Source organism: Streptomyces sp. SKN60 (assembly GCF_026236535.1).
GTDB lineage: Bacteria > Actinomycetota > Actinomycetes > Streptomycetales > Streptomycetaceae > Streptomyces.
In genome coordinates this window covers 57,672-287,513 of record NZ_JAHTMW010000007.1, presented here as the reverse complement: position 1 = coordinate 287,513, position 229,842 = coordinate 57,672, and the positions used below count along the sequence as shown (strand labels likewise).

The 229,842-nt window shown below is 72.2% G+C and carries 210 protein-coding genes, 5 tRNA genes and 2 riboswitches (2 of these 217 running past the window's edge); of the genes, 152 read left to right on the top strand and 63 right to left on the bottom strand.

Features of this window, described 5'->3' with window-relative positions; translation table 11 throughout:
* Positions 1-87: the 3' portion of a hypothetical protein gene (locus KV205_RS14575; protein WP_265864752.1), read on the top strand. Its footprint begins 1,161 nt before the window's first position; 87 of the gene's 1,248 nt are visible here — the last part of the coding sequence; its start codon lies beyond the left edge, outside the window; the stop codon is at positions 85-87.
* Between the two features lie 7 nt (positions 88-94).
* Here the strand turns inward: KV205_RS14575 and glgX are convergent, their stop codons facing one another.
* Positions 95-2,308, bottom strand: coding sequence for a glycogen debranching protein GlgX (glgX, locus tag KV205_RS14570; RefSeq protein WP_374214668.1), 2,214 nt, complete (start codon positions 2,306-2,308; stop codon positions 95-97).
* Between the two features lie 154 nt (positions 2,309-2,462).
* Between glgX and KV205_RS14565 the strand changes: the two genes are divergently transcribed.
* The 6 genes from KV205_RS14565 to KV205_RS14540 all read left to right on the top strand — a co-directional run bounded on the left by KV205_RS14565 (position 2,463) and on the right by KV205_RS14540 (position 9,085).
* Positions 2,463-3,680: an Ig-like domain-containing protein gene (locus KV205_RS14565; RefSeq protein WP_265864751.1), complete on the top strand. Its 1,218-nt coding sequence runs from the start codon at positions 2,463-2,465 to the stop codon at positions 3,678-3,680.
* A 217-nt stretch (positions 3,681-3,897) separates the two neighbouring features.
* Positions 3,898-5,145, top strand: a complete 1,248-nt coding sequence (locus KV205_RS14560; RefSeq protein ID WP_265864750.1) for an Ig-like domain-containing protein — start codon at positions 3,898-3,900, stop codon at positions 5,143-5,145.
* 89 nt (positions 5,146-5,234) lie between these two features.
* A complete protein-coding gene (locus KV205_RS14555; RefSeq protein WP_265864749.1) occupies positions 5,235-6,002 on the top strand; it encodes an enoyl-CoA hydratase/isomerase family protein in 768 nt (255 codons plus the stop codon).
* A gap of 203 nt (positions 6,003-6,205) precedes the next feature.
* Positions 6,206-6,709: an ATP-binding protein gene (locus KV205_RS14550; protein ID WP_265864748.1), complete on the top strand. Its 504-nt coding sequence runs from the start codon at positions 6,206-6,208 to the stop codon at positions 6,707-6,709.
* Positions 6,710-7,121: 412 nt separating this feature from the next.
* Complete coding sequence (locus tag KV205_RS14545; protein WP_265864747.1) at positions 7,122-7,883, top strand: polysaccharide deacetylase family protein; 762 nt, start codon at positions 7,122-7,124, stop codon at positions 7,881-7,883.
* Positions 7,883-9,085, top strand: coding sequence for a YncE family protein (locus KV205_RS14540; protein WP_265864746.1), 1,203 nt, complete (start codon positions 7,883-7,885; stop codon positions 9,083-9,085). The genes KV205_RS14545 and KV205_RS14540 overlap by 1 nt, the downstream gene beginning before the upstream one ends.
* An 18-nt stretch (positions 9,086-9,103) precedes the next feature.
* Here KV205_RS14540 and KV205_RS14535 read toward each other — a convergent pair whose 3' ends face one another.
* Complete coding sequence (locus KV205_RS14535; RefSeq protein ID WP_265864745.1) at positions 9,104-9,751, bottom strand: GNAT family N-acetyltransferase; 648 nt, start codon at positions 9,749-9,751, stop codon at positions 9,104-9,106.
* Positions 9,752-9,824: 73 nt separating this feature from the next.
* On the opposite strand from KV205_RS14535, the gene KV205_RS14530 reads away from it, so the two are divergent.
* Complete coding sequence (locus KV205_RS14530; RefSeq protein WP_265864744.1) at positions 9,825-10,040, top strand: EF-hand domain-containing protein; 216 nt, start codon at positions 9,825-9,827, stop codon at positions 10,038-10,040.
* A gap of 125 nt (positions 10,041-10,165) precedes the next feature.
* Positions 10,166-11,074 (top strand): CopD family protein, encoded by a 909-nt coding sequence (locus KV205_RS14525; protein WP_265864743.1) that lies wholly within the window; start codon positions 10,166-10,168, stop codon positions 11,072-11,074.
* Positions 11,075-11,095: 21 nt separating this feature from the next.
* Here the strand turns inward: KV205_RS14525 and KV205_RS14520 are convergent, their stop codons facing one another.
* The 4 genes from KV205_RS14520 to gcvT all read right to left on the bottom strand — a co-directional run bounded on the left by KV205_RS14520 (position 11,096) and on the right by gcvT (position 15,596).
* Positions 11,096-12,466: an L-serine ammonia-lyase gene (locus tag KV205_RS14520; RefSeq protein ID WP_265864742.1), complete on the bottom strand. Its 1,371-nt coding sequence runs from the start codon at positions 12,464-12,466 to the stop codon at positions 11,096-11,098.
* A gap of 184 nt (positions 12,467-12,650) precedes the next feature.
* Positions 12,651-13,910 carry a serine hydroxymethyltransferase gene (glyA, locus tag KV205_RS14515; protein ID WP_265864741.1) on the bottom strand — a complete coding sequence of 420 codons (1,260 nt, stop codon included), beginning with the start codon at positions 13,908-13,910 and terminating at the stop codon, positions 12,651-12,653.
* A 24-nt stretch (positions 13,911-13,934) separates the two neighbouring features.
* Positions 13,935-14,312, bottom strand: a complete 378-nt coding sequence (gcvH, locus tag KV205_RS14510; RefSeq protein WP_265864740.1) for a glycine cleavage system protein GcvH — start codon at positions 14,310-14,312, stop codon at positions 13,935-13,937.
* Between the two features lie 159 nt (positions 14,313-14,471).
* Positions 14,472-15,596 carry a glycine cleavage system aminomethyltransferase GcvT gene (gcvT, locus tag KV205_RS14505; RefSeq protein ID WP_265864739.1) on the bottom strand — a complete coding sequence of 375 codons (1,125 nt, stop codon included), beginning with the start codon at positions 15,594-15,596 and terminating at the stop codon, positions 14,472-14,474.
* 170 nt (positions 15,597-15,766) lie between these two features.
* Positions 15,767-15,880, bottom strand: a riboswitch (glycine riboswitch).
* A gap of 180 nt (positions 15,881-16,060) precedes the next feature.
* Here gcvT and KV205_RS14500 point away from each other — a divergent pair.
* The 12 genes from KV205_RS14500 to KV205_RS14445 all read left to right on the top strand — a co-directional run bounded on the left by KV205_RS14500 (position 16,061) and on the right by KV205_RS14445 (position 28,807).
* Positions 16,061-16,768 (top strand): AAA family ATPase, encoded by a 708-nt coding sequence (locus tag KV205_RS14500; RefSeq protein ID WP_265864738.1) that lies wholly within the window; start codon positions 16,061-16,063, stop codon positions 16,766-16,768.
* A gap of 87 nt (positions 16,769-16,855) precedes the next feature.
* Positions 16,856-17,593 (top strand): enhanced serine sensitivity protein SseB, encoded by a 738-nt coding sequence (locus tag KV205_RS14495; RefSeq protein ID WP_265864737.1) that lies wholly within the window; start codon positions 16,856-16,858, stop codon positions 17,591-17,593.
* A gap of 99 nt (positions 17,594-17,692) precedes the next feature.
* Positions 17,693-18,484, top strand: coding sequence for an enhanced serine sensitivity protein SseB C-terminal domain-containing protein (locus KV205_RS14490; protein ID WP_265864736.1), 792 nt, complete (start codon positions 17,693-17,695; stop codon positions 18,482-18,484).
* A gap of 226 nt (positions 18,485-18,710) precedes the next feature.
* Positions 18,711-20,381 carry an ABC transporter substrate-binding protein gene (locus KV205_RS14485; RefSeq protein ID WP_265864735.1) on the top strand — a complete coding sequence of 557 codons (1,671 nt, stop codon included), beginning with the start codon at positions 18,711-18,713 and terminating at the stop codon, positions 20,379-20,381.
* 101 nt (positions 20,382-20,482) lie between these two features.
* On the top strand, positions 20,483-21,478 hold the full coding sequence (locus KV205_RS14480) for an ABC transporter permease (protein ID WP_265864734.1): 996 nt from the start codon (positions 20,483-20,485) through the stop codon (positions 21,476-21,478).
* Entirely contained in the window at positions 21,478-22,437 is a 960-nt protein-coding gene (locus KV205_RS14475; protein WP_265864733.1) for an ABC transporter permease, read from the top strand. The genes KV205_RS14480 and KV205_RS14475 overlap by 1 nt, the downstream gene beginning before the upstream one ends.
* A 2-nt stretch (positions 22,438-22,439) precedes the next feature.
* On the top strand, positions 22,440-23,432 hold the full coding sequence (locus tag KV205_RS14470; protein ID WP_265864732.1) for an ABC transporter ATP-binding protein: 993 nt from the start codon (positions 22,440-22,442) through the stop codon (positions 23,430-23,432).
* A complete protein-coding gene (locus KV205_RS14465; RefSeq protein WP_265864731.1) occupies positions 23,429-24,592 on the top strand; it encodes an ABC transporter ATP-binding protein in 1,164 nt (387 codons plus the stop codon). The genes KV205_RS14470 and KV205_RS14465 overlap by 4 nt, the downstream gene beginning before the upstream one ends.
* A 103-nt stretch (positions 24,593-24,695) precedes the next feature.
* Positions 24,696-25,376 carry a trimeric intracellular cation channel family protein gene (locus KV205_RS14460; RefSeq protein ID WP_265864730.1) on the top strand — a complete coding sequence of 227 codons (681 nt, stop codon included), beginning with the start codon at positions 24,696-24,698 and terminating at the stop codon, positions 25,374-25,376.
* 26 nt (positions 25,377-25,402) lie between these two features.
* Positions 25,403-26,251 (top strand): thioesterase family protein, encoded by an 849-nt coding sequence (locus KV205_RS14455; protein ID WP_265864729.1) that lies wholly within the window; start codon positions 25,403-25,405, stop codon positions 26,249-26,251.
* A gap of 135 nt (positions 26,252-26,386) precedes the next feature.
* Positions 26,387-27,403, top strand: a complete 1,017-nt coding sequence (locus KV205_RS14450) for a YafY family protein (RefSeq protein WP_265864728.1) — start codon at positions 26,387-26,389, stop codon at positions 27,401-27,403.
* A gap of 240 nt (positions 27,404-27,643) precedes the next feature.
* Complete coding sequence (locus tag KV205_RS14445; protein WP_265864819.1) at positions 27,644-28,807, top strand: cysteine desulfurase family protein; 1,164 nt, start codon at positions 27,644-27,646, stop codon at positions 28,805-28,807.
* Positions 28,808-28,826: 19 nt separating this feature from the next.
* Here KV205_RS14445 and KV205_RS14440 read toward each other — a convergent pair whose 3' ends face one another.
* Entirely contained in the window at positions 28,827-29,549 is a 723-nt protein-coding gene (locus tag KV205_RS14440; protein WP_265864727.1) for an N-acetylmuramoyl-L-alanine amidase, read from the bottom strand.
* 61 nt (positions 29,550-29,610) lie between these two features.
* On the opposite strand from KV205_RS14440, the gene mnmA reads away from it, so the two are divergent.
* Positions 29,611-30,753, top strand: a complete 1,143-nt coding sequence (mnmA, locus tag KV205_RS14435) for a tRNA 2-thiouridine(34) synthase MnmA (RefSeq protein WP_265864726.1) — start codon at positions 29,611-29,613, stop codon at positions 30,751-30,753.
* A 33-nt stretch (positions 30,754-30,786) separates the two neighbouring features.
* On the opposite strand, the gene KV205_RS14430 is transcribed toward mnmA, so the two are convergent.
* Positions 30,787-31,596, bottom strand: a complete 810-nt coding sequence (locus KV205_RS14430; RefSeq protein WP_265864725.1) for an alpha/beta fold hydrolase — start codon at positions 31,594-31,596, stop codon at positions 30,787-30,789.
* Positions 31,597-31,693: 97 nt separating this feature from the next.
* Between KV205_RS14430 and KV205_RS14425 the strand changes: the two genes are divergently transcribed.
* The 10 genes from KV205_RS14425 to gatB all read left to right on the top strand — a co-directional run bounded on the left by KV205_RS14425 (position 31,694) and on the right by gatB (position 44,406).
* Positions 31,694-32,239: a TIGR00730 family Rossman fold protein gene (locus KV205_RS14425; protein ID WP_265864724.1), complete on the top strand. Its 546-nt coding sequence runs from the start codon at positions 31,694-31,696 to the stop codon at positions 32,237-32,239.
* A 12-nt stretch (positions 32,240-32,251) separates the two neighbouring features.
* On the top strand, positions 32,252-32,941 hold the full coding sequence (locus tag KV205_RS14420) for an SDR family oxidoreductase (RefSeq protein ID WP_265864723.1): 690 nt from the start codon (positions 32,252-32,254) through the stop codon (positions 32,939-32,941).
* A gap of 7 nt (positions 32,942-32,948) precedes the next feature.
* Positions 32,949-35,075, top strand: coding sequence for a tetratricopeptide repeat protein (locus KV205_RS14415; RefSeq protein ID WP_265864722.1), 2,127 nt, complete (start codon positions 32,949-32,951; stop codon positions 35,073-35,075).
* Positions 35,072-36,094, top strand: coding sequence for a methionine synthase (locus KV205_RS14410; protein ID WP_265864721.1), 1,023 nt, complete (start codon positions 35,072-35,074; stop codon positions 36,092-36,094). Before KV205_RS14415 ends, KV205_RS14410 begins: the two co-directional genes overlap by 4 nt.
* A 32-nt stretch (positions 36,095-36,126) precedes the next feature.
* Positions 36,127-38,304 (top strand): NAD-dependent DNA ligase LigA, encoded by a 2,178-nt coding sequence (ligA, locus tag KV205_RS14405; RefSeq protein ID WP_265864720.1) that lies wholly within the window; start codon positions 36,127-36,129, stop codon positions 38,302-38,304.
* Between the two features lie 284 nt (positions 38,305-38,588).
* Positions 38,589-40,703, top strand: a complete 2,115-nt coding sequence (locus KV205_RS14400; RefSeq protein WP_265864719.1) for a bifunctional diguanylate cyclase/phosphodiesterase — start codon at positions 38,589-38,591, stop codon at positions 40,701-40,703.
* A 111-nt stretch (positions 40,704-40,814) separates the two neighbouring features.
* Positions 40,815-41,111, top strand: a complete 297-nt coding sequence (gene gatC, locus KV205_RS14395) for an Asp-tRNA(Asn)/Glu-tRNA(Gln) amidotransferase subunit GatC (RefSeq protein ID WP_007266718.1) — start codon at positions 40,815-40,817, stop codon at positions 41,109-41,111.
* A 7-nt stretch (positions 41,112-41,118) separates the two neighbouring features.
* Positions 41,119-42,621 carry an Asp-tRNA(Asn)/Glu-tRNA(Gln) amidotransferase subunit GatA gene (gatA, locus tag KV205_RS14390; RefSeq protein ID WP_265864718.1) on the top strand — a complete coding sequence of 501 codons (1,503 nt, stop codon included), beginning with the start codon at positions 41,119-41,121 and terminating at the stop codon, positions 42,619-42,621.
* Positions 42,618-42,878 (top strand): hypothetical protein, encoded by a 261-nt coding sequence (locus KV205_RS14385; protein WP_265864717.1) that lies wholly within the window; start codon positions 42,618-42,620, stop codon positions 42,876-42,878. Before gatA ends, KV205_RS14385 begins: the two co-directional genes overlap by 4 nt.
* 16 nt (positions 42,879-42,894) lie before the next feature.
* A complete protein-coding gene (gene gatB / locus KV205_RS14380; protein WP_265864716.1) occupies positions 42,895-44,406 on the top strand; it encodes an Asp-tRNA(Asn)/Glu-tRNA(Gln) amidotransferase subunit GatB in 1,512 nt (503 codons plus the stop codon).
* Between the two features lie 78 nt (positions 44,407-44,484).
* Here the strand turns inward: gatB and KV205_RS14375 are convergent, their stop codons facing one another.
* Together KV205_RS14375 and KV205_RS14370 are read right to left on the bottom strand one after the other, a co-directional pair.
* Positions 44,485-46,740: an LPXTG cell wall anchor domain-containing protein gene (locus tag KV205_RS14375; RefSeq protein WP_265864715.1), complete on the bottom strand. Its 2,256-nt coding sequence runs from the start codon at positions 46,738-46,740 to the stop codon at positions 44,485-44,487.
* Positions 46,741-46,966: 226 nt separating this feature from the next.
* A complete protein-coding gene (locus tag KV205_RS14370; RefSeq protein ID WP_265864714.1) occupies positions 46,967-47,662 on the bottom strand; it encodes a DUF6333 family protein in 696 nt (231 codons plus the stop codon).
* A 220-nt stretch (positions 47,663-47,882) separates the two neighbouring features.
* Here KV205_RS14370 and KV205_RS14365 point away from each other — a divergent pair, with 220 nt between their 5' ends.
* The 4 genes from KV205_RS14365 to KV205_RS14350 all read left to right on the top strand — a co-directional run bounded on the left by KV205_RS14365 (position 47,883) and on the right by KV205_RS14350 (position 54,172).
* On the top strand, positions 47,883-50,174 hold the full coding sequence (locus KV205_RS14365; protein ID WP_265864713.1) for an MMPL family transporter: 2,292 nt from the start codon (positions 47,883-47,885) through the stop codon (positions 50,172-50,174).
* Positions 50,152-50,730 carry a GNAT family N-acetyltransferase gene (locus KV205_RS14360; RefSeq protein ID WP_265864712.1) on the top strand — a complete coding sequence of 193 codons (579 nt, stop codon included), beginning with the start codon at positions 50,152-50,154 and terminating at the stop codon, positions 50,728-50,730. The genes KV205_RS14365 and KV205_RS14360 overlap by 23 nt, the downstream gene beginning before the upstream one ends.
* Positions 50,731-50,881: 151 nt before the next feature.
* The gene (locus KV205_RS14355) at positions 50,882-51,043 is read left to right on the top strand and encodes a hypothetical protein (protein ID WP_265864711.1); all 162 of its coding nucleotides are present in this window, start codon (positions 50,882-50,884) and stop codon (positions 51,041-51,043) included.
* 69 nt (positions 51,044-51,112) lie between these two features.
* The gene (locus KV205_RS14350) at positions 51,113-54,172 is read left to right on the top strand and encodes a helix-turn-helix transcriptional regulator (protein ID WP_265864710.1); all 3,060 of its coding nucleotides are present in this window, start codon (positions 51,113-51,115) and stop codon (positions 54,170-54,172) included.
* Here the strand turns inward: KV205_RS14350 and KV205_RS14345 are convergent, their stop codons facing one another.
* From KV205_RS14345 to KV205_RS14335, 3 genes are all read right to left on the bottom strand, one after another.
* Positions 54,173-54,355 (bottom strand): DUF6191 domain-containing protein, encoded by a 183-nt coding sequence (locus KV205_RS14345; protein ID WP_274710450.1) that lies wholly within the window; start codon positions 54,353-54,355, stop codon positions 54,173-54,175.
* Positions 54,356-54,388: 33 nt separating this feature from the next.
* Entirely contained in the window at positions 54,389-55,519 is a 1,131-nt protein-coding gene (locus tag KV205_RS14340) for a sorbosone dehydrogenase family protein (RefSeq protein WP_265864708.1), read from the bottom strand.
* Between the two features lie 78 nt (positions 55,520-55,597).
* Positions 55,598-56,605, bottom strand: a complete 1,008-nt coding sequence (locus KV205_RS14335) for an aldo/keto reductase (RefSeq protein WP_265864707.1) — start codon at positions 56,603-56,605, stop codon at positions 55,598-55,600.
* Between the two features lie 74 nt (positions 56,606-56,679).
* On the opposite strand from KV205_RS14335, the gene KV205_RS14330 reads away from it, so the two are divergent.
* The 7 genes from KV205_RS14330 to KV205_RS14300 all read left to right on the top strand — a co-directional run bounded on the left by KV205_RS14330 (position 56,680) and on the right by KV205_RS14300 (position 67,341).
* On the top strand, positions 56,680-57,642 hold the full coding sequence (locus KV205_RS14330) for a 2-hydroxyacid dehydrogenase (RefSeq protein ID WP_265864706.1): 963 nt from the start codon (positions 56,680-56,682) through the stop codon (positions 57,640-57,642).
* Between the two features lie 675 nt (positions 57,643-58,317).
* Positions 58,318-61,053, top strand: coding sequence for an EAL domain-containing protein (locus KV205_RS14325; protein WP_265864818.1), 2,736 nt, complete (start codon positions 58,318-58,320; stop codon positions 61,051-61,053).
* A gap of 214 nt (positions 61,054-61,267) precedes the next feature.
* Positions 61,268-63,121 carry an acetolactate synthase large subunit gene (locus KV205_RS14320; RefSeq protein ID WP_265864705.1) on the top strand — a complete coding sequence of 618 codons (1,854 nt, stop codon included), beginning with the start codon at positions 61,268-61,270 and terminating at the stop codon, positions 63,119-63,121.
* A 36-nt stretch (positions 63,122-63,157) separates the two neighbouring features.
* On the top strand, positions 63,158-63,685 hold the full coding sequence (gene ilvN / locus KV205_RS14315) for an acetolactate synthase small subunit (RefSeq protein ID WP_116158691.1): 528 nt from the start codon (positions 63,158-63,160) through the stop codon (positions 63,683-63,685).
* A gap of 161 nt (positions 63,686-63,846) precedes the next feature.
* Positions 63,847-64,848 carry a ketol-acid reductoisomerase gene (gene ilvC, locus KV205_RS14310; protein ID WP_265864704.1) on the top strand — a complete coding sequence of 334 codons (1,002 nt, stop codon included), beginning with the start codon at positions 63,847-63,849 and terminating at the stop codon, positions 64,846-64,848.
* 236 nt (positions 64,849-65,084) lie between these two features.
* Entirely contained in the window at positions 65,085-66,674 is a 1,590-nt protein-coding gene (gene serA / locus KV205_RS14305; RefSeq protein ID WP_265864703.1) for a phosphoglycerate dehydrogenase, read from the top strand.
* Between the two features lie 94 nt (positions 66,675-66,768).
* Positions 66,769-67,341 carry a TetR/AcrR family transcriptional regulator gene (locus KV205_RS14300; protein ID WP_265864702.1) on the top strand — a complete coding sequence of 191 codons (573 nt, stop codon included), beginning with the start codon at positions 66,769-66,771 and terminating at the stop codon, positions 67,339-67,341.
* A gap of 20 nt (positions 67,342-67,361) precedes the next feature.
* On the opposite strand, the gene KV205_RS14295 is transcribed toward KV205_RS14300, so the two are convergent.
* Positions 67,362-67,811 (bottom strand): DoxX family membrane protein, encoded by a 450-nt coding sequence (locus KV205_RS14295; protein ID WP_265864701.1) that lies wholly within the window; start codon positions 67,809-67,811, stop codon positions 67,362-67,364.
* 86 nt (positions 67,812-67,897) lie between these two features.
* Between KV205_RS14295 and KV205_RS14290 the strand changes: the two genes are divergently transcribed.
* Positions 67,898-68,590, top strand: a complete 693-nt coding sequence (locus KV205_RS14290) for a metalloregulator ArsR/SmtB family transcription factor (protein WP_265864700.1) — start codon at positions 67,898-67,900, stop codon at positions 68,588-68,590.
* 21 nt (positions 68,591-68,611) lie between these two features.
* Here KV205_RS14290 and KV205_RS14285 read toward each other — a convergent pair whose 3' ends face one another.
* Positions 68,612-69,832 (bottom strand): CdaR family transcriptional regulator, encoded by a 1,221-nt coding sequence (locus KV205_RS14285; protein ID WP_265864699.1) that lies wholly within the window; start codon positions 69,830-69,832, stop codon positions 68,612-68,614.
* 194 nt (positions 69,833-70,026) lie between these two features.
* On the opposite strand from KV205_RS14285, the gene KV205_RS14280 reads away from it, so the two are divergent.
* The 3 genes from KV205_RS14280 to KV205_RS14270 all read left to right on the top strand — a co-directional run bounded on the left by KV205_RS14280 (position 70,027) and on the right by KV205_RS14270 (position 73,009).
* Positions 70,027-70,953: a proline dehydrogenase family protein gene (locus tag KV205_RS14280; protein ID WP_265864698.1), complete on the top strand. Its 927-nt coding sequence runs from the start codon at positions 70,027-70,029 to the stop codon at positions 70,951-70,953.
* A 49-nt stretch (positions 70,954-71,002) separates the two neighbouring features.
* On the top strand, positions 71,003-72,634 hold the full coding sequence (gene pruA, locus KV205_RS14275) for an L-glutamate gamma-semialdehyde dehydrogenase (protein ID WP_265864697.1): 1,632 nt from the start codon (positions 71,003-71,005) through the stop codon (positions 72,632-72,634).
* 138 nt (positions 72,635-72,772) lie between these two features.
* Positions 72,773-73,009, top strand: coding sequence for a hypothetical protein (locus tag KV205_RS14270; protein ID WP_265864696.1), 237 nt, complete (start codon positions 72,773-72,775; stop codon positions 73,007-73,009).
* On the opposite strand, the gene KV205_RS14265 is transcribed toward KV205_RS14270, so the two are convergent.
* The 3 genes from KV205_RS14265 to KV205_RS14255 all read right to left on the bottom strand — a co-directional run bounded on the left by KV205_RS14265 (position 72,999) and on the right by KV205_RS14255 (position 75,064).
* Entirely contained in the window at positions 72,999-73,886 is an 888-nt protein-coding gene (locus tag KV205_RS14265) for an alpha/beta fold hydrolase (RefSeq protein ID WP_265864695.1), read from the bottom strand. The two genes, KV205_RS14270 and KV205_RS14265, sit on opposite strands and share 11 nt — an antisense overlap.
* A gap of 105 nt (positions 73,887-73,991) precedes the next feature.
* Positions 73,992-74,726, bottom strand: coding sequence for a hypothetical protein (locus tag KV205_RS14260; protein ID WP_265864694.1), 735 nt, complete (start codon positions 74,724-74,726; stop codon positions 73,992-73,994).
* Positions 74,723-75,064, bottom strand: coding sequence for a PadR family transcriptional regulator (locus tag KV205_RS14255; RefSeq protein ID WP_265864693.1), 342 nt, complete (start codon positions 75,062-75,064; stop codon positions 74,723-74,725). Before KV205_RS14255 ends, KV205_RS14260 begins: the two co-directional genes overlap by 4 nt.
* 263 nt (positions 75,065-75,327) lie before the next feature.
* Between KV205_RS14255 and KV205_RS14250 the strand changes: the two genes are divergently transcribed.
* The 3 genes from KV205_RS14250 to KV205_RS14240 all read left to right on the top strand — a co-directional run bounded on the left by KV205_RS14250 (position 75,328) and on the right by KV205_RS14240 (position 77,966).
* Complete coding sequence (locus KV205_RS14250) at positions 75,328-75,459, top strand: hypothetical protein (RefSeq protein WP_265864692.1); 132 nt, start codon at positions 75,328-75,330, stop codon at positions 75,457-75,459.
* A gap of 101 nt (positions 75,460-75,560) precedes the next feature.
* The gene (locus KV205_RS14245) at positions 75,561-76,601 is read left to right on the top strand and encodes a 3-isopropylmalate dehydrogenase (protein WP_265864691.1); all 1,041 of its coding nucleotides are present in this window, start codon (positions 75,561-75,563) and stop codon (positions 76,599-76,601) included.
* 273 nt (positions 76,602-76,874) lie between these two features.
* Positions 76,875-77,966, top strand: a complete 1,092-nt coding sequence (locus KV205_RS14240; RefSeq protein WP_265864690.1) for a branched-chain amino acid aminotransferase — start codon at positions 76,875-76,877, stop codon at positions 77,964-77,966.
* A 17-nt stretch (positions 77,967-77,983) separates the two neighbouring features.
* Here KV205_RS14240 and KV205_RS14235 read toward each other — a convergent pair whose 3' ends face one another.
* On the bottom strand, positions 77,984-79,438 hold the full coding sequence (locus KV205_RS14235) for a cytosine permease (protein WP_265864689.1): 1,455 nt from the start codon (positions 79,436-79,438) through the stop codon (positions 77,984-77,986).
* Positions 79,439-79,608: 170 nt separating this feature from the next.
* Here KV205_RS14235 and ureA point away from each other — a divergent pair, with 170 nt between their 5' ends.
* The 7 genes from ureA (at position 79,609) to KV205_RS14200 (ending at position 88,399) form a co-directional block, all read left to right on the top strand.
* Positions 79,609-80,322 carry an urease subunit gamma gene (ureA, locus tag KV205_RS14230; protein ID WP_265864688.1) on the top strand — a complete coding sequence of 238 codons (714 nt, stop codon included), beginning with the start codon at positions 79,609-79,611 and terminating at the stop codon, positions 80,320-80,322.
* Positions 80,322-82,004 carry an urease subunit alpha gene (locus tag KV205_RS14225; protein WP_265864687.1) on the top strand — a complete coding sequence of 561 codons (1,683 nt, stop codon included), beginning with the start codon at positions 80,322-80,324 and terminating at the stop codon, positions 82,002-82,004. Before ureA ends, KV205_RS14225 begins: the two co-directional genes overlap by 1 nt.
* 9 nt (positions 82,005-82,013) lie before the next feature.
* The gene (locus KV205_RS14220; protein WP_265864686.1) at positions 82,014-83,033 is read left to right on the top strand and encodes an agmatine/peptidylarginine deiminase; all 1,020 of its coding nucleotides are present in this window, start codon (positions 82,014-82,016) and stop codon (positions 83,031-83,033) included.
* Positions 83,034-83,174: 141 nt separating this feature from the next.
* Complete coding sequence (locus KV205_RS14215; RefSeq protein ID WP_265864817.1) at positions 83,175-83,714, top strand: TetR/AcrR family transcriptional regulator; 540 nt, start codon at positions 83,175-83,177, stop codon at positions 83,712-83,714.
* Between the two features lie 81 nt (positions 83,715-83,795).
* Positions 83,796-85,118 carry an MFS transporter gene (locus KV205_RS14210; protein WP_265864685.1) on the top strand — a complete coding sequence of 441 codons (1,323 nt, stop codon included), beginning with the start codon at positions 83,796-83,798 and terminating at the stop codon, positions 85,116-85,118.
* A 282-nt stretch (positions 85,119-85,400) separates the two neighbouring features.
* Positions 85,401-87,017 (top strand): citramalate synthase, encoded by a 1,617-nt coding sequence (gene cimA, locus KV205_RS14205; protein ID WP_265864684.1) that lies wholly within the window; start codon positions 85,401-85,403, stop codon positions 87,015-87,017.
* Between the two features lie 53 nt (positions 87,018-87,070).
* Entirely contained in the window at positions 87,071-88,399 is a 1,329-nt protein-coding gene (locus tag KV205_RS14200; RefSeq protein WP_265864683.1) for a hypothetical protein, read from the top strand.
* Positions 88,400-88,414: 15 nt separating this feature from the next.
* On the opposite strand, the gene dnaN is transcribed toward KV205_RS14200, so the two are convergent.
* Positions 88,415-89,530, bottom strand: coding sequence for a DNA polymerase III subunit beta (dnaN, locus tag KV205_RS14195; RefSeq protein WP_265864682.1), 1,116 nt, complete (start codon positions 89,528-89,530; stop codon positions 88,415-88,417).
* A gap of 159 nt (positions 89,531-89,689) precedes the next feature.
* Here dnaN and KV205_RS14190 point away from each other — a divergent pair, with 159 nt between their 5' ends.
* From KV205_RS14190 to KV205_RS14180, 3 genes are read left to right on the top strand one after another with little or no spacing between them, the layout of a single operon-like run.
* Positions 89,690-90,175 (top strand): DUF4267 domain-containing protein, encoded by a 486-nt coding sequence (locus KV205_RS14190; protein ID WP_265864681.1) that lies wholly within the window; start codon positions 89,690-89,692, stop codon positions 90,173-90,175.
* A gap of 36 nt (positions 90,176-90,211) precedes the next feature.
* Entirely contained in the window at positions 90,212-91,372 is a 1,161-nt protein-coding gene (locus KV205_RS14185; RefSeq protein ID WP_265864680.1) for a serine hydrolase domain-containing protein, read from the top strand.
* Entirely contained in the window at positions 91,369-91,752 is a 384-nt protein-coding gene (locus tag KV205_RS14180) for a hypothetical protein (RefSeq protein WP_265864679.1), read from the top strand. The genes KV205_RS14185 and KV205_RS14180 overlap by 4 nt, the downstream gene beginning before the upstream one ends.
* Positions 91,753-91,845: 93 nt before the next feature.
* On the opposite strand, the gene KV205_RS14175 is transcribed toward KV205_RS14180, so the two are convergent.
* Positions 91,846-92,460, bottom strand: coding sequence for a YceI family protein (locus tag KV205_RS14175; RefSeq protein ID WP_265864678.1), 615 nt, complete (start codon positions 92,458-92,460; stop codon positions 91,846-91,848).
* Positions 92,461-92,679: 219 nt separating this feature from the next.
* Here KV205_RS14175 and KV205_RS14170 point away from each other — a divergent pair, with 219 nt between their 5' ends.
* The 3 genes from KV205_RS14170 (at position 92,680) to KV205_RS14160 (ending at position 97,084) form a co-directional block, all read left to right on the top strand.
* Positions 92,680-95,055 carry a polysaccharide lyase 8 family protein gene (locus KV205_RS14170; protein ID WP_374214667.1) on the top strand — a complete coding sequence of 792 codons (2,376 nt, stop codon included), beginning with the start codon at positions 92,680-92,682 and terminating at the stop codon, positions 95,053-95,055.
* A 178-nt stretch (positions 95,056-95,233) separates the two neighbouring features.
* Positions 95,234-96,817, top strand: a complete 1,584-nt coding sequence (locus tag KV205_RS14165) for an acyl-CoA carboxylase subunit beta (RefSeq protein ID WP_265864677.1) — start codon at positions 95,234-95,236, stop codon at positions 96,815-96,817.
* Between the two features lie 63 nt (positions 96,818-96,880).
* Positions 96,881-97,084 carry an acyl-CoA carboxylase subunit epsilon gene (locus tag KV205_RS14160; protein WP_265864676.1) on the top strand — a complete coding sequence of 68 codons (204 nt, stop codon included), beginning with the start codon at positions 96,881-96,883 and terminating at the stop codon, positions 97,082-97,084.
* Between the two features lie 83 nt (positions 97,085-97,167).
* On the opposite strand, the gene KV205_RS14155 is transcribed toward KV205_RS14160, so the two are convergent.
* The 14 genes from KV205_RS14155 to KV205_RS14090 form a co-directional block, all read right to left on the bottom strand.
* Positions 97,168-98,589, bottom strand: coding sequence for a hypothetical protein (locus tag KV205_RS14155; RefSeq protein WP_265864675.1), 1,422 nt, complete (start codon positions 98,587-98,589; stop codon positions 97,168-97,170).
* Positions 98,576-99,442 carry a PP2C family serine/threonine-protein phosphatase gene (locus tag KV205_RS14150; protein ID WP_265864674.1) on the bottom strand — a complete coding sequence of 289 codons (867 nt, stop codon included), beginning with the start codon at positions 99,440-99,442 and terminating at the stop codon, positions 98,576-98,578. Before KV205_RS14150 ends, KV205_RS14155 begins: the two co-directional genes overlap by 14 nt.
* Positions 99,439-100,227, bottom strand: a complete 789-nt coding sequence (locus KV205_RS14145) for a hypothetical protein (protein WP_265864673.1) — start codon at positions 100,225-100,227, stop codon at positions 99,439-99,441. Before KV205_RS14145 ends, KV205_RS14150 begins: the two co-directional genes overlap by 4 nt.
* Before the next feature lie 78 nt (positions 100,228-100,305).
* Complete coding sequence (locus KV205_RS14140) at positions 100,306-101,154, bottom strand: hypothetical protein (RefSeq protein WP_265864672.1); 849 nt, start codon at positions 101,152-101,154, stop codon at positions 100,306-100,308.
* 4 nt (positions 101,155-101,158) lie between these two features.
* The gene (locus KV205_RS14135; RefSeq protein WP_265864671.1) at positions 101,159-101,635 is read right to left on the bottom strand and encodes a hypothetical protein; all 477 of its coding nucleotides are present in this window, start codon (positions 101,633-101,635) and stop codon (positions 101,159-101,161) included.
* Positions 101,625-102,626: a serine/threonine-protein kinase gene (locus KV205_RS14130; protein ID WP_265864670.1), complete on the bottom strand. Its 1,002-nt coding sequence runs from the start codon at positions 102,624-102,626 to the stop codon at positions 101,625-101,627. Before KV205_RS14130 ends, KV205_RS14135 begins: the two co-directional genes overlap by 11 nt.
* A gap of 155 nt (positions 102,627-102,781) precedes the next feature.
* Complete coding sequence (locus tag KV205_RS14125; protein ID WP_017235983.1) at positions 102,782-103,363, bottom strand: ATP/GTP-binding protein; 582 nt, start codon at positions 103,361-103,363, stop codon at positions 102,782-102,784.
* Positions 103,344-103,889, bottom strand: a complete 546-nt coding sequence (locus tag KV205_RS14120) for a DUF742 domain-containing protein (RefSeq protein ID WP_265864669.1) — start codon at positions 103,887-103,889, stop codon at positions 103,344-103,346. The genes KV205_RS14125 and KV205_RS14120 overlap by 20 nt, the downstream gene beginning before the upstream one ends.
* Before the next feature lie 93 nt (positions 103,890-103,982).
* The gene (locus KV205_RS14115) at positions 103,983-104,396 is read right to left on the bottom strand and encodes a roadblock/LC7 domain-containing protein (RefSeq protein ID WP_128978734.1); all 414 of its coding nucleotides are present in this window, start codon (positions 104,394-104,396) and stop codon (positions 103,983-103,985) included.
* Positions 104,397-104,406: 10 nt separating this feature from the next.
* Positions 104,407-107,658, bottom strand: a complete 3,252-nt coding sequence (locus KV205_RS14110) for a nitrate- and nitrite sensing domain-containing protein (RefSeq protein ID WP_265864668.1) — start codon at positions 107,656-107,658, stop codon at positions 104,407-104,409.
* A 363-nt stretch (positions 107,659-108,021) separates the two neighbouring features.
* Positions 108,022-108,609, bottom strand: coding sequence for an ATP/GTP-binding protein (locus tag KV205_RS14105; RefSeq protein ID WP_265864667.1), 588 nt, complete (start codon positions 108,607-108,609; stop codon positions 108,022-108,024).
* Positions 108,590-108,997, bottom strand: coding sequence for a DUF742 domain-containing protein (locus KV205_RS14100; RefSeq protein ID WP_265864666.1), 408 nt, complete (start codon positions 108,995-108,997; stop codon positions 108,590-108,592). The genes KV205_RS14105 and KV205_RS14100 overlap by 20 nt, the downstream gene beginning before the upstream one ends.
* Before the next feature lie 198 nt (positions 108,998-109,195).
* The gene (locus KV205_RS14095) at positions 109,196-109,609 is read right to left on the bottom strand and encodes a roadblock/LC7 domain-containing protein (RefSeq protein WP_265864815.1); all 414 of its coding nucleotides are present in this window, start codon (positions 109,607-109,609) and stop codon (positions 109,196-109,198) included.
* Positions 109,610-109,618: 9 nt separating this feature from the next.
* On the bottom strand, positions 109,619-113,449 hold the full coding sequence (locus KV205_RS14090; protein ID WP_265864665.1) for a nitrate- and nitrite sensing domain-containing protein: 3,831 nt from the start codon (positions 113,447-113,449) through the stop codon (positions 109,619-109,621).
* 582 nt (positions 113,450-114,031) lie between these two features.
* Between KV205_RS14090 and KV205_RS14085 the strand changes: the two genes are divergently transcribed.
* The 9 genes from KV205_RS14085 to KV205_RS14045 all read left to right on the top strand — a co-directional run bounded on the left by KV205_RS14085 (position 114,032) and on the right by KV205_RS14045 (position 117,995).
* The gene (locus tag KV205_RS14085) at positions 114,032-114,232 is read left to right on the top strand and encodes a hypothetical protein (protein WP_265864664.1); all 201 of its coding nucleotides are present in this window, start codon (positions 114,032-114,034) and stop codon (positions 114,230-114,232) included.
* Between the two features lie 80 nt (positions 114,233-114,312).
* Complete coding sequence (locus KV205_RS14080; protein WP_265864663.1) at positions 114,313-115,107, top strand: fumarylacetoacetate hydrolase family protein; 795 nt, start codon at positions 114,313-114,315, stop codon at positions 115,105-115,107.
* Positions 115,100-116,575 carry a glutamate--tRNA ligase gene (gene gltX / locus KV205_RS14075; RefSeq protein ID WP_265864662.1) on the top strand — a complete coding sequence of 492 codons (1,476 nt, stop codon included), beginning with the start codon at positions 115,100-115,102 and terminating at the stop codon, positions 116,573-116,575. The genes KV205_RS14080 and gltX overlap by 8 nt, the downstream gene beginning before the upstream one ends.
* Positions 116,576-116,637: 62 nt before the next feature.
* On the top strand, positions 116,638-117,360 hold the full coding sequence (locus KV205_RS14070) for an HAD family hydrolase (RefSeq protein WP_265864661.1): 723 nt from the start codon (positions 116,638-116,640) through the stop codon (positions 117,358-117,360).
* A 96-nt stretch (positions 117,361-117,456) separates the two neighbouring features.
* Positions 117,457-117,528 (top strand) — tRNA-Gln (locus KV205_RS14065).
* 42 nt (positions 117,529-117,570) lie between these two features.
* Positions 117,571-117,643 (top strand) — tRNA-Glu (locus KV205_RS14060).
* Between the two features lie 86 nt (positions 117,644-117,729).
* Positions 117,730-117,802 (top strand) — tRNA-Glu (locus tag KV205_RS14055).
* Positions 117,803-117,822: 20 nt separating this feature from the next.
* Positions 117,823-117,894: transfer RNA gene (locus tag KV205_RS14050), tRNA-Gln, on the top strand.
* Between the two features lie 28 nt (positions 117,895-117,922).
* Positions 117,923-117,995: transfer RNA gene (locus KV205_RS14045), tRNA-Glu, on the top strand.
* 159 nt (positions 117,996-118,154) lie between these two features.
* Here KV205_RS14045 and ndgR read toward each other — a convergent pair.
* Complete coding sequence (ndgR, locus tag KV205_RS14040; protein WP_005311436.1) at positions 118,155-118,871, bottom strand: IclR family transcriptional regulator NdgR; 717 nt, start codon at positions 118,869-118,871, stop codon at positions 118,155-118,157.
* Positions 118,872-119,011: 140 nt separating this feature from the next.
* Here ndgR and leuC point away from each other — a divergent pair, with 140 nt between their 5' ends.
* The 3 genes from leuC to KV205_RS14025 all read left to right on the top strand — a co-directional run bounded on the left by leuC (position 119,012) and on the right by KV205_RS14025 (position 121,368).
* Positions 119,012-120,436 carry a 3-isopropylmalate dehydratase large subunit gene (gene leuC, locus KV205_RS14035; RefSeq protein WP_265864660.1) on the top strand — a complete coding sequence of 475 codons (1,425 nt, stop codon included), beginning with the start codon at positions 119,012-119,014 and terminating at the stop codon, positions 120,434-120,436.
* A 6-nt stretch (positions 120,437-120,442) separates the two neighbouring features.
* Positions 120,443-121,036: a 3-isopropylmalate dehydratase small subunit gene (gene leuD, locus KV205_RS14030; RefSeq protein WP_265864659.1), complete on the top strand. Its 594-nt coding sequence runs from the start codon at positions 120,443-120,445 to the stop codon at positions 121,034-121,036.
* Between the two features lie 104 nt (positions 121,037-121,140).
* The gene (locus KV205_RS14025; protein ID WP_265864658.1) at positions 121,141-121,368 is read left to right on the top strand and encodes a hypothetical protein; all 228 of its coding nucleotides are present in this window, start codon (positions 121,141-121,143) and stop codon (positions 121,366-121,368) included.
* Positions 121,369-121,415: 47 nt separating this feature from the next.
* On the opposite strand, the gene KV205_RS14020 is transcribed toward KV205_RS14025, so the two are convergent.
* Positions 121,416-121,589 (bottom strand): hypothetical protein, encoded by a 174-nt coding sequence (locus KV205_RS14020; RefSeq protein WP_265864826.1) that lies wholly within the window; start codon positions 121,587-121,589, stop codon positions 121,416-121,418.
* Between KV205_RS14020 and KV205_RS14015 the strand changes: the two genes are divergently transcribed.
* A complete protein-coding gene (locus tag KV205_RS14015) occupies positions 121,512-122,183 on the top strand; it encodes an HU family DNA-binding protein (RefSeq protein ID WP_265864657.1) in 672 nt (223 codons plus the stop codon). The genes KV205_RS14020 and KV205_RS14015 overlap by 78 nt on opposite strands.
* Before the next feature lie 76 nt (positions 122,184-122,259).
* On the opposite strand, the gene KV205_RS14010 is transcribed toward KV205_RS14015, so the two are convergent.
* Positions 122,260-122,463, bottom strand: coding sequence for a hypothetical protein (locus tag KV205_RS14010; RefSeq protein WP_265864656.1), 204 nt, complete (start codon positions 122,461-122,463; stop codon positions 122,260-122,262).
* A gap of 58 nt (positions 122,464-122,521) precedes the next feature.
* Positions 122,522-123,181, bottom strand: coding sequence for a 2-phospho-L-lactate guanylyltransferase (gene cofC, locus KV205_RS14005; protein WP_265864655.1), 660 nt, complete (start codon positions 123,179-123,181; stop codon positions 122,522-122,524).
* A 121-nt stretch (positions 123,182-123,302) separates the two neighbouring features.
* Here cofC and KV205_RS14000 point away from each other — a divergent pair, with 121 nt between their 5' ends.
* From KV205_RS14000 to KV205_RS13990, 3 genes are all read left to right on the top strand, one after another.
* The gene (locus tag KV205_RS14000; protein WP_265864654.1) at positions 123,303-124,070 is read left to right on the top strand and encodes a 1-acyl-sn-glycerol-3-phosphate acyltransferase; all 768 of its coding nucleotides are present in this window, start codon (positions 123,303-123,305) and stop codon (positions 124,068-124,070) included.
* The gene (locus KV205_RS13995; RefSeq protein WP_265864653.1) at positions 124,067-125,068 is read left to right on the top strand and encodes an NAD(P)H-dependent glycerol-3-phosphate dehydrogenase; all 1,002 of its coding nucleotides are present in this window, start codon (positions 124,067-124,069) and stop codon (positions 125,066-125,068) included. The genes KV205_RS14000 and KV205_RS13995 overlap by 4 nt, the downstream gene beginning before the upstream one ends.
* A gap of 80 nt (positions 125,069-125,148) precedes the next feature.
* Positions 125,149-126,288, top strand: coding sequence for a D-alanine--D-alanine ligase family protein (locus tag KV205_RS13990; RefSeq protein ID WP_265864652.1), 1,140 nt, complete (start codon positions 125,149-125,151; stop codon positions 126,286-126,288).
* Positions 126,289-126,315: 27 nt separating this feature from the next.
* On the opposite strand, the gene KV205_RS13985 is transcribed toward KV205_RS13990, so the two are convergent.
* Both KV205_RS13985 and KV205_RS13980 read right to left on the bottom strand, forming a co-directional pair.
* Positions 126,316-126,795, bottom strand: a complete 480-nt coding sequence (locus tag KV205_RS13985) for a DUF3515 domain-containing protein (RefSeq protein ID WP_265864651.1) — start codon at positions 126,793-126,795, stop codon at positions 126,316-126,318.
* Positions 126,796-126,818: 23 nt separating this feature from the next.
* On the bottom strand, positions 126,819-127,052 hold the full coding sequence (locus KV205_RS13980; protein WP_265864650.1) for an Lrp/AsnC family transcriptional regulator: 234 nt from the start codon (positions 127,050-127,052) through the stop codon (positions 126,819-126,821).
* Between the two features lie 105 nt (positions 127,053-127,157).
* On the opposite strand from KV205_RS13980, the gene KV205_RS13975 reads away from it, so the two are divergent.
* Genes KV205_RS13975 through thiD form a run of 3 tightly spaced genes read left to right on the top strand, consistent with a single transcriptional unit; the run spans position 127,158 to position 129,048 of the window.
* Positions 127,158-127,289, top strand: coding sequence for a hypothetical protein (locus KV205_RS13975; RefSeq protein WP_265864649.1), 132 nt, complete (start codon positions 127,158-127,160; stop codon positions 127,287-127,289).
* On the top strand, positions 127,286-128,248 hold the full coding sequence (locus KV205_RS13970; RefSeq protein WP_265864648.1) for a thiamine-phosphate kinase: 963 nt from the start codon (positions 127,286-127,288) through the stop codon (positions 128,246-128,248). Before KV205_RS13975 ends, KV205_RS13970 begins: the two co-directional genes overlap by 4 nt.
* Positions 128,245-129,048, top strand: coding sequence for a bifunctional hydroxymethylpyrimidine kinase/phosphomethylpyrimidine kinase (gene thiD, locus KV205_RS13965; protein WP_265864647.1), 804 nt, complete (start codon positions 128,245-128,247; stop codon positions 129,046-129,048). Before KV205_RS13970 ends, thiD begins: the two co-directional genes overlap by 4 nt.
* Positions 129,049-129,169: 121 nt before the next feature.
* On the opposite strand, the gene rpmB is transcribed toward thiD, so the two are convergent.
* Positions 129,170-129,355 carry a 50S ribosomal protein L28 gene (gene rpmB, locus KV205_RS13960; protein WP_003957616.1) on the bottom strand — a complete coding sequence of 62 codons (186 nt, stop codon included), beginning with the start codon at positions 129,353-129,355 and terminating at the stop codon, positions 129,170-129,172.
* A gap of 241 nt (positions 129,356-129,596) precedes the next feature.
* Between rpmB and KV205_RS13955 the strand changes: the two genes are divergently transcribed.
* The 9 genes from KV205_RS13955 (at position 129,597) to mutM (ending at position 138,519) form a co-directional block, all read left to right on the top strand.
* Positions 129,597-131,168 (top strand): DAK2 domain-containing protein, encoded by a 1,572-nt coding sequence (locus KV205_RS13955; protein WP_265864646.1) that lies wholly within the window; start codon positions 129,597-129,599, stop codon positions 131,166-131,168.
* A 51-nt stretch (positions 131,169-131,219) separates the two neighbouring features.
* On the top strand, positions 131,220-133,433 hold the full coding sequence (gene recG / locus KV205_RS13950) for an ATP-dependent DNA helicase RecG (protein ID WP_265864645.1): 2,214 nt from the start codon (positions 131,220-131,222) through the stop codon (positions 133,431-133,433).
* 81 nt (positions 133,434-133,514) lie between these two features.
* Positions 133,515-134,096 carry a 16S rRNA (guanine(966)-N(2))-methyltransferase RsmD gene (rsmD, locus tag KV205_RS13945; RefSeq protein ID WP_265864644.1) on the top strand — a complete coding sequence of 194 codons (582 nt, stop codon included), beginning with the start codon at positions 133,515-133,517 and terminating at the stop codon, positions 134,094-134,096.
* Positions 134,097-134,122: 26 nt separating this feature from the next.
* Complete coding sequence (coaD, locus tag KV205_RS13940) at positions 134,123-134,602, top strand: pantetheine-phosphate adenylyltransferase (RefSeq protein ID WP_265864814.1); 480 nt, start codon at positions 134,123-134,125, stop codon at positions 134,600-134,602.
* Positions 134,603-134,744: 142 nt separating this feature from the next.
* Complete coding sequence (locus tag KV205_RS13935; RefSeq protein WP_265864643.1) at positions 134,745-135,776, top strand: ATP synthase F0 subunit B; 1,032 nt, start codon at positions 134,745-134,747, stop codon at positions 135,774-135,776.
* A gap of 196 nt (positions 135,777-135,972) precedes the next feature.
* Positions 135,973-136,539: a DUF177 domain-containing protein gene (locus KV205_RS13930; RefSeq protein ID WP_265864642.1), complete on the top strand. Its 567-nt coding sequence runs from the start codon at positions 135,973-135,975 to the stop codon at positions 136,537-136,539.
* Between the two features lie 2 nt (positions 136,540-136,541).
* Complete coding sequence (rpmF, locus tag KV205_RS13925) at positions 136,542-136,715, top strand: 50S ribosomal protein L32 (RefSeq protein ID WP_030496967.1); 174 nt, start codon at positions 136,542-136,544, stop codon at positions 136,713-136,715.
* Between the two features lie 19 nt (positions 136,716-136,734).
* Positions 136,735-137,520: a ribonuclease III gene (gene rnc / locus KV205_RS13920; RefSeq protein WP_265864641.1), complete on the top strand. Its 786-nt coding sequence runs from the start codon at positions 136,735-136,737 to the stop codon at positions 137,518-137,520.
* A gap of 129 nt (positions 137,521-137,649) precedes the next feature.
* The gene (gene mutM, locus KV205_RS13915; protein ID WP_265864640.1) at positions 137,650-138,519 is read left to right on the top strand and encodes a bifunctional DNA-formamidopyrimidine glycosylase/DNA-(apurinic or apyrimidinic site) lyase; all 870 of its coding nucleotides are present in this window, start codon (positions 137,650-137,652) and stop codon (positions 138,517-138,519) included.
* Positions 138,520-138,544: 25 nt separating this feature from the next.
* Here the strand turns inward: mutM and KV205_RS13910 are convergent, their stop codons facing one another.
* Positions 138,545-138,943 (bottom strand): helix-turn-helix domain-containing protein, encoded by a 399-nt coding sequence (locus KV205_RS13910; RefSeq protein ID WP_265864639.1) that lies wholly within the window; start codon positions 138,941-138,943, stop codon positions 138,545-138,547.
* 133 nt (positions 138,944-139,076) lie between these two features.
* Here KV205_RS13910 and KV205_RS13905 point away from each other — a divergent pair, with 133 nt between their 5' ends.
* Complete coding sequence (locus KV205_RS13905) at positions 139,077-139,661, top strand: flavodoxin family protein (RefSeq protein WP_265864638.1); 585 nt, start codon at positions 139,077-139,079, stop codon at positions 139,659-139,661.
* Between the two features lie 82 nt (positions 139,662-139,743).
* Here the strand turns inward: KV205_RS13905 and KV205_RS13900 are convergent, their stop codons facing one another.
* The gene (locus KV205_RS13900) at positions 139,744-140,568 is read right to left on the bottom strand and encodes a CAP domain-containing protein (RefSeq protein WP_265864637.1); all 825 of its coding nucleotides are present in this window, start codon (positions 140,566-140,568) and stop codon (positions 139,744-139,746) included.
* 208 nt (positions 140,569-140,776) lie between these two features.
* Between KV205_RS13900 and KV205_RS13895 the strand changes: the two genes are divergently transcribed.
* The 4 genes from KV205_RS13895 to KV205_RS13880 all read left to right on the top strand — a co-directional run bounded on the left by KV205_RS13895 (position 140,777) and on the right by KV205_RS13880 (position 147,181).
* Positions 140,777-141,058: an acylphosphatase gene (locus KV205_RS13895; protein ID WP_265864636.1), complete on the top strand. Its 282-nt coding sequence runs from the start codon at positions 140,777-140,779 to the stop codon at positions 141,056-141,058.
* Between the two features lie 417 nt (positions 141,059-141,475).
* Complete coding sequence (locus tag KV205_RS13890) at positions 141,476-141,694, top strand: hypothetical protein (protein ID WP_265864635.1); 219 nt, start codon at positions 141,476-141,478, stop codon at positions 141,692-141,694.
* A gap of 254 nt (positions 141,695-141,948) precedes the next feature.
* A complete protein-coding gene (gene smc, locus KV205_RS13885; RefSeq protein WP_265864634.1) occupies positions 141,949-145,506 on the top strand; it encodes a chromosome segregation protein SMC in 3,558 nt (1,185 codons plus the stop codon).
* A 241-nt stretch (positions 145,507-145,747) separates the two neighbouring features.
* Positions 145,748-147,181, top strand: a complete 1,434-nt coding sequence (locus KV205_RS13880) for a sugar porter family MFS transporter (protein WP_265864633.1) — start codon at positions 145,748-145,750, stop codon at positions 147,179-147,181.
* A 47-nt stretch (positions 147,182-147,228) separates the two neighbouring features.
* Here KV205_RS13880 and KV205_RS13875 read toward each other — a convergent pair whose 3' ends face one another.
* Positions 147,229-148,206, bottom strand: coding sequence for an LLM class flavin-dependent oxidoreductase (locus tag KV205_RS13875; RefSeq protein ID WP_265864632.1), 978 nt, complete (start codon positions 148,204-148,206; stop codon positions 147,229-147,231).
* A 315-nt stretch (positions 148,207-148,521) separates the two neighbouring features.
* Between KV205_RS13875 and ftsY the strand changes: the two genes are divergently transcribed.
* The gene (gene ftsY, locus KV205_RS13870; protein WP_265864631.1) at positions 148,522-149,745 is read left to right on the top strand and encodes a signal recognition particle-docking protein FtsY; all 1,224 of its coding nucleotides are present in this window, start codon (positions 148,522-148,524) and stop codon (positions 149,743-149,745) included.
* Positions 149,746-149,841: 96 nt separating this feature from the next.
* Here the strand turns inward: ftsY and KV205_RS13865 are convergent, their stop codons facing one another.
* Positions 149,842-150,495: a bifunctional DNA primase/polymerase gene (locus KV205_RS13865; protein WP_265864630.1), complete on the bottom strand. Its 654-nt coding sequence runs from the start codon at positions 150,493-150,495 to the stop codon at positions 149,842-149,844.
* 421 nt (positions 150,496-150,916) lie between these two features.
* On the opposite strand from KV205_RS13865, the gene KV205_RS13860 reads away from it, so the two are divergent.
* From KV205_RS13860 to ftsH, 6 genes are all read left to right on the top strand, one after another.
* Positions 150,917-152,392, top strand: a complete 1,476-nt coding sequence (locus KV205_RS13860) for a hypothetical protein (RefSeq protein ID WP_265864629.1) — start codon at positions 150,917-150,919, stop codon at positions 152,390-152,392.
* 304 nt (positions 152,393-152,696) lie between these two features.
* Entirely contained in the window at positions 152,697-154,043 is a 1,347-nt protein-coding gene (locus tag KV205_RS13855) for an ammonium transporter (RefSeq protein ID WP_265864628.1), read from the top strand.
* Positions 154,040-154,378 carry a P-II family nitrogen regulator gene (locus KV205_RS13850; RefSeq protein ID WP_128977495.1) on the top strand — a complete coding sequence of 113 codons (339 nt, stop codon included), beginning with the start codon at positions 154,040-154,042 and terminating at the stop codon, positions 154,376-154,378. The genes KV205_RS13855 and KV205_RS13850 overlap by 4 nt, the downstream gene beginning before the upstream one ends.
* A gap of 54 nt (positions 154,379-154,432) precedes the next feature.
* On the top strand, positions 154,433-156,901 hold the full coding sequence (locus tag KV205_RS13845; protein WP_374214672.1) for a [protein-PII] uridylyltransferase: 2,469 nt from the start codon (positions 154,433-154,435) through the stop codon (positions 156,899-156,901).
* 89 nt (positions 156,902-156,990) lie between these two features.
* Positions 156,991-158,544, top strand: coding sequence for a signal recognition particle protein (ffh, locus tag KV205_RS13840; protein ID WP_265864626.1), 1,554 nt, complete (start codon positions 156,991-156,993; stop codon positions 158,542-158,544).
* Positions 158,545-158,714: 170 nt separating this feature from the next.
* Positions 158,715-160,664 (top strand): ATP-dependent zinc metalloprotease FtsH, encoded by a 1,950-nt coding sequence (gene ftsH / locus KV205_RS13835; RefSeq protein WP_265864625.1) that lies wholly within the window; start codon positions 158,715-158,717, stop codon positions 160,662-160,664.
* Between the two features lie 68 nt (positions 160,665-160,732).
* Here the strand turns inward: ftsH and KV205_RS13830 are convergent, their stop codons facing one another.
* Positions 160,733-161,458 carry a class I SAM-dependent methyltransferase gene (locus KV205_RS13830; RefSeq protein WP_265864624.1) on the bottom strand — a complete coding sequence of 242 codons (726 nt, stop codon included), beginning with the start codon at positions 161,456-161,458 and terminating at the stop codon, positions 160,733-160,735.
* Between the two features lie 346 nt (positions 161,459-161,804).
* Between KV205_RS13830 and KV205_RS13825 the strand changes: the two genes are divergently transcribed.
* The 17 genes from KV205_RS13825 (at position 161,805) to KV205_RS13745 (ending at position 175,197) form a co-directional block, all read left to right on the top strand.
* Positions 161,805-162,410, top strand: coding sequence for a hypothetical protein (locus KV205_RS13825; RefSeq protein WP_265864623.1), 606 nt, complete (start codon positions 161,805-161,807; stop codon positions 162,408-162,410).
* Positions 162,411-162,564: 154 nt separating this feature from the next.
* The gene (gene rpsP, locus KV205_RS13820) at positions 162,565-163,008 is read left to right on the top strand and encodes a 30S ribosomal protein S16 (RefSeq protein WP_265864622.1); all 444 of its coding nucleotides are present in this window, start codon (positions 162,565-162,567) and stop codon (positions 163,006-163,008) included.
* 2 nt (positions 163,009-163,010) lie between these two features.
* On the top strand, positions 163,011-163,250 hold the full coding sequence (locus tag KV205_RS13815; RefSeq protein ID WP_056566048.1) for an RNA-binding protein: 240 nt from the start codon (positions 163,011-163,013) through the stop codon (positions 163,248-163,250).
* A 78-nt stretch (positions 163,251-163,328) separates the two neighbouring features.
* On the top strand, positions 163,329-163,940 hold the full coding sequence (rimM, locus tag KV205_RS13810) for a ribosome maturation factor RimM (RefSeq protein WP_265864621.1): 612 nt from the start codon (positions 163,329-163,331) through the stop codon (positions 163,938-163,940).
* Positions 163,940-164,761, top strand: a complete 822-nt coding sequence (gene trmD, locus KV205_RS13805) for a tRNA (guanosine(37)-N1)-methyltransferase TrmD (RefSeq protein WP_265864620.1) — start codon at positions 163,940-163,942, stop codon at positions 164,759-164,761. The genes rimM and trmD overlap by 1 nt, the downstream gene beginning before the upstream one ends.
* Before the next feature lie 129 nt (positions 164,762-164,890).
* On the top strand, positions 164,891-165,241 hold the full coding sequence (gene rplS, locus KV205_RS13800) for a 50S ribosomal protein L19 (RefSeq protein WP_265864619.1): 351 nt from the start codon (positions 164,891-164,893) through the stop codon (positions 165,239-165,241).
* A 38-nt stretch (positions 165,242-165,279) separates the two neighbouring features.
* Positions 165,280-166,170 carry a signal peptidase I gene (lepB, locus tag KV205_RS13795; RefSeq protein ID WP_265864618.1) on the top strand — a complete coding sequence of 297 codons (891 nt, stop codon included), beginning with the start codon at positions 165,280-165,282 and terminating at the stop codon, positions 166,168-166,170.
* Positions 166,163-167,269 (top strand): signal peptidase I, encoded by a 1,107-nt coding sequence (gene lepB, locus KV205_RS13790; RefSeq protein ID WP_265864617.1) that lies wholly within the window; start codon positions 166,163-166,165, stop codon positions 167,267-167,269. The genes lepB (KV205_RS13795) and lepB (KV205_RS13790) overlap by 8 nt, the downstream gene beginning before the upstream one ends.
* Positions 167,181-168,215, top strand: a complete 1,035-nt coding sequence (gene lepB / locus KV205_RS13785) for a signal peptidase I (protein ID WP_265864813.1) — start codon at positions 167,181-167,183, stop codon at positions 168,213-168,215. The genes lepB (KV205_RS13790) and lepB (KV205_RS13785) overlap by 89 nt, the downstream gene beginning before the upstream one ends.
* A gap of 63 nt (positions 168,216-168,278) precedes the next feature.
* Entirely contained in the window at positions 168,279-169,076 is a 798-nt protein-coding gene (gene lepB, locus KV205_RS13780) for a signal peptidase I (RefSeq protein WP_265864616.1), read from the top strand.
* Positions 169,073-169,675 carry an NUDIX hydrolase gene (locus tag KV205_RS13775; protein WP_265864615.1) on the top strand — a complete coding sequence of 201 codons (603 nt, stop codon included), beginning with the start codon at positions 169,073-169,075 and terminating at the stop codon, positions 169,673-169,675. Before lepB (KV205_RS13780) ends, KV205_RS13775 begins: the two co-directional genes overlap by 4 nt.
* A gap of 55 nt (positions 169,676-169,730) precedes the next feature.
* Positions 169,731-170,039 (top strand): DUF2469 domain-containing protein, encoded by a 309-nt coding sequence (locus KV205_RS13770; RefSeq protein WP_008737534.1) that lies wholly within the window; start codon positions 169,731-169,733, stop codon positions 170,037-170,039.
* A gap of 151 nt (positions 170,040-170,190) precedes the next feature.
* Complete coding sequence (locus KV205_RS13765; protein ID WP_265864607.1) at positions 170,191-170,565, top strand: YraN family protein; 375 nt, start codon at positions 170,191-170,193, stop codon at positions 170,563-170,565.
* The gene (locus KV205_RS13760) at positions 170,565-172,184 is read left to right on the top strand and encodes a YifB family Mg chelatase-like AAA ATPase (RefSeq protein ID WP_265864605.1); all 1,620 of its coding nucleotides are present in this window, start codon (positions 170,565-170,567) and stop codon (positions 172,182-172,184) included. Before KV205_RS13765 ends, KV205_RS13760 begins: the two co-directional genes overlap by 1 nt.
* Positions 172,181-173,482 carry a DNA-processing protein DprA gene (gene dprA / locus KV205_RS13755; RefSeq protein WP_265864604.1) on the top strand — a complete coding sequence of 434 codons (1,302 nt, stop codon included), beginning with the start codon at positions 172,181-172,183 and terminating at the stop codon, positions 173,480-173,482. The genes KV205_RS13760 and dprA overlap by 4 nt, the downstream gene beginning before the upstream one ends.
* 254 nt (positions 173,483-173,736) lie before the next feature.
* Complete coding sequence (whiG, locus tag KV205_RS13750) at positions 173,737-174,579, top strand: RNA polymerase sigma factor WhiG (RefSeq protein ID WP_265864603.1); 843 nt, start codon at positions 173,737-173,739, stop codon at positions 174,577-174,579.
* A 57-nt stretch (positions 174,580-174,636) separates the two neighbouring features.
* A complete protein-coding gene (locus KV205_RS13745) occupies positions 174,637-175,197 on the top strand; it encodes a TetR/AcrR family transcriptional regulator (RefSeq protein ID WP_265864812.1) in 561 nt (186 codons plus the stop codon).
* Between the two features lie 56 nt (positions 175,198-175,253).
* On the opposite strand, the gene KV205_RS13740 is transcribed toward KV205_RS13745, so the two are convergent.
* Complete coding sequence (locus tag KV205_RS13740) at positions 175,254-175,745, bottom strand: M23 family metallopeptidase (protein ID WP_265864601.1); 492 nt, start codon at positions 175,743-175,745, stop codon at positions 175,254-175,256.
* A gap of 253 nt (positions 175,746-175,998) precedes the next feature.
* Here KV205_RS13740 and rpsB point away from each other — a divergent pair, with 253 nt between their 5' ends.
* From rpsB to KV205_RS13695, 9 genes are all read left to right on the top strand, one after another.
* On the top strand, positions 175,999-176,880 hold the full coding sequence (gene rpsB / locus KV205_RS13735) for a 30S ribosomal protein S2 (protein ID WP_265864599.1): 882 nt from the start codon (positions 175,999-176,001) through the stop codon (positions 176,878-176,880).
* 110 nt (positions 176,881-176,990) lie between these two features.
* Positions 176,991-177,827, top strand: a complete 837-nt coding sequence (gene tsf, locus KV205_RS13730) for a translation elongation factor Ts (protein WP_265864597.1) — start codon at positions 176,991-176,993, stop codon at positions 177,825-177,827.
* Positions 177,828-177,985: 158 nt separating this feature from the next.
* The gene (pyrH, locus tag KV205_RS13725) at positions 177,986-178,750 is read left to right on the top strand and encodes a UMP kinase (protein WP_265864596.1); all 765 of its coding nucleotides are present in this window, start codon (positions 177,986-177,988) and stop codon (positions 178,748-178,750) included.
* Positions 178,751-178,881: 131 nt separating this feature from the next.
* A complete protein-coding gene (gene frr, locus KV205_RS13720; protein WP_265864595.1) occupies positions 178,882-179,439 on the top strand; it encodes a ribosome recycling factor in 558 nt (185 codons plus the stop codon).
* Entirely contained in the window at positions 179,439-180,623 is a 1,185-nt protein-coding gene (locus KV205_RS13715; RefSeq protein ID WP_265864593.1) for a phosphatidate cytidylyltransferase, read from the top strand. Before frr ends, KV205_RS13715 begins: the two co-directional genes overlap by 1 nt.
* Positions 180,624-180,802: 179 nt before the next feature.
* Positions 180,803-181,915, top strand: a complete 1,113-nt coding sequence (rlmN, locus tag KV205_RS13710; protein WP_265864591.1) for a 23S rRNA (adenine(2503)-C(2))-methyltransferase RlmN — start codon at positions 180,803-180,805, stop codon at positions 181,913-181,915.
* Positions 181,916-181,944: 29 nt separating this feature from the next.
* Positions 181,945-182,054, top strand: a riboswitch (TPP riboswitch).
* An 83-nt stretch (positions 182,055-182,137) separates the two neighbouring features.
* A complete protein-coding gene (locus KV205_RS13705; protein WP_265864589.1) occupies positions 182,138-183,238 on the top strand; it encodes a thiamine ABC transporter substrate binding subunit in 1,101 nt (366 codons plus the stop codon).
* A 74-nt stretch (positions 183,239-183,312) separates the two neighbouring features.
* Positions 183,313-184,926: an iron ABC transporter permease gene (locus tag KV205_RS13700; RefSeq protein ID WP_265864587.1), complete on the top strand. Its 1,614-nt coding sequence runs from the start codon at positions 183,313-183,315 to the stop codon at positions 184,924-184,926.
* The gene (locus KV205_RS13695) at positions 184,926-185,954 is read left to right on the top strand and encodes an ABC transporter ATP-binding protein (RefSeq protein ID WP_265864585.1); all 1,029 of its coding nucleotides are present in this window, start codon (positions 184,926-184,928) and stop codon (positions 185,952-185,954) included. The genes KV205_RS13700 and KV205_RS13695 overlap by 1 nt, the downstream gene beginning before the upstream one ends.
* Here KV205_RS13695 and KV205_RS13690 read toward each other — a convergent pair.
* Positions 185,951-186,958, bottom strand: a complete 1,008-nt coding sequence (locus KV205_RS13690) for a hypothetical protein (protein ID WP_265864583.1) — start codon at positions 186,956-186,958, stop codon at positions 185,951-185,953. The genes KV205_RS13695 and KV205_RS13690 overlap by 4 nt on opposite strands.
* Positions 186,959-187,024: 66 nt before the next feature.
* On the opposite strand from KV205_RS13690, the gene KV205_RS13685 reads away from it, so the two are divergent.
* Entirely contained in the window at positions 187,025-187,435 is a 411-nt protein-coding gene (locus KV205_RS13685) for a hypothetical protein (RefSeq protein ID WP_265864581.1), read from the top strand.
* Here the strand turns inward: KV205_RS13685 and KV205_RS13680 are convergent.
* From KV205_RS13680 to KV205_RS13660, 5 genes are all read right to left on the bottom strand, one after another.
* Positions 187,402-188,538: an LOG family protein gene (locus tag KV205_RS13680; protein WP_265864579.1), complete on the bottom strand. Its 1,137-nt coding sequence runs from the start codon at positions 188,536-188,538 to the stop codon at positions 187,402-187,404. The two genes, KV205_RS13685 and KV205_RS13680, sit on opposite strands and share 34 nt — an antisense overlap.
* Positions 188,539-188,620: 82 nt before the next feature.
* The gene (locus KV205_RS13675) at positions 188,621-189,712 is read right to left on the bottom strand and encodes a hypothetical protein (protein WP_265864578.1); all 1,092 of its coding nucleotides are present in this window, start codon (positions 189,710-189,712) and stop codon (positions 188,621-188,623) included.
* Positions 189,694-190,425, bottom strand: coding sequence for an ABC transporter ATP-binding protein (locus KV205_RS13670; protein ID WP_265864577.1), 732 nt, complete (start codon positions 190,423-190,425; stop codon positions 189,694-189,696). The genes KV205_RS13675 and KV205_RS13670 overlap by 19 nt, the downstream gene beginning before the upstream one ends.
* A 207-nt stretch (positions 190,426-190,632) precedes the next feature.
* Positions 190,633-192,012 carry an aspartate aminotransferase family protein gene (locus KV205_RS13665; RefSeq protein ID WP_265864575.1) on the bottom strand — a complete coding sequence of 460 codons (1,380 nt, stop codon included), beginning with the start codon at positions 192,010-192,012 and terminating at the stop codon, positions 190,633-190,635.
* Entirely contained in the window at positions 191,997-192,503 is a 507-nt protein-coding gene (locus tag KV205_RS13660; protein WP_265864573.1) for an Lrp/AsnC family transcriptional regulator, read from the bottom strand. Before KV205_RS13660 ends, KV205_RS13665 begins: the two co-directional genes overlap by 16 nt.
* 189 nt (positions 192,504-192,692) lie before the next feature.
* Between KV205_RS13660 and KV205_RS13655 the strand changes: the two genes are divergently transcribed.
* The 3 genes from KV205_RS13655 to KV205_RS13645 all read left to right on the top strand — a co-directional run bounded on the left by KV205_RS13655 (position 192,693) and on the right by KV205_RS13645 (position 195,379).
* Entirely contained in the window at positions 192,693-194,129 is a 1,437-nt protein-coding gene (locus KV205_RS13655) for a gamma-aminobutyraldehyde dehydrogenase (protein ID WP_265864571.1), read from the top strand.
* Between the two features lie 97 nt (positions 194,130-194,226).
* On the top strand, positions 194,227-194,775 hold the full coding sequence (locus KV205_RS13650) for an HXXEE domain-containing protein (RefSeq protein ID WP_265864570.1): 549 nt from the start codon (positions 194,227-194,229) through the stop codon (positions 194,773-194,775).
* 31 nt (positions 194,776-194,806) lie between these two features.
* Positions 194,807-195,379, top strand: a complete 573-nt coding sequence (locus tag KV205_RS13645) for a hypothetical protein (protein ID WP_265864569.1) — start codon at positions 194,807-194,809, stop codon at positions 195,377-195,379.
* Here the strand turns inward: KV205_RS13645 and KV205_RS13640 are convergent.
* From KV205_RS13640 to KV205_RS13615, 6 genes are all read right to left on the bottom strand, one after another.
* Complete coding sequence (locus KV205_RS13640) at positions 195,345-196,514, bottom strand: serine hydrolase (RefSeq protein WP_265864568.1); 1,170 nt, start codon at positions 196,512-196,514, stop codon at positions 195,345-195,347. The two genes, KV205_RS13645 and KV205_RS13640, sit on opposite strands and share 35 nt — an antisense overlap.
* A gap of 96 nt (positions 196,515-196,610) precedes the next feature.
* Positions 196,611-197,333 (bottom strand): response regulator transcription factor, encoded by a 723-nt coding sequence (locus KV205_RS13635; RefSeq protein ID WP_265864567.1) that lies wholly within the window; start codon positions 197,331-197,333, stop codon positions 196,611-196,613.
* Positions 197,330-198,376 (bottom strand): sensor histidine kinase, encoded by a 1,047-nt coding sequence (locus tag KV205_RS13630; protein ID WP_374214671.1) that lies wholly within the window; start codon positions 198,374-198,376, stop codon positions 197,330-197,332. Before KV205_RS13630 ends, KV205_RS13635 begins: the two co-directional genes overlap by 4 nt.
* Before the next feature lie 134 nt (positions 198,377-198,510).
* Complete coding sequence (locus tag KV205_RS13625; protein ID WP_265864563.1) at positions 198,511-199,290, bottom strand: SAM-dependent methyltransferase; 780 nt, start codon at positions 199,288-199,290, stop codon at positions 198,511-198,513.
* Complete coding sequence (locus tag KV205_RS13620; protein ID WP_265864562.1) at positions 199,287-199,979, bottom strand: glycerophosphodiester phosphodiesterase; 693 nt, start codon at positions 199,977-199,979, stop codon at positions 199,287-199,289. Before KV205_RS13620 ends, KV205_RS13625 begins: the two co-directional genes overlap by 4 nt.
* Before the next feature lie 19 nt (positions 199,980-199,998).
* Positions 199,999-201,024 (bottom strand): adenosine deaminase, encoded by a 1,026-nt coding sequence (locus KV205_RS13615; RefSeq protein ID WP_265864561.1) that lies wholly within the window; start codon positions 201,022-201,024, stop codon positions 199,999-200,001.
* A gap of 81 nt (positions 201,025-201,105) precedes the next feature.
* Here KV205_RS13615 and KV205_RS13610 point away from each other — a divergent pair, with 81 nt between their 5' ends.
* A complete protein-coding gene (locus tag KV205_RS13610) occupies positions 201,106-201,732 on the top strand; it encodes a DUF4190 domain-containing protein (RefSeq protein WP_265864560.1) in 627 nt (208 codons plus the stop codon).
* A gap of 103 nt (positions 201,733-201,835) precedes the next feature.
* Here KV205_RS13610 and KV205_RS13605 read toward each other — a convergent pair whose 3' ends face one another.
* Positions 201,836-202,378, bottom strand: coding sequence for an NADAR family protein (locus tag KV205_RS13605; RefSeq protein ID WP_265864558.1), 543 nt, complete (start codon positions 202,376-202,378; stop codon positions 201,836-201,838).
* A gap of 176 nt (positions 202,379-202,554) precedes the next feature.
* Between KV205_RS13605 and KV205_RS13600 the strand changes: the two genes are divergently transcribed.
* The 8 genes from KV205_RS13600 to KV205_RS13565 all read left to right on the top strand — a co-directional run bounded on the left by KV205_RS13600 (position 202,555) and on the right by KV205_RS13565 (position 212,314).
* Positions 202,555-204,075, top strand: coding sequence for a gamma-aminobutyraldehyde dehydrogenase (locus KV205_RS13600; RefSeq protein WP_265864556.1), 1,521 nt, complete (start codon positions 202,555-202,557; stop codon positions 204,073-204,075).
* Positions 204,076-204,124: 49 nt separating this feature from the next.
* A complete protein-coding gene (locus tag KV205_RS13595; RefSeq protein ID WP_265864555.1) occupies positions 204,125-205,372 on the top strand; it encodes a PotD/PotF family extracellular solute-binding protein in 1,248 nt (415 codons plus the stop codon).
* 43 nt (positions 205,373-205,415) lie between these two features.
* A complete protein-coding gene (locus tag KV205_RS13590; RefSeq protein WP_265864553.1) occupies positions 205,416-206,564 on the top strand; it encodes an ABC transporter ATP-binding protein in 1,149 nt (382 codons plus the stop codon).
* Positions 206,561-207,490 (top strand): ABC transporter permease, encoded by a 930-nt coding sequence (locus KV205_RS13585; protein WP_265864551.1) that lies wholly within the window; start codon positions 206,561-206,563, stop codon positions 207,488-207,490. The genes KV205_RS13590 and KV205_RS13585 overlap by 4 nt, the downstream gene beginning before the upstream one ends.
* Positions 207,490-208,284, top strand: a complete 795-nt coding sequence (locus tag KV205_RS13580; RefSeq protein ID WP_265864549.1) for an ABC transporter permease — start codon at positions 207,490-207,492, stop codon at positions 208,282-208,284. The genes KV205_RS13585 and KV205_RS13580 overlap by 1 nt, the downstream gene beginning before the upstream one ends.
* 53 nt (positions 208,285-208,337) lie before the next feature.
* Complete coding sequence (locus KV205_RS13575) at positions 208,338-209,756, top strand: FAD-binding oxidoreductase (protein ID WP_265864547.1); 1,419 nt, start codon at positions 208,338-208,340, stop codon at positions 209,754-209,756.
* A 141-nt stretch (positions 209,757-209,897) separates the two neighbouring features.
* On the top strand, positions 209,898-210,416 hold the full coding sequence (locus KV205_RS13570) for a hypothetical protein (RefSeq protein ID WP_265864811.1): 519 nt from the start codon (positions 209,898-209,900) through the stop codon (positions 210,414-210,416).
* 89 nt (positions 210,417-210,505) lie between these two features.
* Entirely contained in the window at positions 210,506-212,314 is a 1,809-nt protein-coding gene (locus KV205_RS13565; protein WP_265864545.1) for a chitinase, read from the top strand.
* Here KV205_RS13565 and KV205_RS13560 read toward each other — a convergent pair.
* Entirely contained in the window at positions 212,283-213,035 is a 753-nt protein-coding gene (locus KV205_RS13560) for a phosphatase PAP2 family protein (protein WP_265864543.1), read from the bottom strand. The genes KV205_RS13565 and KV205_RS13560 overlap by 32 nt on opposite strands.
* Before the next feature lie 109 nt (positions 213,036-213,144).
* On the bottom strand, positions 213,145-214,479 hold the full coding sequence (gene gabT, locus KV205_RS13555) for a 4-aminobutyrate--2-oxoglutarate transaminase (protein WP_265864541.1): 1,335 nt from the start codon (positions 214,477-214,479) through the stop codon (positions 213,145-213,147).
* 255 nt (positions 214,480-214,734) lie between these two features.
* On the opposite strand from gabT, the gene KV205_RS13550 reads away from it, so the two are divergent.
* The 10 genes from KV205_RS13550 to ispG all read left to right on the top strand — a co-directional run.
* The gene (locus tag KV205_RS13550; RefSeq protein ID WP_265864539.1) at positions 214,735-217,230 is read left to right on the top strand and encodes an ATP/GTP-binding protein; all 2,496 of its coding nucleotides are present in this window, start codon (positions 214,735-214,737) and stop codon (positions 217,228-217,230) included.
* A gap of 119 nt (positions 217,231-217,349) precedes the next feature.
* Complete coding sequence (locus KV205_RS13545; RefSeq protein ID WP_265864538.1) at positions 217,350-218,948, top strand: PucR family transcriptional regulator; 1,599 nt, start codon at positions 217,350-217,352, stop codon at positions 218,946-218,948.
* Between the two features lie 91 nt (positions 218,949-219,039).
* Entirely contained in the window at positions 219,040-220,017 is a 978-nt protein-coding gene (locus KV205_RS13540; RefSeq protein WP_265864537.1) for an EamA family transporter, read from the top strand.
* Between the two features lie 72 nt (positions 220,018-220,089).
* The gene (locus tag KV205_RS13535) at positions 220,090-221,391 is read left to right on the top strand and encodes a PQQ-binding-like beta-propeller repeat protein (RefSeq protein WP_265864535.1); all 1,302 of its coding nucleotides are present in this window, start codon (positions 220,090-220,092) and stop codon (positions 221,389-221,391) included.
* A gap of 164 nt (positions 221,392-221,555) precedes the next feature.
* Positions 221,556-223,001: an aldehyde dehydrogenase family protein gene (locus tag KV205_RS13530; RefSeq protein WP_265864533.1), complete on the top strand. Its 1,446-nt coding sequence runs from the start codon at positions 221,556-221,558 to the stop codon at positions 222,999-223,001.
* 143 nt (positions 223,002-223,144) lie between these two features.
* Positions 223,145-225,073, top strand: coding sequence for an acyl-CoA dehydrogenase family protein (locus tag KV205_RS13525; RefSeq protein ID WP_265864531.1), 1,929 nt, complete (start codon positions 223,145-223,147; stop codon positions 225,071-225,073).
* Between the two features lie 105 nt (positions 225,074-225,178).
* Entirely contained in the window at positions 225,179-226,432 is a 1,254-nt protein-coding gene (gene aroA / locus KV205_RS13520; RefSeq protein WP_265864529.1) for a 3-phosphoshikimate 1-carboxyvinyltransferase, read from the top strand.
* 34 nt (positions 226,433-226,466) lie between these two features.
* Positions 226,467-227,717, top strand: a complete 1,251-nt coding sequence (gene dxr / locus KV205_RS13515; RefSeq protein ID WP_265864527.1) for a 1-deoxy-D-xylulose-5-phosphate reductoisomerase — start codon at positions 226,467-226,469, stop codon at positions 227,715-227,717.
* Entirely contained in the window at positions 227,714-229,018 is a 1,305-nt protein-coding gene (locus KV205_RS13510) for an RIP metalloprotease (protein ID WP_265864525.1), read from the top strand. The genes dxr and KV205_RS13510 overlap by 4 nt, the downstream gene beginning before the upstream one ends.
* 127 nt (positions 229,019-229,145) lie before the next feature.
* Positions 229,146-229,842 carry the 5' portion of a flavodoxin-dependent (E)-4-hydroxy-3-methylbut-2-enyl-diphosphate synthase gene (gene ispG, locus KV205_RS13505; protein ID WP_265864523.1) on the top strand. 461 nt of this gene lie beyond the right edge of the window, so the window shows 697 of its 1,158 coding nt (coding positions 1-697); its start codon is at positions 229,146-229,148; the stop codon falls past the right edge of the window.

Sequence of the window (229,842 nt, the reverse complement as noted above, 5' to 3'; positions counted from 1 at the left end):
AGCAGCTCCAGCAGCTCGTCCTACACCGGGCCCGACGTCGAGATCGCGGGCGACTTCACCTGCTACGTCCAGCTCTCCGCCCGCTGACCGTTCCTCACCCCCCGACCCGCAGCAGCACCACCGACCGCCCCGCCACCGTCAGCACCTCCCCGCCCCGGTGCGCCGTCGCCGGGGCGGCGGACTGCTCCTCCCGGGCGGTGTCCACGACCAGGTCGTACGACTCCGCCCACGGCGGCCCCGGCAGCCGGAAGTCCACCGGGTCGGGGCCCGCGTGCAGCACGGCGAGGAAGCTGTCGTCGGTGATCCGCTCGCCGCGCGGGTCGCGGCCCGGGATGTCGCGGCCGGAGAGGTAGAGGCCGAGGGTGGCGGCCGGGGCGTACCAGTCGGACTCCGTCATCTCGGTGCCGGCCGCCGTGAACCAGGCCAGGTCGCGCAGCCCGTCCGCGCCCCGCCGGCCGGAGAAGAAGGCGCGGCGGCGCAGCACCGGGTGGCGGTGGCGCAGGGCGAGCAGCCGCCGGGTGAGGGCGAGGAGTTCGGCGCGGCCCGGCTCGTCCGGCAGGCTCCAGTCGAGCCAGCCGGTCTCGTTGTCCTGGCAGTAGGCGTTGTTGTTGCCGCCCTGGGTGCGGCCCATCTCGTCGCCCGCGACCAGCATCGGCACGCCGGTGGAGAGCAGCAGGGTCGTCATCAGGTTGCGGATCTGCCGGCGGCGCAGGGCGCCCACCGCCGGGTCGTCGGTCTCGCCCTCCACCCCGCAGTTCCAGGCCCGGTTGTCGTCGGTGCCGTCCCGGTTGCCCTCGCCGTTGGCCTCGTTGTGCTTGCGCTCGTAGGTGACCAGGTCGCGCAGGGTGAAGCCGTCGTGGGCGGTGACGAAGTTGACCGAGGCGTACGGGCGGCGCCCGCCCCAGGCGTACAGGTCGCTGGAGCCGGACAGCCGGTAGCCCAGGTCGCGCACATCCGGCAGCGCGCCGCGCCAGAAGTCCCGTACGGCGTCCCGGTAGCGGTCGTTCCACTCGGTCCACAGCGGCGGGAAGGCGCCCACCTGGTAGCCGCCGTTGCCGACGTCCCACGGCTCGGCGATCAGCTTCACCCGGCGCAGCACCGGGTCCTGGGCGATGACGGCGAGGAACGGGGAGAGCATGTCGACGTCGTGCATCGACCGGGCGAGGGCCGCCGCCAGGTCGAAGCGGAAGCCGTCGACACCCATCTCGGTCACCCAGTAGCGCAGGCTGTCGGTGATCAGCCGCAGCACCTGCGGCTGCACCACGTGCAGGGTGTTGCCGCAGCCCGTGTAGTCGGCGTATCGCCGCGCGTCCGACTGGAGCCGGTAGTAGCCGCGGTTGTCGATGCCCTTCAGGGACAGGGTGGGGCCGAGCTCGCCGGCCTCCGCCGTGTGGTTGTAGACCACGTCGAGGATGACCTCGATGCCGGCCGCGTGCAGCGCCCGCACCATCCGCTTGAACTCGCCGACCTGCTGTCCGGTGGTGCCGGAGGAGGAGTAGGCGGCGTGCGGGGCGAAGTAGCCGATCGAGTTGTAGCCCCAGTAGTTGGTCAGGCCGCGGCGCAGCAGATGGTCCTCGTGCGCGAACTGGTGCACCGGCAGCAGTTCGACGGCCGTCACCCCGAGCCGTACGAGATGCTCGACGGCCGCCGGATGGGCGAGGCCCGCGTAGGTGCCGCGCAGCCGCTCGGGGATGCCCGGGTGGCGGGCGGTGAAGCCCTTGACGTGCAGCTCGTAGAGGACGGAGTCCGGCCAGGGCGTCTTGGGCCTGCGGTCGTCCGACCAGTCGTCGTCGTCCTGGACGACCACGCCCTTGGGGACGTACGGGGCGGAGTCCCGCTCGTCGCGGACCGTGTCGGCGACATGCTGCTGGGGCCAGTCGCGGACGTGCCCGTACACCTCGGGCGGCAGGGCGGTGTAATCGTTTCCCCGGCCGCCGTCGACCGCCCGCGCGTACGGGTCGAGGAGCAGCTTCGCCGGGTTCCAGCGGGCCCCGGTCCACGGGTCCCAGCGCCCGTGCACCCGGTAGCCGTAGCGCTGCCCGGGGCCGACGCCGGGCACGAAGCCGTGCCAGATCTCATGGGTCAGCTCGCCGAGCGGCAGCCGGGTCTCGGTGCCGTCCGCCGTGAAGAGGCACAGCTCGACGGCCTCCGCCCCGCCCGCCCACAGCGCGAAGTTGGTGCCCGCGACCCCGCCCGGCCCCACCCGGCAGCGGGCGCCGAGCGGTGTGGGCGCGCCCGGCCACACCGTCGCCTCCCGCGGCACGCGGGCGTGCTGACGTACCGCCTCCTGCTCGGCTGCGCTCGACACCGTTCGGCCTCCCGCGGCTCGCGTACGGTCGACAGCCGCGTCCCGGCGGACGTCCCCCGTACGTGTTCTCCCACCTGTTCTGCCCGCGCGGACGCGCTCCCAACATGACCCGTACGCACGTTTCCCCTGGAGGGGGGCCGTCGTTGGTCTGGGCGTGACACTTGTACTGAAGCGGGCGGGGTACGCCCTCGCGGTGGCGGGACTGCTCGTGGGGCTCGCGGGCTGCACCGGAGGGGACGGCGGCGGGGGCATCGACCTGACGCTCCCGGGGAAGGCGCGGGCGCCCGGTGACGTCATCCGGGTCAGCCCCGAGGACGGGGCCCGCGCGGTGCCCGCCGGCGGGCCGGTCGAGGTGAAGGTCGACAGCGGGCGCCTGGAGCGGGTGACGGTCGTCCAGGTGGAGGACGCCCAGCGCACCGAGGTGGCGGGGGAGATCTCCGCCGACGGGCTGCGCTGGCGGCCCCGCCCGGACACCCGGCTCGCGCTCGCCGCCAAGTACAGCGTGGACGCGGTCGCGCTCGACGGGCACGGGCGCCGCTCGGCCCGGCACACCACCTTCACCACCGTCGTCCCCGAGCACCGCTTCATCGGCTACTTCAAGCCGGAGAACCGCTCCACGGTCGGCGTCGGGATGATCGTCTCCTTCTCCTTCAACCGGGAGATCGAGAACCGGGCCGAGGTCGAGCGGGCCATCCGCATCACCTCCGACCCGCCCGTGGAGGTGGCCGGCCACTGGTTCGGCAAGGAGCGCCTGGACTTCCGCCCCGCCGCGTACTGGCGGCCGGGCACCAGGGTCACCGTCGACCTGGCGCTGCGCGACGTCGAGGGCGCGCCGGGGGTGTACGGCATCCAGCGCAAGAAGGTCGGCTTCACCGTGGGTCGCTCCCAGGTGTCGTTGGTCGACGCCGAGAAGCACACCATGGAGATCCACCGGGACGGGGCGCTGCTCACCACGCTGCCGATCACCGCCGGGGCGCCGAAGACCACCACGTACAACGGGAAGATGGTGGCCACCGAGCTGTACGACGTGACGCGGATGAACGGGGCCACGGTCGGCTTCGGCGGCGAGTACGACATCAAGGACGTGCCGCACGCGATCCGGCTGACCGACTCGGGCACCTTCCTGCACGGCAACTACTGGGCCTCCGCCTCGACCTTCGGCTCGGCGAACGTGAGCCACGGCTGCGTCGGCCTGCGGGACGTGAAGGGCGGCGGGCCGGACACCCCGGCCGGCTGGTTCTTCGACCGGACCCTCGTCGGCGACGTGGTCGAGGTGGTGAACTCGAAGGACAAGCAGGTCGCCCCGGACAACGGGCTCGGCGGCTGGAACCTCGACTGGGGCCGCTGGAAGGCCGGCTCGGCCCTGGACTGAGCCCTTCCGCGCACCCCCGCGCACGCCCCGGAACAGCACGGAAACCGCGCACGCCCGCGCCCCGTCCGCCGTATCACGCCAACTGGGACTGAACGGTGACATGTACGAGGAACTTTCGTGTCCTCTGGTGTGATTAATTAACGCCGTGTGCGCGTGAGGATGCGCACGGGGGTGGGGCCCGGGCATCGCCGGGGTCGTGCGAGGGGAGAACACCATAGTGAACGGGCAGCCGATATCCGGATCGACCGCCGGACGACGCCGCCGTGGCGCCCGCCTGGGGGCCCTGGCGACGGGGACGCTGCTCCTCGTCCTGACCGCCTGCGGCGGCGGTGGCACCGACGCCGGTGCGAGCGGGGGCAAGGACGGCGGCGCGAGCGGCGGCGGCAAGCAGGAGAACGCGGCCTCGCAGGCCGTCGTGACGATCGCCCCGAAGGACGGTGCCGACGCGGTCGCCACCAGCGGGGCCCTGAAGGTGACGGCCCAGCAGGGCAAGCTGACCACGGTCACCGTCGCCGACACCGAGGGCCACCCGGTGGAGGGCAAGCTGGCCGCCGACGGCAGCAGCTGGGAGCCGGTGGGCCACCTGTCGGCGAGCACCCAGTACAAGGTGCACGCCATCGCCAAGGACACCGAGGGCCGTGAGTCGGCGAAGGACACCACCTTCTCGACCCTCACCCCGAAGAACACCTTCATCGGCCACTACACGCCGGAGAACGGACAGACCGTCGGCGTCGGCATGCCGGTCTCCATCAACTTCACCCGGGGCATCACCGACCCGGAGGCCGTCGAGCACGCCATCAAGGTGACGGCGGAGCCGGCGGTGGAGATCGAGGGCCACTGGTTCGGCAACGACCGCCTCGACTTCCGCCCGGAGAAGTACTGGGCCGCGGGCACCAAGGTGACCGTGCAGCTCAACCTGGACGGCGTCGAGGGCCGCCCGGGCGTCTACGGCAAGCAGAAGAAGACCTTCTCCTTCACCATCGGGCGCCGCCAGGTCTCCACGGTGGACGCCTCCGCGCACACGATGAAGGTCGAGCGCGACGGCGCGATCGTCAAGACCATCCCGATCAGCGCGGGCGCGCCGTCCACGACGACGTACAACGGGCAGATGGTCATCAGCGAGAAGTTCAAGGTGACCCGGATGAACGGGGCCACCGTCGGCTTCGGCGGCGAGTACGACATCAAGGACGTGCCGCACGCGATGCGCCTGTCCGCCTCGGGCACCTTCGTGCACGGCAACTACTGGGGCTCGCCGGGGATCTTCGGCACCACCAACACCAGCCACGGCTGCGTCGGTCTGCGCGACGCCCGGGGCGCCGGGGACTCCTCGACGCCGGCCGCGTGGTTCTACGACCACTCGCTCATCGGTGACGTGGTCGTCGTGAAGAACTCCAAGGACAAGCAGATCCAGCCGGACAACGGCCTCAACGGCTGGAACATGGACTGGTCGGAGTGGAAGGCGTAAGCCCTTCCGTACGCGTGACGAGGGCCCCGGTGCGGTTGTGACCAACCGCACCGGGGCCCTCCCCGTTAACGGCGGCTAACCTTCCGACCATGACTGTGAACCTCGAAGTCGCCGAAGGCGTCGGCACGATCCGCCTCGACCGCCCCCCGATGAACGCCCTGGACATCGCCACCCAGGACCGGCTGCGCGAGCTGGCCCAGGAGGCGACCGACCGCGACGACGTGCGGGCCGTGATCCTCTACGGCGGCGAGAAGGTGTTCGCGGCCGGCGCGGACATCAAGGAGATGCAGGTCATGGACCACGCGGCCATGGTCAAGCGGTCCCGCGCGCTGCAGGACTCCTTCACCGCGATCGCCCGCATCCCCAAGCCGGTCGTGGCCGCGATCACCGGCTACGCGCTGGGCGGCGGCTGCGAGCTGACGCTCTGCGCCGACTACCGGATCGCCGCCGACAACGCCAAGCTGGGCCAGCCGGAGATCCTGCTCGGGCTGATCCCGGGCGCCGGCGGCACCCAGCGCCTCGCCCGGCTCATCGGCCCCTCCAAGGCCAAGGACCTCATCTTCACCGGCCGCATGGTGAAGGCCGACGAGGCGCTCCAGCTCGGCCTGGTCGACCGGGTGGTCCCGGCCGCCGAGGTGTACGAGCAGGCCCACGCCTGGGCCGCCAAGCTCGCCCAGGGCCCGGCCATCGCGCTGCGCGCGGCCAAGGAGGCGATCGACCAGGGTCTGGAGACGGACATCGACACCGGCCTGGCCGTCGAGCGCACCTGGTTCGCGGGCCTGTTCGCCACCGAGGACCGCGAGCGCGGTATGCGCAGCTTCGTCGAAGAGGGCCCGGGCAAGGCGAAGTTCGTCTAGGTGTTCGACCGCGTGTGAACGGCCTTTGACCCGGCCAGGACCCGGCCCCACCCGGCAGGACCCGGTCGGATCAGGCCGTTCACGACCGCGTTCCGACTGACTTTGGCATATGCCGGAGTCAGTCTCGCGGAATTGTCGATTCCGAGGGGGCGAATCCCCCGGAACGGCCCCGCGCCGGGCCCCGTCCGGCCATGATGGTGGGCATGGCGGGCCTGGAGGGTACGGAACAACCGCGGCAGCGCGGCGGCGCGACCGCCGCCCGGTGGGTGCCGGGCGCCGAGGACGAACAGGCCGCGGAAGCACTGAAGTTGTACGGGAATCCGGCCGACGAGGACGCCCGGTTGCCGTCCCGGCCGGAATCCGCCGCGGTCGCCCGCCGGCTCACCCAGTGGGTGATAGTGCGGCACTGGGGCCTCACCCCGCAGATCGCCGAGCATGCCGTGCTGCTCGTCTCCGAACTCGTCGGCAACGCCGTCCGCCACACCGGCGCCCGGGTCTTCGCCCTCCGCCTGCTGCGCCGCCGCGGCTGGATCCGGGTCGAGGTGCGCGACCCCTCGCGCGGGCTGCCCTGTCTGATGCCGGTGCACGAGCTGGACGTCAGCGGCCGCGGGCTCTTCCTCGTCGACAAGCTCTCCGACCGCTGGGGCGTCGACCTCGCGCCGCGCGGCAAGACCACCTGGTTCGAGATGCGGGTGAGCGACCGCTAGGGCCCTGTGTCGCGCATGCGGTCGCGGATGCACGAAAGCCCCCGTCCGGCCCTGGTGGGGCGCGCTGGGGGCTCTCGTGTGGTGTGCCGCGGATTGGGGGGGGGGGGTGTGTATCCGCGGCCGCTTCGACGACCTGGCCCGGGTCAATGGGGGTCGTGTCATTGACTATGGCAGACGGGTGGCCCCGACGCCAAACGTCCCTACCGGGTCAGATCCGGACAAAGTGGAATGACTCCTCGATGAATCCTTGGTGACCTAGAGCACTCACCTTGCAAAACATGAATAACTATGGGGTTCATCGGGTGTTTCCTCGGCTCGTCCGCATGGTGGACGGCTGATCGCGACCCGCAAACGTCCTGAATCGGCTCAATCGTCATCTTTCGGACCTGTCCGCCTTTAAATGGTCCCCGTGATGCCGACCGACCGCCGCGGTGCCCTCCGGGCGGGCGCGGCCACCGCCCTCGCGGGGGCCCTCGCCACCGCCTGCGGCACGGAGCCCCGCCCCGCCCCGAAGACCGAGCGGCCCGCCCACGCCGCGCCCGTCGCCGCCCCCGCGCCCCGCCGCTGGCCCGGCCGGCCCGCCGAGATCGCCCACGGGCCCCGTGACCGGCCCCGCGTCGCCCTCACCTTCCACGGACAGGGCGAACCCGCGCTCGCCCGCGCGATCCTCGACGCCGCCGAGCGGGCCGGCGCCCGGATCACCGTCCTCGCCGTGGGCAGCTGGCTCGACCGGCACCCCGAGATGGCCCGGCGGATCCTCGACGGCGGCCACGACCTCGGCAACCACACCCAGCGCCACGTCGACATCAGCGCCATGACCGAGGACGAGGCCTTCGCCGAGATCGACGCCTGCGCCGGCCGGCTGCGCCGCCTCACCGGCTCCGTCGGCAGCTGGTTCCGCCCCTCCCGTACCCCGCACGCCACCGAGACCGTGCTGCGCGCCGCCCGCCGGGCCGGCTACCCGCACGCCCTCTCGTACGACGTCGACTCCCTCGACTTCACCTCGCCCGGACCGGCGGCCGTCGTCGCCAACGTCACCGGACGGATCACGCCCGGATCGGTGGTCAGCCTGCACTTCGGCTACCAGGACACCGTCGCCGCGCTGCCCCGCCTCCTCGCCGACCTCGACCGCCGCGGCCTCTCCGCGGTCACCACCACGGAGCTGCTGAGCTGATGCCGATTCCCCCGCGCCGTAACAGCCGTAACAAGGCCGCCGTCCTCGCCGCCACCGCCACCGCCCTGCTGCTCGGCAGCCTCGCCGCCTGCGGCAGCCCCCGGCCCGCGACCCCGCAGCCGAGCGCCACCACCACCAAGGCTGCCGTGCCCAAGCCGGCCGCCGCGCCCGCCGGACTGCCCGGCATGCCGCCGCTGCTCCAGCCGGACGACATCTACGCCGCCGACCGGCCGAACGCGCTCTCCCCGGTCGTCAAGGGCTTCCCGTCCCGGGTCTACGTCCCCAACACCAACTCCAACACCGTCTCCGTCATCGACCCCGCCACCTACAAGGTCATCGAGACCATCCCGGTCGGCAACCAGCCGCAGCACGTCGTCCCCTCCTGGGACCTGAAGACCCTCTGGGTCAACAACGACCGCGGCCACACCCTCACCCCCATCGACCCCGCCACCGGCGTCGCCGGCAAACCGGTCGAGGTGCACGACCCGTACAACCTGTACTTCACCCCGAACGGCAAGTACGCCGTCGTCATGGCCTCGCTCGACCGCGAGCTGGTCTTCCGCGACCCGCACACCATGGAGCGCAGGAAGACCGTCCCGGTCACCTGCTACGGCGTCAACCACGCCGACTTCTCCGCCGACGGGCGCTACTTCGTCGTCTCCTGCGAGTTCTCCGGCGAACTCCTCAAGGTCGACACCGAGAAGATGGAGGTCGTCGGCCAGCAGCGACTGCCCCTCGAAGGCGCCATGCCGCAGGACGTGAAGCTCTCCCCGGACGGCAAGACCTTCTACGTCGCCGACATGATGGCGCACGGCATGTGGGTGCTCGACGGGGACCGGTTCACCACCCCGACCCTGCTGCCCACCGGCAAGGGCTGCCACGGCCTCTACGTCTCCCGCGACTCCAAGGAGATGTACGTCTCCAACCGCGGCGAGGGCACGATCTCGGTCTTCGACTTCACCAAGAACGCCCTCACCAAGAAGTGGAAGCTGCCCGACGGCGGATCCCCCGACATGGGCGGGGTCTCCGCCGACGGCAAGGTGCTCTGGCTCTCCGGCCGCTACGACTCCGAGGTCTACGCGATCGACACGACGAGCGGGAAGCAGCTGGCCCGCATCCCCGTCGGCAGCGGCCCCCACGGCCTCGCGGTCTACCCCCAGCCGGGCCGCTACTCGCTCGGCCACACCGGCGTGTTCCGCTGAGACCCGCTCAGGACGCGGTCAGGCGGCCGTCAGCAGGGCCTCCGAGCCCACCGGGCGGTAGCCCGCCGCCTGGAAGACGCGGACGCTGCGGGCGTTGCCGGGGGACTGCTGGGACCACACCACCGGGTCCGGGGTGAGATGGCGGGCGGCCGTGGCCAGGGCGCGGCCCAGGCCGCGGTGGCGGGCGTCCTCGTCGACCTCGATCGCCACCTCCATCCGGCCGGCCACGCCCCGGCCCAGGGTCACCAGACCGCCGTCGGTGACCCACACCCGTACCTCGTCGCGGTACTTCAGCGCCCGGGCCACCCGCGGATGGTCCTGGTCGTGGATCTCCCGGAGCGCGAGCTCCGGCGGGCCGGGCAGCGCGTCCGCGACCGTCATCAGGTCGATCGTGTTCATCGAACGGCCGGTGCGGGCCGTCAGCGCCGTCAGGAAGCGCGGGGTCATGCTCGCCACCAGCGGGTCCGTCGAGGCCCGGGCAAGCTCCGCCCGGATCCAGTCCGGGTCCTCGTCGAGGAAGACCACGGAGTGCGCCGTGAAGGACAGCACCCCCGCGTCCCGGCCGCTCGGCTGCGGCAGCACCGTCGTCGAACCGTCCGGCGGCGGGAACTCCCCGCGGGCCGCCGCCGCCAGTATCTCCGCCATCTCCGCCGCATCGCTGTTCATGCCCCCATCATCGGCCACCGGTGCGCCCGCTAATCTGGCCCCCGACACCAAGCACCATGAAGGGGCGGAAGCAGTGGCGGACATCGAGTCGGCACGTACGGCATTCAACAAGTTCGACGTGGACGGGGACGGCTTCATCACGGCCGCCGAGTACAAGCACGTCATGGCCGAGATGGGCGACTTCTACACGACCGAGACGGTCGCCGAGGCGCTCATCAAGCAGCGCGACGACAACGGCGACGGCAAGCTCTCCTTCGAGGAGTTCTGGGCCCACCTCGGCAAGGCCTGAGCCAAGGCCTGAGCCAAGGCCTGAGCCAAGGCCTGACCCGTCCCGGGGCGCGGGCGGGCGGCTCCGTACGACCATGCGTACGTACGCGAGTTGCCGCCCGTCCGGCCCCCGGTGACGATCATTCGGTGAGCCTCCCCGGACCCCTCGGCACCCCGATCCGTCTGACGGCAGCCGTTCTCGCCCTCATCGGCGTCCTCACCGTCGCCCTCCTCGGCGTCTCGCTCGCCCAGACGGGCACCGGCGAGCTGGAGATCCCCGCCGCCGGCACCATCACGCTGCTGCGGCTCCTGGTCCTCACCGCGCTCGCCGTCCAGATCGGCGAGCTCGCCGGGGTCCGGCTGGCCGGCGAGGGCCCGCTGCCCCGCCGCTGGTCCGTCCCGGCCGCCGCCACCGGCGCCGCCGCCTCCGCGGGCATGCTCGTCCTCCTCGGCCGGCTCAGCGGCCTCAGCCTCGGCACCGTCTACGGGCTCCGCGAGGGCCGGCTCCTCCTCGTCACCACCAACGCGCTCGCGCTCGCCGCGCTGTGCGCCGCCACCCGCCGCCCCGCCCTCGCCCTCGGGCCGCTCGCCGTCGCCGTCGGCGCCGAGGCCATGCGCGCCCACCCCGAGGCGTACACCCCGGCGATCGGCGTCAGCCTCACCGTCGTCCACCTGACCGCCGCCTCCCTGTGGTGCGGCAGCCTCCTGTACGTGCTGCGCACCATGCGGCTGCGCGGCGGCGGCCAGGACGTGCTGATGCGGTACGCGCGGATGGCGGCCTGCGCCTTCGCCGCCCTCTGCGTCACCGGCACCTTCTCCACCCTGCGCCGGCTCCCGCTCGACGGCGTGCTCTCCACCGCGTACGGCCGGGTCCTGCTGGTCAAGCTCGCGCTCTTCGGGCTCACCGCCCTGCTCGCCCTCACCGCCCGCCGCCGGATGCTGCACGGCGCCGACGCCCGCCCCCCGGCCCGGGTCGAACTGGGCGTGCTCGGCCTCGTGGTCCTCGTCTCGGCCCTGCTCACCGTCGTCCCGGACCCGCACTGGCTGCTGCCCTGACGGGTCGGGGCGGCAGCGGCCTCAGCACTCGATGATGTTCACCGCGAGCCCGCCCCGCGCGGTCTCCTTGTACTTGACGGACATGTCCGCGCCGGTCTCCTTCATGGTCTTGATGACCTTGTCGAGGGAGACCAGGTGGCTGCCGTCGCCCCGCATCGACATCTTCGCCGCCGTGACGGCCTTGACCGAGGCCATGCCGTTGCGCTCGATGCACGGGATCTGGACGAGGCCGCCGACCGGGTCGCAGGTCAGGCCCAGGTTGTGCTCCATGCCGATCTCGGCGGCGTTCTCGACCTGCTCGGGGGAGCCGCCGAGGACCTCGGCGAGGGCGCCGGCGGCCATGGAGCAGGCGGAGCCGACCTCGCCCTGGCAGCCGACCTCGGCGCCGGAGATGGAGGCGTTCTCCTTGAAGAGCATGCCGATGGCGCCGGCGGCGAGGAGGAAGCGGACCACGCCGTCCTCGTCCGCGCCGGGCACGAAGTTCATGTAGTAGTGCAGGACGGCGGGGATGATGCCGGCCGCGCCGTTCGTCGGGGCGGTGACCACGCGGCCGCCCGCCGCGTTCTCCTCGTTCACGGCCATCGCGTAGAGAGTGATCCACTCCATCGCGTGGGTGGTCGGGTCGCCCTCGGAGCGCAGCTTGCGGGCCAGGGTGGAGGCGCGGCGGCGGACCTTCAGGCCGCCCGGCAGGATGCCCTCGCGGGACATGCCGCGCGAGACGCAGGCCTGCATGACCCGCCAGATCTCCAGGAGGCCGGCGCGGATCTCGTCCTCGGTGCGCCAGGCCTTCTCGTTCTCCAGCATCAGCGAGGAGATCGACAGGCCGGTCTCCTTGGTGAGGCGGAGCAGCTCGTCGCCGGTGCGGAAGGGGTACTTCAGGACGGTGTCGTCCGGGATGATCGGGTTCTCGCCGGCTACCGCGTCCTCGTCCACGACGAAGCCGCCGCCGACCGAGTAGTACGTCTTCTCCAGGATGAGCGTGCCCTCGGCGTCGTACGCGAAGACCGTCATGCCGTTGGCGTGGTACGGCAGCGCCTTGCGGCGGTGCAGGACCAGGTCGTCGTCGAAGGAGAACGGGATCTCGTGCGCGCCGAGCAGATTGATCTTCCCGCTCGCCTTGATCCGCTCGAACTCGTCGTCGGCGTTCTCCACGTCGACCGTGCGCGGCGAGTTGCCCTCCAGGCCGAGCAGCACCGCCTTCGGGGTGCCGTGGCCGTGGCCGGTCGCGCCCAGCGAGCCGTACAGCTCCGCCCGTATCGACGCGGTGTGGGCGAGCAGGCCCTCGTTCTTCAGCCGGCGGGCGAACATGCGGGCCGCGCGCATCGGGCCCACCGTGTGGGAGCTCGACGGGCCGATGCCGATCGAGAACAGGTCGAAGACCGAGATGGCCACGGGGGACTCCTTGTGGGGGCTAGACGCCGTTGTCTGCCGGGGTGGTGCAGAACGAGCCGGAAGAGCGGGGAGGGCGGGGAGGGCGGGGAGGGCGGTAAAGCGGTGGGGCACCGCGCTCACTGTCCAGTGTGCGCGGTGCCCCGGAGCTGTCGTACGAACAAACCTGGAACTAAATCGTACGAAATTACTTCAGGCCGGGGTACAGCGGGTGCTTGTCGGCCAGCGCCGTCACCCGGGCCTTCAGCGCCTCGGCGTCGAAGCCGGGCTTCAGCGTCTCGGCGATCACGTCGGCGACCTCGCGGAAGTCCTCGGCGTCGAAGCCGCGGGTGGCGAGGGCCGGCGTGCCGATGCGCAGGCCGGAGGTGACCATCGGCGGGCGCGGGTCGTTCGGAACGGCGTTCCGGTTGACCGTGATGCCCACCTCGTGCAGCCGGTCCTCGGCCTGCTGGCCGTCCAGCTCCGAGTTCCGCAGGTCGACCAGGAGCAGGTGCACGTCGGTGCCGCCGGACAGCACGGACACGCCGTGCTGCTTGACGTCGTCCTGCACCAGGCGCTCGGCGATGATCCGGGCGCCGTCCAGGGTGCGCTGCTGGCGCTCCTTGAACTCCTCCGAGGCCGCGACCTTGAAGGAGACGGCCTTGGCCGCGATCACGTGCTCCAGCGGGCCGCCCTGGAAGCCGGGGAAGACCGAGGAGTTCAGCTTCTTCGCGAACTCCTTCTTCGCCAGGATGATGCCGCCGCGCGGGCCGCCGAGCGTCTTGTGCGTGGTGGAGGTCACCACGTCCGCGTACTCGACCGGGTTCGGGTGCAGACCGGCCGCGACCAGGCCCGCGAAGTGGGCCATGTCGACCCACAGGTAGGCCTCGACCTCGTCGGCGATCCGGCGGAACTCGGCGAAGTCGAGCTGACGCGGGTACGCCGACCAGCCGGCGATGATCACCTTCGGGCGGTGCTCCTTGGCGAGGCGCTCGACCTCGGCCATGTCGACCAGGCCGTTCTCGTCCACGTGGTACGCGACCACGTTGAACTGCTTGCCCGAGAAGTTCAGGCGCATGCCGTGGGTGAGGTGGCCGCCGTGCGCCAGGTCGAGACCGAGGATCGTGTCGCCGGGCTGGGCGATCGCGAACAGCGCGGCCTGGTTGGCGGAGGCACCGGAGTGCGGCTGCACGTTGGCGTACTCGGCGCCGAACAGGTCCTTGATCCGGTCGATCGCGATCTGCTCGGCCACGTCGACGTGCTCGCAGCCGCCGTAGTAGCGGCGGCCCGGGTAGCCCTCGGCGTACTTGTTGGTGAGGACGGAGCCCTGGGCCTCCATGACCGCGACCGGAGCGAAGTTCTCCGAGGCGATCATCTCGAGGGTGGACTGCTGACGGCGGAGCTCGGCGTCGACGGCGGCGGCGACGTCCGGGTCCAGCTCGTGGAGAGGGGTGTTCAGAAGCGACATGAAGCGATCCCTAGGGGGTCTCGGTCAGCCTGCGGTGAAGGCGGTGTACTCGTCGGCGGAGAGCAGGTCCTTCGGCTCCTCCGTGATGCGCACCTTGAACAGCCAGCCACCCTCGAACGGGTCGTTGTTCACCAGCTCCGGGTTGTCGACGACGTCCTGGTTGGCCTCGACGACCTCGCCCGTCACCGGGGCGAACAGGTCGCTGACGGACTTGGTCGACTCCAGCTCGCCACAGGACTCGCCGGCGGTGATGGTGTCACCGACCTCCGGGAGCTGGACGTACACGATGTCGCCGAGCGCGTTCGCCGCGTGCTCGGTGATGCCGACCGTCGCGACGCCGCCCTCGGCGTCCGACAGCCACTCGTGCTCCTTGCTGTAGCGAAGGTTCTGCGGGTTGCTCATGACCTGATTCTCCTGGATGCGGGGAGTGCGGATGTACGGGGGTCTTGCGGGGTGAGACGCGTCCTGAGACGAATGCGTCACGTCCGGCGTCACGTCCGGCGTCGTGCCGGTGTCACGCCGGGTGTCACGCCGGGCGCCGGCGGGGCTGTCGCCCCATCCTCACTTCTGGCGCTTGTAGAACGGCAGCGCCACGACCGTGTACGGCTCGTGCGTGCCGCGGATGTCGACGCCGACGCCCTCGGTGCCCGGCTCGGCGAAGGCCGCGTCCACGTACGCCATGGCGATCGGCTTGGCCAGGGTGGGGGACGGGGCGCCGGAGGTGATCTCGCCGATGACCTCGCCGTTCGCGACCACCGACATGCCGGCGCGCGGGACGCGGCGGCCCTCGGCGATCAGGCCGACCAGCTTGCGCGGCGGGGCGGACTCGGCGCGCTCGGCGGCCTTCTCCAGCGCCTCGCGGCCGACGAAGCGGCCCTCGTTGGTGGTCTTCTCGAACTTCACGACCCGGCCGAGGCCCGCGTCGAAGGGGGTGAGCGAGGTGTTCAGCTCGTGCCCGTACAGCGGCATGCCCGCCTCCAGGCGCAGCGTGTCGCGGCAGGACAGGCCGCACGGGATCAGGCCGACGTCCTTGCCGGCCTCGGTCAGCGCCCGCCACACGCCCTCGGCGTCGGCCGGCTTCAGGAACAGCTCGAAGCCGTCCTCGCCGGTGTAGCCGGTACGGGCGATCAGCGCGTCCACGCCGGCGACGGTGCCGGGCAGGCCCGCGTAGTACTTCAGACCGTCCAGGTCGGCGTCGGTGAGCGACTTCAGGATGCCGGGGGACTCCGGGCCCTGGACGGCGATCAGGGCGTACGCGTCGCGGTCGTCGCGGACCTCGGCGTCGAAGCCCTCGGAGCGGGCCACCAGGGCGTCGAGCACGACCTGGGCGTTGGAGGCGTTGGCGACGACCATGTACTCCGTCTCGCCGAGGCGGTAGACGATCAGGTCGTCGAGGATGCCGCCGTCCTCCTGGCAGATCATCGTGTAGCGGGCGCGCCCGTTGCCCACGGTCGAGATGTTGCCGACCAGGGCGTAGTCCAGGAGCTCCACGGCCTGCGGGCCGGTGACGGTGATCTCGCCCATGTGGGAGAGGTCGAAGAGGCCGGCCCGGGTGCGGACGGCGTTGTGCTCGTCGCGCTCGCTGCCGTACCGCAGCGGCATGTCCCAGCCGGCGAAGTCGGTCATGGTCGCGCCCAGCGAGCGATGCAGGGCATCGAGGGCGGTCAGACGGGGGGCAGTGCTCATGGGGTGGCTCCCGGGTCCCAGGCGTGCGGGGCACGACATACATGACGGTGAGGACGATCCTCCCCATCTGTCATGGAACCTGAGAGGTTCACCGAGAGCATCTCGTCACCGAGAGATCGGCTTGCACCTTGGGTGGGGACGCGGCAGGGCGACCCGCTTTTCAGATCTGCCTCATCCACGCGGTACGGGGCCTGAGAGATTCAAGGGAGGTACTTGCTCCTTCGGCGCCCGGGCACGCGGCGCGACTGCGCCGGCTGGACCCGGAACTCTCCCGCGCGGATTCGAGCGGCCGGTATGCGGTTGTGCGCGCTCGTGCGAGCGCGTGGCGCGCTCATCATTGCACGGCCGATCCGCGCGGCAAATCGCTTGTGCCGCATTACCGTCTCTTTACACTTTGTGGGCAGGGGTCCCGCAGTCCCGTCACGGGAGACCCGACACGGGGAGACCCGACAGGGGGAGAAGCGATGACGATCCGGCCCACCGGCCTCCCGGCCGCGGCGACGAACACCGGAGTGACGAACACCGGCATACCCGCCCAGCGGGCGGTCGCCCGCGCCCGCACCCGCGAGCGGGCCCGCAGCCGGCGCCGCGCCCGGCTGCTGCGCGACCTGCGCGAGCGGGCCGGCCGCAGCCCGCGCGCGCTCACCTTCGCCGCCGGCGACGTCGTGGTCGTCTCCGGGCTGCCCGGCGCCGGCAAGTCCACCCTGATGGCCCGGGCCGCCGAGGGCCGCGCCGTCGACTCCCAGGACACCCGGGAGCGCTGGGAGGCCCGGCTGCCCCGCTTCCTGCCGTACGCGCTCTACCGCCCGCTCGCTCGCCTCGCCCACTACGCGGGGCTGCGCCGCGCCCTGCGCACCGGCGCCGGGGTGATCGTCCACGACTGCGGCACCCAGTCCTGGGTGCGCGGCTGGCTCGCCCGCGACGCCCGCCGCCGCGGCGCCGCCATGCACCTGATCCTGCTCGACGTCGACCCGGCCACCGCCCGGGCCGGCCAGCGCGACCGCGGCCGCGGCGTCTCCCTGTACGCCTTCGCCCGCCACCGCCGCGCCGTCGCCCGCCTGGTCCGCACCGCCGAGGCCGGCACCCTGCCCCCGGGCTGCGCCTCGGTCACCCTGCTCGACCGGGACGCCGCCGACGCCCTGCGGAAGATCGCCTTCCGCGATCTGCCGTGACGCACTCCGCACCCTTTTCGGTCACACGAGGCCGACAGCGCCATTAGGGTTCTGACCGACCGTGTGCCGGGAAGGGGACGACGAACCGTGGACGTGACGTGGCCGGGCAATGAGCTCGAGGAAGTGCTGGCCGCCTCCCTCGGCAACCCCTCCGCCGGCGGACGCCTGGTCGAGGTGCTCGGGCGCAGCCCCGTCTGGGTGCCGCTGCCCAACGGCGGCGGGCCGGAGAGCCGGGACCTCGACCTGCCCACCATGGAGATCGACGGCGCCGCCTACGTGCCCGTGTTCAGCTCCGAGCAGCAGTTCCTCGCCATCGCCGGCGAGCACATGTCGTACACCATCGCCCCCGCCCGCGACTTCGCCCGCGGTCTGCCCCCGCAGCTCGGCATCGCCGTGAACCCCGGCGGCACCGTCGGCGTCCCGTTGCCCCCGCCCGCCGTCGCCGAGCTCTGCCGGACCGGCCGCACCGCCCTCGACGGGCCCGCCAGCGGCGGCCGGGTGCGGCTCTTCGAGCCGGACTGGCAGGACGACCCGGTCGACTTCCTCGCCGCCGCCTCCGCCGAGTTCGAGGCCACCGGCGTCGTCGCGGTCGCCCGCCGGGTCCTCGCCAGCGTCGAGGGCACCGAGCCCGCGCTCTTCGTCGGCGTCGAGCTCACCGGCCCCGACGCCGACCGCAACGCCCCGCTCGACGCCCTCGGCCGGGCCCTCGGCCGGGTCGAGGTCGCCTGGCCGGTCAACCTCATCCTGCTCGACGTGGCCCAGGACCCGGTCGGCGACTGGATGCTGGACAAGGTGCGCCCCTTCTACCAGCGCGCCGCCGTGTGACGTACCCCTTGTTTAAGCTGAACTGATTCAAGAACCACTTCACGAACCACTCCGAGAACCACCGAGCCGAGTCGTACGACAAGAGGGGCGGGACCCACGGTGAGCGCGTCAGGCACCGCCGCGACCGGACAGGTCGAGCACATGCTGCGCCAGGTGGCACCCGGGCGCCACGACGCCTACGAGCAGCTGCTGCGCGCCCTCGCCGGCTCCGAGGTGCGGATGCTGCTCTGGCAGGGCACCCCGGGCTCGCCCGACGCCCAGTACGGCAACATGGAGGTCGACGGCTACGGCTACGCGCCGTGCGTCACCTCCGCCCAGGAGCTCGCCGCCTCCGGCTGGACCCGCGGCCACGAACTCGTCTCCGGACTCGAGATCGCCCGCGCCCTCTACCCCGACCGCTGGGGCATCTGGCTCAACCCGCACGCCCCCGGCGGCGGCGTCGGCATCCCCTGGGCCGACCTGCGCCGGATCGCCACCGGCCTCGACCGGATGCCCGCCGGCCCGCTGCGGCTCTCCGAACCCGCCGTGGAGATCCCGCAGTTCTACGCCCTGCTCACGCAGAACGCGCACCGCACCTCCGCCGTCCGCTCGCTGCGCCGCGCCTGGGTGCAGCCCGCGCTCGGCTCCCCGTACCTCGCGATCGGCCTCGACCTGTACGACTCCTCGCCGGCCTCCGTCGAGGCCGTGCGGGCGATGATGCACCAGACCGTCGCCGCCGTCCCCGACGGACTGCCGGTCTCCACGGTGGCCATGTCCGACACGTACGACCCGGTCGCGATGTGGCTGTACGCCCACGCCCGTCCGTTCTACGACCGCGACGCGCACGCCGCGGGGCCGGGCGCCGCGTCTCACCAGTCGGGATACGGCTACCCGCCGGCGCGGCACGCCTGAGTCCTTCCCGCCGCTTTGTCAAGACGGTGGCGAAATCCCTTTCCGAGCTGAGGTTTTGACTCCGCTTGCGGGCGACGCGGCGGCTCTGTCCCGCATCCGCCCGATTTGCCAACTGTCCGGGTCTCAGCTTGATATCACCGCTATGCGGACTGTTCTCTGCCGCGTCACTCGCCAGTAGCGTTCGGCCGGTCAGACCGACCACACATGGCGACCCAGGGGTGGACCCATGCGAATATTCACGTCCCGGTCAGCCCGGGCTTTGACGGCGGCCCTCGCGGTCGGCCTCATCGCCACCGGCTGCGCGAGCGAGCGGGGCAAGGACGGGGACAAGGACGGCGCCAAGGACACCTTCGTGTTCGGTGCCCCCGGTGACCCGGCCTCCCTCGACCCGGCTCTCGCCTCCGACGGCGAGACCTTCCGTGTCACCCGGCAGGCCTTCGAGGCCCTGCTGGAGCACGAGTCCGGCGGCAGCAAGCTGGTCGGCGGTCTCGCCGAGAAGTGGTCCAGCAACCCTGCGGGCACGGTCTGGACGTTCAACCTGCGTCAGGGCGTGAAGTTCCACGACGGCGAGAAGTTCGACGCCGCCGCGGTCTGCGCGAACTACGACTACTGGTTCAACTGGAAGGGCACGTACCAGTCCAGCGCGGTCTCCTACTACTGGCAGACCATCATGGGCGGGTTCGCGAAGAACGAGGACAAGGAAACCCCGAAGGCCAACTACAAGTCCTGCACCGTCAAGGACGCGAACACGGCCGTCATCGAGGTCTTCGAGCCCTCCGCCAACCTTCCCGGCGGCTTCTCCCTGCAGGCCCTCGCGATCCACTCGCCGAAGGCGCTCAAGGAGTACGCGAAGCAGGAGGCGACCGCCAAGGGCGACGCCATCACGTACCCCAAGTACAGCCAGGAGGCCGGCACGGTCGCCGGCACCGGCCCGTACAAGATCACGAAGTGGAACAAGGGCAACAAGGAAGTCGCCCTGACCCGCTTCGACGACTACTGGGGCGAGAAGGCCAAGGTCAAGAACCTGGTCTTCCGCACCATCGACACCGAGAGCGGCCGCCGTCAGGCGCTGCAGGCCGGTGACATCGACGGCTACGACCTGGTCGCGCCCGCCGACATCAAGACGCTCGAGGCGGCCGGCTTCAAGGTCCCGACCCGTGACGTCTTCAACCTGCTCTACGTCGGCATGTCGCAGGAGAAGAACCCGGCGCTGAAGAAGCCCGAGGTCCGCCAGGCCATCGCCCACGCCATGGACCGCGAGAACATCGTCAAGACCCAGCTGCCCGCGGGCGGCAAGGTCGCGACCCAGTTCATGCCCGACACGGTCGCCGGCTGGTCCGAGAACGTGAAGAAGTACCCCTTCGACACGGCCAAGGCCAAGCAGCTCCTCGCCGCCGCCGGCGAGAGCAACCTGAACATCGAGTTCTGCTACCCGACCGAGGTCACCCGCCCGTACATGCCTGCCCCGCAGGACATCTTCGAGCTGATCAAGGCCGACCTGGAGAAGGCCGGCATCAAGGTCACCCCGAAGCCGATGAAGTGGAACCCGGACTACCTGGACGCCACCGAGGCCGGCTCCTGCGCCCTGCACATGCTCGGCTGGACCGGTGACTTCAACGACGGCTACAACTTCATCGGCACCTGGTTCGCCGGGTACGACAAGCAGTGGGGCTTCAAGGACGACAAGGTCTTCGCCGCGGTGAAGGCGGGCTCCCTCCAGGGCGACCCGACCAAGCGCACCGACCTGTACAAGAAGGCCAACGAGGCGATCATGGACTACCTCCCCGGTGTCCCGCTGTCCTCCTCGCCGCCGGCCATCGCGTTCGGCAAGAACGTCAACCCGCCGAAGGTCTCCCCGCTGACGCAGGAGAACTTCGCCGAGGTCTCCTTCAAGTAACACCACCGCCAGCGGTCCGCCCGGTCACGCGTTCCTCTCGTGACCGGGCGTCCGCGCATCCGACTCCCGATCCCGAACAACGCAAGAAAGGGGCACGCGGGGTGTTGCGACTCGTCGTACGACGACTTCTCCAGCTGATACCCACCCTGCTCGGCCTGTCGGTTCTGCTCTTCATCTGGCTGAACCGGCTGCCCGGCGGACCCGCCTCAGCGATCCTGGGCGAGCGGGCGACCGAAGCCGACGTGGCGCGGATCAACCGCGCACTGGGACTCGACCAGCCGATCTACGTCCAGTACGGCCGCTTCCTCAAGCGGCTCTTCGACCTCGACCTCGGCACCTCGGTGCAGACCGGACAGCCGGTCTGGGACGAGTTCGTGCTGCGCTTCCCCGCCACGGTCGAACTCAGCCTCGCCGCCATGTTCCTGGCGGTCGTCGTGGGCGTCCCGCTCGGCTACCTGGCCGCCCGCAAGCGCGGCGGCTGGCTCGACGTGGCCTCCGTCTCCGGCTCGCTCGTGGGCATCTGCATCCCGGTCTTCTTCCTGGCCGACATCCTCAAGGGCGCCTTCGGCGACGTCTTCGGCACCTTCGGCCGCCAGTCCACCGGCATGGACGCGACCAGCGTGACCGGCTTCGCCGTCCTCGACGGCCTGCTCACCGGCGAGTTCGACGCCGCCTGGGACGCGCTGATGCACCTGGTGCTGCCCGGCATCGCCCTGGCCTCCATCCCGCTCGCCGTCATCGTGCGGATGACCCGCGCCAGCGTCCTGGAGGTGCTCGGCGAGGACTACATCCGCACCGCCGAGTCCAAGGGCCTGGAGCGCCGCGTCGTCCGCGGCCGGCACATCCTGCGCAACGCGCTCCTTCCGGTGGTCACCACCGTCGGTCTGCTCACCGGAAGCCTGCTCTCCGGCGCGGTGCTCACCGAGTCGGTCTTCTCCTTCGGCGGCATCGGCTCCTTCATCCGCACCGCCATCGACGCCCGCGACTACCCGGTGCTCGTCGGCTTCATCATGTTCATCGCCATGATCTACGTGCTGATCAACATGCTCGTGGACCTCGCGTACAGCGTCATCGATCCGAGGGTGCGGGTGCACTGATGAGCCTGACAAACACCGCTTCCAAGGTCGACCGGCTCGCCCAGCTCACCGCGACGACCGAGACCGCCAGCGGCGCCAGCCTGTGGCGCGAGGCGATGCGCCGGCTGCGCAACAGCAAGGCCGCGATCATCGGCGCCGTGATCATCGCCGCGTTCGTGCTGCTCGCGATCATCGGCCCCTGGATCGCCCCGCACGCCCCGACCGACCAGGCCTGGCGCGGCGAGGTCTTCCCCAACCGGGGACAGTTCGTCGGCGCGCGCGCCGAGAACTGGTTCGGCCTCGACCACCTCGGCCGCGACGTCTTCTCCCGCATGCTCGTCGGCGCCCGCCAGACGCTGCTCGTCGGCGTGGTCTCCATGCTCATCGGCCTGATCATCGGCGCCCTGGTCGGCGCCGTGTCGGGTGCGGCGGCCACCCTCGGCGGCCGGACGGGGCAGCGGATCGACGACGCCGTCATGCGCGTCACCGACATCCTGCTCGCACTGCCCTCGCTGCTCCTCGCCGTCTCCGTCGCCGCCGTGCTCGGCCAGTCGCTCACCACCGTGATGATCGCCGTCGGCGTGGTGCAGATCCCGGTCTTCGCCCGCCTCCTGCGCGGCTCGATGCTCGCCCAGGGCGGCAGCGACTACGTGCTCGCGGCCCGCGCGCTCGGCCTGCGCAAGCGGCGGATCGTCTTCACCCAGATCATGCCGAACTCGCTGAGCCCGGTGATCGTCCAGGCGACGCTCAGCCTCGCCACCGCCATCATCGAGGCCGCCGCGCTCTCGTACCTGGGACTCGGCAACCCGGACCCGTCGGTTCCCGAGTGGGGCGTCATGCTCTCGCAGGCGGAACGCTTCTTCGACAACGCGCCGATGATGTCCATGTATCCGGCGGTCGCGATCATCATCACCGCCCTCGGCTTCACCCTGCTCGGCGAGGCCATGCGCGAAGCGCTCGACCCGAAGCTGCGAGGTTAGTCATGCCACTCCTCACCGTGGACGAACTCACCGTCACCTTCGGCGGCCGCGGCCGCAAGGACGTCCGGGCGGTCAACGGCGTCTCCTTCAGCGTCGACCAGGGCCAGGTCGTCGGCCTGGTCGGCGAGTCGGGCTGCGGCAAGTCCGTGACCTCTCTCGCCCTGATGGGCCTGCTGCCGGCCAAGGGCGTCACGCTCGGCGGGCGCGCCGACTTCGACGGCACCGACCTGCTGACGCTCAGCCCCGGCAAGATGCGCGACCTGCGCGGCCGCGACCTGGCGATGATCTTCCAGGACCCGCTGTCCTCGCTGAACCCGGTCATCCCGATCGGCATCCAGGTCACCGAGATCCTCCAGCGCCACCGCGGCCTGAAGGGGGAGGCCGCCCGCAAGGAGGCCGCCCACCTGCTCGACCGGGTCGGCATCCCCGACCCGATGCGGCGCCTGAAGGAGTTCCCGCACCAGCTCTCCGGCGGCATGCGGCAGCGCGCGCTCATCGCCATGGCGGTGGCCTGCGCCCCCCGGCTGCTCATCGCCGACGAGCCGACCACCGCGCTCGACGTCACCATCCAGGCCCAGATCCTCGAACTCCTCAAGGAACTGGTCGACCAGGAGGGCACCGCGCTGCTGATGATCACCCACGACCTGGGGGTCGTCGCCGGCCTGTGCGACCAGGTCAACGTGCTCTACGCGGGCAAGGTCGTCGAATCCGCCGGCCGCCGCGAGCTGTTCGCGCACCCCACGCACCCGTACACCCACGGGCTGCTCGGCTCCATCCCCCGGCTCGACGCCCCGCGCGGCGAGTCCCTCAACCCCATTCGCGGGTCCATCAACGACCAGATCGCCTGGGCCGAGGGCTGCGCCTTCGCCCCGCGCTGCGACCGGTACGAGATGGAGTGCCTCACGGGCACGCCCGAACTGACCGAACCCCGCGAGGCCGGACACCGCGCCCGCTGCGCCAACCCGGTCCTGGCCACGACGGAGGTCCCGGCATGAGCCTGCTCGAACTGGACGGAGTGAAGGTCCACTTCCCCGTCAAGAAGGGCATCCTCTTCGACCGCACGGTCGGCCACGTCTACGCCGTCGACGGCATCTCGCTGTCGGTCGAGGCGGGCCAGACCTACGGCCTGGTCGGCGAGTCGGGCTGCGGCAAGACGACCCTCGGGCGTGCCGTACTGCGCCTGGTCGACATCACCGACGGCTCGGTCGTGCTCGACGGCACCGACGTGGCCAAGCTCCCCGAGAAGGAGCTGCGCTCCTTCCGCCGCCGGCTCCAGATGGTCTTCCAGGACCCGCTGGGCAGCCTCAACCCGCGGCAGAACATCGAGTCGATCCTCAGCGAGGGCATGGCCGCGCACGGGATCGGCGCGGACCAGGAGGAGCGCCGGGAGAAGATCAAGGAGATCCTGGCCAAGGTGGGCCTGCCCGCCAACGCCCTCTCCCGCTACCCGCACGAGTTCTCCGGCGGCCAGCGCCAGCGCATCGGCATCGCGCGGGCGCTCGTCCTGGAGCCGGACCTGATCATCTGCGACGAGCCCGTCTCGGCCCTGGACGTCTCCATCCAGGCCCAGGTGATCAACCTCCTGGAGGAGCTGCAGGAGTCGATGGGCCTGACCTACCTGGTCATCGCCCACGACCTGGCGGTGGTCCGGCACATCTCGGACGTCATCGGCGTGATGTACCTCGGCTCGCTGGTCGAGGAGGCGCCGAGCGACGTGCTGTACGCGGAGCCGCTGCACCCGTACACCCGCGCCCTGATGTCGGCGGTCCCGGTCCCGGACCCGGAGGTCGAGGAGCGCCGCGAGCGCATCCTGCTGCACGGCGACCTGCCGTCCCCGGCCAACCCGCCGGCCGGCTGCCGCTTCCACACCCGCTGCCCGTGGGCGCAGCAGACGCGCTGCGCGACCGAGCGCCCGGAGCTGACGGACGCCGGCGGCGGCCACAAGGTGGCGTGCCACTTCGCGCGGGAGATCGCGGAGGGGACGATCACGCGGGCGGGGGAGCCGGAGCCGGAGGACGCGAAGCCGGTGGTTCCCGCGCAGAAGCAGGCGGAGCCGGAGGACGTGGCTCCGGAGCCGGAGAACGCGAAGCCCGAGGCCGTCGAGGCTGCCGAGGAGCCCGCCAAGGAGGAGGCGGCGGACGCGCCCGAGGCGTAAAGCTGCCCGCTTCTCGTACGTGGGGCCCTGTCGCCGTCAGGCGGCGGGGCCCCACGCGCGTGGGGCGGACGGGAGGGCCCTTCGGAGCCGGGACAATGGTTCGGTGCTCCACGATCTGTTCAATCCGTCGGTCCAGCATGCGCTGGACCTGGTCGGCATCTTCGTCTTCGCCATCTCGGGCGCGCTGCTCGCCGTCCGCAAGAACTTCGACGTCTTCGGCATCGCTGTCCTGGCCGAGGCCACCGCGCTCGGCGGCGGGATCTTCCGTGACCTGATCATCGGTGCGGTGCCGCCGGCCGCCTTCACCGATCTCGGCTATTTCCTGATGCCGCTGGTCGCGGCCGTGCTGGTGTTCTTCCTCCACCCGGAGGTGGAGCGGACCCAGAACGCGGTCAACGTCTTCGACGCGGCGGGCCTCGGCCTGTTCTGCGTGACCGGGACGACCAAGGCGTACGACTACGGGCTCGGGCTGACCTCCTCGGCGGCGCTCGGCCTGGCCACGGCCGTCGGCGGCGGTGTGCTGCGCGACGTCCTGGCCAACGAGGTGCCGTCGCTGCTGCGCTGGGACCGCGACCTCTATGCCGTACCGGCCATCGTGGGCGCGACGATCGTCGTGCTCGCCCTCCGCTTCGACGTGCTCAACGCGTACACCAGCGGCATCGCCGTGCTGACCGCCTTCGTGCTGCGGCTGCTCGCGATGCGGTACCACTGGCGGGCGCCGCGCGCCTGGAACCGCCGGTCGAACGCGCGCGAGGAACCCGGAAACGAAAAAGCTACCGCTTAGTAATCTGTTCCTGTAGCGTTTCGGCCATGAGTACGAGCAGCATGGAGACCGTGAGCGCGAGCGAGTTCGACCGGGACACGGCAGTCACCCTGCGCGCGCCCGGGGTGTACGACGCCGAGCTCTCCGCGGGCTGGACGATCATCCACGCCGTCAACGGCGGCTACCTCCTCGCCCTCCTCGGCCGCGCGCTCGGCCAGCACCTGCCGCACCCCGACCCGTTCACGATCTCGGCGCACTACCTCACGCCGTCCGTGCCGGGCCCGGCCGTGATCCGCGTCGAGACGGTCCGCACCGGCCGCACGCTGTCCACCGGCCAGGCCTCCCTCCTCCAGTTCGCGGAGGACGGCACCGAGGTCGAGCGGATCCGCGTGCTCGCCTCGTACGGCGACCTGGACGCGCTCCCGGACGACGTCCGCACCACGGCGGCCCCGCCCGCGATCGCCCCGATCGACCAGTGCTTCGGCGCCTCCGACGGGCCCACCCCGGCGATCCCCGGCTCCTCGGCGATCACCGAGCGCCTCGACATCCGGCTCGACCCGGCCACCGTCGGCTGGGCGATCGGCGCGCCGTCCGGCAAGGGCGAGATGCGCGGCTGGTTCGGCCTCGCCGACGGCCGCGACCCCGACCCGCTCTCCCTCCTCCTCACGGTTGACGCCCTCCCGCCGACCTCCTTCGAGCTGGGCCTCAAGGGCTGGACCCCCACGGTCGAACTCACCACCCACGTCCGCTGCCGCCCGGCCCCCGGCCCCCTCCGCGTCTCCATCACCACCCGCAACCTCGCGGGCGGCTTCCTGGAGGAGGACGCCGAGGTCTGGGACAGCGCGGACCGGCTGGTCGCCCAGTCCCGCCAGCTGGCGCGGGCGCCGAGGGGCTGACGGCGCCGCGCGCGGCCGACACGGACGGGCGGCTCTGCGGGCCGGTCCGGTGATGCCGGCCCGTTGGGCGCCGGGCGTTCCGCGCGCCCCGGCGACGCCGTACCGCGGGCTTGTCCGCCCCGCTAGCCTGCCCCGGTGAAGTCCGACCGGCTGCTGGCCCTCCTCCTGCTGCTTCAGACCCGGGGGCTCGTGCCGGCGAGCGAGCTGGCCGAGAAGCTGGAGGTGTCGGTACGGACGGTCTACCGGGACGTCGAGGCGCTGTCGGCGGCGGGCGTGCCCGTGTACGCGGAGCGCGGGCGGTACGGGGGGATCGCGCTGCTCGCCGGGTACCGGACGGACGTCACCGGGCTGACCGCCGACGAGTCACGGGCCCTGTTCGTGCTCGCCGCACAGGGGGCACACCGGGCGCTCGGGCTCGACGAGGCGCTGGGCTCCGCGCTGCGGAAGGTGATGGCGGCGCTGCCCGCCCCGCACCGCCCGGGCGCCGAGGCGACCAGCCGCCGGATCCTGGTGGACCCGGACCGCTGGATGAGCGGGCCGCGGGCGGACCTGGACCTGGACGTGCTGCACCGGGCGGTGTTCGCCGACCGGCGGCTCGCGCTGCGCTACCGCAGCAGCGGGGCGCCCGCCCCGAAGGCGTACACCGTCGACCCGTACGGCCTCGTCGTGAAGGCCGGCGTCTGGTACCTGGTCGCGGACCGCGACGGCGAGCCGCGCCTGTTCCGGGCCGACCGGGTGGAGGCCGCCGAACCGCTCGACGAGCCGGTACGGCGCCGCCCCGGAGTCGAGCTCGCCGAGGTGTGGGCGCTGCTGCGGGAACGGGTCGAGCGGCGCCCGGCCGGGCTGACCGTCACCGCCCGGGTCCACCGCGACCGCTACGACCGCTTCCTGCGCCTCCACGCCGACCGCCTCACCGTCCCGCCACCCGCCCGCCCCACCGCCGACTGGACGGACGTCGAGCTGTCCGTAGCCGAACTCGGCGAACTCCGCCCGCTCCTCGCCCTGGGCGCCAGCCTGGAGGTCCTCACCCCACCCGCCGCCCGCACCTACCTCGCCGAGGCGGCGGCGGAGACGGTGGCCCTGTACGGCGGCACTGTTCACGCGGCCGGCGAGTCGGGGGGTGACTCAGTCGGTGGCTCGGCCGGTGACTAGGCCTCCGGCTCGGCACGGTGATTCGGCCTGCGGCTCGGCCTGCGGCCCCGCCGGCGCACCCGGCCGCGACTCGGCCAGGTGATTCGGTCGGCGACCCCGCCCGAGCCTCCGCCTGCGGCTCGGCTGGTGCCTGGGCCCGTGCCTCAGCCCGCGACCCCGCCCCGCGACCCCGCCCCCGATGGCTCAAACCGGCCGCCTTCCCAGGTGGTCGGCCCCGCCTCGTAGAATCGACGCACCATGATGGCTTACCTCGACCACGCGGCGACCACGCCCATGCTCCCCGAGGCGATCGAGGCGATGACCGCCCACCTCGCCGTCACGGGCAACGCCTCCTCGCTGCACGCCGCCGGGCGCCGCGCCCGGCGGACCGTCGAGGAGGCCCGGGAGACCCTCGCGGGCGCGCTCGGCGCGCGGCCCAGTGAGGTCGTTCTCACCTCCGGCGGCACCGAGGCCGACAACCTCGCCGTGAAGGGCCTCTTCTGGTCGCGGCGGGACGCCGACCCGCGCCGGACCCGGGTCCTCGCCAGCCCCGTCGAGCACCACGCGGTGCTGGACGCCGTGGACTGGCTCGCGACCCACGAGGGCGCCACCGTCGAGTATCTGCCGGTCGACTCCTACGGCCGGGTGCACCCCGACGCCCTGCGCGAGGCCATCGCCCGGAACCCCGAGGACGTCGCCCTGGCCACCGTCATGTGGGCCAACAACGAGATCGGCACGATCATGCCGGTCCGCGAACTCGCCGACGTCGCCGCCGAGTTCGGCGTACCGCTGCACGCCGACGCGGTCCAGGCCGTCGGCCAGGTCCCGGTCGACTTCGCCGCGTCCGGCCTCGCCGCCATGACCGTCTCCGGCCACAAGATCGGCGGCCCGTACGGCATCGGCGCGCTGCTGCTCGGCCGGGAGTACACCCCGGTCCCCGTGCTGCACGGCGGCGGCCAGGAGCGCCATGTCCGTTCCGGCACCCTCGACGTGCCCGCCGTCGCCGCCTTCGCCGTGGCCGCCCGCCACGCGGCGGACGGCCAGGAGGACTTCGCCCGTACCGTCGGCGCCCTGCGCGACGAGCTCGTGACGGCCGTCCGCACCGCCGTCCCGGACGCGATCCTCGGCGGCGACCCGGACGGCCGGCTCCCCGCCAACGCCCACTTCAGCTTCCCCGGCTGCGAGGGCGACTCCCTGCTGCTCCTCCTCGACGCCGCCGGCATCGCGTGCTCCACCGGCTCCGCCTGCACCGCCGGCATCGCCCAGCCCAGCCACGTTCTCCTGGCCACCGGCGCCTCGCCGGACCTGGCGCGCGGCACCCTCCGCTTCAGCCTCGGCCACACCTCCACCAAGGAGGACGTGGCGGCGGTCGCCGAGGCCATCGCCCCGGCGGTGGAACGCGCGCGGACGGCCGGCCTGACCTGATGGCCTGAACCTGACGGCCTCAGCCGACGCCGGCCGGGAGCTTCTCGCGCGCCTTCCGCACCAGCGCGATGTACCGCTTCCAGTCCCAGTGCGGCCCCGGGTCCGTGTGGTCCGTGCCCGGCACCTCCACGTGCCCGATGATGTGCTCCCGGTCCACGGGTATCCCGTACCGGGCGCATATGCCGGCGGTGAGCCGGGCGGAGGACTCGTACATCGCCGTCGTGAAGTCCTGCGGGCGGTCGACGAAGCCCTCGTGCTCGATGCCGATGCTGCGCTCGTTCATGTCGCGGTTGCCGGCGTGGAAGGCGACGTCGAGTTCGCGGATCATCTGGGCGATGTGCCCGTCCTTGCGCACCACGTAGTGCGCGGCGGCCCCGTGGGACGGGTCCTTGAACACCTTGAGCGCGGACCGGTAGCTGCCCTGGACGACATGGATGACGACCCGGTCGATCACGTAGTCGTCGGGGCGGTCGGCCCGCCGCCAGTTGTAGTCGGAGGCGGCCGTCCACTCGGCGCCCTTGTGGTCGAGCTCGCCCTCGACCCGCTTCTTCTCCATGCCGGGCAGCCGCCACCACAGGCGGCCCAGCTCGTCGCGGGCGAAGACGGCGGCGCCGGCGACGGCGACCGCGCCGCCGAGCAGGACGGCCCGCCGCGTGGCCCCGCCCTTCTTCCCGGCGGCTCCCTTCTTCCCGGCGGCTCCCTTCTTCGCGCTGCCCTTGCCAGTGCTCCCCTTTTTCCCCATGTGATCGACAACGCTTACTCCCGCGACCCCGGTTCCCGGAGCCCCGTACCCTGGTAGGGCTATGACTGAGACCTCGCCGCAGCGCCCCGACCCCCGACCCCTCCGCGTCCTCGCCGCCATGTCCGGCGGCGTGGACTCCGCCGTCGCCGCCGCCCGCGCCGCGGAGGCCGGTCACGACGTCACCGGCGTGCACCTGGCCCTCTCCGCGAACCCGCAGTCGTTCCGTACCGGCGCGCGGGGCTGCTGCACCATCGAGGACTCGCGCGACGCCCGCCGGGCCGCCGACGTCATCGGCATCCCCTTCTACGTGTGGGACCTCGCCGAGCGCTTCCGCGAAGACGTCGTGGACGACTTCGTCGCCGAGTACGAGGCGGGCCGCACGCCCAATCCGTGCCTGCGCTGCAACGAGAAGATCAAGTTCGCCGCGCTGCTCGACAAGGCCCTCGCACTCGGCTTCGACGCCGTCTGCACCGGCCACTACGCGACCGTCGTCCTGAACGAGGACGGCACCCGCGAGCTGCACCGGGCCTCCGACATGGCCAAGGACCAGTCGTACGTGCTCGGCGTGCTCGACGAGAGGCAGCTGGCGCACGCCATGTTCCCGCTCGGCGACACCCTCACCACCAAGGACGAGATCCGGGCGGAGGCGGAGCGGCGCGGCCTCGCGGTCGCGAAGAAGCCCGACAGCCACGACATCTGCTTCATCGCCGACGGCGACACCCAGGGCTTCCTCGCCTCCCGCCTCGGCACGGCGGAGGGCGACATCGTCGACGAGTCCGGTACGAAGGTGGGCACCCACGAGGGCGCGTACGGCTTCACCATCGGCCAGCGCAAGGGCCTGCGCATCGGGCACCCCGCCCCGGACGGCAAGCCGCGCTACGTCCTCGACATCTCGCCCGTGAACAACACCGTCACCGTCGGCCCCGCCGAGGCCCTCGACGTCACCGCCCTCACCGCCATCAAGCCCCGCTGGTGCGGCGCCGCCCCCGAGGGCCCCGGCCGCTACACCGCCCAGCTGCGCGCCCATGGCGACGAGACCCCGGTGAGCGCGTCCATGGCCGACGGCGAGCTGTCCGTCACCTTCGACGCGCCGGTCCGGGGCGTCGCCCCGGGCCAGGCGATCGTGCTGTACGACGGCACGCGGGTGGTCGGCTCGGCGACCATCGCCGCGACGGTACGGAGGACGGCGCCGGCGACCCTCTGAGGGCGGCCCGGCGCCTGATCGCCCAGGGCCGCCTCAGGCCCCGGCCGGCTCCTCCGCGCGGCACTCGTCCAGGAACCCCGCCAGGACCGGCGCGAGGACGTGCGGCGCCACCTGGTGGGTCTGGCCGGTCAGCGTGCGGTGCCGGCCGCGCGGGACCGCCGCCGCCACCGAACGGGCCACCCGCCGCGTCCACGACGGGCTCGCCCCGCCGTCGACCACCAGCACGCGCGCGTGCACCCGGCCGAGGCGCGCCGCCGGCACCGCGCCGTCGCCCACCACCGCGTCGTCGTACGCCAGGGTGTGCGCCAGCGCCTCCAGGGCAGGCCGCGGCCGCGCCGGGCCCATGGCCTCCGCCCCCTCGGCCAGGAACGCGTCCAGCGCCGCGCCCCGCTGCCCCCGGTCGAGCAGCGCCCGCACCCGGCTCCGCCGGGCCGCCGCCTCAGGCCCGTACGGCGGCTCGTACACCGACACCGGCCCGACCGGCACCCCCGCCGCGGCCGCCGCGAGCGCGAGCGCGCCGCCGCAGGCCGTCCCGTGCACCGCCGCCGTACCCGCCGCGCCGCCCACCGCGTCGACGAGCGCCGCCAGATCGGCGATCTCCCGCTCCACCGCGTACGGCCCGGTGTCCCCGCTCGCGCCCCGCCCGCGCCGGTCGTACGCCACCACCGAATAGCGCCGCGCGAGCAGCCCGGCCAGCGCCCGCTCGCCCCCGGCCGTCCCCAGCGCCCCGCTCACCAGGATCACCGGCGGCCCGTCCCCGTACCGCTCATAGGCGATCCGCGTCCCGTCCTGCGACCTGACAAGCCCCCGGGCCCCGCACCGTGTCGTCTTCACCTCGTCCATGGAAGGGCAGACCGGGGCCGTCCGCGGAACTCATCGCTCCCGGCGGGAACTTCCGGAAAAATTCTCGCCGCCGGTGCGAGCGCCTACGGTGGAGCGCATGAACATCTGCGTCTTCCTCTCCGCCGCCGACCTCGACGAGCGCTACACGACCCCCGCCCGCGACTTCGCCACGCGCCTCGGCAAGGCGGGCCACACCCTGGTCTGGGGCGGCTCCGACACCGGCCTGATGGGCGTCGTCGCCGATGCCGCCAAGGAGGCGGGCGGCCGACTGGTCGGCGTCTCGGTCGAGTTCCTGGCCCACAAGGCGTATGCGGGCGCGGACGAGTTGGAGATATCCCGGGACCTCGCCGAGCGCAAGGCCCTCCTGCTCGCCAAGTCCGACGCGATCGTCGTCATGGTCGGCGGCGCCGGCACCCTCGACGAGGCCACCGAGATCCTGGAACTGAAGAAGCACGCCAAGCACACCAAGCCCGTCGTCCTCCTCAACACGGCCGGCTTCTACGACGGCCTGAAGACCCAGTTCCGCCGCATGGAGGCCGAGGGCTTCCTGCCGATCCCCCTGAGCGACCTGGTCTTCTTCGCGGAGGACGGTGCGGCGGCCCTCGCGTACCTGGAGGAGGCCGTGATGCGCCGCGTTCCCTGAGAGCATGGGCCCATGGCTACTCATGTGATCACCGGAGCCGGTTCCGGCATCGGCGCCGCCGTCGCGCGGCGGCTGCACGCGCGCGGGGACGAGCTCGTGCTGCACGTGCGGGACGCGGGGCGGGCGAAGGAGTTGGCGGCGGAGTTTCCCGGGGCGCGGACGCTCGTCGGGGACCTGGCGGATCCGGACCGGCTGTCGTGGGCGTTCTCGCACCAGACGCTGCCGGAGCGGGTCGACAGCCTGCTGCACATCGCCGGGGTCGTCGACCTCGGGCCGGTCGGGGAGCTCACCCCGAAGAGCTGGCACCACCAGCTGAACGTCAACCTGGTCGCCCCCGCCGAGCTCACCCGGCACTTCCTGCCGCAGCTGCGGGTCTCCAAGGGGCACGTGGTGTTCGTGAACTCGGGGGCCGGGCTCGCCGCGCACGCCGAGTGGGGCGCGTACGCCGCGTCCAAGCACGGGCTCAAGGCGCTCGCCGACTCCCTGCGCCACGAGGAGCACGGCAACGGCGTGCGGGTCACCTCGGTGTATCCGGGGCGGACCGCGAGCCCCATGCAGGCGAAGGTGCACCAGCAGGAGGGCAAGGAGTACGACCCGGAGCGCTGGATCGACCCCGAGTCGGTGGCGACGACCATCGTCATGGCGCTCGACCTGCCGCGCGACGCGGAGGTCAACGACCTGACCGTGCGGCCCGGGCGCTGACGCCGCGATGACCACGGGGGCGGGGGCGGGGGCGGGCGGGAACTCGATCAGCGGTGGGACCCAGGGGACCGTCGTCCAGGCCGGGCACATCGAGCACCTGGTGGTGCATCAGACGCCGCCGCCCGCCGACGAGGTGACCGTCGCGCCCCCGTTCGGGCGGCGCGGCACACCCCTGCGCGGGCGCGCCGAGCTGCTCGCGCGGCTGCTCGACGCCTCCGGCACGCACGTCCTGTACGGGCTCGGCGGCGTCGGCAAGACCAGCCTCGCCCTGGCGGCCGCCGACGTCCTCGCGCGCCGCGGCGCACCCGTGTGGTGGGTGGCCGCGCAGGACGCCGGGCGGCTCGCGGGCGGGCTGCGGGCGGTCGCCCGCCGGGTCGGCGTCCGCGAGGACGAGCTGGCGAGCGGTCAGACCGCCGACCTGCTGTGGGAGCGGCTCGCCGCCCTGCCCGGCCCCTGGCTCCTCGTCCTCGACAACGCCGACGACCTGGCGCTGCTCGACGGCCCGGGATCGCTCGCCGCCGGTACGGGCTGGGCCCGCGCGCCCCGCACGAGCGGCTTGGTCCTCGTCACCACCCGCGACGGCGACCCCGCCGCCTGGGGCGCCGGCCCCGTCCTCCACCCGCTCGGCGCCCTGCCCGGCCCCGAGGGCGCCCGGGTGCTCGCCGACCGCGCCGGGGAGCAGGCCGGCCCGGCGACGGACGCCGAGCTGCTCGCCGTACGCCTCGGGGGCCTGCCGCTCGCCCTGGACAGCGCCGGCCGCTACCTCGCCTCGGTCGCCGAACGCCCCGCCTTCCTCCGTACGGACGGCGAGCCCGCCACGTACGGCGCCTATCTCGCCGCCCTCGGTACGGGAGACCTCGCGGTCGACCGCGACGGCACCCTCGCCCGGATCTGGGCCATGTCCCTGCGCCTCCTCCAGGACCGGGGCCACGCGCGCGTGGAGGACGTCCTGCGTCTCCTCGCCGGCTTCGCGGACGCGCCCGTACCGCTGCGGGTCTTCGCTCCGGACCGGGTCGACGTCCCGCCGGGGGAGCTGTGGACGTGTCTGCAGGCCCTCGACCGGCTGGGCCTGGCCGCCCTGCGGGCGGACGGGGAGCCGGTGGTGACGCTCCATCCGCTGGTGCGGGACGCGTACCGGGCTGAGCGGGAGCGGCTGTCGGCGGAGGCGGCGCTGGACAGCGAGGTGCCGGAGGAGCACGGTCCGCTCTGGCCGCTGCTCGTGCCGCACCTGCTCGACGACCTGGGGCCGGACGCGCCGGAGGACGTCTGGGCGGGCGCGGTGCTCGCCGTTCGCTCGCTGAACGCCCGGGGCCTGGTCGCCGCGGCGGGCACGGCGGTGGAGCGGGTGCGCCGGGGTGCCGCGGACCGGCTCGGGGACGCGCACCGGACCGTGCGGGAGGCGTGCTTCGAGCACGGCCGGGCGCTCCTGAACGCCGGCCGCGAGCGGGAAGCGCTCGCCCTGCTCGGCGAACTGGCCGCCGCCGTCGGCGTCGCCGTCGGCGCGGACCGGCCGGCCGCCCCGACCCCCGCGGCGGCCCCGGACGCGGCCCCGGCCCTCGTCCCGGCCGAGGACTCCGACCTGGTCTTCGCTCTCCAGGTCCGCAACGAGCTGGCCACCGCGCTCCAGCAGAACGGACAACTGGAGCGGGCCCGCACCGAGTACGCCGGGGCGCTGGACGGCTGCGCCCGCGCCCTGGGGCCGGACCACTGGCGCACCCTCGCCTGCCGGCACAACCTCGCGGTGTGCCTCGCCCTGCTCGGGCGCACCCAGGAGGCGCTGGCCGAGCTGGAGACCGTACGGGCGGCGGAGTCCCGCACCCTGGGCGCCGAGCATCCCAACGCGCTCGTCACCCGGGAGAACCGGGCGGTCCTGCTCCTGGAGTCCGGTGACCGGGACCTCGCGCGGGCGGAGCTGGCGGCCGTGGTGGCGGCCCGGCACCGGCTCCTCGGCGCGGATCACCCGCACACGCTCTCCGCCCGCTTCAACCTCGCCCGCTGCCTCGCCCCGGCCGACGCCCTCCCCGAACTCACCGCCGTCCTCGAAGCCCGTACCCGCGTCCTCGGCCCCGGCCACCCCGTCACCGTCGCCACCCGCGAGACCCTGGAACGCCTGGCACGTACGCTTCCCGGGTGAGCGAGAACAGCGACAAGGACACCTTCCCCTGGGCCCCCGCCACCGGCGTCGGCTCCCTGCCCGGCGGCGACGCCCGGGAGGCCGCCAAGACCGTGACCGGGTCCTTCGAGGACTTTCCGTTCCTCGCCGAGCTGCCGGCCCGCGGGCCCGGCGCGGACATGATCGGGCGGACCGCCGGGATGCTCGTCGAGCTGTACGCGCACGTGGAGCCGAGCGGGTGGCGGATCAGCGACCGGCCCGGGCGGGACACCCGGCGGGCGCGGTCGTGGCTCGGGGAGGACCTGGACGCCCTGGAGGAGTTCACCCAGGGGTACGAGGGCGCGCTGAAGGTGCAGGCGGTGGGGCCGTGGACGCTCGCCGCGGCCCTGGAGCTGCGCGGGGGAGAGGCCGCCCTGTCGGACCCGGGGGCCTGCCGGGACCTGGCCGGTTCGCTGGCCGAAGGGCTGCGCGGGCACCTCGCGGAGGTCGCCAAGCGGGTGCCGGGCGCGCGGATCGTGCTGCAGCTCGACGAGCCCTCGCTGACCGCCGTACTCCTGGGGCAGATCCGTACCGCCAGCGGCTACCGCACCCACCGGGCCGTCGACCGGCAGGTGGTGGAGAGCGCGCTGCGGGACGTGATCGCGGTGCACGACGGTCCGGTCGTGGTGCACTCGTGCGCGCCGGGCGTGCCGTTCGGGCTGCTGCGGCGGGCCGGGGCGGCCGGGGTGTCGTTCGACTTCTCGCTGCTCACCGAGCGTGACGAGGAGCCGATCGGGGAGGCCGTGGAGGCCGGGACCAAGCTCTTCGCCGGTGTGGTGCCGTCCACGGACCCGGCCTCGGGGGCATTGTCGGACCCTGGCGGTAGCGTCATGGGTGTCAGGACGCTGTGGCGCAGGCTGGGGCTGAATCCGGGGACTCTCGCCGAGTCCGTGGTGGTCACCCCGACCTGCGGTCTCGCGGGGGCCTCGCCGGCGTACGCGCGCAAGGCGCTCGCGCACTGCGTCCGGGCGGCGAGATCGCTCGCGGACAACCCAGAGTGACCGGGTTTCAGGGATCGGGAGGACGAGGAACGGTGGCAGTCGAACAGGGGGCCCCCGCCGAGGCGCGGGAGAAGCACGCCGAGCTGGCGGAGCAGGTCGAGGAGCACCGCTTCCGGTACTACGTGAAGGACCAGCCGGTCGTCAGCGACGCGGAGTTCGACAGGCTCCTGCGCGCCCTGGAGGCCCTGGAGGAGGAGTACCCGGAGCTGCGGACGCCGGACTCGCCGACCCAGAAGGTGGCGGGGTCGTACGAGACGGAGTTCACCGCGGTCCAGCACCGCGAGCGGATGCTGTCGCTGGACAACGCGTTCGACGACGAGGAGCTGGCCGCCTGGGCCGAGCGGATCGCGAAGGACGTCGGCACGGGCGACTACCACTTCCTGTGCGAGCTCAAGGTCGACGGACTGGCGGTGAACCTCACGTACGAGCACGGGCGGCTGACCCGGGCCGCGACCCGCGGCGACGGACGCACCGGCGAGGACATCACGCCGAACGTGCGGACGATCGCCGACATCCCGGACCGGCTGCGCGGCGAGCGCATCCCGGACCTGGTGGAGATCCGCGGCGAGGTCTACTTCCCGATGGAGGCCTTCGAGGGGCTCAACGCGCGCCTGGTGGAGGCCGGGGACAAGCCCTTCGCCAATCCGCGGAACGCGGCGGCGGGTTCGCTGCGCCAGAAGGACCCGAAGGTGACGGCGTCCCGGCCGCTGCACATGGTGGTGCACGGGATCGGCGCCCGCGAGGGCTTCGACATCTCCCGGCTCTCGGAGACGTACGAGCTGCTGCACGAGTGGGGCCTGCCCACCGCCCGGCACAACAAGGTGGTCTCCGGTCTGGCCGCGGTGAAGGACTTCATCGCGTACTTCGGGGAGAACCGGCACTCCGTCGAGCACGAGATCGACGGCGTCGTCGTCAAGCTCGACGAGATCCCGCTCCAGGGCCGGCTCGGCTCCACCGCGCGCGCACCGCGCTGGGCGATCGCCTGGAAGTACGCGCCGGAGGAGGTCAACACCAAGCTGGTCGACATCAAGGTCGGCGTCGGGCGTACGGGCCGGGTCACGCCGTACGCGCAGGTGGAGCCGGTGACGGTGGCCGGCTCCGAGGTCGAGTTCGCCACCCTGCACAACCAGGACGTGGTGAAGGCCAAGGGCGTGCTGATCGGCGACACGGTCGTGCTGCGCAAGGCCGGTGACGTGATCCCGGAGATCCTCGGCCCGGTCGCGGACCTGCGGGACGGCTCCGAGCGGGAGTTCGTGATGCCGGCCGAGTGCCCGGAGTGCGGCACGCCGCTGAAGCCGATGAAGGAGGGGGACATCGACCTGCGCTGCCCCAACGCGCGGTCGTGCCCCGCCCAGCTGCGCGAGCGGCTGTTCTTCCTGGCCGGGCGGTCCTCCCTGGACATCGAGAACTTCGGCATGGTCGCGGCGGCGGCGCTCACCCGCCCGCTGGAGCCGGCCGAGCCGCCGCTCGCCGACGAGGGCGACCTCTTCGACCTGACCATCGAGCAACTGCTGCCGATCAAGGCGTATGTCCTCGACGCGGACAGCGGGCTGCCCAAGCGCGACCCGAAGACCGGCGAGGAGAAGGTCGTCTTCGTCTTCGCCAACCAGAAGGGCGAGCCGAAGAAGAACGCCCTGGCGATGCTGGAGAACATCGCGGCGGCCAAGACCCGGCCGCTGGCCCGCTTCCTCAACGGGCTGTCGATCCGGCACGTCGGCCCGGTCGCCGCCGAGGCGCTGGCCCGCGAGTTCCGCTCCCTGGAGCGGATCGAGCAGGCCACCGAGGAGGAGCTGGCGGCGGTCGACGGGGTCGGCGGGATCATCGCCGCCGCCGTGAAGCAGTGGTTCGAGGAGGACTGGCACCGGGAGATCGTGCGCAAGTGGCGCGCGGCCGGGGTCACCTTCGAGGACGAGGGCGCCGGTGAGGAGCAGGGCCCGCGCCCGCTGGAGGGACTGACCGTGGTGGTCACCGGCACCCTGCAGGACTTCACCAGGGATGGCGCAAAAGAGTCGCTGCAAGCCCTGGGAGCGAAGGTGACGGGTTCCGTTTCGAAGAAGACCGCCTTCGTGGTCGTCGGCGACAATCCCGGCTCCAAGTACGACAAGGCGATGCAGCTGAAGGTTCCGGTTCTCGACGAGCCCGGCTTCCGGATCCTGCTCGAACAGGGTCCGGAAGCCGCTCAGGAGGCCGCGCTGCCCGTCGCCGAGTAGCCGCCGCAGCAGCCGCGGACGGGCCCCGGAAGCTCACCCGTTCGGCGCATACCAGATCGTTAGGGGTGGCCGGGTCGCATTCGGGCAAGAGATGGAGAGCGCTGCCCGTAGCGGCCCTCCGCGGCCTAGTGTGGTGACCGTGCGTCCGTCACGCACGGCCGCGCGAGGCCCTGCCGGCGCGCAGGAGCAGGACACGTGTGTCCGGCGCGCGGCGGGACGACGGCCCAGAGGCATCACGACGGCCCCGCGTTGCGACGGCACCGCCGGCTGTGAGAGGGACGGGAATGAAACCGACCGAGAGTGCCGCCCCGGTCGCACGGCCCCAGGGCCGTGCGGCGTTCGTGGGCATCACCTCCGGGCTGCCCGGAGCACTGGTGGGCGTCGCCGCCGTCCTGCTCACCGCCGGTCTCTACCGGACGCTGAGCACCGGCCAGGGACTCTTCCCCGGCGGCGCCGCCGGCTGGTCCCTCGCCGTCCTCACCGGCCTCATCGTCGGACACCTGGTCGCGCTCGGCCGCGACCGCTGGTGGGGCGGCACCGGCTCCGGCGCCGCCCTCACCCTCGCCGTGCTGCTCCTGTACGGCTGGGTGCCCGCCTGTCTGGTCTCGCTCACCGTGGTCGTGCTCGTCGCCGCCGCCCGCCGGCACCGCTGGCGCCAGGGCCTGCTGCACGGCGCCGTCGACGTCATCGGCACCGGCGCCGCCGCCCTCGTCCTCGCCACCTTCGGCGACGTCCCCACCGTCGAGCGTCCCTGGCAGCCCCTCGACTGGGGGATCGGCGACGTACCGGAAGTGATGCTCGCCGCCGTCGCCTACCTGGTGGCGACCCGGCTGCTGCTGTGGTACGCGCTCGCCCCGCAGACCGGCGGACTGCCCACCGCCGCCCGCACCGCGCTGCTCCGCCAGGGCCTGGTCGCCGTCGCCCTGCTCGGCATCGCCCCGCTCATCTGCGTCGTCGCCGCCTCCCGGCCCCCGCTCCTGCCGCTCTTCGCCGTCCCGCTGATCGCCCTCGACTCCACCCTGTGGATCGCCCGCGCCCGCGCCGAGGAGCAGCTGCGCGACCCGCTCACCGGACTGCCCAACCGCCAGTGGCTCCTGGAGCGCACCTGGACCGCCCTGGAGGAGGCCGAGGGCGAGGGCGTCCGCTCCGCGCTCGTCCTGATCGACCTCGACCGCTTCCGCTCGGTCAACGACACCCTCGGACACCTCGCCGGCGACCGGCTGCTCCTGCAGATCGCCGAACGGCTCCGGCTCGCGCTGCCCCGTGGCGCCGAGGCCGCCCGGCTCGGCGGCGACGAGTTCGCCGTCCTGCTGCCCACCGCCGACTCCACCACCAGCGCCCAGCGGGTCGCCCGCCACCTCGTCGCCGAGCTGTCCTCCCCGCTCGACCTCGACGGGCTCACCCTCGTCCTGGAGGCCAGCGCCGGCGTCGCCGTCTTCCCCGAGCACGCGCTGGACGCCGAGGGCCTGCTGCGCCGCGCCGACGTCGCCATGTACCAGGCCAAGCGGGACCGCACCGGCGTCGAGGTCTACGAGTCCAAGCGCGACTCCAACACCCCCGACCGGCTCGGGCTCCTCGGCGACCTGCGGCGCGCCCTCGACGCCGGCGAGGTCGAGCTGCACTACCAGCCGAAGGTCCGCTTCGACGGCCAGGTGGCCGGCCTGGAAGCCCTTGTCCGCTGGGTCCATCCCGAGAGAGGGAAGGTTCCTCCGGACGAGTTCATCGCCATCGCCGAGTCCTCCGGCCTCATGCCCCACCTCACCGAATACGTCCTGGAGACCGCCCTCGCCCAGGTCGCCCGCTGGCGTGCCCAGGGCCTCGACGTGCCGGTCGCCGTCAACGTCTCGCCGCGCGACGTGCACACCCCCGGCTTCGCCGGCGCCGTCGCCGCCCGGCTCGCCCGGCACGGCGTCCCGGCCGGCGCGCTCCAGCTGGAGATAACCGAGCACGTGCTCCTGGAGGACCCGCAGCGGGCCGCCGACACCATGGCCGGGCTCACCGGCCACGGCGTCAAGATGTCCCTCGACGACTTCGGCACCGGCTACTCCTCCCTGGTCCACCTGCGCCGCCTCCCGGTGAGCGAACTCAAGATCGACCGCTCCTTCGTCGCCCGGCTCGCCGTCGACTCCGAGGACGCCGAGATCGTCCGCTGCACCCTCGACCTCGCCCACTCCCTCGGCCTGCTGGTCGTCGCCGAGGGCGTCGAGGACGACGAGACCTGGGAGCGCCTGCGCGACCTGGGCTGCGACGCCGTCCAGGGCTGGCTGGTCGCCGCCGCCATGCCGCCCGCCGAGACCACCGCCTGGCTCCGCGCCCGCGGCGAGCACGGCTGGCGCCGCCCCTCGGAGATCGCGGCCCTGGCCGAGGCCGACCACCCCTCGGACCACGTGGTGCAGTAGGCGTCCTTACCCAGCCCTTTCACGGGGTACGGACCTCGCCGTTTCACGGGGAGCGGCGCGGGCCCCATAGGATTGGGCCAACACCATCAAACTCACCCCGTGAGGATCCGCATGCCTGGCATCACGCGCGAGGAGGTCGCCCACCTCGCCCGGCTGGCACGTCTGGAGCTCAAGAGCGAAGAACTCGACCACTTCGCCGGACAGCTCGACGACATCATCGGCGCGGTCGCCCGCGTCTCCGAGGTCGCCGACCAAGACGTACCCCCGACCTCCCACCCGCTGCCGCTGACCAATGTCATGCGGGCGGACGAGGTCCGTCCGTCGCTCACCCCCGAGCAGGCGCTCTCCGGCGCCCCGGCCCAGGAGCAGCAGCGTTTCAAGGTGCCGCAGATCCTGGGGGAGGACTAAGAACGCCATGACGGACAACAGCACGATCATCAAGCTCACCGCCGCCGAGATCGCGGCGAAGATCGCCTCCGGCGAGCTCACCGCCGTCCAGGTCACCGAGGCCCACCTCGCGCGCATCGACGCCGTCGACGAGAAGGTCCACGCCTTCCTGCACGTCGACCGCGAGGGCGCGCTCGCGCAGGCCCGTGCCGTGGACGAGAAGCGCGCCCGCGGCGAGAAGCTCGGCCCGCTGGCCGGCGTCCCGCTCGCGCTCAAGGACATCTTCACGACCCGGGGCGTGCCCACGACGGTCGGCTCGAAGATGCTGGAGGGCTGGATCCCGCCGTACGACGCGACGCTGGTCAAGAAGCTCAAGGCGGCCGACGTGGTCATCCTGGGCAAGACCAACATGGACGAGTTCGCGATGGGCTCCTCCACGGAGAACAGCGCCTACGGCCCGACCGGCAACCCCTGGGACCTGACCCGGATCCCCGGCGGCTCCGGCGGTGGCTCCTCGGCCGCCCTCGCCTCGTACGAGGCCCCGCTCGCCATCGGCACGGACACCGGCGGTTCCATCCGCCAGCCCGCCGCCGTCACCGGCACCGTCGGCGTCAAGCCGACCTACGGCGCGGTCTCCCGCTTCGGCATGGTGGCCTTCTCGTCCTCGCTCGACCAGGGCGGCCCCTGTGCCCGTACGGTCCTCGACGCGGCCCTGCTGCACGAGGCCATCGCCGGTCACGACCCGCTCGACTCGACCTCCATCGACGCCCCGGTCCCGCCGGTCGTCGAGGCCGCCCGCAACGGCAGCGTCCAGGGCATGCGCGTCGGTGTCGTCAAGCAGTTCCGCGGCGAGGGCTACCAGGCCGGCGTCGTGCAGCGCTTCGACGAGTCCGTCGAGCTGCTCAAGTCGCTCGGCGCCGAGATCGTGGAGGTGGACTGCCCCACCTTCGACCTCGCGCTCTCCGCGTACTACCTGATCGCGCCGTCCGAGTGCTCGTCCAACCTGGCCCGCTTCGACGGTCTGCGCTACGGCCTGCGGGCCGGCGACGACGGCACCCGGTCCGCCGAGGACGTCACCGCGCTCACCCGCGAGGCCGGCTTCGGCCCCGAGGTCAAGCGCCGCATCATCCTCGGTACGTACGCGCTGAGCTCCGGCTACTACGACGCCTGGTTCGGCTCGGCGCAGAAGGTCCGCACCCTCATCACCCGCGAGTTCGAGAAGGCCTTCGAGCAGGTCGACGTCATCGTGTCGCCGACCACGCCGACCACCGCCTTCCCGATCGGCGAGCGCGCCGACGACCCGATGGCGATGTACCTCGCGGACCTGTGCACCATCCCGACCAACCTGGCGGGCAACGCGGCCATGTCGCTGCCCTGCGGCCTCGCGCCGGAGGACGGCCTGCCGGTCGGTCTGCAGATCATCGCCCCGGCCCTGAAGGACGACCGCCTCTACAAGGTCGGTGCCGCCGTCGAGGCCGCCTTCGTGGAAAAGTGGGGCCACCCGCTGCTCGAGGAGGCTCCGTCGCTGTGAGTACGACCACGAGTTCCACCAGTGCACTGCAGAAGGCCAAGGGCTTCAAGAAGTCCAAGACCGGTACGTATCTGTCCATGGGCACCACCGCGTTCGGCGCCATCGCCGTGACGAAGCAGATCAAGAAGGCCCGCGCCGAGCACGACACGCTCAAGCTGGTCGACGCCGTGGTGTCCGCCGCCGCCATCGTCACCGGTCTCGCGATCCTGTACCGCGAGCTGAAGCGTCTCGGCGACGACGACGTCCTGCTGGGCTGAGAGGGAAAGTTCCACCGTGACTGTCACTGAACTGCTGTCGTACGAGGCGGCGCTCGCCGAGTTCGACCCCGTCATGGGCCTGGAGGTCCATGTCGAGCTCGGCACGAAGACGAAGATGTTCTGCGGCTGCTCGACCGAGCTCGGCCAGGACGCCAACGCGCAGACCTGCCCGACCTGCCTCGGCCTGCCCGGCGCGCTGCCGGTCGTCAACGCCGTCGGCGTCGAGTCCGCGATCAAGATCGGCCTCGCGCTGAACTGCGAGATCGCCGAGTGGTGCCGCTTCGCCCGGAAGAACTACTTCTATCCGGACATGCCGAAGAACTTCCAGACCTCCCAGTACGACGAGCCGATCGCCTTCAACGGCTATCTGGACGTCCAGCTGGAGGACGGCGAGGTCTTCCGCGTGGAGATCGAGCGCGCCCACATGGAGGAGGACACCGGCAAGTCCACCCACATCGGTGGCGCGACCGGCCGCATCCACGGCGCCTCGCACTCGCTGCTCGACTACAACCGGGCCGGCATCCCGCTGATCGAGATCGTCACCAAGCCGATCGAGGGCGCCGGCGAGCGGGCCCCCGAGGTCGCCAAGGCGTACGTGGCCGAGCTGCGCGAGCTGATCCGCGCCCTGGGCGTCTCCGAGGCGCGCATGGACAAGGGCCAGATGCGCTGCGACGTGAACCTGTCGCTGCGCCGCAACGGCGCGAAGACCTTCGGCACCCGCTCGGAGACGAAGAACGTCAACTCGCTCCGTTCGGTGGAGCGGGCGGCGCGCTTCGAGATCCAGCGGCACGCGGCGGTGCTCTCCGCGGGCGGCACGATCGTCCAGGAGACCCGGCACTTCCACGAGGACGACGGCACCACCACCGCCGGCCGCATCAAGGACAACGCCGAGGACTACCGCTACTTCCCCGAGCCGGACCTGGTGCCGGTGGCCCCCGCCCGCGAGTGGGTCGAGGAGCTGCGCAAGGGTCTGCCGGAGCTGCCGCGGCTGCGCCGCAACCGGCTGCGCGAGGAGTGGGGCGTGTCCGAGCTGGACATGCAGTCCATCCTCAACGCCGGTGCGGTCGACGCGATCGTCGCCACCACCGAGGCGGGCGCCGACGCGGCGTCGGCCCGCAAGTGGTGGATGGGCGAGCTCGCCCGCAACGCCAACGAGAAGGGCGTCTCCCTGGAGGAGCTGCCCATCACCCCGGCGGATGTGGCCCGCGTGTCGGCCCTGGTCGCCGCCGGTGACCTGAACGACAAGCTGGCCCGTCAGGTCATCGAGGGCGTCCTCGCCGGCGAGGGCACCCCGGACGAGGTCGTCGAGAAGCGCGGTCTGAAGGTCGTCTCCGACGACAGCGCCCTCGGCGCGGCCGTCGACGAGGCCATCGCGGGCAACGCGGCCATCGCCGACAAGATCCGCGGCGGCAAGGTCGCCGCGGTCGGCGCCCTGGTCGGCGCGGTCATGAAGGCCACCCGTGGCCAGGCCGACGCGGCGAAGGTCAAGGAGCTGATCCTGGAGAAGCTGGGCGTCAGCGAGGGCTGAGCCCGCCTTCCCGTACGCGTAAAGGGGCGGCCCCGCACCGGAGTTCCGGTGCGGGGCCGCCCCCGTGCGTGCTACGCGTCAGTGCTGTCCGGAGCCGCTGCGGCCGCGCTTCCACCACAGCAGGGCTCCGCCCGCCGCGGCGAGCAGCGCCGCGATGCCGGCGATCAGGCCGATCGGGGTGTCGGAGCCGGTGTGGGCGAGGTCGCCGCCCGGGCCGTTGCCGCCCGTGCCGCCGGAGTCCCCGCCGGGCTTGGACGGGCCGGGGGTGCCGCTCGGCGGCGGCGTGGACGGGTCGCCCGGCTTCGTCGGGGACGGGCTGGGCGTCGGGTGGCTCGGGCTGGGCTTGGGCGGGGACTTCCGCACGGCGGTGTCACCGCCGAGCAGGGTGGTCGGCGAGTCCTTGTAGCCGAGGACCTCCGCCCGCGAGCCCTTGGTGACGTCCGACAGATTGGGCTTCTCCGCGTTGAACTGGGTGCGGGTGATGTTCTTCTTGGGCGACTTGGAGAAGTCCACGCCGCCGACGGTCAGCGTGTAGACGTACTCGCCCTCCTTGTACTCGTACTTGTAGTCGCCCTCCATGAACGACTTGCGGTAGTTCTTCCAGACCTCGTACGAGTCCCACTTCGCGCCGCGGATCGGCCAGCGGCTCGCGTCGTCACTGCCGATGATCTTGTGGAACTCACCGGGCTTCTTCGCGTCCTGCTGCTTGATCCACTCGGCGGCCACCCGGGAGGCGTAGACGCGCCGCAGGTCGGCGTAGGCCGGGCCCTCGGCGATCTTCTTCTCCACGATCGGGACGAGGAGCCGCTCGACGAGCGCCTGGTTGTGCTGGATCTCGGCCTCGGTCAGCCGGCACTGCTCGCCGGGCGGCTGGGTCTTCGTCTCCTGCGGGACGGAGTTGACCTTGAGCGGGGCGTCGAGGATGAAGATGCCGCCGTCCTGCTCGCGCACCTTGGCCGGCTGCGGGGTGATCCAGTTGCGGATGCCGTGCAGGCAGATCCGGTTGTCCTTGTGGGTGAGGTTCTTCCAGAACTCGGCGCCCGCCGGGGTCTTGGGGTCCATCGCCCGGGAGAAGTCGTGCTTCATCTCCAGGTCGGCGTCGAGCAGCACCCGGCCCGCGTCGGTCTTGCCGAAGGAGCGGTCCATGATCCGGTCGGGCTCGTCCGGGTTGAGGTTCACCCAGAACTTCTCGGGCGTCAGCGCCAGCCAGGTGAAGAAGGAGTCCGAGGCCATCTGGGCCTTCTCCATGCCGCCGAAGCCGGGGTTCTCGTCCTCGTCGGTGTTCTTCGCGGAGAAGGAGTAGTTGAGGCTGCCGGTCTCGTTCTGGCCGACGTAGCGCAGCTCCAGGCTGGTGAAGTCGACGCCGCCGGGGCCGCGCAGGGCGTTCTTGGTGTTCTGCTGGAACGGGCGGGCGGCCTCCTGGCGGCGCCGCACGTCCTCCGGGGTCGGCATGGACCGGCTGATCAGGTCGTTGCCGGCGCCGGTCGACGGCTTGGCCGGGTTCGCCGTCATCAGGCCCGGGAACCGCGACTTGTACTGGTTGCCCGGCGCGTACGGGGCCGGGGTGGCGCCGTGCCGGTAGTAGTTGATGCCGGCCGCCCGGTACTGGGCCTTGACCTTGTCGGTGGGCTCCTGGCCGTGGATGTAGACCACGCGCCAGCCGCGCCGGACCAGTTCCGCGTCGACCTTCAGCTGCTTGGGCTTGGGGTCGATGCCGGACTTGAACTCGTAGACGGTCTTGGTGCGCGGGTCGACCGCGTCGAAGCGCCGCCCGTTGGGGCCGACGACCTTGTCGCCGAGCTTCTGCCGCAGTTCCTTGTCGAGCTGCGGGTCGAAGTCGCGCAGATACGTCTCGCACAGCCAGTTGACGCCGCCGAGGTCGAAGTAGCGGGCCACCTCGCGCTCGAAGCCGCCGCCGCGCCGGTTGCGGGCGTTGTTCTCGATGTAGACGTCCTGCAGCCAGTCGGCGAACGGGCCCTTGTAGGTGTTGTTGCTCGCCTGGCGGCTGTTCCAGGAGGCGTAGGCGTGCTCCGGAGTGCCGATCTTGTACTTGCCGGTGTCCGTGCCGTACTTGGCGACGTCGGCGGGCGCGTTGATGCCGGTGACGTTGAGGGTCGGCTGCTCGAAGTCGTAGAACAGCTGCTCCGCGTCGGGCGTCTGCCACTGGTTGGGCCCGGCCGGCTTGTAGCCGGGCAGGGTGTTGCGGGCGGGCTCCTTCGGGCTGGTGCCGAACTTGTCCTGGCAGCGCTTGACCGGTGCCGCGTCGGCCTCGGACTGGGCGCCGGGGAGTCCGACCGGCAGGCCGACGGCGAGCAGCGAGGTGCCGAGGATCACGGCCGCCAGACGGCCCCTGAGCCGTTTCGGTGGGCTTGTTATGTGAGAACTCACGGTTGCTGATCCCTTGATGGGGGCAGGGGGAGTCGTCGTGTCACGGGGTGGTGCACGGCCCCCGTTGCTGGCCCACCCCGGAATGCCCCACCCTAGGACGCCCCGATGCTTTGACGCGAACATTGCAGGGCCGCAACTGTGAAGTTTCTGTGGGAAGTTGGGGCGGCGAAGATCAGCCGAACCACACGTCGGTGAGGTTCGCGGCGGCCCGCTCGGTGCGCCGTACGCGGAACAGCGAAGGCCGCAGCCGGGAACGGTCGCCGTCGGTGAGCTGCCGGCCGAGGACGAGCAGGGCGTACGCGTCCCAGTCGGCCAGGCGCGGCTCCTCGTCGAGGTCGACGTCGGCGTCGCCGTGGTCGGCGGGGTCGATGCCGACCGCGCGCAGCAGCTCCGCCGGGTCGCCGTCCGGCTCCCAGGCCTCCTCGTCGTCCCAGCCGCCGACCCGCAGCGCCGGGCCGCCCGGCAGGTCGATCAGATGCTCCTCGTACGCCTGCCCCGCGTCGAGCAGCACGGAGCCGGCGATCCGGGCCTCCGGGTGCAGCGCCCGCTGCCGGCCGATCTCCTCGGCCATCGCGGCGACCACCGCGTCACCGGCCAGGGCCGGGTCGACGACCAGGACGGTGCCGCCCCAGCAGCCGACGGCGACGAGGTCCAGGCCCGCCCGGGTCTCCGGCCGCGGCAGCTCGTCGAGGGCCCGCGAGGGCAGCTCCTCCAGGACCTCGGCGACAGTGCCCAGCGACTCGGCGACGCGCCGGGCGCGCCCGGGGTCGTTCGGCGGCGCCGTCTCGGGCGCCTCTCGGGTGAACGGCGGAAAGAGCAGGGTCAGTTCGTAGTGGCCCCACTTGTCCACCGCGGTGCTGTCCGTCATGGACGCCACGGTAAGCCGTTCGCCGGCCGCCGGTGGTGCACTTCGCGCGCTCCTCGTGCCGTGCACTTCGCGCTCTCTCCATTAAGGGGCGAGGGATCGGATTGCCCCGGTTCCTTATCCCTTTCCGACATCCCTGTGAGGATCGCCACGAAACGGGCAAACGATCACGATTGGCTGCGACAGTGGGCGGAGCACTGACCCACCCAGGGGAGAACCTTCGTTGGCAGCCATCGCCCGGTGGTGCGTGAAGCACCGCCTCGTAGCCGTTCTGCTCTGGCTCGTCGCCCTCGCGGGCGCCGTCACCGGTGCGGCGCTCGCCGGAAGCGCGTACTCCAACGACTACGAGGTGCCCGGCACCGAGTCGGGCCGGGCCACCGCCCTCCTCGACCGCGGCTTCCACGGCGCCGGCGGCGACAGCGACACCATCGTCTGGCACACCGACCGCGGCAGCGTCCGCGCCCCCGACGTGGAACAGCGGATGACCGCCATGCTCCACAAGGTCGAGGACCTGCCCGGCATCGCTGCCGTCACCTCCCCGTACGGCACCGCCCCCGGCCAGATCAGCGAGGACGGGCGCACCGCCTACGCCGCCGTCACCTTCGACGCGCAGGCCGACGACATCCCGAAGAGCGAGGCCCAGGCCCTCGTCGACACCGCGAAGGCCGCCGCCACCGACGGCGTCCAGGTCGAGCTCGGCGGCGCCGCCGTCGGCACCACCGTCTCCACCGGCGGCCACACCGCCGAGATCGTCGGCGTGGCCGTCGCCGCCGTCGTCCTCTTCCTCGCCTTCGGCTCCCTCGCCGCCGCCGTCCTGCCCATCGCGACCGCCCTGGTCGGCGTCGGCATCGCCTACTCCGGGATCGTGCTCCTCGGCCATCTGATGACGGTCGCCGACTTCGCGCCCATGCTGGGCATGCTGATCGGCCTCGGCGTCGGCATCGACTACGCGCTGTTCATCGTGACCCGCCACCGCAAGGGCCTCAAACGCGGCCTGCCCGTCGCCGAGGCCGCCCGGACAGCCGTCGCCACCACCGGCCGCGCCGTGGTCTTCGCCGGCGCCACCGTCTGCATCGCCCTGCTCGGCATGCTCATCCTCCGGCTCGGCTTCCTCAACGGCGTCGCCATCGCCGCCTCGCTCACCGTCGTCCTCACCGTCGCCGCCTCCGTCACCCTGCTGCCCGCGCTGCTCTCCTTCATCGGCATGCGCGCGCTGAGCCGCAAGGAACGCCGGCAGCTCGCCGAGCACGGCCCCCAGCCCGAGCTCCCCACCGGCTTCGCCGCCCGCTGGTCCGCCTTCGTCGAGCGCCACCCCAAGCTGCTCGGCGCGGTCGCCGCCGTCGTCATGCTCGTCCTCGCCCTGCCCACCTTCGCCCTCCACCTGGGCAGCTCCGACCAGGGCAACAACGCGGCCACCGCCACCACCCGCAAGGCCTACGACCTGATCGCGGAGGGCTTCGGACCCGGTACGAACGGGCCGCTCACCCTCGTCGCCGAGCTCGACGGCGCCGACGACCGGGTCGCCCTCGACGCGCTGCCGGCCCGCCTCGCGCACACCAAGGGCGTCGAGTCGGTCTCCCCGATCACGTACAACGGCCCCGGCGACACCGCCGTCCTCACCGTCGTCCCCGACTCCTCGCCCCAGTCGAAGGCCACCAGCGAGCTGGTCGACCGGCTCCGCCACGACGTCCTGCCGGCCGCCGAGGACGGCAGCTCGCTCCAGGTCCACGTCGGCGGCGTCACCGCCTCCTTCGACGACTTCGCCGAGATCATCGTCGGCAAGCTGCCGCTCTTCGTCGGCGTGGTCATCGCGCTCGGCTGCGTCCTGCTGCTGCTCGCCTTCCGCTCGATCGGCATCCCGCTCAAGGCCGCCCTGATGAACGTCATGGCCGTCGCCGGCGCCTTCGGCGTGGTCGTCGCGATCTTCCAGTGGGGCTGGGGCACCGAGCTGCTCGGCCTCGGCAGCGCCGGGCCCATCGAACCCTTCCTGCCCGTGATCATGGTCTCGGTGCTCTTCGGCCTCTCCATGGACTACCAGGTCTTCCTGGTCAGCCGGATGTACGAGGAGTGGCTGGAGACCGGCGACAACCGGCGGGCGGTCCGGGTCGGCCTCGCCGAGACCAGCCGGGTGATCAACTCGGCGGCGGTCATCATGATCTCCGTCTTCCTCGCCTTCGTCCTCTCCGGCGACCGGGTCATCGCGATGTTCGGCATCGCGCTCGCCGCCGCCGTCGCCCTCGACGCCTTCGTCCTGCGCACCCTCCTCGTCCCCGCCCTCATGCACATGCTCGGCGGCGCCAACTGGTGGCTGCCCCGCTGGCTGGACCGCCGGCTGCCGCGGATCAGCATCGAGCCGCCGGAGTGCCGCGTGGCCGCCGACGCCCGTGCGAAGATCGCCACCGAGGCCCTGGAGACCCTGGAGGCCCCGGAGCCCGCGCGGATACCCGCACAGCGGGTGCTCACGGCGACGCAGGCGGAGGAGACGACCGAAGATGTTCGCGATACCACTGGGTGACGACGGCGCCGAGCTCACCCCGCTCGCCCCCTGGCAGGCGGACGAGTTCCTCGCCCACATCGACCGCGGCCGCGACTTCATCGGCGCCCACGTCGGCCTCCCGGACATCGTCACCGACCTCGACACCGCCCGCGCCCACCTCACCCGCTACGCCGACCGGGCCGCCCGTGACGCCGGCTACCTCTACGGCATCCGGGTCGACGGCCTCCTCGTCGGCGGCGTCCTCTTCGTCCACTTCGACGCGACGGGCGGCACGGCCGAGGCCGGCTGCTGGATCGAGCCCGGGTACGCGGGCCGGGGCCTGGTCACCCGCGCCTGCCGCGCCATCATCGACTGGGCGATCGAGCGGCGCGGCATCCACCGCGTCGAATGGCAGGTCTCGCCCGCGAACGCGCCCAGCATCGCCGTCGCCCGCCGCCTCGGCATGACCAGGGAAGGCGTGCTCCGCGAGAACTACCCCTACCGCGGCAAGCGCAACGACACCGAGATCTGGTCGGTGCTCGCCCCGGAATGGCGGGCCGCGAAGCGGCCTGAGGCCGGGCCGGGGCGCGCCTAAGGCCCCCTGGGGCCTGTCTAAGGACCCCCCGTACGCCGAACATGCGGCACTCTCCCGATGTGGCCGCACCCCCTGGGAAACGACAGTAGAGGCATCGCAGAAAGCGATACCGACACCGGGACCGACCGGCCCCGAACCCAGGGAGCACACCATGTACGCGTACGAACTCCACCAGGTCCGCCACGCCGAGCTCGTCGCCCGGGCCGCCGCCCAGCGCCTCGCCCGGGAGGCCCGCGAGGCCGCCCACAGCCGGCGCCAGGAACCCGAGGGGCGGGTGAATACCGACCGGCAGCGCTTCGCCCGGGCCGCGTGACCCGGAATGCCGCACGACTCGGATACACCGCGTGACACCCGTACGAGCGCACCCGTAGACGCCTGTGCGATGCTCGGCGCCGTGGAGACCAGGTCAGTCAGCCCCGTCTTCGTCGGCCGGGCCGGCGAACTCACCGCCCTCACCGAGGCGCTCTCCCGCGCGGCCGCGGGAGAGCCCCAGGCGCTCCTCCTCGGCGGCGAGGCCGGGGTCGGCAAGACCCGCCTCGTCGAGGAGCTCACCGCCCGCGCCCGCGCCGCCGGCACCGTCGTCGCGCTCGGCGGCTGCGTCGAGATCGGCGCCGACGGACTGCCCTTCGCCCCCTTCTCCACCGCCCTGCGCGCGCTGCGCCGCGAACTCCCCGAGGAGTTCGCCGCGGCCGCCGCCGGCCAGGAGGGCGAACTCGCCCGGCTCCTGCCCGAACTCGGCGACCCCACCGGCCACGAACCCGCCGCCGAGGAGGCCACCGCCCGTCTCTTCGAACTCACCGTACGGCTCCTCGAAGGCCTCGCCGCCGAGCGCACCGTCGCCCTCGTCCTGGAGGACCTGCACTGGGCCGACACCTCCACCCGGCACCTGCTCGCCTACCTCTTCCGCACCCTCGCCCACGGCCGGATCACCGTCGTCGCCACCTACCGCGCCGACGACATCCACCGCCGCCACCCGCTGCGCCCGCTGCTCGCCGAACTCGACCGGCTGCGCTCCGTCCGCCGCATCGAACTCGCCCGCTTCACCCGCGCCGAGGTGCACCGCCAGCTCACCGGCATCCTCGCCGCCGAACCCGACCCGGCCCTGCTCGACCAGGTCTTCGAACGCTCCGACGGCAACGCCTTCTTCGTCGAGGAGCTCGTCGCCTCCCACGAGTCCGGCTGCGCCGCCACCGCCCTCAGCGACTCCCTGCGCGATCTCCTCCTGGTCCGCGTCGAAGCCCTGCCCGAGTCCGCCCAGCGGGTCGTCCGGATCGCCGCCGAAGGCGGCTCCACCGTCGAGTTCGACCTGCTCGCCGCCGTCGCCGGACTGCCCGAGGACACCCTCATCGAGGCCCTGCGCCTCGCCGTCGGCGCCAACATCCTGCTCGCCGCCCCCGAAGGCGACGGCTACCGTTTCCGCCACTCCCTGGTCCGCGAGGCCGTCAGCGACGACCTGCTGCCCGGCGAACGCTCCCGGCTGCACCGGCGCTACGCCGAAGCCCTGGAGGACGACCCCGCGCTGGTCCGCGCCGACGAACGCGCCACCCGGCTCGCCACGTACTGGTACCACGCCCGCGACGCCGCCCGCGCCCTGCCCGCCGTCCTGCGCGCCTCCGTCGAGGCCCGCAAGCGCTACGCCTACGCCGAACAACTCCGGCTCCTCGAACGGGCCATGGAACTCTGGGACGAGGTCCCCGACGAGGTCCGCGCCGCCCTGCGCCCCCTCGACTGCGCCGAGGCCTACCCTGCCCTGACCTACGGCACGGGGGACCTCGGCGGCTGCGACCCCGACACCCCGCTGCGCCACCTCGACCTGCTCGCCGAGGCCGCCGTCGCCGCCCGGCTCTGCGGCGAACGCGAACGCGCCCTCAAGATCGGCCGCACCGCGCTGCGGATCCTCGACAGCGACGAGGAGCGCGACCCGCTGCGCGCCGCCTGGTTCTACGTCGAACGCGCCCGCCTCCAGTCCGCCCTGGCCCGCGGCGACGGCTGGGCCGAGATCGCCCGCGCCCAGGAACTCGTCCGCGGCCTGCAGCCGTCCGCCGTGCACGCCGTGGTCCTCGGCCTCGCCGCCGGCTGGGCCATGCTCCGCAACCCCGGCCCCGAGGCCATCGCCGACGCCGAACGTGCCGTCGAATACGCCCGGTTGGTCAAGGCCGAGGCCATCGAACTCGCCGCCCGCGGCACCCTCGGCACCCTCATGGTCGCCGCAGGGAATCCCGAGGCCGGACTGGCCCAGCTCCACGAGGTACGCGAACGGACCCTGGCCCTCGGCCAGTTCCACGAGGCCGCGCGCACCTACGTCAACATCTCCTCCGTCCTGGAAGGCCTCGGCCGCTCCCGGGAGGCCGTCGAGGTCGCCGCCGCCGGCATCGAATCCGCCCGCGCCCACGGCCTCGTCGACAGCGCCGGCTGGGTCCGCGCCAACCTCGCCGAGTCCCTGCTCTCCCTCGGCGAGTGGGACCGGGTGCAGGAGGAGACAGAGGCGCTGCTCCGCTCCGCGGCCGGTACCTCGAAGCCGGGCATCACCGCGCAACTGCTGCTCGCCCACCTCGCCGTCGTCCGCGGCGAACCCGCCCAGGCCACCGCCCGGCTCGCCGAGGCGGCCGCCCGCTACGGCAGCCGTGACCCCATTCCGCAGTACACGCTCCCGATGGCCGAGGTGACGGCCCACATCGCCGCCGCCGAGGGCCGGCTCGATGACGTACGGACGGGGTTCGCCGCGGCGGTCGCGGACGGATGCCCGCCCGGCACCCACCGCTACGGCTGGCCGCTCGCCGTCGCCGCCGTCACCGCGGAGGCCGACGCCCGGGGCCTGCCCGCCGCCGCCGAGGGCCGCGCCGAGGCCCTCGACCGGATCCGCCGTTTCGTGCGCGGCATGGCCGCCCCGGCGCCCGTCTGGCAGGCGTACTCCCTGCAGGTCTCCGCCGAGCTGGCCCGCGCCGAGGGCCGGGACAGCGCGGAACGCCGGGCGGAGATCGTCGCCGCCGTCGAGCCGCTCGACCGCCCCTACGAGCTGGCGGTGGCCCGGCACCGCCTCGCCGACGCGCTGCTCGCCGAGGGCGGCCGGCGCGAGGAGGCCGCCGCCCTGCTCCACGCCGCCCGCGCCACCGCCGTACGCCTCGGGGCGCAGCCGCTGCGCGAGGACGTCGAACTGCTCGCCGCCCGCGCCCGCCTCGCCCCGCTCTCCGCCGCCCCGGACGTCCCGCGGCAGCGGGAGCCGGAGGAGGGCGTCGCCTTCGGGCTCACCCCGCGAGAACAGGACGTCCTGCGGCTCGTCGCCGCCGGGCGCACCAACCGTCAGATCGCCGAGGAGCTCTTCATCTCGCCGAAGACGGCGAGCGTCCACGTCTCCAACATCCTCGCCAAACTGGGCGTCGCGGGGCGCGGTGAGGCGGCGGCCCTCGCGCACCGGCTGCGGCTGCTGGACGCCCCGGCCTGATCAGTCGCTGTCGGCGGCCTCGCCGCCGGCAGCGCGGGGTATGCGTATGGTCACCTTCCCCGAGGACAGGTCTATCGGCCCCCGGTACGGGTCGCCGTCGCCCAGGTCCTCCCGGGTCAGGGCGAGCCGCTGCCGCTCGTCGTCGGTGTGCTTGCGGCCCGGTGCGAACAGCTCTTCCATCATGTTGAACACGTGCTCCGCCTCCCTCACGAGGTGCTAGCCGAGCTCCAGGCGCAGGATCCGGTCGTCGCCGGGTCCCGGGGTCCCCCGGGTGTCGGTCTCGCTGGTCACCAGCCAGAGCCGGGTGCCGCCCGCGGTCGCCTGGACCGTGCGCAGCCGTCCGTACTCACCCTTGAGGAACGCCACCGGCTCCCCGGATCGTTCCGCGCCGGAGAGCGGAACGCGCCACAGGCGCTCGCCGCGCAGCCCGGCCATCCAGATCGCGCCCCGGGCGTACGCGATGCCGCTGGGGGAGGCCTCCGAGGTGGGCCACTGGGCCACCGGGTCGGTGTAGCCGGCCCGCCCGGCGATGCCCTCCACCACCGGCCAGCCGTAGTTCCGGCCGGGCCGGATCAGGTTCAGCTCGTCCCAGGTGTCCTGGCCGAACTCCGACGCCCAGAGGCGCCCGTCGGCGTCCCAGGCCAGGCCCTGGACGTTGCGGTGGCCGTACGAGTACACCAGGGAGCCCGGGAAGGGGTTGCCGGGCGCCGGGCGGCCCTCCGGGGTCATCCGCAGGATCTTCCCGCCCAGCGAGCCCTTGTCCTGGGCGAGCCCGGTCCGCCCGGTCTCGCCGGTCCCCGCGTACAGCATCCCGTCCGGGCCGAACGCGATCCGCCCGCCGTTGTGGATGAAGCCCTTCGGGAGGCCGGTGAGCACCGGCTCCGGAGCCCCGAGCCGGTCGCCCTCGCCCCCGCCGTACCGCATCCGGACGATCCGGTTGTCCGTCCCGGCGGTCAGATACGCGTACACCCAGCCGTCCCGCACGGCGAGCCCGAGCAGCCCGCCCTCGCCGCCCGGCACGACCCCCGGCACCTCGCCGGCCGGCGTCCGCCGGCCGGTCCGCCCGTCGACCCGGGTCACCGTCCGCTCGTCCCGGGACGAGACGAGCAGATCCCCGCCGGGCAGCTCGGCGAGGCCCCACGGCGACTTCAGCCCCTCGGTGAGCGTCCCGGCGACCCGTACGGGAGCCGCCGGGCTCGTCGTCGACGGCGCGGTGGACGCGGGCGGCGGGCTGGAGGGCGGGGCGGAGGGCGGGCCGGAGGACGGGGTGGAGGAGCACCCGGTGGCCAGGAGCAGCGCGACCGCGCCGCCCGTCAGTGTCCTGCTGACGACTCGGCCTCGGCTCATGACCCGGTCCCTTCGGCGGCTGCTTCCGGCGGCTCCTTCCTTGATACACCGCCGGACCGACAAGGGTCCGGACGCGGCTCAGTCCCACGACCCCCGGGCCGCCGGCAGCGCCGCGATCTCCGTCAGGTCGGCGGCGTCGAGGACGAGGCCGGCCGCGCGGGCGTTCTCGACCGCCCACCGCTCGTGCTTGGTGCCCGGGATCGGGACGACGTGCGGGCCCTGGGCGAGCGCCCAGGCCAGCGCGACCTGCGCCGGAGTGACGTCCGCGCCGTGCCGGGCCGCGACCCGGCGCAGGCCCGCCACCAGCGGCTGGTTCGCGGCCATCATCTCGGCCGTGAAGCGCGGGTGCCGGGCGCGCGGATCGTCCGCCTCGAAACCGCCGCCGGGCGTCAGCGTGCCGGTGAGGAAGCCGCTGCCCAGCGGCATCGCGGCCAGAAAGCCCACGCCCCGCGCCGCGCACCACGGCAGCAGCCGTTCCAGGGCCTCCGGGGACCACACCGACAGCTCCGCCTCGACCGCGCTCACCGGGAACACCTGCTGGATCCGCTCCAGCTGCCGGATCGTTCCGTCAAAGCCGCCGCCCGTCACCGGCCGCCGGAAGAACCGGGTCCGGGCACCCACCGCGCACAGCCCGAGCGCCCGCACCTTCCCGGCCCGCACGAGATCGGCCATCGCGCCCCAGGTCTCCTCCACCGGCACCTCGGGATCGGCCCGGTGCAGCTGGTAGAGGTCGATCACATCGGTCTGCAGCCGCCGCAGCGAGGCGTCACAGGCCCGGCGCACATAACCGGGCCGCCCGTTGGCCACCACATGCCCGTCGCCCACGAGCAGCCCGCACTTCGTCGACACGAAGACGTCCGCCCGGCGCTCCTTCAACACCCGCCCGAGCAGCAGCTCGTTGGTGAACGGCCCGTACATGTCGGCGGTGTCGAGCAGGCTCACCCCGGCGTCCAGGGCCGCGTGCACCGTACGCAGGGACCGGTCGCCCCGCTGCCGGGAGGAGCTGTACGCCCAGTTCATCGGCATGCACCCGAGGCCCACCGCACCCACTCCGAGCGCCGCCGCCCCGATCGTCCTGCGCTCCACCTGCCGCTACCCCTCCCTGTGCAGCCCCCAAAGTAACCAATGGCGCGCGGGATTCATGTCATAGCCTCCCGGTCATGACACTCGATGACATCGCCGCTGACGTGTGGCTTCCGATTCCCGCGGACGAGATCGACGGCCTGCCCGCGCCGGGCGCGTCGGGCCTGAACTACCGTTTCTGGGACGGCGGACCGGACTTTCCGGCCGATCCCGCCCGCTGCGCCTTCTATGTCGTGCCCTACATGAAGGGCGAGGAGATCGCCGTCCGGCCGCTCGCCGGGATGAGCTCGGTGCGCGTCGTGCAGACCCTGTCCGCCGGGGTCGACCACGTCACGCCCGGCATCGACGCGCTGCGCTCCGGCGTGCGCCTGTGCAATGCCCGGGGCGTGCACGAGGCCAGCACCGCCGAGCTGACCCTGGCCCTGATCCTCGCCTCGCTGCGCGGCATCCCGGGCTTCGTGCGTGGTCAGGACGCGGAGGAGTGGCGGGCCGGGTTCTATCCGGCGCTCGCCGACAAGTCGGTGCTGATCGTCGGGTACGGGTCGATCGGCGCCGCCATCGAGGACCGGCTCGCGCCCTTCGAGTGCGCGCGGATCGTCCGCGTCGCGCGCTCGGCGCGCACCACCGCGCGCGGGCCGGTGCTGCCGCTGACCGAACTGGCCGCGCAACTGCCGCAGGCCGACGTGGTGGTGCTGTCCACCCCGCTCACCCCGGAGACCCGGCAGCTGGCCGGCGCGGACTTCCTCGCCCGGATGAAGGACGGCGCCCTGCTCGTCAACGTGGCGCGCGGCCCGGTGGTGGACACCGCCGCCCTTCTGAAGGAGGCCGAGAGCGGCCGGATCCGCGCGGCACTCGATGTCACCGATCCGGAACCGCTGCCGGCCGGGCACCCCCTGTGGCACGCTCCCGGTGTGCTCGTGAGCCCCCATGTGGGCGGCTCCACCTCGGCGTTCATGCCGCGCGCCAAGCGCCTGATCGCGGCCCAGCTGACCCGCTTCGTCGCGGGCGAGGAGCCGGCCAACGTGGTCCTCACCACCTGAGTCGGCTCCCCGGGGGCGTGCGCCCCCCGAACGCGCTCCTCACAAGCCCCCTGGCCGTCACGGAGAGTACTGCACCCCTGTCCCTGAGTGACGATCCTGGTGTATGGTCCCGGAGCGGGGGACTGCGTCGAGAACGGGCAGACGCTGGGGAGCGAAGTGACGGGACATCAGATTCCGAGGGGGGCGACGGGTGGAGCACGGCCGAGCGACCGACGATCCGACGCGACGGTGCCGCCGCCGGCCGTCCCGCGTCGCGCAGCCGCCCTGCCGGACCGGCCGGTGCCGGACCAGCCCACCCGCGCCCCCGGAGCCGGACCCGCCGCGGACGGCCGCGGCACCGTCGCCGTGCCCGCGCCGCGCGCGGCCGGCACCCGCTGCGAGGAGCGCGGCGAGCCGTCCGGCGGCTGCGGAAGCCACGCCGTACCGCGTTCCGAAGGCCCCGCCGACGCCCTCGCGGCGCAGCCGGCGCAGCCGCACCCCGGCGAGCTCCCGGAGGGACCGGTGAGCACCGCGGCCCTCGCCGCACCCGCACCCGTCGGGGCGGGCGTCGGCGGCACCGCCGGACCCGGCTCCGGCGCCGGATCCGGGCCCGGAACACCCGCCCCCGGGCGCGGCCGGCGGCCCGGGCGGCCCCGCCCCGGCACGGGCGGGACGCTCGCGCAGCTCGGCCTCGGACTGGTCTGCGGCGGCTATGCCACCGGCGCCGCGGTCGGCTGGGGCTCCACGGAACTCGCCCTCGTCATGGGCGACTTCGGGCTGAGCGCCGCCGCGCTCGCCGCCGCCGTCTCCTGCTTCCTCTACGCCCGGGGCCGCCGCCGCGCCTTCCGCCCCGCGTGGTACCTCTTCGCCTTCTCGTCCTTCATGGCCGCCACCGGGAACGCCGTCTGGGGGTGGTACGAGGTCGTGCTCCGCCGCGCGGTGCCCAGCCCCTCCGCCGCGGACCTGTGCTTCCTGCTCTTCGCCCCGCCCGCCATCGTCGGCCTGCTCGTCCTCGCCAAGAAGCCCGTCACCCGGGCCGGCTGGGTCTGCCTCGGCCTCGACTCCTGGCTGATCGGCGGCTCCCTGCTCACCCTGTCGTGGAGCCTGGCCCTCGCGCACACCGCGTACGTGCCGGGCGAGAGCGTCGCCCGCGCGGCGCTCTCCCTCGCGTACCCGCTGCTCGACATCGTGCTCGTCAGCATGGTGCTCGCGCTGCACTTCCGCCGCTCCCACATCAACCGCTCGGCCGTCCACACCGCCATCGCCGCGCTCGCCCTCACCGTGCTGTGCGACGCGCTGTTCACCTCGCCGCTGCTCCGCGAGCACTACAGCTCCGGCCAGCTCCTCGACGCCGGCTGGTTCGCGGGCTCCCTGCTGCTCGCGTACGCCCCCTGGGGGGTGCGCCGGCACGTCGACCCCGGGCCCGCCGCGGCCCGCGCCCGGCACCCGCACAGCCGCCCGCTCGCCGGCTCGCTCGCCGCGCTCACGCCGTACCTCGCGGCCGCCGTCTGCACCCTGAGCATCCTGTACAACGTCGTCGAGGGCCGCAGCGTCGACCGCGTCGTCGTCCTCACCGGCTGCATGGTCGTGCTCGCCCTGGTCGTCCGGCAGGGCATCATGCTGCTCGACAACATCGCCCTCACCCACGAACTGGCCCAGAAGGAGAACCACTTCAGGTCCCTCGTGCAGGGCTCCAGCGACGTCATCATGATCGCCGCGCCGACCGGCATACTGCGCTACGTCAGCCCGGCCGCCGCCGGGGTGTACGGGCGCGAGGCCGAGGAGCTGATCGGCTCCGAGCTGGCCTCCCTCATCCACCCCGAGGACCTCGGCGGCGTCGTCCACGAGGTACGCCGCTTCCTGGCCGCCCCGCCCTCCGAGGAGCCCACCACCCGGATCGAGTGCCGCTTCCGCTCCGGCCGCGGCGACTGGCTCAACGTCGAGTCCACCGTCAACCGGCACCAGGGCGGACTGATCTTCAACAGCCGCGACGTGACCGAACGGGTCCGGCTCCAGGCCCAGTTGCGGCACAACGCCGAGCACGACCCGCTCACCGACCTGCCCAACCGGGCGCTGTTCACCGAGCGGGTGCGCGGCGCGCTCAGCGGCCGCCGCGCCACCGACATCGGCACCGCCGTGCTCTTCATCGACCTCGACGGCTTCAAGGCGGTCAACGACCGGCTCGGCCACCAGGCCGGCGACGAGCTCCTCGTCCAGGCCGCCCGCCGGCTCCACGAGTCCGTGCGGGCCGGGGACACCGCCGCCCGGCTCGGCGGCGACGAGTTCGCCGCGCTCATCCTCGGCGACGGCAACCGCGACCGGGCCGACCGCGAGTGCCGGGTGGCCGAGATCGCCGACCGGCTGCGGGTCACGCTCTCCCAGCCGTACCGGGTGGACGGCGCCGCCCACGAGGTGCGGGTCGCCGCCTCCATCGGCGTCGCCTTCGCCGAGCCCGGCATCAGCGCGGGCGACCTGCTGCGCAACGCCGACCTCGCGATGTACCGGGCCAAGGCCGCCGGCAAGGACCGGGTCGAGCTCTACGCCCCGCAGATGCAGGCCGAGGTGGTGCGCCGCACCGAGCTCGCCGCCCGGCTGCGCACCGCCCTGCACGACGGCGAGTTCGCCCTGCTCCACCAGCCCGTCGTCGACCTGAGCACCGGCCGGATCGCCGCCGTCGCCGCCCAGGCCCGCTGGCGCTCCGCGCAGGGCATCCTCTTCACGCCGGCCGAGTTCCTGCGGGTCGCCGAGGACGGCGAGCGCACCGCCGAGCTCGGCCGCTGGCTCCTGGAGGAGGCCGTCGAGCAGGCCGCCGAACGGGCCGGAATCGGCCATCGCGCCCCGGTCACCGTGCGGCTCTCCGCCCGCCGGCTGCTCGACCGCTCGCTGCCGCTGGGCTCCGTCGAGTCGCTGCTCACCCGGCACGGGCTGCCCTCCGGCTCGCTGATCGTCGAGCTCGCCGACAGCGACCCCCGGGACCCCCGGGTCTCATTCGACGAGCTGGAGCAGCGCCTGGCCGCCCTGCGCCGGCTCGGCGTCAAGATCGCCCTCGACGGATTCGGCAGCGGACATGCCGCGATCAACGCCCTGCGGCGGCTTCCGGTCGACATACTGAAGCTGGACCGCGGCCTGGTCGAGGGCATCGTGGAATCGGCCAGACTGCGCAAGATCACCAGCGGGCTGCTCCGCATCGCCGGCGACCTCGGGATGCAGTCCGTCGCCGACGGCGTGGACATGCCCGAGCAGGTGCTGGCGCTGCGCTCCATGGGCTGCACCCACGGCCAGGGCATGGCGTTCTCGGGCCCGCTGGACGAGTACCGGCTGCGCCGGGCGCTGGTGCGGGACGAGTTTCCGCTGCCCGGAGCGGTCGCGGTCAGCGCCGGAAACCGGCCGCCCGCCCGCTCACATGATGAGACGCCTGTCCCACCTACTTGACAGTGACAGTGCGTCGGGGGGAGGGTCAGTGCCATGCGCACCCGAATTCTCGTACTTGGACAGCGCGTCGGCTGAGGCAGGCCAAGGAAGGCCCGCCTGAAACGCACCCGACGCGCTCCCCTCGCTTGCCTATCGGCACGGGGGGTTTTTTGTTGCACCGGATCACCCCGAAGTCGTACCAAACCCTCGCAAAAACCTCTGCTTCGAGAAGAGAATGCTGATGACCGAGCAGGCCACCGGGCACCATCCGCAGCCGCGGACCCGTAGCGGCGCACAGCCCGCCACCACCGTCGAGCACGTCACGGGTGCGCAGTCCCTCATCCGCTCTCTCGAGGAAGTGGGCGCCGACACCGTCTTCGGCATTCCGGGCGGCGCGATCCTCCCGGCGTACGACCCGATGATGGACTCGAAGCGGGTCCGCCACATCCTGGTCCGCCACGAGCAGGGCGCGGGCCACGCCGCCACCGGTTACGCGCAGGCCACCGGCAAGGTCGGCGTCTGCATGGCGACCTCGGGCCCCGGTGCGACCAACCTGGTCACCCCGATCGCCGACGCCCACATGGACTCCGTCCCGCTGGTCGCGATCACCGGCCAGGTCTCCTCCAAGGCGATCGGCACCGACGCCTTCCAGGAGGCGGACATCTGCGGCATCACGATGCCGATCACCAAGCACAACTTCCTGGTCACCCGGGCCGAGGACATCCCGCGGACCATCGCCGAGGCCTTCCACATCGCCTCCACCGGCCGCCCCGGCCCGGTCCTGGTCGACATCGCCAAGGACGCCCTCCAGGCGAAGACCACCTTCAGCTGGCCGCCGCAGACCGAGCTGCCCGGCTACCGCCCGGTGACCAAGCCGCACGCCAAGCAGATCCGCGAGGCCGCCAAGCTGATCACCGCCGCCAAGCGGCCCGTCCTGTACGTCGGCGGCGGCGTCCTGAAGGCCGGCGCCACCGCCGAGCTGAAGGTCCTGGCGGAGCTCACCGGCGCCCCGGTCACCACCACCCTGATGGCCCTGGGCGCGTTCCCCGACAGCCACCCGCTGCACGTGGGAATGCCGGGCATGCACGGTGCGGTCACCGCCGTCACCGCGCTGCAGAAGGCCGACCTGATCGTCGCCCTCGGCGCCCGCTTCGACGACCGCGTCACCGGCAAGCTGGACAGCTTCGCCCCGTACGCCAAGATCGTCCACGCCGACATCGACCCGGCGGAGATCGGCAAGAACCGCACCGCCGACGTCCCGATCGTCGGTGACGCCCGCGAGGTCATCGCCGACCTGGTCCAGGCCGTCCAGGCCGAGCACAGCGACGGCCACAAGGGTGACTACACCGCCTGGTGGAGCGACCTGAACCGCTGGCGCGAGACCTACCCGCTCGGCTACGACCTGCCCGAGGACGGCAGCCTCTCGCCGCAGCAGGTCATCGAGCGGATCGGCAAGCTCGCCCCCGAGGGCACGATCTTCGCCGCCGGCGTCGGCCAGCACCAGATGTGGGCCGCCCACTTCATCGACTACGAGCAGCCCGCGACCTGGCTCAACTCCGGCGGCGCCGGAACCATGGGCTACGCGGTCCCGGCCGCCATGGGCGCCAAGGCCGGCATGCCGGACCGCACGGTCTGGGCGGTCGACGGCGACGGCTGCTTCCAGATGACCAATCAGGAGCTCACCACCTGCGCCCTGAACAACATCCCGATCAAGGTCGCCATCATCAACAACGGCGCCCTCGGCATGGTCCGTCAGTGGCAGACCCTCTTCTACAACCAGCGCTACTCCAACACCGTCCTGCACTCCGGCCCGGAGGACATCAACCCGGAGGCCAAGGGCACCCGCGTCCCGGACTTCGTGAAGCTGTCCGAGGCCATGGGCTGTGTCGCCCTGCGCTGTGAGGACCCGGCCGACCTGGACAAGGTCATCGCCGAGGCCAACGCCATCAACGACCGCCCGGTCGTGATCGACTTCATCGTCCACGAGGACGCGCAGGTCTGGCCGATGGTCGCCGCCGGCACCTCGAACGACGAGGTCATGGCCGCCCGGGGCGTCCGCCCCGACTTCGGCGACGGCGAAGACGACTGAGGCGAAGAGCGAAAGCGCGAACAGGAGACCCCCATCATGTCCACGAAGCACACGCTCTCCGTCCTGGTCGAGAACACGCCCGGCATCCTCGCCCGGATCGCCGCCCTGTTCTCCCGCCGCGGCTTCAACATCGACTCGCTCGCGGTCGGTGTCACCGAGCACCCCGACATCTCCCGCATCACCATCGTGGTCGGTGTCGAGGACCTGCCCCTGGAGCAGGTGACCAAGCAGCTCAACAAGCTGGTCAACGTCCTGAAGATCGTCGAACTCGAGCCCAGCGCCGCGATCCAGCGCGAGCTCGTCCTGGTGAAGGTCCGCGCCGACAACGAGACCCGCTCCCAGATCGTCGAGATCGTCCAGCTGTTCCGCGCCAAGACCGTGGACGTCTCGCCCGAGGCGGTCACCATCGAGGCCACCGGTTCGAGTGACAAGCTGGAGGCGATGCTCAAGATGCTGGAGCAGTTCGGCATCAAGGAGCTCGTCCAGTCCGGCACGATCGCCATAGGGCGCGGGGCCCGGTCCATCACGGACCGCTCGCTGCGCGCCCTCGACCGCAGCGCCTGATACACCGCATCGCCTGATACACCGAAGCGTCTGATACACCGCACGTCACCAGGGGTCGACCGCCGGTCCGGCCGGCGGTCCGCCTGGCGAGACCCGACAACCTTCCTCCCGCACCCCGCCGTACGGTGGGACGCAACACCAGCACCTCAAGGAGATTTCCAGTGGCCGAGCTGTTCTACGACGCCGACGCCGACCTCTCGATCATCCAGGGCCGCAAGGTCGCGGTGATCGGTTACGGCAGCCAGGGCCACGCCCACGCGCTGTCGCTCCGTGACTCGGGTGTCGATGTCCGCGTCGGTCTGCACGAGGGCTCCAAGTCCAAGGCCAAGGCCGAGGAGCAGGGCCTGCGCGTGGTCACGCCCGCCGAGGCCGCGGCCGAGGCCGACGTGATCATGATCCTGATCCCGGACCCGATCCAGGCCAAGGTCTACGAGGAGTCCATCGCCCCGCACCTGAACGACGGCGACGCCCTCTTCTTCGCCCACGGCTTCAACGTCCGCTTCGGCTTCATCAAGCCCCCGGCCGGCGTGGACGTCGCCCTGGTCGCCCCGAAGGGCCCGGGCCACCTGGTCCGCCGTCAGTACGAGGAGGGCCGCGGCGTTCCGGCGATCGCCGCCGTCGAGCAGGACGCCACGGGCAACGCCTTCGCCCTGGCCCTGTCGTACGCCAAGGCCATCGGCGGCACCCGTGCCGGTGTCATCAAGACCACCTTCACCGAGGAGACCGAGACCGACCTCTTCGGCGAGCAGGCCGTGCTCTGCGGCGGCGCCTCCGCGCTCGTCAAGGCGGGCTTCGAGACCCTGGTCGAGGCCGGCTACCAGCCGGAGATCGCCTACTTCGAGTGCCTCCACGAGCTGAAGCTGATCGTCGACCTCATGTACGAGGGCGGCCTGGAGAAGATGCGCTGGTCCGTCTCCGAGACCGCCGAGTGGGGCGACTACGTGACCGGCCCGCGCATCATCACGGCCGACACCAAGGCCGAGATGAAGAAGGTCCTCACCGAGATCCAGGACGGCACCTTCGCCAAGAACTGGATGGACGAGTACCACGGCGGTCTGAAGAAGTACAACGAGTACAAGACCCAGGACGAGAAGCACCTCCTGGAGACCACCGGCAAGGAGCTGCGCAAGCTCATGAGCTGGGTGAACGACGAGGAGGCGTAAGCCTTCCGGTGCGGGGCCGGACACTGTGTCCGGCCCCGCACCAAGTCGTTGGACACCCCGTCCAACCACGGAAGGGTGATCCTTCCAACGAGGCGCAGGAACCGCGCCACCGCACCACTACACTGCTCAACAACATCGCGTCTGGCCCACAGCGTCGTGCGCTTTCACGCGGCAAGCCCCCTCCACCGCTGCGGCCGTCGGGACGGCCGTCCGCACCGTCTCTGTGAGGACTCAACGTGAGCTCGAAACCCGTCGTACTCATCGCTGAAGAGCTGTCGCCCGCCACCGTGGACGCACTGGGCCCGGACTTCGAGATCCGGCAGTGCAACGGCGCCGACCGCGCGGAGCTGCTCCCCGCGATCGCCGACGTCGACGCCATTCTGATCCGCTCCGCGACCAAGGTCGACGCGGAGGCCATCGCCGCCGCCAAGAAGCTGCGCGTGGTCGCCCGCGCCGGTGTCGGCCTGGACAACGTGGACGTCTCCGCCGCCACCAAGGCCGGCGTGATGGTCGTGAACGCCCCGACCTCCAACATCGTCACCGCCGCCGAGCTCGCCTGCGGTCTGCTGGTCGCCACCGCGCGCAACATCCCGCAGGCCAACACCGCGCTGAAGAACGGCGAGTGGAAGCGCTCGAAGTACACCGGCGTCGAGCTCAGCGAGAAGACCCTCGGCGTCGTCGGCCTCGGCCGCATCGGCGTCCTGGTCGCCCAGCGCATGTCCGCGTTCGGCATGAAGATCGTCGCCTACGACCCCTACGTGCAGCCGGCCCGCGCCGCCCAGATGGGCGTGAAGCTGCTGTCCCTGGACGAGCTGCTCGAGGTCGCCGACTTCATCACCGTCCACCTGCCGAAGACCCCGGAGACCCTCGGTCTCATCGGCGACGAGGCGCTGCACAAGGTCAAGCCCTCGGTCCGGATCGTCAACGCCGCGCGCGGCGGGATCGTGGACGAGGCGGCGCTGTACTCGGCGCTCAAGGAGGGCCGGGTCGCCGGCGCGGGCCTCGACGTGTACGCGAAGGAGCCCTGCACGGACTCCCCGCTCTTCGAGCTCGACCAGGTCGTCTGCACCCCGCACCTCGGCGCCTCCACGGACGAGGCCCAGGAGAAGGCGGGCATCGCGGTCGCCCGGTCGGTGCGCCTGGCGCTCGCCGGCGAGCTGGTCCCGGACGCGGTCAACGTCCAGGGCGGCGTCATCGCCGAGGACGTGAAGCCGGGTCTGCCGCTGGCCGAGAAGCTCGGCCGGATCTTCACCGCCCTGGCCGGCGAGGTCGCCTCCCGCCTGGACGTCGAGGTCTACGGCGAGATCACCCAGCACGATGTGAAGGTGCTCGAACTCTCCGCCCTCAAGGGCGTGTTCGAGGACGTGGTCGACGAGACCGTGTCGTACGTCAACGCCCCGCTGTTCGCGCAGGAGCGCGGTGTCGAGGTGCGTCTGACCACGAGCTCCGAGTCGCCCGACCACCGCAACATGGTCACCGTGCGCGGCACGCTCTCGAACGGCCAGGAGATCTCGGTCTCCGGCACCCTCGCGGGTCCGAAGCACCTGCAGAAGATCGTCGCGGTCGGCGACTACGACGTGGACCTGGCGCTCGCCGACCACATGGCGGTGCTGCGCTACGAGGACCGTCCGGGTGTCGTCGGCACGGTCGGCCGGATCCTCGGCGAGGCCGGTCTGAACATCGCCGGCATGCAGGTCTCCCGGACCGTGGAGGGCGGCGAGGCGCTCGTCGTGCTCACCGTCGACGAGACCGTCCCGGCGCCGGTCCTCGCGGAGATCGCGGAGGAGATCGGCGCGGCCTCGGCCCGCTCGGTCAACCTGGTCTGACCCCGTCAGACCCGTCCGACCGGTGGACACACCCGTACCCGGCCGCTAGACATCCGTCTTACACGGGCGTCTAGCGGCCGGGTACAGTGCTGTCATGGGACACAAGGAAGATCTGCTGGAGGGCGCCAAGCGCTGCCTCCTGGAGAAGGGGTACGGGCGCACCACCGCCCGTGACGTCGTCGCCGCCTCCGGCACCAACCTCGCCTCCATCGGCTACCACTACGGCTCCAAGGACGCCCTGCTCCAGCAGGCCTTCCTCGCGCTCACCGAGGAGTGGGGCGACGCGGTCGGCGGGGCCGACGCCGAGGGCGCCGACAAGCTCCCCGCCGATCCGTACGAGCGCTTCCGCGCCGTCTGGGAGCGCCTGATCGGCGCCGCCGAGGCCAGCCGCCCGGTCTGGAAGCTCCAGACCGAGGTCGTCACCCGCCTCGACGACGACGAGAAGCTCCGCGAGGCGATCAAGGAGCCGCAGCGGGAGGGCCGGCTCGGCATGGCCGAGGGCATGCTCGGCCTCGACCCGGCGGCGGACCCCGAGAAGGCCCGGGTCGCCGGCCTGCTCCTGCAGGCCCTGGCGACCGGCGTGATGATCCAGTGGGTGGTCGATCCGGAGACCGCGCCGACCGCCGGTGACCTGACCGAGGGCCTCAGGGTGCTGATGGGGGAGTAGGTCCCGTTATCCGGGGCCCGTCATTCCGCCCGGTTCACCCGGTCCGCCCGGTAGCGCTCCGCGAGCCGGGCCAGGGCGACCGCGCCGAGCAGCAGGCCGAAGTCGCGCAGGGCGACGTCGTAGTAGCCGGGGATGGTCAGCAGGTTGATGATGATGCCGGCCAGCCAGGCCGCCACCAGCCAGCCGCCGAACCGCGGGGCGAGTGCGACGGCGACGCCCGCGACGATCTCGATGACGCCCACCGCGTACATGGCCTGCTGCGCGGTGCCCGGAACGATGTCGTCGATCCAGGGCGCGAGGTACTGGGGCCAGTCGGTGAGCAGATCGGCGAACTTGTCCAGGCCGAACAGGATCGGCGCCACGGTGAAGCCGGTGCGCAGGATGAGGAAGGCCTGGTAGCCGGGGTCGTGGAGCGCGGCCCGGCGTTGCTGCCGCCCGGGAGTGGTGGATGGGGCAGTGGGGGACGACATGGCGCACGCCTCTCATGGCTCTCGCTGCCGATTTTTCTATCGACAACTCTCATTAACGATAGAAGCGCGCTCGCTCTCTTAAGTCAATGGGGGTGGGTTTTACACTGGTGTTCGTGGAGCACTCGAATGACGTATCGGCGGTAGCCGCCCTGGACGAGCCGACCCGGCGCCGGCTCTACGACCATGTGGTCCGCCGGCCGGACCCGGTCGGCCGCGACGAGGCCGCCGAGGCGCTCGGACTCGCCCGGCAGACCGCCGCCTTCCACCTCGACCGGCTGGCCGACGAGGGCCTGCTCGACGTGGTCTACGAGCGCCGCTCCGGGCGGACCGGGCCGGGCGCCGGCCGCCCGGCCAAGCTCTACAAGCGCTCCGGGCGCGAGGTCGCCGTCAGCCTGCCCGAGCGGCACTACGAGCTCGCCGGCCGGCTGCTCGCCCAGGCCCTGGAGGAGTCCGAGACCACCGGCGAGCCCGCCCGGGAGGTCCTGCACCGCAACGCCCACGCCCTCGGCGCCCGGCTCGCCGAGCGCGAGCGCGCCGAACTCTTCGCCTTCCTGGAGCGGTACGGCTTCGAGCCGCGCCCCGACGGCCCGGACGGCACCGCCCTCGTGCTCGGCAACTGCCCCTTCCACGCGCTCGCGCGCGAACACACCGCCACCGTCTGCGGGTTGAACCTGCATCTGATGCGCGGAGTCCTCGAAGGACTCGACGAGCAGGGGTACGAGGCGTGCCTGGCGCCCGGCGAGGGCCACTGCTGCGTCCGCCTGGAGCCGACCTCGTAACGGAGCCGGTGTTCAACCGCCCTACAGGCGCGCCGACTTCAGCGCCATGTGCAGCAACAGGCGGTCCTCGCCCGCGTCCAGGTCGAGGCCGGTGAGCTGTTCGACGCGGGAGAGCCGGTAGTAGAGGGTCTGGCGGTGGATGCCGAGGGCCGTCGCCGTGCGCCCCGCCTGGCCCGCGTGGTCGAGGAACACCTCGGCCGTGCGGGCCAGTTCGGCATGGGCCGGGGCGAGCAGCGCACGGACCGCCGGGTCCGGTTCGGCCGCCGGGAGGGCGGTGAGCATCCGGTACGGGCCGATGGCCGACCACTCCGCGAGCGGGCCGAGCCGCGGCTGGGCGGTCGCCGCCCGGGCGGCGGAGGCCGCCTCGCGCCAGGACGCGTCCAGCTCAGCGAGCCCGCGCCGGGGCGCGGCGACCCCCGCGACGGCGGCCGGGCCCGCCGGGCCGCGCAGCCGGTCGGCGGCGGTGCCGGCGGGGGAGAGGTTGTCGGCCGAGCGCAGCCGGACGAGCACGGCGAGGGCGCGGCCGGCGCCTGTGCCTGTGCTGGTGCCCGGGACGTACGGACTCGGCGCGGCCGGGCCCTCGGGTGAACCGCCCCCGACCGGGCCCGCCGTCGCCCGCCACGGCACCGTGCACAGGGCGGCCGCGCCCGGCACCGTACGCGGCGAGGGGGAGTCCTCCTCGGGCCAGGGCGCCAGGCAGACCAGGGTGTGCAGGCCGTCCGCGTCCGGGCCGAGCGCGGTGCGCAGGGCGGCGACGGCCATGTCGTACTGCCAGCCGCGCTCCGCCGTCAGCGTGGTCCGCAGCTCGCGGGAGAGGTCGGCGCCCGCCCGCTCCTCGTCGGCGAGCAGGTCCCCGATCCGGGACGCGACCTCCATCGCGGCGGTGAGCCGCTCGTGCGAGGGGCCCGGCTCGGCGTCGAGCAGCCAGACGTACCCGAGGACGACACCCCGATGGCGTACCGGCAGACAGATCCGGTCCCGGAAGACCCCGGCGTCCGGCGCGGCCGGAATGCGCACCGGGCCGGTCGCCCGGGCGATGCCGAAGCCCTCGAACCAGGCGCGGACCGCGGGCGTGGACTTCCTGGTGAGGATCGACCGGGTGCGGACCGGGTCCATCGCGCTGTCGTCCTCGCTGTCGTGCGCGCCGAAGGCGATCAGGCCGAAGTCACGGTTCTCCAGGGTCGCGGGGGTGCCGAGCAGCGCCGAGATCTCGTCGACCAGGTCCTGGTAATCGCCCTTCACGGCGCCATTCTCGCACCGCGACCGGAGTTCTTCAGACAGATGTCTGAGAGCGGGGACACGGATGCGTGACAGCTGTAGATGGCGGACGATCGGAGCGATCCTTAGGTTTCACGGTGGTTCTTCGTGCTGTTCCCGTTTGGTTACGAAACTTCGGGTACGGCGCCTTTCGTCACCCTGCCCTCTGGAGGTCCCCCGTGCTGGGTCCCGTGATCCTCGCCGCGTCGCGCAGCGACAAGATGCGCCGTTTCGTGTCGGCCGCCCCCGGGACCAAGCAGGTCGTGGCCCGCTTCATCGCCGGCGAGTCGGTGGACGACGTCGTCCCGATCGTGCAGGACCTGGCCGCCCGCGGCCTGGAGGTCACCCTCGACGTGGTCGGTGAGGACATCACCACCGTCGAGCAGTCCTACGCCGCCCGCGACGCCTACCTGGAGCTGATCGGCCGCCTCAAGGAGCTCGGCCTCGGCACCCGCGCCGAGATGTCCGTCAAGCTGTCGATGTTCGGCCAGTCCCTGGAGAACGGCCACGAGCTGGCGCTCTCCAACGTGCGCCCGGTCGTCGCGGCCGCCGCCGAGATCGGCACCACGGTCACCCTGGACGCCGAGGACCACACCACCCTCGACTCGATGTTCGCCATCCACGAGGAGCTGCGGAAGGACTTCCCGCAGACCGGCTGCGTCATCCAGGCCTACCTCTTCCGCACCGAGGACGACGCCCGCCGCCTGGCCGCCGCCGGCTCGCGCGTGCGGATCGTGAAGGGCGCCTACAAGGAGCCCGCCGAGGTCGCCATCCAGGACAAGGCCGAGATCGACAAGGCCTACGTCCGGATCATGAAGATCCTGATGGACGGCGAGGGCTACCCGATGATCGGGTCCCACGACCCGCGCCTCATCTCGATCGCCCAGGAGCTGGCCCGGCGCGCCGGGCGCAAGCTGGACGAGTACGAGTTCCAGATGCTGTACGGCATCCGCAGCGAGGAGCAGAACCGGCTCGCCGCCGAAGGCCACCGGATGCGCGTCTACACGGCCTACGGCACCGACTGGTACGGCTACTTCATGCGCCGCCTCGCGGAGAAGCCGGCCAACCTCCTCTTCTTCGTCCGCTCCATGCTCACCAAGGGCTGAGCCCCCCGCCCCCCCAGGCCCACACCCCTCAGAAGGAGTCAAGAGACACATGGACGCTGTGACCCAGGTCCCCACTCCCGTCAACGAGCCGGTGCACGGCTACGCCCCGGGCTCCCCCGAGCGCGCCCGCCTGGAGGCCAAGCTCAAGGAGCTGGCCGACAACCCGCGCGACCTGCCGATGACCATCGGCGGCGTGAAGCGCATGGGCGGCGGCGAGGAGTTCAAGGTCGTCCAGCCGCACAACCACAAGGCCGTCATCGGCACCTTCCGCGGTGCCACCCAGACCGACGCCCAGGACGCGATCGACGCGGCCCTGGCCGCCGCCCCGGCCTGGCGCGCGATGTCCTTCGACGACCGCGCCGCGATCATCCTGCGCGCCGCCGAGCTGCTCGCCGGCCCCTGGCGCGAGACGCTGGCCGCCTCCACCATGCTCGGCCAGTCGAAGACCGCCCAGCAGGCCGAGATCGACACCCCGTGCGAGCTCGTCGACTTCTGGCGCTTCAACGTCGCCTACGCCCGCCAGATCCTCGCCGAGCAGCCGCCGGCGAACTCCCCCGGCGTGTGGAACCGGCTCGACCACCGCCCGCTCGAGGGCTTCGTCTACGCGATCACGCCGTTCAACTTCACGGCCATCGCGGGCAACCTGCCCACCGCCCCCGCCCTCATGGGCAACGTGGTGGTCTGGAAGCCGTCCCCGACCCAGACCCACTCCGCCGTGCTCCTCATGGAGCTCCTGGAGGAGGCCGGCCTGCCGAAGGGCGTCATCAACCTGGTGACCGGCGACGGCATCGCCGTCTCGGACGTGGCCCTGAACCACCCCGACCTGGCCGGCATCCACTTCACCGGGTCGACCCGCACCTTCCAGCACCTGTGGAAGACGGTCGGCACCAACATCGAGAAGTACCGCTCCTACCCGCGGATCGTCGGCGAGACCGGCGGCAAGGACTTCGTCGTCGCGCACCCCAGCGCCGACCGCGCCGTCCTGAAGACCGCGCTGACCCGCGGCTCCTTCGAGTTCCAGGGCCAGAAGTGCTCCGCCTCCTCCCGCGCCTACGTTCCGGCCTCCATCTGGAACGACGGCTTCAAGGAGGAGTTCGCGGCCGAGGTCGACGGCATCAAGATGGGTGACGTCACCGACCTCACCAACTTCATCGGCGCCGTCATCGACGACCGCGCCTTCGCGAAGAACAAGGCCGCGATCGACCGCGCCAAGGCCGACGAGACCTGCACGATCGTCGCCGGCGGCACCTACGACGACTCCGAGGGCTACTTCGTCCGCCCGACGGTCATCGAGTGCGCCGACCCGGAGAACGAGGTCTTCACGACCGAGTACTTCGGCCCGATCCTCGCGATCCACGTCTACGACGACGCGAAGTACGACGAGATGCTGACCCAGATGGAGTCGGTGTCCGCCTACGCCCTGACCGGCTCGGTCATCGCGAACGACCGCGCCGCCGCCGCGTACACGATGGAGAAGCTGCGCTACGCCGCCGGCAACTTCTACATCAACGACAAGTCGACCGGCGCCGTCGTCGGCCAGCAGCCCTTCGGCGGCGGCCGCGCCTCGGGCACGAACGACAAGGCCGGCGCCCCGCAGAACCTGATGCGCTGGACGCTGACCCGCGCCATCAAGGAGACGCTGGTCCCGCCGACCGAGTACGGCTACCCGCACATGGGCTGACGCCCGCTGCCGCTCTCTTTCCCGAGCGGCCCCTGAACACCGCCCCCTTCCTTGGTCCCCCAACCGAGGTCGGGGGCGGTTTCCATGGGGCGGGTCTACGCTGCTGGGGAGGGGGCCGGCGCTGCGAGGAGGTACGGCATGCCTGGTTCGACGACCCTCGGCCCCGGGCACGGGGTCGACGCGATCGACCACCCCGACGCCCAGCGGTTGACGACCGTGATGCGGGAGCTGCACCGGCTGCTCACCGCGACGGGACCGGAGCGGCTCACGCACGCGCAGGTCACCGCCCTGTGCGAGGGCGACGCGCACGCGCGCATGGAGTTCACCGCATGGGTGGAGCGCGTGACCCACGAGCTGGAGCGGGCTACGGCCTGACGGGGACCCGCCGCGCCAGGAAGTCGTCGATCAGCGCGGCGATCCGCGGCGCGTGGGTCTCCAGGGCGAAGTGGCCCGTGGGCAGCAGATGGATCTCGGCGTCCGGCAGATCGCGCCGGAAGGCCTCGGCGCCGGCCGGTACGAAGACCTGGTCGCCCTCGCCCCAGACGGCGAGCAGCGGCACCCGGCTGGTGCGGAAGTACCCCTGGAAGGCCGGGTAGAGGGCGAAGTTGGCCCCGTAGTCGCCGATCAGGTCGAGCTGGATCGCGTCCTGGCCCGGGCGGGCCATCAGGGCCGCGTCGTGGTGCCAGGCGTCCGGGCTGAGCAGCTCGCGGAACTCCTCCGGGACGCCCGTCTCGTACTGCCAGCGGATGCCGTCCAGGGAGCGGATCGCCCGCACCGGCTCCTCGGTCTCGGGCGTCCGGTCGGCGATCATCGCGAGGACCGGCGCCCAGGCCTCGGCGCCCAGCCCCTCCTCGTACGCGTTGCCGTTCTGGCTGATGATCGCGGTGATCCGCTCGGGGTGCGCGAGGGCGAGGCGCAGGCCGATCGGCGCGCCGTAGTCCTGGATGTAGAGCGCGAACCGGTCGAGCTTCAGCTCCTCGGTGAACTCGGCGGTGAGCGCCGCCAGTTCCGCGAAGGTGTACGGGAAGTCGGCGGCGTCCGGCGCGTCGCTGCGGCCGAAGCCCAGATGGTCCGGGGCGATCAGCCGGTATCGGTGGGCGAGCCGGGGGATCAGCTCGCGGAACATGTGCGAGCTGGTCGGGAAGCCGTGCAGCAGGAGCAGTACGGGCGCGTCGGCGGGGCCCGCCTCCCGGTAGTGGATCGCGTGGCCGCGGACGGTGACGGAGCGGTGGTGGACCGGGAGCACGGACATCTCTCTAACCCCTCATGCGGCAATGACCGGTTATGCGGTGACGAGAGGAGTCAACCGCTTTCGCTCTAACCTGTCAATGGTCTTTTAAGGGTTAGGAATCAGAGGTCAGGGGTGGGGAGTGGAGGGAGGGGTCCGGGCCTGGGTCTCCTTGCCCTTCCGGGTCTCCAGGCTCGCCGTCAGCACCGCCAGCATCGCGCCCCCGAACCCCACCAGGACCGCCAGGCCCGGCGTGCCCATCGACACGTACGCCGCCGCCGAGGCCACCGCCCACACCGCGAGCAGCGCCTTCGCGCGCCGGCTCAGGAAGAGGTGCCCGACGGGGGTGCGCGGGACCGCGCGCAGGGCGCCCTCCGGGCCGGCCGTCGCCGCCTTCGGGCGCTTGAAGTAGCCGTACACCAGCCACTCGCCACACAGTTCCCAGCCCTCGGGCTCCAGTGCGCCGAACACCGCCGCCCGGCGCCGGCCGGCGATCACCTCGCGCCGGTACTCCCAGGCGAGGGCGACCCCGGGCGTGCGGCGGCAGACGAAGCGGCCGAGGGAGTCCAGGGACTCCACCTCCCAGCCCTGGTCGCCGTGGACCGCGAGCATCCGCCGGTCGTTGAAGAGGTCCGCCGTCCAGGTCCACTGCTCCGCCTCGGCCTCCGGCTCGCCGGGCGCGGGTGCGAGCCCGCCCAGCGAGCCGGCGAACGCGGCGGCCGGGCCGAACTCCTCCTCCGGCGTCGTCCCGGACTCCGCCAGGTGGGCGCGCAGTTCGTCCACCGTCCGGGTGATCTGCTCCTCGGGGACGCCGGACGTGCGCAGCGTCCCGGTGAGTTCGGTGAAGTAGGCGTCGGTGCTCATGATGCGGTTCCCCCTGTGTGCAGCTTGCTCTGTACGGCCCGGTGGAACTCTGTCCACGCCTCGGTCTCGGCCGTGAGATGGGTGTGGCCCGTCCCTGTGAGCCGGTAGTAGCGTCGCCCGGGGCCGCGCTCGGCGGCCCGGAACTCGGCCTCCACCAGGCCCGCCTCCTCCAGGCGGTTCAGTACGGGATAGAGCGTTCCGCCCTTGATCTGGCCCAGGCCCGCCTCCGCGAGCGCCTTCGCGATCTCGTACCCGTAACTCTCCCCGTCGGTCAGGCAGGAGAGGACGAGCAGGTCGAGGACTCCCTTGAGCCAGCTGGGTCTGCGGTCTGCGGCCATGACGGCATTCCATCACTACCTAGGTAGGAATGCAATCTAGCTAGGTGTGCGAGTGTGCTCCGTCTCAGATAGTAGGAAGTCCGAGTAATTGTGGAGACAGTCGCGCGGTTCGGGTCTAGCTTTGTAGAAGCCGAACGTCCCGCTCCATCGAGCGCAGGGCGGTCGAGAGCGCGACGCCCCATGCAGGCAACCCCTGCGGCGGCGCTCCCCGCCCCATTCCGGCGCCTTCGATCACCGCCCTGATCTCAAGGAGTCGATCCCTCATGGCCGCTCAGACCGCCCGCCGCGTCCGCCACTCCGCCGTCCGCCCCAGCGACGACGCCCGCAAGAACGCCGCCGCCGCCCTCCAGCGTGCCCTCGACCGCCGTGACAACGGCGGCGAGACCGGCCACTGACACCTCCCGGACGATCTCCCCGGTCCACCCCGACGCCTGTCCGTTCGTCCACATGGTGGACGAGACATGTCAGACGATGGGACGAGCAGTAGGGTGCCGACATGTCTCACAGCATCGATCTCGCAGTCATCCCCGGCGACGGCATCGGCCAGGAGGTCGTGGCCCAGGGCCTCAAGGTCCTCGCGGCCGTCCTTCCCCAGGATGTGAAGCTGGAGACGAAGGAGTACGACTTCGGCGCCAAGCGCTACCACGCCACCGGTGAGACCCTCACCGACGCCGACCTCGACGCCCTCAAGCAGCACGACGCGATCCTGCTCGGCGCGATCGGCGACCCGTCGGTCCCGTCCGGCGTCCTGGAGCGCGGCTTCCTGCTGAAGCTCCGCTTCGCCTTCGACCACCACGTCAACCTGCGTCCCTCGAAGCTGCTCCCCGGCGTCGCGACCCCGCTCGCCGGCCAGCCCGAGATCGACTTCGTCGTGGTCCGCGAGGGCACCGAGGGCCCGTACACCGGCAACGGCGGCACCATCCGCAAGGGCACCGAGCACGAGGTCGCCACCGAGGTCTCCGTGAACACCGCCTACGGTGTCGAGCGCGTGGTCCGGGACGCCTTCGCCCGCGCGCAGGCCCGCCCCCGCAAGAAGCTCACGCTGGTCCACAAGAACAACGTGCTGACCTTCGCGGGCCACCTGTGGACGAACATCTTCAACAAGGTCGCGGCCGAGTTCCCCGAGGTCGCCACCGACTACCTGCACGTCGATGCCGCGACGATCTTCCTGGTCACCGACCCGGCCCGGTTCGACGTGATCGTCACCGACAACCTCTTCGGCGACATCATCACCGACCTCGCCGCGGCCGTCTCCGGCGGCATCGGCGTCGCCGCCTCGGGCAACATCAACCCGAGCGGCGCCTTCCCGTCCATGTTCGAGCCGGTGCACGGCTCCGCGCCGGACATCGCGGGCCAGGGCAAGGCCGACCCGACGGCCACCGTCCTCTCCGTCGCCCTCCTGCTGCGCCACCTCGGCCACGAGTCCGAGGCCGCCCGGATCGAGGCGGCCGTCGCCGCCGACCTCACCGAGCGCGGCGACGCCGTCCGCTCCACGGACGAGATCGGCGACGCGCTCGCCGCGCGAGTAGCGAGCTGACCCGCCGCTGACGCTTCGCACCTTCCACGAAGACAGCCGCCGGGTCGCCCCTCGCACCCGGCGGCTGTACCTGTGCGGTCGCAGGGTGCCACCATCGAACCCTGGACCGCGCACACACCGTTTCGTGCACCGGCCCCCACGCGCGATAATCGAACGTGGGGCCGCGGCATGCGGGAAAGCTCGGACGTCCTAGCAGTACCGCGTGAGGTTTGCGTGACTGCGGAGCGGCGTGAGCGCGGTCCGACCCACACAACCGGTGAAGGACAAGCACTCATGACGACGCCCACCATCGAGCTCAAGCCCTCCTCCAGCCCGCTGTCCGACGCGGAGCGCGAGGCGATCCTGGCCAACCCCGGGTTCGGCCGGCACTTCACCGACCACATGGTCACCGTCCGCTGGACGGAGGGCCGCGGCTGGCACGACGGCCAGCTCGTGCCGTACGGCCCGCTCTCCCTCGACCCGGCGACGAACGTCCTGCACTACGCCCAGGAGATCTTCGAGGGCCTGAAGGCCTACCGCCGCCCCGACGGCTCCGTCGCCAGCTTCCGTCCGGACGCCAACGCCCGCCGCTTCCAGGGCTCCGCGCACCGACTCGGCATGCCCGAGCTGCCCGTCGAGACCTTCATCGAGGCCTGTGACGTGCTGGTCCGCCAGGACCAGGCCTGGGTCCCGGCGCACGGCGGCGAGGAGTCGCTCTACCTGCGCCCGTTCATGATCGCGACCGAGGTCGGCCTGGGCGTCCGCCCGGCCAACGAGTACCTGTTCGTCGTCATCGCCTCCCCGGCCGGCCCGTACTTCGCCGGCGGCGTGAAGCCCGTCTCCATCTGGGCCTCCGAGGACCGGGTCCGCGCCGTCCCCGGCGGCATGGGCGACGCCAAGACCGGCGGCAACTACGCGGCCTCCCTGCTCGCGCAGGCCGAGGCGGCCGAGAAGGGCTGCGACCAGGTCTGCTACCTCGACGCGGTCGAGCACAAGTGGGTCGAGGAACTCGGCGGCATGAACCTGTACTTCGTGTACGGGAACAAGATCATCACCCCGGCCCTCACCGGCTCCCTGCTCGCGGGCATCACGCGTGACTCGCTGCTCAAGCTCGCCACCGACCTCGGGTACGAGGTCGAGGAGGGCCGCGTCTCCATCGACCAGTGGCAGGCCGACACCGCGAACGGCACCCTCACCGAGGTCTTCGCCTGCGGCACCGCCGCCGTCATCACCCCGGTCGGCACGGTCAAGTCCGCCCGGGGCGACTGGCAGCACTCCGGCGGTCAGCCGGGCGAGACCACGATGAAGCTGCGCGAGGCGCTGCTCGCCATCCAGACCGGCCGCGCCGAGGACGTCCACGGCTGGATGCACGAGCTGGGCAAGTAGCACCAGGGGCCCGGGGCTTACGGCTCCGAGTCCACCAAGGCGCCCGGGACGGTCTCCGTCCCGGGCGCTTCCGCGTTCCCGGGCGCCGCCTGCGCGGTGGACGCCGGGGTGAGCAGCGCGTACAGCACTCCGCCGACGATCCCGGAGAGCACGAAGCTGCAGTCGATGCCGCCGGTCAGGGAGAGCAGCGGGCCCTCGTAGAGCGGGGTGGACACCCCGGCCAGGCCGACCGCCGCGCCGATCGCCCAGGCGGCGGTGGCGCGCGGGTGCCAGCCGGCCGCGAACCAGTAGATCCCGCCGCGCGAGCGCCGGTTGTAGACCTGGAGCGCCTCCGCGTCGTACGCCCCGCCGCACCGCCGGTGCCCGATCAGGGTGATGACCGCCCACGGGGTGCCGATCGCGGTGAGCAGCAGCACGAACGAGGTCATCGCGGTCTGGGCGTCCGAGGCGAAGTGCCCGAGGAAGACGAAGGCGGTGGCGACGGCCGCGACGACCAGGGTGGCGCGGGCGCGGGTGGCCTTCGGCAGGATCGCGTCCAGGTCCAGGCCCATCGAGTAGAGCATCAGTCCGGCGTTGCCGACCGAGCCGGCGGTCGCGGCGAGCAGCAGCGGCACCAGGTACCAGACGGGCGAGGCGGCGACCAGCGGTCCGGCGTAGTCGGCGCCGCCGCGGGCGGCGAGGGCGGTGAAGGTGCCGAAGAGCTGGGGCACGAGGAGGCCGATGACCAGGCCGAGACAGGTGGCCCGCCAGACCTTCTTCGGGTCGTGCTTCCGCGGCGAGATGTAGCGGGTGTAGTCGCCGAGCAGGGTGATGAAGGCGACCGGTCCGCTGAGGCCGGCGGCGACCGCCGAGAGCAGCCAGGTCGGCCAGAAGGAGCCGAGCAGATACGGGGTGTCGGGCGCGGGCGCGGTGGTGAAGTCCCCGGCGTACGCGACGAGTCCGACGGCGAGCAGCACGGTCATGCCGATGGCGAGGACCTGGCTGAGCCGGAGCAGCAGCCGGTAGCCGTAGACCGCGCCGATCACGGTGAGCGCGGCGAGCAGCGCGTACACGGCGGAGTGGGTGGCGCCACCGGTGGGCAGGCCGATCAGCCGCTCCAGGGTGCCGACCATCACGTCGCCGCCGATCCACAGGGTCAGCGCGGTGTAGCCGAGGGAGAGCAGCAGTCCGACCACCGAGCCGACGAGCCGGCCGCGGACGCCGAAGAAGGCGCCGGAGGAGGTGGAGAGGTTGGTGGCGGTGCGCAGCGAGACCAGCGCGAGCGGGGCGGTGACGGCGACGCCGACCAGGGTGCCGGCGACCACCGAGGTCACCGAGGCCCACCAGCCGAGCCCGAAGGAGACCGGGAGCCAGCCGAAGACGATCACGCCGAGGCAGAGGTTGGAGCCGAGCAGGATCGACACGAGGTCGCGGGGACCGCTGGTGCGTTCCTCCTCGGGGACCGTGTCGACTCCGCGCTGTTCTATCGCCATGAGAACTCCCAGATCGTGGGCGCCGATTTTGAGCGCCGCTCTAGTCCTGGCTTGCCGTTCAATGTGAACCACGCCCGTCGGTCACGTCAATGCTTGGAAGATGGCGTCTCACCATTTAGAGTGTTGCTCAAAGTGTGCTCGAAGTCGTTCGATCAGGAGGTGTACGGGACGTGCGACTGACCCCCACGGAACGCGACCGGCTGCTGCTCTTCGGCGCGGCCGAGCTGGCCCGCGCCCGCCGGGCCCGCGGCCTGCGGCTCAATGTCCCCGAGGCGACCGCGCTGATCGCGGACACCGTCTGCGAGGCGGCCCGCGACGGCCGGCGGCTCGCCGAGGCGATCGAGGCGGCCCGCTCGGTGCTCGGCCCCGACGACGTGCTGCCCGGCGTCGCCGACGTGGTCACCGAGGTGCACGTCGAGGCCGTCTTCGACGACGGCTCCCGGCTCGCGGTGGTCTCCGACCCCATCGGCGGGGGCACGCTGGGGGACGGCGCGCCCGGCGCGCTGCTCCCGGGGCCCGCGTACGAGGAGACCGCCCCGGCCGTCGCCCTCGTCGTCCGCAACACCGCCGCGGTCCCGGTCAGCGTCACCTCCCACTTCCACTTCTTCGAGGCCAATCCGCGCCTCGAGTTCGACCGCGCGGCGGCGTACGGCATGCGCCTGGCCATCCCGGCCGGCGCCTCCTTCCGCTTCGACCCCGGCGGCGCGGCCGAGGTCGGCCTGGTCCCGATCGGCGGCGCCCGCGTCGCGATCGGCTTCGCCGGCCTGGTCGACGGCCCGCTGGACGCCCCCGGGGCGCGGGACGAGGCCCTGCGCAGGGCCGCGGCCTGCGGATATCTCGGCGCCGAAGCCCCCGCCGCCGAAGCCCCGAAGGAGGGCGAGTGATGGACCCCTACGAGTACGCCTCCGTGCACGGCCCCCGGGCCGGCGACCGGGTCGTCCTGGGCGACTCCGGCCTCGTCGTACGCGTCGAGTCCGACTCCCAGAAGCCCGGCGACGAGTTCCTCGCCGGCTTCGGCAAGACCGCCCGCGACGGACTGCACCTGAAGGCCGCCGCCGTCCGCGAGACCTGTGACGTCGTGATCAGCAACGTGCTGGTGATCGACCCCGTGCAGGGCGTCCGCAAGACCTCGATCGGCATCCGTGAGGGCCGCATCCACGCCATCGGGCGGGCCGGCAACCCGGACACCCTCGACGGCGTCGACGTGGTCGTCGGCACCGGCACCTCGATCGTCTCCGGCGAGGGCCTGATCGCCACCGCCGGCGCCGTCGACACCCATGTGCACCTGCTGTCGCCCCGGATCATGGAGGCCTCGCTCGCCAGCGGTGTCACCACGGTCATCGGCCAGGAGTTCGGCCCGGTCTGGGGCGTCGGCGTCAACTCGCCGTGGGCGCTGCGGCACGCCTTCAACGCCTTCGACGCCTGGCCGGTCAACATCGGCTTCCTCGCCCGCGGCTCCTCCTCCGACCCGACGCCGCTCGTCGAGGCGCTGGCCGAGGGCGGCGCCTCCGGTTTCAAGGTCCACGAGGACATGGGCGCCCACACCCGGGCCCTGGACACCGCGCTGCGGGTCGCCGAGGAGCACGACGTCCAGGTCGCCCTGCACAGCGACGGCCTCAACGAGTGCCTGTCCGTCGAGGACACCCTGAAGGTCCTCGACGGGCGCACCATCCACGCCTTCCACATCGAGGGCTGCGGCGGCGGGCACGTCCCCAACGTGCTGAAGATGGCGGGCGTGCCGAACGTCATCGGCTCCTCCACCAACCCCACACTGCCCTTCGGACGCGATGCCGTCGCCGAGCACTACGGCATGATCGTGTCCGTCCACGACCTGAAGACCGACCTGCCCGGCGACGCCGCGATGGCGCGCGACCGGATCCGGGCCGGGACGATGGGCGCCGAGGACGTCCTGCACGACCTCGGTGCGATCGGCATCACGTCCTCGGACGCGCAGGGCATGGGAAGGGCCGGCGAGACCGTACGCCGGACCTTCGCCATGGCCGGCAAGATGAAGGCCGAGCTCGGGCCCCTGGAGGGCGACGGCGCGCACGACGACAACGCGCGCGTCCTGCGCTACCTGGCCAAGCTCACCCTCAACCCGGCCATCGCCCACGGCCTCGCGCACGAGATCGGCTCGATCGAGACCGGCAAGCTCGCCGACATCGTGCTGTGGCGGCCCGAGTTCTTCGGCGCCAAGCCGCAGCTGGTGCTGAAGTCCGGCTTCCCCGCGTACGGGGTCACCGGCGACCCGAACGCCGCCACCGACACCTGCGAACCGCTCGTGCTCGGCCCGCAGTTCGGCGCCCACGGGGCGACCGCCGCCGACATCTCCGTGGCCTTCGTCGCGCAGGCCGCCGTCGACCTCGGCGCCGACCGGATGCCGACCCGCCGCCGGCGCGTCCCGGTGCGCGGCACCCGCGGCATCGGCCCCGCCGACCTGCGGCTCAACTCCCGCATCGGCGACGTCCAGGTCGACGGCCGCACCGGCCTCGTCTCGCTCGACGGCACGCCGATCCGCTCGGAGGCGGCCGAGTCCGTCTCGCTCAACCGCCTCTACTTCCTCTAGGACCTATCGATGACTTTCCGCATGCCCGCCGAATGGATGCCGCACGAGCGCACCTGGATGGCCTGGCCCAGCCCCAACCCCACCTTCACCAACGAGGAGGAGCTCGCCGAGGCCCGTACCGCCTGGGCGTCGGTGGCCCGTGCCGTCCGCCGCTTCGAGCCGGTGACGATGGTCGTCGCGCCCGGCGACGCCGACTCGGCCCGGGCGCTGCTCGGGGACGGTGTCGAGCTGGTCGAGCGGGAGCTCGACGACGCCTGGATGCGCGACATCGGCCCCACCTTCGTCAAGGACGAGGACGGCCGGCTGGCCGCCGTGGACTGGGTCTTCAACGGCTGGGGCGGGCAGGACTGGGCCCGCTGGGAGCACGACTCCAAGATCGCCCGCCATGTCGCGGACGTGGCGGGGGTCCCCGTACTGCCGTCCCCCCTGGTGAACGAGGGCGGCGCCATCCACGTCGACGGCGAGGGCACCGTCCTGCTCACCGACACCGTCCAGCTCGGCGCGGGCCGCAACCCCGAGTGGACCCGCCAGCAGGTCGAGGCCGAGATCCACGCCAAGCTCGGCACCACCAAGGCGATCTGGCTCCCGCACGGCCTGGCCGGCGACTACGGCCTCTACGGCACCCAGGGCCACGTCGACATCGTCGCCGCCTTCGCCCGCCCCGGCACCGTCCTGGTCCACAGCCAGCAGAACCCCCAGCACCCCGACTACGAGCGCTCCCGCCTCTACGTCAACCTGCTGCGCGGCCAGACCGACGCCCAGGGCCGCCCCCTGGAGGTCATCGAGGTCCCGGCCCCCACCGTCCTCAAGGACGACGAGGGCGACTGGGTCGACTACTCCTACATCAACCACTACCTCTGCAACGGCGGCGTGGTCCTCTGCGCCTTCGACGACCCGCACGACGAACTCGCGGCCGAGATCTTCCGCCGCCTCTTCCCGGACCGCGAGGTCACCCTGGTCGACGCCCGCCCGATCTTCGCGGGCGGCGGCGGCATCCACTGCATCACCCAGCAGCAGCCGGCGGTCTGAGCCCGGCGGCCGGGCCCTCCCGGCCGCCGCATCCTGTAGAACGTACGAGTGAGTCAGAGCAGCAACCCCACCCCCTCGCCGTCCCACCCCCGGCGCCGGAACCAGGCCGCGCCGCCCCGGGAGGACGTGCTCGCCGCCGCCATGGACACCATCGCCGAGCGCGGGCTCGACGGGCTGACGATGGCCGGGCTCGGGCGGCAGGTCGGGATGAGCAGTGGGCATCTGCTCTACTACTTCCGCACCAAGGACGAGCTGCTGCTGCAGACCCTTGAGTGGAGCGAGGGGCGGCTCGGGGCCGAGCGCGGGGCGCTGCTCGCCGGGCCCGGCACCGCCCGGGAGCGGCTCGACGGCTATGTCGAGGTGTACGTGCCGGACGGGCCGCGCGACCCGCACTGGACGCTCTGGCTGGAGGTCTGGAACCGCTCGCAGAACGCCGACGACGACGCCCGCGCCCGGCAGGCCGCCATCGAGGGTGCCTGGCACCGCGACCTGGTCGCGATCCTCGCCGAGGGCGTCTCGCGCGGCGAGTTCCGGACTGTCGACCCGGACCGCTTCGCGCACCGGATGCGGGCCCTGCTCGACGGATTCAGCGTGCACGTCGCGGTCGGCATCCCCGGCACCGGCCGGGCCCAAGTCCTCGAACACGTAAGGGAGTTCATCGCCGAAACACTGCTTCCGTGACCGTTAGGCACGCAAGTAGTCCCGATCGTTGCGCCGTTCACCCTTGTTGCCGCCCGGCCGCCTCCGGCACGGTTCCTGCCCATGGGACGAGAGCACTGGAAGAAGATCTGGGTCGGTTCGGCCGGCAACATGGTCGAATGGTTCGACTGGTTCGTGTACGCGAGCTTCGCGACCTACTTCGCGGGGGCGTTCTTCCCCGAGGGGAACGACACCGCCAAGCTCATGAACACCGCCGGCATCTTCGCCGTCGGCTTCTTCATGCGCCCGGTCGGCGGCTGGCTGCTCGGCCGGGTCGGTGACCGCAAGGGCCGCAAGGCGGCCCTCACCCTCACCGTCACCCTGATGTCCGCCTCGGCGGTCCTCATCGCCGTCGCGCCCACCTACGCCGTCGCCGGCTACGGCGGCGCCGCCGTCCTGCTGATCGCCCGGCTCCTGCAGGGCCTGTCCGTCGGCGGCGAGTACGCCGCCAGCGCCACCTACCTCACCGAGGCCTCCGCCCCGCAGCACCGCGGCTTCGCCTCCAGCTTCCAGTACGTGTCCATGACGGCCGGTCAGATCATCGGCCTCGGCCTGCAGATCGTCCTCCAGCGCACCATGTCCACCGAGGCCCTGCACAGCTGGGGCTGGCGCATCCCCTTCATCGTCGGCGCCCTCGGTGCGGCCGTCGTCTTCTACCTGCGGCGCACCATGCTGGAGACCGAGGTGTACGAGGAGACCGCCGACGCCGGCGTCGCCCAGGGCCAGCAGGGCACCCTCAAGGCCCTGTGGGCGCACAAGCGCGAGGCCTTCCTCGTCGTCGCGCTCACCATGGGCGGCACGGTGGCCTACTACACGTACACCACCTACCTCACCAAGTACCTGTCCAACTCCGCCGGACTGCCCAAGCAGACCGCGACCCTGGTCTCCTTCTGCGCGCTGATCGTCTTCGCCTGCCTGCAGCCGCTCGCCGGCCGGCTCTCCGACCGGATCGGCCGCCGCCCGCTGCTCATCACCTTCGCGGTCGGCTCCACCCTCCTCACCGTGCCGATCATGACGCTGCTCCAGCACGCCGGATCCTTCTGGCCCGCCCTCGGACTCGCCCTGCTCGCCCTGGTCGTCGTCACCGGCTACACCTCGATCAACGCCTGCGTGAAGGCCGAGCTCTTCCCGACCGGCATCCGCGCCCTCGGCGTCGCCCTGCCGTACGCCATCGCCAACGCGCTGTTCGGCGGCACCGCCGAATACGTGGCCCTGTGGTTCAAGGACGCGGGCGTCGAATCCGGCTACTACTGGTACGTGGCCGGCTGCGCCGCCGTCTCCCTGATCGTCTACCTCACCATGCGGGAGACCCGCGACATCGACCTGGCCCGGGTGGGCGCCACCACCGAGCCGCGGCGGCCGCGAGATCAAATGCCCGTATCGTGAGACCGGCGTCCGCCTGATCCGCCACCTGTGTCAGACTTCCGGCGTGCTCGCTACCACCATGATTATCGGCAGCAGCGCGCCGGTCCGCAGTGGCCACTGATTCGCGGTACGACCCCCGCGGCAGTGGACACCGTGCCCCAGACCCGCGCGCAGACCTCTCGCACCCGCGAGGGGTTTTTTCGTTTTCCGGCCCCACCAGCGCCGGAAGCGGACGGCGCGTGAGAATGGGGGCAAGTGGATCCATACCTTCCGGAGCCACATCCGACAGGAGTCATCAGAGCCATGACCACGGAGAACGCCGAGGGCTCGCGCCTCGACGACAGTTTCCATGTCTTCGACACCACCCTGCGCGACGGCGCGCAGCGTGAAGGCATCAACCTCACCGTCGCGGACAAGCTGACCATCGCGCGGCACCTCGACGACTTCGGGGTCGGCTTCATCGAGGGCGGCTGGCCCGGCGCCAACCCGCGGGACACCGAGTTCTTCGCCCGCGCCCGGCAGGAGATCGCGTTCAAGAACGCCCAGCTGGTCGCCTTCGGCGCCACCCGCCGGGCCGGCGGCAGCGCCGCCGACGACCCGCAGGTCAAGGCCCTGCTCGACTCCGGCGCCCCGGTGATCACCCTGGTCGCCAAGTCCCACGACCGGCACGTCGAGCTCGCCCTGCGCACCACCCTCGACGAGAACCTGGAGATGGTCCGCGACACCGTCTCCCATCTGCGCGCCCAGGGCCGCCGGGTCTTCGTCGACTGCGAGCACTTCTTCGACGGCTACAAGGCCAACCCCGGCTACGCCAAGGACGTCGTCCGCACCGCGCACGAGGCCGGCGCCGACGTCGTCATCCTCTGCGACACCAACGGCGGCATGCTGCCCGCCCAGGTCCAGGCCGTGGTCGCCACCGTCCGCGCCGACACCGGCGCCCGCCTCGGCATCCACGCCCAGGACGACACCGGCTGCGCCGTCGCCAACACCCTCGCCGCCGTCGACGCCGGCGCCACCCACGTCCAGTGCACCGCCAACGGTTACGGCGAGCGGGTCGGCAACGCCAACCTCTTCCCCGTCGTCGCGGCCCTGGAGCTCAAGTACGGCAAGCGGGTGCTGCCCGACGGCGCGCTCGCCGAGATGACCCGGATCTCGCACGCCATCGCCGAGGTCGTCAACCTCACCCCCTCCACCCACCAGCCCTACGTCGGCGTCTCCGCCTTCGCCCACAAGGCCGGCCTGCACGCCTCCGCCATCAAGGTGGACCCCGACCTCTACCAGCACATCGACCCCGAGCTGGTCGGCAACACCATGCGGATGCTGGTCTCCGACATGGCCGGCCGCGCCTCCATCGAGCTCAAGGGCAAGGAGCTCGGCATCGACCTCGGCGGCGACCGCGCCCTGGTCGCCCGGGTCGTCGAGCGGGTCAAGGAACGCGAGCTCAAGGGCTACACCTACGAGGCCGCCGACGCCTCCTTCGAGCTGCTGCTCCGCGAGGAGGCGGAGGGCCGGGCCCGCCGCTACTTCCGTACGGAGTCCTGGCGCGCGATCGTCGAGGACCGCCCCGACGGCACCCACGCCAACGAGGCCACCGTGAAGCTGTGGGCCAAGGGCGAGCGGATCGTCGCCACCGCCGAGGGCAACGGCCCGGTCAACGCCCTCGACCGGGCGATCCGGATCGGCCTGGAGCGGATCTACCCGCAGCTCGCCAAGTTCGAGCTGATCGACTACAAGGTCCGCATCCTGGAGGGCCGGCACGGCACCGAGTCCACCACCCGCGTCCTGGTCACCACCAGCGACGGCAACGGCGAGTGGTCCACGGTCGGCGTCGGCGAGAACGTCATCGCGGCCTCCTGGCAGGCCCTGGAGGACGCCTTCACGTACGGGCTGCTGCGGGCCGGCGTCGACCCCGCCGAATAGTTCTGTATCAGCCATCTGTGTTCGGTTTGGTCCGGTTCGGGTAGCTTCGAATCATGAGGACCAGGGCGATATCCGTGTGGTCCGCCCTCGGCGGGCTGATACTCCTGCTGCTTCTGGTCCTGGCGCCCACCGCGAGCGCCAGGGCCACGGGCGTGCCCGACGTGGCCGCCGCCCTCAAGCAGGGCCCGGTGTACGTCGACCCCGGCGCCGCCGGCCAGCTCTCCACGGCCGACGCGACCGCCCTCGCGCAGAAGATCAAGGACGCCGACAAACCGCTCTTCGTGGCGGTGCTGCCGGCGAACGCGCAGTTCCCGCCCGAGAACCTGCTGCGCAACGTACGCACCGAGACCGGGATCACCGGGCTCTACGCGATCCGCCTCGGCGACCGCTTCGACGCGGGCGCCGACCGCGTCGTGATGTCGAGCGCCGCCGTGGACAACCTCGTCACCTCCGTACGCCAGCCCGGCGTCGACGCGGCCACCGAGTTGAACAACTTCGTCGACCAGGCCCTGCCCACCATGCGCGGCTCCGCCCCGGCCTCCTGGGGCACGGCCGCCGACGACTCCGGGGTGCCGGTGGCCGGACTCGTCGTCCTCGGCGGCGTCGTGGTGGCCGGCGGCGCCGCGGGCTACGCCGTGGTCCGGCGCAACCGGCTCCGCAAGGAGGCCGAGGAGCGCGCCGCCCTCGACCGGCTGCGGGTCGTCGTGGACGAGGACATCACCGCCTTCGGCGAGGAGCTCGAACGGCTCGACTTCCACCCGGCCGAGTCCGGCGCCGACGACGCCATGCGCGGCGACTACGAGCGCGCCCTCGACTCCTACGACACGGCGAAGTCGCGGATGGGCGCCGTGACCCGGCCTCACGAGGTGCGGGCCGTCACCCAGGCCCTGGAGGACGGACGCTTCTCGCTCGCCGTCCTGGCCGCCCGCCGCGAGCACCGGCCGCTGCCCGAGCGCCGCCCGCCCTGCTTCTTCGACCCCCGCCACGGCCCCTCGGCCCAGGACCGCACCTGGACCCCGGCCGGCGGCGCGCCCCGCGAGGTCCCGGTCTGCGCCGCCGACGCGGCCCGCCTGGACGACGGCCGGGACCCGCAGGCCCGCACGGTCGACACCGACGGGGGCCGCCGCCCCTACTGGGAGGCGGGCCCGGCGTACGGCCCGTGGGCCGGCGGCTACTTCGGCGGCGGCCTGCTGCCCGGCCTGCTCGTCGGCACCATGCTCGGCTCGATGCTCTCCACCCCCGCCTACGCCTCCGAGTACGGCGGCGGGGACTTCCAGGACTTCCAGGGCGGCGACTTCTCCGGCGCCGACTTCAACCCCGGTGACTTCGGCGGCGGCGACTTCGGCGGGGGCGGAGGCTTCGACGGCGGAGGCGGCTTCTAGGACCCTGCGCGGTCGTCAGACCAGCGGCTTCACCGACATCAGCAGATGCCGGTGGGTGCCCTCACCCCCGTCCGTCGCGTCCGTGATCAGGGCCCGCTGGCCCGGACCGAGCAGCCGCAGGCTCAGCTCCGGCGCGTCGAACGAGCCCAGCGCGTCGAGCAGATACCCCGGATTGAAGGCCACCGTCATGGCGTCGGCGCCGGTCAGCACGGCCGGCAGCCGCTGCGAGGCCACATCGTCCTCGTACCCCGCCTGGAGGTGGACGGTCGTCCCGTCGAAGGCCAGCTGTACGGGGCTGTCGCCCTCCGCGACCACCGCCACCCGCTTCACGGCCTCCACCAGCGGCGCCCGCCCGGTCACGGCCACCGCGTGCTCCCCGAGCGCGAAGAGCTTGTCGTGCCGGGGGAGCCGGCCGTCGAGCAGCCGGGTGGTGGTGCGCATCCCGCCGCTCTCGAAGCCGAGCGAGCCGCCGTCCAGGGCGAGCCGGACCGTCCCGGCGCCGGTGAACGAGCGGGCCACCTCGGTGAGCCGCCGGGCGGGCACCACGACGTCCAGCGCCTCTCCGGAGGCGTCCGCCGCCGGCTTCCACTCCAGGGTGCGCACCGCGTACCGATAGCGGTCGGTCGCGGCCAGCGTCATCGTCGTGCCGTCCAGACCGAGGCGTATCCCGGTGAGCACCGGCAGCGCGTCGTCCCGCCCGGCCGCCACCGCCACGTGTCCGACGGCCGCCGCGAACGCCGCCGCGTCGACCTCGCCGCGCAGCGCGGGCAGCGCCGGCCGGTCGGGGTAGTCGTCAAGGGGCAGCAGCGAGAGCCCGAACCGCGCGCCGCCGCCGGTCACCGAGAGCCGCGCCCCGTCCACCGCGCACTCCACCGGCCCCGGCGGCAGCACCTTGCAGATGTCGAGCAGCCGCCGCCCGAGCACCAGCGCCCGGCCCTCCCCGAGGACCTCGGCGTCGGCCTCGGTCCGGGCCGAGGCCTCGTAATCGAGACCCGAGACACCGAGCCGGCCGTCCGCCGTCGCCTCCAGGAGCAGGCCGCCGAGGACCGGGACGGGGGAGCGGGCGGGCAGCACGCGGGCGGCCCAGGCCACGGCCTCGGTCAACGCCCCGCTGTCGATACGGAATTCCATGCCGCCGACGCTAGCGGCCGCCACTGACAAGCTCACACAGAGAATTCTAGCGACGCTAGACATGGGAGCGCGGCTAGGTCTAGCGTTGCTGTAACGCCTAGCGTCGCTAGGTCGCTGGCTCTGTCCGCCGGCTGTGTCCGGCAATCTCAGGGGGTTCCCATGACCGTGCAGTCGTCCGTGCAGCCGTCCGCCCCGTCCCTCGCTCAGGCGTCCAGGACGTCCCTCACCCACCGCGCCGCCACCGTCCTCGCCGCCCTCGGCGGCCTCGCCTGTCTCTGGTTCGGCATCGACTTCCTCTTCGCCCCGGAGTCCGCCGCCGCCGGCTTCGGCATCCCGGCCTGGCCCGAGGGCCAGGCGGCCGGCTACTTCGGCGTCAAGGCCGCCCGCGACCTCGCCAACGGCGCCGTCATCCTCGGCCTGCTGGCCCTCGGCCGCCGCCGCTCGCTGGCCTGGGTGATGCTGCTGATGACGATCGCGCCCGTCGGCGACTGCCTCTCGGTCCTGAGCCACGGCGGCTCGTACGCCGCCGCCCTCGGCATCCACGCGGCCACCGCCGCCGCCGTCCTCGTCACCGCCGGACTGCTCTTCGCGACCAGCGGCCCCGAGCGGGAATCCGGGCGGGCCCTTGATCGTTCGGGTGTCTGAGACACCGCGAGGATGCACACAGGGGGAGGGGCGGTCATGACGCAGGTCCACGGCACCGTGGCGAGCGGATTCGAGTCCGTACGGGAGGAGTTCGCCACGGTCGCGGCCGAGGAGGCCCGGGACGGCGGCGCCCAGCTCGCCGTCTACCACCACGGCGAGCTCGTGGTCGACCTGTGGGGCGGCGAGGGCGTCGAAGGCGACACGCTCCTCGCGCTCTACTCCTCCGCCAAGGGCGTCACCGCCCTGGTCACCGCCCTCCTCGTGCAGGACGGCGCACTGGACCTGGACCGCGAAGTGGCGTCCTACTGGCCCGAGTTCGCCGCCGCGGGCAAGGGTGCCGTCACCGTCCGCGAGCTGCTCGCCCACCGGGCCGGCGCCATCGGCGTCACCGGCGGCTTCACCCTCGACGAGCTCGCCGACGACCGCCTCGTCGCCGCCCGGATCGCCGCCCACGCCCCGTACTGGGAGCCCGGCACCGGCCACGGCTACCACGCGCTCAGCTTCGGCGCCCTGGCCGGTGAGGTGGTGCTGCGCGCCACCGGCCGCACGGTCCAGGACCACTACGCGGAGCGCGTGCGCGAGCCGTACGGCGCCGACTACCACCTCGGCCTGCCCGAGGAGTTGGAAGCCCGCTTCCGCCCGGCCCTGCCGGTGCGGCCCACCCCGGTCCAGGAGGCCTTCGAGGCGGAGCACCCGATCGCGCCGGACAGTCTGCTCGCCGTCGCCTTCGACCAGCAGGCCGATCCGCCCTTCGACATCGTCGCCTTCGGCAACTCCCGCGCCGTGCACGCCGCCTCGCCGCTCTCCGGCGGCGGCATCGGCACCGCGCGCGGCCTCGCCCGGGTGTACGCGGCGGTGGCCGGCGAGCTCGACGGCCGGCCCCCGCTGCTCAAGCCGGAGACGCTCGCCGAGTTCTCCCGGGTGCACTCCTCCGGCACAGACCTGGTCACCGGCGAGACCAACGCCTTCGGCCTCGGCTTCGTCCCGCTCGCCACCCGCTACCCCTCGCTCGGCCCGACCGCCGTCGGCCACAGCGGCGCCCCCGGCACCCAGTCCCTCGCCGACCCTTCTCGCACCCTCTCCTACAGCTACGCCCGCCGCCGCTTCGGCTTCCTGGCCGGACCGGGGGCGCTGGAGAACGGCCGCCTGATCCGTACGGTCACGGCGGCCGCGGACCGCCGGGACGGCCGCGCATGACCGAGCTCCTGTTCTTCCTGCCGTTCGTGCTGCTCGTCGGCTGGCTGGTCCGGGGCGGGCAGCGGCGGCGGGCCGCCGCGCTCGCCGACGGGGGCACGGCCGCCGTCCCCGTGCTGTTCCGGCAGGGCTCCCGCTGGCGGCAGGGGCGCCTGGTGATCGGCGCGCAGCCGCTGGTCTGGCGCCCGTTCGCGCGCGGCGGCGAGGTCGTGCTGCCGGCCGAGCTGCGAGTCGTCGGCACCCGCCGGCCCACGGTCCGCGAGGCCGTACGCCTCAATCCGCTCGCCCGGATCGTGGCCTGCGAGTCGGCCGCCGGACCGGTCCTCCTCGCGGTCATGCCGGAGGAGCTGGAGCCGGTGCTCGGCGCCCTGGAGCGCGGCTGAGCCGGCGGGGTCGAGGGGCCGGGGGAGACACCGCCGCCCGGCAGCCCTCGGGGCTGCCGGGTTCGGGGTGTGCGGTCGCCTGGGGCCGGGGGATCAGGCGGCGTTCTTGATGGCGGAGATGTCGAAGTTCAGCTTCACCTTGTCGGAGACCATGACACCGCCGGTCTCCAGGGCCGCGTTCCAGGTCAGGCCCCAGTCGGAGCGCAGGATCTCGGCGGTGCCCTCGAAGCCGACCCGCTCGTTGCCGTAGACGTCGGTCGCGGTGCCGTTGAACTCCAGGTCGATGGCGAGCGGCTTGGTGACGTCCTTGATCGTCAGGTCGCCCTTGACCTGGTACTTGTCACCGCCCAGGTGTGCGGCCTCGGTGGACCGGAAGGTCATCAGCGGGAAGGTCTCCGCGTCGAAGAAGTCGCCGCTGCGCAGGTGCCCGTCGCGGTCCGCGATGCCGGTGTCGATCGAGGCGATCCTGACGTCGATGGAGGCGCTGGAGGCGGCCGGGTCGGTGCCGTTCAGCTTCAGCGAGCCCTCGTGCTCGGCGAAGGTGCCGCGGACGTTGGTGACCATGGCGTGCCGGACGGTGAAGCCGATGCTGCTGTGGGCCGGGTCGATGGTGTAGTCGCCGGTCAGGGCGGCCAGGGCCGGGTCCACGGGGAGGGTGGCGACGGTGGCGGCGGACTCGGTGTTGTTCTTGCGGCTGAAGAGACCCATGACGTGCTCCTTGGGGGACGGTGCGCGGGGAGGCGCTTGGTCGTGCATTCGTTGAACCTTCAACGACATCGACCATAACCCTATTCCGTTCAACTTTCAACATCTAGCGAAGAGGTTCACTCCTTCAGGGCAGCAAGCGCTTGCTGTGCTCATTGATTGCGTCGGAAGGCCGCTGCTAGAACCAGGCGCCAACCGGTCCCCATCCCTCCGGAGGCTCCCGTGTCCGTCTGGTCCCGCCGCACCTTCCTGACCGCCACCTCCGCTGCCGCCGCAGCCCTCGCCCTCGCACCGCAGGCCCAGGCCGCCACGGTCGAGGGCGCGGACGCGGACGCGAACTCGGACTCGGGCGAGTTCGAGACGCTGCGGCGGCGCTGGCTCGACCTCCAGCTCGGCTCCGGCTACGACGCCGCGGCCGAGCCCTACGCCTCCCGGCTCGCCGAGACCGGCACCCTCGCCCGCGGCTTCCGCGCCGTCATGGCCCCCACCGCCACCACCCTCTGGCCCGGCGTCCCCTTCGACCCGCCCGCCGGCATCACCCAGAGCTACGGCCGGCTGTGGACCATGACCCAGGCGTACGTGCAGGAGGGCACCGGCTCCACCGGCGACCCGGCGCTCCTCGCCGACGTCCTGCGCGGCCTCGACCACCTCTCCGAGCGGGTCTACCGGAGCGGAGCTCCGCGCTACGGCAACTGGTGGGAGTGGCAGATCGGCTCCCCGCGGATCCTCATGGACATCGTCGCCGCGCTCCACCCGCTGCTCGGCGCCGAGCGGATCGCCGCCGCCTGCGCCGCCGTCGACCACTTCGTGCCCGACTCGACGCTCGGCTCGTACACCGGCACCTCCACCGGCGCCAACCGCGTCGACCTGTGCCGCTCGGTCGCCCTGCGCGGGGTCCTCGGCGCGAGCCCCGCCAAGCTCGCCCTCGCCCGGGACGCGCTCTCGCCCGTCTTCCCGTACGTCACCAAGGGCGACGGCCTCTACGCCGACGGCTCCTTCGTCCAGCACACCTGGGTCGCCTACTCCGGCACCTATGGACAGGTCATGCTCGACGGCCTCGGCCGGCTCTTCACCCTGCTCGCCGGATCCAGCTGGGCCGTCACCGACCCCGCCCGGCAGATCATCCTCGACAGCGTCGAACGGGCCTACGCACCCTTCCTCTACGACGGCCTGATGATGGACAGCGTCAACGGGCGCGCCATCAGCCGCGGTTACCTCAAGGGCGACGAGCGGCAGATCATGCGCTCCGACCACTTCCACGGCCAGGGCCTGATCGCCGCGATCGCGGTGCTCGCCGGCGGCGCGAGCCCCGCCGAGCGGGACCGCTGGCACGCGCGCGTGAAGGGCTGGATCGAACGCGACACGGTCACCCCGATCCTCGACGCCCGCCAGTTCGGCGTCGCCGACCTCGCCCGGCTCCGCGCCATCGCCGACGGCCCCGCCCCCGCCGCCCCCGAACCCACCGGCCACCGTCTCTTCGCCGCCATGGACCGGGCCGTGCACCGCCGCTCCGGCTGGGCCGCGAACATCTCCATGGCCTCCGAGCGGATCACCCACTACGAGTGCGGCAACGGCGAGAACCCGCGCGGCTGGCACACCGGATCCGGCATGCTCTCCTGGTGGACGAAGGGTCAGGGCGGCCAGTACACCGACTGGTTCTGGCCCACCGTCGACCCCTACCGGCTGCCCGGCACCACCGTCTCCACCAAGCGCCTCGCCGACCGCGCCGGCGGCGAGTGGGGCGCGCCCCGGCCCGCCGTGAAGTGGGTGGGCGGCGTCACCGACGGCGAGTTCGCCGCCGTCGGGCAGCACCTCAAGGGGCTCGGCTCCACCCTGGAGGCCCGCAAGTCCTGGTTCTGCGCGGCGGACACCGTCATCTGCCTGGGCGCCGGCATCACCGCGAAGGACGGCGTCCCGGTCGAGACGATCGTCGACAACCGCTGCCTGGGGGAGGCCGGCACCGCCGCGCTGACCACCGGCGACGGCTGGGCGCACCTGGCCGGCCACGGCGGCTGGGTCTTCCCCCGCCCCGGCGGCGACGGTCCCGGTGGCGCCGCGGAGCTGCGCACCCTGCGCGAGGACCGGACCGGCGCCTGGAGCGACATCAACACCACCAGCTCCACCGAGCGCCGCACCCGCCGCTACCAGACCCTCTGGTTCGACCACGGCACCGACCCGGCGGGCGCCTCGTACGCCTACCTCCTGATGCCCGGCGCCGGCGCACGTACCCTCGCCGCCCGCGCCGCCGACCCCGGCTGGCTGCGGATCCTCGCCAACCGCGCCGACCTCCAGGCCGTCCGCGTCCCGTCCCTCGGACTGACCGCCGCCAGCTACTGGCGCGCCGGTACGGTGGACCGGCTCACCGTCTCCGCCCCCGCGAGCGTCCTGCTCCGCCGCACGGGGACCACCGCGACCCTCCGGACCGCCGAGCCGATGCGCTCCGGACAGCCCTACGAGCTGCGCTGGGACCGGCCGGTCCGCGCGGTGCTCGCCCGGGACGCCTCGGTCGAGGTGCTGGCCGCCGGGGCGGGCGGGCTGCGGCTGCGAATCACCCCGGGGACGGCCGGGGCGGGCCATCGCTGCGACGTGCTGCTGTAGGGGCCACGCGTACGGCCCGGACGGGGTCTATGTGGAAACCCTACAATCATCTGGGGTGTGCGGCTGTTGACTCGACCTGGTGGGGCGATGGTTCTGTCATGCCCCACCAGGATTCGACACGCGAGACTGTACGGAGTCGACGGCGGGGTTTTATCGGGTGAGTTCGTAGGGTCGGTACATGACCGTTGTGGACCAGATCCCGAGCGAGCCCGCCGACGCCCGTGGCCGTGTGGCCGAGCTGCACGAACTGCGTGAGCAGGCGCGGCGCGGCCCGAGTGACCGTGCGACCGAGGCGCAGCACGCGAAGGGCAAGCTCACCGCGCGCGAGCGGATCGAGCTGCTCCTGGACCCGGGTTCCTTCCAGGAGGTCGAGCAGCTGCGCCGGCACCGCGCCAGCGGCTTCGGCCTGGAGGCCAAGAAGCCGTACACCGACGGTGTCATCACCGGCTGGGGCGCGGTCGAGGGCCGCACGGTCTTCACCTACGCGCACGACTTCCGGATCTTCGGCGGCGCCCTGGGCGAGGCCCACGCCACCAAGATCCACAAGATCATGGACATGGCCATCGCGGCCGGTGCGCCGCTGGTCTCCCTGAACGACGGCGCCGGCGCCCGTATCCAGGAGGGCGTCTCCGCCCTCGCCGGCTACGGCGGCATCTTCCAGCGCAACACCAAGGCCTCCGGCGTCATCCCGCAGATCTCCGTGATGCTCGGCCCGTGCGCCGGCGGCGCCGCCTACAGCCCGGCCCTCACGGACTTCGTCTTCATGGTCCGCGAGACCTCGCAGATGTTCATCACCGGCCCGGACGTCGTCAAGGCGGTCACCGGCGAGGAGATCACCCAGAACGGACTGGGCGGCGCCGACGTGCACGCCGAGACCAGCGGCGTGGCGCACTTCGCGTACGACGACGAGGAGACCTGCATCGCCGAGGTGCGGTACCTGCTGTCGATGCTGCCGCAGAACAACCGCGAGAACCCGCCGGTCGTCGCCTCCGAGGACCCGGCCGACCGCCGCTCCGACGTGCTGCTCGACCTGGTGCCGGCCGACGGCAACCGCCCGTACGACATGCACAAGGTCATCGAGGAGCTCGTCGACGAGGGCGACTACCTGGAGATCCACGAGCGCTGGGCCCGCAACATCATCTGCGCCCTGGCCCGGCTCGACGGCCAGGTCGTCGGCATCGTCGCCAACCAGCCGCAGAGCCTCGCCGGTGTCCTCGACATCGAGGCCTCCGAGAAGGCCGCCCGCTTCGTGCAGATGTGCGACGCCTTCAACATCCCGATCATCACTCTTCTGGACGTACCCGGCTTCCTGCCTGGTGTGGACCAGGAGCACGGTGGAATCATCCGGCACGGCGCGAAGCTGCTGTACGCGTACTGCAACGCGACCGTGCCCCGGATCTCGCTGATCCTGCGCAAGGCCTACGGCGGCGCGTACATCGTGATGGACTCGCAGTCCATCGGCGCCGACCTGACGTACGCCTGGCCCACCAACGAAATCGCGGTCATGGGCGCCGAGGGCGCCGCGAACGTGATCTTCCGCAAGCAGATCGCGGAGGCCGAGGACCCCGAGGCGATGCGGACGCGCATGGTCAAGGAGTACAAGGCCGAGCTGATGCATCCGTACTACGCGGCGGAGCGCGGCCTCGTCGACGACGTCATCGACCCCGCCGAGACCCGCGAGGTCCTGGCCAAGTCCCTCGCGATGCTCCGCACCAAGCACGCGGACCTGCCGTCGCGCAAGCACGGCAACCCGCCGCAGTAAGCCCTTCCGGGCTTCCCCCGACCTCCCCAGCCTCAGCAACCCTCATCAGAGGAGTTCACCGAAGTGACCACGCCTGCCACAGCCAACCTGCTCCGGGTCGAGAAGGGCCACGCCGACCCCGAGGAGCTCGCCGCCATCACCGCGGTCCTCCTCGCCCGCGCCGCGGCCCAGCCCGCCGAGCCGGCCGCCCACCACCGCCCCCGCACCGCCGGGTGGCGCCGCCTGGAGCGCGAGAACGGCTTCCGCGCCCCGCACAGCTGGCGCTGACGCACGGACCGACGGCTGAGGGCCGGATCCCCGGGAGCACCCGGGGATCCGGCCCTTCGCCGTCTCCGTCGCCGGAACGGGCGTCAGGAGATCAGCGCCCCGATCAGCGCGACGATCCCCCAGACCACCCCGACCAGGATGGCCAGCGCCCCCACGATCAGGGTGATCGCGAGCGCGATGTCGCCCTTGGTCAGCGGGTCCGGCTTCTGCGCGTGCGCGGGTGTGGGCGGGGGCGGGGGCGTGGGCGGTGTCGGCGGGGGCGGCGGAGGCGGTGGGGCGGAGGCCTTCGCGGACGCCGACGGCCGCGCCGACGCGGAGGCGGACGCCGAGGCCGAAGCCGACGCGGACGCCGAGGCCGAGGCCGAATACGACGCCGAGGTGGACGCGCCGGGGGCCCGGACCCGGGTCCCGCCGCCCCCGGTGAACGGGTCCGGGTGGCCGTTCTCCGCGTGCGCGCACCACGGGCAGGCCCGCAGATGCCCGCCGTAGTGGTGCTCCGGCACCGCGCCGCACACCACCACGGACTCCTTCGCCTCGTCCAGGGCCTCCAGCCAGGCCGCCGAGGACGGCCGCCGGGCGGGCTCGCGCCAGCCGGGCCCGAAGGCCTGCCGGGCCAGCCGCAGCACCTCCGGCGGCAGCGTCTCGACCGGCAGCTGCCGGCGCGGCACCCGCACCCGGTCCGGATGCACCAGGAAGGAGTTCCCGGCGAGCACGTTGTCCTTGCGGGTGGACTCGGCCGCACCGACCCGCGGGCTCCCGTCGTACGGATGGTTCCCGCTGGTCAGCAGCTGGTAGACGAGGACCGCGAGCGCGAAGTCGTCCGAGTGCCGGGTCGGCGGCCCGCCGCGGTGCCGCTCGGGCCCCGCGTAGTCGTCGGTGAAGACGTCGCTGCCGAAGAACTCGCCGGTCAGCGGGTCGGTGAAGGCGAAGGAGTCGCAGTCGAGCAGGGTGACATAGCCCTTCGGGTCGACCACCGCGTTCGCGCTGGACAGATCGCCCACCACATAGCCGCGCTGGTGCAGCTCCGCCGTCATGTACGCGAGGTTGGACGCCACCCCGAGCAGGAAGCCCCAGTGCGCCCGGCCCTGGTACTGGCTGCGCCGCACGTTCTTCTGCAGCAGCCCGCTCAGCCGGACGTGCGCCGCCGGGTCCAGGATCGGCATCCCGTACCCCACCGGCCGCCCCGCCGACTCGATCAGCTGCACCGGCCACACCAGCATCGGCGGCTGCCCGGCCGCGAGTTGCTCCCCGGCCAGCGGGTCGGCGCGCAGCATCGCGGCGAGCCGGCGCAGCTGGGCCGCGTCGGGCGGCCGGTTGTAGATCTTGCCGGCGAGGTCGGCGCGTTCCGCGAAGGCCCAGACGCTGCCCTGGCCGCCGGTGCCGAGGGGCTTGCCGGTGCGGCTGATCCGGGTGCCGTCGCCGAGCGTCAGGTCCACGGGGTCGGTGAGGGAGTCGTCGCCGCGGTCGGAGCCGGTGCCGGCGCCGGTGCCGTCAGTGGTCGTCATGTCGTATCGCCCACAGGAGAGTCTTGTCGTCCCCGGTCACTCGGGAGATCTGGTCGGAGGCGAGGAATTCCGCGAGCCGGCGGTCCTCCTCGTCGTGGTCGTAGCCGTCCCGGCCGAGCCGTTCGAAGAGATGGCCGAGGAAGGCGTCGTGCGGCAGCGGCGGCCCGGCGGGGGAGCGGCGGAGCAGGGCGTGCGTGAGCCCGTCCGTGGACAGCAGCACCCCGTCGATCCGCGGATCGCGGACACAGTCCACCCGCAGCTGCCCGAGCGCGGTCGGCGAGCCGAGGAAGACGGTCTCGTTGGCGTACTCGCTGCCGGAGTGGGTCTGGGGGAGCAGATGGTACGAGGCGGGGCCCGGCGGCGAGGCCGTGTCCCCGCCGCCGGGCGGGCGCTCGTCCGGCACCCCGCCCTCCGCCCGGAGCAGCACCAGGCCGTCGCCGATCGACACCTGGCCCAGCCAGCCCTCCGCCGCCACCACCACGGTGAGGGTGGTCGCGAACGGGGCCGCGGGCCCCGCGCACCAGGTCAGGAACTCGGCCCGGACCTCGCGGAAGGCCTCGGTCAGCAGCTCCCTGCGCTCGTGCGGGTCGTCCCCGCGCCGCCAGGGCGCGGCGACCGGGGCGAAGGCGTCCACCGCGAGCTCCACCGCCACCCGCGCGCCCTCGCCGGAACGTTCGGCGCTGCCCGCGCCGTCCGCCACCGCCAGGACCAGACCGCCCGGGACCTCCCGGTGCTTCCAGGCGTCCTGGCAGGGCTTGTCGTCCCGCAGGTGCCGGTAGCCGGTCGCGCTGATCCCGTGCACCCGCCAGCGGTGGGCGGGCCGGCCCCGCCGGCTCGCCCCGCCGGGGCTCACGCCGGGACCTGCCCGCCGCCGCGCCGGCGCTTCAGCCGGGCGAAGATCTCCTGGAACTCGGCCTCGTCGGCACCGCCCTGGGTGGCGCGGGCGCTGTGCGACATCGCGGTGAGCAGCTCGGCGAACGGGAAGCCGTCCAGCCAGGCGTGGTAGTGCGGGGCCAGCTCCTTGAGGACCTCCTCGGCCCCGGCGTGCCGCTCGCCGACGCCGACCGCGAAGAGCCGGAAGCGGCGCTCCTCCTCGGCCTTGCGCAGCTCGGGCAGCAGATCCCGGTACGCGTGCGAGAAGCGGCCCTGCTCGTCGCTGGGCGCGCCGTCGGTGACCACGCAGATCTGCGGCCGGTAGTAGGTGAGGCCCTCCTCGCGCAGCCCGGCCTTGTAGTCGGCGACGACCTCCATGGCGAGCCGCAGCGCCCGGTCCATCAGGGTCACGCCGTGCGCGCGCAGCGCCGGCGGCCGGAACTCGTGGGCCGGTACGAACGGGCTGTGCGGCCAGCGCGGGGCGAGCGCGCCCAGCGGGGTGGCGCCCTGCCAGACGGTGATGCCCTCGGTGCCGCCGAAGGTGATGAGGGCGACGTCCACGGCGGCGCTGAGCGCGGTGTCCTCGGCGAGGCTCTCGGCCCAGGAGTCGAGGGCGTCGTTGAGCGCGCCGATCGCGCCGCTCTGGCTGAGCGACGAGGAGGTGTCCAGGCACAGCAGCAGCGGCAGCCGCTGGGCGCTGTCGAACTCGAAGCCCATGTACGGCACGGGGAGCGGGGCTTCGTCGGGACTTGCGGTCGGGTACACGGCTACTCCGGCGTGCGAGGGCGGAACGGGGACGGTGGGCGTGCTTCAGGAGAGCGGGAGTTCGGTGACGTGGCGAGTTCAGTGGAGCGGGGAGGCGATGAGCAGCGGCGGGTCGGTGTCCGGCGCCGCGGTGACCCGGACCAGGTCCCCGGGGCGCGGGTAGGCCGTCGCGGGGCCGCGCCAGCGGGCCCGGCACAGGGCGCCGTCCCACTCCACGTACCCGTCGGGGCGCAGCCAGGTCGCGGCGGTGACGACGGCTCGGTAGCCGGTGCCGAGGGCGAGGGTGTCGGACTCGCGCGCGGCGGCCGTCGCGGCGGCGGCCCGGTACACGGTCCCGGGCCCGGCGGCCGGCTCCGGTGCGGGTGCGGGCGGCGGCTCCGGTGTCGGCTCCGGCTCGGGGGCGGGCCGGGGGGTGGGCTCCGGCGCCGGCCGCCAGCCGCTCGGCAGTTCGGGGGCCCGGGGCGCGGGCGGCAGCGCCGCGGGCGGTCCGGGAGCGGGGACTCCGGGAGCGGGGGCCGGTGCGGGCTCCTGCCCCGAGGACGTCGGGGCCGTACGGAACGGCAGCAGCCCCGCCGCCGCGTCGAGCGCGGTGTCGAGGGCGTCGCCGAGGACCGCGCGCGAGTTGGACACCATCCACCGGACGTCGTCCTGCAGCCGGGGGTGGGCCGCCCGCTCCGTCCGCGGCCGGGCGCCCCGCCCCTCCCGGGTCCCGTCCTGCTCGGGCATCGGCGCCTCCTCGGACAGGGACTCGGACGCGGACGCGGACTCGGACGTGGCCTCGGGCGTGGCCGGTGCCTCGTGCCGCGGCTCCGGCTCCTCGGGACGCCGGGAGCCGGAGAACCAGGAGCCGGTGCTCGCCCACAGCGCGAGGAGCAGGGCCGTCGGCGGCAGCACCACGAAGGTGAGGATCAGCGCGGAGGTCTCCACGGGCTCACTCCGGCGAGGCGAGGTCATCGGAGCTCCGCAGCACGAAACCCAGGTCGTGGCACTCCCGCAGCAGCCGCACCGAGCGGTCGAGCAGCGCGTCGAGGGTGGTCGCGAACCCGGTGGCGGTCAGATGGCAGACCAGCGGCAGCGCGAGCACCGCGGAGAGCAGCGGCTCCTCGCTGCGGGCGTCGCCGAGCACCGCCGCCGGGGTCACCTCGTGGGCGTTCCACGCGGTCGCGGCGGCCGCCGTCGGGGCCAGCCGGTCCGAGGGGACGAGCGTCCCGTCGGTGACGGCCACCACCAGCGAGCCGGCGGCCCGGCTGATGTCCACGGTGAGCCGGGGCCCGGACGGGTCGCCGGTCCTGGTCTCCAGGAACAGGGCGCCGTCCTCGGTCTGGACCGGCTCGCCGCGGCGGCGCGCCCATTCCCGTACCAACGCCTCCCAGCCGTCGCGCAGTTCGACCACGGGCTCAGGGCTCACGGTGCAGCACCGCCTTCCGGATCAGCGGACGGGACAGCCCGGCCGCGAGCAGCCGCGCGGCGACGGGGCGCAGCGCGCAGCCCCCGCCGGCGGCCGGCGGCACGGGGGCGTGGCAGTGGTGCGGGGGATCGGCGACCGGGACGGTCGGCGGGTGCGGCGGCTTCGGCACCGGACGCCCGGCCCCCGGCGGGGGTTTCAGGAGCGCGCCGAGCTCCGTCATCAGCTCCTCCGGCCCGGGCCGGTCGGCCGGGGCGGGGGCGAGGCAGGAGCGGACGATCCCGGCGAGCGCGGCCGGCACACCGGTCAGCCGGGGCGGCACCCCCTGGTAGATCCGCAGGGTGGCGGGAAGGCCGTGCCCGAAGGGCAGCAGGCCGGTGGCGGCGAAGACCAGAACGACCCCGAGCGCGAACACGTCGACGGCGGGCGTCGGTTCGCCGCCGCGCAGACTCTCGGCCGGGATGAAGCCGTTGGTGCCGGGCGGCGACATCGGGTCGGTCAGGCCCCGGGTCCAGCTGTCGGAGCGGACGATGCCGAAGTCGATGAGCCGCGGCTCGCCGTCCTCCAGGATGATGTTGCTGGGCTTGAGGTCCCGGTGGATCAGCCCGTGGGCGTGCACCCCGGCCAGCGCCTCGGCGAGCATCGCGCCCAGTTCGGCGACCCGCCGCTCGGGCAGCGGCCCCCGCTTGCGCACGTGCTGGTCGAGGGTGGGGCCCTCCACGTAGCGGGAGGCGAGCCAGTACGGCGGGGTGAGCGTCTCGGCGTCGTACAGCGGGAGGGTGTACGGGCTGCGCACGTCGCGCAGCGCCTCGACCTCGCGGTGGAACCTGATCCGCCCGGCCCGCGAGTGCGCGAGCTCGGCGCTGATCACCTTGACCGCCAGGCGTAACCCGGCGGGGGTGCGGCACAGATAGACCTTGCCCATCCCGCCGTTGCCCAGCGTGCGTTCGACCGTGAAGCGGCCGATCCGGCGCGTACCGTCCAGCGAACCCATCGTCTCCCCCCGAGGTCCCCGTACAACGTACTGGACGCCCCGCCCCGCGGGGGCGGTTTCGCGTGTCGGGGATCACATGGGGAGTTCGGGGGTCACATGCGGAAGGCCGCGTCCCGGAACGGGAACGCGGCCTTCCGCGAAAGACGGCGGGACAACTACCGCAGGCGGGCCATGAGGGCGTGCTCGACCAGCGTGATGAGCGCGCTCTTGGCGTCCGCGCGGTGGCGGGCGTCGGTGGTGATGATCGGGGTGTCGGGACCGATCTGGAGGGCCTCGCGGACCTCCTCCGGCTGGTACGGCTGGTGGCCGTCGAAGCCGTTGAGGGCGATGACGAAGGGGAGGCCCGAGTTCTCGAAGTAGTCGACCGCGGGGAAGCAGTCGGCGAGCCGACGGGTGTCCACCAGGACGACGGCGCCGATGGCACCGCGCACGAGGTCGTCCCACATGAACCAGAAGCGGTCCTGACCGGGCGTACCGAAGAGGTACAGGATCAGGTCCTGGTCCAGGGTGATACGGCCGAAGTCCATGGCGACAGTCGTCGTCGTCTTGTCGCCCGTGTGGGTGAGGTCGTCGATGCCCGCGGAAGCGGACGTCATGACGGCCTCGGTTCGCAGCGGGTTGATCTCCGAGACCGCGCCGACGAACGTGGTCTTGCCCACGCCGAAGCCGCCCGCCACCACGATCTTCGCGCTGGTGGTTGAACGGGCCGCGCCGCCGCTAGAGCTTGCGAAGTCCACTGAGCACCCTTTCGAGCAGTGTCACGTCTGGCTGACCGCCGGCGGCCTCGTCGCCGCCGGGCTGGTGGATGGCTACGAGTCCGGCCTCGGCCAGGTCGGCCACGAGAATCCGGGCAACGCCGAGGGGGATGGAGAGCAGTGCCGAGATCTCGGCGACCGACTTGATCTCGAAGCACAGCCGGCAGATCCGCTGGTGCTCGGGCAACTGCCCCTGCAGCCGGGCCGGATCGGCCGTGGTACTGACCAGCGCCTCGATGGCGAGCTGGTAACGCGGCCGGGTCCGGCCGCCGGTCATCGCGTACGGGCGGACGAGCGGGTTGTTCCCGCCCGCGGCGCCCGCACGGCCGGCCGGCGCACCCGGCGCACCGGTGGGCGTGGGCTGGGCCTGCGGCTGCTGATACGGCTGCGACATACCCGGTCTGCTCGGCGCGGAGGGAAAGTTGTAGCGGTTCTGCGCGGGGTCGCCCACCGGCGACTGATGCGCGTCAAAACCGTTATAAGGGCTTCCGCCCGGGGGTGTGCCCACGTCTCCTCCTCCGACTGCCTCGCGGTCCCATGTCCCTTGGAACCGCGCCACCGCACCCTACGGTGCGGTGGCGAGAAACGCACTGTCTGTCTGTTAGTTGAGAAGACTTCCCTGGAGCTCGGCCCGCAGATCGGGGGTGAGCACACTGCCCGCCCGGTCGACGAGCAGCGCCATCTCGTAGCCCACGAGACCGATGTCGGACTCGGGGTGCGCGAGCACGGCCAGCGAGGAGCCGTCCGAGATCGACATGATGAAGAGGAAGCCGCGCTCCATCTCCACGACGGTCTGGTTGACCGCACCGCCCTCGAAGATGCGGGACGCGCCCGCGGTCAGCGAGGTCAGTCCGGACGCGACCGCCGCAAGCTGGTCGGCGCGGTCGCGGGGGAACCCCTCGGACATCGCCAGCAGGAGGCCGTCGGCGGAGACCACCACCGTGTGCGACACCCCGGGGGTGTTGTCCACGAAGTTGGTGATCAACCAGTTCAGATTCTGCGCCGCCTGGCTCATCGCGCTCACACTAACGCTCCTGGTTGTAGGTGTTGCCCGGGCCGAGGCCCGATCCGTTCGTGTCCGTACCCGCGCTGCGTCCCTGCTGGATGCCGCGGCGCAGGTTGCTCAACCTGCCCCGGACGTCCTCGGGTGCGCGGGAGACCTGTGGGCCGCCCTGCGGGGTGTGCTCCGCGGCTCCCTCGACCAGATTGGCCTTGGGAACCCGTCGGGGAAGGCCGGAGGAGGTGACCCCGCCCGCCTTCGGGTCGCGGAGCTTCTCGGCCCGCTGCCAGCGCTCGTCGTTGGCCGAGCGCCAGTCGTCGGAGCCGCCGGCGTCCATGGGTGCCGTGCTCGTGCTGTCCTGCCGCACCTGCTGGGCCGGCGGCTCGGACTGTCCCGCCTGCGGGGTCTGCGGCGCCTGCGGGGCGCTGCTGCCGCGGCGCGGCAGCCCGGCACCGGTCAGCGTGTGGCCGGCGTCCGGGGTGGGAGTGGGGCCACTCCCCGGACGGTCGAAGCCTACGCGGTCACGGTCCTGTTCGGGAGCGCCCTGGGCAGATTCCGATTCCGTCCCGAACTGCTGTGCGTAGCCCTGGTCGTAGCCGGGCTGCTGCGGCCAGCCGCCCTGGTCGGCCTGGGGTTCGTAGCCGTTCGCGTACCCCTGCTGAGCGGTCGCGCCCTGGTCGTACCCGGCTTCCGCATAGCCCTGAGCCGGGTAGCCGTCGGCGGACTGCTGGTAGCCCTCGTAACCCTGCTCGGCATAGCCGTAGGCGTCCTGGCCCTGCGGCTGCCCCGGCTGCGCGTAGTCCTGCTGGTACTCCTGCTGGTACTCACCGGGGTAGGCCGATGCGTACTCCTGCTCGTGCTCCTGCTGTACGAACGTCTGCTGTTCGGACGCGCCGGATTCCATCTCGTCCTGGAACAGCGGGCGCTCGCCGCCCTGCACCTGGGCCTCCAGGGCCGCCCGGCGCTCCTCGCGCATCAGCGAGCGGTTGACCGGGTCGAGCTGGCGCTCGTCGCCCGGCTGCTCGTAGCGCGAGTCGTCGAAGCCGAGCTCGGCCGCGGTGCGCATCGGCTGGGCCTGCGGCTCGAAGGCCGTCTGGACCTGCTGCTGCGGGATGATCTGCGAGACGGTGAAGTCGTCCTGCATCGGCGCGGTCTCGCCACCACCACCGTGGGTGATCGCGTCCGGCAGCATGACCAGCGAGGTGGTGCCGGCCTGCTCGCCCGAGGGGCGCAGCTGGACCCGGATGCCGTGGCGGTCGGAGAGCCGGCCGACCACGAAGAGGCCCATGCGCTGGGAGACGGCCGCGTCCACGGTCGGCGGGTTGGCCAGCTTGTGGTTGATGTCCGCGAAGTCCTCGGCGGTGAGGCCGATGCCCTTGTCGTGGATCTCGACCATCACGCGGCCGTCGGGCAGCCGGGTCGCGGTGACCCGGACCTTGGTCTGCGGGGAGGAGAACGTGGTGGCGTTCTCCAGGAGCTCGGCGAGCAGGTGCACGAGGTCGGTCACGGCCTGGCCGTGGATCTCGGCCTCCGGGACACCGGCGATGTCGATGCGCTCGTACTGCTCCACCTCGGAGGCGGCGGCGCGCATGACGTCCACCAGCGGGACCGGCTGGTCCCAGCGGCGGCCGGGCTCCTGGCCGGCGAGGACCAGGAGGTTCTCGCCGTTGCGGCGCATACGGGTGGCCAGGTGGTCCAGGCGGAAGAGGTTCTCCAGCTGGTCCGGGTCGGCCTCGTTGTTCTCCAGGTCGGTGATGAGGCCCAGCTGGCCCTCGATCAGCGACTGGTTGCGCTGCGACAGGTTGGTGAAGATCGCGTTGATGTTGCCGCGGAGCAGGGCCTGCTCGGCGGCGAGCCGGACGGCCTCGCGGTGCACCTGGTCGAAGGCGCGGGCGACCTCGCCGATCTCGTCCGTGGAGTCGATCGGGATGGGCTGCACCCGGGTGTCGACCCGGCCGGGCTCGGTCCGGGAGAGCTGGTCGACGAGCATCGGCAGACGCTGCTCGGCGATGCCGAAGGCGGCGGTGCGCAGCTCGCGCATCGAGCGGCTCATCTGGCGGGCCATGAGGCCGGCCAGGATGAAGGCGGCGAGCAGGGCGACGACGGTGATGCCACCGGTGACGTAGGCGTCGGTCTGGGCCTCGCCGGAGATGTCGGCGGCCTCGGTCACGGCCTTGTCGACGAGCTCCTTCTCGACCTCGGTGTAGCCGTCGAACTTGGCGGTGGCGACGGCCATCCAGGTCTCGGGCGTGATGCCCTGCTTCTTCAGGTCCGCGATCGCGTCGGCGTCCTTGGCACCGCCGATGGCCTGGGCCACGCCCGCGTAGACGGACTGGTCCTTGCCGGTGCCCTTGGGCAGCTCGATGCCCAGCTGGGCCATCTTCTTGGCGCCCTCGGCGGACTTGCCCGCGAAGACCTCCTTCAGCCGGTCCACGTCGGCCTGGGTGCCGCCGGACTGGTACTCGCCGAGGGCGATCTGCTCCAGGTAGTTGTACGAGTTGAAGGCGACCGACTGCTGGGCGAAGACCTCGTCCTTCTGGCTGGGCCGGACGAGCAGCTGGGTGCCGATCGAGCGCTGCAGGGACTCGGCGGCCTTCGACAGCTGGATCGCGTAGACGGTGCGGCCGTAGCTGGTGATGTTGCCGGTGCCCAGACCGAGCTCGTTGGAGAACTCCATCAGGTAGTGCTGGACCTCGGTGTACGAGGTCTGGGTGGTCACCGGGTCCTGGGACCGGGTGTACGCGACCTTGCGGAGCTCCTCGAGCTTCGGCTCGGCGTTGCGGAACAGGCCCAGGCGGCGCTCCAGGCCGTCCCCGCTCGGCATGTTCTTGACGGCCTCGTCGAACTTCGCCTTGGCGGCGTCGGTGGCGGCGTAGGCCTGGGTGACCTCGTCGCTCTCGCGGTCCTCGGGCGACTTCGCCGTGAGGAGCGGGGCGGCGGTGAGGTCGCGCTCGTTGAGCAGCGCCTGGCCGTAGTCCGAGGCGGCGCGCACGATGAGCGCCGTCTTCTCGGCGTCCTGCGCCTCCTGCCAGGTGTCGATGGCCGTCTTCACCTGGAAGCCGCCCATGACGAGGCCCACGAGCACGGGTATGAGGAGGATCGCGTTCAGCTTGGTGGGCACCCGCCAGTTGCGCGGGGACAGCTTGCTGGTGCTGCCCTTGCGGCTCGGGGCCGGCGACGCCACGGGCTCGTCCGCGGGCGGCATAGCCGCGCGCGACGGCGGCGTGAAGTTGCCCCGCGTCTGCTGCTCCGCGGAGCTTTCCTTGCTTCGCCTCACTCGACCAACAACCTCTCGGCGCCGGCACCTGTGTTGTGCCGGGTGTTTCGTTCAGGGCCGTACTACTCGGGAGTTCATGAATTGCAGCACGTGAAGGGGGTCCCCTCCAAACAGTGCGGAGCGCCCGGTTTTCGCGGCTCGCGCCGCCGATAAAACGGGCATAAAGAGCGAGCCCCGCCAAAAGGCGGGGCTCATGTGAGCGCAGCGGCATCAGCCGGATGCGTCGGGTGTCCGAGACGCCGCAATTCTCTTTCGAAACGTTATGAACCGGCGGAACCGTCAAGGGCGGTCGTGTCCAACGACACAGACCGCCCCCAAAATCTCTACGACAACTGACGTATATCGACTTCTACTTGCGGTGTACTACTTCAACCGCGCCATGAGGGCGTGCTCGACGAGGGTGATGAGCGCGCTCTTGGCGTCCGCGCGGTGGCGGGCATCGGTCGTGATGATGGGAGCGTCCGGCCCGATCTGCAGCGCCTCGCGCACCTCGTCCGGCGTGTAGGGCTGCTGCCCGTCGAAACCGTTGAGCGCGATGACGAAGGGGAGGCCCGAGTTCTCGAAGTAGTCGACCGCCGGGAAGCAGTCGGCGAGCCGCCGGGTGTCCACGAGCACCACGGCGCCGATGGCACCGCGCACCAGGTCGTCCCACATGAACCAGAAGCGGTCCTGACCGGGCGTACCGAACAGGTACAGGATCAGGTCCTGGTCCAGGGTGATGCGGCCGAAGTCCATCGCCACGGTGGTGGTCGTCTTGCCACCGGTGTGCGTCAGGTCGTCGATGCCCGCCGAGGCGGACGTCATGACCGCCTCGGTCCGCAGCGGGTTGATCTCGGAGACGGCGCCCACGAACGTGGTCTTGCCCACGCCGAACCCGCCGGCCACCACGATCTTCGCGCTGGTGGTCGAACGGGCCGCGGAGGCGGGGCCGCTAGAGCTTGCGAAGTCCACTGAGCACCCTTTCGAGCAGTGTCACGTCCGGCGTGCCGCCGGCCTCTCCGTTGCCCGGCTGGTGGATGGCCACCATGCCCGCCTCGGCCAGGTCGGCCACGAGGATGCGGGCGACGCCGAGCGGCATCGACAGGAGCGCCGACACCTCGGCCACCGACTTGACCTCACGGCAGAGGTGGCAGATCCGCTGGTGCTCCGGCAGCAGGGTGGCCAGATGCGCCGGGTCGGCCGTAGTGCTGACCAGCGCCTCGATGGCGAGCTGGTAGCGCGGCCGGGTCCGGCCGCCGGTCATGGCGTACGGCCGGACCAGCGGCTGGTCGCCTTCCGCTCCGTACGGCTCGTCTATCGATGTGCCGTACGGATCGTGAGAGGCGGGGGGCGGGGTCATGAATCCTCCGGGCGTGACAGCAGAACCTTCTGCCGTCTGATGGGGCCGGTGGGGGGCCGAGTGCTTTGGGGCGGCCGGACGGTGAACGGGTCCGGGGCGGTGCGGAGGGGCGCACCGCCCGCGGGCGTGTCGGTTTCGGGTACGGATCGGTCTCGGGTACGGATTCGAGCGGTCCGGGCTCGACGGGCGGCGCCCCGGCTAGCGGAGCAGGCTGCCCTGGAGCTCGGCCCGCAGGTCGGGGGTCAGCACGCTGCCCGCCCGGTCGACGAGCAGCGCCATCTCGTAGCCCACGAGGCCGATGTCGCACTCCGGGTGGGCGAGTACGGCCATCGAGGACCCGTCGGAGACCGACATGATGAAGAGGAAGCCGCGCTCCATCTCCACCACGGTCTGTGCCACGGGCCCGCCCTCGAAGATCCTGGACGCGCCCGCGGTCAGCGAGGTCAGTCCGGACGCGACCGCCGCAAGCTGGTCGGCGCGGTCGCGGGGGAACCCTTCGGACATGGCAAGGAGCAGTCCGTCGGCGGAGACCACCACCGTGTGCGACACCCCGGGGGTGTTGTCCACGAAGTTGGTGATCAACCAGTTCAGATTCTGCGCCGCCTGGCTCATCGCGCTCAACTAACGCTCCTGCTGGTGGGTCGGACCGACATGGAAGGAACCCGTGGTCGAGTTGCCCGCCTGACGGCCCTGCTGGATACCGCGGCGCAGATTGGTGAGCCGGCCGCGGACGTCGTCGGGTGCGCGGGACACCTGGGGGCCGGCCTGCGTGGCCTGCTCCTGGGCGGTCCCGGGCACGAGGTTGGCCCGCGGCACGCGCCGCGGGAGCCCGGAGGTGGTGACCCCGCCGGCGGCGGGCTTGCGCACCCGCTCGGCCTGGCGCACCAGCTCGTCGTTGGGCGAGGTCCGCCAGGCGGCCGGGCCGTTCGGCCGGCCCGCCTCGGACTGCGGGACCACCGGGGTCTGCATCGTCCGCTCGACGTCCGGCGCGCCCTGGGAGGGAGCGGCCGGAGCCGGGGCCTGACGCGGGGCCTGGTACTGGCCCTGACCCTGGTCCTGCGCCGGACCGGAGTGCCGGCCCTGTGCCGGAGCCTGGTGCTGCCCGGGAGCCTGGTACTGACCCTGGCCCTGCGGCTGACCGCCCTGGGCCTGGCCCTGCTCCTGGTGGAACCAGTTGGTCTCCAGCGTGTCGTACAGCGGGGTACGGCCGTCACCGGCGTGCTGCGCCGGCGGCAGGGCCTCCGGGCGGCGCGGCTGCTGGAGCTGCGGCTGCTGCGGCTGCTGGGACTGCTGCGGCTCGTTCGCCGTGCGCCGACGCGGGGCCTGCGGCGCCTGCTGCGGAGCCTGCGCCTGCGGTACGTACGGCTGGTGGCCGTACTGCTGCTGCTGCGGGGCCTGCTGCGGGGCGCCGAAGTCCGGGCGCGGGAACTGCGCCGTGGACGCCGGGTCCTGGTAGCCCTGCGGGGCCATCGGCTGCGGGGCCGGGGCCTGGGCCTGTCCCCCTGGGCCTTGCGGCCCGGGAGGTGCCCCCAGCGGCGCACCGAAGTCGGGGCGCGCGAACTGGCCGGTGGAGCCCGGACCGTCGAACGGCTCCTCGTGACCGCGCGGCGCGTCCAGCGGCGTCATGTCCTGCTGCGGCCGGCGGACCGGCTGCGCCTGGTCGTTGCCCCAGCTGGTGGACTGCGGCCGGGCCGGGTGCTGCGGCTGAGGCGTGCCCCCGGGCAGCTCGGCCCGCGGGAAGCCGCCCTGGACCGGACGCGGCTCCTGCGGAGCCTGCGGCTGCTGGGGAGCCTGCGGGGCCTGCGGGCCGCGCGCGGGCTGCCCGTTCGCCGGACCCTGGCCGCCCCACACGTCCGTACGGGACGGGATGGCGCTCTGCGCGCCGCCGCCGAAACCACCGGGCGCCGGGCGCCGGTCGTCCTGCGGGACCGGCGGCATCGGCTGGGTCTGCGGACCCGGGTCCTGGGCCGGAGCCTGGGCCTGCGCCGGGGCGGGCGCCTGCGAGCGCTCCTGGAAGAAGTTCTGGCCGCTCGGGCCGTTCTGGCCCTGGCCGGCGCCGTCGCGCGCGGGCAGCGCGCCACGGGCCGCACCGGCACCGAGCCGGCCGCCGGGCGCCGACGGTGCACCGCCCGGACGTCCGCCGCCGAGCGCGCCGGGGCCACCGGCCGCGCCCTGACCGCCGGCGAGGCGCCCGCCCGGGGCACCCTGGCCCTGCGGCATCGCGCCCTGGCCGCCGGCGCCGGGCTTCGGCGCGGGCTTCTTGCCGCCGTGGGCGACGTCGACCGGGAGCATGACGAGCGCGGTGGTGCCGCCCGAGTCGGACGGACGCAGCTGGATCCGGATGCCGTGGCGCAGGGAGAGCCGGCCGACCACGAACAGACCCATGCGGCGGGAGACCGAGACGTCCACGGTGGGCGGCGAGGCGAGCCGCTCGTTGATCGCGGCCAGGTCCTCGGGGGAGAGGCCGATACCGGTGTCGTGGATCTCGACGAGCACCCGGCCGTCGGGCAGCGCGTGACCGGTGACCCGGACCTTGGTCTGCGGCGAGGAGAACGAGGTGGCGTTCTCGAGCAGCTCGGCGAGGAGGTGCACGAGGTCGTTGACGACCCGGCCGGCGACCTCGGTCGCCGGGACCGCGGCCAGTTCGATGCGCTCGTACTGCTCCACCTCGGAGGCGGCGGCACGGAGCACGTCGACCAGCGGGACCGGGCGGGTCCAGCGGCGGCCCGGCTCCTCGCCCGCGAGGACGAGGAGGTTCTCGCCGTTACGGCGCATACGGGTCGCGAGGTGGTCGAGCTTGAACAGCGAGGACAGCTGGTCCGGGTCGGCCTCGCGGGACTCCAGCTCGGAGATGAGCGAGAGCTGGCGCTGGATGAGGCCCTGGGAACGGCGCGAGAGGTTGGTGAACATCGCGTTGACGTTGCCCCGGAGGAGGGCCTGCTCGGCGGCGAGGCGGACCGCCTCGCGGTGCACGTCGTCGAAGGCCGCGGCCACCTGGCCGATCTCGTCCCGGGAGTGCACACCGACGGACTCGACGGAGGTGTCGACGTCCTGCGGGTCGGACTCGGAGAGCTGCTTGACCAGCTCGGGCAGGCGTTCCTGGGCGACCTTGGTCGCGGTGTCCTGGAGCCGGCGCAGCGAGCGGATCATGGACCGGGCCACGACGAAGGCGCCGACGAGGGAGACGCCGAGGACGAGGAGGATCAGCGCACCGTTGATGATGGCGTCGCGCTGCGACTCCTGCCGCAGCTCGCGCGCCTTGGTCTCCATCTCGCCGAGCAGCGTGGCCTCGATGGTCTTCATCGCACGCATCTTGGTGTCGTACTCGTCGGTGAAGTTCAGGTGACCGCGCTTGATGTCGAGCGGACGGTCCGCCTTCAGCATCCGGCGCGTGTAGTTGTTGGCGGCCTCGATCGAGGGGTTGCCGCTCTCCAGGGAGGCGGTGAGGTCCTCGGCGTCGCCGCCGGTCGACTCGTAGATCGCCTTGAAGGACTTGAGCTCGACGTCCTCGCTGGTGAACGCGGCGTCGCCGTAGAGACGGTCGCCGAGCGCGATGCTGCCGGCGCGGCTGTCGTTGGGGGGCAGCGCGGAGGCGATGATCGCCTGCTGGATGGAGGCGTACTCCTTGGCGGACGAGAACGCGGCGAGCGCGCGGGTCCGCTTGATCATGTCCGGGTTGCTGGTCGCCTGGGCCATGTCCTGGGACAGGCTGAGCAGCGAGCGGATGAGGCGGCTGTAGGCCTCGACCGTCACCGAGTGGGCGACGTTCTTCTCGTACGCGGTGGCGCGGATCGAGCCGAGCGAGCTGACCTGCGAGGCGATCTGGCTGACGTTCTGCCGGATGCTGCGCAGCGACTCGTCGTCGTCGGTCGCCGGGATCTCGTTGGTGGCGTCGAGGAAGGCCCGGTGCGCGCGGTCGGTCTCCTTGCGCGGGCTCGCGACCTGGTAGTCGCCGCTCGACCGGCCGTTCGCCAGCGGACCGGCGGAGAGGTCGCGCTCCCGCTGCAGCTTCTCGGCGAAGTTGGTGGCTTCCTTGGTCAACCTGGTGAGCAGCTGCATCTGATCCAGCTGCTCCATGTCCTGCATGGACTCGTTGATGCGGATGCCGCCGAGGCTGGTCGCCGCGACCACGGGGAGGGTCAGCAGCGCGACCAGGCGCGTGGAGATGCGCCAGTTGCGCAGGGCTATTCGCGGGCCGACCTGGTTGTCGCCGGCCAGCCGGGGCAGCGGTGCGCTCTCCGCCACGGCGTCCGCGGCGGTGCCGCGGCCCGAGCCGTCGCCGGAGTCGCCCTTGCCCGGGGCCTTGCCCTGGGTCTTCCCCTGGTTCTGGGGGTGCGGGGCCGGGGATCCGTGCTGGGTCCCGGCACGCGGCTCCTGCTCCGCAGCAGCTTCCCCTCGGCCCTTGCGGGCCTGGGAAGAGCCCGTGCCATCCCTCTTGAAACGTCCCTGCACTAGCGTCGCAACCTCTGGACCAGGCGTCCTTCCGGGTGAACGGAGAGGACGGTGTCGGCGTCGTGGGGCGCAGGTGCGCCCCAGTGGTGGTCGTCGGTGACCGGCGCAGATCCCCCTTCCCCGCCACTCGGCCGGCGCTGCGTTGCGCCCCCTGCGCGCCGGCCTGAAGCCCGCGGCGGTGCGTGGAATTCCAGCACAGTGCCGGATCTCCAACAAGGGCCGTGGAGCGTGCCGAGACAGGCATGACAACGTGTGAACGAGGTGTCACCCCATGTAGAAGATGATCACGGACGAACCGGGCGAAACCCGGCGAAGCGACGGAGGGGTGGGGGTGTCCCAGTCGCGATGATCAGCAGCGGAATGAATCGTTCAGTGGAGGAATGTCCGTTTCGGTTACCTCGAATGGCGATGCGTAATGCCCGGATTGTTCCCGTGGTGGTGAGCAAACTCACACGTAGTTCGTTGAATCCGCCATGCATTCGAAGGGAATTGCATGTTTAGCCTGACGCTTTACAGAATGGGCATCCCGTACCACGCGCCCCCTACGGGCGCGCCCCACGCAGACAAGGGTCCGACACCGCGATGAACACGACGTCCGTACTCCGCACCACGGCCAACCCCCGCCGCTCCACCCTCGCCCACCTCGAGGACGCGCAGGAGCTCGGCCGGGGAGCCCAGCCCGAGTACGCCGCCGCGCTCCCCGGCGCGACCGCCAACCCGCGCCGCACGGTCCTGATGGTCCCGCCCGCCCCGTACGTCCCGGCGTACCTCTCCGGCGAGTAATCCCGCAGGACAGGCCCCCTCGCCGCGTTAGCCTGGAGCGTCAGACTCCAGCCAGTAGCAAGTGAGGGGCGACAGCACTCGTGCGCATCGCCAGATTCTCCATCGACGGCAACGTCGCCTTCGGAGCCGTCGAGGGCGAGGGGACCGTCGAGTCCGGCGGCCTGGTCCTCGACATCATCAAGGGCATCCCGTACACCGACTTCGAGCTCAGCGGCACCAAGGTCCCGCTGAGCAAGGTCCGGCTCCTGCCGCCCGTGCTCCCCAACAAGGTCGTGGGCATCGGGCGCAACTACGCGGAGCACGCCAAGGAACTCGGCAACGAGGTCCCCGAGGTCCCGGTGGCCTTCTTCAAGCCCACCACCTCGGTCATCGGCCCCGGCGACGCCATCGAGTACCCCTCCTTCTCCCACGAGCTGCACCACGAGGCCGAACTGGCCGTGGTCATCGGCCGCATGTGCCGCGAGGTGCCCCGCGAGCGCGTCCAGGACGTCGTCTTCGGCTACACCTGTGCCAACGACGTCACCGCGCGCGACGTCCAGAAGCGCGAGTCCCAGTGGGCCCGCGCCAAGGGCTTCGACACCTCCTGCCCGCTGGGCCCCTGGATCGAGACCGGCCTGAGCACCGCCGACGCGAACGACCTCACCGTCCAGGCGACGGTCAACGGCGAACAGCGTCAGCTGGGTCGTACGAGCGACATGATCCGCTCCATCGAGGACCTGGTCGTCCACATCTCCGAGGCCATGACGCTGCTCCCGGGCGACGTCATCCTCACCGGCACCCCCGCCGGGGTCGGCCCCCTCAACGTCGGCGACGAGGTCGCCGTCACCATCGAAGGCATCGGCACTCTCACCAACAGGGTGATCAAGCGTGGCTAACGCGAATATCCGCGTCCGTTTCTGTCCCTCGCCGACCGGCAACCCCCACGTGGGCCTGGTCCGCACCGCCCTCTTCAACTGGGCCTTCGCCCGGCACAACCAGGGCACCATGGTCTTCCGCATCGAGGACACCGACGCTGCGCGCGACTCCGAGGAGTCGTACAACCAGCTCCTCGACTCGCTGAAGTGGCTCGGCCTCGACTGGGACGAGGGCCCCGAGACCGGCGGCCCGCACGAGCCGTACCGCCAGTCGCAGCGGATGGACATCTACAAGGACGTCGCCGAGCGGCTGCTCGCCGGCGGCTACGCGTACCACTGCTACTGCACCCAGACCGAGCTGGACGACCGCCGCGAGGCCGCCCGCGCCGCCGGCAAGCCCTCCGGCTACGACGGCCACTGCCGCGAGCTGACCGCCGAGCAGGTCGAGGTCTACAAGGCGGAGGGCCGCGAGGCCATCGTCCGCTTCCGGATGCCCGACGAGACCATCACCTTCACCGACCTGGTCCGCGGCGAGCTCACCTTCACCCCGGAGAACGTCCCGGACTACGGCATCGTGCGCGCCAACGGCGCCCCGCTGTACACCCTGGTCAACCCGGTCGACGACGCCCTGATGGAGATCACCCACGTCCTGCGCGGCGAGGACCTGCTCTCCTCCACCCCGCGCCAGATCGCGCTCTACAAGGCGCTGATCGAGCTGGGCGTCGCCAAGGAGATCCCGCACTTCGGCCACCTGCCGTACGTGATGGGCGAGGGCAACAAGAAGCTCTCCAAGCGCGACCCGCAGGCCTCCCTCAACCTCTACCGGGAGCGCGGCTTCCTCCCCGAGGGCCTGCTGAACTACCTGTCCCTCCTCGGCTGGTCCTTCTCCGCCGACCAGGACCTCTTCACCATCCCCGAGATGGTCGAGAAGTTCGACATCGCGGACGTCAACGCCAACCCGGCCCGCTTCGACCTCAAGAAGGCCGAGTCCATCAACGCGGACCACATCCGCATGCTGGACGTGAAGGACTTCGCCGCGGCCTGCGAGCCCTGGCTGCGGGCCCCGCACGCGAACTGGGCCCCGGAGGACTTCGACCGGGCCGCCTGGGAGGCCATCGCGCCGTACGCGCAGACCCGCCTGACCGTCCTGTCGGACATCACGGCCAACGTCGACTTCCTCTTCCTGAAGGAGCCGGTCTTCGACCAGCCCTCCTGGGACAAGGCGATGAAGGGCGAGCCCGCCGCCCTCCTCACCACCGCCCGCGAGAAGCTCGTGGCCGCCGACTGGAACGACCCGGAGTCGCTCAAGAACGCGGTCCTGGCCGCCGGTGAGGCCCACAGCCTCAAGCTCGGCAAGGCCCAGGCCCCGGTCCGCGTCGCCGTCACCGGCCGCACGGTCGGCCTCCCGCTCTTCGAGTCCCTCCAGATCCTGGGCGAGGAGAAGACCCTGGCCCGCATCGACGCGGCCCTGGCGAAGCTCGCCGGCTGACCCTCCCCGGGCCCGCCCGGAGTACCCCCGTCCCGCCCCGGGACGGGGGTACCGTCGTTTCCATGGCCATCCGCGCCGTCCTCTGGGACATCGACGACACGCTCTTCGATTACGCCGCCGCCGACCGCGCGGGGATGCGCGCCCATCTCGCCGCCGAGGGGCTGCTCGGGCGGTACGGGTCGGTGGAGGACGCCCTCGCGCGCTGGAAGGAGCTCACGGAGCTGCACTGGCGGCGTTACGAGGCGGGCGGCGGGGACTGGCAGGAGCAGCGGCGGGGGAGGGTCCGGGACTTCCTCGGGCGGCCGGAGCTGACCGCCGGGGAGGCCGACGGCTGGTTCGAGCGCTATGTGGTCCATTACGAGGCGGCCTGGGCGCTGTTCCCCGACGCCGTGCCCGTCCTGGACCTGCTGGCCGCCGACTACCGTCAGGCGGTCCTCTCCAACTCCAGCCTGCACAACCAGGACCACAAGCTCCGCGCGCTCGGCGTGCGGGACCGCTTCGAGGCCGTGGTGTGCGCCGTGGAGCTCGGCGTGGCCAAGCCGGCCCCGGAGGCCTTCCACGCCGCCTGCACCGCCCTCGGCCTGCGGCCCTGCGAGGTCGCGTACGTGGGGGACCACCCCGACATCGACGCGCGCGGCGCCGACGGGGCCGGCCTGACGGGCATCTGGCTGGACCGCGCGGACACCGGCGGACGGCCCGAACTGAAGCGGATCACGAGCCTCCGCCAGCTCCCGGCGCTGCTGCGCGCGGATACGCGTTTTGGAGCACCGTCCACCTTCGGGTAATGTTCTTCCTGCGCCGAGGGGAACGGGCCGAAAGGCCGGAAAGCCCCGGAAGCGCAAGCCAGAGCAAGATCCCCTCTCGATGGGATCGCGCCCCGGTGGCCTATGGTGTAATTGGCAGCACGACTGATTCTGGTTCAGTTAGTCTTGGTTCGAGTCCAGGTAGGCCAGCTCGCAGAGCTCATCTGCAACCGTGGATAATAGATCCACAAAGCCCCCGTTGTGTAGCGGCCTAGCACGCTGCCCTCTCAAGGCAGTAGCGCCGGTTCGAATCCGGTCGGGGGTACAGATCCATCCCGCAGGATCACTTGGGTAGCTCCCGGTGGCTCTGCGGTGACATCACCCGGCTCACGCCGGGTGAGGATCGCTAGGGCCCCCGTTGTGTAGCGGCCTAGCACGCCGCCCTCTCAAGGCGGTAGCGCCGGTTCGAATCCGGTCGGGGGTACGAGTTGGTCTAAACCACTTTGGTCTATGGTGTAATTGGCAGCACGACTGATTCTGGTTCAGTTAGTCTAGGTTCGAGTCCTGGTAGACCAGCTTGGATCTGCGGAGACGCAGGATCCATGCCCCCGTTGTGTAGCGGCCTAGCACGCCGCCCTCTCAAGGCGGTAGCGCCGGTTCGAATCCGGTCGGGGGTACGCACAGAAGAAGCCCTTCCCTTCGGGGGAGGGCTTCTTCGTCGTTCCACCACGGACGATCTTGTGGCAGACACAACTCCGGCCCACCGCTGCGGCGTTGGAGCGGTGGGCCGGACACGTACAGATGAAGCGCGTACAGCTGAACAGAGGGAAAGCGGATCAGCCGTTGCGGCGCAGGGCCTCGGACAGGCGCGCGGCGGCGTCGATGACCGCCTGGGCGTGCATCCGGCCCGGGTGGCGGGTCAGGCGCTCGATCGGCCCGGAGACCGACACGGCGGCCACCACGCGGTTGCTGGGGCCGCGCACGGGCGCGGAGACGGACGCGACGCCCGGCTCCCGCTCGCCGATCGACTGGGCCCAGCCGCGGCGCCGTACGCCCGACAGGGCCGTCGCCGTGAAGCGGGCGCCCTGGAGGCCGCGGTGCAGCCGCTCGGGCTCCTCCCAGGCCATCAGGATCTGCGCGGACGAGCCGGCCTTCATCGTGAGCGTCGAACCGACCGGGACGGTGTCCCGGAGTCCGGACAGCCGCTCGGCCGCCGCCACGCAGATGCGCATGTCGCCCTGGCGCCGGTAGAGCTGGGCGCTCTCGCCGGTCACGTCGCGCAGATGCGTGAGCACCGGTCCGGCCGTCGCGAGCAGCCGGTCCTCGCCGGCCGCGGCGGCGAGCTCCGCCAGCCGCGGTCCGAGGATGAACCGGCCCTGCATGTCGCGGGCCACCATCCGGTGGTGTTCCAGTGCCACGGCCAGTCGGTGGGCCGTGGGTCGTGCGAGTCCCGTCGCCGCGACCAGTCCTGCGAGGGTGGCCGGACCGGACTCCAGGGCGCTCAGGACAAGGGCTGCCTTGTCGAGAACGCCTACGCCGCTAGAGTTGTCCATGCAACGATATTCGCGTCTCACTCTGTGAAACGCAAGTTCAATTTTCCGAGGAACGCGTCACTCTGGTGAGGCGGCCGCACGACGGCCCGCGAAACGATCTCTAGTGGTGTCGGCGCACGCCGCCGGCCGGAGGGAAAGCGATGGGTAGGACTCTCGCGGAGAAGGTCTGGGACGACCACGTCGTCCGGCGCGCCGAAGGCGAGCCCGACCTCCTCTTCATCGATCTGCACCTGCTGCACGAGGTGACCAGCCCCCAGGCCTTCGACGGCCTGCGCCAGAACGGCCGGCAGGTGCGGCGCCTCGACCTCACCATCGCCACCGAGGACCACAACACCCCGACCCTCGACATCGACAAGCCGATCGCCGACCCGGTCTCCCGCGCCCAGCTGGAGACCCTCCGCAAGAACTGCGCCGAGTTCGGCGTCCGGCTGCACCCGCTGGGCGACGTCGAGCAGGGCGTCGTCCACGTGGTGGGACCGCAGCTGGGACTGACCCAGCCGGGCACCACCGTGGTCTGCGGCGACTCGCACACCTCCACGCACGGCGCCTTCGGCGCGCTGGCGTTCGGCATCGGCACCAGCCAGGTCGAGCACGTCCTCGCCACCCAGACGCTGCCGATGGCCCGCCCGAAGACCATGGCCATCACCGTCGACGGCGAGCTGCCCGCCGACGTCACCGCCAAGGACCTGATCCTGGCGATCATCGCCCGGATCGGCACCGGCGGCGGCCAGGGCTACGTCCTGGAGTACCGCGGCTCCGCCATCGAGAAGCTCTCGATGGAGGCCCGGATGACCATCTGCAACATGTCGATCGAGGCCGGCGCCCGCGCGGGCATGATCGCCCCCGACGAGACCACCTTCGCCTACCTGAAGGGCCGCGCCCACGCCCCCGAGGGCGAGGACTGGGACGCCGCCGTCGCGTACTGGAAGACCCTGAAGACCGACGAGGACGCCGTCTTCGACGCCGAGGTCGTCATCGACGCCGCCGAGCTCGCGCCGTTCGTCACCTGGGGCACCAACCCCGGCCAGGGCGCGCCGCTTTCGGCGCACGTCCCCGACCCCGCTTCGTACGAAGACGCTTCGGAGCGCCTCGCCGCCGAAAAGGCCCTGGAGTACATGGGGTTGACCGCCGGGCAGCCGCTGCGCGACATCAGGGTCGACACCGTCTTCGTAGGCTCCTGCACCAACGGCCGCATCGAGGACCTGCGCAACGCGGCCTCCCTCCTGGAGGGCCGCAAGGTCGCCGACGGCGTCCGCATGCTGGTCGTCCCCGGCTCCGTCCGGGTCGCCCTGCAGGCCGTCGAGGAGGGCCTGGACAAGGTCTTCAAGGAGGCCGGCGCCGAATGGCGGCACGCGGGCTGCTCCATGTGTCTGGGCATGAACCCCGACCAACTGGCCCCCGGTGAGCGCTCCGCGTCCACCTCCAACCGCAACTTCGAGGGCCGGCAGGGCAAGGGCGGCCGCACCCACCTGGTCTCCCCCCAGGTCGCCGCCGCCACCGCCGTCCTGGGCCACCTGGCCTCCCCGGCCGATCTGTCCGACGTCGCCACCACCGCGGGGGTCTGAGGAACCATGGAAGCATTCACCAGCCACACCGGCCGCGCCGTTCCGCTGCGCCGCAGCAATGTCGACACCGACCAGATCATCCCCGCGCACTGGCTCAAGAAGGTCACCCGCGACGGCTTCGAGGACGGCCTCTTCGAGGCCTGGCGCAAGGACGAGCAGTTCGTCCTCAACCGCCCCGAGCGGCAGGGCGCCACGGTCCTGGTGGCCGGCCCCGACTTCGGCACCGGCTCCTCCCGCGAGCACGCCGTCTGGGCGCTGCAGAACTACGGCTTCAAGACCGTGATCTCCAGCCGCTTCGCCGACATCTTCCGCGGCAACTCGCTGAAGAACGGTCTGCTGACGGTGGTCCTGCCGCAGGCGACCGTGGACGCGCTGTGGGAGCTGACCGAGGCCGACCCGACCGCCGAGATCACCGTCGACCTGGAGGCCCGCAAGGTCCTCGCGGCCGGGATCGACGCCGACTTCGAGCTCGACGAGAACGCCCGCTGGCGGCTCCTGAACGGTCTGGACGACATCAGCCTCACCCTTCAGAACGAAGCGGACATCGCGGCGTACGAGGCCGCGAGGCCGGCCTTCAAGCCCCGTACAATTACCGTCTGAGCAGCGCTTTTCCAGTACTGCGCCCCCCACCGTCCGGTGGGGGGCGCAGTCGCTTGTTGAGACCCTGTCGGGCGACAACTCGCCCTAGATGGCACAATCGGTGCATGGAACGCGACAGCCAACTCGAGCTCTACGAGGCAGTCGCCGCCCGATTGAAGGAAGCGCACACAAGGGTGCGCGAACTGCAAGTCCCGGAGGGCGTAAGGATGGCGCTGTCCCGGAAGCTGCTGGTCGTCACGGCCGCGGCGAAGCACGATCTCAAGGACGCGGCAACGCGTCTGGACCGGTTGATGAAGGACCTCGACGAGGGTCGATTCCCTGAAGACGACTGACACCCGGAACTCCGCAACTCGTCCACCGCGTTGCGGCACAAGGGTGATTAGCCCGTTTCGTGTTTGATTTGCGGTATATACATGCCTAACGTGCGAAAAAGCTTGAACACTTTCGTTCCGGCAAAGTCTCCGAAGGGGAAGACGTGAACAAGGCGCAGCTCGTAGAAGCGATTGCCGACAAGTTGGGCGGTCGCCAGCAGGCCGCCGAAGCCGTCGACCACGTGCTCGACGCCATCGTGCGCGCCGTGGTCTCCGGGGACCGGGTCTCGGTCACCGGTTTCGGCTCGTTCGAGAAGGTCGACCGTCCGGCCCGCTACGCCCGCAATCCGCAGACGGGTGAGCGCGTCCGGGTCAAGAAGACCTCCGTCCCGCGCTTCCGTGCCGGTCAGGGCTTCAAGGACCTGGTCAGCGGCTCGAAGAAGCTCCCCAAGGGCGGCGAGGTCTCCGTCAAGAAGGCCCCGAAGGGCTCCCTGACCGGCGGCGCGGCCGCCGCGACGGTGAAGAAGGCGGCGGCCAAGAAGGCCACCACCGCCAAGAAGGCCGCCGCCAAGAAGGCGGCCCCGGCCAAGAAGACCGTGGCGAAGAAGACCACCGCCGCGGCCAAGAAGACGGTCGCCAAGAAGACCACGGCCGCCGCCAAGAAGACCACCGCTGCCGCGAAGAAGGCGACCCCGGCGAAGAAGACCACCGCCGCGGCCAAGAAGACCGTCGCGAAGAAGACCGCGCCGGCCAAGAAGGCCACCGCGAAGAAGGCGCCCGCCAAGAAGACGACGGCGCGCAAGACCACCGCGAAGAAGACCGCCGCGAAGAAGTAGGACGGCTGGTGCTCACACGCCGGGCCGGGCTCCCCCCAGGGGAGCCCGGCCCGCGGCGTGTCCGCCTCATGGACCCCTAGAAGGTCTGCAGCGTCACCAGCGTGATCCGCAGAGCACTCCCGGTGCCCTCCGTCTCGATCCGCACCCGCTGCCCCGGCCGCAACAACCGCAGCCCCCCGGCCTCGAAGGCCTCGCCCCCGAACTCCACCGGGGTGCCGTCGTCGAGCAGCACACTGCCGCTGCGGGTCTCGGGGTCGTACGTGTACGCGGTCGCCTGCATACGGCCAGCCTATCGGCCGGGCCCGAGGACGCCCCGGAGGACGGCCCCGAGGACGGCCCTACCCCGCCGCCCGCACCCACCGCGCCGCCGTCCGCGGGCCCACGCCCAGGGCCATCGCCGCCGCCAGGTCGTCGCCGGTGTCGACGTCGCGGCGGACGGAATCGACGTCCGGGAGGTGGATTTCCACCGCGCCCGAGGACAAATGGCGGCGGCGGGAAGGGCCTCCGAATGCGGGTTCCAATTCGACGCCCGGGGACGCCGAGAGGAATGTCGTACCTATTTCGGCGGCATCGGCGAGAAAAGCCCGGGGAAATTGTCGGGCCACCGCCAGGACCTGGGCCAGCTCGGCGGGGCGGAGGGCCGGGAGGTCGGCGTTGAGGGCGGCGATCCGGGCGGCCGGGCGCAGGGCGCGGACGGCGCGGGCGCCGTGGGAGAGGGCGCCGTTGAGGCCCGCGGCCGGGAGATCCGGGACGATACGGGCGCCCAGCGCGCCGAGCGCCGCCGCGGCCGCCGGGTCGTCCGTGACGACCGCCACATCCCGTACCGCCGGACAGGAAAGGGCCGCCGCCACCGTGTCCTCGGCGAACGCGAGCGCGAGCCGGCCGCGCAGCGCCCCGCCCACGGCGGGTGCGAGGCGGCTCTTGGCGCGGGCCAGCGGCTTCAGGGGCACCACCAGCGACCAGTCGTTCTCGGTGTCGTGCTCGGCGTGGCTCGTCATCGCGCCCCATTCTGTCCCGCCCGCGCGAACCGCCCGAGCCCCGGGGCGTACGGTGTCCTCGACAGGCCAGGAGCAGGGGGTGACACTTGACCCCTTGCGCAGTCCGGAGAAAGGTGTTCGCGTGTCCCGCCGCAGAATCGGCTTCTGGTACCGCCTGGCGGCGGTCATCGCCAAACCCCCACTGGTGGTGCTGTTCAACCGGGACTGGCGCGGACAGGAGCACATCCCGGCCGACGGCGGCTTCATCACCGCGGTCAACCACAACTCGTACCTGGACCCGCTCTCCTACGCGCACTACCAGTACAACACCGGCCGCGTGCCCCGCTTCCTGGCCAAGGCGGGCCTCTTCAAGGCCGGATTCGTCGGCACCATGCTCCGCAACACCGGCCAGATCCCGGTCTACCGCGAGACCACCAACGCCCTGGACGCCTTCCGCGCCGCCGTCGACGCCATCGAGCGCGGCGAGTGCGTCGCCTTCTACCCCGAGGGCACCCTCACCCGCGACCCCGAGATGTGGCCGATGGCCGGCAAGACCGGCGCCGCCCGCGTCGCCCTGCTCACCAAGGCCCCCGTCATCCCGGTCGCCCAGTGGGGCGCCAACCTCGCCATGCCGCCGTACGCCAAGCAGGACAAGCTCCGGCTGCGCCCCCGCAAGACCCTGATCGTGCAGGCCGGTCCGCCGGTCGACCTCTCCCGCTTCTACGACGTCGAGCCCACGCCCGACGTGCTGCGCGCGGCCACCGAGGAGATCATGGCGGCCATCACCCGCCTCCTGGAGGAGGTCCGCGGGGAGCAGGCGCCGGCCGAGCCGTACGACCACCGGAAGGCCCGGCAGGAACAGCGCCGCAAGGCCGCCGCGGACGGCACGACCGGAGAGGGCACCAAGTGACCAAGGCAGCCGTCTTCGGCAACGGATCCTGGGGCACCGCCTTCGCCATGGTGCTCGCCGACGCGGGCTGCGAGGTGAGCCTGTGGGGCCGCCGCGCCGCCCTCGCCGAGGCCATCAACAGCACCGGGACCAACCCCGAGTACCTCCCCGGGGTCGAACTCCCCAAGGGCATCACGGCCACCGCCGACCCGGCCGAGGCCGCCCGCGACGCCGACTTCACGGTCCTCGTCGTCCCCTCCCAGACGCTGCGCGAGAACCTCGCCCAGTGGGCGCCGAAACTCGCCCCGGACACCGTCCTGGTGTCCCTGATGAAGGGCATCGAACTCGGCACCGCCAAGCGCATGAGCGAGGTCATCCGCGAGGTCGCCGACGTGCCCGCCGAGCGCGTGGCCGTGCTCACCGGCCCCAACCTGGCCAAGGAGATCGCCGCCCGGCAGCCCGCCGCCGCCGTGGTCGCCTGCGCCGACGAGTCGGTCGCCCAGCGGCTCCAGAGCGCCTGCATGACCCCGTACTTCCGCCCGTACACCAACACCGACGTCGTCGGCTGCGAACTCGGCGGCGCGGTGAAGAACGTCATCGGCCTCGCCGTCGGCATCGCCAACGGCATGGGCCTCGGCGACAACTCCAAGGCCACCCTCATCACCCGCGGCCTCGCCGAGACCACCCGCCTCGGCCTCGCCATGGGCGCCGACCCGCTGACCTTCTCCGGGCTCGCAGGGCTGGGCGACCTCGTCGCCACCTGCTCCTCGCCGCTCTCCCGGAACAACACCTTCGGCACCAACCTGGGCCGCGGGATGACCCTCCAGGAGACCATCGCGGCCACCAAGCAGACCGCCGAGGGCGTCAAGTCCTGCGAGTCCGTGCTGGATCTGGGCCGCCGCCACGGCGTCGACATGCCCATCACCGAGACGGTCGTCTCGATCGTCCACGACGGCAAGCCGCCGGTCGTCGCGCTCAAGGAGCTCATGTCGCGCAGCGCCAAGCCCGAGCGCCGCTGAGCACGCCCTCTTGAGCCGTACGCGCGCGGCGGCCGCGGGGCTTAAGCAGTTCGGACGCCGCAAGGTACGCTCATCGCGATATGAGCGAGAACACCCAGAGCCCCCGCAAGCCGCGCGTGGCCGTCGTCTTCGGCGGACGCAGCTCCGAGCACGCCATCTCCGTCGTCACCGCCGGTGCCGTCCTGCGCGCCATCGACCGGGACAAGTACGACGTGCTGCCCATCGGCATCACCCGCGAGGGCCGCTGGGCGCTGACCGCCGACGCCCCCGAGCGGATGGCCATCAGCGACCGCGCCCTGCCGGACGTCGCCGAACTCGCCGAGTCCGTCACCGGCGGCGTCGTGCTGCCCGTCGACCCGGCCAGCCGCGAGGTGGTTCTCAACGAGCCCGGCGCGCTGCCGCAGGCGCTCGGCGAGGTCGACGTCGTGTTCCCCGTGCTGCACGGTCCGTACGGCGAGGACGGCACCCTCCAGGGCCTCCTGGAGCTCTCCGGCATCCCGTACGTCGGCGCCGGCGTCCTCGCCTCCGCCGTCGGCCAGGACAAGGAGTACATGAAGCGGGTCTTCGTCTCCTTCGGCCTGCCGGTCGGCCCGTACGAGGTGATCCGCCCGCGCGAGTGGGAGCAGAACCCGGCCGCCGCCCGCAAGAAGATCGTGGAGTTCGCCGCCGACCACGGCTGGCCGCTCTTCGTGAAGCCGGCCCGCGGCGGCTCGTCCGTCGGCATCACCAAGGTCGACGACCTCTCCGGCCTGGACGAGGCCGTCGAGGAGGCCCGCCGCCACGACCCGAAGATCATCGTGGAGGCGCTGCTGCGCGGCCGCGAGATCGAGTGCGGCGTCCTGGAGTTCGAGGACGGCCCGCGCGCCAGCGTGCCCGCCGAGATCCCGCCGGTCACGAACCACGACTTCTACGACTTCGAGGCCAAGTACATCGACTCGGCCTCCGGCCTGGTGCCCGCGCCGATCGGCGACGAGGCCACCGCCGAGGTGCAGCGGCTCGCGGTCCTCGCCTACGAGTCCGTGTCCTGCGAGGGCCTGGTGCGCGCCGACTTCTTCCTCACCGAGGACGGCGGCTTCGTCATCAACGAGATCAACACCATGCCCGGCTTCACGCCCATCTCGATGTACCCGCGGATGTGGCAGGAGAGCGGCGTCAGCTACCCGGAGCTCGTCGACCGGCTCATCCAGGCCGCGCTCAACCGCTCCACCGGCCTGCGCTAGCCGCCCTCATCCGGCCCCCCCGGTCTCTCAGAGGCTGGGGGGCACGGCCTTCTTCACCGGCTCGGCCAGGTCCACCAGCGGGCCGACGTCATGCGCGTAGCGCGCGTCGAGCGTCACCTCCACATACGCCTTGCGGTACGTGGTGGTGAAGCGCGGCCCGTCGCCCGCGCGCGGCTCGAACAGCCAGTTCACGCCGTTCGCGTCGATCCCCTGTGCCTGTGGATCGTTCATCTTTTCGGGCCGGGGGACCCCGCAGCGCAGTACGATCGCCGCATCCCCCCACGCGGCGGTCAGCTCGGACTCCGGCTCGGTCCCGGTCCGCGCCAGACCGGCCACGGTGCCGGGCAGCTCCTTCGCGAGCGCACGGCAGACGGCGGCCTCGGCCGCCGGCGGACCGGGAACCGGCACCGACGCCTTCGCGTCCGACGCGGAACAGCCGGTGGCGGCCAGCAGCAGCGTGGCCGCGGCGGCGAAGGCGGGCAGGCCGAAAGGCCGGTGGGAAGACATCACCGGCCAAGGGTAGACGGGGGCTAGATATGCACGACCGGGCAGGTGAGGGTGCGCGTGATGCCTTCCACTTGCTGGACCTTGGCGACCACCATGCGCCCGAGCGCGTCCACGGTGTCGGCCTCGGCCCGCACGATCACGTCATAGGGACCGGTCACGTCCTCCGCCTGGATCACTCCAGGAATCTTGGCGATGGTCTCGGCGACGGTCGTCGCCTTGCCCACCTCGGTCTGAATAAGGATGTACGCCTGAACCACGGAACCTCCAGGGCGGCCACGAGGATCTTGTGGGAGAAAGAGACGCCACGGTACCGCGTCGCCGCGGGCCGCGGGGAGACCTCCGGGCTCGGAGGCGCACGCGGGGTGGCGTACGCACATGAGAAGTTGACGGTCTACTTGACGGTATCCGGCACGGTGACGGCCCGCGACCCGCACGGCGAGGAGCGGCACGGCGGCGCGGCGGCCGGCACGACGACACGAGGTGAATCGCGGTGAAGGGCACAGTCGGAGAGCTCGGCGAGTTCGGGCTCATCAGGGAGCTGACCTCCCGGCTCACCTCCACCCCGGCGGTGCGGATCGGGCCCGGCGACGACGCCGCGGTCGTCTCCGCCCCCGACCGGCGGGTGGTGGCCAGCACGGACATCCTGCTCGAAGGACGCCACTTCCGCCGCGACTGGTCCACGGCCTACGACGTCGGCCGCAAGGCCGCCGCGCAGAACCTCGCCGACATCGCCGCCATGGGCGCCGTGCCCACCGCGCTGCTCCTCGGCCTCGTCGTACCCGCCGAGCTCCCGGTCACCTGGACCACCGAACTCATGGACGGACTGCGCGACGAATGTCAGGTCGCCGGTGCCGCCGTGGTCGGCGGCGACGTGGTCCGCGGCGACACGATCATGGTCTCCATCACCGCCCTCGGCGACCTGCGCAACCACGACCCGGTCATCCGCGGGGGCGCCAAGCCCGGCGACGTGGTCGCCTACACCGGCTGGCTCGGCTGGTCCGCCGCCGGCTACGCGGTGCTCTCCCGCGGCTTCCGCTCCCCGCGCGCCTTCGTCGAGGCCCACCGCCGCCCCGAGCCGCCGTACCACGCGGGCCCCGCCGCGGCCGGCCTCGGCGCCACCGCCATGTGCGACGTCAGCGACGGCCTGATCGCCGACCTCGGGCACATCGCCGAGGCCAGCAAGGTCCGCATCGACCTGCGCTCCGGCCTCATCGACATCCCCAGCCAGATGAACGACATCGGCCAGGCCGTCGGCGTCGACCCGCTGCAGTGGGTGCTCACCGGGGGAGAGGACCACGCGATCGTCGCCACCTTCCCGCCGGACGTGAAGCTGCCCGCCCGCTGGAAGGTCATCGGCGAGGTCCTCAACCCCTCCGCGCTGCCCCAGGTCACCGTCGACGGCGCCCCCTGGCACAGCACGGGGGGCTGGGACCACTTCGGGGAGACCGAGTGACCTCCCGGCCGCCCCTGGTGCTCACCGTCGCCGGATCGGACTCCGGCGGCGGCGCGGGCATCCAGGCCGACCTGAAGACCATGCTCGCGCTCGGCGTCCACGGCATGAGCGTGATCACCGCCGTGACCGCCCAGAACTCGCTGGGCGTCCAGGGCGCCTGGGAGCTGCCCGAGGAGGCCGTACGGGCCCAGTACCGGGCCGTGGTGGACGACATCGGCGTCCAGGCCGTCAAGACCGGCATGCTGGCGTCGGCGGCGCTCGTGGAGACCGTGGCCGAACTGCTCGCCCCCGTGGGCGCCCCCGTCGTCGTCGACCCGGTCGGCGTCTCCAAGCACGGCGACTCCCTGCTCGCCGCCTCCGCCCTGGACTCCGTCCGTACGAAGCTGTTGCCCGTCGCGACCGTCGCCACGCCCAACCTGGACGAGGTGGCGCAGCTCACGGGCATCGAGGTCGAGGACGAGGCCGGCATGCGGCGGGCGGCCGACGCGATCCTCGGGTACGGGCCGCGCTGGGCCCTGATCAAGGGCGGACACCTGCCCGGAGCCGCCCCGGAGGCCGTGGACCTGCTCACCGACGGCACCGAGGAGCACTGGCTGCGCGCCCCCCGGTACGACAACCGGCACACCCACGGCACCGGCTGCACGCTCGCCTCCGCGGTCGCCTCGGGCCTCGCGAAGGGCCTCACGGTCCCGGAGGCCGTACGGCAGGCCAAGGCGTACGTCACGGGCGCCATCGCCGCCGGATTCGCGCTCGGCGCGGGCATCGGCCCGGTCGACCACGCCTGGCGACTGCGCCGCTAGCCGTCGCCCGCCGGACTGTTTCCGGGCCGGCCGTTTCCGGGCAAGGCAAAAGGCCGGTTCACCGAGGTGAACCGGCCTTTCAAGGCAACCGCAGGGGCTGCGCTACGACACGACGTCGCGATTAGCGCGAGACCTTGCCGGCCTTGATGCACGAGGTGCAGACGTTGAGCCGCTTCGGCGTCCGACCGACCACGGCACGCACACGCTGGATGTTCGGGTTCCAGCGACGAGACGTACGGCGGTGCGAGTGCGAAATGTTGTTGCCGAAGCCCGGCCCCTTGCCGCAGACGTCGCAGTTGGCAGCCACGGGTCACTCCAAAGACTTCAGATTTACAGTGAAACCGGCGCACCGGAATCGGATCAGGGATCTGAAGTGGCTTGCCGGGGAATGGCCCGGTCAGTGCCGGGCAACCGAAGCAGCATACAACGGATGCTTCGGTGGAACGAAACTACCACGGCCCGCCCGGCCCCCGCCCCCGGCCCCGGCTCCGGGCGGACGCCGGTCTACCCTGCGGTGAACCCACCGCGAAGCACAGGAGGACCACCCGTTGCCGCGAGCTCCGCAGACCCTCGACGCCGAGACGGTCCGATCCTGGTGCGCGGGAGCCCTTGCGGCGCTCGGGAGAGAGCGCGCGGAGATCGACGCCATCAACGTCTATCCCGTCGCCGACGGGGACACCGGCACCAACCTCTATCTGACGGTGGAGTCCGCCGCCCGCGCCGTGGACGCCGCCGACGCGGCCGCCGACGTGGCGGAGATCATACGGATCATGGCGCACGGCGCCCTGCTCGGCGCCCGCGGCAACTCCGGCACGATCCTCTCCCAGCTGCTCCGCGGCATGGCCGTGGTCCTCGCCGAGGGCGCCGACGGCGACCACCTCGCCCGCGCCCTCGCGAACGCCGCCGGCCAGGCCCGCCAGGCCGTCGCCCACCCCGTCGAGGGCACCCTCCTCACCGTCGCCGACGCGGCGGCCGGCGCCTGCGCCGCGGGCGGGGATCTCGTCACCGTTGCGGAACGGGCCTACGAGGGGGCCCGCGCCGCCCTCGACGCCACCCCGGGACAGCTCGACGCGCTGCGCCGGGCCGGCGTCGTGGACGCCGGCGGAGCCGGTCTGGTCGCCGTCCTCGGCGCCCTCCTGGAGACCCTGACCGGCGAGGCCGCCGACCGGCCCGCCGAACCCGCCTGGCACCACCACCCGACGCTCGCCGTCGACTGCGCCGCCGGCACCGGCCCCGCCTACGAGGTCATCTACCTCCTGGAGGCCGGGGACGAGGCCGTGGACCGGCTCCGCGGCCGGCTCGACGCCCTGGGGGAGTCCCTGGTCGTCGTCGGCGGCGACGGGCTGTGGAACGTGCACGTCCACGTCGACGACGCCGGCGCCGCCGTCGAGGCCGGCGTCGAGGCGGGACGCCCGTACCGGATCCGCGTCACCCACTTCGAGAGCCGCCCCGAACCCGCCGAGCGGGCCGTCGTCGCCGTCCTGCCCGGCGAGGGCCTGGCCGGGCTGTGCACCGAGGCCGGCGCCACCACCCTGGTCGCCCGCCCCGGCGAGACCCCCACCGCCGCCGAGCTCACCGAGGCCATCCGGCGCGCCCACGCCCGCGAGATCGTGCTGCTCCCCAACGACACCGAGCTGCGCGAGATCGCCGCCGAGGCCGCCGAGCACGCCCGCCGCGAGGGCATCCGGGTCGCCCTCATCCCCACCCGCGCCGCCGTCCAGGGCATCGCCGCGCTCGCCGTCCACGAACCCGAGCGGCGCTTCGACGAGGACGTCGTCGCCATGACCGCCGCCGCCGGTGCCACCCGCTACGCCGAACTCGGCGTCGCCGCACGCCAGTCCTTCACCTCCGCAGGCGTCTGCCAGGCCGGCGACGTCCTCGGCCTCATCGAGGGCGACGTCGCCGTCATCGGCCGGGACCTCACCGCCACCGCCGTCACCGTCCTCGACCGGATGCTCTCCGCCGGCGGCGAACTCGTCACCGTGGTCGTCGCCGCCGACACCCCCGACGACCTCGCCGACACCCTCGAACGGCACGTCCGCACCACCTACTTGGCCGTCGACACCACCGTCTACCACGCCGGCGAGGGAGCGCCCCCGCTGCTCATCGGCGTCGAATAGCCCGCATTACGGGACCGAGGGGCGCGACTTCTGTCAGTGCCGTGGTGTGCAATGGACCACGTGCCCGCGCTCGACGAACCCCTCAAGAAACTGCTCGGCGCCGCCACCGCCAAGGTGATGGCCGAGCACCTGGACCTGCACACGGTCGGCGACCTGCTGCACCACTACCCGCGGCGGTACGCCGAGCGCGGCGAGCTGACCGCGCTCGCCGACCTCCCGCTGGACGAGCACGTCACCGTGGTCGCCCAGGTCGCCGACGCGCGCGTGCACACCTTCAACCGGGGCGGCCGCGGCAAGGGCCAGCGCCTGGAGGTCACCATCACCGACGGCAGCGGCCGGATGCAGCTGGTCTTCTTCGGCCGCACCGTCCACTTCCACCAGAAGGAACTGCTGCCCGGCCGGCGCGCCATGTTCGCCGGCAAGGTCGGCATGTTCAACCGGCGCCTCCAGCTCGCCCACCCCGAGTACAAGCTGCTCGACGCCGACAGCGACACCGAGACCGTCAAGGCCTTCGCGAGCGAACTGCTGCCCATCTACCCGGCCTGCAAGCAGCTGGAGTCCTGGACCATCGAGCAGTCCGTCGGCATCGCCCTCGACTCCATGGCCGCCACCGCCTGGGAGGGCCTCGTCGACCCGCTGCCGCCCGCCCTGCGCGAGGGCCGCGGCCTCACCGACCTGCCCGACGCGCTGATGAAGATCCACCGGCCGCACACCAAGGCCGACATCGCCGACGCCCGCGACCGCCTCAAGTGGGACGAGGCCTTCGTCCTCCAGGTCGCCCTGGCCCGCCGCCGGCACGCCGACACCCAGCTCGCCGCCGTCGCCCGTCGCCCCGCCCCCGACGGCCTCCTCACCGCCTTCGACGCCCGCCTCCCCTTCACCCTCACCGACGGCCAGCAGAAGGTGTCCGCGGAGATCTTCGACGACCTCGCCACCGAGCACCCTATGCACCGCCTCCTCCAGGGCGAGGTCGGCTCCGGCAAGACCATGGTCGCGCTGCGCGCCATGCTCGCCGTCGTCGACGCCGGGGGACAGGCCGCCATGCTCGCCCCCACCGAGGTGCTCGCCCAGCAGCACCACCGCTCGATCACCGAGATGATGGGCGACCTCGCCGAGGGAGGCATGCTCGGCGGCGCCGACCAGGGCACCAAGGTCGTGCTGCTCACCGGCTCCATGGGCGCCGCCGCCCGGCGGCAGGCGCTGCTCGACCTGGTCACCGGCGAGGCCGGGATCGTCATCGGCACCCACGCCCTGATCGAGGACAAGGTGCAGTTCCACGACCTCGGCCTGGTCGTCGTCGACGAACAGCACCGCTTCGGCGTCGAACAGCGCGACGCCCTGCGCGGCAAGGGCAAACAGCCCCCGCACCTGCTCGTCATGACCGCCACGCCCATTCCCCGTACGGTCGCGATGACCGTCTTCGGCGACCTGGAGACCTCCGTCCTCGACCAGCTGCCCGCCGGCCGCTCCCCGATCGCCAGCCATGTCGTCCCGGCCGCCGACAAGCCGCACTTCCTCGCCCGCGCCTGGGAGCGGGTCCGCGAGGAGGTCGAGGCCGGCCACCAGGGATACGTGGTGTGCCCGAGGATCGGCGACGAGGAGGACCAGAAGAAGAAGGCCAAGGCGTCCCCCGAGGACGAGGCAGAGAAGCGCCCGCCGCTCGCCGTCCTCGACGTCGCCGAGCAGCTGCGCGCCGGGCCGCTCGCCGGACTCCGCGTCGAGGTGCTGCACGGCCGGATGCACCCCGACGACAAGGACGAGGTCATGCGCCGCTTCGCCGCCGGCGAGGCGGACGTCCTGGTCGCCACCACCGTCATCGAGGTCGGCGTCAACGTGCCCAACGCCACCGCCATGGTGATCATGGACGCCGACCGCTTCGGTGTCTCCCAGCTGCACCAGCTCCGCGGCCGCGTCGGCCGCGGCTCCGCCGCCGGCCTGTGCCTCCTCGTCACCGAGATGCCCGAGGCCAGCCCCGCCCGCCAGCGCCTCGGCGCCGTCGCCTCCACCCTCGACGGCTTCGAGCTCTCCCGGATCGACCTCGAACAGCGCCGCGAGGGCGACGTCCTCGGCCAGGCCCAGTCCGGCGTCCGCTCCTCCCTGCGGGTCCTCGCCGTCATCGAGGACGAGGAGGTCATCGCCGCCGCCCGCGAGGAGGCCACCGCCCTCGTCCTCGCCGACCCCGAGCTCACCGCCCACCCCGCCCTGCGCACCGCGCTCGACGCGCTCCTCGACAAGGACCGGGAGGAGTACCTGGAGAAGGGCTGATGTCGGCGGGCTGACGTCGAGCAGCTCGAACGGCCATAATTCATTGCAAGCGCAATGGATTATGGAGAACGAGGAACCCACATGACCCGCGTGATCGCCGGCACCGCCGGCGGACGACGGCTCGCCGTGCCCCCGGGCAACGGCACCCGGCCCACCTCCGACCGCGCGAGGGAAGGTCTCTTCTCCACCTGGGAGTCCTTCCACGGCCTCGCCGGCGCCCGGGTCGCCGACCTGTACGCGGGCTCCGGCGCCGTCGGCCTGGAAGCGCTGTCCCGCGGCGCCGCCCACACCCTCCTCGTGGAGGCCGAGCCGCGCGCCGCGAAGACCGTCCGCGACAACATCCGCAACCTCGGCCTGCCCGGCGCCGAGCTGCGCACCGGCAGGGCCGAGCAGGTCGTCACCGGACCGGCCCCGGCCGAGCCGTACGACCTGGTCTTCCTCGACCCGCCCTACGCCGTCGCCGACGCCGATCTTCGCGAGATCCTCCTCACAATGCGCGCGGGGGGCTGGATGGCGGAGGATGCCCTCGTCACCGTGGAGCGCAGCACCCGGGGCGGCGAATTCGGCTGGCCGGACGGCTTCGAACCACTGCGGGCCCGTCGCTACGGCGAGGGAACGTTTTGGTACGGTCGCGCCGCCTCTACGTGCGAAGACGCACGATGACCGGACCGGAGAGCGAGGGAACCAAGTTGCGCCGCGCCGTATGTCCGGGGTCGTTCGACCCCATCACCAATGGACATCTCGACATCATCGCCCGCGCCTCCAAGCTGTACGACGTCGTACACGTCGCGGTGATGATCAACCAGTCGAAGAAGGGCCTCTTCACGGTCGACGAGCGGATCGAGCTGATCCGCGAGGTCACCGCCGACTTCGGGAACGTCGAGGTCGAGTCCTTCCACGGCCTCCTCGTCGACTTCTGCAAGCAGCGCGACATCCCCGCCATCGTCAAGGGACTCCGCGCCGTCAGCGACTTCGACTACGAGCTGCAGATGGCCCAGATGAACAACGGGCTCTCCGGCGTCGAGACGCTGTTCGTGCCCACCAACCCCACCTACAGCTTCCTGTCGTCCTCCCTGGTCAAGGAGGTCGCGGCCTGGGGCGGCGACGTCTCCCACCTGGTGCCGCCGCAGGTCCTCGGCCGGCTCACCGAGCGCCTCCGGGAGCGCTGAACCGGGTGTCCACCGGCCGTGCGCCGGCCGTGACCCCCGGCCACCGCCCCTGACGCTCCGTCACCAGGTGCCGGACGGGCCCCGACTGGCCTTACAGTCGTCCCGTCCGTCTCCATCCAGCTGTAGAGAGTGGCGAGCACCGGTGGACGTGCAGAAGAAGCTCGACGACATCGTCGATACGGTCCGGAGCGCCCGCTCCATGCCCATGTCGGCGTCCTGCGTGGTCAACCGGGCCGAGCTGCTCGCTCTGCTCGAAGAGGTCAGGGGCGCCCTGCCCGGCTCCCTGGCCCAGGCCCAGGAGCTCCTCGGCGGGCGCGAGCAGATGGTCGAGCAGGCCCGCCAGGAGGCGGAGCGGATCATCGAGGCCGCCCACGCCGAGCGCGGCTCGATCGTCTCCGACTCCCAGGTGGCCCGGCAGTCCCAGGACGAGGCCGAGCGGATCCTCGCCGAGGCCCGCCGCGAGGCCGAGGAGATCCGCGCCGAGGCCGACGACTACGTCGACTCCAAGCTCGCCAACTTCGAGGTCGTCCTCAACAAGACCATCGCCTCGGTGGACCGCGGCCGCGAGAAGCTGCTCGGCCGCGGCCCGGGCCTCGACGCCGAGGGGTACGCCGACGAGGACGCCCCCGAGTACAGCGCCGACCCGCAGACCCTGATCCAGCGCGCCGACGCCTACGTGGACGTCAAGCTGGGCGCCTTCGAGGCCGTCCTGAGCAAGACCCTGGAGGCCGTCGGCCGCGGCCGGCAGACGCTGCACGGCCGGATCGCCTCCGACGCCCTCGGCGAGCACATGGCCGCCCAGGACGCGGCCGGCGGCACGGGCGGCCTGCACCACGGCAGCGACGCCGACTACCTGGCCGGCCTCGCGGAGCTCGCCGACCCCGAGCCCCAGCCCGCGCAGCCGGCGCAGCCCGTACAGATTCCGGCCCAGCAGGACCCGTACGCGTACCAGCAGCAGGATCCCTACGCGTACCAGCAGCCGGTCCAGCAGGACCCCTACGGGTACCCGCAGCAGCCCCAGCAGGCCGACCCCTACGCGTACCAGGGGCAGTACACGTACGAGCAGCAGCAGCCGGTCCAGCAGCAGGCGCCCGCCTCGCTCGACGAGACCAGCTTCTTCGACACGAGCATGATCGACCTCGAACAGCTGCGCCGGTACGAACAGGGGCAGTAGCCCGGATTGGGCCCTGGGCGAAGCGTCCAGTATCCTGGCTCTTCGGTCGCGCTATGTCCGCGATCAGTGCTGCCCGAGTCTGGCAGCCCCTCACGTTGTGAACGATCCGAAAGCAGGAAGAGCCCTGAGCACGCGCCTCGACCACCGCAATCCCCTCGTGTTCGACACACACGAGCTGGGACGGCGTCCTGGTGCCATGCAGCGGCTCTCCCGCACGGTCGACGCCCCCAGGGACCTGGGGATCGCGGGGGTCATCGCGGTGCCCGAGGGCGCCCCGGTGGAGATCGAGCTCCGTCTCGAGTCGGTCATGGAAGGGGTGCTTGTCACAGGCACCGCCCGTGCATCGGCCGAGGGGGAGTGCGTAAGGTGTCTGGAGCCCGTCGAGCTTGATGTCGACGCGGACTACCAGGAGATGTTCTCGTACCCCGACTCCGACGACCGGGGCCGCTCCAAGGCGGCCGCGGACGACGAAGCCGAGGACGACGAGAGCATGATCCCCCTCGAGGACGGCATGTTCGACCTCGAACCCGTGCTGCGCGATGCGGTGGTGCTCGCACTGCCCATGCAGCCGGTGTGCCGGGAGGACTGTGAAGGTCTGTGTTCCGAGTGCGGAATCAACCTGAACGACAACCCGGACCACCACCACGACGCCGTCGACGCACGTTGGGCGGCATTGCAGGGACTCGCCGGTTCGCTGGGAACCGATGAGAAGGACAACATGAGCGGCGCCGCAACCGGTGTCGACGAAGAGCAGGAGAAGTAGCCGTGGCTGTTCCGAAGCGGAAGATGTCGCGCAGCAACACGCGCCACCGCCGGTCGCAGTGGAAGGCTGCGGTCCCCACCCTGGTTTCGTGTGAGCGTTGCCAGGAGCCGAAGCAGCAGCACATCGCGTGCCCGAGCTGCGGCACCTACAACAAGCGCCAGGTCCTCTCGGTCTGAGGGGCTGGTGAGAGGCACGATGTCTGACCACGTCAATTCGGCCTCGTCCCACACGCTTCTGGAAGGGCGGCTCGGGTATCAGCTCGAGTCCGCCCTTCTGGTGCGTGCGCTCACCCACCGTTCGTACGCGTACGAGAACGGCGGTCTGCCCACCAACGAGCGGCTGGAGTTCCTCGGGGACTCGGTGCTCGGCCTGGTGGTCACGGACACGCTGTACCGCACCCACCCGGATCTCCCCGAGGGCCAGCTGGCCAAGCTTCGGGCCGCGGTGGTCAACTCGCGTGCGCTGGCGGAGGTGGGCCGCGGCCTCGACCTGGGCTCCTTCATCCGGCTCGGCCGGGGCGAGGAAGGCACGGGCGGCCGGGACAAGGCGTCCATCCTCGCCGACACCCTCGAAGCGGTGATCGGCGCGGTGTATCTCGACCGGGGCCTCGACGCGGCGTCCGAGCTGGTTCACCGGCTCTTCGACCCGCTGATCGAGAAGTCCTCGAACCTCGGTGCCGGCCTGGACTGGAAGACCAGTCTCCAGGAGCTCACCGCGGCCGAGGGTCTCGGTGTGCCGGAATACCTCGTCAGCGAGGAGGGTCCGGACCACGAGAAGACGTTCACTGCTGCCGCCCGCGTCGGTGGTGTCTCGTACGGCACCGGCACCGGCCGCAGCAAGAAGGAAGCGGAACAGCAGGCGGCGGAGTCCGCGTGGCGCGCGATTCGCGCCGCCGCGGACGAGCGCGCGGCAGCGGCGAAGGCCGCGACCGTGGAAGAGGGCGCCGACACCTCTTCCGCCGGGGACCAGGCCACCGCCTGACCCCTTCCGTTTCCGGCGCGCATGCCCCCGTCCCGCTCAGGGACGGGGGCATCGTGCTGTCGGTGCCCGGCGGTAGGCTGCGATCAGCAGTCCCCACCAGCCTTCTGTGTGCCGTCCGGAGGAAGTCCCGTGCCCGAGTTGCCCGAGGTCGAGGTCGTACGACGCGGTCTTGAGCGGTGGGTCGCGGGGCGGACCGTCGCGGAGGTCGAGGTCCTGCACCCGCGCGCGGTGCGCCGGCACCCCGAGGGCGGGGCGGACTTCGCGGCACGCCTGAAGGGGCAGCGGTTCGGGATCGCCCGGCGGCGCGGCAAGTATCTGTGGCTGCCGCTGGACTCCGGCGACGCCTCCGTGCTCGGGCACCTCGGGATGAGCGGCCAGCTGCTCGTACAGCCGGAGGACGCGGCGGACGAGAAGCACCTGCGGATCCGGATCCGGTTCGACGATGCCGCCGGGACCGAGCTGCGCTTCGTGGACCAGCGGACCTTCGGCGGGCTCTCGCTGCACGACACCGCCCCGGACAGCACGGACGGGCTGCCGGACGTCATCGCGCACATCGCGCGCGACCCGCTGGACCCGGCCTTCGACGACGCCGCCTTCGCGAGCGCGCTGCGGCTGCGGCGGACCACGATCAAGCGGGCGCTGCTCGACCAGTCGCTGATCAGCGGGGTCGGCAACATCTACGCGGACGAGGCGCTGTGGCGCTCGAAGCTGCACTACGAGCGGCCGACGGCCACGTTCACCCGGCCGCGCTCGGCCGAGCTGCTCGGGCACGTCCGGGACGTGATGAACGCGGCGCTCGCGGTCGGCGGCACCAGCTTCGACAGCCTGTACGTGAACGTGAACGGCGAGTCCGGCTACTTCGACCGCTCGCTCGACGCGTACGGGCGGGAGGGCGAGCCCTGTCACCGGTGCGGGACGCCGATGCGCCGCCGTCCGTGGATGAACCGCTCCAGCTACTACTGCCCGCGCTGCCAGCGCCCGCCGCGCGCGTCCGCCTGACGCACCTGCTGACGCACCGCCCGGCTCACCCCGTGACGGGCGCGCGCTCCGCGTCGTAATTCTCGCGGGCGGCGAGCACCTGCGGCATGCGCCCCTCGACGAGGTGGATCAGTCCGAGCAGCCGCTCGGCGACCTCGGTGCCCAGCGGTGTGAGCCGGTAGTCGACCCGGGGCGGGTTGGTGGGCTGGGCCTCGCGGTGCACCAGTCCGTCGCGCTCCAGCGCGTGCAGGGTCTGGGAGAGCATCTTCTCGCTGACGCCGTCCACCCGGCGGCGCAGCTCGTTGAAGCGGGCGCCGCCCTCGTGCAGGGCGCCCAGGGTGAGGCTGCCCCAGCGGCCGGTCACGTGCTCCAGCGTGCCGCGGGAGGGACAGGCCTTGGCGAACACGTTGAAGGCGAGGTCTTCGAGGCCCGGGTCATCGGTCATGCCCTCTACCATACGCGCGTACAGCGCTGTGGGACAGGGGGCGCTAACCCCAGGGTTGCGCTATCCAAAAGTTAGTGCTCTACTTCTCGTCGTTCCCCTCCTGCCGTCCTTCGCACCGTCGAGGAGCCTTTTCATGACCACGCCCGTCGTCTCCATCGCGTACCACTCCGGCTTCGGCCACACCGCCGTCCTCGCCGAGGCCGTCCGGGACGGAGCCGCCGACGCCGGCGCCACCGTGCACCTGATCAAGGTCGACGAGATCACCGACGCCGAATGGGAGCTCCTCGACGCCTCCGACGCGATCGTCTTCGGCTCGCCGACCTACATGGGCACCGCCTCCGGCGCCTTCCACCAGTTCGCCGAGGCCACCTCGAAGCGCTGGTTCACCGACGCCTGGCTGGACAAGCTGGCCGCCGGCTTCACCAACTCCGGCTCGAAGAGCGGCGACAAGCTGCACACCCTGCAGTTCTTCCAGACCCTCGCCGGCCAGCACGGCATGACCTGGGTCAACCTCGGTCTGAAGCCCGGCTGGAACACCACCGAGGCCTCCGAGAACGACCTCAACCGCCTCGGCATCTTCGCCGGCGCGGGCGCCCAGACCCCCAACGACCTGGGCCCGGAGGGCGTCCACAAGGCCGACATAGCCACCGCCGAGCACCTCGGCCGCCGGGTCGCCGCCACGGCCCGCACCTTCGCGCTCGGCAAGGTCGCGGCCTGAGCCGTCGCCCGCCCCGTACGCGAGAGGGCCCCGTCACCGACGCGGTGACGGGGCCCTCTCCCGTATCCGGGGAGCCCGGGGCTCAGAAGCCGAAGTCCTGCGTCCACCACGGGCCGCCGGAACCGAAGTGCACACCGACGCCGAGCGCGGTGTAGTCGCAGTTCAGGATGTTGGCGCGGTGTCCGTCGCTGGCCATCCAGGACTTCATCACCGCGGCCGCGTCGACCTGGCCGCGGGCGATGTTCTCACCGCCGAGGTCCGAGACCCCGGCCTTCTGGGCGCGGGACCACGGGGTCGCGCCGTCGGGGTCGGTGTGGTCGAAGAAGTTCCGGGCCGCCATGTCGGCGCTGAAGGCACCGGCCAGGGCGGCGAGCTCGGCGTCCGAGCGGACCGGGACGCAGCCCACCTTGGCGCGCTCCGCGTTCACCAGGCGCACGACCTCCGCCTCGGCGGCCTGCTCGCGGGCGCTCAGGGAGCGGGCGGCGGTGGTCGGCGCGACCGGGGCCTGGGTGGTCGGAGCCGGCGCCGGCCGGGTCGTCCGCACCGGAGCCGGGGTCGCCTTGGGCGTGGGCTTCGCGGTCGTGGGCTTCGGGCTCGGCGTCGCCGTCTTCGACGGGGTCGGCTTCGGCGCGGGCTTCGCCGACGGGGCGGCGGTCTTCCGGGTCCCGGCCGACTGGCCGGTCGCGGCGGCCGAGGCGCCGCCCTGGGTGTTCAGACTCGGCGCGCGCTGCTCGGCCTGTGCCGTCACGCGCGGCTCGTCCTTGCCGGCGTTGTCGAACGAGAACGTCTCGCCGCCGGGCAGCAGACCCGAGGCGATGCCGATCGCACCGACCGCGACCGCCGCGGAGACACCGAGCAGCCCGGTCTTCACGGGTGCGCCGCGTCGTGTGCCGCGATGCCGTCCCATCTGCTCGCCTCCTGACGTACTGAACCGAACCGCGCCTGAGCTCAACTGTCTGAGCTGCGCTCTTTGCTGATCTTTGCTTCTGCGGGCCTTCCGGCGGGCCTTCGAACAGGATGCCGCCGAACGGGTGAGGCCCGTTCCGCACGGACTGTACGCCATGACATGCGGGGCTGACGTGCTCCTTCCGTAATTCGCCCGTTAGCGTGCAGGCATGAATGAGGACGTACGGATCACCGCCTGGGTGCGCGGCCGGGTACAGGGAGTGGGCTTCCGCTGGTTCACCAGGGCAAACGCGCTGGAGATCGGCGGGCTCGTCGGTTTCGCCCTGAACCTCGACGACGGCCGGGTCCAGGTCGTGGCCGAGGGGCCGAGTGACAATTGCCACCGTCTGCTCGACTGGCTCCGCTCCGCCGACACGCCCGGGCGCGTGGACGGTGTCACTGAGATATGGGACACCCCGCGCGGCGGCTACGACGGCTTCGCCATCCGCTGACCCTCGCCCTCCGAAGACCCCCGACCACGCTCCGCGCACCCCCGTCCGACGCCCCCGAACGGCCCCGGACGGGGGTCGCGGTGAACAGTCGCGGAAGCGAGAACCACCTGGTGGTTGCGGAGAACGGCGCGCCGTGCCAGGCTGCGGCAGTAAGGATGATCTCCACGCCCCTCGGGCACCGAGTTGCGAGGCGCCGCCGCCGGAATTCCGCGGCCGCAGCCCCCCGGTGAGCCCCGGAAGCAGGGCGTGATCGTGTTGACCGTCAAACTTTTTGGTGAGACTCTGGAAGCCCCGCGCACCTTAGCTGTTCGACCGTGAGAACCGGCACGACAAAGAGCACGGCCGAGCACCGCGGGTGCGAATCCCTCACGACCCACACCGCTTCGGTCGGTCACTCATTGTGGAGGACCATCCATCATGGCAAAGGCGCTTCTCGGTTACGTCGGCGGCTCCGACCCGCGACTCCTCGCCGAGATGCGACGGCTTCAGCAGCGCGTCCAGGACCTCGAGTCCGAGCTGGTTCGGATCCAGTCCGAGAACGACGCGCTTGCGGCTGCCGCCGCCCAGCACCAGGGAGAGTCGCTGCTGGACAGCATCGATCTCGACGTCACCAATGCGGAGCCTGCGCTCACCTGAGGTCCCAGCCCCGAGGGGCCAGGTGAGAAACACTCACGCCAGCACAGCCGGCATCGCACATGGCCGACATCGCACATGCTGGACCTGCAAGGGGCGCTCCGGCGTCCCTTCTTTCTTGCCTTCTCGCGAAGCTCTCGCGAACCTCTTGCGCAGCTCCTGAGGCGCCCCCCGTCCCCCGCGTGACACTCCTTGGGGGAGGGTGTGCCCTGCACGATCACGGGTGAAACCCGAGACCCCGGGTAGAGTCCGCAGGCGTGCATCTCAAGGCCCTGACGCTCCGCGGTTTCAAGTCGTTCGCCTCCGCCACCACGCTGCGGTTCGAACCGGGAATCACCTGCGTCGTCGGGCCCAACGGCTCGGGCAAGTCCAATGTCGTGGACGCGCTGTCCTGGGTCATGGGAGAGCAGGGCGCCAAGTCGCTGCGCGGCGGCAAGATGGAGGACGTCATCTTCGCCGGCACGACCGGGCGCCCGCCGCTCGGCCGCGCCGAGGTCTCGCTGACCATCGACAACTCCGACGGCGCGCTGCCCATCGACTACGCCGAAGTCACCATCACCCGGATCATGTTCCGCGGCGGCAGCAGCGAGTACCAGATCAACGGCGACACCTGCCGGCTGCTCGACATCCAGGACCTGCTGTCCGACTCCGGCATCGGCCGCGAGATGCACGTCATCGTCGGCCAGGGGCAGCTCGACTCCGTCCTGCACGCCGACCCGGCGGGCCGCCGCGCCTTCATCGAGGAGGCCGCCGGCGTCCTCAAGCACCGCAAGCGCAAGGAGAAGGCGCTGCGGAAGCTCGACGCGATGCAGGCCAACCTCGCGCGCGTCCAGGACCTCACCGACGAACTGCGCCGCCAGCTCAAGCCGCTCGGCCGGCAGGCCGCGGTCGCCCGCCGCGCCGCCGTCATCCAGGCCGACCTGCGCGACGCGCGCCTGCGGCTGCTCTCCGACGACCTCGTACGCCTCAAGGAGGCGCTGAAGGCGGAGGTCGCCGACGAGGTCGCGCTGCTCGCCCGCAAGGAGGCCACCGAGGCCGAACTGAGGGCGGCCCTCGCGAAGGAGGCCGGCCTGGAGGACGAGGTGCGCCGCCTCGCGCCGCGGCTCCAGCGCGCCCAGCAGAGCTGGTACGAGCTGTCGCAGCTCGCCGAGCGGGTCCGCGGCACCGTCTCCCTCGCCGACGCCCGGGTCACCAGCGCCACCGCGCAGCCGCCGGAGGAGCGGCGCGGCCGCGACCCGGAGGACATGGAGCGCGAGGCCGCCCGGATCCGCGAGCAGGAGGCCGAACTGGAGGCCGCCCTCGAAGCCGCCGAGCGCGCCCTCGACGACACCGTCGCCCACCGCGCCGAACTGGAGCGGGCCCTCGCCGTCGAGGAGCGCCGCCTCAAGGACCTCGCCCGCGCCATCGCCGACCGCCGCGAGGGCCTGGCCCGGCTGCACGGCCAGGTCAACGCGGCCCGCTCGCGCGCCGCTTCGGCCCAGGCCGAGATCGACCGGATGGCCGCCGCCCGGGACGAGGCCCAGGAGCGGGCGGTCGCCGCCCAGGAGGAGTACGAGCAGCTGAAGGCCGAGGTCGACGGCCTCGACGCGGGCGACACCGAGCTGGGGGAGCGCCACGAGGCCGCCCGCCGCGAACTCGCCGACGCCGAGACCGCCCTCACCGCCGCCCGCGAGGCCGCCGCCGACGCCGACCGCTCCCGTGCCGCCACCCGCGCCCGCCACGACGCCCTCGCCCTGGGCCTGCGCCGCAAGGACGGCACCGGCGCCCTGCTCTCCGCCGGCCTCACCGGCCTGCTCGGCCCGGCCGCCGAACTCCTCACCGTCACCCCCGGATACGAGCTCCCCCTCGCCGCCGCCCTGGGCGCCGCCGCCGACGCCCTCGCCGTCACCGACCCCACCACCGCCGCCGAAGCCCTGCGCATGCTCCGCAAACAGGACGCGGGCCGGGCGGCACTGCTGCTCGCGGGCGACCAGCCGGCCGTACCGGAGGCGCCCCTGCCCGACGGGGTGCACGCGGCCGCCTCCCTCGTCACCGGACCCGCCGAACTCATCGGCGCCGTACGGAGGTTGCTGCGCGGCATCGTCGTCGTCACCGGGCTCGACGAGGCCGTCGAGCTGGTGCGGGCGCGGCCGGAGCTGACGGCGGTCACCGGCGAGGGGGACCTCCTGGGCGCGCACTTCGCGCAGGGCGGCTCCGCCGGGGCGCCCAGCCTCCTGGAGGTGCAGGCCTCGGTGGACGAGGCAGCGGCCGAGCTGGGCGAGCTCGAAGTGCGCTGCGCCGAGCTGGTCACCGCCAGGGAGACGGCCCAGGAGCGGCGGCGTGAGGCGGCGCGGCTGGTGGAGGAGCTGGCCGAGCGGCGCAGGACGGCCGACCGGGAGAAGTCGCAGGTGGCGCAGCAGCTCGGCCGGCTGGCCGGGCAGGCCAGGGGAGCGGCCGGGGAGGCCGAGCGGACCGCCGCCGCGGCCGCCCGGGCCGAGGAGGCCCTGGAGCGGGCGCTCGTCGAGGCGGAGGAGCTGACCGAGCGGCTGCTCGTGGCGGAGGAGACCCTGCAGGACGAGGGCGCGGAGGAGCCCGACGCCTCCGTGCGCGACCGGCTGGCGATCGACGGTTCCAACGCGCGCCAGACCGAGATGGAGGCCCGGCTCCAGGTCCGTACCCACGAGGAGCGGGTCAAGGGCCTGGCCGGCCGGGCCGACTCGCTCGACCGGGCGGCCCGCGCCGAGCGCGAGGCCCGGGCGCGCGCCGAGCAGCGCCGGGCCCGGCTGCGCCACGAGGCCGAGGTCGCCCGCGCCGTCGCGGCCGGCGCCCGCCAGCTGCTCGCCCACATCGAGGTGTCGCTGACCCGCGCCGAGCGGGAGCGCGCGCTCGCCGAGGCGGCCAAGGGCGCCCGCGAGCAGGGCCTGACGGCGGCCCGCACCAGGGGCCGCGAGCTGAAGGCGGAGCTGGACAAGCTCACCGACTCGGTGCACCGCGGCGAGGTGCTCGGCGCGGAGAAGCGCCTGCGGATCGAGCAGCTGGAGTCCCGCTCCCTGGAGGAGCTGGGCGTCGAACCGGCGGCGCTTGTCGAGGAGTACGGCCCCCACCAGCCCGTACCGCCGTCGCCGCCCGCCGAGGGCGAGACGCTCCCCGACGACCCCGACCACCCGCGCAACCAGCCCCGGCCCTTCGTCCGCGCGGAGCAGGAGAAGCGGCTCAAGGCCGCCGAACGGGCGTATCAGCAGCTCGGCAAGGTGAATCCGCTCGCCCTGGAGGAGTTCGCGGCCCTGGAGGAACGGCACCAGTTCCTGTCCGAGCAGCTGGAGGACCTGAAGAAGACCCGGACGGACCTCCTTCAGGTCGTGAAGGAGGTCGACCTGCGCGTCGAGCAGGTCTTCACCGAGGCCTACCGGGACACCGCCCGCGAGTTCGAGGGCGTGTTCTCCCGGCTCTTCCCCGGCGGCGAGGGCCGGCTCGTGCTCACCGACCCGGACAACATGCTCACCACCGGCGTGGACGTCGAGGCCCGCCCGCCGGGCAAGAAGGTCAAGCGGCTCTCGCTGCTCTCCGGCGGCGAGCGCTCGCTGACGGCCGTGGCGCTGCTGGTCTCCATCTTCAAGGCGCGGCCCAGCCCGTTCTACGTGATGGACGAGGTCGAGGCGGCGCTCGACGACACCAACCTGCAGCGGCTGATCCGGATCATGCAGGAGCTCCAGGAGTCCTCGCAGCTGATCGTGATCACGCACCAGAAGCGCACGATGGAGGTCGCGGACGCGCTGTACGGCGTGTCGATGCAGGGCGACGGCGTCTCGAAGGTGATCAGCCAGCGGCTCCGCTGAGCAGGCTCCCTGACACGCACCTCTACACGCCCACCTCAAGATCACTTCAACTTCTGAAGACAGAGAGCCATCGAATGCGTTTCAAGTCATACGACATCGCCTATTGACTTCGAAACATGAAGGCATAGTCTCTGCAACGTTGCTTTTACCTTCAAGTGGTGCCCGGCGTGAACTTGTGCCCCACTTGAAGGGCTCGCCCCCCACCGCACCGGCGACGCTGCCGGAGCCCCGAGGAGTCCTTGTGACCAGCACCGCGCAGGCGCCCACACCGCCTTCGTCCGAAGGCCGTTCGGCCCATCCGGACCACATCGGACACGTCATCTTCATCACGGCGTCCGCCGCGATGGGCGGCTTCCTCTTCGGCTACGACAGCTCCGTCATCAACGGCGCCGTCGAGGCCATCCGCGACCGCTACGACATCGGCTCCGGCACCCTCGCCCAGGTCATCGCCATCGCCCTGATCGGCTGCGCCATCGGCGCCGCCACCGCCGGCCGGATCGCCGACCGCATCGGCCGGATCCGCTGCATGCAGATCTCCGCCGTGCTCTTCGCCGTCAGCGCCGTCGGCTCCGCACTGCCCTTCGCCCTCTGGGACCTCGCCCTCTGGCGGATCGTCGGCGGCTTCGCCATCGGCATGGCCTCCGTCATCGGCCCCGCCTACATCGCCGAGGTCGCCCCCGCCGCGTACCGCGGCCGCCTCGGCTCCTTCCAGCAGGCCGCCATCGTCATCGGCATCGCCATCTCCCAGCTGGTCAACTACGGCATCCTGCAGATCGCCGACGGCGACCAGCGCGGCGAGATCGCCGGCCTGGAGGCCTGGCAGTGGATGCTCGGCGTGATGGTCGTCCCCGCCCTCCTCTACGGCCTGCTCTCCTTCGCGATCCCCGAGTCCCCGCGCTTCCTCATCTCCGTCGGCCGGACCGACCGCGCCAAGGAGGTCCTCGCCGAGGTCGAGGGCCACGGCGTCGACCTGGACCGCCGGGTCGCCGAGATCGACCTGGCCATGCGCAGCGAGCACAAGTCCACCTTCAAGGACCTGATGACCGCCGGCAGCAGGTTCAAGCTGCTCCCCATCGTCTGGGTCGGCATCGGACTCTCCGTCTTCCAGCAGCTCGTCGGCATCAACGTCGCCTTCTACTACTCCGCGACGCTGTGGCAGTCCGTCGGCATCGACCCCTCGGGCTCCTTCTTCTACTCGTTCACCACGTCGATCATCAACATCGTCGGCACCGTGATCGCGATGGTGCTGGTCGACCGGGTCGGCCGCAAGCCGCTCGCCCTCGTCGGCTCCGTCGGCATGGCCATCGCCCTCGCCTTCGAGGCCTGGGCCTTCTCCGCCGACCTCGTCGACGGCAAGCTCCCCACCACCCAGGGCGTCGTGGCGCTCGTCGCCGCCCACGTCTTCGTGCTCTTCTTCGCCCTCTCGTGGGGCGTGGTCGTCTGGGTCTTCCTCGGCGAGATGTTCCCCAACCGGATCCGCGCCGCCGCCCTCGGCGTCGCCGCCTCCGCGCAGTGGATCGCCAACTGGGCCATCACCGCCAGCTTCCCGTCCCTCGCGGACTGGAACCTCTCCGGCACCTACGTCATCTACACGGTCTTCGCCGTGCTCTCGATCCCCTTCGTGCTCAGGTACGTGAAGGAGACCAAGGGCAAGGCGTTGGAGGAGATGGGCTAACCCCCGCTGCCCTCTCCTCTGGTACGGAACTGCCCCGGTTCGAGGTCCTACGCCTTGAGCCGGGGCAGTACGCCTTCACCGAACAGGCGCACGCTCCGCCACCCCTCCTCCAGCGGCATCCCGCCGCACAGCGGATGCAGCACCAGACTGTCGAGCTCCGCCCCGAGCGCCACGCACTCGTCCGGCGTCACCACCCGGTAGACGCCCTCCGCCCGCAGCTCCGCCACCGTCGACGCGGTCGACCGCACCGCCGAGCGGATGTCCTTCGACTGCCAGGAGGCATAGGTCCGCGCCTCGTGCAGGAAGTGCTGCCCGTACTCCGCCCACGTCCGGTCCGGATCCTCCGCCACGTGCAGCAGCGGCGTCTCGCGGGCCGGCATCATCGTCCAGCCCTCCGTCCCGTACGCCGCGCACTGCTCCTGGTAGTACGTCTCGAGCTCCGGCAGATGCGCGCTCGGGAACAGCGGCAGCCCCAGCCGCGCCGCCCGCCGGGCCGCCGCCCGCGACGAGCCGCCGACCAGCAGGAGCGGGTGCGGCCGGGTGAGCGGCCGCGGGGTGACCCGTACCGTACGGCCCTGATACGTGAAGGGCTCGCCCGACCACGCGGCCAGCAGGGTCTCCAGGAGCAGGTCCTGCAGCCTGCCCCGGCGCCCCCAGTCGACCCCGCGCTCCTCGTACTCCTCCGGCCGGTAGCCGATCCCCGCCACCGTCACGAGCCGCCCGCCGCTCAGCAGGTCCAGGACCGCGATCTCCTCCGCGAGCCGCAGCGGATCGTGCAGCGGCCCGATGATCGCCGAGACGGTCACCGCGATCTGCTTCGTCGCCCCGAAGACCGCGCCCGCGAAGGCGAAGGGGGAGGGCAGCCAGTTGTTCGCGACCCCGTGGTGCTCCTCGGTCTGCACGGTGTCGACCCCGTGCGCGTCGGCGTGCGCGGCCATCTCCACGGCGGCCCGGTAGCGGGCCGAGAGCGAGACCGGGTCGGCGTGCGGGTCGACGAGGTTGAAGCGGACGACGGTGAACGGCATGGGGACCCCTCCGCGGTGGGTGGCGCAGGCGGGAGGGAACGTAGCTGACGTACCGTCAGAAGGGAACCGTGTCGACGGCCTCAGGGGCAGGGGGTGTGTCGGCCCACCGAATGAGCCGACACACCCCCTGGGAGCGCTGAGCGCGCCTGAACCGGCTCGCCATACTGGAGCGGTTGTGACTCCACCCTGACTGCGGGCTTCCCGTCGACGCTGGGGCCGACGGCGGACCAGCCCGGCCCGCCGGGGCAGTGCAGCAGCGCCCCGTGCCTGGATGAACGAGGCTGCTCGCCAGAGGTCACGCATACTGGACGCGTTATGGAACTCATCCTTGCTGTAGTCATCGCTCTGGTCGTCGCGGTCGCCGTGACCGGCGGGCTCGTGATCAGCGGCCGCAAGAAGAAGCAGCTGCCGCCGGCCGAGCCGCCGTCCACCGCCCCGACCATCACCGCTCCGCCCGCCGAACCGCACATCGGCGACGAGGCGGAGACGCCGCGGGAAGAACCACGCCGCACCGTCGAAGAGGTCCAGCTCCCGGCCGCCGCCGAGGGCGCCGAGGCCCCGGTCGTCGTCGAGGAGTCGGTCGAGGAGCTCGCCGCCCCCGAGATCGAGGTGCCCGAGCCGACCGCCGGCCGGCTGGTCCGGCTGCGCGCCCGGCTCGCCCGCTCGCAGAACTCGCTCGGCAAGGGACTGCTCTCGCTGCTGTCCCGCGAGCACCTCGACGAGGACACCTGGGAGGAGATCGAGGAGACCCTCCTCACCGCCGACGTCGGCGTCGCCCCCACCCAGGAGCTGGTCGAGCGGCTGCGCGAGCGCGTCAAGGTGCTCGGCACCCGCACCCCCGAGGAGCTGCGCGGCCTGCTGCGCGAGGAGCTGATCACCCTCCTCGGCGCCGACCTGGACCGCTCGGTGCGCACCGAGAGCCCCGAGGACGTCCCCGGCGTCGTCATGGTCGTCGGCGTCAACGGCACCGGCAAGACCACCACCACCGGCAAGCTGGCCCGCGTCCTGGTCGCCGACGGCAAGTCCGTCGTCCTCGGCGCCGCCGACACCTTCCGTGCCGCCGCCGCCGACCAGCTGCAGACCTGGGGCGAGCGGGTCGGCGCGCGCACCGTGCGCGGCCCGGAGGGCGGCGACCCGGCCTCCATCGCCTTCGACGCGGTCAAGGAGGGCATCGCCGAGAAGGCCGACGTCGTCCTCATCGACACCGCCGGCCGACTCCACACCAAGACCGGCCTCATGGACGAGCTCGGCAAGGTCAAGCGCGTCGTGGAGAAGCACGGCCCGCTCGACGAGATCCTGCTCGTCCTCGACGCCACCACCGGTCAGAACGGCCTCATCCAGGCCCGTGTCTTCGCCGAGGTCGTCGACATCACCGGCATCGTCCTCACCAAGCTCGACGGCACCGCCAAGGGCGGCATCGTCGTCGCCGTCCAGCGCGAGCTGGGCGTCCCGGTCAAGCTGATCGGCCTGGGCGAGGGCCCGGACGACCTGGCCCCGTTCGAGCCGGGCGCGTTCGTCGACGCCCTGATCGGCGACTGAGACCGTCCGCAGCGCATACGAGAAGGGCCCCTGCCGCAGCTCAACGGCAGGGGCCCTTCTCCGTACCGGGACCGGCGCACGCCGGCCGGCGCCGGGTCAGCGGTGGGTGCGGTGGCAGATGTACGCGAGGGTGCCGAGCAGCAGCCGGGCCTGCGGCGGCGCCCCGGCCGTGTCGAGCGTCGGAGGCCGCAGCCAGCGCACCGGCCCGAGACCGCCCAGATCCGACGGCGGCGCCGTCACATGCGCGCCCGGACCCAGACAGTGCAGGTCCAGATCGGCGTCGTCCCAGCCCATCCGGTACAGCAGCCCGGGCAGCTCGGCCGCCGCGCCCGGCGCCACGAAGAACCGCGCCCGGCCGGTCGGCGTCGCGCACACCGGCCCCAGCGGCAGCCCCATCCGCTCCAGCCGGACCAGTGCCCGGCGGCCCGCCGCCTCGGCGACCTCGATCACGTCGAAGGAGCGGCCCACCGGCAGCAGCAGCGCCGCCCCCGGGTACTCCGCCCACGCCTTGGTCGCGACGTCGAGGCCCGCGCCGGCCGGGACCGGCTCGGCGAAGGGGAGGGGGTGCGCCCCCGGCGCCGTACAGACCGGATCGCCGCAGGAGCAGCGGCCGGCGACCGCCCGCGCCCCCGGGACGACGTCCCAGCCCCACAGTCCGGTGTACTCGGCCACCGCTGTGCACTCCGTCGTGCGTACGCGGCGACGTGAGCCGGACCGCTTCTCACGAATGCCGCCGATCGTGAAGCCCATGCCCCCTCCAACGGGTCGAACGCGCCGGTGGTTACGGACCGGAGGTCCACCGTCACGATCCGCCACATCGCGCCGCCACACGGGCGTGCGGTGGTGCGGCTGGTGGTGCGGACCGCGACACGCGCCTCCTCGCGCCCCGGTTCGCCGACCCCGCTCCGTCGCATGTCAAGTGAATCGTGTTCCGCACGCGGCGAGTTCATTCGAAGGGGTGGCGAATGGTGGCGTTTCTTGAAAGGCCGTGCCCGGACGGGTGATCGTAGGATTACCTTCGGTACACGAACCCCGGGCGATGGCACGCGTGGGTATGCCGGAGGCAACCCGGTTCTCCGTTCGAAGCGGCGCAATCGCCGGACGGGCAGCGCGAGACACGGCATGCTGGCAGGGGTACGCACGAGGACATCGGATGGATGGGGGCGTTCCAGTGGGCGACAGCGGCGCAGACGGTACGGCTGCCGGCAAGCGCCCGAACGAGCAGCTGAGCTCGTGGTTCGTGCGCAGCGGCTGGTCGAAGGGCGAGCTGGCGCGCCAGGTGAACCGCCGGGCCCGGCAGATGGGCGCGCACCACATCTCCACGGACACCTCCCGGGTGCGCCGCTGGCTCGACGGCGAGCAGCCCCGCGAACCCATTCCGCGGATCCTGTCCGAGCTGTTCTCCGAGCGCTTCGGCTCCGTCGTCGCCATCGAGGACCTCGGCCTGCGCACCGCCCACCAGTCGCCCTCCGTGTCCGGCGTCGACCTGCCCTGGGCCGGTCCGCAGACCGTCTCGCTGCTCAGCGAGTTCTCCCGCAGCGACCTGATGCTCGCCCGGCGCGGCTTCCTCGGCTCCTCGCTCCAGCTCGCCGCCGGACCCGCCCTCATCGAGCCCATGCAGCGCTGGCTGGTGCCCACCCCGGCCGGTGACGCCGACCGGCCCGGGCCCGGCGAGATCGAGCGGCGCCCGCACCGGCTCTCCCCGGTCGAACTCGACCTCCTGGAGTCCACCACCGCGATGTTCCGCCAGTGGGACGCCCAGTGCGGCGGCGGACTGCGCCGCAAGGCGGTCGTCGGCCAGCTCCACGAGGTCACCGACCTTCTCCAGGAACCGCAGCCGGGACCGGTCTCCCAGCGCCTGTTCAAGTGCGCCGCCGAGCTCGCCGAGCTCGCCGGCTGGATGAGCTACGACGTGGGCCTCCAGCCCACCGCCCAGAAGTACTTCGTGCTCGCCCTGCACGCCGCCAAGGAGGCCGGCGACAAGCCCCTCGGCTCGTACATCCTGTCCTCGATGAGCCGCCAGATGATCCACCTCGGCCGGCCCGACGACGCCCTCGAACTCATCCACCTCGCCCAGTACGGCAGTCGGGACTGCGCCACCTCCCGCACCCAGGCCATGCTGTATGCGATGGAGGCCCGCGCCTACGCCAACATGGGCCAGCCCTCCAAGTGCAAGCGGGCCGTCCGGATGGCCGAGGACACCTTCTCCGACATCGGCCTCGACGGCGAGCCCGAGCCCGACTGGATCCGCTTCTTCTCCGAGGCCGAGCTCAACGGCGAGAACTCGCACTCCTTCCGCGACCTCGCCTATGTCGCCGGCCGCTCGCCCAGCTACGCCTCGCTCGCCGAACCCGTCATGGAGCGGGCCGTCCGGCTCTTCGAGAAGGACACCGAGCACCAGCGCTCGTACGCCCTCAACCTCATCGGCATGGCCACCGTGCACCTGCTGAAGCGCGAGCCCGAGCAGTCCGTCGCGCTGGCCGAGAAGGCCCTCGTCATCGCCAAGAAGGTGCGCTCCGAGCGGGTCAACACCCGGCTGCGCAAGACCGTCGACACCGCCGCCCGCGACTTCGGCGACGTCGCCGAGGTCGTGCACCTCACCGACCGGCTCACCGCGCTGCTCCCGGAGACGGCCGAGGCCGTCTGACCCGGGCGGCAGCGCCGCACCACCCCGCAGACACCGGCCGCGCCGGCCGTCCCGTAAAGCCCGACTCGGCTCCCCCGCCGCACGGACACACGGACGACCGGCGCGGCCGGGTTTCTGCGCGGGCCCGCGGAGGGTACGGCCGTTACCTGGCTGTGACCCTGCCGTTCACGGTCGCGTAACACGCCCCCGTCCTTCGTCACTGCGGCGAAACATCGAGCGGCATCGGCGGAAACCGGCCTGCGCGAATCTCTGGCTCATAACCGGCCCCGCCCCGCACAGGCCGTACGACGACGAGGAGACGCCGATGGCAGCAGCCATCACGACCCTGGCCGCGGACACGCCCACGCTGTCCGCCGCCAACACCGGGTTCATGCTCATCTGCTCCGCCCTGGTCATGCTGATGACCCCCGGCCTCGCCTTCTTCTACGGAGGCATGGTCCGCGTGAAGTCCACCCTCAACATGCTGATGATGAGCTTCATCAGCCTCGGGATCGTCACGATCCTGTGGGTGCTCTTCGGCTTCAGCGTCGCCTTCGGCACCGACTCGGCCTCCCTCTTCGGCTGGTCCTCCGACTACGTCGGCCTCAGCGGCATCGGCCTCACCGAACTCTGGGACGGCTACACCATCCCGGTGTACGTCTTCGCCGTCTTCCAGCTGATGTTCGCGATCATCACCCCGGCCCTGATCAGCGGCGCCCTCGCCGACCGCGTGAAGTTCAGCGCCTGGGCCCTGTTCATCACCCTGTGGGTCACCGTCGTCTACTTCCCCGTCGCCCACTGGGTCTGGGGCGCCGGCGGCTGGCTCTTCGAGCTGGGCGTCATCGACTTCGCCGGCGGCACCGCCGTCCACATCAACGCCGGCGCCGCCGCCCTCGGCGTGATCCTCGTCATCGGCAAGCGCGTCGGCTTCAAGAAGGACCCGATGCGCCCGCACAGCCTCCCGCTGGTCATGCTCGGCGCCGGTCTGCTGTGGTTCGGCTGGTTCGGCTTCAACGCGGGCTCGTGGCTCGGCAACGACGACGGCGTCGGCGCCGTCATGTTCGTCAACACCCAGGTCGCCACCGCCGCCGCCATGCTCGCCTGGCTCGCCTACGAGAAGCTCCGCCACGGCTCCTTCACCACCCTCGGCGCCGCCTCCGGCGCGGTCGCCGGCCTCGTCGCCATCACCCCCTCCGGCGGCTCCTGCTCCCCGCTCGGCGCCATCGCCATCGGCGTGATCGCCGGTCTGCTGTGCGCCATGGCCGTCGGCCTCAAGTACAAGCTCGGTTACGACGACTCCCTCGACGTGGTCGGCGTCCACCTCGTCGGCGGCGTCGTCGGCTCCCTCCTCGTCGGCCTCTTCGCCACTGGCGGCGTCCAGTCCGACGCCAAGGGCCTCTTCTACGGCGGCGGCCTGGAGCAGCTCGGCAAGCAGGCGATCGGCGTCTTCGCCGTCCTCGCCTACTCCCTGATCGCCTCCGCGATTCTCGCCCTGATCATCGACAAGACCATGGGCATGCGGGTCGCCGAGGACGACGAGGTCTCCGGCATCGACCAGGTCGAGCACGCCGAGACCGCGTACGACTTCAGCGGCGCCGGCGGCGGCATCGCCCCGCGCACCGCCGCCGCACCCGCCGCCGCCCCGACGGAGAACACGAAGGTGGACGCATGAAGCTCATCACCGCGGTCGTGAAGCCGCACCGGCTCGACGAGATCAAGGAGGCCCTGCAGGCCTTCGGTGTCCACGGCCTCACCGTCACCGAGGCCAGCGGATACGGCCGCCAGCGCGGCCACACCGAGGTCTACCGCGGCGCCGAGTACACCGTCGACCTCGTCCCCAAGATCCGCATCGAGGTCCTGGTGGAGGACGACGACGCCGAACAGCTCATCGAGGTCGTCGTCAAGGCCGCCCGCACCGGCAAGATCGGTGACGGAAAGGTGTGGAGCGTCCCGGTCGAGACCGCCGTACGGGTCCGCACCGGCGAACGCGGACCGGACGCCCTGTAGGGCCCGGACACCCTGTAAAGCGCTTGATCCTTTAAGGAGCCGCTGGTGACGAGCATCGACGTGCGGGACGACGGGCCCGAGAACACCGACGAGCCCGACCACACCGACGAGACCGGACCCAGCGGCTACGCGGCGGCCCGACTGCGCCTTCTCACCGAGAAGACGCGGTCCGGGCCGCCGCGCCGTGCCGCGCTCGCCCGGCTCACCGACGACTGGCTGGCCGGACTGTGGCAGGCCGCCGACCCGCCGCCCGGCACCGCGCTCGTCGCCGTCGGCGGCTACGGCCGCGGCGAACTCTCCCCGCGCAGCGACCTCGACCTGCTCCTCCTCCACGACGGCGGCGCCGACGCCCGGACCGTCGCCGCCCTCGCCGACCGCCTCTGGTACCCCGTCTGGGACCTCGGCCTCGCCCTCGACCACTCCGTGCGCACCACCGCCGAGGCCCGCAGGACCGCCGGCGAGGACCTCAAGGTCCAGCTCGGCCTCCTCGACGCCCGGCCCGTCGCCGGCGACACCGCCCTCGCCGCCGCCCTGCGCACCGCCGTCCTCGCCGACTGGCGCAACCAGGCCACCCGCCGGCTGCCCGAGCTGCACGCCCTGTGCCGGGAACGCCACGAACGCGCCGGCGAGCTCCCGTACCTCCTCGAACCCGACCTCAAGGAGGCCCACGGCGGCCTCCGCGACGCCCAGGCACTGCGCGCCGTCGCCGCCTCCTGGCTCGCCGACGCGCCCCGCGAAGGCCTCGACGACGCCCGCCGCCGCCTCCTCGACGCCCGCGACGCCCTCCACCTCGCCACCGGCCGCGCCACCGACCGGCTCGCCCTCCAGGAGCAGGCCGCCGTCGCCGCCGAACTCGGCCTCCTCGACGCCGACACCCTGCTCCGCGAGGTGTACGAGGCCGGGCGCACCATCGCGTACGCCTCCGACGTCACCTGGCGCGAGGTCGGCCGCGTCGTCCGGGCCCGCACCGCCCGCCCCCGGTTCCGCGGCCTGCTCGGCGGACGCGCCGGGACGAAACCGGCCCAGGAACGCACCCCGCTCGCCGAGGGCGTCGTCGAGATGGACGGCGAGGCCGTCCTCGCCCTCAGCGCCCGCCCCGAGCGCGACCCCGTCCTGCCGCTGCGCGCCGCCGCGGCCGCCGCCCAGGCCGGACTGCCGCTCTCCCCGCACGCCGTACGCCGCCTCGCCGCCGCAGGACCGGTGCTGCCCACGCCCTGGCCCGCCGAGGCCCGCGAGGCCCTCGTCACCCTCCTCGGCGCCGGCGAACCCACCGTCCCCGTCTGGGAGGCCCTGGAGGCCGAAGGCCTCATCACGCGGCTGCTTCCCGACTGGGAGCGGGTCCGCTGCCGCCCCCAGCGCAACCCCGTCCACACCTGGACCGTCGACCGCCACCTCGTCGAGACCGCCGTCCGCGCCGCCTCCCTCACCCGCCGCGTCCACCGCCCCGACCTGCTGCTCGTCGCCGCCCTCCTGCACGACATCGGCAAGGGCTGGCCCGGTGACCACTCCGTCGCCGGCGAGACCATCGCCCGCGACGTCGCGACCCGCATCGGCTTCGACCGTGCCGACACCGCCGTCCTCGCCACCGTCGTCCGCCACCACCTGCTGCTCGTCGAGACCGCCACCCGGCGCGACCTCGACGACCCCGCCACCGTCCGCACCGTCGCCGACGCCATCGGCACCCACGGCGCCCTGGAGCTCCTGCACGCCCTCACCGAGGCCGACGCCCTCGCCACCGGACCCGCCGCCTGGTCCACCTGGCGCGCCCGGCTCGTCGACGAGCTCGTCGGCCGGGTCGCCGGGGTCCTCGCCGGCGAGGAACCGCCCGACCCCGAGGCCGCCGCCCCCAGCGCCGAGCAGGAACGCCTCGCGATCGAGGCCCTGCGCACCGGCGAACCCGTCCTCACCCTCCGTACGGAAGCGGAGCCGGTCGACGGCGACGGCGAATCCGAACCCGTCGGCGTCGAACTCCTCGTCGCCCTCCCGGAACGCCCCGGCGTGCTGCCTGCCGTCGCCGGCGTCCTCGCCCTGCACCGCCTCACCGTTCGCGCCGCCGACCTGCGCGCCGTCGCCCTGCCCGGCGAGCTCGGCGACGGCCCCGTACTCCTCCTGGACTGGCGGGTCGCCGCCGAGTACGGCTCGCTGCCCGAGGCCCACCGGCTGCGCGCCGACCTGGTGCGCGCCCTCGACGGCTCCCTCGACGTGTCCGCGCGCCTCGCCGAGCGCGACGCCGCCCAGCCGCGCCGCCGCGGTGTCACCGCGCCCCCGCCCCGGGTCACCGTCGCCCCCGCCGCCTCCCGCCACGCCTGCGTCCTGGAGGTCCGCGCCCAGGACGCCCCCGGCCTGCTCCACCGCATCGGCCGCGCCCTGGAGGGCGCCGAGGTCCGGGTCCGCAGCGCCCACGTCTCCACGCTCGGCGCGAACGCCGTCGACACCCTGTACGTGACCCGCCCGGACGGCTCCCCGCCCGACCCGGAGGAGGCCGCGGCCCTGGCGAAGACCCTGGAGGAGGCCCTGCGGTGACCGGCCGCCGACCGGGCGCCGACAGGGTGCCGTACGGGCCGGATACCCTTGGGTGACTGCCCACCCCGACCCGAGGAATCGCGACCACCGTGTTCGATACGCTTTCCGACCGCCTCAGCGCGACTTTCAAGTCCCTCCGGGGTAAAGGCCGCCTCTCCGAGCAGGACATCGACAGCGCGGCCCGGGAAATCCGTATCGCCCTCCTCGAGGCCGATGTCGCGCTCCCGGTCGTCCGCGCGTTCATCTCCAGCGTCAAGGAGCGGGCGCTCGGTGCCGAGGTCTCCAAGGCGCTGAACCCGAGCCAGCAGGTCATCAAGATCGTCAACGAGGAGCTCATCGGCATCCTCGGCGGCGAGACCCGCCGGCTGCGGTTCGCCAAGACCCCGCCGACCGTGATCATGCTCGCCGGTCTCCAGGGTGCCGGTAAGACCACCCTCGCCGGAAAGCTCGGTCTCTGGCTCAAGGGCCAGGGCCACACCCCGCTGCTCGTCGCCTGCGACCTCCAGCGCCCCAACGCCGTCACCCAGCTCGGCGTCGTCGCCGACCGCGCGGGCGTCGGCTTCTACGGCCCGCAGCCGGGCAACGGCGTCGGCGACCCGGTCCAGGTCGCCAAGGACTCGATCGAGTACGCCCGCTCGAAGATGCACGACGTCGTCATCGTCGACACCGCCGGCCGCCTCGGCATCGACCAGGAGCTGATGCAGCAGGCCGCGGACATCCGCGACGCCACCTCGCCCGACGAGGTCCTCTTCGTCGTCGACGCCATGATCGGTCAGGACGCGGTCAACACCGCCGAGGCCTTCCGCGACGGCGTCGGCTTCGACGGCGTGGTGCTGTCCAAGCTCGACGGCGACGCCCGCGGTGGTGCCGCGCTCTCCATCGCGCACGTCACCGGCAAGCAGATCATGTTCGCCTCCAACGGCGAGAAGCTGGACGACTTCGACGCGTTCCACCCGGACCGCATGGCGTCCCGCATCCTCGGCATGGGCGACATCATGTCGCTCATCGAGAAGGCCGAGCAGACCTTCAGCCAGGAAGAGGCCGCCAAGATGGCCTCCAAGCTGGCGTCCAAGAAGGGCCAGGAGTTCACGCTCGACGACTTCATGGCCCAGATGGAGCAGGTCCGCAAGATGGGCTCCATCAGCAAGCTCCTCGGGATGCTGCCCGGCATGGGTCAGATGAAGGAGCAGATCGCCAACATCGACGAGAAGGAAGTCGACCGCGTCGGCGCCATCATCAAGTCGATGACCCCGGCCGAGCGCCAGGACCCGACCATCATCAACGGCTCCCGCCGCGCCCGTATCGCCAAGGGTTCCGGCGTCGAGGTCAGCGCGGTCAAGGGTCTGGTGGAGCGGTTCTTCGAGGCCCGCAAGATGATGTCCCGCATGGCCCAGGGCGGCGGAATGCCCGGCATGCCGGGGATGCCTGGCATGGGCGGCGGCCCCGGCCGGCAGAAGAAGCAGATCAAGCAGGCCAAGGGCAAGCGCAAGAGCGGCAACCCGATGAAGCGGAAGGCCGAGGAGCAGGCCGCCCAGGCCAAGCGCGAGCAGGCCCAGGCCGGCGGCGCCTTCGGGATCCCGGCGCCGGGCCAGGCCCCGGGCGACTTCGAGCTCCCGGACGAGTTCAAGAAGTTCATGGGCTGATCCACGACGTCCATGGGCTGACGCCCGAAGGGCGTTCGCCCGACGAGGGGTCCGTGGCGGTACGAAACCGCCGCGGGCCCCTTTTCGTTCGCCCGGCCCACCCGTAATGCCGCGATTGCCCGGTTCTTCGATACTGGGGCCACTGCCGCCCCGAGCCCCGAGGAGAGCCCGTGGCCAACCCCGTACCGCCGCGCGACCGGACCGATCAGCCCTGGCGCTCGGAAGGGGCACCGCCGCCCGCGCCGTCCCGGAAGAAGATGCCCGGGGGCTGGGGCGGTCTCATCCTCATGGCGCTCGTCGTCTACCTCATCGCCAACCTCGTGCTGTCCTTCTTCAACGAGAAGGACGGGCCGACGATCTCCTACACCGAGTTCGACAAACAGGTCGCCGCCGGCAACGTCTCCAAGATCTACTCCAAGGGCGACGCCATCCAGGGCCAGCTCAAGAACAAGCAGCCCGTCCCCGGCGGCGACGGCGACTACACCAAGTTCACCACCCAGCGGCCCGCCTTCGCCGACGACGAGCTGTGGGCCCAGCTCACCAAGAACAACGTCACCGTCACCGCCGAGCCCGTCGTCCAGGAACGCAGCTTCCTGGCCAATCTCCTCATCTCCCTCGCCCCGATGCTCCTCCTCGTCTTCCTGTGGGTGTTCATCGCCCGCCGGATGAGCGGCGGCATGGGCGGCGCCGGCGGCATGCTCGGCCGCAAGGCCCCGCCCAAGCCCGTCGAGCTGGAAGGCGGCAAACGCACCACCTTCGAGGACGTCGCCGGCATCGACGAGGTCGAGGGCGAACTCAACGACGTCGTCGACTTCCTCAAGAACCCCGGCGCCTACCGCGAGATGGGCGCCAAGATGCCCCGCGGCGTCCTCCTCGCCGGCCCGCCCGGAACCGGCAAGACCCTCCTCGCCCGCGCCGTCGCCGGCGAGGCCGGCGTGCCCTTCTTCTCCGCCTCCGCCTCCGAGTTCATCGAGATGATCGTCGGCGTCGGCGCCTCCCGCGTCCGCGAACTCTTCGCCGAGGCCCGCAAGGTCGCCCCCGCGATCATCTTCATCGACGAGATCGACACCATCGGCCGGGCCCGCGCCGCCGGCTCCGGCATGGGCGGCCACGACGAACGCGAACAGACCCTCAACCAGATCCTCACCGAGATGGACGGCTTCACCGGCTCCGAAGGCGTCATCGTCCTCGCCGCCACCAACCGCGCCGACGTCCTCGACCCCGCCCTCACCCGCCCCGGCCGCTTCGACCGCATCGTCCACGTCAACCCGCCCGACCGCGGCGGCCGCGAGGCCATCCTCAGGATCCACACCCGCGAGATCCCGCTCGCCCACGACGTCGACCTCCAGCACGTCGCCAAGACCACCCCCGGCATGACCGGCGCCGAACTCGCCAACCTCGCCAACGAGGCCGCCCTCCTCGCCGTCAAGCGCCGGCAGAAGACCGTCACCCGCTCCGACCTCTCCGACGCCCTCGAAAAGGTCCAGCTCGGCGCCGAACGCCCCCTCGTCATGCCGCTCGAAGAACGCCGCCGCACCGCCTACCACGAGAGCGGCCACGCCCTCCTCGGCATGCTCCAACCCGGCGCCGATCCCGTCCGCAAGGTCACCATCGTGCCGCGCGGCCGCGCCCTCGGCGTCACGTTGTCCACACCCGAGTCAGATAAATACGCTTATACGGAGGACTATCTGCGGGGCCGGATCATCGGCGCCCTCGGCGGCATGGCCGCCGAACAGGTCGTCTTCGGCGTCATCACCACCGGCGCCGAGAGCGACCTCGAACAGGTCACCAACATCGCCCGCGGCATGGCAGGCCGCTGGGGCATGAGCGAACGCGTCGGCCGCCTCACCGCCATCCCCGCCGACGCCCAGCAGGCCTACGGACTCTCCGCCGCCCCCACCACCCTCGACACCGTCGACGAGGAGATGCGCCGCATCGTCGACGAGTGCTACGCGAGCGCCGTACGCCAGCTGGGCGAGCACCGCGCCAAGCTCGACGCCCTCGCCGCGGCCCTCCTGGAGAACGAGACCCTGGAGGAGGACCAGGCCTACCGGGCGGCGGGCATCCCGCGCCTGGCCAAGGGCGAGGGGGAGGGTGAGGGGGAGGGTGAGGGGGAGTGACGGAGGAGGGATGACGGGCGAGAGATGACCCCGCGGGCCGGGCCCTGAGCGGCCGGACGCCCGGCGCGTCAGGGCGTGCGCGCCACCACGTACCGGAAGACGTTCGGCATCCACACCGTCCCGTCCCCGCGCACATACGGCTCAAGAGCCTCCAGGAGCTCCTTCTCCACCTGGTCCGGATCCGTCGCCGCCAGAGCCGCGTCGAACTCGCCCGTCGACAGCAGCCCCCGCACCGCGCTGTCCCGGTCCGCGTAGCCGAACGGGCACGCCACCCGGCCCGAACCAGCCACCGGCAGCCCCGCCGCGGCCACCGCCGCCTCCAGGCCCTTCCGCTCCGCCGGACCCCAGCCCGCGAGCCGCGCCGCGACCCGCAGCACCGACGCCGTCGCACACCGCTCCGCCGGACCCCAGCACGCCAGCACGATCGCCCCGCCCCGTTCAGCCAGCCGGGTGACGGCCGCCGGATTCGAGCCGAGCGCCGCCGCCCCGTGGAACGCCGTGATCACGTCGTACGGACCGCCCTCCGGCAGCCCCGAAAGCGCCAGCGGCACCTCGGGCAGCCGCTCCCGGGCCAGCGCCAGGCGCGCCGGATCCCGGTCCGCGCCGGCCACCCGCGCCCCGCGCCCCGCCGCCATGAGCAGCGCCAGGCCGGAACCGCAGCCGAGGCCGAGCACCCGCGACCCGGGCCCCACGCCGATCCGGTCGTACACCGCCTCGTAGAGCGGGACCAGCATCCGTTCCTGGATCTCGGCCCAGTCGCGCGCGGGGTGGTGCGGGACGAGCGTAGGTGTCATGGAAAGCGCCCCTATCCGTACTCGGAACTCGGATGCGTACACGGACGACGACCCCCCGTAGCCAGGGAACTGCGCAACGCGCTCCCCGTCCAGTGCTCGCGGCGGACGAGTCGCCGACCGGCCGCGGACGAGTCGCGGACGAGTCGCGGTCGGCCGACGTCGAGCTTCGGCCATCGGCGGGGGGTGATGCCCGAGTTCGGGCAGACGCCCGGTACTGTCCCTCGCACACCCCGCCCGGCAGCGCCGTCCGACGCGAAGGGAAGCCGTCTTGACTGACGGGTACGTGCAAAATATTTCAGTTGCCCCGGAATGGAACCCGGAAGGGATCCGGCTCGTTGTACCCGACGTGAGCACGACACCACCTGTTCTCGCCGCAGAGCTGGCACAGGCGTGGGCCGACATTCAGCGGCACCACCCCGAGCTGCCGGACCTTGCCGCGCCCGAGTCCCTGATCGGAGAGTCCTCGTCCGCCTGCGGCGCCGAGCTCTCCTTCGAGCGACTGCTCCACGAGGCAGTCCACGGCATCGCAGCCGCCCGAGGAGTCCGCGACACCTCCCGCGCCGGCCGCTACCACAACCGCAGATTCCTCGCGATCGCCGAGGAACTGGGCCTCGACCACCCCGAGGAACCGCACGCCAGCAGCGGCTTCTCCCTGGTCACCCTGAACCCGGAGGCCAAGCGGCGCTACCGCACCACCATCGAGCGGCTCCAGCGCGCCCTGAAGGCCCACACCGTCGCCACCGCCGCCGACACCAAGCGCTCCTTCCGCGGACCGGCCGCCCGGCACGGCTCCTCGGGCGGCGGCGTGCGCGTCAAGGCCGTCTGCGACTGCGGGCGCAACGTGCGCGTGGTGCCCTCCGTGCTCGCCCAGGCGCCCATCATGTGCGGCGGCTGCGGAAAGCCCTTCCGCATCCCGGACAGCGTCGGCGAGACCGTGGGCGCCGCGAGCTGACCCTCCGGGGTGTGGCACAATGGCTAGCTGTACTCGACAGTCGCACAGGACCCCTCTCTCCTCCGGCTGACGCGTCCATCGGGCACCCGAGTACCGCAACCCCACGTGGCATCTCAAGTGCCCAACCACGTCAAGTTCAGGAGACACCACTCCAGTGGCAGTCAAGATCAAGCTCAAGCGCCTCGGCAAGATCCGCCAGCCGCACTACCGCATCGTCGTCGCCGACTCCCGCACCCGCCGGGACGGTCGTGCGATCGAGGAGATCGGCCTCTACCACCCGACGTACAACCCGTCGCGCATCGAGGTCGACTCCGAGCGTGCGCAGTACTGGCTGTCCGTCGGCGCCCAGCCGACCGAGCCGGTTCTCGCCATCCTGAAGCTCACCGGCGACTGGCAGAAGCACAAGGGCCTCCCGGCCCCGGAGAAGCCGCTGCTGGCCCCGGCGACCAAGGAAGCCAAGCGCGCCTCCTTCGACGAGTTCGCCAAGGCTCTCGAGGGTGACGACACCAAGGGTGAGGCCATCACCCAGAAGGCCAAGAAGGCCGACAAGAAGGCGGACGAGGCCGCGGCCGAGTCCACCGAGTCGACCGAGGCCTGATCATGCTCGAGGAGGCTCTCGAGCACCTCGTGAAGGGCATCGTCGAAAACCCCGACGACGTGCAGGTCGCCTCGCGCAACCTGCGCCGGGGCCGCGTTCTCGAGGTCCGGGTCCACCCGGACGACCTCGGCAAGGTGATCGGCCGCAACGGTCGCACCGCGCGCGCCCTGCGCACCGTCGTGGGTGCCATCGGCGGCCGCGGCATCCGCGTCGACCTCGTCGACGTGGACCAGGTCCGCTGAAAGTTTGACACCGGCACGGGCCGGGGAGGGCGCACGCGCCCGCCCCGGCCCGTTGCCGTATCGACAGGAGAGTCATCAGTGCAGTTGGTAGTCGCGCGGATCGGCCGCGCCCACGGCATCAAGGGCGAGGTCACCGTCGAGGTGCGGACCGACGAGCCCGAGCTGCGGCTCGGACCCGGCGCCGTCCTGCACACGGACCCGGCCTCCGCCGGGCCGCTCACCATCGAGACCGGCCGGGTGCACAGCGGCCGGCTGCTGCTGCGCTTCGAGGGCGTCCGCGACCGCAACGGCGCCGAGGCCCTGCGCAACACGCTCCTCATCGCCGACGTCGACCCCGACGAGCTGCCCGAGGAGGAGGACGAGTACTACGACCACCAGCTGGTCGACCTCGACGTCGTCCTCGCCGACGGCACCGAGATCGGCGTGATCAGCGAGATCTCCCACCTGCCGTCCCAGGACCTGTTCATCGTCGAGCGGCCCGACGGCAGCGAGGTCATGATCCCCTTCGTCTCGGAGATCGTCACCGAGATCGACCTGGAGAACCAGCGCGCCGTCATCACCCCGCCGCCCGGACTGATCGACGAGCGCGAGGCCGTCATCGACTCGTCGCGCGACGAGGACCAGGGCGACGAGGGTGACGAGGGCGCCGATTCCGGCGGCTCCGACGACTCCGGCAAGGACGCGGTCTGATGCGCCTCGACGTCGTCACGATCTTCCCCGAGTACCTCGAACCGCTGAACGTCTCGCTGGTCGGCAAGGCCCGCGCCCGCGGCCAGCTCGACGTGCACGTCCACGACCTGCGGGACTGGACGTACGACCGGCACAACACCGTCGACGACACCCCGTACGGCGGCGGCCCCGGCATGGTCATGAAGACCGGGCCCTGGGGCGACTGCCTCGACCAGACCCTCGCCGACGGCTTCGAGGCCGGCGCCCACGGCCCGGTCCTCGTCGTGCCCACCCCCAGCGGCCGCCCCTTCACCCAGGAACTCGCCGTCGAGCTCTCCGAGCGGCCCTGGCTGATCTTCACGCCCGCCCGCTACGAGGGCATCGACCGGCGCGTGATGGACGAGTACGCCACCCGGATGCCGGTCTACGAGGTGTCCATCGGCGACTACGTCCTGGCCGGCGGCGAGGCCGCGGTCCTGGTGATCACCGAGGCCGTCGCCCGCCTGCTGCCCGGCGTCCTCGGCAACGCCGAGTCGCACCGCGACGACTCCTTCGCCCCCGGCGCCATGGCCAACCTCCTCGAAGGCCCCGTCTACACCAAGCCCCCGGAGTGGCGCGGCCGCGGCATCCCGGACGTGCTGCTCAGCGGCCACCACGGCAAGATCGCCCGCTGGCGCCGGGACGAGGCGCTGCGCCGTACCGTCGCCCACCGGCCCGACCTCGTCGAGCGCACCGACCCGGCCGCCTTCGACAAGAAGGACCGGGAGATCCTCTCCATGCTCGGCTGGGCCCCCGAGCCCGGCGGCCGATTTTGGCGCGGGCCGGAGGCCGTGGAAGAATAGGCCGCTGTCGTACGTCCGGCGCGCGCCCCTGCCACAGGGGGATGGACGCCTGCCAGAGACGGACGACCATCTCCATCCATTCGTACGTACCGCTGATGACCTGTGGCATCAGCGAGGAAAGAGACCTCCATGGCCTCCCTGCTCGACCAGGTCAACGCCGGCACCCTGCGTTCCGACGTTCCGGCCTTCCGCCCCGGCGACACCGTGAACGTCCACGTTCGCGTCATCGAGGGCAACCGCTCCCGCATCCAGCAGTTCAAGGGTGTCGTCATCCGCCGTCAGGGCTCGGGCGTCTCCGAGACCTTCACGGTCCGCAAGGTCTCGTTCTCCGTCGGCGTCGAGCGCACCTTCCCGGTGCACAGCCCGATCTTCGAGAAGATCGAGCTCGTCTCCCGCGGTGACGTCCGTCGCGCCAAGCTCTACTACCTCCGTGAGCTGCGCGGCAAGGCTGCCAAGATCAAGGAGAAGCGCGACAACTGAGCATCGGCCCACAGGGTGGCGGGATAGGCTCGCCCCCGATGGACACCGAAGCACAGCACACGGAGCGCGATCGCTCCTCCGGCGAGGAGGAGCGGTCGCGCTCCGCGCGCGTTTCCGGGCCCGACGGCGGGCCGGGTCACGGGGTCGAGTCGGCTCCGGAGGGGCAGGAGAACCCCGAAGGACTGGAGGAGCAGGGGGACCGGGAGGACCAGGAGGACAAGCCGGAGGAGCGCGAGGAGCGCGAGGAGCCGGGCGGGGTGCTGACCTGGCGGCGTACGGGCCTCATCGGCGTCGCCTGCATGGTCTTCCTGCTGGTTTTCAGCCACTTCGTGCTCCAGCCCTTCCTGGTGCCCAGCAGCTCGATGGAGCCCACCCTCCAGGTCGGCGACCGGATCCTGGTCAACAAGCTGGCGTACCGTTTCGGCAATGAGCCGCACCGCGGTGACGTGGTGGTCTTCGACGGCACCGGCTCCTTCGTCCAGGAACAGCCCGCCGGGAACCCGGTCACCGGTCTGCTGCACGACGCGGCCGCCGCCCTCGGTCTCGCCGAGCCCGACGAGACCGACTTCGTGAAGCGGGTCGTCGGCACCGGCGGCGACCGGGTGGTCTGCTGCGACAAGGCCGGCCGGCTCACCGTCAACGGCGTGCCCGTGACCGAGACGTACGTGAAGCTCGGCGACCGCCCCTCCAACGTGCCCTTCGACATCGTCGTCCCCGACGGCACCCTGTGGGTGATGGGCGACCACCGCAGCCAGTCCAGCGACTCCCGCGACCACCTCGGCCAGCCCGGCGGCGGCGTGGTCCCGGTCGAGCAGGTCATCGGCCGCGCCGACTGGATCGGCTGGCCGGTCGGCCGCTGGTCCACCGTCCCGGACACCGACGCCTTCGACGCCGTACCGCAGTGGACGGGACCGGGCGGGCATGGGTAGGCGGGGCAAGGCCCCCGCCGGCCGCCGCGGCACCCCGGGCGCCGCCGAGGGCTCCGGGCTGCCGGACGACGGCGGCCGCCCGCCCGCGGGGCGGGCCGAGCGCCGCAAGCTCGCCCGCAAGGTCAAGCGGCGCCGGCGGCGCTCAGCGATCACCGAGATCCCGCTGCTCGTCACCGTCGCCGTACTGATCGCACTGGTCCTGAAGACCTTCCTGGTGCAGGCCTTCGTGATCCCCTCGGGCTCGATGGAGCAGACCATCCGGATCGACGACCGGGTGCTGGTCGACAAGCTGACGCCGTGGTTCGGCGCCCAGCCGGAACGCGGCGACGTCGTGGTGTTCAAGGACCCCGGCAACTGGCTCCAGCAGGAGACCGCGCCGCCGTCCGACGACCCGGTGGGCGTCAAGCAGCTCAAGCAGGCGCTGACCTTCATCGGCCTGCTGCCCTCGGCCGACGAACGGGACCTGATCAAGCGGGTCGTCGCGGTCGGCGGGGACACGGTGAAGTGCTGCGGCGCCGACGGGCGGCTCACGGTCAACGGCGTACCGCTGGACGAACCGTATCTGCACCCCGGGAACGTGCCCTCGACGATTCCGTTCGAGGTGAAGGTCCCGGCGGGCAGGGTCTTCGTGATGGGCGACCACCGCTCCGACTCCGCCGACTCGCGCTTCCACCTCGACGAGCCGGAGCACGGCACCGTCTCCGTGGACCAGATCGTCGGCCGGGCCGTGGTGATCGCCTGGCCGGTCGACCACTGGCGCCGGCTCGAGGAGCGCGCGACCTTCGCCTCCGTACCGGATCCGACCCCGGACACGAACCCGGATCGGGCTGCGGGGCACGGGGCGGCCGCGGCCGAATCCACAGGTCTGTCGCATAGGGTGTCCCAGCGCAATCTCAACGGATTGCCCGGGCTCCCGACCCCTGCGGAACTTCTGCTCGTTATGGGAGTGGTGGGCCTGTCCCTGTTCCGGGACGGGCGGTGGCACGGACTGAGGAGTGGATGTGGGGGATTTGGCCGTCGGCGCGCGATCAGGACACGACGAGCCCGACGAGAGGCCCGAGCGCTCCGAGGGCCCCGAGCGCCCCGCGCAGGGTCCTGACCGAGGCCCTGACCGAGGCCCTCACCAGGGCGGTACGGACCCGGGCACGGGCCCGGCGGACGGCCCCGCCGACGGCGGCTCCGGCGACCACGGGGACGGCGACGGGGACGGCGACGACGAGCGCTCCGGGCACGGCGGCCGCGGCCCGAACCGGCCCCGTTCCTTCTGGAAGGAACTGCCCCTGCTCATCGGCATCGCGCTCGTGCTCGCGCTGCTGATCAAGACCTTCCTGGTGCAGGCCTTCTCGATCCCCTCCGACTCGATGATGAACACGCTGCAGCGCGGCGACCGGGTCCTCGTCGACAAGCTCACCCCGTGGTTCGGCTCGGAGCCCGAGCGCGGCGAGGTCGTCGTCTTCCACGACCCGGGCGGCTGGCTGGAAGAGGCCAACACCCCCGAGCCGAACGTCGTGCAGAAGGTCCTCAGCTTCATCGGCCTCATGCCGTCCGCCGAGGAGAAGGACCTGATCAAGCGGGTCATCGCGGTCGGCGGCGACACCGTCTCCTGCAAGGAGGGCGGCAAGGTCGTCGTCAACGGCAAGGAACTCGACGAGAGCGCCTACCTGCACCCCGGCTCGGTGCCCTGCGACCCGGCGTTCGGCCCGGTCAAGGTCCCCGAGGGCCGCATCTGGGTGATGGGCGACAACCGGCAGAACTCGCTGGACTCCCGCTTCCACATGGAGCTCCCGGGCGGCGGCACCGTCTCCAACGACGAGGTCGTGGGCCGCGCCGTGGTCATCGCCTGGCCGGTCACCCGCTGGTCCACCCTGCCCGTTCCGGACACCTTCGACCAGCCCGGCCTCAGCCAGGCGCTGGCCGCGGCGCCAGGCGCCGCCCCGGCCGCCCTCGGCTTCGCCGGAGCGCTGCCGCTGGTCCTGTGGCGGCGGCGCAGGAAGCAGGGCGCCGACGACGGCGCGGAGATCGTCAGCCATACCGCGGAGAGGTGACCCGCGGGTAGGGTGCCGTCCCGGACCGTCGCACGGACGGTCCGCGGATTCCCCGAGGTGCCCATGAGCGTCACACCGCGCACATCGCCCGCAGCGCGTTCATCGCGTACCAAGGACGGCCGCGGCCGCCTCGGCAGTGTTCTGTCGGGGCTCGCCGTGGCCGTCGGCTGTGTGCTGTTCCTCGGCGGCTTCGTCGCCGGCGCGGTGCTCTACCAGCCGTACACCGTGCCCAGCGACTCCATGACCCCGACCCTCGAAGTCGGCTCCAAGGTCCTCGCCGAGCGCGTCGACGGCGCCGACGTGCGGCGCGGCGACATCGTGGTCTTCCAGGACCCGCTGTGGGGCAACGTGCCCATGGTCAAGCGGGTCGTCGGCGTCGGCGGCGACACCCTCGCCTGCTGCGGCACCGACGGACGGCTCACCCTCGACGGCAAGCCGGTCGACGAAACGTACCTGCGCGCCGGGAAGACCCCCTCCGCGGAGAAGTTCACCGTGACCGTGCCCGAGGGAAGCCTCTTCCTCCTCGGCGACGAACGGCACAACTCGCTGGACTCCCGCGCCCACCTCCAGGACGCCTCCCACGGCTTCGTACCCCGCTCGTCCGTCCTCGGCCGGGTCGACGCCGTCGCCTGGCCCGCCCCGGGCGTCGTGGAACGGCCCGCCGGCTTCGCCGCCCTGCCCGGCGGCATCTCCACGCCCGGCCCGGTCGTGCCGCTCTTCACCGCGATCGTCGCCGGGTGTGTACTGATCCTGGCGGGCGCCGCGTACGGGCCGGTGGCCCGGCGCATCGGCGGCGGCCGCAAGCCCGCGCCGCCGAAGACGAAGGCGGGGGCGGGGGAGAGGGACGCGGTGAGCGCATGACGGAGAGCGGCGGCCGCGAGAGCGCGGCGGGTACGGCGGACACGGCGACCGGGCGCGAAGGCGCGGCGGGCACGGACATCGCTCGCGGCGGCGCTGCGGGGCCGGAGGCCGGCGCGGCGGAGGTCCGGCGGGTGGCGCGGGTCGTGCTGCTCGACCCCGACGACCGGATCCTCCTCCTGCACGGGCACGAGCCCGACGACCCCGACCGGACCTGGTGGTTCACCCCCGGCGGCGGCCTGGAGGGCGACGAGAGCCGCGAACAGGCCGCGCTGCGCGAACTCGCCGAGGAGACCGGCATCACCGACATCGAGCTCGGGCCGGTGCTGTGGCGGCGCTACTGCTCGTTCCCGTTCGCCGGCCGCCGCTGGGACCAGGACGAGTGGTACTACCTGGCCCGTACGACCCAGACCGCGACCGCCCCGCGCGGCCTCACTGAGCTGGAGACCCGCAGCGTCTCCGGCCTGAGATGGTGGACCTCCGCCGAACTGTCGGTGGCCCGTGAGACGGTGTACCCCGACAGACTCGCCGAGCTGCTTGACACACTGCTCGACGAAGGACCCCCGAGCCCGCCGCTCGATCTGGCCCCGGAAATCGTTTAGGGGCCCGGGCGACTGGCGCACAATAGGGGGACGCACGGCTGAAGGGGAACATGCCATGAGCGCCGAGGACCTCGAGAAGTACGAGACCGAGATGGAGCTGAAGCTCTACCGGGAGTACCGCGACGTCGTCGGGCTGTTCAAATACGTGATCGAGACCGAGCGGCGGTTCTACCTCACCAACGACTACGAGATGCAGGTGCACTCGGTCCAGGGCGAGGTCTTCTTCGAGGTCTCCATGGCCGACGCCTGGGTCTGGGACATGTACCGGCCCGCCCGCTTCGTGAAACAGGTCCGCGTCCTCACCTTCAAGGACGTCAACATCGAGGAGCTCAACAAGACGGACCTGGAGCTCCCCGGCAGCTGACCCGGTTCGCGCCGCGATCCCTCGAAGGCGCAATCCACGAAAGCGCAATCCCTCGAAAGAGGGAGCGGGTTTTCCACAGGCGGCCACCTGTCCACAGCCCCGCACACGCAGCGTGATGATGCGTCACAGTCGGTGCCGGAGGTGGTACCGCATGAACGCGACCCGAGCACTCGGACGGTACGGCGAAGAGATCGCCGCCCGCCGGCTCACCGCCACCGGCCTGCACATCCTCGCCAGGAACTGGCGCTGCGGCCGGACCGGAGAAATCGACATCGTCGCCCGCGACGGCGACACCCTCGTCATCTGCGAGGTCAAGACCCGCCGCGACGGCGCCTTCGAGCACCCGATGGCAGCCGTCACCCCACGCAAGGCCGAACGGCTCCGGCACCTCGCCGCCTGCTGGCTCGACCGGCACGGCGGACCACCGGGCGGACCCGCCGGCGGCGCCGTCCGCATCGACCTCGTCGGCGTCCTCCTGCCCCGCCGCGGCGCACCCGTCGTCACCCACGCCCAGGGGGTGGCCTGATGGGATTCGCCCGCACCTGCTCCGTCGCCCTCGTCGGCGTCGAAGGCGTCGTCGTCGAGGTCCAGGCCGACCTCGAAGCCGGAGTCGCCGCCTTCACCCTCGTCGGCCTCCCCGACAAGAGCCTCACCGAAAGCCGCGACCGCGTCCGCGCCGCCATCGTCAACGCCGGCGCCGAATGGCCCCAGAAGAAACTCACCGTCGGCCTCAGCCCCGCCTCCGTCCCCAAGGGAGGCTCCGGCTTCGACCTGGCCGTCGCGGCGGCCGTCCTCGGCGCCGCCGAACGCATCGACCCCCGCAGCATCGCCGACCTCGTCCTCATCGGAGAACTCGGCCTCGACGGCCGCGTCCGCCCCGTCCGAGGCGTCCTCCCCGCCGTCCTCGCCGCAGCCGACGCCGGCTACCGGCACGTCGTCGTCCCCGAACAGACCGCCGGCGAAGCCGCCCTCGTCCCCGGCGTCGCCGTCCTCGGCGTCCGCACCCTCGGCCAACTCATCGCCGTCCTCGCCGACGAACCCGTCCCCGAAGAAGAACCCCACGAAGAAGGCCGCCCCGACCCCATGCTCGCCGGACTCCTCGTCCCCGGCGCGGGCGTCGGCACCGGACTCGCCGCCGACCCCGCCGACGGACCCGACCTCGCCGACGTCGTCGGCCAGCACACCGCCCGCCGCGCCCTGGAGATCGCCGCCGCCGGCAGCCACCACCTGCTGCTCACCGGACCACCCGGCGCCGGAAAGACCATGCTCGCCGAACGGCTCCCCGGCATCCTCCCGCCCCTCACCCGCCAGGAATCCCTCGAAGTCACCGCCGTCCACTCCGTCGCCGGAATCCTCCCGCCCGGCGAACCCCTCGTCCGCCGCGCGCCCTACTGCGCACCCCACCACTCCGCGACCATGCAGTCCCTCGTCGGCGGCGGCAACGGACTGCCCCGCCCCGGCGCCGTCTCCCTCGCCCACCGAGGCGTCCTCTTCCTCGACGAAGCACCCGAATTCAGTACCAAAGCCCTCGACGCCCTCCGCCAACCCCTCGAATCCGGACACGTCGTCATCGCCCGCGCCGCCGGCGTCGTCCGCCTCCCCGCCCGCTTCCTCCTCACCCTCGCCGCCAACCCCTGCCCCTGCGGACGCCACACCCTCCTCGGCACCGGCTGCGAATGCCCCGCCTCCCTCATCCGCCGCTACCAGGCCCGCCTCTCCGGCCCCCTCCTCGACCGCGTCGACCTGCGCGTCGAAGCCGAACCCGTCACCCGCTCCGACCTCCTCGGCCACGGCGGACGCGGCGAACCCACCGCCACCGTCGCCGACCGCGTCCGCGAAGCCCGCGCCCGCGCCGCCGCCCGACTCGACGGCACCCCCTGGACCGTCAACAGCGAAATCCCCGGCCACGAACTCCGCACCCGCTACCAAGCCGCCCCCGGCGCCCTCGCCGCCGCCGAACGCGACATCGAACGCGGCCTGCTCACCGCCCGCGGCCTCGACCGCGTCCTCCGCGTCGCCTGGACCGTCGCCGACCTCGCCGGCCACGACCGCCCCGGCCCCGAAGACCTCGCCCTCGCCCTCGAACTCCGCACCGGCATCACCCGAGGCGTCCCCGTACCCGCGGGGGCGGGGGAGTGGACATGACCCGGTACGACGACACCCGCGCCCCCGCCGACAACCAAACCCCCGCCGACAACCAAGCCCCTGCCCACGACCGAACCCCCGCCCACTCCCTCGACGAGGAACGCCTCGCCCGCGCCGCCCTCAGCCACATCGTCGAACCCGGCGACGAACACGCCGGCCGCGCCCTCCGCCACCACGGCGCCACCGGGTTCCTCCGCCTCCTGCGCGAAGACGGCAGGACCGCGGAACCCGGCCTCTGGGAACCCGACACCCCAGGGCCGGCCCCCGACCCCCGCGACGGCACCACACTCCCCGGCACCAGCGAAGCCCGCCTCGCCGGCTGGCGACGCCGCGCCCGCACCGCCACCCCCGAACAGCACCTCGACCACATCACCCGACTCGGCGGACGATTCGTCATCCCCGGCGACACCGAATGGCCCCGCCAACTCGACGACCTCGCCGACGCCCGCCCCCTCGGCCTCTGGGTCCGCGGACCCGCCGACCTCCGCGCCTGGGCCCTCCGCTCCGTCGCCCTCGTCGGCGCCCGCGCCTGCACCCCGTACGGCGCCCACACCGCCGCCACCCTCGCCGCAGGCCTCACCGAACACGGCTGGGTCGTCGTCTCCGGCGCCGCCTTCGGCATCGACGGCGCCGCCCACCGCGGCGCCCTCGGCACCGGCGGCGCCACCATCGCCGTCCTCGCCTGCGGCGTCGACATCCCCTACCCCCGCGGCCACGCCGGCCTCATCCGCCGCATCACCGAACAAGGCCTCGTCCTCGGCGAACTCCCACCCGGCGGCCACCCCACCCGCAGCCGCTTCGTCCTCCGCAACCGCGTCATCGCCGCCCTCACCCGAGGCACCGTCGTCATCGAAGCCGAATACCGCAGCGGCTCCCTCGTCACCGCCCGCGCCGCCGCCCGCCTCGGCCGCCACACCATGGGCGTCCCCGGCCCCGTCACCAGCGGACTCTCCGCCGGAGTCCACGAACTCCTCCGCGGCGAAGCCACCCTCGTCACCGACGCCGCCGAAATCGTCGAACTCGTCGGAGACATCGGCCAACTCGCCCCACCCCGCCGCGGCCCCGTCCTGCCCCGCGACCTCCTCGCCCCCGACACCGCCCGCGTCCTCGAAGCCCTCCCCGGCCACCACCCCGCACCCCTCGCCGACATCGCCACCCGCGCCGGCACCCACCCCGACCACACCCTCGCCAAGCTGTACGAACTCCACTCCCTCGGGTTCGTCGAGCGACACCAGGACCACTGGCGGTTGACGAACAGGCCGACAGAACCGTCGAACGCCCGGCATGGCGGTACTTGACCCGGAGCATTCGGGTGAAAAGGTGAAGACGGTGAAGACGAAGAGCAACCGAGGGCACCCGACCACACCCGACGGGCCGACGCGTGCCACGACCCCCGTTCGAAGATGCGGGCGACCACAGCCACCCGGACCGGCGCGATCCACCGGCGTTCGCTCACCGCGACAGCCCACTCACGCTACGCTCACGAGAATTCCCCGCCCGACAACCGGAACGACTCCTTCGCACCCGACAGCAGAACGGCTCAAGGCGACGCATGCCCCAGCACACCTCCGGGTCTGACCGCGCCGCGGTGCCCCCAGCAGCCCGGGGCACCGGCACCGTGCGACCGCCCGCACCGACCTCGCTCGACGAACTGTGGCGCTCCTACAAGGACACCGGCGACGAACGGCTGCGGGAACAGCTGATCCTGCACTACTCGCCCCTCGTCAAGTACGTCGCCGGCCGCGTCAGCGTCGGCCTGCCCTCCAACGTCGAACAGGCCGACTTCGTCTCCTCCGGAGTCTTCGGACTCATCGACGCCATCGAGAAGTTCGACGTCGAGCGCGCCATCAAATTCGAGACCTACGCCATCACCCGCATCCGCGGCGCCATGATCGACGAACTCCGCGCCCTCGACTGGATCCCCCGCTCCGTCCGCCAGAAGGCCCGCAACGTCGAACGCGCCTACGCCACCCTCGAAGCCCAGCTGCGCCGCACCCCCAGCGAGCCCGAGGTAGCCGAGGAGATGGGCGTCACCCTCGAAGAACTCCACTCCGTCTTCAGCCAGTTGTCCCTCGCCAACGTCGTCGCCCTCGAAGAGCTCCTGCACGTCGGCGGCGAAGGCGGCGACCGCCTCTCCCTCATGGACACCCTCGAGGACACCGCCGCCGACAACCCCGTCGAAGTCGCCGAGGACCGCGAACTGCGCCGGCTCCTCGCCCGCGCCATCAACACCCTCCCCGAGCGCGAGAAGACCGTCGTCACGCTCTACTACTACGAAGGCCTCACCCTCGCCGAGATCGGCCACGTCCTCGGCGTCACCGAGAGCCGCGTCAGCCAGATCCACACCAAGTCCGTCCTCCAGCTGCGCGCCAAACTGGCCGACGTGGGCCGCTGACGCCACCCCGCCCCACCGCCGTACAGTGGAGCCGTGCCAAGGATTCGAGCGGCCTCCGTGGCCGAGCACCGGACGATGCAGCGCGCCGCCCTGCTGGACGCAGCGCGCTCCCTGCTGTCCGAAGGCGGAACGGAAGCACTGACCTTCCCCGCCCTCGCCGAGCGCACGGGCCTGGCCCGCTCGTCGGTCTACGAGTACTTCCGCTCCCGCGCCGCCGTCGTCGAGGAACTCTGCGCCGTCGACTTCCCCGTCTGGGCCGCCGAGGTCGAAGCGGCCATGGCCGCCGCCGACACCGCCGAGGGCAAGATCGAGGCCTACGTCCGCAGCCAGCTCGACCTGGTCGGCGACCGCCGCCACCGCGCCGTCGTCGCCATCTCCGCGAGCGAGCTCGACCAAGGCGCCCGCGAGAAGATCCGCGCCGCCCACGGCGGCCTGGTCACCATGATCGTCGCCGCCCTCACCACCCTGGGCCGCCCCCAGCCCCGCCTCGAAGCCATGCTCCTCCAGGGCGTCGTCGACGCCGCCGTCCGCCGCATCGAACTCGGCGCCGCCGAGGACCCGGCCACGATCACGAACGCCGCCGTCTCGATGGCCCTCGGCGGCATCCGCGGCGCCTGATCCTCTCTGGGCCCTCCCCCCCACCCCCTCCCTCCCCGCCCTCCGCCGCCTCCGTGTCATTCAGGTGCGCGCCCCCAGACCGGCAGCAGGCGCGACGGGCCCGCGGCGCCCAGCAGGCGCAGCGGGTTCAGGTAGGTGTCGCCGCGGAGGAGGCCCCAGTGGAGGCAGCTCGCGGGGCAGTGGGTGCCGCCTTCGGTGACGCGGGCGACGATGTCGCCGGTCCGGACGGTGGTGCCCGTGGGGACGAGGGGGTCCACCGGGACGTAGGTGGTGCGGAGGGGTGGGTCGCCGGTGCCCGGGAGGGTGAGGACGAGGACGCCCTGGCCGCCGACCGGGCCGGCGAAGGTGACGGTGCCGGCGGCGGGGGCGTGGACCGGGGTGCCGGGTGGGGCCGCGAGGTCGAGGCCGCGGTGGCCGGCGGCGTACGGGCCCGGTGGGGGCTCCCAGCCGCGGAGGATGTCGGGGCGGGGCGGGCCGATCGGCCAGGTCGCCGTGAGCAGGGTGAGCAGGGACAGCGCGTTCAGCAGGGTCATCGGGATCTGGTGCATGACGGCAGGTTGCCCGGGCCGGGAACCCCATGACCGGCATCGGCGGAATCTGTGGACAAGCGCCCGGTTGTGGACAACGGCGTCACCCGGCGCTCCCGGGGTCCCGTACACTTTCCATGGCGACCCGGGTCACCGGGTCGACTTCGCACGCCCCGCCACCGGTCCCTCGTGACGGGTGGCAGCGCCTTTCGGTCCCTCGTGGCACGGCGCGCCGGGGCGTCAGGAACACAACCGAGAAACCAAGGAGATGGCCATGGCCGTCGTCACGATGCGGGAGCTGCTGGAGAGCGGCGTCCACTTCGGTCACCAGACCCGTCGCTGGAACCCGAAGATGAAGCGCTTCATCTTCACCGAGCGCAACGGCATCTACATCATCGACCTGCTCCAGTCGCTGTCGTACATCGACCGCGCCTACGAGTTCGTCAAGGAGACCGTCGCGCACGGCGGCTCCATCATGTTCGTCGGTACGAAGAAGCAGGCCCAGGAGGCCATCGCCGAGCAGGCGACCCGCGTCGGCATGCCGTACGTGAACCAGCGCTGGCTGGGCGGCATGCTCACCAACTTCTCGACCGTCTACAAGCGTCTGCAGCGCCTCAAGGAGCTCGAGCAGATCGACTTCGAGGACGTGGCCGCCTCCGGCCTCACCAAGAAGGAGCTCCTGGTCCTCTCCCGCGAGAAGGCCAAGCTGGAGAAGACCCTCGGTGGTATCCGCGAGATGCAGAAGGTGCCAAGCGCCGTCTGGATCGTCGACACCAAGAAGGAGCACATCGCCGTCGGTGAGGCGCGCAAGCTCCACATCCCGGTCGTCGCGATCCTCGACACCAACTGCGACCCCGACGAGGTCGACTACAAGATCCCGGGCAACGACGACGCGATCCGCTCTGTCACCCTGCTCACCCGCGTGATCGCCGACGCCGTCGCCGAGGGCCTCATCGCCCGTTCCGGCGCCGCGACCGGCGACCAGAAGCCGGGCGAGAAGGCCGCGGGCGAGCCGCTCGCCGAGTGGGAGCGCGACCTGCTCGAGGGCGAGAAGAAGGCCGACGAGGCTGCCCCGGCCGCCGCCGAGGCCGAGAAGCCGGCCGAGGCCGCTGCCGAGACCGCCGAGGCTCCGGCCGCGGACGCCGAGCAGGCCTGACCCTTCCGGTCCCTCAGGACTCGCGGGTGACGACGGCGGGGGCCCACAAAGCCCCCGCCGTCCACCCGTGACCCGCCCGATCTTTCAGACTTCGAGAGAGAAACAGACTCATGGCGAACTACACCGCCGCTGACGTCAAGAAGCTCCGCGAGCTCACCGGCGCCGGCATGATGGACTGCAAGAAGGCCCTGGACGAGGCCGACGGCGACGTCGACAAGGCCGTCGAGGCCCTGCGCATCAAGGGCCAGAAGGGTGTCGCCAAGCGTGAGGGCCGCTCCGCCGAGAACGGCGCCGTGGTCTCCCTCATCGCCGACGACAACACCTCCGGTGTCCTGGTCGAGCTGAAGTGCGAGACGGACTTCGTCGCCAAGGGCGAGAAGTTCCTGGCCGTCGCCAACGCGCTGGCCGCGCACGTCGCCGCCACCTCCCCGGCCGACCTCGACGCCCTGCTCGCCTCCGAGATCGAGGCCGGCAAGACCGTCCAGGCGTTCGTCGACGAGGCCAACGCCAACCTCGGCGAGAAGATCGTCCTCGACCGCTTCGCGCAGTACGGCGACGGCTTCGTCTCCGCGTACATGCACCGCACCATGCCCGACCTGCCGCCGCAGATCGGTGTCCTGGTCGAGCTGGACAAGGAGAACGCCGAGGTCGCGAAGGGTGTCGCGCAGCACATCGCCGCGTTCGCCCCGAAGTGGCTCTCCAAGGAGGACGTCCCGGCCGAGGTCGTCGAGACCGAGCGTCGCGTCGCCGAGGAGACCACCCGCGCCGAGGGCAAGCCCGAGGCCGCGCTCCCGAAGATCGTCGAGGGTCGCGTCAACGGCTTCTTCAAGGACGCCACGCTGCTCGGCCAGCCGTACGCGCTGGACAACAAGAAGACCGTCCAGAAGGTTCTGGACGAGGCCGGTGTCACCCTGAAGCGCTTCACCCGCATCAAGGTCGGCATCTGAGTCCGTACGCAACGGACACCGGACCCCGGTAGGGTCTGAAGCAGCCGCCCGCGTTCGCGCCGGACGGCCGCAGATCTGACGAGGAGGCCATTGCCGTACGGGAAACCGCAAGGACCCCAGGGCAATGGCCTTCTTCGTATGTGCACGAGGAGATCTCCATGAATCAGGGCGCCGCACAGGGCGACGACAACAACGGCAAAAAGGCCGGCCGCTTCATGCTGAAGCTGTCCGGCGAGGCTTTCTCCGGGGGCACCGGCCTCGGGGTCGACCCGGATGTCGTGCACGCGATCGCGCGCGAGATCGCCGCCGTCGTCCGCGACGGCGCCGAGATCGCGATCGTGATCGGCGGCGGCAACTTCTTCCGCGGCGCCGAGCTCCAGCAGCGCGGCATGGACCGGGCCCGGTCCGACTACATGGGCATGCTCGGCACCGTGATGAACTGCCTCGCCCTCCAGGACTTCCTGGAGAAGGAGGGCATCGACTCGCGCGTGCAGACCGCCATCACCATGGGGCAGGTCGCCGAGCCGTACATCCCGCTGCGCGCCGTGCGGCACCTGGAGAAGGGCCGCGTGGTCATCTTCGGCGCCGGTATGGGCATGCCGTACTTCTCCACGGACACGACCGCCGCCCAGCGCGCCCTGGAGATCGACGCCGAGGCCCTGCTGATGGGCAAGAACGGGGTCGACGGGGTCTACGACTCCGACCCGAAGCGGAACCCCGACGCGGTGAAGTTCGACGCGCTCGAGTACGGCGAGGTGCTCGCCCGCGACCTGAAGGTCGCCGACGCCACCGCCATCACCCTGTGCCGCGACAACAACCTCCCGATCCTCGTCTTCGAGCTCCTCGCCGAGGGCAATATCGCGCGCGCCGTGAAGGGTGAGAAGATCGGCACGCTCGTGAGCGACCAGGGCACCCGGGCCTGACCCGAACCGGGAACCGCCCCGCGCGGGGTACCCGCCCCCGTGAGGGGGACGCGCTCCGCGAGGGGGATGGACAGAGCCCTGCCGGTCGTACACCGTGCAGGACACAACGCGACGACACGCAGGAGCAAGTGGTGATCGAAGAGACCCTCCTCGAGGCCGAGGAGAAGATGGAGAAGGCCGTCCTGGTCGCCAAGGACGACTTCGCGGCGATCCGCACCGGCCGTGCGCACCCGGCGATGTTCAACAAGATCGTGGCCGACTACTACGGCGCCATCACGCCCATCAACCAGCTGGCGTCGTTCTCGGTGCCGGAGCCGCGCATGGCCGTGGTGACCCCGTTCGACAAGAGCGCGCTGCGCAACATCGAGCAGGCCATCCGCGACTCGGACCTCGGCGTCAACCCGAGCAACGACGGCAGCATCATCCGCGTGGTGTTCCCCGAGCTGACCGAGGAGCGCCGCCGCGACTACATCAAGGTCGCCAAGACCAAGGCCGAGGACGCCAAGGTCTCGATCCGCGCCGTGCGTCGCAAGGCCAAGGAGGCCATCGACAAGCTCGTCAAGGACGGCGAGGTCGGCGAGGACGAGGGCCGTCGTGGCGAGAAGGAGCTCGACGACACCACCGCGAAGTTCGTGGCGCAGGTGGACGAGCTGCTGAAGCACAAGGAAGCCGAGCTCCTCGAGGTCTGATGAACGACTCATCCTGGGGGTCCCCGGCCTGGGGGTCCCCGGCCGGATCCGGCTTCGGGGGACCCGACCAGGGGCCTGCCCCGGCGGGTCCCGCCCACGATGGGCGGCAGGCGGCGCAGACTCGGCCCATGCCCATCGTGTCCGACGTTTCCGCCGGCGACAACCAGGACGATCACGACCGGGGGGCCGCTCTGCCGAGCGGTCCCCTGTTCCGTGACGAGACGCCGCACGAGCACCCGCAGCACGAGCACCCGCAGCACGAGCACCCGCAGCACGAGCACCCTCCGTACGAGTTTTCGCAGGAGCCCATGTCCAGCCCCTCCCAGCCGCCGCCCGCTCCTTCGCCCCGGCAGCAGCCGCGGCAGAAGAAGAGCGCGGGCCGTGACCTGGGCGCGGCGATAGGGGTCGGCCTGGGGCTCGGCGCGGTGATCATCGCGTCGCTGTTCATCTGGAAGCCGGCGTTCGTCGGCGTGATAGCGGTCGCCGTGGTCGTGGGCCTGTGGGAGCTGACCTCGCGGCTGCAGGAGCGCAAGTCCATCAAGGCGCCGCTGGTGCCGCTCGCGGTCGGCGGTGCGGCGATGGTCGTCGCCGGCTATGTGCGCGGCCCCGAGGGCGCGTGGGTGGCGATGGCGCTGACGGCGCTCGCCGTCCTGGTGTGGCGGATGACGGAGCCCCCCGAGGGTTATCTGAAGGACGTCACGGCGGGTGTGTTCGCCGCGTTCTACGTGCCGTTCCTGGCGACGTTCGTGGCGCTGCTGCTGACCGCGGACGACGGTCCGCAGCGGGTGCTGACGTTCCTGCTGCTCACGGTGGTGTCGGACACCGGCGCGTACGCGGTGGGCTGGCGGTTCGGCAAGCACAAGCTGGCGCCGCGGATCAGCCCCGGCAAGACCCGTGAGGGTCTGGTCGGCGCGGTGGCGTTCGCGATGGCGGCGGGCGCGCTGTGCATGGAGTTCCTGATCGACGACGGTGCCTGGTGGCAGGGTCTGCTGCTCGGCCTCGCGGTGGCGGCGAGCGCGACGCTCGGCGACCTGGGCGAGTCGATGATCAAGCGTGACCTGGGCATCAAGGACATGGGCACGCTGCTCCCGGGCCACGGCGGCATCATGGACCGGCTGGACTCGCTGCTGCCGACGGCGCCGGTGGTGTGGCTGCTGCTGGTCCTGTTCGTGGGCAGCGGCTGACGGGCGCGCAACAGGTACTCTGGAAGGGCTCGCGACCCGGTGTCGCGGGCCCTTCGTACGCCCCGCCGCCCGCGGGGACGATCCCGTGAGGTCTCCTGGCTCCGGCTCCGGCAACGTCCCGCCGTGCTCCCCGCCCCCTGGGTGGCGTCAGACCTCGTCGTTCTGAGGAGACACCCGTCGTGGCCCGCCCGCTTCCCGGAGAACTCACTTTCGTCGCCCCGCGGGGAGCCAAGCAGCCCCCGCGGCACCTCGCCGACCTGTCGCCCGCCGAGCGCAAGGAGGCGGTCGCCGCGATCGGCGAGAAGCCGTTCCGCGCCAAGCAGCTGTCGACGCACTACTTCGCGCGCTACGCGCACGACCCGGCGGAGTGGACCGACATTCCCGCCGCCTCGCGCGAGAAGCTCGCGGGGGAGCTGCTGCCCGACCTGATGTCGGTGGTGCGGCACGTCTCGTGCGACGACGACACCACCCGTAAGACGCTGTGGCGGCTGCACGACGGCACGCTCGTCGAGTCGGTGCTCATGCGCTACCCGGACCGGGTGACGATGTGCATCTCCTCGCAGGCCGGCTGCGGCATGAACTGTCCGTTCTGCGCGACGGGGCAGGCCGGTCTCGACCGGAACCTGTCGACGGCGGAGATCGTGCACCAGATCGTCGACGGGATGCGCGCGCTGCGCGACGGCGAGGTGCCGGGAGGCCCGGCGCGGCTTTCGAACATCGTGTTCATGGGGATGGGCGAGCCGCTCGCCAACTACAAGCGGGTCGTCGGCGCGATCCGCCGCCTCACCGACCCCGAGCCGGACGGCCTGGGCCTGTCGCAGCGCGGGATCACCGTGTCCACGGTCGGCCTGGTGCCGGCGATGCGGCGGTTCGCCGACGAGGGCTTCAAGTGCCGGCTCGCGGTCTCGCTGCACGCGCCGGACGACGAGCTGCGCGACACCCTCGTACCGGTGAACACCCGCTGGAAGGTCCGCGAGGTCCTCGACGCGGCCTGGGAGTACGCGGAGAAGTCCGGCCGCCGGATCTCCATCGAGTACGCCCTGATCCGCGACATCAACGACCAGGCCTGGCGGGGCGACCTCCTCGGCCGCCTCCTCAAGGGCAAGCGGGTGCACGTCAACCTGATCCCGCTGAACCCGACGCCCGGCTCGAAGTGGACGGCGTCCCGCCCCGAGGACGAGAAGGCGTTCGTCGAGGCGATCGCCCGCCACGGCGTCCCGGTCACCGTCCGTGACACCCGCGGTCAGGAGATCGACGGCGCCTGTGGACAGCTGGCCGCCGCCGAACGCTGACCTTGTACTCTGAGCTCGAACACATCTTCATCATCCGACAGGGGAGCGCCACAGCGCTGAGAGTGCGGTAACCGTAGACCGCAGACCCTCTGAACCTTGCCCAGGTCATTCTGGGTAGGAAGTTCGGTCGTAACTCGAGCTGTTGCGCCCTGCCCGCGCCCGGTATACCCGGACGCGGGCAGGGCCGCGTCTCCTTCTGGTCACACCCAGGAGGACATTCACGTGAACATCAGGAAGGCGGCCGCCGCCGCGCTCGTCGCGGCGCTCGGCGTCACCACCCTCGCCGCGTGCGGTGGCACGGACGACGCGCGGGAGGCGGCCGGCAAGACCGACCAGCCCATGCCGAAGACCGTGACCCTCGTCAGCCACGACTCCTTCAACGCCTCCAAGGAGGTGCTCGCGGAGTTCACCAAGCAGACCGGTCTCACGGTCAAGGTGCTCAAGAGCGGCGACGCCGGCGAGGCCGTCAACAAGGAGATCCTGACCAAGGGCTCCCCGCAGGGCGACGTCTTCTTCGGCGTGGACAACACGCTGCTGTCCCGCGCCCTCGACAACGGCATCTTCGTCCCGTACGAGGCGCAGGGCCTGGGCCGGATCCCGGCGGAGCTGCAGCTCGACAAGGAGCAGCACCGGGTCACACCGATCGACTCCGGCGACATCTGCGTCAACTACGACAAGCAGTACTTCGCGGACAAGAAGCTGGCGCCGCCGCAGAGCTTCGACGACCTCGCGAAGCCCGCGTACAAGGACCTGCTGGTCACGGAGAACCCGGAGCGGTCCTCCCCGGGCCTCGGCTTCCTGCTCGGCACGGCCGCGAAGTACGGGGACGAAGGCTGGCCGGACTACTGGAAGAAGCTCAAGGCCAACGGCGTGAAGACCGTCGACAGCTGGGAGCTCGCCTACAACCAGGAGTTCTCCGGCTCGGCCGGCGGCAAGAAGGCCAAGGGCGACCGCCCGCTCGTCGTGTCGTACGCGTCCTCCCCGCCGGTCGAGGTGCTGTACGCGGAGCCGCAGCCGAAGGTCGCGCCGACCGGCGTGTCCACCGGCACCTGCTTCCGGCAGACCGAGTTCGCGGGCCTGCTGAACGGGGCGAAGAACCCCGAGGGCGGCAAGAAGCTGATCGACTTCCTCATCTCGAAGAAGTTCCAGGACGACATGCCGCTGCAGATGTTCGTCAACCCGGTGACGAACGACGCGACGCTCCCCGAGCTGTTCACCAAGCACGGTGTGGTGATCGAGAAGCCCGAGACGATGGCGCCGAAGAAGATCGCCGACAACCGTGACCAGTGGATCCAGCAGTGGACCTCGCTCGTCCTGAAGTAGCCGCCCGCCGTACGCGTCGCGGAAGCGTGACGCGTCGGGGGAGCGCGGCGGGGAGCGCGACGCGGCTGGGACTGATGGTCCTGCCCGTCGTGTTCTTCGCCGTGTTCTTCGCCTGGCCCGTCGTCTCCATCGTGGAGCGCGGGCTCAGGCCGGACGGGCGGTGGGAGCTCGGGCGGTTCGGCGAGACGCTGAGCCGGCCGGAGATCCTCGACGTCCTGTGGTTCACGCTGTGGCAGGCCCTCGCCTCCACGGCGCTCACCCTGCTCGTCGCGCTGCCCGGCGCGTATGTCTTCGCACGGTTCGACTTCCCCGGCAAGCGGGTGCTGCGGGCCGTGGTCACGGTGCCGTTCGTGCTGCCGACGGTGATGGTCGGCACGGCGTTCCTGGCGCTCGTCGGGCGGCGCGGGCTGCTCGACGACTGGTGGGGGCTGCGCCTCGACACCAGCGTCTGGGCGATCCTGCTCGCCCATGTCTTCTTCAACTACGCGGTCGTCGTCCGCACCGTCGGCGGCCTCTGGTCGCAGCTCGACCCGCGCCAGGAGGAGGCCGCCCGGGTCCTCGGCGCGTCCCGCTGGCGGGCCTGGCGGACCGTGACGCTGCCCGCGCTCGGGCCGTCCGTGGCCGCCGCCGCGCTCATGGTGTTCCTGTTCACCGCGAGCTCCTTCGGCATCGTGCAGATCCTCGGCGGCCCCGCGTACTCCACCCTGGAGACCGAGATCTACCGGCAGACCGCCGACCGGCTCCAGCTGTCCACGGCCGCCGTGCTCACCATGGTGCAGTTCGTCGCCGTCGGCGCGATCCTCATGGTGCACGCGCGCGTGGTGCGGCGCCGGGAGACGGCGCTGCGCCTCGTCCCGGCCGAGCGCACCGCCCGCCGCCCGCAGGGCGCGGGCCAGTGGGCGCTGCTCGGCGGCGTCCTGCTGTCCGTCGCGCTGCTGATCCTCGCTCCGCTCGGCGTGCTCGTGGAGCGCTCCTTCGCCACCTCCGACGGCTACGGCGTGGACTACTACCGGGCGCTCGGGCAGGTCGACGAGGGCGGCACCTTCCTCGTGCCGCTGACCGACACCATCGTGAACTCGCTGCAGTACGCGCTCGCCGCGACCGGCATCGCCGTCGTCATCGGCGGGCTCGCCGCGGCGGCCCTCACCCGGCGGGCGGGCCGGCTGGTGCGCGGCTTCGACGCGCTGCTGATGCTGCCGCTCGGGGTGTCCGCGGTGACGGTCGGTTTCGGCTTCCTCATCACCCTCGACGAGCCGCCGCTCGACCTGCGGGCCAGCTGGATCCTCGTACCGCTCGCGCAGGCGCTCGTCGGGGTGCCGTTCGTCGTGCGGACCATGCTGCCGGTGCTGCGCGCGGTCGACGAGCGGCTGCGGGAGGCGGCGGCCGTGCTCGGGGCGTCGCCGTGGCGGGCCTGGCGGGAGGTCGACCTGCCGCTGGTGCGGCGGGCGCTGCTGATCGCCGCCGGGTTCGCGTTCGCCGTGTCGCTCGGCGAGTTCGGGGCGACCGTGTTCATCGCGCGGCCCGACAACCCGACCCTGCCGGTCGCCGTGGCGCGGCTGCTCGGCCGGCCCGGTGAGCTCAACTACGGCCAGGCGATGGCCCTTTCGACGATTCTGATGGTGGTGTGCGCGGTGTCCCTGCTGCTGCTCGAACGGCTGCGCTCCGACCGGACCTCGGGGGAGTTCTGATGCTTTCGCTGACCGGCGCGACCGTACGGTTCGGGGAGCGGGCCGTACTCGACGCGGTGGACCTGGAGGTCGCCGAGCACGAGATCGTGTGCGTCCTCGGGCCCAGCGGCAGCGGCAAGTCGACGCTGCTGCGGGCGGTCGCCGGGCTGCAGCCGCTGGACGCGGGCCGGGTGCTGCTCGGCGGCGCCGACCAGGCCGGGGTGCCGGTGCACCGGCGCGGGGTCGGCCTGATGTTCCAGGACCACCAGCTGTTCCCGCAACGGGACGTCGCCGGGAACGTCGCCTTCGGGCTGCGCATGCACGGCGTGCCGAAGGGCGAACAGGGCGCGCGGGTCGCCGAGTTGCTCGACCTCGTCGGACTGCCCGGCGCCGGGCGGCGGGCCGTGTCCGCGCTGTCCGGCGGCGAGCAGCAGCGCGTCGCACTGGCCCGGGCGCTCGCGCCGCGGCCCCGGCTGCTGATGCTGGACGAGCCGCTCGGGCAGCTCGACCGCGGCCTGCGGGAACGGCTCGTCGTCGAACTCCGCGCCCTGTTCACCCGGTTGGGGACGACCGTGCTCGCCGTCACCCACGACCAGGGCGAGGCGTTCGCCCTCGCCGACCGGGTCGTCGTCATGAACGACGGCCGGATCGCCCAGACCGGCACGCCCGTCGACGTGTGGCGGCGCCCCGCCTCCGAGTTCGTCGCCCGCTTCCTCGGCTTCGACAACGTCGTCCCGGCCACCGTCACCGGCGCCGCCGCCGACACCGTCTGGGGCAAGATCCCCGTCCCCGACGGCTCCCCCCAGGGCGAGCGCCGCCTCCTCGTCCGGCCCGCCGCCCTCCGCCCCGTCCCCGCCGGCGAGGGCCTCGCCTGCCGCGCCGCCACCCGCACCTTCCGCGGCGACCACGTCGCCGTCACCCTCCTCCCGCCCGAAGGCCCGCCCCTGGAAGCCGAGTTCTCGCTCCGGGACGCGCCGGAGGAGGGCGCCGAGGTGGACGTGGAGTTCCGGGCGGAGGACGTGGTGGTGCTTGAGGAGGAAGCGCCCTAGAACCCCCGGTCGAACAGGGCGCGCAGCCACGGCTCGCGAACCTCGGGCCGTCGGGCGAGGGTGGCGCGGAAGGCATGGTGGTCCGGCCGGAAGACGTACCAGGGGTGGTCCGGCAGTGGGTAGTCGTCGCGGAGTACACCGTCCGGCAGGGTGCCCGACGCCGGAAGCGGCCAGGTCTCGCCGGGCAGCGCGAGATACGCCCACACGCCGTCGGGCAGCGGTACGGGCACGGCGCCGCCCGCCGGACGCCAGGGCTCGCCGGTGACTCGGTCGTACGGGACGAGGGCGATGTCCAGGCCGTCGCCGGGCAGCCCGGGACCGGCCAGGCCCACGCGCTTCGGCGGTGGCCCGGGTGGCAGCAGGGCGTCCAGTGGTGCCCCGAACACCTCGGAGAGCAGGCCGTCGGGCAGGGCGAGCGGGGCGCCCCGCGAGGCGACGAGGAGATCGGCCAGGGCCGCTCCGGTCGCGGCCTGCCACGCGTCGCTCCAGCCGCCGAGCGGATCGATCGGCGCCAGCGGCTCCAACTCCCGGGCAGGGACGGGAAGTCCGGTGGCCACCCGCCGCACCGCGTTCGGCTCGATCCACACCGCCTGCCACAGACCGCAGTCGTCCACCCGCGACGCCACGAGCAGCCCGCACGCCACGCATGCCATGCTCGGCAGCTCCCCGACGCACATGCCGAGGCACGCGTCGCCCGAGTGCTCGGGGATCAGCCGCGTCCCGCGGACGTCGCCGGGTGCGACGACGATCCGGTCCGGTGCCCCGAAGGACAGCGGGTAGACCGGCGCGAAGAGTCCGCGGGCCGCCGCCTCCGCCTCCCCGATCTCCTCCCAGGGCCGGAACGGCGGCCCGGAGGGTTCCGGATCCACGGCATAGGTGCCCGGCGCCATCAGCTGCGGCATCACACCGTGCCCGTAGGAGAAATGGGCCTCGACCGGAAGCGGGACCCGCGCCAGCGGCACCGTCAGTTCCGCGCCACACCCGGCGCACACGAACACATCCATCGCCCGGGATTGTGCCTGCCGCTGTTCTTCCGGCCAACCGAATTCCTTCCTGTTACCTTGTCGCCCGTGAAGCACGACCGACGCCTGCGCCCGCTCGCCGTGGACGGCACGCCGTGGCTGTGGACCGTGCGGCAGCGGCTGCGGCCGGTGTACGAGGACTGCCGGCTGACGCTCGCGTTCCACCCCGCGGACCGGCCGCGCCGGGAGCGGCGGCGGCTCGCGATCGTGTTCGCGCCCACCGACACCGGCGTCATCTCGAACGACTGGTTCGAGTCGGGGACCGTGATCCGGCTGGCCGACCAGCACCATCTCAACCTGTACGAGCCGGGGACGGCCCGGCGGCTGCTCGAGGCCGCGCAGGGCGTGCTCGGGCGTGCGGTTCCGGAGCGGGACACCGAGCTCGACGGGTGGCCGCTCGCCTGGCCGGTCATGGACGCGACCGACTACCCGGCGGCGGCCAGCCGTTCAAGCGCCTGAGGGGCCTCGTCGATCGAGTCGACGAGGGCGATCCGCGCCGCCATCGGGCGGCCTTCGGCGAGCGTCGCGAGCAGGGGCCAGGCCGGCAGGCGCGTGGTCCAGTGGGCGCGGTCGACCAGGACCATCGGGGCCGGGGCGCCGCGCGAGGCGTAGTAGTTCGGGGTCGCGTTGTCGAAGATCTCCTGGACCGTGCCGGCCGCGCCCGGCAGGAACACCACGCCCGCCGTCGAGCGGGCGAGCAGCCCGTCCTCGCGGGTCGCGTTGGCGAAGTACTTGCCGATCCGCGACGCGAACGCGTTCGGCGGCTCGTGGCCGTAGAACCAGGTCGGGATGCCGGCCGAGTCGCCGCCGCGCGGCCACCGGGCCCGTACCTCGAAGGCGGCCCGCGCCCAGTCGGTGACCGACGGCGTGAAGGACGGGGCCTTCGCGAGGAGTTCCAGGGCCTCGTCGAGGGCGGCGTCGGGCAGCGGAGCGGCGTACGCGCCCAGGTTCGCGGCCTCCATCGCGCCGGGGCCGCCGCCCGTCGCCACCGTCAGGCCCGCCCGGCTCAGCGAGCGCCCCAGCCGGGCCGCACCCGCGTACTCGGCGCCGCCCCGCACCATCGCGTGCCCGCCCATCACGCCCACCACCCGCGCGCCCGCGAGCGCCTCGTCGAGGGCGTCCGAGATGGCGTCGTCGTGCAGCGAGCGGAGCATCGACGAGAAGATGTCGCCGTCCGCGCGGGTCCGCTGGAACCAGGTGTACGAGCGGGCGTCCGGGGTCTGTTCGTACGGCTGCCCGGCGATGCCCTCGTACAGCTCGCCGGGGGAGTAGAGCCGGGACCGGTACGGGTCGAACGGCAGATCCGGCACCGGCGGGAACACCAGCGCCCCGTCCGCCCGTACCTTCGCCGCCGCCTCCGGCGCCATCGCGCAGCCCAGGAACACGGCGTCGGCGGTGGACGCGGCGAGCAGCGCGAACGTGCGGTCGGTGAGGTCCACCGACTGGATCCGGTGCCCGCGCAGCGAGCCGCGCGCACCGAGCGCCGCGTCGAACTCGTCGAGCGAGTGGATCTCCCGCTCATGTCCGCGCGGCCGGTCCGGCCTCCCCAGGGGCTGGGTCATGCGCCCACGATAGGCCGGGCACGGCCGCGAGGCCCTGTCCGGGGGACGGGGGACGGGGGACGGGGGACGGGGGCCGGGGCCCTCAGCCCCGCAGCGGCACCGCCGCCAGCGCGCCCACCGCCCAGGTCAGCGGCACGAACACGGCGAGCAGTGCGCCCGCCCGGAGCAGGGCGGTGGTGCGGAGCACCGTGGGCGGGGCGCCGAGGCGGAGCAGGGCCTCGGTGGTGTGGGTGCGGGACTGCTTGGACTCCAGGGCGGCGGAGAGGAGGGTCGCGGTGGTGCAGCCGACGACCACGGTGACGCCCAGCCAGGACAGCGGGCCGAGCTCGCCGCCGTACAGGGCGTAGCCGGCGACCGCGCCGGAGCCGACGGCGGAGACCACGCCGAGCGGGCGGCCGATGCGGCGGGCCTCGTCCATGAGGACCCGGCCGGCGAGCAGGCGTACGGCGCCGGGGCGGACCAACTGGAGGAGGCGGCCGCAGCCGTGGGCGAGGCCGGGGCCGGCCATCGCCAGGCCGACCGCGGTGAGCACCCAGCCGGCCAGCACCCCGCCGCCGTCGCCGCGCGCCGCGTACGTCTCGACGGCGAGGCCCACGGCGAGCAGGGCCACGCCCCAGGGCAGGCCGGCGGTCGCGGACCGCACGGCGGCGGGGGTCTCCGCGGTCTTGCGGGGGCGCAGCGCGAGGCCGGCCGCGGTGGCGCCCGCCACCGGGACGACGGCCAGCAGGGTCAGGGCGGCGGCGAGCGGGAGCGGCTGGTCGGCGGCGAGCAGGTCGGCGGCGGCGCCGTCGAAGGGCAGGCCGGTGATGTCGCCGCGCAGATGCAGATAGAACAGCAGGGCGACGGCCGAGCCGAGGGTGCAGGCGACGGCGGTGGAGGTCGCGGCGATCGCGGTGAGCCGGGCCGGGCCGAGGCCGATCGCGGACAGGCCGGGGCGCGGCCGGATGCTGGGGTCGGTGCGGGCCACCGCCACCGCGAACTGCACCGTCGCGGCGAGCGGCAGCGCGCACCACAGCAGCCGCAGCACGGCCGCCGAGGAGTCGCCGGGGTGGCCGACGGCGTAGCCGAGGGAGCACAGGAGCAGGAAACCCACCCCGGCGGCGGCCGCGGCGACGCACAGCCGCCGCAGCTGCACGACGGGATGGGTGCCGCGGACTAGACGGAGAGCGAGCACGCGGTGACGCCCTCCGCCCCGGTGGCCGGCGGTACGGCGCCGACGCGGCGCCCGTCGAGGAGCGCGACCGTGCGGTCGGCGAGCGCGGCGACCTCGGGGTCGCCGCTGGCGAGCAGCACCGTGATGCCGTGCGAGCGGGCCGCGGCCGTCAGGGTGCGAAGGACCTGGGCGCCGTCGGCGCGGTGCAGGGTCGCGGTCGGCTCGTCGGCGAACAGCACCGAGGGGGTGGTGACCAGGGCGCGGGCGATCGCGATCCGCTGGCGCTGCGACTGGGTGAGGGCGTGCGGGCGCCGCTTGGCGGCGGCCCCGGTGTCGAGGCGCTCCAGCCACTCGACGGCGGTGGTGCGGGCGGCCCGGTGGGACACGCCGCGCAGCAGCAGCGGCAGGGCCACGTTCTCCCAGCCGGTGAGTTCGGGGACGAGCCCGGGCTCGGGGTCGATCCAGCCGAAGCGCTCGCGCCGCAGCCGCTCGCGCTGTGCCCGGGTCATGGTGTGCACGGGCGCGCTGTTGAACCAGACCTCGCCCTCCTGGGCCAGGGTCTGGCCGGACAGACAGCGCAGCAGCGTGGTCTTGCCGCTGCCGCGGGGTCCGGTGACGGCGAGGATCTCGCCTTCGCGCGCGCCGACGGAGACTCCGGTCAGCACGTCGGAGCCGCCCAGGGCGCAGCGCAGGGAACGCGCCCAGAGCACGTCGTTGTCCGGTGGGGCCACCATCGCGTACACCTCGATGTCGGATCTGATGTGTGTTCCCCCGTACGGGGGAACGAGGAGACGGGCCTGTGGGTCACGTGGGTCACTCGGCACCGTAAGGATTCAGATCCGCTTGTACGGACAGCACGCGGCCCGGGCCGCCGCCATCCACTCGGATGGCGGCATGCCCGGGCCGGGGTCACGCCGTGAGGGCGGCGTGATGTCGCGGGATCAGAGCTTGGTCCACGCCTCGGTGAGGGTGGCGCGGAGGATCTGCTCGATCTCGTCGAACGTGGACTGGTCCGAGATCAGCGGCGGAGCCAGCTGGATGACCGGGTCGCCGCGGTCGTCGGCACGGCAGTACAGGCCGTTGTCGAAGAGCGCCTTGGAGAGGAAGCCGTACAGGACGCGCTCGGTCTCCTCGTCGTTGAAGGACTCCTTGGTGACCTTGTCCTTGACCAGCTCGATGCCGTAGAAGAAGCCGTTGCCGCGGACGTCGCCGACGATCGGCAGGTCGTGCAGCTTCTGCAGCGTGGAGAGGAAGTTGCCCTCGTTGTCGAGGACGTGCTGGTTCAGCTTCTCCTTGTCGAAGATGTCGAGGTTGGCGAGGCCGACGGCGGCGGACACCGGGTGGCCGCCGAAGGTGTAGCCGTGCAGGAAGGTGTTGTCACCCTTGTAGAACGGCTCGGCCAGGCGGTCGGAGACGATGCAGGCGCCGATCGGGGAGTAGCCCGAGGTCATGCCCTTCGCGCAGGTGATCATGTCCGGCACGTAGCCGAACTTGTCGCAGGCGAAGGTGGTGCCGAGGCGGCCGAAGGCGCAGATGACCTCGTCGGAGACGAGCAGCACGTCGTACTGGTCGCAGATCTCGCGGACCCGCTGGAAGTACCCGGGCGGCGGCGGGAAGCAGCCGCCGGCGTTCTGCACCGGCTCCAGGAAGACGGCCGCGACGGTCTCGGGGCCCTCGAAGAGGATCTGCTGCTCGATCTGGTCGGCGGCCCAGCGGCCGAAGGCCTCCGGGTCGTCGCCGTAGATCGGGGCGCGGTAGATGTTGGTGTTCGGGACCTTGTGGGCGCCGGGCACCAGCGGCTCGAAGGGGGCCTTCAGACCGGGCAGACCGGTGATGGAGAGGGCGCCCTGCGGGGTGCCGTGGTAGGCGACCGCACGCGAGATGACCTTGTACTTGGTGGGCTTGCCGACCAGCTTGAAGTACTGCTTGGCGAGCTTCCAGGCGGTCTCGACGGCCTCGCCGCCGCCGGTGGTGAAGAACACCTTGTTCAGGTCGCCGGGGGCCTCGTTGGCGAGGCGCTCGGCGAGCTCGACGGCCTTGGGGTGGGCGTAGGACCACACCGGGAAGAAGGCGAGCTCCTCGGCCTGCTTGCGGGCCGTCTCGGCGAGCTCGGTGCGGCCGTGACCGGCCTGGACCACGAACAGGCCGGCGAGGCCGTCGAGGTACTTCCGGCCCTTGTCGTCGTAGATGTAGGTGCCCTCACCGCGGACGATGGTGGGGACGGGGCTGTTCTCGTACGACGACATGCGGGTGAAGTGCATCCACAGGTGGTCGTAGGCGGTCTTCGAGAGGTCCTTGCTCACGGCTATCGGGTTCCCCACATATAGGTCTGCTTCTTGAGCTTCAGGTAGACGAAGCTCTCGGTGGAGCGCACCCCGGGGAGGGTGCGGATGCGCTTGTTGATCACATCCAGGAGGTGGTCGTCGTCCTCGCAGACGATCTCCACCATGAGGTCGAAGGAGCCCGCGGTCATCACCACGTACTCGCATTCGGCCATGGCCGTCAGCGCGTCCGCGACCGGATCCAGGTCACCCTCGACGTTGATGCCGACCATCGCCTGGCGCCGGAATCCCACGGTGAGCGGGTCGGTGACGGCGACGATCTGCATGACGCCCTGGTCGAGCAGCTTCTGGACGCGCTGCCGTACGGCGGCCTCGGACAGGCCGACGGCCTTGCCGATGGCGGCGTAGGGACGGCGTCCGTCCTGCTGGAGCTGTTCGATGATCGCCAGGGAGACGGCATCGATCGTCGGGGACGAACCGGTTCCGGTTCTGGAGTCTGTGCTTCGACTGGCCACGACTTCACTGTGCACCGAACCTGTCGTTCTCGCAACCCCAGAGCGATGAAATTCGTTGTTCAAGGCTCTCGATCACACTGAATCCGAAGTTGGCGAGGGTCGGGCCTGTTGAAAGCGTCAGTGGACCGACTAGGCTGAGGTGTCTCGCACATCGGGACACCGCACGACGGAGTGCGGAACAGAACGTGACAGGAGGGGTGGCAAGTGACCACCGAGCTGCGCCGGCTGCGCAACTACATCAACGGGGAGTTCCGGGACGCGGCCGACGGCCGCACGATCGACGTGATCAACCCGGCCACCGGTGAGGTGTACGCCACCTCCCCGCTGTCGGGCCAGGCCGACGTCGACGCCGCCATGGAGGCCGCCGCGGCCGCCTTCCCCGCCTGGCGCGACACCACGCCCGCCGAGCGCCAGAAGGTCCTCCTGAAGATCGCGGACGCCTTCGAGGAGCGCGCCGAGGACCTGATCGCCGCCGAGGTCGAGAACACCGGCAAGCCGGTCGCCCTCACCGCGAGCGAGGAGATCCCGCCGATGGTGGACCAGATCCGCTTCTTCGCGGGTGCCGCCCGGATGCTCGAGGGCCGCTCGGCCGGCGAGTACATGGAGGGCATGACCTCGATCGTCCGCCGCGAGCCGGTGGGCGTCTGCGCCCAGGTCGCGCCGTGGAACTACCCGATGATGATGGCCGTGTGGAAGTTCGCCCCGGCGCTCGCCGCGGGCAACACCGTCGTCCTCAAGCCCTCGGACACCACCCCGGCGTCGACCGTCCTGATGGCCGAGATCATCGGGCAGATCGTCCCCAAGGGCGTCTTCAACGTCGTCTGCGGCGACCGCGAGACCGGCCGCGCCATGGTCGAGCACCCCACCCCGGCGATGGCCTCCATCACCGGCTCGGTCCGGGCCGGCATGCAGGTCGCCGAGTCCGCCGCCAAGGACGTCAAGCGCGTCCACCTGGAGCTCGGCGGCAAGGCCCCGGTCGTCGTCTTCGAGGACACCGACATCGACAAGGCCGTCGAGGACATCTCCGTCGCCGGCTTCTTCAACGCCGGCCAGGACTGCACCGCCGCCACCCGCGTGCTCGTGCACGAGTCCATCCACGACGAGTTCGTCGCCGCCCTCGCCAAGGCCGCCGCCGAGACGAAGACCGGTCAGCCGGACGACGAGGACGTGCTCTACGGCCCGCTCAACAACGCCAACCAGCTGAAGCAGGTCTCCGGCTTCATCGACCGCCTCCCGGCGCACGCCAAGGTCGAGGCCGGCGGCCACCGGGTCGGCGACAAGGGCTACTTCTACGCCCCGACCGTCGTCTCCGGCCTCAAGCAGGACGACGAGATCATCCAGAACGAGGTCTTCGGCCCCGTCATCACCGTCCAGTCCTTCACCGACGAGGCCCAGGCCCTCGACTTCGCCAACGGCGTCGAGTACGCCCTGGCGTCCTCGGTCTGGACGAAGGACCACTCCCGCGCCATGCGCATGTCCAAGGCGCTCGACTTCGGCTGCGTGTGGATCAACACCCACATCCCGCTGGTCGCCGAGATGCCCCACGGCGGCTTCAAGAAGTCCGGCTACGGCAAGGACCTCTCGGGCTACGGCTTCGAGGACTACACGCGCATCAAGCACGTGATGACCTCGCTCGGCTGATCCCTCCCGGCCCCGCGACGCGGCCCCGGCACCCTGATCGACAGGGTGCCGGGGCCGCGCCCGTCGGTGCGCCGCCGCGCCGTGATAAGCCGTACCCATGACCGATACGGGGATCAACTCAGCGATCAACTCAGCCGTCGCCTATGGACTGTTCGCCGCCTGGGCGCTGCACGACACCGAGGAGGTGCTGTACGGGCCGGGCTGGATGCGCGAGAACCTGCCGGGCCTCAAGGAACGCTTCCCGGGCGCGCCGGAGGCGGTGTGGCAGGCGCTCGGGTCGGTCGACGACCGGGAATTCCGGGCCGCCGTCGGGGTGATGGCCGCCATCGTCGGTGCGGCCGCCGTCGCCGGACACCGCACCGGCGGCCGGTCCGCCTTCTACCAGGGCGCGTTGAACGGCTTCGGCCTGCACGGCCTGGTGCACCTCGCGCAGGCCGCCGCCGTCCGCGGGGTGACCCCCGGATCGGTCACCTCGCCGCTGCTGGTCATCCCCTTCACCCTCTGGGCGCGCGGGCGGCTGCGCCGCGCCGGGGTGCTGCGGCCCACCCGGGGCCGGGACGTGCTCGCGGGACTCGCGCTCGCGGGCGGGGCGACCGCCGTCTCGCACGCGGTGGCGCGCCGGCTCACCCGGCGACCCCGTTTTTGAACGCGTTCATGGGAGGCGTACGCTGCCTTCCATGAACGACACGAACGGGCCGAGAGCCCTCCTCAAGCGCATCCGCGTCTGGCTGGTCGTCTTCATCGTCTGCCTGGTGCTCAGCGGGGCCACCGCGTTCCCGCTGGTCACCGAAGTCCGCCTGGCCGACGGCGCCCTGGACGGCTGGGCCGCCCCGCTCGCCGACGCCTTCCCCGGCCTCGCCGAGTGGAGCTCCCGGGTGCGGACCGGGCTCGAAGGGGCCGACGCCCGGGCCCCGTACCTCCTCTACGGCACCGACTGGCTGGCCTTCGCCCACCTCGTCATCGCCGTCGCCTTCTACGGGCCCTACCGCGACCCGGTCCGCAACATCTGGGTCATCGAGTTCGGCATGATCGCCTGCGTCGGCATCATCCCGCTCGCCCTGATCTGCGGACCGATCCGCGGCATCCCCTTCTGGTGGTCGGTGATCGACATGTCCTTCGGGGTCCTCGGCATCCTGCCGCTGCTCGCCGTACGCCGGCTGATCAAGCGCCTCGAAGCGCTCGAAGCCCTGGAGGCGGCGGAAGCACCGGGCGCGGTCACTCCGACGGCGCCCCGAACGTCGCCAGCATGAGGTTCAGCGCCACCTTGTTCATCTCCTGGCCCTTGGCGTCCGTCGAGTTGACGCTGTAGACCAGGGTCCGCTCGCCGTGGCGGGTGGAGGCGATGGCCGCGTTGTAGCCCCAGCGGCCACCGGTCTTGCCCCACACCTCGCGCCCGCCCAGCTTCTTCATCGACAGGCCGACGCTGTACGCGGCCGGGTCGCCCGACCCGAAGTCCGCCACCTTCGGCAGCGTGAACATCTCCTCCAGGAGCGGTCCGCGCACCACCCGGCCGCCGAACAGGGCCCGCGTGAACCGCTCCAGGTCCGCGGTGGTCGAGATCAGATCGCCCGCCGCCCAGCCGTCCGTGACGCCCCACACGGTCACGTCCCGCAGCCCGGTCGTCCCGTCCTCAAGGCGCATCCACTGGTACCCGTGGTTGTGCCGGCCCTCGATCCGGGGGCTGCCGCCCGGGAAGTACGTGTCCTTCAGACCGAGCGGCCGCAGCACCCGGGACGCCACCTGGTGCTCGTACGAGTCACCCGTGACGCGCTCGACGATCAGACCGGCGATCGTGTAGCCGATGTTCAGATAGTGCTGCTTCTCGCCGGGGGCGAACTCCCGCGGCCGCGCGGTCGCGTCGCGCACCAGGTCACGCGGGTCGTGCTCGACGAAGCGGCGCGCGTACCACTCCTCGACCGTCTCGCCCGGCAGGTGCGCCGCCGGGATGCCGTGGGTGTGGTCGAGCAACTGGCGTACGGTGACGCCTCCGTACGCCGCCGGGATCAGCTCCGGGAGGTACGAGCGGGCCGGGCGGTCCAGGCCGATCCGGCCCTCGGCCGCCAGCTGCAGGACGACCGCGGCCGTGAACACCTTGGTCACCGAACCGGCCCGGAAGCGGGCGCCCGGGTCCGCCGGGCGGCCGGTCGTGAGGTCGTGCACGCCCGCACTGCCCTGCCAGGCGCCCTCGGTGCCGCCGACCCGGACCAGGGCCGCCGTCGCGTCCTTCGACGGGAGGCCGGCGATCACCGCCGACAGGTCGGGCGCCGTCGGGGCCTGGGCCATTGCCCGGGCCGGGGCGGCGAAGGCCGGGGCGAGGGACGCCGGGCCGGCGGTGACGCCCAGGACCAGGGCGGCGGCGAGCAGGGCGCGGGTGGACTTCCGCATGGTCAACTCCATGGGTCTGAGCCGTTGTTCTCGATGGCTCCATCCTGCTGACCTGCGACGACCGGCGGATCGCCCGCACCGGCGGTCTTCCGGCGGCTACTTCCTCGCCCGCCCGGGGGAGGCGCCCGCGCCGCCGGCTCCCCCGGGCGGGGGAGAGCCCGCCGCGACCAGGCCCGTCTCGTACGCGCAGATCACCGCCTGGATGCGGTCCCGCAGCCCCAGCTTGGCGAGGACGTTGCCGACGTGCGTCTTCACCGTGTGGTCGCTGACCACCAGCTCCGCCGCGATCTCCGCGTTCGACAGGCCGCGGGCGAGCAGCAGCAGCGTCTCGCGCTCCCGCCCGGTGAGGACGTCGAGCCGGGGATCGGCGGTCCGGGCCGGGCCGCCGGGGCGCGGCCCGCCCGCCGTGTACTGCTCCACCAGGCGCCGCGCCACGGACGGCGCGAGCAGCGAGTCGCCCGCCGCCACCACCCGTACCGCGTGCACCAGGTCGTCGCGGCGCACGTCCTTCAGGAGGAAGCCGCTCGCGCCCGCGTGCAGCGCCTCGTACACATACGCGTCGGTGTCGAAGGTCGTCAGCATCACCGTCCGGCAGCCGGACTCCGCGCTGATCGTCCGGCAGGCCTCGATGCCGTCGGTCCTGGGCATCCGGATGTCGAGCAGCGCCACGTCGGGCGCGAGCCGCCGCACCGCCTCGACGGCCGCCGTGCCGTCCCCGGCCTCCGCCACCACCTCGATGTCCGGCTGCGCGTCCAGGATCATCGCGAAGCCGCTGCGGACCAGTTCCTGGTCGTCCGCCACCACCACCCGGATCGTCATCTCTCCCCCTCTGTCCGTACGGGGAGCAGAACCCGCACCTCGAACCCCCGGCCGTCCGGGCCGGGGCCCGTGCGCGCCGTCCCGCCGTGCGCGGCGGCCCGCTCCCGGATGCCCACGAGACCGTGCCCGCCGGGGCCGCCCTGCGGGCCGCGCCCGTCGTCGGTCACCGTGACCCGCAGGACGCCGTCGGCGTGGGCGAGCCGGACGTCGACCGTACGGGCCCGGGCGTGCTTCACCACGTTCGTCAGCGCCTCCTGCACGATCCGGTAGACGCTCGCCCCGGTCGCCGCGGGCAGCGCCCGCACCCCGCCCTCCGTCGCGTACCCGACGCTCAGACCGCCCGACCGCACCCGCTCCAGGAGCGCCGGGAGGTCCGCGAGATCCGGCTGCGGCGCGCGCGGGGCCGCCGGGCCGCTCGCGTCCTCGCGCAACACGCCCAGCATCCGGCGCAGTTGGACCATCGCGTCCCGGCCGGTCGCGGAGATCGCGTCGAACGCGGCCTCGGCCCGCTCCGGCGCCGCCCGTACCGCCACCGGCCCGGCCTCCGCCTGCACGATCATCAGGCTGACCGCGTGCGACAGGATGTCGTGCATCTCCCGGGCGATCCTGGCCCGTTCGCGGGCCGCGGCCCGCTCGGCGTCGACCCGGTGGGCCCGCTGCCGGGCGTCGGTGAGCCGGCCGAAGGCGTAGGCGGCGCCGAACACGAAGAGGGAGAAGGTGAGTTCGCGCGCCGACTGGGTGTTGAGCCACACCGAGACCGGCACCGCGACCGTCACCAGGATCCCGGCCGCGAGGCGTTTCCACGGCGGCGAGAGCACCGCGATCGTGTAGAGGCACACCAGGCCGGTGTACGGCAGCGGCTGCCCCGGCCCCTCCAGGGCCAGCCGGTAGAGCGCGCTCGCCGCGATCACCGCGAGCAGCACCGCCAGCGGGGCCCTGCGCCGCCACACCAGCGGCACGACGGTGAGCGTGGTCAGTCCGTACGCCGGCCAGGTCGCCGGTTCGAGCTCCGGGCCGCGCGGCACCACGAACGGCATCGTCATCGCCGCCTGCACGAGCAGGGCCAGACCGATGTCGACCGCCCATGGATTGGCCTCGGCCCGGGACCGCAGCCGGTCCCGGAGCAGCCGTGCGCGGGCCCCCGCGTCCCGCGTTCCCGTCGTCCCCCGTATCCGCATTACGGCTTGCGCGCCACCGCTCCGTACTGGGCGACGTCCGCCGCCTCCGGCGCCTGCCAGCGGGCGCAGGACACGATGCCCGGCTCCAGGACGTCGAGCCCGTCGAGGAAGGAGGCGAACTCGGCGCGGCTGCGGGCGGTGATCGGCGGGGTGGCGTTGGCGTTCCAGAACTCCATGGCCGCCACGTTGGCCTCGCCGCCCACCTCGGGGTCGTACGTCGGATGCGTGACGACCAGATAGCTGCCGGACGGCACCGCGTCCATGAGGGTCCGGACGATCGCGCGGGCCTCGTCGAGGTCGAGGACGAAGTTGAGGATGCCCAGTATCAGCACGGCGACCGGCCGCGAGAGGTCGAGCGTCCCGGCGGCCGCCGCGAGGATCCGCTCGGGGTCCCGGGCGTCGGCGTCCACGTACTCCGTGCGGCCCTCGGGGGTGCCGGTGAGCAGCGCGCGGGCGTGGGTGAGGACGATCGGGTCGTTGTCGACGTAGACGATCCGGGAGTCCGGCGCGATCCGCTGGGCGACCTCGTGGGTGTTGTCGGCGGTGGGCAGTCCGGTGCCGATGTCCAGGAACTGGCGGATGCCGGCCCCGGCGGTCAGCCGGGTCACCGCGCGGCCGAGGAAGGCGCGGTCGGCGCGGGCCACGGCGCCGATGCTCGGATGGAAGGCGGTGACCCGGTCGCCGACCTCCCGGTCCACCGGGTAGTAGTCCTTGCCGCCGAGCCAGTAGTTCCACACGCGCGCGTTGTGCGCGATGTCGGTGCGGATCCTGTCGTTCATGCACGGCCCTTTCGCACGACGGCGGCCAGCGTGTCGACCCGATTGGTGGTGATCGAATCGACCCCGTTCCCGATCAGCTTACGCATGTTCCGCCGGGTGTCGGGGGTCCACACCGAGACCAGCAGGCCGGCCCGGTGCACCCGCTCGACCAGCTGCCGACTCGCCAGGCCGAAGCGGTAGTTGAGCCATCTCGGGCGCACCGCGTCGAGCAGCACCGGGCGCGGCGGGGCCAGCGTGTTCCAGGTCAGCGCGATCTCCGCGGCCGGGTCGGCGGCCCGGACGTCGAGCATGGCCGTGCCGCCCGCGCAGTAGTAGACGCGCTCGCTCGCGCCGCACTCGCGCACCGTGCCGACGATCTTCCGGACCGAGGCGTCGTTCCCGCCCGGCAGGTCCAGCATCAGCCGGTGCGGGCCGGCCGCGATCAGCGCCTCGCGCAGCGTCGGCACCCCGTCCTCGGTGATCTCCCGCAGCTCGTCGAGGGTCAGCCCGGCCAGCCGCCGGTCGAACCCCCACAGCCGCTTCAGGGTGTCGTCGTGCAGCAGCACCGGGACGCCGTCCTCGGTGAGCCGGACGTCGACCTCCACCGCGTCCGCGCCCCGCTCGAACGCCGAGACGATCGAGGGGACGGTGTTCTCGCGGACGCGGTAGGGGTCGCCGCGATGGCCGACGACGGTGACTGGGGTATCCATGGCCCCATTCTCCCGGGCGTCAGGCCGACATCCAGCGCTCCGTGTACGTGTCGATCTCCTCGGTGAGGCGCGCCTTGCCGGCCTCGTCGAGGAAGGAGGCCTCCACCGCGTTCTTCGCGAGCGCCGCGAGACCGCGCTCGTCCAGACCGAGCAGCCGGGCCGCCACCGCGTACTCGTTGTTGAGGTCGCTGCCGAACATCGGCGGGTCGTCGCTGTTGATCGTGACGAGCACCCCGGCCTCCACCATCTGCCTGACGGGGTGGTCCTCCAGGCGCTCCACGGCGCGGGTCGCGATGTTCGAGGTGGGGCACACCTCCAGGGCGATCCGGTGCTCCGCCAGGTACTTCAGGAGCTCCGGGTCCTGGACCGAGCTGGTGCCGTGGCCGATGCGCTCGGCGCCCAGCTCGTTGATCGCGTCCCAGACCGTCTCCGGTCCGGTGGTCTCGCCGGCGTGCGGCACGGACCGCAGCCCGGCCGCCCGCGCCCGGTCGAAGTACGGCTTGAACTGCGGGCGCGGCACACCGATCTCCGGTCCGCCGAGGCCGAACGAGACCAGACCCTCGGGCCGCAGCTCGACGGCGAGCCGCGCCGTCTCCTCGGCCGCCTCGAGCCCCGCCTCGCCGGGGATGTCGAAGCACCAGCGCAGCACCACGCCGAGCTCCTTCTCGGCCGCGAGCCGGGCGTCCTCGATGGCGGCCATGAAGGCGCGCTCGTCGATGCCGCGGCGGGTCGAGCTGTACGGGGTGATGGTCAGCTCCGCGTAGCGGATGTTCTGCCGGGCCATGTCGCGGGCCACCTCGAAGGTGAGCAGCCGCACGTCCTCCGGGGTGCGGACCAGGTCCACGACGGAGAGGTAGACCTCGATGAAGTGGGCGAAGTCGGTGAAGGTGAAGTAGTCCGTCAGGGCCTCGGGATCGGTCGGAACCTTGGAGTCCGGGTGACGGGCCGCCAGCTCGGCGACGATACGGGGCGAGGCGGAGCCGACGTGGTGGACGTGCAGCTCGGCCTTGGGCAGCCCCGCGATGAAGGCGTGAAGGTCGGTCATCCGGTCATCGTAGGCCGGAGGGCTGACCGTCCCCCGTATGGCGTAGGCCGTAGCATGGCGTGACCACGATGGGGGAGGCCCATGTCCGAGAACAACGACCAGCCGGTGGACCCGTGGGCGCCGCCGAACCAGGACGGCGTCGAACTGAGCAAGCCCACGCCCACACCGCCGCCGGTGCACGACCAGCCCACCATGGCCTCGATGCCGGGCGCCGAGCTGCCGCCGCCGCCCGCCGCGCCCGGGGGCAGCTTCGGATACCCGACCGCCCCGCCGACACCCACGCCCGCGGCCGGCACGCCCGGGTACGGCTACCCGCCGGCGCCGGCCCCCGCCCCGTACCCCGGTTACGGAGCGGGGTACGGCGGTCAGCCGCCGGGCTGGGGCCAGTCCCCGTCCAACGGCATGGGCACGGCCGGCATGGTCGTCGGCATCATCGCCGTGGTCATCTTCTGCTTCTACGGGCTGCCCAGCCTGATCCTCGGCATCCTCGCCCTGATCTTCGGCATCATCGGCAAGAAGCGGGTGCAGCGCGGCGAGGCCAACAACAGCGGCCAGGCCACCGCGGGCGTCGTGCTCGGCGCGATCGGCATCGTGCTCGGCATCGCGATGATCATCTTCTACGTCTGGATCATCGCCAACGCCGACGAGTGGGAGGAGAGCGGCAAGGACCCCTGGGAGACGTCGCTCGTCGTCGAGGGGCGCCGCTAGCGCCGCACGCTCGAACAGCGTTGACGGGGGCCGCTCGCGCGGCCCCCGTCCTCGTCTCCGGCCCTTCTCGGCCCGTCTCCCGGCGCTCGTCTTCTGGTGCGGCTCACCGCAGCCGCTCGCGCGCCTCCATCAGCGCGAAGCCCAGCAGGTTCTCGCCGCGCCACCGGTCCGGGTCCATGGCGCGCGGGTCGTCCGCCGCGAGCCCGATGCCCCAGATCCGGTCCACCGGGCTGGCCTCCACCAGGACCCGGGTACCGGTGCCGAGCAGGAAGGCCTTCAGGGCCGGGTCGGAGGCGAACTTGTGGACGCTGCCCGCCACGACGATGCCGAAGCGCTCGCGCCGCCACACCTCCTCGTCGAAGCCGCGGACCAGCCGGCCCGCCTTCTTCGCCTGCGCGGGAGAGGCAGCCGCGAGCGCCGCCCGCTCCGCCTCGGGGTCGTCGAAGAGCCGCGCCTTGCCGGCCATCATCCAGTGCTCGGCGGTCGCGTAGCGCACACCGTCCACCACGAAGGGCGCCGGCCACCACTGGCTCAGACAGCTCGCCGACAGACGCCCGTCAGGGTGCGGCCGGTGCCCCCAGAAGTGCAGCCACTTCACCCTCTCGCCGCTTCTGACCTGCTGTTTCAAGGATTCGAGATCGTTCATGCACGCCACTGTTCCAGTTGCCACGGACACTCCGTACGGCAATTTCCCGCCGTCCTCGACACATTGATCGACCGAATCCGTCGCGTAACCAAAAGGCAACAACGGAATCACTTGTTGGACCGGATGCCCTCTGTCAGGATCGGCACTCAACTCGAGCTGGAACAACGGAGAGCGTCATGGGCAACCGCTTCCAGGCGTCGGACCGCTTCGCGGACGGCGCGCAGTACATCGGCGGGCGGCTCCGCCCCGGCACCTCGGACACCGAGCACGGCGTCGTCGACCCGGCGACGGGGGAGACCGTCCTCACGTACACCCTCGCCTCGGCCGACGACGTCGACGCGGCCGTGACCGCCGCCGCCGAGGCCTTCCCCGGCTGGGCGGGCGCCACCCCGGGCGAGCGCTCCGACGCGCTGCACCGCTTCGCCGGAGTGCTCGCCGAGCGGGCCGAGGAGTTCGCCCAGGCCGAGTCCCTCCAGTGCGGCAAGCCCATCAAGCTGACCCGCGAGTTCGACGTGCCCGGCACCGTCGACAACACCGCCTTCTTCGCGGGCGCCGCCCGGCACCTCCAGGGCCAGTCGGCCGGCGAGTACTCCGGCGACCACACCTCGTACGTACGGCGCGAGCCGATCGGCGTGGTCGGCTCCATCGCCCCGTGGAACTACCCGCTGCAGATGGCCGCCTGGAAGATCCTGCCGGCCGTCGCCGCCGGCAACACCGTCGTCCTGAAGCCCGCCGAGCTGACCCCGCTGACCTCGCTGATGTTCGCCCAGGCGGCCACCGAGGCCGGCCTGCCCGACGGCGTGATCAACATCGTCAACGGCGCCGGACGGGTCGCCGGCGAGCACCTGGTCGGACACCCGGGCGTCGCCATGACCTCCTTCACCGGCTCCACCGGCGTCGGCAAGCGGGTCGCCGAGATCGCCACCGCCACCGTCAAGCGGCTCCACCTGGAGCTCGGCGGCAAGGCCCCGTTCCTGGTCTTCGACGACGCCGACCTGGAGGCCGCCGCGCACGGCGCCGTCGCCGCCTCCCTCATCAACAGCGGCCAGGACTGCACCGCCGCCACCCGCGCCTACGTCCAGCGGCCGCTGTTCGACGCCTTCGTCGCCCGGGTCGCCGAACTCATGGAGACGGTGCGCCTCGGCGACCCCTTCGACCCGTCGACCGACCTCGGCCCGCTCGTCAGCCACGCCCAGCGCGACCGGGTGGCCGGCTTCGTGGAGCGGGCCCGCGCCTACGCGACCGTCGTCACCGGCGGCGAAGCCCCTGGTGGCGAGCTCAAGAACGGCGCATACTACCGACCCACCCTGATCACCGGCGCCCCGCAGGACAGCGAGGTCGTGCAGTCGGAGATCTTCGGGCCGGTGCTGGTGGCCCTGCCCTTCGACGGCGACGACGAGGGCATCCGGCTCGCCAACGACACCCCGTACGGCCTCGCCGCCTCCGCCTGGAGCCGCGACGTCTTCCGGGTGAACCGGGCCACCCGCGAGATCAAGGCCGGCTGCGTCTGGGTCAACGACCACATCCCGATCATCAGCGAGATGCCCCACGGCGGCTACAAGGCCTCGGGCTTCGGAAAGGACATGTCGGCGTACTCCTTCGAGGAGTACACGCAGGTGAAGCACGTCATGTACGACAACACGGCGGTGGCGGCCAAGGACTGGCACCGCACGATCTTCGGGGACCGACAGCAGTAGCGCCGTCCGACCAGCGGCATCCACCCACCCCTCCGGAAGGGCACAGCGCATGGAGCAGTACCAGCCCGACAGCCTGTCGGCCGCGCAGACGGCGGCGATACGGCGCAGCCTCACCAGCGGCCGGGGCGCCCTCAGCCGCCGCTCGATGCTGCGCGCCGGCGGCGTCGGCGCGCTCACCCTCGGCGGCCTCGCCGGCCTGAGCGCCTGCGGCATCCCGCCGGCCAAGCGGGAGGGCAACGGTCCCGCGTCCATCGACGTGTCGGCCAAGGAGAAGAGCGTCGCCTTCTCCAACTGGACCGAGTACATGGACGTGAGCGAGGACGAGAAGCACCGTCCGACCCTTGAGGCGTTCGCCAAACGGACCGGGATCAAGGTCAAGTACACCGAGGACATCAACGACAACGTCGAGTTCTTCGGCAAGATCAAGCCGCAGCTCGCGGCTGGCCAGGACACCGGCCGTGACCTGATCTGTGTCACCGACTGGCTGGCCGCCCGGATCATCCGGCTCGGCTGGGCGCAGAAGCTGGACCCGGCGAACCTGCCGAACGCCTACGCCAACCTCTCCCCGCAGTTCCGCCGCCCCGACTGGGACCCGGGCCGCTCCTACTCGTACCCCTGGACCGGCATCTCCACCGTCATCGCCTACAACGTGAAGGCGACCGGCGGGAAGAAGGTCGACTCGGTCACCCAGCTCCTCGACGACCCCGCCCTCAAGGGCCGGGTCGGCTTCCTCACCGAGATGCGCGACTCGGTCGGCATGACCCTCCTCGACATGGGCAAGGACCCGGGGAAGTTCACCGACGCCGACTACGACGCGGCGATCGGGCGCCTCCAGAAGGGCGTCGACAAGAAGCAGATCCGGCGCTTCACCGGCAACGACTACACCTCCGACCTCGACAAGGGCGACCTCGCGGCCTGCCTCGCCTGGGCCGGTGACGTCATCCAGCTGCAGGCGGACAACCCGGACATCCAGTTCGCCATCCCGTCCGCCGGCTACATCACGTCCAGCGACAACCTGCTGGTCCCGGCGAACGCCCGGCACAAGGCCAACGCCGAGAAGCTCATCGACTACTACTACGAGCTTCCGGTCGCCGCCCAGCTCGCCGCGTACATCAACTACGTGTGCCCGGTCGACGGCGTGAAGGACGAGCTCGCCAAGATCGACCCCGAGCTGGCCGCCAACACCCTGATCCTCCCGGACAAGGCGATGGCCGCGAAGTCCCGCGCCTTCCGCTCGCTCAGCAGCGCCGAGGAGACGGCGTACGAGGAGAAGTTCGCCAAGCTCATCGGCGCCTGACCGGCCGTCCGCCCTCCCCTTCACGAACCCGGGACAGCAACCCATGACTGACAACACCACCGGCGGCGACGTCCGACTGGCCGGCATCAGCAAGTCCTACGGCTCCTTCACCGCCGTCCACCCGCTCGACCTGACCATCCCGCAGGGCTCCTTCTTCGCCCTGCTCGGCGCGTCCGGCTGCGGCAAGACGACCACGCTGCGGATGATCGCCGGCCTGGAGGACCCGACCACCGGCACCGTCTTCCTCGGCGACCGGGACGTCACCGACCTCCCCCCGTACAAGCGGCCGGTGAACACCGTCTTCCAGTCCTACGCGCTCTTCCCGCACATGGACGTCTTCGAGAACATCGCCTTCGGTCTGCGCCGGCGCGGCATCACGTCGGTCAAGAAGCAGGTCGACGAGATGCTGGAACTCGTCCAGCTCGGCGACAAGGCCAAGCACAAGCCGCACCAGCTCTCCGGCGGCCAGCAGCAGCGCGTCGCCGTCGCCCGCGCGCTCATCAACCACCCGCAGGTGCTGCTCCTCGACGAGCCGCTCGGCGCCCTCGACCTCAAGCTGCGCCGCCAGATGCAGCTGGAGCTCAAGCGCATCCAGACCGAGGTCGGCATCACCTTCGTGCACGTCACCCACGACCAGGAGGAGGCCATGACCATGGCCGACCAGGTCGCGGTCATGAACGGCGGCCGGGTCGAGCAGCTCGGCGACCCCGCCGACCTGTACGAGAACCCGCAGACCACCTTCGTCGCCAACTTCCTCGGCACCTCCAACCTCATCGAGGCCGAGGTCGCCGAGACCGGCGGCGACCTCCTGGTCACCGCCGGCGGCGGCAAGCTCAAGGTGCCCGGCGAGCGCTGTACCGCCGCCGTCCGGGTGGGCGGCAAGGTGCTGGTCGGGGTGCGGCCCGAGAAGATCTCCCTGGCGCACGCCGACGACGCCGGTGAGATCGCCGACGGCCGCAACCGGGTCACCGGCCGGATCGCCGAGTCCTCCTTCATCGGCGTGTCGACGCAGTACGTGGTGAACTCGCCCGCCGGGGCTGAGCTGCACGTGTACGAGCAGAACATCGAGCGGGACACGCGTCTGGTGCCGGGTGCCGAGGTCGTCCTGCACTGGAACCCGGCGCACACCTTCGGCCTCGACGCCGCCCAGGCCATCGACGCGGGCGTCGAGACGGTGGAGGACGCCGCATGAGCGCCACCCTGACGAAGGAGGAGGCGCCGCCGGCCGAGGAGCCGGTGCCGCGCAGGCCCTCCACCCGCAAGCGGCTGGTGCCCTACTGGCTGCTGCTGCCCGGCATCCTGTGGCTGCTCGTCTTCTTCGCGCTGCCCATGGTCTACCAGGCCTCCACCTCGGTGCAGACCGGCTCCCTGGAGAAGGGGTTCGAGGTCACCTGGCACTTCCAGACCTACTGGGACGCCTTCCAGGAGTACTGGCCGCAGTTCGTCCGCTCGCTGCTGTACGCCGGCACCGCGACCCTGCTGTGCCTGCTGCTCGGCTACCCCCTGGCGTACCTCATCGCCTTCAAGGCCGGCCGCTGGCGCAATCTGCTGCTCGTGCTCGTCATCGCGCCCTTCTTCACCAGCTTCCTCATCCGGACGCTGGCCTGGAAGACGATCCTCGCCGACGACAGCCTGGTGGTCGACGCACTGAACACGCTGCACGTCCTGGACGTGACCGGCTGGCTGGGCTGGACCGAGGGCAGCCGGGTGCTCGCCACCCCGATGGCCGTGGTCTGCGGCCTCACCTACAACTTCCTGCCCTTCATGATCCTGCCCCTCTACACCTCCCTGGAGCGGATCGACGGGCGGCTCCACGAGGCCGCGCAGGACCTCTACGCCTCGCCCGCCACCACCTTCCGCAAGGTGACCTTCCCGCTGTCGATGCCCGGCGTCGTCTCCGGCACCCTGCTCACCTTCATCCCGGCCAGCGGCGACTACGTCAACGCCGAACTCCTCGGCTCCACCGACACCAAGATGGTCGGCAACGTCATCCAGTCGCAGTTCCTGCGCGTCCTGGACTACCCGACGGCCGCCGCCCTCTCCTTCATCCTCATGGCGATCGTGCTGCTCATGGTCACCGTCTACATCCGCCGGGCGGGAACGGAGGACCTGGTCTGATGCGTTGGATCCGACAGCACCTCGTCGTCATCGCGGGCCTGCTGACGCTCGCGTACCTGATCCTGCCGAACGTCGTGGTCATGGTCTTCTCGTTCAACAAGCCGAACGGGCGCTTCAACTACGCGTGGCAGCAGTTCTCGCTCGACGCCTGGAAGGACCCCTGCGGGGTCGCCGACATGTGCGAGTCGCTCACCCTCTCGCTGCAGATCGCCGCGTGGGCCACGGTCGGCGCGGTCGTGCTCGGCACGATGATCGCCTTCGCGCTGGTCCGCTACCGCTTCCGGGCGCGCGGCGCGATCAACTCGCTGATCTTCCTGCCGATGGCCATGCCCGAGGTCGTGATGGCCGCCTCGCTGCTCACCCTGTTCCTCAACATGGGCGCCGAGCTGGGCTTCTGGACCATCCTGATCGCCCACATCATGTTCTGTCTGTCGTTCGTCGTGACCGCCGTCAAGGCGCGCGTGATGTCCATGGACCCGCGCCTGGAGGAGGCCGCGCGCGACCTCTACGCGGGCCCGGCGCAGACCTTCCTGCGGGTCACCCTGCCGATCGCGGCGCCCGGCATCGCGGCCGGCGCGCTGCTCGCCTTCGCGCTGTCGTTCGACGACTTCATCATCACCAACTTCAACGCGGGTTCCACCGTCACCTTCCCCATGTTCGTCTGGGGCTCGGCGCAGCGCGGAACACCCGTTCAGATCAACGTCATCGGCACGGCGATGTTCGTCATCGCGGTACTGGTGGTCGTGGCCGGCCAGATCGTCACGAACCGGCGCAAGAAAACGGCAACAGCCTGACATCAGCGCCCGGCCCGCGGCGAGCGGGCCGGGCACCGAAGGAGTTGGAAACCATGGCCCCAGTCGCCATGCGTCTCGCTGCACAATCTCTCTCCGACGCCCAGCCCGTCCCCTTCTGGCTGGAAGACCCCGGCAAGCCCGGAGCCCTGCCCGCCCTCACCGGCACCGAGCGCTGCGACCTGCTCGTGGTGGGCGGCGGCTACAGCGGACTGTGGACCGCGCTCCTCGCCAAGGAGCGCGACCCCTCCCGGGACGTCGTGCTCATCGAAGGCCGCGAGGTGGGCTGGGCCGCCTCGGGCCGCAACGGCGGCTTCTGCGCCGCCTCCCTCACCCACGGCCTCGGCAACGGGCTCGCCCGCTGGCCGCGGGAGCTCGCGAAGCTGGAGCGGATGGGCGAGGCCAACCTCGACGCCATCGAGGCCGCCGTCGCCCGCTACTCCCTGGACTGCGACTTCGAGCGCTCCGGCGAGATCGACGTGGCCACCGAGGCGTACCAGCTCGACGAGCTGCACGAGCTGTACGAGGAGGCCGAAGGACTCGGTCTGGCCGGCGGCCTGGAGCTGCTGGACCGCGACGCGGTGCGCGCCGAGGTCGACTCGCCCACCTTCCTCGGCGGCCTGTGGGACCGCCGCGGGGTCGCCATGCTGCACCCGGCCAAGCTGGCCTGGGGCCTCAAGCGGGCCTGCCGCGAGCTCGGCGTGCGGATCTTCGAGAACACCCCGGCGCTCGACCTGCTGCCGGCCGGCGGCGGCATGGCGGTGCGCACGCCGTACGGCCGGGTCGCGGCCCGCCGGGTCGCGCTCGGCACCAATGTCTTCCCGTCGCTGGTCAAGCGGGTGCGGCACTACACCGTCCCGGTGTACGACTACGCGCTGATGACGGAGCCGCTGAGCGCCGAGCAGCTGGCGGCGGTCGGCTGGAAGAACCGGCAGGGCCTCGGCGACTCCGCCAACCAGTTCCACTACTTCCGGATCACCGCCGACCACCGCATCCTGTGGGGCGGTTACGACGCGGTCTACCGCTTCGGCGGCAAGGTGGCGGCCGAGATGGACCACCGCCCGGAGACCTATCTGAAGCTGGCCCAGCACTTCTTCACCTGCTTCCCGCAGCTGGAGGGCCTGCGCTTCAGCCACGCCTGGGGCGGCGCGATCGACACCTGCTCGCGCTTCTCGGCCTTCTTCGGCACCGCCCACCAGGGCAAGGTGGCGTACGCCGCCGGATACACCGGCCTCGGCGTGGGCGCGACCCGCTTCGGCGCCGACGTGATGCTGGACCTGCTGTCGGGGGAGCGCACCGAGCGGACCGAGCTCGACATGGTGCGCTCGAAGCCGCTGCCGTTCCCGCCGGAGCCGATCGCCTGGGCGGGCATCGGGCTGACCAAGTGGTCGCTCGCGCGCGCCGACGAGAACGGCGGCCGGCGGAACCTGTGGCTGAAGACGATGGACAAGCTGGGGCTCGGCTTCGACAGCTGACGCACTCGCGAGGCATGTGAAGGAATGTGACGCAGGTCACAATCGACAGGTGGGAAACCCGCGTCATAGCCGCGGGCCCGCGCCCTCTCTCCGTACGGACACCGCACCTGGCGGGTCCGTACGAGGAGAGGGCTTTTCGTGATGACTGGTACGGGTACGGGGACGGGAACCGGTTCGGGCGCGGGCACCGGTTCCGGTGCGGGGACCGGTGCGGCGGGCGCCAGGGCCGTGGTGGAGTGGCTCGCCTCGGTCGCGCCGGACCCCGACGCCTGCCGCTGGGAGTGGGAGCGCAACCCGCACGGGGTCGCCCTGCTGCCCGCCGGGCGCCGCTGGGACGTGCTGATCCTGCCGTCCGAGCTGGGCTATCCCACGCTCGACGTGCTCACCCGGCTCGTCGACCGGCCGGGCCCGGTCCTGGCCGACTTCGGCGACTCCCGGATGGGCTTCTTCGTGCCACCGGGCACCGCCGCCCGCTGGCTCGGCACCGGTGTGCGCAGCGCGGGCCCCGGCACCTGGATCGTCGTCCCGTACCCGGGCCGGGTGACCGGCGGGGTGCGCTGGCTGGTGACCCCGGACGCCTCGGGCACCCTCACCGACGCCGCCCTGCTGGAACTGGCGATGCACGAGGCCGCCGGGCAACTGGCCCGCGGGGAAGGGTGACCGGTCGCGTCCAGAGGTCTTGACCACTCGATTGGTCTGGACCATGCTGTGCGCGCTCCCCCTCGATTCCCCCACCTCCGGAGGCAGTTGTGGCCCGCACCAGACCTCTCTCCCTCGTCGTGGCGGGCGTGCTCGCCGCCGGCGGCCTCGTGGCCCTGACGCCCCTCGCCCAGGCCGCCGACACCGAACTCGCCCGCAACGGAGGCTTCGAATCCGGCCTGGACGGCTGGAGTTGTACGGCCGGCAGCGGAGCCGTCGTGTCCTCACCCGTGCACGGCGGGACGAAGGCCCTGCAGGCCACCCCGGCCGGCAACGACAACGCCAAGTGCTCCCAGACCGTCACCGTGAAGCCCAACTCGACCTACACGCTCAGCGGCTGGGTGCGCGGCTCCTACGTCTACCTCGGCGCGTCCGGCACCGGCGCCGCCACCGGCGACCCCTACACCTGGACCCAGTCCGCCCCCGACTGGCAGAAGCTCACCACCAGCTTCACCACCGGCGCGTCCACCACCTCCGTGACGCTCTACACCCACGGCTGGTACGGCACCGGGGCCTACGTCGCCGACGACCTGTCGCTGCTCGGCCCCGGCGGCGACCCGGTGCAGATACCGGCGACCCCGACCGGGCTCACCGCCGGGTCCACGACCTCCTCCTCGGTGAGCCTGTCCTGGCCGGCCGTCGCCAACGCCACCTCGTACAAGGTCTACAAGGACGGCGCGCTCGCCGGGACGGTCACCGGCACCTCGTACACCGCCACCGGGCTCGCGGCCGCCACCGCGTACAGCTTCCAGATCTCCGCCGCCAACAGCGCGGGCGAGTCGGCGAAGTCCACCGCCGTCACCGCCACCACCACCTCCGGAGGCGGCGGTGGGGGAGGCGGCCAGCTGCCCGCGCACGCCCTCGTCGGCTATCTCCACGCCAGCTTCGCCAACGGCTCCGGCTACACCCGGATGGCCGACGTGCCCGACTCCTGGGACGTCATCAACCTGGCCTTCGGCGAGCCGACCTCGGTGACCTCCGGCGACATCCGGTTCAGCCTGTGCCCGCAGACCGAGTGCCCGAACGTGGAGTCCCTCGCCGACTTCAAGGCCGCCATCAAGGCCAAGCAGGCCGCCGGCAAGAAGGTCCTCATCTCCATCGGCGGCCAGAACGGCCAGGTCCAGCTCGCCACCACCGCCGCCCGCGACACCTTCGTCTCGTCCGTCTCGAAGATCATCGACGAGTACGGCCTCGACGGCCTCGACATCGACTTCGAGGGCCACTCGCTCTCGCTGCAGACCGGCGACACCGACTTCCGCAACCCGACCAGCCCGGTCATCGTCAACCTGATCTCCGCGGTGAAGACCCTCAAGGCCAAGTACGGCACGAAGTTCGTGCTCACCATGGCCCCGGAGACCTTCTTCGTGCAGCTCGGCTACCAGTACTACGGCTCCGGCCCCTGGGGCGGCCAGGACCCGCGCGCCGGCGCCTATCTGCCGGTCATCCACGCCCTGCGCGACGACCTCACCCTGCTGCACGTCCAGGACTACAACTCGGGCTCCATCATGGGCCTCGACAACCAGTACCACTCCATGGGCGGCGCCGACTTCCACATCGCCATGACCGACATGCTGCTCACCGGCTTCCCGGTGGCCGGCAACACCGACCGCGTCTTCCCGGCCCTCCGCCCCGACCAGGTCGCCATCGGCCTCCCCGCCTCCACCCAGGCCGGCAACGGCCACACCACCCCGTCCGAGGTGAACAAGGCCCTGGACTGCCTCACCAAGAAGACCAACTGCGGCAGCTACCAGACCCACGGCAGCTGGCCCGGCCTGCGCGGCCTGATGACCTGGTCGATCAACTGGGACCGCTACAACGGCTGGGAGTTCAGCCGGAACTTCGACTCGTACTTCCCGTAGAGCGCTGCCACGTGGAGCTGACCCGCAGGATCAGCACCCCGAGGCAGAGACTGGCCAGCACGTCCAGCGGCCAGTGAAAGCCCCGCAGGACCAGACCGGTACCCGTCACCGCCGTGAGCACGGCGGCGACGGGCACCAGGCGTCGGGACACCAGGAAGGCTGCGCCGAAATACGCGACCAGCGCCGTGGCCGTGTGGCCGGAGGGGTAGTAGCCGTGGGCCCAGGGCTCCAGGGGGCCGGGGCGGGCCGTCCACTCCTTCAGGGGGATCACCAGGAGGGGGACGGCGGCCATCGCGAGGCCCGCGTACAGGGCCGCGAGCCGGCGGCCGCGCCAGGCGGCGTACGCCATGGCGGCGGCGAGGACCGGGAGGGCGACCGTCATGTCGCCGAGGTCGGAGGCGGCTTCGGAGAGACCGCGCGGGACGGTGTCCACCAGGGCGCGGGAGAGGCGTTCGTCGAGCCGGGCGAGCGGGCCGCGGACCAGGACCTGCCAGGTGGCGACGGAGAGGACGACGACCGCCCAGAAGACAGCCGACAGCCCCGGAACAGGGGGGGTGGTTCCGGGGCGGTCGCCTGGACCGGGCTGCCGCGCGCCCCGGGGGGTGTGGGGCGGGCGGCCATCCGATCGGTGAGGAGTTCCGGAGCCCAGGGCTCCAGTGGTGTGCGCGAAGGCACGGTGCGGACGGGGCTGGGGAGGCTCCGCCCAGGGTGTTTCTCTCATCTGCAGAAACCGTACGGCACGAGGAGGGGGACCGACAGCCGGAACTCCATCCCGCCATCGGCCCCCCACAGCTTCTTCACACAGGGTGTCAGAAGTCGCTGCACGCCTGTCAGATCGTGGCGAGCGCGGCCTCGATGACGTCCAGACCCTCGTTGAGCAGGTCCTCGCCGATGACCAGCGGCGGCAGGAAGCGCAGCACGTTGCCGTACGTGCCGCAGGTGAGGACGAGCACGCCCTCGTTGTGGCAGTACTTGGCGAGCGCGGCGGCGGCCTCGGCGTGCGGCTCCTTCGTCGCCGGGTCCTTCACCAGCTCGATGGCGATCATGGCGCCGCGGCCGCGGATGTCACCGATGACCGGGAACTTCTCCTGCATCTGGGTGAGGCGGCCCTTCATGACCTCCTCGATGCGCTTGGCCTTGCCGTTGAGGTCGAGCTCCTTCATGGTCTCGATGGCGCCGAGCGCACCGGCGCACGCGACCGGGTTGCCGCCGTAGGTGCCGCCGAGGCCGCCGCCGTGCACGGAGTCCATGATCTCGGCGCGGCCGGTCACGGCGGCGAGCGGCAGACCGCCCGCGATGCCCTTGGCGGTGGTGATCAGGTCCGGGACGATGCCCTCGTCCTCGCACGCGAACCACTGGCCGGTGCGGCAGAAGCCGGCCTGGATCTCGTCGGCGACGAAGACGATGCCGTTGTCGTTGGCGAACTTCACGATCGCCGGCAGGAAGCCCTTGGCCGGCTCGATGAAGCCGCCCTCGCCGAGCACCGGCTCGATGACGATCGCGGCGACGTTGTCGGCGCCGATCTGCTTGGTGATGTTGTCGATCGCCTGGGCGGCGGCCTCGGGGCCGGCGTTCTCGGCGCCGGTGGGCCAGCGGTAGCCGTAGGCGACCGGCACGCGGTAGACCTCGGGCGCGAACGGACCGAAGCCCTGCTTGTACGGCATGTTCTTCGCCGTCATGCCCATGGTGAGGTTCGTACGGCCGTGGTAGCCGTGGTCGAAGACGACGACGGCCTGGCGCTTGGTGTACGAGCGGGCGATCTTCACCGCGTTCTCGACGGCCTCGGCGCCCGAGTTGAACAGGGCCGACTTCTTGGCGTGGTCGCCCGGGGTCAGCTCGGCCAGCGCCTCGCAGACCTCCACGTAACCCTCGTACGGCGTCACCATGAAACAGGTGTGGGTGAAGTCCTGGAGCTGCGCGGAGGCGCGGCGCACGACGGCCTCGGCGGAGGCGCCCACGGAGGTCACGGCGATGCCGGAACCGAAGTCGATCAACAGGTTGCCGTCGACGTCCTCGATGATGCCGCCGCCGGCCCGCTTGGTGAACACCGGCAGCGTGGAGCCCACGCCACCGGCGACCGTGTCGAGGCGGCGGGCCTGAAGCTCCTGCGACTTCGGGCCGGGGATGGCGGTGACGACGCGCCGCTCCTGCGGGACAGCGTTCATGCGGGGCTCCTGGGATGTTCCGGGGGTGTTCTGGACGCACTTGCGGGTTTCCTCCGCAGGCTAGGCGCGGCGGAGGGGGAGAGGCATGCGCCGATAGGGAGTGTTGCGGGGTGTGTCGTTGTCCGTGGTGGACATGGCGGCGTACGGGCCGGAGCTCGGGCGCCGGTCCGGCGAATCCCCTCCGGGGCGGCCCGGGCCCACTAGATTGACGGTGGCACAGTGGCGGCGACCTGGCTGGTCAGGGGGCAGGGGTTCATGGAGACCGACGGTACGTACGAGCCGAGCGACACCCGGGGCGCGGGCGTCCCCCGCCCGGCCACCCCGCCGGAGGCACCCGTTCCGCCACCCGTGCACCCGCCGGTGCCGTCCGTGCCCCCGGCACCGTCCGCGGCCCTGCCCGTGCCCCCGGTGCCGTCCGCGGCCCCGCCCGTGCCCTCCGTGCCGCCGAAGCCGGTGGGCGCGCCGGGCGCGTCCGGGGGCCCGGTGAGCCGGGTCGCGGCCTGGCTGGACGCGCCACGGCCCGAGGCGGGGGTCGGCATCTGGCGGTACCGGCACGAGGAGGTGGCGGAGCCGCCGGAGCGGCTCGCGCCGGTGACGGTCGCGGGGATGCTGATCCCGGTGGCGATCGGACTGGTGCTGTGGAGCGCCTGGCTCTCGAACCTCTTCCCCTACAAGACCGAGCTGCTCTGGCTGCTCACCCCCGACGGCTGGTTCTGGCCGGCCACCACCAGCCCGGTCGACTGGCACGGCACCGCGGCCCGCATGATCTACGACGGACTGTTCTTCGCCGCGCTCGTCTCCGCCATCGGCTTCCTCGGCTCCTGGCGCACGATCGTCCGGCACTACTTCGGCCGCTTCCGTCCCGCCACCCGAGCCGCCGCCGCGGGCGCCGCGGCCTTCGGCGCCCTCGTCCTCGTCTGGCCGGAGGCCTTCGGGCTCGACTGGGACCCGCTGCCGGTGGTGGGCCCGGTGCTCGCCCTCCTCGCCCTGCTCACCGGCGGCTTCGAGGTCTTCGCCTCCCCCTTCGCCGTCTACACCCTCTACACCCTGATCACCCTCCTCGTCCTCTGGCCCTTCGCCCGCCTCGGCGACTGGCCGGGCCTGCTCCGCGCCCGGCGCGCCCGCAAGACACCCGCCGTCCCCAGCACACCCACCGGCCCCGTCGTCCCGCCCTCCCAGTGGCCCGCCCTGCGCGCGGCCGGCGAGCAGCGGGCCGCCGACGTGCTCGCCGCCGAGGTCGCCGAGGGGCGCATGAACGACGTCGACTGCGCCCGGGTGAACCGTGCCTGGCGGGACAGCGAGCGCGACCAGGTGCGCCGCGCCGCCCTCGTCGGGAAGCTGCTCCGGGACGGCGCCGCCGCCGGCGCGCACCCCTCCGGCGAGCGGGACCTGCCGGGCCGCGCCGCCCCCCACGACCTGCTGCTCGGACAGGTCCGGGTCGGGCGCTACGCGGACGGCGAGCGCACCCCGCACCCGTACCGGCGGGCCGGCCTCGCCCTCGACCCCGGGCTGCTCGGCACCTCGCTGCTCGCCGTCGGCCCCTCCGGCTCCGGCAAGACCCGCGCCCTGGTCGCCCCCGTCGTCGAGTCGCTCACCCTCCAGGCCCTCGCCGGCGCCACCTCCGTCGTGGCCGTCGCCGGGGCCGGCGCCCCGCTCGGCCCCGACACGGCCTACGACGTCGTCATCCGGCTCGGCGACCCGGCCTCCGCGCACGACCTCGACCTGTACGCCGGGGCCACCGACCCCGACGAGGCCGCCGCCTTCCTCGCCGAGGGCCTCGTCGGCGACATGCCCGGCGTGGAGACCCGCCGCGCCGCCACCGTGCTCGCCCAGCTGGTCGGCCCGTACCGCGCCGCGTACGGCCGCTTCCCCACCGTCCCGGTCCTTCGCGAGCTCCTGGAGGCCCGCCCCGAGACCCTGCGGACCCTGCACGACCTGCTGCCCGAGGACGGCGCCCCGACCATGCGCCGCGAACTCGACTCGCGGATCCGGCAGGTCGGCACCGCCACCGACCTCGGCCCCGTGCTCGCCGACCGGCTCGCGGCCCTCGACCGCCCGGCCTTCGCCGAGTTCTTCGGCACGGACGGCGGTACGGACAAGGGGGACACCCGGCCGTTCTCGCTGCGGGCCGTCGCCCAGCACCCCGTACGGGTACGGATCTGTCTGCCCGACGACGGCGCCCACGAGGAGGCCGCCCGGCTCCTGAACCGGCTGCTGCTCGCCCAGTTCCAGACCGTCGTCCGGGACCGCTCGCCGCGCGGCCACTTCGCCTGCCTGGTGCTCGACGACGCGGCCGGGGCGCTCACCCCCGGGACCGTACGGGGCCTGCAGCGGCTGCGCCCGCAGAACGCCGGGGCGGTGCTCGCGCTCCGTACCCTCGCCGAGGTGCCCGCCGAACTGCACGGCCCGCTGCTCGCCGGCGTCGGCTGCCGGATGGCCCTCGCGGGCATCCCCAACTGGGACGGGCGGGCCTTCGCCGAGGCCTGGGGCACCGAGCGGGTCGAGACCACCGAGGTCGCCCACCACACCGTCTTCGCCGACCAGCCGATGACCCGCGCCCTGCACGCCCTGCGCAAGCTGATGACCGGCAAGGCCGTCACCACGGAAGCCGTGACCGTACGGGAGGTGGAGCGCGAGCGGTGGTCCGCCTCCGAGCTCGCGCACGAGGTGCCGCCCGGCCACGCCGTCCTCTCCCTCACCCATGTGCGCGGCGAGCACACCCCGCCGCTGCTCGTGGACCTGCGGAGCTGACGGCGGGGCGCCGGGCGGGCTGGCAGAATCGGGAGCACGCCGCCCCCACGGGCGGCCCGCGCCCTCCCCACGCCCGACGCGCTCCCTCCCCCAGAACCTCTAAGGTCCGACGGTCCCCAATGCCGCCCACCCTCGCCTCGCTCGTCCAGCACTCGGCGCTCAAACTCACCGTCCGCGCCGGGGAGGACCGCCTCGACACCCCCGTGCGCTGGGCGCACGTCAGCGAGCTCGCCGACCCCGTCCCGTACATGGAGGGCGGCGAGCTGCTGCTCACCACCGCGCTCACCCTTGACGCCGAGGACCCGGAGGCCATGCGGCGCTATGTGCGGCGGCTGCTCGGCGCCGGGGTCGTCGGCCTCGGCTTCGCCGTCGGCGTCAACTACGAGGACATCCCGGGCGCGCTGCTCGAAGCGGCCCGCGACGAGCATCTGCCGCTGCTCGAAGTGCCGCGGCGGACGCCGTTCCTCGCCATCAGCAAGGCGGTCTCGGCGGCCATCGCCGCCGACCAGTACCGGGCCGTGACCGCCGGTTTCGAGGCGCAGCGCGAGCTGACCCGGGCGGCGCTCGCCGAGGGCCCGGACGCGGTCGTCGCCCGGCTCGCCGCGCACGTGGACGGCTGGGCCGCGCTGTACGACACCTCCGGCACCGTGATCGCCGTGGCGCCCGAGTGGGCGGCGCGGCGGGCGGCCCGGCTCACGCCCGACGTGGAGCGGCTGCGGGAGCGGCCCGCGCCCGCGAGCGCCGTGGTCGGCGGCACGGACGACCGGATCGAACTGCAGTCGCTCGGCACCGGGCGGCGGGTGCGGGGCGCGCTCGCGGTCGGCACGGGCGCGCCGCTCGGCACAGCCGAGCGCTACGCCGTCCACTCCGCCATCGCCCTCCTCACCCTCACCACCGAGCGGTCCCGCTCGCTCCAGGCCGCCGAGCAGCGACTCGGCGCGGCCGTGCTGCGGATGCTGCTCGCCGGGCAGCCGGACCACGCCCGGGCGGTGGCGGGCGACCTGTACGGCGGGCTGCTCGACGCGCCCTTCCGGCTGCTGATCGCCGAGCCCGTGCCGGCCGAGCCGAAGGACGGCGAGTCGCCGCTCGCCGTGCTCGCCGAGACCCTGGAGGCCGCGGCGGCGCGGGCCGGGGAGTCGGCGCTCACCGTGCCCGAGGGGCCGGAGGGCGGCGAACGGCTGGTCGTCCTGGCCGGCGACGGGGGAGCGGTCGTCACCGCGTGCGAGGGCTACGCCAGCCGCGAGGCCGAGGAGGCCGGCCTGGTCGTCGGACTCTCCGCCCCGACCGGCCCGATCGCCGCGGGCGCCGCCTACAAGCAGGCCGAGCAGTCCCTGTCGGTCGCCCGGCGGCGCGGCCGCGCCCTCGTCGAGCACGAGGAGCTCGCCGCCGGCTCCGTACTGCCGCTGCTCGCCGACGACGCCGTCCGCGCCTTCGCCGACGGCCTGCTGCGCGCCCTGTACGAGCACGACGCCACCGGCCGCGGCGACCTCGTCGCCTCGCTGCGCGCCTGGCTCTCCCGGCACGGCCAGTGGGACGCCGCCGCGGCCGACCTCGGCGTGCACCGGCACACCCTGCGCTACCGCATGCGCCGGGTCGAGGAGATCCTCGGCCGCTCGCTCGACGACGCGGACGTGCGCATGGAGCTGTGGCTGGCGCTGAAGGCGACGGGCGACACGCCTCCGCCGTCGACCGCGGCGACGCCCCGCTCGAAGGACTGAGAACGGGGGATCGGCCCGGTTTCCCCGCGTCCTGCCCGATGGCGGGCAGAATTCCTGGCCCAGGAGCCCCTCGCTCCGTAATCTCCTGCGCATGACAAGCCCCGCCGCCGATCCGGCCGCCTCCGCCCCGACCCCGACCCCCACCGCCACCGATGCCCCCGCCCTGGGCCCCGCCACCGGCCGGCGCATACCCGCCGCCGTGTGGGTGGCTCTCGGGATCGTGTACGTGGTGTGGGGCTCGACCTACCTCGGGATCCGGGTCGTGGTGGAGAGCCTGCCGCCGTTCCTGTCGGCGGGCATGCGGTTCGTGGCGGCCGGCGTGATCCTCCTGGGCGTCGTCGCCTGGCGGCAGGGGCCCGCGGCCCTGAAGGTGACCCGGCGGCAGCTGGCGTCGGCGGCGCTCGTCGGCCTGTTGCTGCTGCTCTGCGGCAACGGCCTGGTCGTCCTCGCCGAGACCTCCGTGCCCTCGGGGCTGGCCGCGCTGCTCATCGCGGTCGTCCCCGCCTGGGTCGTGGTCCTCAAGGCCTGCTCCGGTGAGCGGCCGAGCGCCGGCGGCCTCGCCGGGGTGCTGCTCGGCCTCGCCGGGCTCGCCGTGCTGATGCTGCCCGGGCTCAGCGGCGAGGTGCAGGCGGGCGGCGTGGTCCTCGTGGTGCTCGGCACGCTGGCCTGGTCGACCGGCTCGTTCGCGTCCTCGCGGATCGAGATGCCCGCGAACCCCTTCACCGCCAGCGCGTACGAGATGATCGCCGGCGGCCTCGCCGGCTTCGGCGTCGCCCTGCTCCGCGGCGAACACCACGGCTTCGACCCCTCCGCGGTCACCGGCCGCTCCTGGGCCGCCCTCGCCTACCTCATCGTCTTCGGCTCCCTGATCGCCTTCACGGCCTACGCCTGGCTCCTCCACACGGCACCGCTCTCGCTCGTCGCCGCCTACGCCTACGTCAACCCGGTCGTCGCCGTCGCCCTCGGCGCGCTCATCCTGAGCGAGACGCTGACCTGGCCGATCGTGCTCGGCGGCGCGATCGTCGTGGCGGGCGTCTGCCTGATCGTCTCGACGGAGCGGCGCCGCTGATCGACTCCGCCTACGCTGTGGGCCGTCGGCGGTCGCGGGGGAGCGGCCCGGGAGTCAGGGGTGGGGATCCGTATGGCGGGGCGTACGAACGACGGCGGCGGCGACGGCGGGGCGCCGCCGGCCACGTGGCGGGGGGTGTTCGGCTGCCTGGTCGCCGTTCTCATCGGGCTCGCCCTCGTCGGAGGACTCTCCTCCTGCGTCGCCTCCGAACTGGGCCGTATGCCGGGCGACGCGATGGAGCGGGTCTGGGACACGCCGTACGACCGCGTCGCCGCCGAGTACGGCAATCGCGCCTGGCTCGTCGGCGACACCGTCGTCCGCAGCCGCTTCGACGCCGTCACCGCCTTCGACGCGCGTTCGGGGAAGCGGCGCTGGGAGTACGCCGTGCCCGGCCGGGCCGAAATCTGTGCCACCAGCACCGCCGCCGCCGACTCCGTCGCGCTGATCGGCCTCATGGAAGACGGCAAGGGCTGCGGCACGGTCGCCGCGATCGACCTGAAGGACGGCCACGAGCTGTGGCGCACCACCCGCAGGCACGGCGACGCCGACCCGAAGTACGCCGACGACGTCCTGGCCACCGGTGCCGGCCTCGCCGTGCTCCGCGACGAGGACGAGGAGTGGAACGCCGCGCCCGACCGGCATACGCGGCCCGTGCTCCCCGGTGACCAGGCGCTGCGCGCCTTCGACCTGCGCACCGGCGCCCCGCGCTGGAAGGCCGCCGTGCCGAAGGGCTGCCTCCCGCGCGAAGTCGCCGTCGCGTCCGGGCGGGTGCTCGCCGCCCTCCAGTGCGCGACCGAGGCGAAGCTGGCCGCCTTCGACCCGGCCGACGGCGCGGTCCGGTGGGCCGTTCCGCTGGGCGCCCGGCGGCCCGTCGCCCCGGACTCCTTCATGTCCTTCCTGTCCGCCGAACCGACGGTGCTGAAGGTCCAGGAGCCGGGGGACCACGGCGTGGACGCCTGGATCGCCTTCGGGCCGGACGGCCGCCGTCAGGGGCAGATCGACGCCCGAGGCGGCCAGGTGGCCGTCGTCGACGGAAAGCTCTTCGTCGCTTCCGGCGGCGTCGTCGCCTACGACCTGGCGAGCGGGAACGAAGCCTGGAGCTCGGACCGCCTCTATGCCAACCAGAACGTCACGGCACTGCACGTGGGCGGCGGCCGCGTGACGATCTTCACCCGCGAGCGGAAGGGCCTCGACGGGCTCTACGTCTATGACTCCGCCACCGGCGAGACGGTGGACGAGCGCACCTTCGACCGCGACACGGACGACGGCAACGACAAGCTCACCGGCCTGTTCCGGTACGAGGACCGGTACATCGCCGTCCGCTGGGGCAACGACTTCAACCGCCGGCCCTTCTCGGCGTACCGGACCTGGTGACGGGCCTGCTCCCGCCCGCTTGGGCCAAAGCGGACAGGAGCACCCGCCCCACCACTCCACCGCGGACAAGCGCCTGTCCGCCCGGTTCGCCCTACCGTGTCAGCAGAGCGCGAGGCACCCCTCGGGCACTCCTCGTACACCCCCTACGAAAGGGCCGGGACGCAATGACGACCACCCACGCCTTCTGGCTCGCCGGCCGCGAGGCCACCGGCGAGGCCACCTTCGACGTCACGAACTCGTACGACGGACGTCTGGTCGGCAAGGTCAGCGTGCCCACCGAGGCCCAGGTCGAGGAGGCCGTCGCCGCCGCGCACGCCGTCGTCGACGAGTTCGCCGCGACCCCGGCGCACGTGCGCGCCGCCGCCCTCGACCACGTGTCGAAGCGGCTCGCCGAGCGCACCGAGGAGATCGCCCAGCTGATCTCCGCCGAGAACGGCAAGCCCATCAAGTGGGCGCGCGGCGAGGTCGGCCGGGCCGTGTCCGTGTTCCGGTTCGCCGCCGAGGAGACCCGCCGCTGGAACGCCGGCGAGGCGCAGCGCCTCGACACCGAGGCCGGCGGCGTGGGCCGGCTCGCGCTGACCCGCCGCATCCCCAAGGGCGTCGTGCTCGGCATCGCGCCGTTCAACTTCCCGCTGAACCTCGGCGCCCACAAGGTCGCCCCGGCCATCGCCGTCGGCGCCCCGATCATCCTCAAGCCGGCCCCGGCCACCCCGATCTCCTCCCTGATCCTGGGCGAGATCCTGGCCGAGACCGACCTGCCGGCCGGCTCCTGGTCCGTGCTGCCCGTGCCGAACGACCGGATGCCCGCCCTCGTCCAGGACGAGCGCCTCCCGGTCATCTCCTTCACCGGCTCCGACAAGGTCGGCTTCGCCATCCAGGAGTCCGTGCCGCACAAGCACTGCACCCTGGAGCTCGGCGGCAACGCCGCCGCCGTCGTCCTGTCCGACTGGTCCTCCGAGGCCGACCTGGACTGGGCCGCGACCCGGATCGCCACCTTCTCCAACTACCAGGGCGGCCAGTCCTGCATCTCCGTGCAGCGCGTGATCGTGGACGCCTCCGTCCACGACCGCCTGCTGCCGAAGATCGTCGCGGCCGTCGAGGCCCAGGTCACCGGCGACCCGGCGGACGACGCCACCGACGTCGGCCCGCTCGTCGACGAGAACGCCGCCAAGCGCGTCGAGTCCTGGGTGGACGAGGCCGTCGCGGCCGGCGCCAAGCTGCTCGCCGGCGGCAAGCGCGAGGGCGCCTCCTACGCCCCGACCGTCCTCACCGAGCTCCCGGCCGGCGTCACCCTGGCCCGCGCCGAGGTCTTCGGCCCGGTCCTCACGATCGCCAAGGTCGACGGCGAGGCCGAGGCCTTCGCCGCCGTCAACGACTCGGACTTCGGTCTCCAGGCCGGTGTCTTCACCCACGACGTGCAGGCCGCCTTCCGCGCCCACCGCACCCTCGAGGTCGGCGGCGTGATCGTCGGCGACGTCCCGTCCTACCGCGCCGACCAGATGCCGTACGGCGGCGCCAAGCGCTCCGGCGTCGGCCGCGAGGGCGTCAAGTTCGCGATGGACGACTACACCTACGAGCGCGTCCTGGTCCTGACGGGCCTCGCGCTCTAACCCGAACGCCTCCCCGGCCCGTACCTCCGTACGGACGAAGAGACCGGCGGTCCGAGCCCACTGTGCGGGGGCTCGGGCCGCCCTTCGTCTTTCCGAACCCCCCGAAATCGGGTACGACGGACAGGAAGCCCAAGGAGGCGTCCATGTCCGCACCCACCCAGCGGCCGCCCAAGGTCACCGAGCGCGAGGCCCGGCAGGTCGCCGAGGCCGCCCGCCAGCAGGACTGGCACAAGCCGAGCTTCGCCAAGGAGCTCTTCCTCGGCCGGTTCCGCCTCGACCTCATCCACCCCCACCCGCTGCCCGCCGCCGAGGACGTACGGCGCGGCGAGGCCTTCCTCGCCACCCTCAGGGCCTTCTGCGAGACCCGGGTCGACGGCGCGCGCATCGAGCGCGAGGCCCGCATCCCCGACGAGACCGTCCGCGGCCTCAAGGAGATCGGCGCGCTCGGGATGAAGATCGACCCGAAGTACGGCGGCCTCGGCCTCACCCAGCTGTACTACAACCGCGCGCTCGCCCTCGTCGGCTCCGTCAGCCCGGCGCTCGGCGCGCTGCTCTCCGCGCACCAGTCGATCGGCGTGCCGCAGCCGCTCAAGCTCTTCGGCACCCAGGAGCAGAAGGACGCCTTCCTGCCCCGGCTCGCCCGCAGCGACCTCTCCGCCTTCCTGCTCACCGAGCCCGACGTCGGCTCCGACCCGGCCCGGCTCGCCACCACCGCTGTCCCCGACGGCGACGACACCTACGTCCTCGACGGCGTGAAGCTGTGGACCACCAACGGCGTCGTCGCCGACCTGCTCGTCGTCATGGCCCGGGTGCCCGCCTCCGAGGGACACAAGGGCGGCATCACCGCCTTCGTCGTCGAGGGCGACTCGCCCGGCATCACCGTCGAGCACCGCAACGCCTTCATGGGCCTGCGCGGCCTGGAGAACGGCGTCACCCGCTTCCACGGGGTCCGGGTCCCGGCCGCGCACCGCATCGGCCCCGAGGGTGCCGGACTGAAGATCGCCCTCACCACCCTCAACACCGGCCGCCTCTCGCTGCCCGCCGCCTGCGCCGGGGCCGGCAAGTGGTGTCTGAAGATCGCCCGCGAATGGGCCGCCGAACGCGAGCAGTGGGGCAAGCCGGTCGCCCGGCACGAGGCCGTCGGCACCAAGATCTCCTTCATCGCCGCCACCGCCTTCGCCCTGGAGGCGGTCGTCGACCTCGCCTCCCAGATGGCCGACGAGGACCGCAACGACATCCGCATCGAGGCCGCCCTCGCCAAGCTGTACGGCTCCGAGATGGCCTGGCGGATCGCCGACGAACTGGTCCAGATCCGCGGCGGCCGCGGCTACGAGACCGCCGACTCGCTCGCCGCCCGCGGCGAACGCGCCGTCCCCGCCGAGCAGGTGCTGCGCGACCTGCGCATCAACCGGATCTTCGAGGGCTCGACGGAGATCATGCACCTGCTGATCGCCCGCGAGGCCGTCGACGCCCACCTCTCCGTCGCCGGCGACCTCATCGACCCCGACAAGCCGCTCGCCGACAAGGCCAGGGCGGGCGCCCGGGCCGGCGGCTTCTACGCCCGCTGGCTGCCGAAGCTCGTCGCCGGACCGGGACAACTCCCGGGCACGTACGGGGAGTTCGGCGAGCTCGCCAGCCATCTGCGCTATGTCGAGCGCACCTCCCGCAAGCTGGCCCGCTCCACCTTCTACGCGATGTCCCGCTGGCAGGGGAAGATGGAGCTCAAGCAGGCGTTCCTCGGCCGGATCGTCGACATCGGCGCCGAACTCTTCGCCATGAGCGCCGTCTGCGTCCGCGCCGAACTCCTGCGCACCACCGGCCCGCACGGCCGCGAGGCCCGGCAGCTCGCCGACGCCTTCTGCCGGCAGTCCCGGCTGCGGATCGAGGAGCTGTTCGGGCGCCTGTGGGCCAACACCGACGACCTGGACCGCCGCGTCGTCGACGGCGTCCTGGCCGGCTCGTACACCTGGCTGGAGGAGGGCATCCTCGACCCCAGCGACGACGGCCCCTGGATCGCCGACACCACCCCCGGCCCGTCGGAGAAGGAGAACCTCCACCGGAAGATCACCTGAAAGACCGGCTGAGGACGACCGCGAGGCGCCGGACTCCGCGGACCGCTCCGTCCACCCACCGGACCGGGCCGCGACCGGCCCGCCCGCCACGGCAGACTGGCGGGCGTGACCGTCATCGACATCCCCGGCTCCAAGTCCGTCACCGCCCGCGCCCTCTTCCTCGCCGCCGCGGCCGAAGGCACCACCACGCTGCTCCGGCCGCTGCACTCCGACGACAGCGAGGGCTTCGCCGAGGGCCTGAAGGCCCTCGGCCATGCCGTACGGCAGGAGCCCGGCGCCTGGCACATCGAGGGCCGGCCCGCCGGGCCCGGGGTCGCCGAGGCCGACGTGTACTGCCGGGACGGCGCCACCACCGCCCGCTTCCTGCCCGCGCTCGCCGCCGCCGGGCACGGCACCTTCCGCTTCGACGCCTCCGCACAGATGCGCCGCCGGCCGCTCGGGCCGCTCACCACCGCCCTGCGGGAACTCGGAGTGCGGCTCACCCACGGCGAGCGGGAGGGCCACCACCCGCTCACCGTGCACGCCCACGGCGTCAAGGGCGGGGCGCTCACCCTGGACGCCGGGCAGTCCTCCCAGTACCTGACGGCCCTGCTCCTGCTCGGCCCGCTCACCGCCGAGGGCCTCGACATCACCGTCACCGACCTGGTCTCGGAGCCGTACGTCGAGATCACCCTCGCGATGATGCGGGCCTTCGGTGCCGAGATCACCCGCGCGGACGGCGCCGACGGCCGCACCCGTACCTACTCTGTCGCCCCCACCGGCTACCGCGCCTGTACGTACGCCATCGAGCCGGACGCCTCGACCGCCTCGTACTTCTTCGCCGCGGCCGCCCTCGTCCCCGGCGCCGAGGTCACCGTCCCCGGACTCGGCACCGGCGCCCTCCAGGGCGACCTCGCCTTCGTCGACGTGCTGCGCCGCATGGGCGCCGAGGTCGAGATCACCGACCGGGCCACCACCGTCCGTTCCACGGGACGCCTCGGCGGCCTCACCGTGAACATGCGCGACATCTCCGACACCATGCCGACCCTCGCCGCCCTCGCGCCCTTCGCCGAAGGACCGGTCCGCATCGAGGACGTCGCCAACACCCGGGTCAAGGAGTGCGACCGGCTCGACGCCTGCGCCGAGAACCTGCGCCGGCTCGGCATCGACGTCGCCACCGGCCCCGACTGGATCGAGATCCGGCCCGGCACCCCGGCCGGACCCGTCGAGATCGCCACCCACGGCGACCACCGCATCGTCATGTCCTTCGCGGTCACCGCCCTGCGCACCCCCGGGATCACGTTCGACGACCCCGGCTGCGTACGGAAGACCTTCCCGGACTTCCACCCCGTTTTCGCCCGCTTCTCACAGGCCCTGTGAAAGCCGCACGGTCTTTGCGGCAAGAATGGGGGGCATGAGCGACCGCCCCTCTCCTCTCGCCGACCCGCACATCGCCTTCGACGTGTCCGAAGGCCGCCGGGACATCGTCGTCCTCGGCTCCACCGGGTCCATCGGCACCCAGGCCATCGACCTGGTCCTGCGCAACCCCGACCGGTTCCGGGTCACCGCCCTCGCCGCCTCCGGCGGCCGGATCGGGCTGCTCGCCGAGCAGGCGCACCGGCTGAAGGTCCGCACGGTCGCCGTCGCCCGCGAGGACGCGGTCGGCGAGCTCACGGATGCCCTGAAGGCGCTCTACGGCTCCGAGTCGCTTCCCGAGATCCTCGCCGGGCCCGAGGCGGCGACCCAACTCGCCGCCTCGCCCTGCCACACCGTCCTCAACGGCATCACCGGCTCCATCGGCCTCGCGCCGACCCTCGCCGCCCTGGAGGCCGGCCGGACCCTCGCGCTCGCCAACAAGGAGTCGCTGATCGTCGGCGGCCCGCTGGTGAAGGCGCTCGCCAAGCCCGGCCAGATCATCCCGGTCGACTCCGAGCACGCGGCGCTCTTCCAGGCGCTCGCCGCCGGCACCCGCGCCGACGTCCGCAAGCTCGTCGTCACCGCCTCCGGCGGCCCCTTCCGCGGCCGCACCCGCGCCGACCTCGAAGGCGTCACCCGCGAGGACGCGCTCGCCCACCCCACCTGGGCCATGGGGCCGGTCATCACCGTCAACAGCAGCACCCTGGTGAACAAGGGCCTGGAGGTGATCGAGGCCCACCTGCTCTACGACATCCCGTTCGACCGCATCGAGGTCGTCGTCCACCCCCAGTCGTACGTGCACTCCATGGTCGAGTTCACCGACGGCTCCACGCTCGCCCAGGCCACCCCGCCCGACATGCGCGGCCCCATCGCCATCGGCATCGGCTGGCCCGAGCGGGTCCCCGACGCGGCCCCCGCCTTCGACTGGTCCAAGGCCTCCACCTGGGAGTTCTTCCCGCTCGACAACGAGGCCTTCCCGGCGGTGAACCTGGCCCGGCACGTCGGCGAGCTCGGCGGCACCGCGCCCGCCGTCTTCAACGCCGCCAACGAGGAGTGCGTGGACGCCTTCCTCGCCGGAAAGCTGCCGTTCAACGGAATCATGGATACGGTCACCGCAGTCGTCACCGAGCACGGCCGGCCCACCCGGGGAACCTCGCTCACGGTGTCGGACGTCCTGGAAGCGGAGACCTGGGCACGGGCCCGGGCCCGGGAACTCGCGGCGAAGGCAATCGCGGAGGCGCGCGCATGACCACACTCCTGACCGTCCTCGGCATCGTGCTGTTCGCGCTGGGACTCCTCGTCTCCATCGCGTGGCACGAGCTGGGGCACCTGTCCACGGCCAAGCTGTTCGGCATCCGCGTGCCGCAGTACATGGTCGGCTTCGGCCCCACCATCTGGTCGCGGAAGAAGGGCGAGACGGAGTACGGCGTCAAGGCCATCCCCGCCGGCGGCTACATCCGGATGATCGGCATGTTCCCGCCCGGCAAGGACGGCCGGATCGAGGCCCGCTCCACCTCCCCCTGGCGCTCCATGATCGAGGACGCCCGCGAGGCCTCCTTCGAGGAACTCCAGGAGGGCGACGAGGACCGCCTCTTCTACACGCGCAAGCCGTGGAAGCGCGTCATCGTCATGTTCGCCGGACCCTTCATGAACCTGGTGCTCGCCGTCGTGCTGTTCTTCGGCAGCGCCATGGCCATCGGCTTCGAGACCCAGACCACCAAGGTCGCCGGCGTCCAGAAGTGCGTCATCGCCCAGTCCGAGAAGCGCGAGAAGTGCCAGAGCGGCGACCCGGTCTCGCCCGCCTTCGCCGCCGGCCTCAAGGACGGCGACAAGATCGTCGCCTTCAACGGCACCCCGGTCTCCGACTGGAACACCCTCTCCGACCGCATCCGCGCCACCATCGGCCCCGCCACCGTCACCGTCGAACGCGGCGGCCAGCGGATCGACCTCCACCCCACGCTGATCAAGAACGACGTCTACAAGAAGGACGCCGACGGCCGGGTGATCCAGCCGCTGCGGACCGAGCCCGCCGGCTACCTCGGCTTCGCCTCCAAGACCGAGGTGCAGCCGCTCACCTTCGGCCAGTCCGTCGACCGGATGTCCGACCAGCTCCAGGCCGGCGTCGAGTCCGTCATCGCCCTGCCCGGCAAGATCCCCGCCCTGTGGAACGCCGCCTTCGGCGACGGCGAACGCGCCAAGGACTCACCCGTCGGCGTCGTCGGAGCCGCCCGGATCAGCGGCGAACTGATGGCCATCGAGGCCCCGCCGCAGACCCGGCTGGTGTTCTTCCTCAACCTCGTCGTCATGTTCAACGTGTCGCTGTTCCTGTTCAACATGCTCCCGCTGCTCCCGCTCGACGGCGGCCACATCGCCGGCGCCCTGTGGGAGTCGATCCGCCGCCACACCGCGCGGATCTTCAAGCGGCCCGACCCCGGCCCGTTCGACGTGGCCAAGCTGATGCCGGCCGCCTACGTGGTGGCGGGCGTGTTCGTCTGCTTCACCCTGCTCGTCCTCGTCGCCGACATCGTCAACCCGGTGAAGCTGACCTAGCGAGCCCACGGCCGGACACCCCCGTGGTGTCCGGCCGCCCGCCGCAGGAGCGGTAATCTCGAAGACCTGAGCTCGAAGACCTGAGCCCGACGCGCCCGATGAACCACACCTTGGGGTTGTACAGCTGATGACCGCGATCTCTCTCGGTATGCCGTCCGTTCCGACCAAGCTCGCCGAACGGCGCAAGAGCCGCCAGATCCAGGTCGGCTCGGTGGCCGTCGGCGGCGACGCCCCGGTCTCGGTGCAGTCGATGACCACCACCCGCACCTCCGACATCGGCGCCACGCTCCAGCAGATCGCCGAGCTCACCGCCTCCGGCTGCCAGATCGTGCGGGTGGCCTGCCCCACCCAGGACGACGCCGACGCGCTGGCCACCATCGCGAAGAAGTCGCAGATCCCGGTCATCGCCGACATCCACTTCCAGCCGAAGTACGTCTTCGCCGCGATCGACGCCGGCTGCGCCGCGGTCCGCGTCAACCCGGGCAACATCAAGCAGTTCGACGACAAGGTCAAGGAGATCGCCAAGGCGGCCTCCGCCGCCGGCACCCCGATCCGGATCGGCGTCAACGCAGGCTCGCTCGACGCGCGGCTCCTCGCGAAGTACGGCAAGGCCACCCCCGAGGCGCTCGTCGAGTCCGCCCTCTGGGAGGCCTCCCTCTTCGAGGAGCACGGCTTCCGCGACATCAAGATCTCGGTCAAGCACAACGACCCGGTCGTCATGGTCAACGCCTACCGCCAGCTCGCCGCCCAGTGCGACTACCCGCTGCACCTCGGCGTCACCGAGGCCGGCCCCGCCTTCCAGGGCACCATCAAGTCGGCCGTCG

Bases quoted from the DNA above. Each gene is read 5' to 3' on its own strand.
- KV205_RS14555 (WP_265864749.1), top strand. From the start codon at position 5,235: ATGACTGTGAACCTCGAAGTCGCCGAAGGCGTCGGCACGATCCGCCTC.
- KV205_RS14550 (WP_265864748.1), top strand. From the start codon at position 6,206: ATGGCGGGCCTGGAGGGTACGGAACAACCGCGGCAGCGCGGCGGCGCG.
- KV205_RS14545 (WP_265864747.1), top strand. From the start codon at position 7,122: ATGCCGACCGACCGCCGCGGTGCCCTCCGGGCGGGCGCGGCCACCGCC.
- KV205_RS14540 (WP_265864746.1), top strand. From the start codon at position 7,883: ATGCCGATTCCCCCGCGCCGTAACAGCCGTAACAAGGCCGCCGTCCTC.
- KV205_RS14535 (WP_265864745.1), bottom strand. From the start codon at position 9,751: ATGAACAGCGATGCGGCGGAGATGGCGGAGATACTGGCGGCGGCGGCC.
- glyA (WP_265864741.1), bottom strand. From the start codon at position 13,910: ATGTCGCTTCTGAACACCCCTCTCCACGAGCTGGACCCGGACGTCGCC.
- gcvH (WP_265864740.1), bottom strand. From the start codon at position 14,312: ATGAGCAACCCGCAGAACCTTCGCTACAGCAAGGAGCACGAGTGGCTG.
- gcvT (WP_265864739.1), bottom strand. From the start codon at position 15,596: ATGAGCACTGCCCCCCGTCTGACCGCCCTCGATGCCCTGCATCGCTCG.
- KV205_RS14500 (WP_265864738.1), top strand. From the start codon at position 16,061: ATGACGATCCGGCCCACCGGCCTCCCGGCCGCGGCGACGAACACCGGA.
- KV205_RS14485 (WP_265864735.1), top strand. From the start codon at position 18,711: ATGCGAATATTCACGTCCCGGTCAGCCCGGGCTTTGACGGCGGCCCTC.
- KV205_RS14475 (WP_265864733.1), top strand. From the start codon at position 21,478: ATGAGCCTGACAAACACCGCTTCCAAGGTCGACCGGCTCGCCCAGCTC.
- KV205_RS14470 (WP_265864732.1), top strand. From the start codon at position 22,440: ATGCCACTCCTCACCGTGGACGAACTCACCGTCACCTTCGGCGGCCGC.
- KV205_RS14465 (WP_265864731.1), top strand. From the start codon at position 23,429: ATGAGCCTGCTCGAACTGGACGGAGTGAAGGTCCACTTCCCCGTCAAG.
- KV205_RS14455 (WP_265864729.1), top strand. From the start codon at position 25,403: ATGAGTACGAGCAGCATGGAGACCGTGAGCGCGAGCGAGTTCGACCGG.
- KV205_RS14445 (WP_265864819.1), top strand. From the start codon at position 27,644: ATGGCTTACCTCGACCACGCGGCGACCACGCCCATGCTCCCCGAGGCG.
- KV205_RS14440 (WP_265864727.1), bottom strand. From the start codon at position 29,549: ATGGGGAAAAAGGGGAGCACTGGCAAGGGCAGCGCGAAGAAGGGAGCC.
- mnmA (WP_265864726.1), top strand. From the start codon at position 29,611: ATGACTGAGACCTCGCCGCAGCGCCCCGACCCCCGACCCCTCCGCGTC.
- KV205_RS14430 (WP_265864725.1), bottom strand. From the start codon at position 31,596: ATGGACGAGGTGAAGACGACACGGTGCGGGGCCCGGGGGCTTGTCAGG.
- KV205_RS14425 (WP_265864724.1), top strand. From the start codon at position 31,694: ATGAACATCTGCGTCTTCCTCTCCGCCGCCGACCTCGACGAGCGCTAC.
- KV205_RS14420 (WP_265864723.1), top strand. From the start codon at position 32,252: ATGGCTACTCATGTGATCACCGGAGCCGGTTCCGGCATCGGCGCCGCC.
- KV205_RS14415 (WP_265864722.1), top strand. From the start codon at position 32,949: ATGACCACGGGGGCGGGGGCGGGGGCGGGCGGGAACTCGATCAGCGGT.
- KV205_RS14400 (WP_265864719.1), top strand. From the start codon at position 38,589: ATGAAACCGACCGAGAGTGCCGCCCCGGTCGCACGGCCCCAGGGCCGT.
- gatC (WP_007266718.1), top strand. From the start codon at position 40,815: ATGCCTGGCATCACGCGCGAGGAGGTCGCCCACCTCGCCCGGCTGGCA.
- gatA (WP_265864718.1), top strand. From the start codon at position 41,119: ATGACGGACAACAGCACGATCATCAAGCTCACCGCCGCCGAGATCGCG.
- KV205_RS14370 (WP_265864714.1), bottom strand. From the start codon at position 47,662: ATGACGGACAGCACCGCGGTGGACAAGTGGGGCCACTACGAACTGACC.
- KV205_RS14360 (WP_265864712.1), top strand. From the start codon at position 50,152: ATGTTCGCGATACCACTGGGTGACGACGGCGCCGAGCTCACCCCGCTC.
- KV205_RS14355 (WP_265864711.1), top strand. From the start codon at position 50,882: ATGTACGCGTACGAACTCCACCAGGTCCGCCACGCCGAGCTCGTCGCC.
- KV205_RS14350 (WP_265864710.1), top strand. From the start codon at position 51,113: ATGCTCGGCGCCGTGGAGACCAGGTCAGTCAGCCCCGTCTTCGTCGGC.
- KV205_RS14345 (WP_274710450.1), bottom strand. From the start codon at position 54,355: ATGATGGAAGAGCTGTTCGCACCGGGCCGCAAGCACACCGACGACGAG.
- KV205_RS14340 (WP_265864708.1), bottom strand. From the start codon at position 55,519: ATGAGCCGAGGCCGAGTCGTCAGCAGGACACTGACGGGCGGCGCGGTC.
- KV205_RS14330 (WP_265864706.1), top strand. From the start codon at position 56,680: ATGACACTCGATGACATCGCCGCTGACGTGTGGCTTCCGATTCCCGCG.
- KV205_RS14320 (WP_265864705.1), top strand. From the start codon at position 61,268: ATGCTGATGACCGAGCAGGCCACCGGGCACCATCCGCAGCCGCGGACC.
- ilvN (WP_116158691.1), top strand. From the start codon at position 63,158: ATGTCCACGAAGCACACGCTCTCCGTCCTGGTCGAGAACACGCCCGGC.
- KV205_RS14300 (WP_265864702.1), top strand. From the start codon at position 66,769: ATGGGACACAAGGAAGATCTGCTGGAGGGCGCCAAGCGCTGCCTCCTG.
- KV205_RS14295 (WP_265864701.1), bottom strand. From the start codon at position 67,811: ATGTCGTCCCCCACTGCCCCATCCACCACTCCCGGGCGGCAGCAACGC.
- KV205_RS14290 (WP_265864700.1), top strand. From the start codon at position 67,898: ATGGGGGTGGGTTTTACACTGGTGTTCGTGGAGCACTCGAATGACGTA.
- pruA (WP_265864697.1), top strand. From the start codon at position 71,003: ATGGACGCTGTGACCCAGGTCCCCACTCCCGTCAACGAGCCGGTGCAC.
- KV205_RS14270 (WP_265864696.1), top strand. From the start codon at position 72,773: ATGCCTGGTTCGACGACCCTCGGCCCCGGGCACGGGGTCGACGCGATC.
- KV205_RS14265 (WP_265864695.1), bottom strand. From the start codon at position 73,886: ATGTCCGTGCTCCCGGTCCACCACCGCTCCGTCACCGTCCGCGGCCAC.
- KV205_RS14260 (WP_265864694.1), bottom strand. From the start codon at position 74,726: ATGAGCACCGACGCCTACTTCACCGAACTCACCGGGACGCTGCGCACG.
- KV205_RS14255 (WP_265864693.1), bottom strand. From the start codon at position 75,064: ATGGCCGCAGACCGCAGACCCAGCTGGCTCAAGGGAGTCCTCGACCTG.
- KV205_RS14250 (WP_265864692.1), top strand. From the start codon at position 75,328: ATGGCCGCTCAGACCGCCCGCCGCGTCCGCCACTCCGCCGTCCGCCCC.
- KV205_RS14245 (WP_265864691.1), top strand. From the start codon at position 75,561: ATGTCTCACAGCATCGATCTCGCAGTCATCCCCGGCGACGGCATCGGC.
- KV205_RS14240 (WP_265864690.1), top strand. From the start codon at position 76,875: ATGACGACGCCCACCATCGAGCTCAAGCCCTCCTCCAGCCCGCTGTCC.
- KV205_RS14235 (WP_265864689.1), bottom strand. From the start codon at position 79,438: ATGGCGATAGAACAGCGCGGAGTCGACACGGTCCCCGAGGAGGAACGC.
- KV205_RS14225 (WP_265864687.1), top strand. From the start codon at position 80,322: ATGGACCCCTACGAGTACGCCTCCGTGCACGGCCCCCGGGCCGGCGAC.
- KV205_RS14220 (WP_265864686.1), top strand. From the start codon at position 82,014: ATGACTTTCCGCATGCCCGCCGAATGGATGCCGCACGAGCGCACCTGG.
- KV205_RS14215 (WP_265864817.1), top strand. From the start codon at position 83,175: ATGGACACCATCGCCGAGCGCGGGCTCGACGGGCTGACGATGGCCGGG.
- KV205_RS14210 (WP_265864685.1), top strand. From the start codon at position 83,796: ATGGGACGAGAGCACTGGAAGAAGATCTGGGTCGGTTCGGCCGGCAAC.
- cimA (WP_265864684.1), top strand. From the start codon at position 85,401: ATGACCACGGAGAACGCCGAGGGCTCGCGCCTCGACGACAGTTTCCAT.
- KV205_RS14200 (WP_265864683.1), top strand. From the start codon at position 87,071: ATGAGGACCAGGGCGATATCCGTGTGGTCCGCCCTCGGCGGGCTGATA.
- dnaN (WP_265864682.1), bottom strand. From the start codon at position 89,530: ATGGAATTCCGTATCGACAGCGGGGCGTTGACCGAGGCCGTGGCCTGG.
- KV205_RS14190 (WP_265864681.1), top strand. From the start codon at position 89,690: ATGACCGTGCAGTCGTCCGTGCAGCCGTCCGCCCCGTCCCTCGCTCAG.
- KV205_RS14185 (WP_265864680.1), top strand. From the start codon at position 90,212: ATGACGCAGGTCCACGGCACCGTGGCGAGCGGATTCGAGTCCGTACGG.
- KV205_RS14180 (WP_265864679.1), top strand. From the start codon at position 91,369: ATGACCGAGCTCCTGTTCTTCCTGCCGTTCGTGCTGCTCGTCGGCTGG.
- KV205_RS14175 (WP_265864678.1), bottom strand. From the start codon at position 92,460: ATGGGTCTCTTCAGCCGCAAGAACAACACCGAGTCCGCCGCCACCGTC.
- KV205_RS14165 (WP_265864677.1), top strand. From the start codon at position 95,234: ATGACCGTTGTGGACCAGATCCCGAGCGAGCCCGCCGACGCCCGTGGC.
- KV205_RS14155 (WP_265864675.1), bottom strand. From the start codon at position 98,589: ATGACGACCACTGACGGCACCGGCGCCGGCACCGGCTCCGACCGCGGC.
- KV205_RS14130 (WP_265864670.1), bottom strand. From the start codon at position 102,626: ATGGGTTCGCTGGACGGTACGCGCCGGATCGGCCGCTTCACGGTCGAA.
- KV205_RS14115 (WP_128978734.1), bottom strand. From the start codon at position 104,396: ATGAGCCAGGCGGCGCAGAATCTGAACTGGTTGATCACCAACTTCGTG.
- KV205_RS14100 (WP_265864666.1), bottom strand. From the start codon at position 108,997: ATGACCCCGCCCCCCGCCTCTCACGATCCGTACGGCACATCGATAGAC.
- KV205_RS14095 (WP_265864815.1), bottom strand. From the start codon at position 109,609: ATGAGCCAGGCGGCGCAGAATCTGAACTGGTTGATCACCAACTTCGTG.
- KV205_RS14085 (WP_265864664.1), top strand. From the start codon at position 114,032: ATGAACACGACGTCCGTACTCCGCACCACGGCCAACCCCCGCCGCTCC.
- KV205_RS14070 (WP_265864661.1), top strand. From the start codon at position 116,638: ATGGCCATCCGCGCCGTCCTCTGGGACATCGACGACACGCTCTTCGAT.
- ndgR (WP_005311436.1), bottom strand. From the start codon at position 118,871: ATGGACAACTCTAGCGGCGTAGGCGTTCTCGACAAGGCAGCCCTTGTC.
- leuC (WP_265864660.1), top strand. From the start codon at position 119,012: ATGGGTAGGACTCTCGCGGAGAAGGTCTGGGACGACCACGTCGTCCGG.
- leuD (WP_265864659.1), top strand. From the start codon at position 120,443: ATGGAAGCATTCACCAGCCACACCGGCCGCGCCGTTCCGCTGCGCCGC.
- KV205_RS14025 (WP_265864658.1), top strand. From the start codon at position 121,141: ATGGAACGCGACAGCCAACTCGAGCTCTACGAGGCAGTCGCCGCCCGA.
- KV205_RS14010 (WP_265864656.1), bottom strand. From the start codon at position 122,463: ATGCAGGCGACCGCGTACACGTACGACCCCGAGACCCGCAGCGGCAGT.
- cofC (WP_265864655.1), bottom strand. From the start codon at position 123,181: ATGACGAGCCACGCCGAGCACGACACCGAGAACGACTGGTCGCTGGTG.
- KV205_RS13990 (WP_265864652.1), top strand. From the start codon at position 125,149: ATGAGCGAGAACACCCAGAGCCCCCGCAAGCCGCGCGTGGCCGTCGTC.
- KV205_RS13985 (WP_265864651.1), bottom strand. From the start codon at position 126,795: ATGTCTTCCCACCGGCCTTTCGGCCTGCCCGCCTTCGCCGCCGCGGCC.
- recG (WP_265864645.1), top strand. From the start codon at position 131,220: ATGGACCACGTGCCCGCGCTCGACGAACCCCTCAAGAAACTGCTCGGC.
- rsmD (WP_265864644.1), top strand. From the start codon at position 133,515: ATGACCCGCGTGATCGCCGGCACCGCCGGCGGACGACGGCTCGCCGTG.
- KV205_RS13930 (WP_265864642.1), top strand. From the start codon at position 135,973: ATGCAGCGGCTCTCCCGCACGGTCGACGCCCCCAGGGACCTGGGGATC.
- rnc (WP_265864641.1), top strand. From the start codon at position 136,735: ATGTCTGACCACGTCAATTCGGCCTCGTCCCACACGCTTCTGGAAGGG.
- KV205_RS13910 (WP_265864639.1), bottom strand. From the start codon at position 138,943: ATGACCGATGACCCGGGCCTCGAAGACCTCGCCTTCAACGTGTTCGCC.
- KV205_RS13905 (WP_265864638.1), top strand. From the start codon at position 139,077: ATGACCACGCCCGTCGTCTCCATCGCGTACCACTCCGGCTTCGGCCAC.
- KV205_RS13900 (WP_265864637.1), bottom strand. From the start codon at position 140,568: ATGGGACGGCATCGCGGCACACGACGCGGCGCACCCGTGAAGACCGGG.
- KV205_RS13895 (WP_265864636.1), top strand. From the start codon at position 140,777: ATGAATGAGGACGTACGGATCACCGCCTGGGTGCGCGGCCGGGTACAG.
- KV205_RS13890 (WP_265864635.1), top strand. From the start codon at position 141,476: ATGGCAAAGGCGCTTCTCGGTTACGTCGGCGGCTCCGACCCGCGACTC.
- KV205_RS13875 (WP_265864632.1), bottom strand. From the start codon at position 148,206: ATGCCGTTCACCGTCGTCCGCTTCAACCTCGTCGACCCGCACGCCGAC.
- ftsY (WP_265864631.1), top strand. From the start codon at position 148,522: ATGGAACTCATCCTTGCTGTAGTCATCGCTCTGGTCGTCGCGGTCGCC.
- KV205_RS13865 (WP_265864630.1), bottom strand. From the start codon at position 150,495: ATGGGCTTCACGATCGGCGGCATTCGTGAGAAGCGGTCCGGCTCACGT.
- KV205_RS13855 (WP_265864628.1), top strand. From the start codon at position 152,697: ATGGCAGCAGCCATCACGACCCTGGCCGCGGACACGCCCACGCTGTCC.
- KV205_RS13850 (WP_128977495.1), top strand. From the start codon at position 154,040: ATGAAGCTCATCACCGCGGTCGTGAAGCCGCACCGGCTCGACGAGATC.
- KV205_RS13830 (WP_265864624.1), bottom strand. From the start codon at position 161,458: ATGACACCTACGCTCGTCCCGCACCACCCCGCGCGCGACTGGGCCGAG.
- KV205_RS13815 (WP_056566048.1), top strand. From the start codon at position 163,011: ATGCTCGAGGAGGCTCTCGAGCACCTCGTGAAGGGCATCGTCGAAAAC.
- trmD (WP_265864620.1), top strand. From the start codon at position 163,940: ATGCGCCTCGACGTCGTCACGATCTTCCCCGAGTACCTCGAACCGCTG.
- rplS (WP_265864619.1), top strand. From the start codon at position 164,891: ATGGCCTCCCTGCTCGACCAGGTCAACGCCGGCACCCTGCGTTCCGAC.
- lepB (WP_265864618.1), top strand. From the start codon at position 165,280: ATGGACACCGAAGCACAGCACACGGAGCGCGATCGCTCCTCCGGCGAG.
- lepB (WP_265864617.1), top strand. From the start codon at position 166,163: ATGGGTAGGCGGGGCAAGGCCCCCGCCGGCCGCCGCGGCACCCCGGGC.
- lepB (WP_265864616.1), top strand. From the start codon at position 168,279: ATGAGCGTCACACCGCGCACATCGCCCGCAGCGCGTTCATCGCGTACC.
- KV205_RS13775 (WP_265864615.1), top strand. From the start codon at position 169,073: ATGACGGAGAGCGGCGGCCGCGAGAGCGCGGCGGGTACGGCGGACACG.
- KV205_RS13770 (WP_008737534.1), top strand. From the start codon at position 169,731: ATGAGCGCCGAGGACCTCGAGAAGTACGAGACCGAGATGGAGCTGAAG.
- KV205_RS13765 (WP_265864607.1), top strand. From the start codon at position 170,191: ATGAACGCGACCCGAGCACTCGGACGGTACGGCGAAGAGATCGCCGCC.
- KV205_RS13760 (WP_265864605.1), top strand. From the start codon at position 170,565: ATGGGATTCGCCCGCACCTGCTCCGTCGCCCTCGTCGGCGTCGAAGGC.
- dprA (WP_265864604.1), top strand. From the start codon at position 172,181: ATGACCCGGTACGACGACACCCGCGCCCCCGCCGACAACCAAACCCCC.
- whiG (WP_265864603.1), top strand. From the start codon at position 173,737: ATGCCCCAGCACACCTCCGGGTCTGACCGCGCCGCGGTGCCCCCAGCA.
- KV205_RS13740 (WP_265864601.1), bottom strand. From the start codon at position 175,745: ATGCACCAGATCCCGATGACCCTGCTGAACGCGCTGTCCCTGCTCACC.
- rpsB (WP_265864599.1), top strand. From the start codon at position 175,999: ATGGCCGTCGTCACGATGCGGGAGCTGCTGGAGAGCGGCGTCCACTTC.
- tsf (WP_265864597.1), top strand. From the start codon at position 176,991: ATGGCGAACTACACCGCCGCTGACGTCAAGAAGCTCCGCGAGCTCACC.
- pyrH (WP_265864596.1), top strand. From the start codon at position 177,986: ATGAATCAGGGCGCCGCACAGGGCGACGACAACAACGGCAAAAAGGCC.
- KV205_RS13715 (WP_265864593.1), top strand. From the start codon at position 179,439: ATGAACGACTCATCCTGGGGGTCCCCGGCCTGGGGGTCCCCGGCCGGA.
- KV205_RS13700 (WP_265864587.1), top strand. From the start codon at position 183,313: ATGGTCCTGCCCGTCGTGTTCTTCGCCGTGTTCTTCGCCTGGCCCGTC.
- KV205_RS13695 (WP_265864585.1), top strand. From the start codon at position 184,926: ATGCTTTCGCTGACCGGCGCGACCGTACGGTTCGGGGAGCGGGCCGTA.
- KV205_RS13690 (WP_265864583.1), bottom strand. From the start codon at position 186,958: ATGGATGTGTTCGTGTGCGCCGGGTGTGGCGCGGAACTGACGGTGCCG.
- KV205_RS13680 (WP_265864579.1), bottom strand. From the start codon at position 188,538: ATGACCCAGCCCCTGGGGAGGCCGGACCGGCCGCGCGGACATGAGCGG.
- KV205_RS13670 (WP_265864577.1), bottom strand. From the start codon at position 190,425: ATGGTGGCCCCACCGGACAACGACGTGCTCTGGGCGCGTTCCCTGCGC.
- KV205_RS13650 (WP_265864570.1), top strand. From the start codon at position 194,227: ATGACCGATACGGGGATCAACTCAGCGATCAACTCAGCCGTCGCCTAT.
- KV205_RS13645 (WP_265864569.1), top strand. From the start codon at position 194,807: ATGAACGACACGAACGGGCCGAGAGCCCTCCTCAAGCGCATCCGCGTC.
- KV205_RS13640 (WP_265864568.1), bottom strand. From the start codon at position 196,514: ATGCGGAAGTCCACCCGCGCCCTGCTCGCCGCCGCCCTGGTCCTGGGC.
- KV205_RS13635 (WP_265864567.1), bottom strand. From the start codon at position 197,333: ATGACGATCCGGGTGGTGGTGGCGGACGACCAGGAACTGGTCCGCAGC.
- KV205_RS13630 (WP_374214671.1), bottom strand. From the start codon at position 198,376: ATGACGATGCCGTTCGTGGTGCCGCGCGGCCCGGAGCTCGAACCGGCG.
- KV205_RS13625 (WP_265864563.1), bottom strand. From the start codon at position 199,290: ATGAACGACAGGATCCGCACCGACATCGCGCACAACGCGCGCGTGTGG.
- KV205_RS13620 (WP_265864562.1), bottom strand. From the start codon at position 199,979: ATGGATACCCCAGTCACCGTCGTCGGCCATCGCGGCGACCCCTACCGC.
- KV205_RS13615 (WP_265864561.1), bottom strand. From the start codon at position 201,024: ATGACCGACCTTCACGCCTTCATCGCGGGGCTGCCCAAGGCCGAGCTG.
- KV205_RS13610 (WP_265864560.1), top strand. From the start codon at position 201,106: ATGTCCGAGAACAACGACCAGCCGGTGGACCCGTGGGCGCCGCCGAAC.
- KV205_RS13605 (WP_265864558.1), bottom strand. From the start codon at position 202,378: ATGAACGATCTCGAATCCTTGAAACAGCAGGTCAGAAGCGGCGAGAGG.
- KV205_RS13600 (WP_265864556.1), top strand. From the start codon at position 202,555: ATGGGCAACCGCTTCCAGGCGTCGGACCGCTTCGCGGACGGCGCGCAG.
- KV205_RS13595 (WP_265864555.1), top strand. From the start codon at position 204,125: ATGGAGCAGTACCAGCCCGACAGCCTGTCGGCCGCGCAGACGGCGGCG.
- KV205_RS13590 (WP_265864553.1), top strand. From the start codon at position 205,416: ATGACTGACAACACCACCGGCGGCGACGTCCGACTGGCCGGCATCAGC.
- KV205_RS13585 (WP_265864551.1), top strand. From the start codon at position 206,561: ATGAGCGCCACCCTGACGAAGGAGGAGGCGCCGCCGGCCGAGGAGCCG.
- KV205_RS13580 (WP_265864549.1), top strand. From the start codon at position 207,490: ATGCGTTGGATCCGACAGCACCTCGTCGTCATCGCGGGCCTGCTGACG.
- KV205_RS13575 (WP_265864547.1), top strand. From the start codon at position 208,338: ATGGCCCCAGTCGCCATGCGTCTCGCTGCACAATCTCTCTCCGACGCC.
- KV205_RS13570 (WP_265864811.1), top strand. From the start codon at position 209,898: ATGACTGGTACGGGTACGGGGACGGGAACCGGTTCGGGCGCGGGCACC.
- KV205_RS13560 (WP_265864543.1), bottom strand. From the start codon at position 213,035: ATGAGAGAAACACCCTGGGCGGAGCCTCCCCAGCCCCGTCCGCACCGT.
- gabT (WP_265864541.1), bottom strand. From the start codon at position 214,479: ATGAACGCTGTCCCGCAGGAGCGGCGCGTCGTCACCGCCATCCCCGGC.
- KV205_RS13550 (WP_265864539.1), top strand. From the start codon at position 214,735: ATGGAGACCGACGGTACGTACGAGCCGAGCGACACCCGGGGCGCGGGC.
- KV205_RS13545 (WP_265864538.1), top strand. From the start codon at position 217,350: ATGCCGCCCACCCTCGCCTCGCTCGTCCAGCACTCGGCGCTCAAACTC.
- KV205_RS13540 (WP_265864537.1), top strand. From the start codon at position 219,040: ATGACAAGCCCCGCCGCCGATCCGGCCGCCTCCGCCCCGACCCCGACC.
- KV205_RS13535 (WP_265864535.1), top strand. From the start codon at position 220,090: ATGGCGGGGCGTACGAACGACGGCGGCGGCGACGGCGGGGCGCCGCCG.
- KV205_RS13530 (WP_265864533.1), top strand. From the start codon at position 221,556: ATGACGACCACCCACGCCTTCTGGCTCGCCGGCCGCGAGGCCACCGGC.
- KV205_RS13525 (WP_265864531.1), top strand. From the start codon at position 223,145: ATGTCCGCACCCACCCAGCGGCCGCCCAAGGTCACCGAGCGCGAGGCC.
- dxr (WP_265864527.1), top strand. From the start codon at position 226,467: ATGAGCGACCGCCCCTCTCCTCTCGCCGACCCGCACATCGCCTTCGAC.
- KV205_RS13510 (WP_265864525.1), top strand. From the start codon at position 227,714: ATGACCACACTCCTGACCGTCCTCGGCATCGTGCTGTTCGCGCTGGGA.